This is a genomic window from Streptomyces sp. NPDC037013 (genome assembly GCF_055607265.1).
This window is the reverse complement of the sequence record NZ_JBVJRV010000003.1, coordinates 377,630-608,315: the sequence shown is the minus strand read 5'-3', so window position 1 is coordinate 608,315 and position 230,686 is coordinate 377,630. Positions and strand designations below refer to the sequence as shown.

At 71.6% G+C, this 230,686-nt stretch carries 194 protein-coding genes, 7 tRNA genes and 1 pseudogene (2 of these 202 cut by a window edge); 122 read left to right on the top strand and 80 right to left on the bottom strand.

From position 1 onward, the window contains the following. Positions 1-325 carry the beginning of an FAD-binding oxidoreductase gene (locus ACZ7DY_RS12620; RefSeq protein ID WP_471133608.1) on the bottom strand. Its footprint begins 1,025 nt before the window's first position, so only the first 325 of its 1,350 coding nucleotides appear in the window; the start codon lies at positions 323-325; the stop codon falls past the left edge of the window. Positions 326-534: 209 nt separating this feature from the next. Then, positions 535-2,019 (bottom strand): amino acid permease, encoded by a 1,485-nt coding sequence (locus ACZ7DY_RS12615; protein ID WP_471133606.1) that lies wholly within the window; start codon positions 2,017-2,019, stop codon positions 535-537. A gap of 184 nt (positions 2,020-2,203) precedes the next feature. Here ACZ7DY_RS12615 and ACZ7DY_RS12610 point away from each other — a divergent pair, with 184 nt between their 5' ends. From ACZ7DY_RS12610 to ACZ7DY_RS12600, 3 genes are all read left to right on the top strand, one after another. Further along, complete coding sequence (locus ACZ7DY_RS12610; RefSeq protein ID WP_471133604.1) at positions 2,204-2,689, top strand: ribose-5-phosphate isomerase; 486 nt, start codon at positions 2,204-2,206, stop codon at positions 2,687-2,689. Positions 2,690-2,780: 91 nt separating this feature from the next. After that, entirely contained in the window at positions 2,781-3,593 is an 813-nt protein-coding gene (locus tag ACZ7DY_RS12605) for an Fpg/Nei family DNA glycosylase (RefSeq protein WP_471133602.1), read from the top strand. A 65-nt stretch (positions 3,594-3,658) separates the two neighbouring features. Next, positions 3,659-3,883, top strand: a complete 225-nt coding sequence (locus tag ACZ7DY_RS12600; RefSeq protein ID WP_471133599.1) for a superinfection immunity protein — start codon at positions 3,659-3,661, stop codon at positions 3,881-3,883. Positions 3,884-3,908: 25 nt separating this feature from the next. Here ACZ7DY_RS12600 and ACZ7DY_RS12595 read toward each other — a convergent pair whose 3' ends face one another. Then, on the bottom strand, positions 3,909-5,138 hold the full coding sequence (locus ACZ7DY_RS12595; RefSeq protein ID WP_471133596.1) for a GNAT family N-acetyltransferase: 1,230 nt from the start codon (positions 5,136-5,138) through the stop codon (positions 3,909-3,911). A gap of 151 nt (positions 5,139-5,289) precedes the next feature. On the opposite strand from ACZ7DY_RS12595, the gene ACZ7DY_RS12590 reads away from it, so the two are divergent. Next, positions 5,290-6,474, top strand: coding sequence for a PP2C family protein-serine/threonine phosphatase (locus tag ACZ7DY_RS12590; protein ID WP_471133593.1), 1,185 nt, complete (start codon positions 5,290-5,292; stop codon positions 6,472-6,474). A gap of 13 nt (positions 6,475-6,487) precedes the next feature. On the opposite strand, the gene ACZ7DY_RS12585 is transcribed toward ACZ7DY_RS12590, so the two are convergent. The 3 genes from ACZ7DY_RS12585 to ACZ7DY_RS12575 form a co-directional block, all read right to left on the bottom strand. Next, on the bottom strand, positions 6,488-7,693 hold the full coding sequence (locus tag ACZ7DY_RS12585; RefSeq protein WP_471133590.1) for a cation:proton antiporter: 1,206 nt from the start codon (positions 7,691-7,693) through the stop codon (positions 6,488-6,490). 176 nt (positions 7,694-7,869) lie between these two features. Beyond that, the gene (locus ACZ7DY_RS12580; RefSeq protein ID WP_471133587.1) at positions 7,870-8,217 is read right to left on the bottom strand and encodes a DUF397 domain-containing protein; all 348 of its coding nucleotides are present in this window, start codon (positions 8,215-8,217) and stop codon (positions 7,870-7,872) included. Then, positions 8,177-9,025, bottom strand: coding sequence for a helix-turn-helix domain-containing protein (locus tag ACZ7DY_RS12575; RefSeq protein WP_471133584.1), 849 nt, complete (start codon positions 9,023-9,025; stop codon positions 8,177-8,179). Before ACZ7DY_RS12575 ends, ACZ7DY_RS12580 begins: the two co-directional genes overlap by 41 nt. A 199-nt stretch (positions 9,026-9,224) precedes the next feature. Between ACZ7DY_RS12575 and ACZ7DY_RS12570 the strand changes: the two genes are divergently transcribed. From ACZ7DY_RS12570 to ACZ7DY_RS12560, 3 genes are read left to right on the top strand one after another with little or no spacing between them, the layout of a single operon-like run. Then, positions 9,225-10,088, top strand: coding sequence for an ABC transporter ATP-binding protein (locus ACZ7DY_RS12570; protein WP_471133582.1), 864 nt, complete (start codon positions 9,225-9,227; stop codon positions 10,086-10,088). Beyond that, on the top strand, positions 10,088-12,544 hold the full coding sequence (locus tag ACZ7DY_RS12565) for an FtsX-like permease family protein (RefSeq protein ID WP_471133579.1): 2,457 nt from the start codon (positions 10,088-10,090) through the stop codon (positions 12,542-12,544). Before ACZ7DY_RS12570 ends, ACZ7DY_RS12565 begins: the two co-directional genes overlap by 1 nt. Continuing rightward, positions 12,541-13,014, top strand: a complete 474-nt coding sequence (locus tag ACZ7DY_RS12560) for an HD domain-containing protein (RefSeq protein WP_471133576.1) — start codon at positions 12,541-12,543, stop codon at positions 13,012-13,014. The genes ACZ7DY_RS12565 and ACZ7DY_RS12560 overlap by 4 nt, the downstream gene beginning before the upstream one ends. Before the next feature lie 24 nt (positions 13,015-13,038). On the opposite strand, the gene ACZ7DY_RS12555 is transcribed toward ACZ7DY_RS12560, so the two are convergent. Then, positions 13,039-14,250, bottom strand: a complete 1,212-nt coding sequence (locus tag ACZ7DY_RS12555) for an acyltransferase family protein (RefSeq protein ID WP_471133574.1) — start codon at positions 14,248-14,250, stop codon at positions 13,039-13,041. Between the two features lie 630 nt (positions 14,251-14,880). Here ACZ7DY_RS12555 and ACZ7DY_RS12550 point away from each other — a divergent pair. Then, entirely contained in the window at positions 14,881-15,075 is a 195-nt protein-coding gene (locus ACZ7DY_RS12550) for a hypothetical protein (RefSeq protein WP_030783273.1), read from the top strand. A 62-nt stretch (positions 15,076-15,137) separates the two neighbouring features. On the opposite strand, the gene ACZ7DY_RS12545 is transcribed toward ACZ7DY_RS12550, so the two are convergent. The 3 genes from ACZ7DY_RS12545 to ACZ7DY_RS12535 form a co-directional block, all read right to left on the bottom strand. Further along, positions 15,138-16,424, bottom strand: a complete 1,287-nt coding sequence (locus ACZ7DY_RS12545) for a SufS family cysteine desulfurase (RefSeq protein WP_471133571.1) — start codon at positions 16,422-16,424, stop codon at positions 15,138-15,140. Beyond that, entirely contained in the window at positions 16,411-17,799 is a 1,389-nt protein-coding gene (locus tag ACZ7DY_RS12540) for a family 2B encapsulin nanocompartment shell protein (protein WP_471133568.1), read from the bottom strand. The genes ACZ7DY_RS12545 and ACZ7DY_RS12540 overlap by 14 nt, the downstream gene beginning before the upstream one ends. A gap of 334 nt (positions 17,800-18,133) precedes the next feature. Then, positions 18,134-18,204: transfer RNA gene (locus tag ACZ7DY_RS12535), tRNA-Gly, on the bottom strand. Positions 18,205-18,346: 142 nt separating this feature from the next. Between ACZ7DY_RS12535 and ACZ7DY_RS12530 the strand changes: the two genes are divergently transcribed. The 5 genes from ACZ7DY_RS12530 to clpX all read left to right on the top strand — a co-directional run bounded on the left by ACZ7DY_RS12530 (position 18,347) and on the right by clpX (position 23,202). Then, positions 18,347-18,423: transfer RNA gene (locus tag ACZ7DY_RS12530), tRNA-Pro, on the top strand. Positions 18,424-18,558: 135 nt separating this feature from the next. Then, positions 18,559-19,938, top strand: coding sequence for a trigger factor (tig, locus tag ACZ7DY_RS12525; protein ID WP_471133567.1), 1,380 nt, complete (start codon positions 18,559-18,561; stop codon positions 19,936-19,938). 446 nt (positions 19,939-20,384) lie between these two features. Then, positions 20,385-20,990 carry an ATP-dependent Clp protease proteolytic subunit gene (locus tag ACZ7DY_RS12520; protein WP_471134538.1) on the top strand — a complete coding sequence of 202 codons (606 nt, stop codon included), beginning with the start codon at positions 20,385-20,387 and terminating at the stop codon, positions 20,988-20,990. 62 nt (positions 20,991-21,052) lie between these two features. Further along, positions 21,053-21,748: an ATP-dependent Clp protease proteolytic subunit gene (locus tag ACZ7DY_RS12515; RefSeq protein WP_471133564.1), complete on the top strand. Its 696-nt coding sequence runs from the start codon at positions 21,053-21,055 to the stop codon at positions 21,746-21,748. A 167-nt stretch (positions 21,749-21,915) separates the two neighbouring features. Continuing rightward, positions 21,916-23,202 (top strand): ATP-dependent Clp protease ATP-binding subunit ClpX, encoded by a 1,287-nt coding sequence (clpX, locus tag ACZ7DY_RS12510; RefSeq protein ID WP_471133562.1) that lies wholly within the window; start codon positions 21,916-21,918, stop codon positions 23,200-23,202. 109 nt (positions 23,203-23,311) lie between these two features. Here the strand turns inward: clpX and ACZ7DY_RS12505 are convergent, their stop codons facing one another. From ACZ7DY_RS12505 to ACZ7DY_RS12495, 3 genes are all read right to left on the bottom strand, one after another. Continuing rightward, positions 23,312-24,304 (bottom strand): hypothetical protein, encoded by a 993-nt coding sequence (locus tag ACZ7DY_RS12505; RefSeq protein WP_471133559.1) that lies wholly within the window; start codon positions 24,302-24,304, stop codon positions 23,312-23,314. Positions 24,305-24,432: 128 nt separating this feature from the next. After that, positions 24,433-25,449 (bottom strand): hypothetical protein, encoded by a 1,017-nt coding sequence (locus ACZ7DY_RS12500; protein ID WP_471133556.1) that lies wholly within the window; start codon positions 25,447-25,449, stop codon positions 24,433-24,435. A gap of 173 nt (positions 25,450-25,622) precedes the next feature. Continuing rightward, positions 25,623-26,555, bottom strand: coding sequence for a hypothetical protein (locus tag ACZ7DY_RS12495; RefSeq protein ID WP_471133553.1), 933 nt, complete (start codon positions 26,553-26,555; stop codon positions 25,623-25,625). Positions 26,556-26,691: 136 nt separating this feature from the next. Here ACZ7DY_RS12495 and ACZ7DY_RS12490 point away from each other — a divergent pair, with 136 nt between their 5' ends. After that, positions 26,692-29,316, top strand: a complete 2,625-nt coding sequence (locus tag ACZ7DY_RS12490) for a valine--tRNA ligase (RefSeq protein WP_471133550.1) — start codon at positions 26,692-26,694, stop codon at positions 29,314-29,316. A gap of 84 nt (positions 29,317-29,400) precedes the next feature. Here the strand turns inward: ACZ7DY_RS12490 and ACZ7DY_RS12485 are convergent, their stop codons facing one another. Next, positions 29,401-30,027 (bottom strand): hypothetical protein, encoded by a 627-nt coding sequence (locus tag ACZ7DY_RS12485; RefSeq protein ID WP_471133547.1) that lies wholly within the window; start codon positions 30,025-30,027, stop codon positions 29,401-29,403. A gap of 170 nt (positions 30,028-30,197) precedes the next feature. On the opposite strand from ACZ7DY_RS12485, the gene ACZ7DY_RS12480 reads away from it, so the two are divergent. Next, positions 30,198-31,364 (top strand): sensor histidine kinase, encoded by a 1,167-nt coding sequence (locus ACZ7DY_RS12480; protein WP_471133544.1) that lies wholly within the window; start codon positions 30,198-30,200, stop codon positions 31,362-31,364. 351 nt (positions 31,365-31,715) lie between these two features. Here the strand turns inward: ACZ7DY_RS12480 and ACZ7DY_RS12475 are convergent, their stop codons facing one another. After that, on the bottom strand, positions 31,716-32,732 hold the full coding sequence (locus ACZ7DY_RS12475) for a rod shape-determining protein (protein WP_471133541.1): 1,017 nt from the start codon (positions 32,730-32,732) through the stop codon (positions 31,716-31,718). Between the two features lie 144 nt (positions 32,733-32,876). Between ACZ7DY_RS12475 and folC the strand changes: the two genes are divergently transcribed. The 18 genes from folC to obgE all read left to right on the top strand — a co-directional run bounded on the left by folC (position 32,877) and on the right by obgE (position 56,513). After that, on the top strand, positions 32,877-34,400 hold the full coding sequence (gene folC, locus ACZ7DY_RS12470; protein WP_471133538.1) for a bifunctional tetrahydrofolate synthase/dihydrofolate synthase: 1,524 nt from the start codon (positions 32,877-32,879) through the stop codon (positions 34,398-34,400). A 5-nt stretch (positions 34,401-34,405) separates the two neighbouring features. Further along, a complete protein-coding gene (locus ACZ7DY_RS12465; RefSeq protein ID WP_471133535.1) occupies positions 34,406-34,750 on the top strand; it encodes a DUF4233 domain-containing protein in 345 nt (114 codons plus the stop codon). A gap of 114 nt (positions 34,751-34,864) precedes the next feature. After that, a complete protein-coding gene (gene ndk / locus ACZ7DY_RS12460; RefSeq protein ID WP_471133533.1) occupies positions 34,865-35,278 on the top strand; it encodes a nucleoside-diphosphate kinase in 414 nt (137 codons plus the stop codon). A gap of 318 nt (positions 35,279-35,596) precedes the next feature. After that, positions 35,597-36,616 carry a rod shape-determining protein gene (locus ACZ7DY_RS12455; protein WP_030362602.1) on the top strand — a complete coding sequence of 340 codons (1,020 nt, stop codon included), beginning with the start codon at positions 35,597-35,599 and terminating at the stop codon, positions 36,614-36,616. 145 nt (positions 36,617-36,761) lie between these two features. Next, a complete protein-coding gene (mreC, locus tag ACZ7DY_RS12450; RefSeq protein WP_471133530.1) occupies positions 36,762-37,706 on the top strand; it encodes a rod shape-determining protein MreC in 945 nt (314 codons plus the stop codon). 12 nt (positions 37,707-37,718) lie between these two features. Continuing rightward, positions 37,719-38,393 (top strand): rod shape-determining protein MreD, encoded by a 675-nt coding sequence (gene mreD, locus ACZ7DY_RS12445; RefSeq protein ID WP_471133528.1) that lies wholly within the window; start codon positions 37,719-37,721, stop codon positions 38,391-38,393. A gap of 40 nt (positions 38,394-38,433) precedes the next feature. Further along, complete coding sequence (mrdA, locus tag ACZ7DY_RS12440) at positions 38,434-40,614, top strand: penicillin-binding protein 2 (protein WP_471133526.1); 2,181 nt, start codon at positions 38,434-38,436, stop codon at positions 40,612-40,614. Next, positions 40,614-41,810 (top strand): rod shape-determining protein RodA, encoded by a 1,197-nt coding sequence (gene rodA, locus ACZ7DY_RS12435; protein WP_471133523.1) that lies wholly within the window; start codon positions 40,614-40,616, stop codon positions 41,808-41,810. The genes mrdA and rodA overlap by 1 nt, the downstream gene beginning before the upstream one ends. Before the next feature lie 48 nt (positions 41,811-41,858). Continuing rightward, a complete protein-coding gene (locus ACZ7DY_RS12430; RefSeq protein WP_471133521.1) occupies positions 41,859-43,463 on the top strand; it encodes a CYTH and CHAD domain-containing protein in 1,605 nt (534 codons plus the stop codon). 50 nt (positions 43,464-43,513) lie between these two features. Next, positions 43,514-45,439: a TIGR03960 family B12-binding radical SAM protein gene (locus tag ACZ7DY_RS12425; RefSeq protein ID WP_471133519.1), complete on the top strand. Its 1,926-nt coding sequence runs from the start codon at positions 43,514-43,516 to the stop codon at positions 45,437-45,439. A 53-nt stretch (positions 45,440-45,492) separates the two neighbouring features. Next, positions 45,493-46,053, top strand: coding sequence for a GNAT family N-acetyltransferase (locus ACZ7DY_RS12420; RefSeq protein ID WP_471133516.1), 561 nt, complete (start codon positions 45,493-45,495; stop codon positions 46,051-46,053). 6 nt (positions 46,054-46,059) lie between these two features. Continuing rightward, positions 46,060-47,382 carry a hypothetical protein gene (locus ACZ7DY_RS12415; protein ID WP_471133513.1) on the top strand — a complete coding sequence of 441 codons (1,323 nt, stop codon included), beginning with the start codon at positions 46,060-46,062 and terminating at the stop codon, positions 47,380-47,382. 47 nt (positions 47,383-47,429) lie between these two features. Next, entirely contained in the window at positions 47,430-48,230 is an 801-nt protein-coding gene (locus tag ACZ7DY_RS12410; RefSeq protein ID WP_471133510.1) for a TIGR03936 family radical SAM-associated protein, read from the top strand. 234 nt (positions 48,231-48,464) lie between these two features. Continuing rightward, on the top strand, positions 48,465-52,550 hold the full coding sequence (locus tag ACZ7DY_RS12405; RefSeq protein ID WP_471133508.1) for an Rne/Rng family ribonuclease: 4,086 nt from the start codon (positions 48,465-48,467) through the stop codon (positions 52,548-52,550). 218 nt (positions 52,551-52,768) lie between these two features. Then, positions 52,769-54,121 (top strand): phospholipase D-like domain-containing protein, encoded by a 1,353-nt coding sequence (locus ACZ7DY_RS12400; protein WP_471133506.1) that lies wholly within the window; start codon positions 52,769-52,771, stop codon positions 54,119-54,121. A gap of 202 nt (positions 54,122-54,323) precedes the next feature. Continuing rightward, the gene (gene rplU, locus ACZ7DY_RS12395) at positions 54,324-54,644 is read left to right on the top strand and encodes a 50S ribosomal protein L21 (protein ID WP_127831517.1); all 321 of its coding nucleotides are present in this window, start codon (positions 54,324-54,326) and stop codon (positions 54,642-54,644) included. 14 nt (positions 54,645-54,658) lie between these two features. Further along, positions 54,659-54,913 (top strand): 50S ribosomal protein L27, encoded by a 255-nt coding sequence (rpmA, locus tag ACZ7DY_RS12390; RefSeq protein ID WP_010986870.1) that lies wholly within the window; start codon positions 54,659-54,661, stop codon positions 54,911-54,913. A 151-nt stretch (positions 54,914-55,064) separates the two neighbouring features. After that, entirely contained in the window at positions 55,065-56,513 is a 1,449-nt protein-coding gene (gene obgE / locus ACZ7DY_RS12385; protein ID WP_471133503.1) for a GTPase ObgE, read from the top strand. A 260-nt stretch (positions 56,514-56,773) separates the two neighbouring features. On the opposite strand, the gene ACZ7DY_RS12380 is transcribed toward obgE, so the two are convergent. Then, a complete protein-coding gene (locus tag ACZ7DY_RS12380; protein ID WP_471133501.1) occupies positions 56,774-58,864 on the bottom strand; it encodes a hypothetical protein in 2,091 nt (696 codons plus the stop codon). Between the two features lie 295 nt (positions 58,865-59,159). Here ACZ7DY_RS12380 and proB point away from each other — a divergent pair, with 295 nt between their 5' ends. From proB to ACZ7DY_RS12355, 5 genes are all read left to right on the top strand, one after another. After that, complete coding sequence (gene proB / locus ACZ7DY_RS12375; RefSeq protein ID WP_471133498.1) at positions 59,160-60,290, top strand: glutamate 5-kinase; 1,131 nt, start codon at positions 59,160-59,162, stop codon at positions 60,288-60,290. Between the two features lie 216 nt (positions 60,291-60,506). Next, a complete protein-coding gene (locus ACZ7DY_RS12370) occupies positions 60,507-60,995 on the top strand; it encodes a hypothetical protein (RefSeq protein WP_471133496.1) in 489 nt (162 codons plus the stop codon). Between the two features lie 97 nt (positions 60,996-61,092). Continuing rightward, positions 61,093-62,385: a glutamate-5-semialdehyde dehydrogenase gene (locus ACZ7DY_RS12365; protein ID WP_471133493.1), complete on the top strand. Its 1,293-nt coding sequence runs from the start codon at positions 61,093-61,095 to the stop codon at positions 62,383-62,385. Between the two features lie 82 nt (positions 62,386-62,467). Beyond that, the gene (locus ACZ7DY_RS12360; RefSeq protein ID WP_471133491.1) at positions 62,468-63,079 is read left to right on the top strand and encodes an SCO2584 family spore wall biosynthesis protein; all 612 of its coding nucleotides are present in this window, start codon (positions 62,468-62,470) and stop codon (positions 63,077-63,079) included. A 68-nt stretch (positions 63,080-63,147) separates the two neighbouring features. Further along, positions 63,148-64,263 carry an SCO2583 family membrane protein gene (locus ACZ7DY_RS12355; protein WP_471133488.1) on the top strand — a complete coding sequence of 372 codons (1,116 nt, stop codon included), beginning with the start codon at positions 63,148-63,150 and terminating at the stop codon, positions 64,261-64,263. A gap of 37 nt (positions 64,264-64,300) precedes the next feature. Here the strand turns inward: ACZ7DY_RS12355 and ACZ7DY_RS12350 are convergent, their stop codons facing one another. Beyond that, positions 64,301-65,401: a M48 family metallopeptidase gene (locus ACZ7DY_RS12350; protein ID WP_471133485.1), complete on the bottom strand. Its 1,101-nt coding sequence runs from the start codon at positions 65,399-65,401 to the stop codon at positions 64,301-64,303. 99 nt (positions 65,402-65,500) lie between these two features. Here ACZ7DY_RS12350 and ACZ7DY_RS12345 point away from each other — a divergent pair, with 99 nt between their 5' ends. The 7 genes from ACZ7DY_RS12345 to ACZ7DY_RS12315 all read left to right on the top strand — a co-directional run bounded on the left by ACZ7DY_RS12345 (position 65,501) and on the right by ACZ7DY_RS12315 (position 70,014). After that, positions 65,501-65,815 (top strand): hypothetical protein, encoded by a 315-nt coding sequence (locus ACZ7DY_RS12345; protein ID WP_471134600.1) that lies wholly within the window; start codon positions 65,501-65,503, stop codon positions 65,813-65,815. An 86-nt stretch (positions 65,816-65,901) separates the two neighbouring features. Beyond that, positions 65,902-66,066 (top strand): hypothetical protein, encoded by a 165-nt coding sequence (locus tag ACZ7DY_RS12340; protein WP_150184080.1) that lies wholly within the window; start codon positions 65,902-65,904, stop codon positions 66,064-66,066. A gap of 67 nt (positions 66,067-66,133) precedes the next feature. After that, positions 66,134-66,784 carry a nicotinate-nucleotide adenylyltransferase gene (gene nadD / locus ACZ7DY_RS12335; protein ID WP_471133482.1) on the top strand — a complete coding sequence of 217 codons (651 nt, stop codon included), beginning with the start codon at positions 66,134-66,136 and terminating at the stop codon, positions 66,782-66,784. Between the two features lie 16 nt (positions 66,785-66,800). After that, the gene (locus tag ACZ7DY_RS12330) at positions 66,801-68,612 is read left to right on the top strand and encodes a LytR C-terminal domain-containing protein (RefSeq protein WP_471133479.1); all 1,812 of its coding nucleotides are present in this window, start codon (positions 66,801-66,803) and stop codon (positions 68,610-68,612) included. Positions 68,613-68,754: 142 nt separating this feature from the next. Further along, positions 68,755-69,198, top strand: coding sequence for a ribosome silencing factor (rsfS, locus tag ACZ7DY_RS12325; protein WP_471133476.1), 444 nt, complete (start codon positions 68,755-68,757; stop codon positions 69,196-69,198). Then, complete coding sequence (locus ACZ7DY_RS12320) at positions 69,195-69,836, top strand: histidine phosphatase family protein (RefSeq protein WP_471133474.1); 642 nt, start codon at positions 69,195-69,197, stop codon at positions 69,834-69,836. The genes rsfS and ACZ7DY_RS12320 overlap by 4 nt, the downstream gene beginning before the upstream one ends. Before the next feature lie 105 nt (positions 69,837-69,941). After that, positions 69,942-70,014 (top strand) — tRNA-Ala (locus ACZ7DY_RS12315). A 70-nt stretch (positions 70,015-70,084) separates the two neighbouring features. Here the strand turns inward: ACZ7DY_RS12315 and ACZ7DY_RS12310 are convergent. Beyond that, positions 70,085-70,889: pseudogene (locus ACZ7DY_RS12310) on the bottom strand (helix-turn-helix transcriptional regulator). Between ACZ7DY_RS12310 and ACZ7DY_RS12305 the strand changes: the two are divergent. The 4 genes from ACZ7DY_RS12305 (at position 70,771) to ACZ7DY_RS12290 (ending at position 73,122) form a co-directional block, all read left to right on the top strand. Further along, a complete protein-coding gene (locus tag ACZ7DY_RS12305; RefSeq protein WP_471134599.1) occupies positions 70,771-71,097 on the top strand; it encodes a hypothetical protein in 327 nt (108 codons plus the stop codon). The pseudogene ACZ7DY_RS12310 and the gene ACZ7DY_RS12305 sit on opposite strands and share 119 nt — an antisense overlap. Positions 71,098-71,165: 68 nt before the next feature. After that, complete coding sequence (locus ACZ7DY_RS12300) at positions 71,166-72,632, top strand: MFS transporter (protein WP_471133471.1); 1,467 nt, start codon at positions 71,166-71,168, stop codon at positions 72,630-72,632. A 70-nt stretch (positions 72,633-72,702) separates the two neighbouring features. Then, positions 72,703-72,885 (top strand): hypothetical protein, encoded by a 183-nt coding sequence (locus tag ACZ7DY_RS12295; RefSeq protein ID WP_471133468.1) that lies wholly within the window; start codon positions 72,703-72,705, stop codon positions 72,883-72,885. Between the two features lie 3 nt (positions 72,886-72,888). Then, complete coding sequence (locus ACZ7DY_RS12290) at positions 72,889-73,122, top strand: hypothetical protein (protein WP_006137425.1); 234 nt, start codon at positions 72,889-72,891, stop codon at positions 73,120-73,122. On the opposite strand, the gene ACZ7DY_RS12285 is transcribed toward ACZ7DY_RS12290, so the two are convergent. Further along, complete coding sequence (locus ACZ7DY_RS12285; protein WP_471133466.1) at positions 73,091-74,305, bottom strand: glycosyltransferase 87 family protein; 1,215 nt, start codon at positions 74,303-74,305, stop codon at positions 73,091-73,093. The two genes, ACZ7DY_RS12290 and ACZ7DY_RS12285, sit on opposite strands and share 32 nt — an antisense overlap. Before the next feature lie 111 nt (positions 74,306-74,416). Between ACZ7DY_RS12285 and ACZ7DY_RS12280 the strand changes: the two genes are divergently transcribed. Further along, positions 74,417-74,489, top strand: a tRNA-Ala gene (locus tag ACZ7DY_RS12280). A gap of 61 nt (positions 74,490-74,550) precedes the next feature. On the opposite strand, the gene ACZ7DY_RS12275 is transcribed toward ACZ7DY_RS12280, so the two are convergent. Further along, positions 74,551-76,143, bottom strand: coding sequence for an NADH-ubiquinone oxidoreductase-F iron-sulfur binding region domain-containing protein (locus tag ACZ7DY_RS12275; protein ID WP_471133464.1), 1,593 nt, complete (start codon positions 76,141-76,143; stop codon positions 74,551-74,553). Beyond that, entirely contained in the window at positions 76,140-77,294 is a 1,155-nt protein-coding gene (locus ACZ7DY_RS12270; RefSeq protein WP_471133461.1) for a hypothetical protein, read from the bottom strand. Before ACZ7DY_RS12270 ends, ACZ7DY_RS12275 begins: the two co-directional genes overlap by 4 nt. Positions 77,295-77,691: 397 nt before the next feature. Here ACZ7DY_RS12270 and leuS point away from each other — a divergent pair, with 397 nt between their 5' ends. From leuS to ACZ7DY_RS12240, 6 genes are all read left to right on the top strand, one after another. Then, complete coding sequence (gene leuS, locus ACZ7DY_RS12265) at positions 77,692-80,592, top strand: leucine--tRNA ligase (protein ID WP_471133458.1); 2,901 nt, start codon at positions 77,692-77,694, stop codon at positions 80,590-80,592. 127 nt (positions 80,593-80,719) lie between these two features. Further along, positions 80,720-81,433 carry a hypothetical protein gene (locus tag ACZ7DY_RS12260; protein ID WP_471133456.1) on the top strand — a complete coding sequence of 238 codons (714 nt, stop codon included), beginning with the start codon at positions 80,720-80,722 and terminating at the stop codon, positions 81,431-81,433. A gap of 87 nt (positions 81,434-81,520) precedes the next feature. Continuing rightward, positions 81,521-82,366 (top strand): DegV family protein, encoded by an 846-nt coding sequence (locus tag ACZ7DY_RS12255; protein ID WP_471133453.1) that lies wholly within the window; start codon positions 81,521-81,523, stop codon positions 82,364-82,366. A 517-nt stretch (positions 82,367-82,883) separates the two neighbouring features. Further along, a complete protein-coding gene (locus tag ACZ7DY_RS12250) occupies positions 82,884-83,717 on the top strand; it encodes a ComEA family DNA-binding protein (protein WP_471133451.1) in 834 nt (277 codons plus the stop codon). Next, positions 83,714-86,377 (top strand): ComEC/Rec2 family competence protein, encoded by a 2,664-nt coding sequence (locus ACZ7DY_RS12245; RefSeq protein WP_471133448.1) that lies wholly within the window; start codon positions 83,714-83,716, stop codon positions 86,375-86,377. The genes ACZ7DY_RS12250 and ACZ7DY_RS12245 overlap by 4 nt, the downstream gene beginning before the upstream one ends. 251 nt (positions 86,378-86,628) lie before the next feature. Beyond that, positions 86,629-87,510: a YceI family protein gene (locus ACZ7DY_RS12240; protein WP_471134537.1), complete on the top strand. Its 882-nt coding sequence runs from the start codon at positions 86,629-86,631 to the stop codon at positions 87,508-87,510. 139 nt (positions 87,511-87,649) lie between these two features. Here ACZ7DY_RS12240 and ACZ7DY_RS12235 read toward each other — a convergent pair whose 3' ends face one another. Continuing rightward, positions 87,650-87,913: a hypothetical protein gene (locus ACZ7DY_RS12235; RefSeq protein ID WP_471133446.1), complete on the bottom strand. Its 264-nt coding sequence runs from the start codon at positions 87,911-87,913 to the stop codon at positions 87,650-87,652. A 54-nt stretch (positions 87,914-87,967) separates the two neighbouring features. On the opposite strand from ACZ7DY_RS12235, the gene holA reads away from it, so the two are divergent. Continuing rightward, a complete protein-coding gene (gene holA / locus ACZ7DY_RS12230) occupies positions 87,968-88,954 on the top strand; it encodes a DNA polymerase III subunit delta (protein WP_471133444.1) in 987 nt (328 codons plus the stop codon). 296 nt (positions 88,955-89,250) lie between these two features. Here holA and rpsT read toward each other — a convergent pair whose 3' ends face one another. Further along, a complete protein-coding gene (gene rpsT, locus ACZ7DY_RS12225; RefSeq protein ID WP_030783448.1) occupies positions 89,251-89,517 on the bottom strand; it encodes a 30S ribosomal protein S20 in 267 nt (88 codons plus the stop codon). Between the two features lie 217 nt (positions 89,518-89,734). Between rpsT and lepA the strand changes: the two genes are divergently transcribed. After that, positions 89,735-91,600 (top strand): translation elongation factor 4, encoded by a 1,866-nt coding sequence (gene lepA / locus ACZ7DY_RS12220; protein WP_471133441.1) that lies wholly within the window; start codon positions 89,735-89,737, stop codon positions 91,598-91,600. Between the two features lie 339 nt (positions 91,601-91,939). Next, the gene (locus tag ACZ7DY_RS12215; RefSeq protein ID WP_471133439.1) at positions 91,940-93,829 is read left to right on the top strand and encodes an AMP-dependent synthetase/ligase; all 1,890 of its coding nucleotides are present in this window, start codon (positions 91,940-91,942) and stop codon (positions 93,827-93,829) included. Positions 93,830-93,896: 67 nt separating this feature from the next. Here ACZ7DY_RS12215 and ACZ7DY_RS12210 read toward each other — a convergent pair whose 3' ends face one another. Further along, complete coding sequence (locus tag ACZ7DY_RS12210) at positions 93,897-94,481, bottom strand: response regulator (protein ID WP_471133436.1); 585 nt, start codon at positions 94,479-94,481, stop codon at positions 93,897-93,899. 12 nt (positions 94,482-94,493) lie between these two features. After that, positions 94,494-98,591: a HAMP domain-containing protein gene (locus ACZ7DY_RS12205; protein ID WP_471134535.1), complete on the bottom strand. Its 4,098-nt coding sequence runs from the start codon at positions 98,589-98,591 to the stop codon at positions 94,494-94,496. Between the two features lie 219 nt (positions 98,592-98,810). On the opposite strand from ACZ7DY_RS12205, the gene ACZ7DY_RS12200 reads away from it, so the two are divergent. Both ACZ7DY_RS12200 and hemW read left to right on the top strand, forming a co-directional pair. After that, on the top strand, positions 98,811-100,733 hold the full coding sequence (locus tag ACZ7DY_RS12200; protein WP_471133434.1) for a SpoIIE family protein phosphatase: 1,923 nt from the start codon (positions 98,811-98,813) through the stop codon (positions 100,731-100,733). 55 nt (positions 100,734-100,788) lie between these two features. Beyond that, positions 100,789-102,021, top strand: a complete 1,233-nt coding sequence (gene hemW / locus ACZ7DY_RS12195; RefSeq protein ID WP_471133431.1) for a radical SAM family heme chaperone HemW — start codon at positions 100,789-100,791, stop codon at positions 102,019-102,021. A gap of 359 nt (positions 102,022-102,380) precedes the next feature. Here the strand turns inward: hemW and ACZ7DY_RS12190 are convergent, their stop codons facing one another. Both ACZ7DY_RS12190 and ACZ7DY_RS12185 read right to left on the bottom strand, forming a co-directional pair. Beyond that, positions 102,381-103,196 carry a DUF3097 domain-containing protein gene (locus tag ACZ7DY_RS12190; RefSeq protein ID WP_471133428.1) on the bottom strand — a complete coding sequence of 272 codons (816 nt, stop codon included), beginning with the start codon at positions 103,194-103,196 and terminating at the stop codon, positions 102,381-102,383. 35 nt (positions 103,197-103,231) lie between these two features. Next, complete coding sequence (locus ACZ7DY_RS12185) at positions 103,232-103,966, bottom strand: MBL fold metallo-hydrolase (protein ID WP_471134532.1); 735 nt, start codon at positions 103,964-103,966, stop codon at positions 103,232-103,234. Between the two features lie 214 nt (positions 103,967-104,180). Between ACZ7DY_RS12185 and hrcA the strand changes: the two genes are divergently transcribed. From hrcA to ACZ7DY_RS12100, 17 genes are all read left to right on the top strand, one after another. Continuing rightward, a complete protein-coding gene (gene hrcA, locus ACZ7DY_RS12180) occupies positions 104,181-105,197 on the top strand; it encodes a heat-inducible transcriptional repressor HrcA (RefSeq protein ID WP_471133425.1) in 1,017 nt (338 codons plus the stop codon). Continuing rightward, a complete protein-coding gene (gene dnaJ / locus ACZ7DY_RS12175; protein ID WP_471133422.1) occupies positions 105,198-106,337 on the top strand; it encodes a molecular chaperone DnaJ in 1,140 nt (379 codons plus the stop codon). Between the two features lie 290 nt (positions 106,338-106,627). Continuing rightward, complete coding sequence (locus tag ACZ7DY_RS12170) at positions 106,628-107,701, top strand: nitronate monooxygenase (protein ID WP_471133419.1); 1,074 nt, start codon at positions 106,628-106,630, stop codon at positions 107,699-107,701. Continuing rightward, complete coding sequence (locus ACZ7DY_RS12165) at positions 107,698-108,438, top strand: 16S rRNA (uracil(1498)-N(3))-methyltransferase (RefSeq protein WP_471133416.1); 741 nt, start codon at positions 107,698-107,700, stop codon at positions 108,436-108,438. The genes ACZ7DY_RS12170 and ACZ7DY_RS12165 overlap by 4 nt, the downstream gene beginning before the upstream one ends. 21 nt (positions 108,439-108,459) lie before the next feature. After that, positions 108,460-108,852: a VOC family protein gene (locus ACZ7DY_RS12160; protein ID WP_471133414.1), complete on the top strand. Its 393-nt coding sequence runs from the start codon at positions 108,460-108,462 to the stop codon at positions 108,850-108,852. Positions 108,853-108,955: 103 nt separating this feature from the next. Further along, positions 108,956-109,537, top strand: a complete 582-nt coding sequence (locus ACZ7DY_RS12155) for a hypothetical protein (protein ID WP_471133411.1) — start codon at positions 108,956-108,958, stop codon at positions 109,535-109,537. 82 nt (positions 109,538-109,619) lie between these two features. Next, entirely contained in the window at positions 109,620-112,844 is a 3,225-nt protein-coding gene (locus ACZ7DY_RS12150; RefSeq protein WP_471133408.1) for a S41 family peptidase, read from the top strand. Positions 112,845-112,919: 75 nt separating this feature from the next. After that, positions 112,920-113,273, top strand: a complete 354-nt coding sequence (locus tag ACZ7DY_RS12145) for a histidine triad nucleotide-binding protein (protein ID WP_471133405.1) — start codon at positions 112,920-112,922, stop codon at positions 113,271-113,273. Between the two features lie 14 nt (positions 113,274-113,287). After that, the gene (locus ACZ7DY_RS12140; protein WP_471133402.1) at positions 113,288-114,193 is read left to right on the top strand and encodes a ribonuclease Z; all 906 of its coding nucleotides are present in this window, start codon (positions 113,288-113,290) and stop codon (positions 114,191-114,193) included. A 33-nt stretch (positions 114,194-114,226) separates the two neighbouring features. Beyond that, complete coding sequence (locus ACZ7DY_RS12135) at positions 114,227-115,228, top strand: adenosine deaminase (RefSeq protein WP_471133399.1); 1,002 nt, start codon at positions 114,227-114,229, stop codon at positions 115,226-115,228. Between the two features lie 152 nt (positions 115,229-115,380). Continuing rightward, a complete protein-coding gene (locus ACZ7DY_RS12130) occupies positions 115,381-116,568 on the top strand; it encodes a macrolide family glycosyltransferase (protein ID WP_471133397.1) in 1,188 nt (395 codons plus the stop codon). Between the two features lie 92 nt (positions 116,569-116,660). Continuing rightward, entirely contained in the window at positions 116,661-117,953 is a 1,293-nt protein-coding gene (locus tag ACZ7DY_RS12125; protein ID WP_471133394.1) for a glucarate dehydratase family protein, read from the top strand. A gap of 77 nt (positions 117,954-118,030) precedes the next feature. Further along, entirely contained in the window at positions 118,031-119,134 is a 1,104-nt protein-coding gene (locus tag ACZ7DY_RS12120; protein ID WP_471133391.1) for a carbohydrate kinase family protein, read from the top strand. 156 nt (positions 119,135-119,290) lie between these two features. Continuing rightward, positions 119,291-120,307: a PhoH family protein gene (locus tag ACZ7DY_RS12115; RefSeq protein WP_471133389.1), complete on the top strand. Its 1,017-nt coding sequence runs from the start codon at positions 119,291-119,293 to the stop codon at positions 120,305-120,307. 12 nt (positions 120,308-120,319) lie between these two features. Continuing rightward, a complete protein-coding gene (gene ybeY, locus ACZ7DY_RS12110; protein ID WP_471133387.1) occupies positions 120,320-120,817 on the top strand; it encodes an rRNA maturation RNase YbeY in 498 nt (165 codons plus the stop codon). A gap of 4 nt (positions 120,818-120,821) precedes the next feature. Next, a complete protein-coding gene (locus ACZ7DY_RS12105) occupies positions 120,822-122,132 on the top strand; it encodes a hemolysin family protein (protein ID WP_471133385.1) in 1,311 nt (436 codons plus the stop codon). Then, positions 122,129-122,485, top strand: coding sequence for an MmcQ/YjbR family DNA-binding protein (locus ACZ7DY_RS12100; protein ID WP_471133382.1), 357 nt, complete (start codon positions 122,129-122,131; stop codon positions 122,483-122,485). The genes ACZ7DY_RS12105 and ACZ7DY_RS12100 overlap by 4 nt, the downstream gene beginning before the upstream one ends. Before the next feature lie 205 nt (positions 122,486-122,690). On the opposite strand, the gene ACZ7DY_RS12095 is transcribed toward ACZ7DY_RS12100, so the two are convergent. Beyond that, a complete protein-coding gene (locus tag ACZ7DY_RS12095) occupies positions 122,691-122,822 on the bottom strand; it encodes a hypothetical protein (protein WP_471133380.1) in 132 nt (43 codons plus the stop codon). A gap of 464 nt (positions 122,823-123,286) precedes the next feature. Here ACZ7DY_RS12095 and ACZ7DY_RS12090 point away from each other — a divergent pair, with 464 nt between their 5' ends. Together ACZ7DY_RS12090 and ACZ7DY_RS12085 are read left to right on the top strand one after the other, a co-directional pair. Then, positions 123,287-124,198: a helix-turn-helix domain-containing protein gene (locus ACZ7DY_RS12090; RefSeq protein ID WP_471133378.1), complete on the top strand. Its 912-nt coding sequence runs from the start codon at positions 123,287-123,289 to the stop codon at positions 124,196-124,198. A gap of 160 nt (positions 124,199-124,358) precedes the next feature. Beyond that, positions 124,359-124,595, top strand: coding sequence for a DUF397 domain-containing protein (locus tag ACZ7DY_RS12085; RefSeq protein WP_471133376.1), 237 nt, complete (start codon positions 124,359-124,361; stop codon positions 124,593-124,595). A 29-nt stretch (positions 124,596-124,624) separates the two neighbouring features. On the opposite strand, the gene ACZ7DY_RS12080 is transcribed toward ACZ7DY_RS12085, so the two are convergent. Next, positions 124,625-126,055, bottom strand: coding sequence for an MFS transporter (locus ACZ7DY_RS12080; RefSeq protein ID WP_471133374.1), 1,431 nt, complete (start codon positions 126,053-126,055; stop codon positions 124,625-124,627). Positions 126,056-126,146: 91 nt separating this feature from the next. Between ACZ7DY_RS12080 and ACZ7DY_RS12075 the strand changes: the two genes are divergently transcribed. Together ACZ7DY_RS12075 and ACZ7DY_RS12070 are read left to right on the top strand one after the other, a co-directional pair. Beyond that, a complete protein-coding gene (locus tag ACZ7DY_RS12075; RefSeq protein ID WP_471133372.1) occupies positions 126,147-127,040 on the top strand; it encodes a helix-turn-helix transcriptional regulator in 894 nt (297 codons plus the stop codon). A 26-nt stretch (positions 127,041-127,066) separates the two neighbouring features. Further along, on the top strand, positions 127,067-127,420 hold the full coding sequence (locus tag ACZ7DY_RS12070) for a cytidine deaminase (RefSeq protein ID WP_471133370.1): 354 nt from the start codon (positions 127,067-127,069) through the stop codon (positions 127,418-127,420). Between the two features lie 22 nt (positions 127,421-127,442). On the opposite strand, the gene ACZ7DY_RS12065 is transcribed toward ACZ7DY_RS12070, so the two are convergent. Together ACZ7DY_RS12065 and ACZ7DY_RS12060 are read right to left on the bottom strand one after the other, a co-directional pair. Then, complete coding sequence (locus ACZ7DY_RS12065; protein WP_471133368.1) at positions 127,443-127,781, bottom strand: P-II family nitrogen regulator; 339 nt, start codon at positions 127,779-127,781, stop codon at positions 127,443-127,445. Continuing rightward, positions 127,778-129,076, bottom strand: a complete 1,299-nt coding sequence (locus ACZ7DY_RS12060; protein WP_471133366.1) for an ammonium transporter — start codon at positions 129,074-129,076, stop codon at positions 127,778-127,780. Before ACZ7DY_RS12060 ends, ACZ7DY_RS12065 begins: the two co-directional genes overlap by 4 nt. 165 nt (positions 129,077-129,241) lie before the next feature. Here ACZ7DY_RS12060 and era point away from each other — a divergent pair, with 165 nt between their 5' ends. After that, positions 129,242-130,204 (top strand): GTPase Era, encoded by a 963-nt coding sequence (gene era, locus ACZ7DY_RS12055; RefSeq protein WP_471133363.1) that lies wholly within the window; start codon positions 129,242-129,244, stop codon positions 130,202-130,204. A 220-nt stretch (positions 130,205-130,424) separates the two neighbouring features. Here era and ACZ7DY_RS12050 read toward each other — a convergent pair whose 3' ends face one another. From ACZ7DY_RS12050 to ACZ7DY_RS12035, 4 genes are all read right to left on the bottom strand, one after another. After that, complete coding sequence (locus ACZ7DY_RS12050; RefSeq protein WP_471133360.1) at positions 130,425-131,663, bottom strand: MFS transporter; 1,239 nt, start codon at positions 131,661-131,663, stop codon at positions 130,425-130,427. Continuing rightward, positions 131,660-133,030 (bottom strand): GH1 family beta-glucosidase, encoded by a 1,371-nt coding sequence (locus tag ACZ7DY_RS12045; protein ID WP_471133358.1) that lies wholly within the window; start codon positions 133,028-133,030, stop codon positions 131,660-131,662. Before ACZ7DY_RS12045 ends, ACZ7DY_RS12050 begins: the two co-directional genes overlap by 4 nt. A 109-nt stretch (positions 133,031-133,139) precedes the next feature. Further along, positions 133,140-133,406: a protealysin inhibitor emfourin gene (locus ACZ7DY_RS12040; RefSeq protein ID WP_471133355.1), complete on the bottom strand. Its 267-nt coding sequence runs from the start codon at positions 133,404-133,406 to the stop codon at positions 133,140-133,142. 43 nt (positions 133,407-133,449) lie between these two features. Further along, positions 133,450-134,529: a M4 family metallopeptidase gene (locus ACZ7DY_RS12035; protein WP_471133353.1), complete on the bottom strand. Its 1,080-nt coding sequence runs from the start codon at positions 134,527-134,529 to the stop codon at positions 133,450-133,452. Between the two features lie 326 nt (positions 134,530-134,855). Between ACZ7DY_RS12035 and leuA the strand changes: the two genes are divergently transcribed. Beyond that, positions 134,856-136,577: a 2-isopropylmalate synthase gene (leuA, locus tag ACZ7DY_RS12030; protein ID WP_471133350.1), complete on the top strand. Its 1,722-nt coding sequence runs from the start codon at positions 134,856-134,858 to the stop codon at positions 136,575-136,577. 170 nt (positions 136,578-136,747) lie between these two features. Beyond that, the gene (locus ACZ7DY_RS12025) at positions 136,748-137,479 is read left to right on the top strand and encodes a TerB family tellurite resistance protein (RefSeq protein ID WP_471133347.1); all 732 of its coding nucleotides are present in this window, start codon (positions 136,748-136,750) and stop codon (positions 137,477-137,479) included. Between the two features lie 168 nt (positions 137,480-137,647). Here the strand turns inward: ACZ7DY_RS12025 and ACZ7DY_RS12020 are convergent, their stop codons facing one another. From ACZ7DY_RS12020 to ACZ7DY_RS12000, 5 genes are read right to left on the bottom strand one after another with little or no spacing between them, the layout of a single operon-like run. Further along, a complete protein-coding gene (locus tag ACZ7DY_RS12020) occupies positions 137,648-138,583 on the bottom strand; it encodes a dihydrodipicolinate synthase family protein (RefSeq protein WP_471133344.1) in 936 nt (311 codons plus the stop codon). Continuing rightward, the gene (locus tag ACZ7DY_RS12015; protein ID WP_471133342.1) at positions 138,562-139,617 is read right to left on the bottom strand and encodes an oligopeptide/dipeptide ABC transporter ATP-binding protein; all 1,056 of its coding nucleotides are present in this window, start codon (positions 139,615-139,617) and stop codon (positions 138,562-138,564) included. Before ACZ7DY_RS12015 ends, ACZ7DY_RS12020 begins: the two co-directional genes overlap by 22 nt. Beyond that, positions 139,614-141,635, bottom strand: a complete 2,022-nt coding sequence (locus tag ACZ7DY_RS12010; protein ID WP_471133339.1) for a dipeptide/oligopeptide/nickel ABC transporter permease/ATP-binding protein — start codon at positions 141,633-141,635, stop codon at positions 139,614-139,616. The genes ACZ7DY_RS12015 and ACZ7DY_RS12010 overlap by 4 nt, the downstream gene beginning before the upstream one ends. After that, a complete protein-coding gene (locus tag ACZ7DY_RS12005; RefSeq protein ID WP_471133336.1) occupies positions 141,632-142,594 on the bottom strand; it encodes an ABC transporter permease in 963 nt (320 codons plus the stop codon). Before ACZ7DY_RS12005 ends, ACZ7DY_RS12010 begins: the two co-directional genes overlap by 4 nt. A gap of 40 nt (positions 142,595-142,634) precedes the next feature. Next, a complete protein-coding gene (locus ACZ7DY_RS12000; protein ID WP_471133334.1) occupies positions 142,635-144,278 on the bottom strand; it encodes an ABC transporter substrate-binding protein in 1,644 nt (547 codons plus the stop codon). A gap of 251 nt (positions 144,279-144,529) precedes the next feature. Here ACZ7DY_RS12000 and ACZ7DY_RS11995 point away from each other — a divergent pair, with 251 nt between their 5' ends. Next, the gene (locus ACZ7DY_RS11995) at positions 144,530-145,810 is read left to right on the top strand and encodes an aspartate aminotransferase type Ic (RefSeq protein ID WP_471133332.1); all 1,281 of its coding nucleotides are present in this window, start codon (positions 144,530-144,532) and stop codon (positions 145,808-145,810) included. On the opposite strand, the gene ACZ7DY_RS11990 is transcribed toward ACZ7DY_RS11995, so the two are convergent. The 4 genes from ACZ7DY_RS11990 to ACZ7DY_RS11975 all read right to left on the bottom strand — a co-directional run bounded on the left by ACZ7DY_RS11990 (position 145,803) and on the right by ACZ7DY_RS11975 (position 149,519). Further along, positions 145,803-147,401: a PH domain-containing protein gene (locus tag ACZ7DY_RS11990; RefSeq protein ID WP_471133329.1), complete on the bottom strand. Its 1,599-nt coding sequence runs from the start codon at positions 147,399-147,401 to the stop codon at positions 145,803-145,805. The genes ACZ7DY_RS11995 and ACZ7DY_RS11990 overlap by 8 nt on opposite strands. Next, positions 147,398-147,913 (bottom strand): PH domain-containing protein, encoded by a 516-nt coding sequence (locus tag ACZ7DY_RS11985; RefSeq protein WP_471133327.1) that lies wholly within the window; start codon positions 147,911-147,913, stop codon positions 147,398-147,400. Before ACZ7DY_RS11985 ends, ACZ7DY_RS11990 begins: the two co-directional genes overlap by 4 nt. A gap of 145 nt (positions 147,914-148,058) precedes the next feature. Next, positions 148,059-148,736: an AIM24 family protein gene (locus ACZ7DY_RS11980; RefSeq protein WP_471133324.1), complete on the bottom strand. Its 678-nt coding sequence runs from the start codon at positions 148,734-148,736 to the stop codon at positions 148,059-148,061. A gap of 75 nt (positions 148,737-148,811) precedes the next feature. Next, on the bottom strand, positions 148,812-149,519 hold the full coding sequence (locus ACZ7DY_RS11975; protein ID WP_471133321.1) for a TetR/AcrR family transcriptional regulator: 708 nt from the start codon (positions 149,517-149,519) through the stop codon (positions 148,812-148,814). 135 nt (positions 149,520-149,654) lie between these two features. Here ACZ7DY_RS11975 and ACZ7DY_RS11970 point away from each other — a divergent pair, with 135 nt between their 5' ends. Next, complete coding sequence (locus tag ACZ7DY_RS11970; RefSeq protein WP_471133318.1) at positions 149,655-150,356, top strand: NAD(P)-dependent oxidoreductase; 702 nt, start codon at positions 149,655-149,657, stop codon at positions 150,354-150,356. Between the two features lie 72 nt (positions 150,357-150,428). Here the strand turns inward: ACZ7DY_RS11970 and ACZ7DY_RS11965 are convergent, their stop codons facing one another. Both ACZ7DY_RS11965 and ACZ7DY_RS11960 read right to left on the bottom strand, forming a co-directional pair. Next, complete coding sequence (locus ACZ7DY_RS11965) at positions 150,429-150,716, bottom strand: DUF397 domain-containing protein (protein ID WP_471133316.1); 288 nt, start codon at positions 150,714-150,716, stop codon at positions 150,429-150,431. Beyond that, entirely contained in the window at positions 150,698-151,531 is an 834-nt protein-coding gene (locus tag ACZ7DY_RS11960) for a helix-turn-helix domain-containing protein (protein ID WP_471133313.1), read from the bottom strand. The genes ACZ7DY_RS11965 and ACZ7DY_RS11960 overlap by 19 nt, the downstream gene beginning before the upstream one ends. 115 nt (positions 151,532-151,646) lie before the next feature. Here ACZ7DY_RS11960 and ACZ7DY_RS11955 point away from each other — a divergent pair, with 115 nt between their 5' ends. Both ACZ7DY_RS11955 and ACZ7DY_RS11950 read left to right on the top strand, forming a co-directional pair. Beyond that, positions 151,647-151,871: a hypothetical protein gene (locus tag ACZ7DY_RS11955; RefSeq protein WP_471133311.1), complete on the top strand. Its 225-nt coding sequence runs from the start codon at positions 151,647-151,649 to the stop codon at positions 151,869-151,871. 2 nt (positions 151,872-151,873) lie between these two features. Continuing rightward, positions 151,874-152,089 carry a hypothetical protein gene (locus ACZ7DY_RS11950; protein WP_471134530.1) on the top strand — a complete coding sequence of 72 codons (216 nt, stop codon included), beginning with the start codon at positions 151,874-151,876 and terminating at the stop codon, positions 152,087-152,089. A gap of 3 nt (positions 152,090-152,092) precedes the next feature. Here the strand turns inward: ACZ7DY_RS11950 and ACZ7DY_RS11945 are convergent, their stop codons facing one another. Both ACZ7DY_RS11945 and ACZ7DY_RS11940 read right to left on the bottom strand, forming a co-directional pair. Continuing rightward, complete coding sequence (locus tag ACZ7DY_RS11945; RefSeq protein WP_471133309.1) at positions 152,093-152,353, bottom strand: hypothetical protein; 261 nt, start codon at positions 152,351-152,353, stop codon at positions 152,093-152,095. Next, positions 152,350-152,697 carry a hypothetical protein gene (locus ACZ7DY_RS11940; RefSeq protein ID WP_471133307.1) on the bottom strand — a complete coding sequence of 116 codons (348 nt, stop codon included), beginning with the start codon at positions 152,695-152,697 and terminating at the stop codon, positions 152,350-152,352. The genes ACZ7DY_RS11945 and ACZ7DY_RS11940 overlap by 4 nt, the downstream gene beginning before the upstream one ends. Positions 152,698-152,833: 136 nt before the next feature. Between ACZ7DY_RS11940 and recO the strand changes: the two genes are divergently transcribed. Both recO and ACZ7DY_RS11930 read left to right on the top strand, forming a co-directional pair. Further along, positions 152,834-153,586, top strand: a complete 753-nt coding sequence (recO, locus tag ACZ7DY_RS11935) for a DNA repair protein RecO (RefSeq protein ID WP_471133305.1) — start codon at positions 152,834-152,836, stop codon at positions 153,584-153,586. A 43-nt stretch (positions 153,587-153,629) separates the two neighbouring features. Next, complete coding sequence (locus ACZ7DY_RS11930) at positions 153,630-154,451, top strand: isoprenyl transferase (protein ID WP_471133303.1); 822 nt, start codon at positions 153,630-153,632, stop codon at positions 154,449-154,451. A 41-nt stretch (positions 154,452-154,492) separates the two neighbouring features. Here the strand turns inward: ACZ7DY_RS11930 and ACZ7DY_RS11925 are convergent, their stop codons facing one another. The 4 genes from ACZ7DY_RS11925 to ACZ7DY_RS11910 are packed head-to-tail and all read right to left on the bottom strand — an operon-like array spanning position 154,493 to position 157,642. Further along, the gene (locus ACZ7DY_RS11925) at positions 154,493-154,948 is read right to left on the bottom strand and encodes a Fur family transcriptional regulator (RefSeq protein WP_471134528.1); all 456 of its coding nucleotides are present in this window, start codon (positions 154,946-154,948) and stop codon (positions 154,493-154,495) included. A gap of 17 nt (positions 154,949-154,965) precedes the next feature. Continuing rightward, complete coding sequence (locus ACZ7DY_RS11920; protein ID WP_471133300.1) at positions 154,966-155,856, bottom strand: metal ABC transporter permease; 891 nt, start codon at positions 155,854-155,856, stop codon at positions 154,966-154,968. Positions 155,857-155,867: 11 nt separating this feature from the next. Beyond that, entirely contained in the window at positions 155,868-156,656 is a 789-nt protein-coding gene (locus ACZ7DY_RS11915; RefSeq protein WP_471133298.1) for a metal ABC transporter ATP-binding protein, read from the bottom strand. Positions 156,657-156,688: 32 nt separating this feature from the next. After that, positions 156,689-157,642 (bottom strand): metal ABC transporter substrate-binding protein, encoded by a 954-nt coding sequence (locus ACZ7DY_RS11910; protein WP_471133296.1) that lies wholly within the window; start codon positions 157,640-157,642, stop codon positions 156,689-156,691. Positions 157,643-157,830: 188 nt separating this feature from the next. Here ACZ7DY_RS11910 and ACZ7DY_RS11905 point away from each other — a divergent pair, with 188 nt between their 5' ends. Then, on the top strand, positions 157,831-159,213 hold the full coding sequence (locus ACZ7DY_RS11905) for a glycine--tRNA ligase (RefSeq protein WP_471133294.1): 1,383 nt from the start codon (positions 157,831-157,833) through the stop codon (positions 159,211-159,213). Between the two features lie 84 nt (positions 159,214-159,297). On the opposite strand, the gene ACZ7DY_RS11900 is transcribed toward ACZ7DY_RS11905, so the two are convergent. Next, positions 159,298-160,152: a helix-turn-helix domain-containing protein gene (locus ACZ7DY_RS11900; protein WP_471133291.1), complete on the bottom strand. Its 855-nt coding sequence runs from the start codon at positions 160,150-160,152 to the stop codon at positions 159,298-159,300. 78 nt (positions 160,153-160,230) lie between these two features. Between ACZ7DY_RS11900 and ACZ7DY_RS11895 the strand changes: the two genes are divergently transcribed. Together ACZ7DY_RS11895 and ACZ7DY_RS11890 are read left to right on the top strand one after the other, a co-directional pair. Then, positions 160,231-160,656, top strand: coding sequence for a VOC family protein (locus ACZ7DY_RS11895; RefSeq protein WP_471133290.1), 426 nt, complete (start codon positions 160,231-160,233; stop codon positions 160,654-160,656). A gap of 154 nt (positions 160,657-160,810) precedes the next feature. Next, on the top strand, positions 160,811-161,401 hold the full coding sequence (locus ACZ7DY_RS11890) for a class I SAM-dependent methyltransferase (protein ID WP_471134526.1): 591 nt from the start codon (positions 160,811-160,813) through the stop codon (positions 161,399-161,401). A 19-nt stretch (positions 161,402-161,420) separates the two neighbouring features. On the opposite strand, the gene ACZ7DY_RS11885 is transcribed toward ACZ7DY_RS11890, so the two are convergent. The 3 genes from ACZ7DY_RS11885 to ACZ7DY_RS11875 form a co-directional block, all read right to left on the bottom strand. Further along, on the bottom strand, positions 161,421-162,005 hold the full coding sequence (locus ACZ7DY_RS11885) for a TetR/AcrR family transcriptional regulator (RefSeq protein WP_471133287.1): 585 nt from the start codon (positions 162,003-162,005) through the stop codon (positions 161,421-161,423). A 25-nt stretch (positions 162,006-162,030) separates the two neighbouring features. Then, positions 162,031-163,047 carry an aldo/keto reductase gene (locus tag ACZ7DY_RS11880; protein WP_471133285.1) on the bottom strand — a complete coding sequence of 339 codons (1,017 nt, stop codon included), beginning with the start codon at positions 163,045-163,047 and terminating at the stop codon, positions 162,031-162,033. Positions 163,048-163,206: 159 nt separating this feature from the next. Beyond that, complete coding sequence (locus ACZ7DY_RS11875; RefSeq protein WP_471133283.1) at positions 163,207-164,673, bottom strand: MFS transporter; 1,467 nt, start codon at positions 164,671-164,673, stop codon at positions 163,207-163,209. Between the two features lie 101 nt (positions 164,674-164,774). On the opposite strand from ACZ7DY_RS11875, the gene ACZ7DY_RS11870 reads away from it, so the two are divergent. After that, positions 164,775-165,713, top strand: coding sequence for a helix-turn-helix transcriptional regulator (locus ACZ7DY_RS11870; RefSeq protein ID WP_471133280.1), 939 nt, complete (start codon positions 164,775-164,777; stop codon positions 165,711-165,713). Between the two features lie 48 nt (positions 165,714-165,761). Then, positions 165,762-166,901: a tRNA dihydrouridine synthase DusB gene (gene dusB, locus ACZ7DY_RS11865; RefSeq protein ID WP_471133278.1), complete on the top strand. Its 1,140-nt coding sequence runs from the start codon at positions 165,762-165,764 to the stop codon at positions 166,899-166,901. 53 nt (positions 166,902-166,954) lie between these two features. Here the strand turns inward: dusB and ACZ7DY_RS11860 are convergent, their stop codons facing one another. Next, complete coding sequence (locus tag ACZ7DY_RS11860; RefSeq protein WP_471133276.1) at positions 166,955-167,656, bottom strand: O-methyltransferase; 702 nt, start codon at positions 167,654-167,656, stop codon at positions 166,955-166,957. Between the two features lie 414 nt (positions 167,657-168,070). Here ACZ7DY_RS11860 and ACZ7DY_RS11855 point away from each other — a divergent pair, with 414 nt between their 5' ends. Next, positions 168,071-168,265 (top strand): hypothetical protein, encoded by a 195-nt coding sequence (locus ACZ7DY_RS11855; RefSeq protein WP_471133273.1) that lies wholly within the window; start codon positions 168,071-168,073, stop codon positions 168,263-168,265. Between the two features lie 37 nt (positions 168,266-168,302). Continuing rightward, positions 168,303-169,823 carry a hypothetical protein gene (locus ACZ7DY_RS11850; protein WP_471133272.1) on the top strand — a complete coding sequence of 507 codons (1,521 nt, stop codon included), beginning with the start codon at positions 168,303-168,305 and terminating at the stop codon, positions 169,821-169,823. Positions 169,824-169,964: 141 nt separating this feature from the next. Here the strand turns inward: ACZ7DY_RS11850 and ppdK are convergent, their stop codons facing one another. Beyond that, positions 169,965-172,715, bottom strand: coding sequence for a pyruvate, phosphate dikinase (gene ppdK / locus ACZ7DY_RS11845; RefSeq protein WP_471133270.1), 2,751 nt, complete (start codon positions 172,713-172,715; stop codon positions 169,965-169,967). An 853-nt stretch (positions 172,716-173,568) separates the two neighbouring features. Here ppdK and ACZ7DY_RS11840 point away from each other — a divergent pair. Beyond that, a complete protein-coding gene (locus ACZ7DY_RS11840; protein WP_471133268.1) occupies positions 173,569-174,588 on the top strand; it encodes a Tn3 family transposase in 1,020 nt (339 codons plus the stop codon). Here ACZ7DY_RS11840 and ACZ7DY_RS11835 read toward each other — a convergent pair. Both ACZ7DY_RS11835 and ACZ7DY_RS11830 read right to left on the bottom strand, forming a co-directional pair. Beyond that, a complete protein-coding gene (locus ACZ7DY_RS11835) occupies positions 174,522-175,382 on the bottom strand; it encodes an ABC transporter permease (protein WP_471133266.1) in 861 nt (286 codons plus the stop codon). The two genes, ACZ7DY_RS11840 and ACZ7DY_RS11835, sit on opposite strands and share 67 nt — an antisense overlap. Then, positions 175,379-176,305 (bottom strand): ABC transporter ATP-binding protein, encoded by a 927-nt coding sequence (locus ACZ7DY_RS11830; protein ID WP_471133263.1) that lies wholly within the window; start codon positions 176,303-176,305, stop codon positions 175,379-175,381. The genes ACZ7DY_RS11835 and ACZ7DY_RS11830 overlap by 4 nt, the downstream gene beginning before the upstream one ends. Positions 176,306-176,438: 133 nt before the next feature. Between ACZ7DY_RS11830 and ACZ7DY_RS11825 the strand changes: the two genes are divergently transcribed. The 5 genes from ACZ7DY_RS11825 (at position 176,439) to ACZ7DY_RS11805 (ending at position 181,792) form a co-directional block, all read left to right on the top strand. Further along, complete coding sequence (locus ACZ7DY_RS11825; protein ID WP_471133261.1) at positions 176,439-177,611, top strand: sensor histidine kinase; 1,173 nt, start codon at positions 176,439-176,441, stop codon at positions 177,609-177,611. Further along, the gene (locus tag ACZ7DY_RS11820; protein ID WP_471133258.1) at positions 177,608-178,264 is read left to right on the top strand and encodes a response regulator; all 657 of its coding nucleotides are present in this window, start codon (positions 177,608-177,610) and stop codon (positions 178,262-178,264) included. The genes ACZ7DY_RS11825 and ACZ7DY_RS11820 overlap by 4 nt, the downstream gene beginning before the upstream one ends. Before the next feature lie 164 nt (positions 178,265-178,428). Next, positions 178,429-179,073, top strand: a complete 645-nt coding sequence (locus tag ACZ7DY_RS11815) for a recombinase family protein (protein ID WP_471133255.1) — start codon at positions 178,429-178,431, stop codon at positions 179,071-179,073. Positions 179,074-179,307: 234 nt separating this feature from the next. Next, complete coding sequence (locus ACZ7DY_RS11810; RefSeq protein ID WP_471133253.1) at positions 179,308-179,520, top strand: hypothetical protein; 213 nt, start codon at positions 179,308-179,310, stop codon at positions 179,518-179,520. A gap of 13 nt (positions 179,521-179,533) precedes the next feature. Then, positions 179,534-181,792 (top strand): hypothetical protein, encoded by a 2,259-nt coding sequence (locus ACZ7DY_RS11805; protein ID WP_471133251.1) that lies wholly within the window; start codon positions 179,534-179,536, stop codon positions 181,790-181,792. Positions 181,793-181,809: 17 nt separating this feature from the next. Here the strand turns inward: ACZ7DY_RS11805 and ACZ7DY_RS11800 are convergent, their stop codons facing one another. The 3 genes from ACZ7DY_RS11800 to ACZ7DY_RS11790 are packed head-to-tail and all read right to left on the bottom strand — an operon-like array spanning position 181,810 to position 184,873. Next, positions 181,810-182,670 carry a carbohydrate ABC transporter permease gene (locus ACZ7DY_RS11800; protein ID WP_471133249.1) on the bottom strand — a complete coding sequence of 287 codons (861 nt, stop codon included), beginning with the start codon at positions 182,668-182,670 and terminating at the stop codon, positions 181,810-181,812. A gap of 5 nt (positions 182,671-182,675) precedes the next feature. Next, positions 182,676-183,605, bottom strand: coding sequence for a carbohydrate ABC transporter permease (locus ACZ7DY_RS11795; protein ID WP_471133247.1), 930 nt, complete (start codon positions 183,603-183,605; stop codon positions 182,676-182,678). Then, complete coding sequence (locus ACZ7DY_RS11790) at positions 183,602-184,873, bottom strand: ABC transporter substrate-binding protein (RefSeq protein WP_471133244.1); 1,272 nt, start codon at positions 184,871-184,873, stop codon at positions 183,602-183,604. Before ACZ7DY_RS11790 ends, ACZ7DY_RS11795 begins: the two co-directional genes overlap by 4 nt. 221 nt (positions 184,874-185,094) lie before the next feature. Between ACZ7DY_RS11790 and ACZ7DY_RS11785 the strand changes: the two genes are divergently transcribed. Together ACZ7DY_RS11785 and ACZ7DY_RS11780 are read left to right on the top strand one after the other, a co-directional pair. Next, positions 185,095-185,703, top strand: a complete 609-nt coding sequence (locus ACZ7DY_RS11785; protein WP_471133242.1) for a hypothetical protein — start codon at positions 185,095-185,097, stop codon at positions 185,701-185,703. 51 nt (positions 185,704-185,754) lie between these two features. Then, positions 185,755-186,312, top strand: a complete 558-nt coding sequence (locus ACZ7DY_RS11780) for a group III truncated hemoglobin (RefSeq protein WP_471133241.1) — start codon at positions 185,755-185,757, stop codon at positions 186,310-186,312. Positions 186,313-186,330: 18 nt separating this feature from the next. Here ACZ7DY_RS11780 and ACZ7DY_RS11775 read toward each other — a convergent pair whose 3' ends face one another. The 6 genes from ACZ7DY_RS11775 to ACZ7DY_RS11750 all read right to left on the bottom strand — a co-directional run bounded on the left by ACZ7DY_RS11775 (position 186,331) and on the right by ACZ7DY_RS11750 (position 193,026). After that, on the bottom strand, positions 186,331-187,257 hold the full coding sequence (locus ACZ7DY_RS11775) for an oxidoreductase (RefSeq protein ID WP_471133240.1): 927 nt from the start codon (positions 187,255-187,257) through the stop codon (positions 186,331-186,333). A gap of 74 nt (positions 187,258-187,331) precedes the next feature. Next, positions 187,332-188,117: an SDR family NAD(P)-dependent oxidoreductase gene (locus ACZ7DY_RS11770; RefSeq protein ID WP_471133238.1), complete on the bottom strand. Its 786-nt coding sequence runs from the start codon at positions 188,115-188,117 to the stop codon at positions 187,332-187,334. Between the two features lie 117 nt (positions 188,118-188,234). Further along, on the bottom strand, positions 188,235-188,819 hold the full coding sequence (locus tag ACZ7DY_RS11765; protein WP_471133235.1) for a TetR/AcrR family transcriptional regulator: 585 nt from the start codon (positions 188,817-188,819) through the stop codon (positions 188,235-188,237). Positions 188,820-188,877: 58 nt separating this feature from the next. Then, positions 188,878-189,219, bottom strand: a complete 342-nt coding sequence (gene nirD, locus ACZ7DY_RS11760) for a nitrite reductase small subunit NirD (RefSeq protein WP_471133233.1) — start codon at positions 189,217-189,219, stop codon at positions 188,878-188,880. After that, a complete protein-coding gene (nirB, locus tag ACZ7DY_RS11755; protein ID WP_471133230.1) occupies positions 189,216-191,777 on the bottom strand; it encodes a nitrite reductase large subunit NirB in 2,562 nt (853 codons plus the stop codon). The genes nirD and nirB overlap by 4 nt, the downstream gene beginning before the upstream one ends. Position 191,778: 1 nt before the next feature. Then, a complete protein-coding gene (locus ACZ7DY_RS11750; protein WP_471134523.1) occupies positions 191,779-193,026 on the bottom strand; it encodes an NAD(P)/FAD-dependent oxidoreductase in 1,248 nt (415 codons plus the stop codon). 584 nt (positions 193,027-193,610) lie between these two features. Between ACZ7DY_RS11750 and ACZ7DY_RS11745 the strand changes: the two genes are divergently transcribed. The 3 genes from ACZ7DY_RS11745 (at position 193,611) to ACZ7DY_RS11735 (ending at position 196,021) form a co-directional block, all read left to right on the top strand. After that, positions 193,611-194,837, top strand: a complete 1,227-nt coding sequence (locus tag ACZ7DY_RS11745) for a ferredoxin reductase family protein (RefSeq protein ID WP_471134520.1) — start codon at positions 193,611-193,613, stop codon at positions 194,835-194,837. 102 nt (positions 194,838-194,939) lie between these two features. Then, on the top strand, positions 194,940-195,131 hold the full coding sequence (locus ACZ7DY_RS11740; protein WP_471133227.1) for a hypothetical protein: 192 nt from the start codon (positions 194,940-194,942) through the stop codon (positions 195,129-195,131). A gap of 107 nt (positions 195,132-195,238) precedes the next feature. Beyond that, a complete protein-coding gene (locus ACZ7DY_RS11735; protein ID WP_471133224.1) occupies positions 195,239-196,021 on the top strand; it encodes a sulfite exporter TauE/SafE family protein in 783 nt (260 codons plus the stop codon). A gap of 3 nt (positions 196,022-196,024) precedes the next feature. Here the strand turns inward: ACZ7DY_RS11735 and ACZ7DY_RS11730 are convergent, their stop codons facing one another. The 5 genes from ACZ7DY_RS11730 to ACZ7DY_RS11710 all read right to left on the bottom strand — a co-directional run bounded on the left by ACZ7DY_RS11730 (position 196,025) and on the right by ACZ7DY_RS11710 (position 200,975). Beyond that, complete coding sequence (locus ACZ7DY_RS11730) at positions 196,025-196,756, bottom strand: class F sortase (RefSeq protein WP_471133221.1); 732 nt, start codon at positions 196,754-196,756, stop codon at positions 196,025-196,027. A gap of 117 nt (positions 196,757-196,873) precedes the next feature. Continuing rightward, positions 196,874-197,440: a hypothetical protein gene (locus ACZ7DY_RS11725; protein WP_471133218.1), complete on the bottom strand. Its 567-nt coding sequence runs from the start codon at positions 197,438-197,440 to the stop codon at positions 196,874-196,876. 341 nt (positions 197,441-197,781) lie between these two features. Beyond that, positions 197,782-198,324, bottom strand: coding sequence for a hypothetical protein (locus tag ACZ7DY_RS11720; protein WP_471133216.1), 543 nt, complete (start codon positions 198,322-198,324; stop codon positions 197,782-197,784). A 528-nt stretch (positions 198,325-198,852) separates the two neighbouring features. Then, entirely contained in the window at positions 198,853-200,256 is a 1,404-nt protein-coding gene (locus tag ACZ7DY_RS11715; protein WP_471133214.1) for a sensor histidine kinase, read from the bottom strand. Beyond that, complete coding sequence (locus tag ACZ7DY_RS11710) at positions 200,256-200,975, bottom strand: hypothetical protein (RefSeq protein WP_471133211.1); 720 nt, start codon at positions 200,973-200,975, stop codon at positions 200,256-200,258. The genes ACZ7DY_RS11715 and ACZ7DY_RS11710 overlap by 1 nt, the downstream gene beginning before the upstream one ends. Positions 200,976-201,195: 220 nt before the next feature. Here ACZ7DY_RS11710 and cutA point away from each other — a divergent pair, with 220 nt between their 5' ends. Together cutA and ACZ7DY_RS11700 are read left to right on the top strand one after the other, a co-directional pair. Next, entirely contained in the window at positions 201,196-201,570 is a 375-nt protein-coding gene (cutA, locus tag ACZ7DY_RS11705; RefSeq protein WP_471133208.1) for a divalent-cation tolerance protein CutA, read from the top strand. Next, the gene (locus tag ACZ7DY_RS11700; RefSeq protein WP_471133205.1) at positions 201,567-202,037 is read left to right on the top strand and encodes a gamma-glutamylcyclotransferase family protein; all 471 of its coding nucleotides are present in this window, start codon (positions 201,567-201,569) and stop codon (positions 202,035-202,037) included. Before cutA ends, ACZ7DY_RS11700 begins: the two co-directional genes overlap by 4 nt. Before the next feature lie 43 nt (positions 202,038-202,080). Here the strand turns inward: ACZ7DY_RS11700 and ACZ7DY_RS11695 are convergent, their stop codons facing one another. Together ACZ7DY_RS11695 and ACZ7DY_RS11690 are read right to left on the bottom strand one after the other, a co-directional pair. Continuing rightward, positions 202,081-204,321, bottom strand: coding sequence for a molybdopterin oxidoreductase family protein (locus ACZ7DY_RS11695; RefSeq protein ID WP_471133202.1), 2,241 nt, complete (start codon positions 204,319-204,321; stop codon positions 202,081-202,083). 227 nt (positions 204,322-204,548) lie between these two features. Beyond that, a complete protein-coding gene (locus tag ACZ7DY_RS11690; protein WP_471134517.1) occupies positions 204,549-205,229 on the bottom strand; it encodes a SanA/YdcF family protein in 681 nt (226 codons plus the stop codon). Positions 205,230-205,617: 388 nt separating this feature from the next. On the opposite strand from ACZ7DY_RS11690, the gene ACZ7DY_RS11685 reads away from it, so the two are divergent. From ACZ7DY_RS11685 to ACZ7DY_RS11665, 5 genes are all read left to right on the top strand, one after another. Beyond that, the gene (locus ACZ7DY_RS11685; RefSeq protein WP_471133200.1) at positions 205,618-206,574 is read left to right on the top strand and encodes a sirohydrochlorin chelatase; all 957 of its coding nucleotides are present in this window, start codon (positions 205,618-205,620) and stop codon (positions 206,572-206,574) included. 138 nt (positions 206,575-206,712) lie between these two features. Continuing rightward, positions 206,713-208,041 carry a deoxyguanosinetriphosphate triphosphohydrolase gene (locus ACZ7DY_RS11680; RefSeq protein ID WP_471134515.1) on the top strand — a complete coding sequence of 443 codons (1,329 nt, stop codon included), beginning with the start codon at positions 206,713-206,715 and terminating at the stop codon, positions 208,039-208,041. A gap of 258 nt (positions 208,042-208,299) precedes the next feature. Continuing rightward, positions 208,300-209,562 carry an NAD(P)/FAD-dependent oxidoreductase gene (locus ACZ7DY_RS11675; protein WP_471133197.1) on the top strand — a complete coding sequence of 421 codons (1,263 nt, stop codon included), beginning with the start codon at positions 208,300-208,302 and terminating at the stop codon, positions 209,560-209,562. A gap of 43 nt (positions 209,563-209,605) precedes the next feature. Further along, positions 209,606-211,504 (top strand): DNA primase, encoded by a 1,899-nt coding sequence (dnaG, locus tag ACZ7DY_RS11670; protein WP_471133195.1) that lies wholly within the window; start codon positions 209,606-209,608, stop codon positions 211,502-211,504. Positions 211,505-211,643: 139 nt separating this feature from the next. After that, positions 211,644-213,020, top strand: coding sequence for an RNA polymerase sigma factor (locus ACZ7DY_RS11665; RefSeq protein ID WP_471133193.1), 1,377 nt, complete (start codon positions 211,644-211,646; stop codon positions 213,018-213,020). A 45-nt stretch (positions 213,021-213,065) separates the two neighbouring features. Here ACZ7DY_RS11665 and ACZ7DY_RS11660 read toward each other — a convergent pair whose 3' ends face one another. From ACZ7DY_RS11660 to ACZ7DY_RS11645, 4 genes are all read right to left on the bottom strand, one after another. Further along, positions 213,066-214,988, bottom strand: coding sequence for an ABC transporter ATP-binding protein (locus ACZ7DY_RS11660; RefSeq protein WP_471133191.1), 1,923 nt, complete (start codon positions 214,986-214,988; stop codon positions 213,066-213,068). Further along, positions 214,988-216,721: an ABC transporter ATP-binding protein gene (locus ACZ7DY_RS11655; RefSeq protein ID WP_471133188.1), complete on the bottom strand. Its 1,734-nt coding sequence runs from the start codon at positions 216,719-216,721 to the stop codon at positions 214,988-214,990. The genes ACZ7DY_RS11660 and ACZ7DY_RS11655 overlap by 1 nt, the downstream gene beginning before the upstream one ends. A 199-nt stretch (positions 216,722-216,920) precedes the next feature. Then, complete coding sequence (locus ACZ7DY_RS11650; RefSeq protein WP_471133186.1) at positions 216,921-218,351, bottom strand: xylulokinase; 1,431 nt, start codon at positions 218,349-218,351, stop codon at positions 216,921-216,923. 115 nt (positions 218,352-218,466) lie between these two features. Beyond that, positions 218,467-218,778, bottom strand: coding sequence for a YtxH domain-containing protein (locus tag ACZ7DY_RS11645; protein ID WP_471133185.1), 312 nt, complete (start codon positions 218,776-218,778; stop codon positions 218,467-218,469). A 219-nt stretch (positions 218,779-218,997) separates the two neighbouring features. Between ACZ7DY_RS11645 and ACZ7DY_RS11640 the strand changes: the two genes are divergently transcribed. From ACZ7DY_RS11640 to ACZ7DY_RS11615, 6 genes are all read left to right on the top strand, one after another. Continuing rightward, positions 218,998-219,070 (top strand) — tRNA-Asn (locus tag ACZ7DY_RS11640). 5 nt (positions 219,071-219,075) lie between these two features. Beyond that, positions 219,076-219,148: transfer RNA gene (locus tag ACZ7DY_RS11635), tRNA-Asn, on the top strand. Positions 219,149-219,324: 176 nt separating this feature from the next. Continuing rightward, positions 219,325-219,398: transfer RNA gene (locus ACZ7DY_RS11630), tRNA-Ile, on the top strand. Positions 219,399-220,035: 637 nt separating this feature from the next. After that, on the top strand, positions 220,036-221,541 hold the full coding sequence (locus ACZ7DY_RS11625; protein WP_471133182.1) for an integrin alpha: 1,506 nt from the start codon (positions 220,036-220,038) through the stop codon (positions 221,539-221,541). A gap of 59 nt (positions 221,542-221,600) precedes the next feature. After that, positions 221,601-225,266 carry a LamG domain-containing protein gene (locus tag ACZ7DY_RS11620; RefSeq protein ID WP_471133180.1) on the top strand — a complete coding sequence of 1,222 codons (3,666 nt, stop codon included), beginning with the start codon at positions 221,601-221,603 and terminating at the stop codon, positions 225,264-225,266. Between the two features lie 85 nt (positions 225,267-225,351). Next, on the top strand, positions 225,352-230,686 hold the 5' portion of the coding sequence (locus ACZ7DY_RS11615) for a polymorphic toxin-type HINT domain-containing protein (RefSeq protein ID WP_471133178.1). It continues 1,532 nt past the right edge of the window; only the first 5,335 of its 6,867 coding nucleotides appear in the window; the start codon lies at positions 225,352-225,354; its stop codon lies beyond the right edge, outside the window.

Here is a 230,686-nt window from a genome sequence, read left to right as displayed (position 1 = left end):
CCCGGTCCCAGCGGGCGCCGGCGCCGACGGTGACGGTGCGCGCGGCGGCGTCGACCCGGACCGCGTCCATCCGCCGGGTGGTGATCAGGACGCCGCCCTCCGAGGACCCCGGTACGCCGTGCCCGGTGGCCTGCACGCCGACGGGCAGGCCCGCCGCGGCGGCGTGCCGGACCGCCGCCACGACGTCGTCGGCGTCGCGGGCGCCGAAGACGAGGGCGGGCCGTGTCGTGAAGCCGGTCTGCATTCCCGCGAGTTCCTCGTCGTAGCCGGTGTCGCCCGGCCGGAACACGAGTCGCTGTGCGGTGAAGTCCACGGGTGCCTCCATTGAGCGGCGTACGGCCGGGCGGCGTACGGCGGTGTCGCCGCGCCCGGCCCCTGAGACGGGTGTCTCGTCCGACGGGGGAGAGCATCCCGCAATAACGTGACACCGGCCGTCAGCTTTTCCCGGCGCCGACCGGAAATCATCCGGGCACGGACACGACGACGCCCCCGCGCTGAGGGCCGCGGGGGCGTCGTACGTACGGGATGGCGGGGTCAGCCGTCGACGGGGTCCTTCGCCGGGGTGCCGGCCGCCGGGACCGCGCCCCGGGGCCGGATCTTCTCGCGGATCAGCGAGAAGGCGACCACGAACGCCGCCGCGAGGAGCGAGAGCAGCACCTGCTTGCGGCCGGCCTCGTCGGTCAGCATGTAGACGAGGACGAAGGAGATCATCGCGATCGTGACCCACGTCAGGTACGGGAAGAGCCACATCTTCACGACCAGCTTCTCCGGCTCCTCGCGCAGGATGATCCCGCGCATCCGCAGCTGCGTGAAGCTGATGATCAGCCACACGAAGAGGGCCACCGCGCCCGAGGAGTTGAGCAGGAAGTCGAAGACGGTGTCCTTCCACTGGTAGTTGAACCAGACGGCGACGAAACCGAAGACGACGGAGCCGAGGATGGCGGCCTGCGGCACGCCGCGGGAGTTGGTGCGCGCGAACGCCTTGGGCGCGTCGCCGCGCTGGCCGAGCGAGAAGGCCATCCGGGAGGCGGTGTAGAGGCCGGAGTTGAGGCAGGAGAGCACGGCCGTGAGGACGATGACGTTCATGACCTGGCCGGCGTGCGGGATGCCGATCGAGTTGAGGGCGGCGACGTAGCTGCCGTCCTCGGTGATCGCCTTGGAGTTCCACGGCAACAGGGTGATGACGACGAAGATCGAGCCCAGGTAGAAGACGCCGATGCGCCAGATGACGCTGTTGGTCGCCTTGGTGACCGCGCGCTGCGGGTCCTCGGACTCACCGGCGGCCAGCGTGACGATCTCGCTGCCCATGAAGGAGAAGACGACCATCAGCACGCCGGTGAGGATGGCGCCCGCGCCCTTGGGCATGAAGCCGCCCGCGTCGGTGAGGTGCGCGAAACCGGCGCCGGGGTTGTCGGAGCCGGGCAGGACGCCGAAGACGGCGAGCAGCCCGATGATCACGAAGCCGCCGATGGCGACGACCTTGATCCCGGCGAACCAGAACTCGAACTCGCCGTAGGAGCCCACCGAGACGAGGTTGGTCGCGGTGAGCACGACCATCACGATGAGCGCCCAGCCCCACTGCGGTACGGCGGGTATCCAGCCGTTGAGGATCACGGCGCCCGCGGTGGCCTCCACCGCGAGGACGACGACCCAGAAGAACCAGTAGAGCCAGCCGATGGAGAAGCCGGCCCAGCGGCCGAGCGCCTGGTCGGCGTAGGTGGAGAAGGAGCCGGACGCGGGCCGTGCGGCGGCCATCTCGCCGAGCATCCGCATCACGAGGACGACCATCGTGCCGACGAGGGCGTACGAGATGAGGATGGCGGGCCCGGCGGCGGCGATGCCGGAGCCGGAGCCGACGAAGAGACCGGCGCCGATCACACCGCCGATGGCGATCATGGAGAGGTGGCGGTTCTTGAGACCCGCTTTCAGGCCGTCGGTGTCACCACGGTGGCCAGACTGCGGATCCCCGGGGGATGAGGGGGTGCTGTCTGCCTTCGCAAGGGAGGGTTGCGAGGTCATGGACGAATCCTTAAGTTCTCGGGTCACGAGCCCCCGCATTCAAACTCAGGGGTGAACGGGACGGAAGTCCTGAATCCGGATCGTTGTATTCAAGCCAAAGGCCTGGACCAAGGTCCCGACCTGGGAGATCAAGGATCTGCCCCGGTCGCGGCTACCCGGCTCCCGACGTGCCACACTCGGACGCATGCGCGTGTACCTCGGCTCGGATCATGCCGGCTACGAACTCAAGAACCACTTGGTCGAATGGCTCAAGAGCCACGGCCACGAGCCCGTCGACTGCGGGCCCCACATCTATGACGCCCAGGACGACTACCCGCCGTTCTGCCTGCGTGCCGCGGAGAAGACCGCCGCGGACCCGGAGGCGCTCGGCATCGTCATCGGCGGCTCCGGCAACGGCGAGCAGATCGCCGCGAACAAGGTGAAGGGCGTGCGGGCGGCCCTGGCCTGGAGCGAGCAGACCGCCGCGCTCGGCCGCGAGCACAACGACGCCAACGTCATCTCCATCGGCGGCCGGATGCACACCCAGGAGGAGGCGACGAAGTTCGTCGAGATCTTCCTGAGCACGCCGTACTCCGGTGAGGAGCGCCACACGCGCCGCATCGAGATGCTCTCCCGCTACGAGGAGACGGGCGAGCTGCCCGCGATCCCCGCCCACCACCCCCAGCCGTAGCGAGGCCACGGGGTCAAGCCCCGGACCCCGTTCCTCGAACGCCGGAGGGGCTGATTCCTCAGCCCCTCCCCACGCACCCCAAAGGGAGACCATGCCGGAGGGGCACACCATTCACCGGCTCGCCGCCGACCACCTGGAGCGGTTCGCCGGGAAACCGGTGACGGCACGCAGCCCGCAGGGCAAGTTCAGCGACAGCGCGGCCCTGCTCACCGGCCAGGTCATGGAGACCGCCGAGGCACACGGCAAGCACCTCTTCCTCGGCTTCGCCGAAACCGGGTGGGTCCACATCCACCTCGGCCTCTTCGGCAAGTACACCCTCGGCGGGACCCCGGCCCCGCCGCCCACGGACACCGTCCGCCTCCGCCTCCAGAACGAGGCGTACTACTCCGACCTCCGCGGCCCCACCACCTGCGCCCTCATCACGGACGAGGAGAAGCAGGCGATACACGACCGCCTGGGCCCGGACCCGCTGCGCGAGGGTGACGACCCGGCCAAGGCCTACCGCCGCGTCTCCCGCAGCCGGACCACCGTCGCCGCCCTCCTCATGGACCAGAAGGTCATCGCGGGCGTCGGCAACGTCTACCGCGCGGAGGTCCTCTTCCGGCACGGCATCGACCCGTACACCCCGGGCAAGGACCTCACCGAGGCGCAGTGGGACGCGATCTGGGCGGACCTCGTCGCCCTGATGCGCGAGGGCGTCCGCCTCAACCGCATCGACACCGTCAGGCCCGAGCACACCCCCGAGGCGATGGGCCGCCCGCCGCGCGTCGACGACCACGGCGGCGAGGTCTACGTCTACCGCAGGGCGAACCAGCCCTGCCACCTCTGCGGCGGCGAGATCCGCACCGCCGGCCTCGCGGCCCGCAACCTCTTCTGGTGCCCCACCTGCCAGCGGCCCGCCTGAGCCGGACGACCGGCCGCGCGTAGGATCGACCGACCGCACCACCAGGCACGACGGGGGATCACCACATGTTCGGAACCGACTGGATCGACGGTCCCCTCGCCATCGCGGTCGGGGTGCTCTTCGTCGCCGTCTACCTGCTGCCGTCCCTCATCGCCTTCAACCGCGAGTCGGAGCACCGCTGGCTGGTGCTCCTCATCAACCTCGTCTTCGGCGCCTCGGTCATCGGCTGGCTGATCGCCCTCTACCTGGCGACCCGCAAGACCGGCGCCCCCGCGGGCCGGCCCGCCTGAGGCCGGCCCGCCCGAGGCCCCCCGGCTAGAAGCCGTGCGGCAGCCAAGGCGCCACGTCCGAGCCGAAGGCCATTGAAGCCTCGGCCAGCGCGCCCTGCCGCAGCTCCCGCACTCGCCCCGCCGCCGCCAGGGACGACAGGGAGACGCCGCCGAGATACGCCGAGCCCAACTCCCGTACGGACAGGGCGAGGTCGGCCGCGTCCTCGGTGCGCTCGCACGAGGCCCCCTTGGCGTCCCCGGTCAGCCGCCAACGCCCCGCGTTCCAGGGGCAGAAGGCGTCCTCGACCTCGAACACCACGTCCACGGGCGCCTGGTAGGTCCGCGCCTCAAGGGCCGCGCCCACCTCCACGAGCCGTACGTACAGCGAGTCCCGCACCGACAGGTCACAGCGCCGGACGTCCGAGACCAGGTGCAGCAGCGGGTCGTCCACCGGGCGGTTGTGCACCGAGACCGACGACGTCAGGTCGATGCCGAAGAGGAACCGCCACAGCGCCGCGTACGCCGCCGGGTCGAGGGCCTCCAGGTCGCGGAGGTGCACGGTGCCCTTGGGGCCCTGCCAGTCCCACTCGGGCTTGACGGCGAACCGTGTGTACCCGACGAGCTCGCCGTCGCGCTCGGCGACCACGCACTGCAGCGGCGACGCCCCGTTGCGCTCGCTCGGCGGGTCGAGCAGCCTGAGCCGCTCCCAGCCCGGCTGGCGGGCCAGCATGCCCGGACGCCCGGTCACCAGGCGTGCGTACAGCGCCTCGCACGCGTCGTGGACGTCGTCCGGCTTCGCGTACCGCAGACGCACGTCGTCCGTACCCGCGGGGACGGACAGCCGCACCCGGGCCGTGTCGACGTCGACCTTCATCTGATACGTCGCCGCGCCGTACCCGAACCGGCCGTAGATGGCCGGCTCGGAGGCGGTGAGGACGGCCAGCGGCTCACCCCACGCGCGGACGTCGTCCAGCTGCCTGCGCATCATCGACGTCAGGATGCCGCGCCTGCGGTGGGTGGCGGCGACGCCGACCATCGTCACGCCCGCCGCGTCCACCAGAGCCCCGCCCGGCACCGAGAGACGGAAGGCGAACGACCCCGCCGCCCCCACGCACTCCTCCGCGTCCCACACGCCGATCGACCGGTCGTACGCGACGAGGCCGCTCCACAGTTCGCGCTCCTCGGGTGGCTCCGGGACACCGCCGAAGGCCACGTCCAGCAGTCCGTACCACCTGTCCCACTCAGCCTTTTCGAGCACCCGCACGTCTGTCGTCATATGCCATGACTACCAGGGCGATACGTCCGGTGCGACAGGATTTCTGGGCTCCACGGGGCCCGCGGGACCCCTTGCGCGAAGGCCCCGGGACGGGGGACAACTGGGACCTCCCGTGCGAAGTGCGCGGTCCGCTGGATAGGGTCCACGAGCAATGGCGGTACGACGAGAAGGGCGAGCGCGGCGCGAGCGGGGCGAGCGGCGCGCGGAAGCCGACACGTTCACGGCCCGGATGAAGAAACGGCTGCACCGGGTCCGCATCGTGCTGCGCAAATCCGGGGTCGACTACTTCCGCGGCGACGGCTCGGACTGGGTCGCCCTCGCCGGCCTCCTCCTCACCGTCCCCGTCATCACCCTCGGCACCATCGTCAACAACGTCTGGTGCTCACCGACCGCGCTCGTCCTGCCCATCGTCGCCGGCGGCCTGCTGCTGCGCCCCGCCAGCCTCCTCGGCCTGTACGCGGCGTCGGCGGTCGCCCTCATCGTGGAGTCGGTCCAGCTCGGCCCGTACACCGAAGGCCCCTCCCGCGTCACCCCCGGCACCGTCCTCGTCGTCGCGGCATGCGGCTTCTTCGGGCTGCTCATCGCCCAGTTCCGCAGCCGGGTCGGCGTGCCCTGGCGCGGCGGCGGCACCATGCTCTTCGACCTGCGCGAACGCATCCGCGTCCAGAGCAAGCTGCCGAAGCTGCCGCGCGGCTGGCACCGCGAGATGGCGCTGCGCCCGGCCGGCGGCCAGTCCTTCTCCGGCGACTTCGTGGTCGCCGCCCGCACCAACGGCGGCCGCACCCTGGAGGCCGTGCTCACCGACGTCTCGGGCAAGGGCATGGACGCGGGGTCGCGGGCGCTGCTCCTGTCCGGGGCGTTCGGCGGCCTGCTCGGCTCGCTGCCGCCGCACGCCTTCCTGCCCGCCGCCAACGGCTACCTGCTCCGCCAGGACTGGGACGAGGGGTTCGCGACCTCCATCCACCTCGTCCTCGACCTGGAGACCGGCGACTACGAACTCTTCTCCGCGGGCCATCCGCCGGGCCTCCAGCTCAGCGCGGGCAGCGGCCGCTGGGAGGAGAAGACGGGCCAGGGCCCGCTCCTCGGGGTGTACGACGGCGCGCAGTTCGACCCCGTCAAGGGCGTCCTGCGCCCCGGCGACGTCCTCATGCTCTTCACGGACGGCCTCGTCGAGACCTCCGACCGGGACATCGCCGAGGGCATGGACCGCCTGACGGGCGAGGCCGACCGGTATGTGGCCGGGGGCTTCCACGGGGCGGCCTGGCATCTGATCGAGGCGGTCGCGAAGGACGTGAACGACGACAGGGCGCTCCTGCTGATCTGCCGGGAGGCGTGAACCCCGGCTCCGGCTACGGCACGCTGTTCGCGGAGGCCCGTTCTTCCTTCCCGGACGAACGGGGCCCGGCCACCGCCTGGACACCGCCGCCCGGCAGCACCCGCGCCAGCCACTCCGACCGGCCCGCCGCCAGGGGGCCGAGGACCGCGAGCAGCAGCACATACCCCGCGATGAAGGGGGAGAGCCGCTCGTCGAGCCCCGCGCCCGCCGCCATCGTGGCGAGGATCAGCGCGAACTCGCCGCGCGCGAGCAGGGTGGTAGAGATGTTCGCCGCGGGGCCCGCCCCGAACCCGTACACGCGGGCCGCGCCGAGGCCGGCGAGGACGTTCATCAGGAGCGTCACCGCGACCGCGGCGAGCACCGGCCACACCACCACCGGCAGGTCACCGGGGTCGATGGAGAGCCCGAACGCGAAGAAGAAGATCGCCCCGAACGCGTCCCGCAGCGGATGCACCAGCTTGCGGACGCGTTCGCCGGACGCCGTGCTGCCCACCATCAGGCCGACCATGAACGCGCCGATCGCGTCCGCGACCCCGAACCACTCCGAGACCCCGGCGACGAAGACCGCGGCCCCGAGGAAGGAGATGACGAGCAGCTCGTCGTCCCTGGTGTCCATGAGCCGCCCGACGACCTTCGTGCCGAAGCGGGCGACGAGGGCGAGCAGCAGCAGGAAGCCGAACGCCTTGCCGCCGTCCATGACCGCCGCCGCGAGGCTGTCCGCGCCGGACAGGACGGGCTGCAGGGCCGCGAGGTAGAGCGCGAGGAAGATGTCCTCGACGACGATGATGCCGAGGATCGGCTTGGTCTCCGGGTTGCCGAGGCGGCCCGTGTCGACCAGGACCTTCGTGACGATCGCCGAGGACGAGATGCCGAGCACCCCGGCGAGGACCAGCGCTTCGGAGGTGCCCCAGCCGAGCGCGAATCCGAAGCCCAGGCCGGCGCCGACGTTCAGGGCGAGGTAGGTGCCTCCGGCGAGGGCCATCTTGCGGCCGCCCGTCTTGAGGTCGTCCAGGTGGAACTCCAGGCCCAGGTAGAAGAGGAGCAGGACCAGGCCGAGTGCCGAGAGCATCTCCAGGTCGTGGGGGTCGGAGACCAGGACCACGCCGGGGGTGTGGGGGCCGAGGAGGATCCCGGCCAGGATGAAGAGGGGGATGGTGGGGAGTCCGATGCGCCCGCCGATGCGGGCGAGGACGGCGGCGGCGAGAAAGGCGCCGCCCATGGCTATCAGGGTGTCTGCGTGTCCGATGGGCCCGTTCCTCCGGTAGGGGTTGGCAAAGAGAGCGTCAAGGACGCGTCAATACTTAGATTACCAAACGACCTACAGGGCGTGCCGGACCGAACCCCAGGGCCCCGGGGCGCCGGGGTGGGCGGCCGGGGCCCTGGGTCACGCCAGGATCAGACGCGGCCCTCCGCCGCCGCCGTGACGAACGCGGCGAAGGCCCCCGGCGCGACGGTGAACGCCGGGCCCTCGGGGTCCTTGGAGTCGCGCACGGCTACGTGGGCGCTGAGGTCGGCGACCTCGACGCACTCACCGCCCGTGTCGCTGCTGTGTGATGACTTGTGCCAGGCCGCCGAGCCGAGCGGGGCGCACTCGACGCAATCGCCGCCGGTGTCGCTGCTGTGTGATGACTTGCGCCAGGTCGCGGAGCCGAGCGGGGCGCACTCGACGCATGCGCCGCCGGTGTCGCCGCTGTAACTCGACTTACGCCATGTCGCACCCGTCAGAAGCTGGTTGGTCCCCATACCGTTCCTCCATCACGCGCGCGATCAGTGCCGCCGAGTCCTCAACGGACAGGGCGGATGCCTGCAAGCGAGCGTAACGAAGGGAACTCTCCTTGACCTTCTCGGGATGAGCCGTCATGTGCCCCTGCACGAAGTCCTCGGTGTAGATGAGGTCGGGGTCGTCCTCGAAGCGCAGCGTGTAGAACGTGCCCATCAAGCCCGCGTGTTGGCCCGCCGTGAACGGCAAGATCTGGAGGTTCACCCACTGGCTGTCCCGGTACTTCAGCAGGTGCGCCAGCTGTTCCCGCATGACCTCGCGGCCGCCGACCTCCTGATGCAGCACCGCCTCACTGAATACCGCCCACGACAGCGGTGGATTCTCCCGCTTCAGAACGCGCTGCCGGTCCATGCGGGCCTCGACCCGGGCGTCGAGGTTGTCGTCGGTCAGCACGCCGAGCACTTCACGCGCGTACGCCTCCGTCTGCAACAAGCCGTCCACCAACTGCGCCTGGAACGTGGAGATGTACGAGGCCCGCGCCTCCATCTCCGTGTACGCCTGGAACCAGCTCGGCAGCTGGCTGCGCAGGACGAGGCCCACGAGGCGCGACAGCTGGCCCTCCGTCCCCAGCGCCGCGTCCACCCGCTCGGAGAAGTCCCGCGTCGGCACCCTCTTCGTCGTCTCGATCTGGCCCACCAGGGACCCCGTACAGAAGATGCAGTCGCCCAACTGTCCCTGGCTCAGCCCGGCGGCTTCCCTCAGGCGGCGCAGCTCGGCGCCGTAGTAGTCGAGTGGTGAGGCGCTCGCGTCGAGCGCGCGGGGCTGGGTCACGTATGCCTCCAACGCCACGGAGGGTTGAATCCGGTCCGTGTTCAACCGTAAGCAAAAAGTCACAGGCCCGTGGGGTGAATGCCTCAACTGGGGTTAACCCCACCCCTGGTTCGCCAGCCGTCCTCATGGTTCACGGCACCCCCTGATCCGTACGTTCGAACCATCGACAACGACGTATGAACGGAAGGCGGGCACAGCCATGGGGCTGCGACGGAAGAAGCGGGCCGAAGAGGGCGGCAAGGGGGCGGCCGTGCCTCCGATGCCGAGCGCCCTGCCCGGCGACTGGGCCGTCGAGCTCCGCGGGGTGCGCCGCCAGTACGGCCGCGGCTCCGGCGCCGTCCACGCCCTCGCCGGCATCGACCTCGCCCTGCCCCGCGGCAGCTTCACCGCCGTCATGGGGCCCTCCGGGTCGGGCAAGTCCACCTTCCTGCAGTGCGCGGCCGGACTGGACCGGCCGACCGCAGGCACCGTCCGCCTCGGCGGCACCGAGATCACCGGCATGAGCGAGAACAAGCTCACCGAGCTGCGCCGCACCCGCCTCGGCTTCGTCTTCCAGGCCTTCAACCTGCTGCCCTCGCTGACCGTCGAACAGAACGTCGTCCTGCCGATGCGCCTCGCGGGCCACCGCCCCGACCGCCGCAGGGCCGCCGAGATGCTCACCCGCGTCGGCCTCGGCGACAAGGCGCGCCGCCGCCCCGGCCAGCTCTCCGGCGGCCAGCAGCAGCGTGTGGCCATCGCCCGCGCCCTGGTCACCGAGCCCGACGTGATCTTCGCCGACGAGCCGACCGGCGCCCTGGACACCACCACCGCCACCGAGATCCTCGGCCTGCTGCGCTCCGCCGTCGACACGCCCTCCGTGCCGGCCCGGCACGAGGGCGGGCGTCCCCACGGTGCCACCGTCGTCATGGTCACCCACGACCCGGCCGCCGCGGCCTACGCGGACCGGGTCCTCTTCCTCGCCGACGGCTCCATCGTCGACTGCCTGGAGCGCGCCTCGGCCGCGCAGATCGCGGCCCGCATGACGAGCCTGACCGCCCCGGCGTACGCGGGGGTGGCCGCGTAATGGCGTACGTGCCCAACGGCCTCGCCCGCGCCGCCGTCCGCTTCAAACCGGCAGCCTTCGTCGGCACGTTCGTCGCCCTGATGATGGCGTCCCTCATCGTGACCGCCTGCGGCGCCCTCCTGGAGACGGGGCTGCGCGCCTCCGTGCCGACCACCCGGTACGCGGGCGCCCCCGTGGTGGCCGCCGCCGACCAGTCGGCGCACATGGTGACGGGCAGCGGCGACAGCCGGTCCGAGGAGGCCACCCCGCTGCCCGACCGGGCGCGCGTCGACGATTCCCTGGTCGCCAGGGCCGGTGCGGTGCCCGGCGCGCGTGCCGCGATCGGCGACGTCACCTTCCCCGTCCGCTCCGGCGACCGGGACGTCACCGCGCACGGGTGGGGATCGACCGCCTTCACCGGCGAGAAGCTCACCGCGGGCCGTGCCCCGCACCCCGGCGAGGTCGTCCTCGCCGCCCCCGGCGCCGCCGTCGGCGAACACACCACGCTCACCACGGCCGACGGCCCCCGCAAGTACCGGATCTCCGGCACCGTACGGGCCGAAGGCGCCGCGCCCACCGCCTGGTTGGCCGACTCCGAGGCCGTCCGCGTCTCCGGCCACCCCGGACGCGTCGACGCCATCGCCGTCCTGCCCGAGGCGGGCGTCCCGGCCGGCACCCTCAAGGAGCGGGTCGCCAAGGCGCTCGGCGACAAGGCCGACGTCCACACCGGCGACGACCGCAGCGCCGCCGAAGGCTCCGAACTCGCCTACGCCAAAGAGCTGCTGACCGGTCTCGGCGGTTCCTTCGGCGGCATCGCCGCCCTGACCGCCGTCTTCACCGCGGCCGGCACCGTCGCCCTCTCGGTCGGGCAGCGGGCCCGCGAGTACGCGCTGCTGCGCGCCATCGGCACCACCCCGCGCCAGATCCGCCGCACCATCGCCACCGAGACCCTGCTCGTGGCGCCCTTCGCGGGGGCCGTCGGCGTCCTGCCCGGACTCGCCCTGGCCAGCTGGTGGTTCGGGCAGCTCAAGGAGAAGGGCGCGGTCCCGCAGGCCGTGGACCTGTCGGTCTCCTTCATCCCGCTCGTCTCCGCCATCGGCGTCGCCGTCCTCACGGCGCTCGGCGCCGGCTACCTCGCCGCCCGCCGCCCCTCCCGCATCAAGCCCGGCCAGGCGCTGAGCGAGGCCTCGGTGGAGCGGGCGCCGATCGGCTGGATCCGCACCCCGCTCGGCATCGCGGCCGCGGCCGGCGGCGCCGTCTTCACCGGTTTCGCCGCGAGCAACACCGGTGAGGACGCGGCGAACGCGGCACTCGGCGTCGTCATGCTCTTCATGCTCGCCGTCGCCCTGCTCGGCCCGCTGGTGGCCCGCGGCTGCGCCGCCCTCTTCGGTCTTCCGCTGCGCGGCGCCGGCGCCGCCGCGTCGCTCGCCGCCGCCAACTCCCGTACGAACGCCCGCAGGCTGGCCTCCGCCATCACCCCGATCGTGCTCGCCATGGCCTTCTCCAGCGTCCTCGTCTTCATGCACACCAGCGAGGACCGGGTCGCCGCCGACCAGCAGCGGGCCGGCATCACCGCGGACCACATCATCAGCCGCGAGCAGGGCCTCGCACCCGGCGAGGTGGCGGGGGCCGCCCGCGCCGACGGCGTCACCGCGGCCGTCGGCCTCCTCAAGACCTCCCTCCTCGTCCCCGTCGGCTCGGGCGGCGACCGCTGGCTGGAGTCGGCGTCGGCGCAGGGCGTCACCGGCTCCGCCGCCGACCTCGCAAAGGTCCAGGACCTGAAGGTCGAGAAGGGCGCCCTCGCGCTCGGCAGGGGCGAGATCGCGATCGACACCCGCCTCGCCGACTCCGCGCACGTGAGCACCGGCGACCGCATCGACGTCCGGCTGCCCGACGGCACCAAGGCGTCGCCGAAGGTCGTGGCGACGTACGGCAGGGGGCTCGGCCTGTCCCAGGCGACCATGCCGGCGGCCGACCTGAAGGAGCACGTCACCTCGTCCTTCGCCACCGAGATCTGGACGAAGGGCGGTTCCCCGGAGTCCCTCGCGGGGCTCGGCACCCTCAAGGACCGTGACGCCTACGCGCGGGCCCAGTCCATGGACCGCGCGCTCAACGCCTGGGCCAACACCACGATGGCGGCCGTCCTCGGCGGCTTCGCGGCCGTGGCCGCGGTCAACACCCTGGTGATGACGGTCCTGGACCGCCGCCGCGAACTCGGCACGCTCCGCCTGATCGGCTCCACCCGCCGCCAGGTGATGCGGATGGTCCGCTGGGAGGCGCTGCTCGTGACGTGCGCGGGCATCGTCATCGGCACGGCCATCGCGCTGGCCACGCTCGTCCCGATGATGAAGGGCCTGACCGGCGAGGCCCCGTACGTGCCGCCGCTGGTGTACGGCTCGTTCGTGGGCGCCGTCCTGGTGCTCGGCCTGGCGGCCACCACGCTGCCGGCGCGGGCGGCGCTAAAGTCGGCGCCATGACCACCGCAGGCCAGGACCGCGAGCCGCCACCTCTGCCGCTGACGCTGCCCGAGGTGGCGGCCCTGGCCCGCGAGGCCCACGCCGGCCAGACCGACAAGGCGGGGCGGCCCTACGCGGAACACCTGCGGGCCGTCGCCGAAGGGGTCGAGGCGCGCGGCGGCGACGCCGACCAGATCGCCGCGGCCTGGCTGCACGACGCGGTGGAGGACGACGCCCTCTCGGAGCGGTGGCTGCGCGAGGCCCCGCTGACGGCCCGTACCAAGGCCATCGTCCTGGCGCTCACCAAGCGCGCGGGCGAGCCCCCGCAGGCGTACGCCGAACGGATCCTCGCCACCGACGGCGCCCGCCTGGTGAAGGAGGCGGACCTGGCGCACAACGCGGACCCCGCCCGCCTCGCCGTCCTCGACGAAACGACGAGGGCGCGCCTGACGGCGAAGTACGCCGCCATGCGCGCCCTGTTGGGACTGTGACCGTCCCGCCGAGGAACCGTCCCGCTACGTGGTCCTCGCGCCGGTCCGCTCCCGGGCCAGCGCCGCCGCGTCCCGCTTGAACGCCCACTCCATCCTGGGCTCCATCGCGAAACGGAAGACGCGCTGCACCGGAGGCGTGCACAGCAGCGTCACCACGGTCGCGGCGACCGCCGTCACGAAGATCTCGCCGGCCGGCTTGTGCAGCCACTCGTAATCCTCGAACCAGCCCCAGAAACGCGAGCCCTTGGCGAGGAATCCGTGCAGCAGGTAGCCGTACAGCGTGCCCGCGCCGAGGATCGTGAACCACATCTTGCGGCGCGGCACCCACGCGAAGAAGCACGCGGTGAGGACCACGGAACAGCCGAAGAGCGCCATCGTCATCACGATGCCGACCCACCACGGCACGCCCAACTCCTGGGCGCTGTCCCGGCGGTAGAACCAGACGGAGGTCATCCGGGGCGCCGCCCAGTAGGCGAGCAGGACCGCGCCCGCGAAGACCGGCACCGAGAGCAGCCGCACCTCACGGCGGCGCACCAGCTGGAAGTGCTCGGGCTTCAGGAAGAGGCCCAGCACGAAGAACGGCATGAACTGCAGGACGCGCTGCAGATCGAGGTCGTCGCCGATGTCGGGTGAGATCACGGCGAGCATCGCGATGGCCAGTGCGAGCGGCACCGGCCAGCGCACGATCTTCCACAGCGGCACGGTGAGCCGCCACACGAAGAGCGCCACCAGGAACCAGGTGAGGTACCAGGGGTCGAGCAGGCTGATGGGGTGGCCCGGATCGTCGTCCGCCCAGCGCTTGAAGAGGGAGTACGCCACCTCGAAGATGACGTAGGGCACGGCGACGCCGGTGACCAGCCGCTTGAGGCGGTCGGGCCGCATGTCGAAACTGCGCGAGAAGTAGCCGGAGATCACGATGAACGCCGGCATGTGGAAGGTGTAGACGGTCATGTACAGCGCCTCGGCGGCGCGGCTGTGATCCGTCAGGGGTTCCCATGCGTGGGCCATCGCCACGAGGACGATCGCCAGGTACTTGGCGTTGTCGAAGAACGCGTCGCGCTGCTTGGCGGGCTTCGATCCGCTCTGGGCCGTGCTGTGGCCGCTCGGGGTGGGGGGGACCGTGGCGGCCTGCGGGGTCGGGTGGTGGGCGCGGGGAGTCGGGACTCCGGCCGCCGGCACCTGGGCCGGGGGGAGCGGCGCCCGGTGGCGTCCGTGCGGGTGCACCGAGTTGGTCACAGGCCCTCCCACCAAGAGCTCGGTGAGACGATCCGGGACCGCACTGCGCCTCTGGGGGTGGTGGCAGCGTGGAACATCTGAGGCACCCTAGCGTCGCCCCGCCGCTTTCGTAAAACCCTCGTCACTTTCGTCAACTCAATCTCTGTCAATCCAGTCGATGAATCCCGCTTAATGGGTACCGGCTACCCGGGAATCGTCCGTTTCGACGTGGCCGCGAGGGGAAGATCCGGGCACTTTCTGTCCGTTACGTCGCAACTCATCCGGTTTAAATGGTGCATAACGCCCGCGGGCGACTCCGGCGGAATGTCCGGTTGGTCGGGGAGTTCGGCGGGGTTACGCGCCTGTGATGTGCCTCTGGCGACAATTCGAATTTCCTGCGAACGCCGTGTGTGGCGATGGCAACGATCGGGCCGAATTCCCGCCGCGTCCCGGCCATCGAATTCCCGTGCGAGGGTGCGGCGTTCATGCGCCCCTAGGGCGGGCGCCGTCGCCGGCCCCGCGCGGCGGCGGCCGACGATGTGTCACCGGCCGCATAGAGGTGGCTTGTTGGTGGCACGATGGTCCCTGGCGGGGGTGTGCGGGGTCGTACCCCCCGGGCCGGGAGAGCGACCGACCTAGGGTGTGATCAGTGTGGCCATTTCGCTGTCAGTGGTACTGCTGTTGGCGATCATCCTTGTGGTGCTGATCCGCGGGGGATCGCTCAAGGCGGGCCCCGCGATCGTCGCGGTGCTCTTCGGCTTCTTCCTCGCCTCGACCGGCATGGCGCCCTCCATAAACCGCTTCCTGAACCAACTGGCGGAGACCATCAACTCGATCAGCTTCTGAGACGCCCCGGCCCGCCCCGGCGGGAGACCGGGGCGGGCCGGGACGGCGGGAACGGCAGCGGCTCAAGTGACCCCTTGCAGCCCCCGCAACGTCGCCACCAGCCGGTCCACCTCCTCGTACGTGTTGTAGAGCGCCAGTGACGCCCGCGCCGCGGAGTCCAGGCCGTAGTGCGCGAGCGCGGGCTGCGCGCAGTGATGGCCGGCCCGGACCGCGATGCCGTCACGGTCCAGCCGCTCGGCGACCGCCGCCGGATCGTGGCCCGCGAGCGTGAAGGTCAGCACCGCGATGCGCTCCGGGGCCGAGCCCAGCAGCGAGAGCCCCGGCACGGCGGCCATGGCCTGCCGCGCGTACTCCATGAGCGCGTTCTCGTACGAGGCGATGGCGTCCCGGTCGAAGCGGGACAGCCAGTTCACCGCGGCCAGCAGGCCGACCACGCCGGAGATGTGTCCGGTGCCCGCCTCCAGGAGGTGCGGCGCCGCGGCGAACGTCGTCCGCGCGAAGGAGACGGACTCGATCATGTTGCCGCCGCCCTGCCACGGCTTCATCGCCGCCATGATCTCCGGCTTCGCGTACAGCGCGCCGATCCCCGTGGGCGCGAACAGCTTGTGCCCGGAGAAGACGTAGAAGTCCGCGCCGAGCCCTTCCACGTCGACCGGCAGGTGCGCCACCGCCTGCGCGCCGTCCACCAGCACCTTCGCGTCGTAGCGGTGGGCGAGCGCCGCCATCTCACGGACCGGCGGCACGGTGCCGAGCACGTTCGAGGCGTGGCTGATCGCGACCAGCCGGGTGCGGTAGGAGAGCAGGTCCGCGTAGGCGTCCCGGTCGATCTGCCCGTCGGCGTCCAGCGGGACGGGGACCACCCGCGCCCGCGTCTCCCGCGCGATCAGCTGCCACGGGACGATGTCCGAGTGGTGTTCGAGTACGGGTACGAGGATGTCGTCCCCGGGACCGAGGTGGGTCCGCCCCCAGGTCTGGGCGACCAGGTTGATCGCCTCGGTGGTGCCGCGCGTGAACACCACGGTCTCCGGTGACTGGGCCCCCAGGAACGAGGCGACGGCGGCGCGCCCCGCCTCGTACAGCTCCGTCGCCTCCCGGGCCATGGTGTGCGCGCCGCGGTGGATGTTGGAGTTGGCGGAGGTGTAGTACGCGGTCAGGGCCTCGATGACCTGGCGCGGCTTCTGGGTGGTGGCGGCGTTGTCGAGCCAGGCCAGCGGATGGCCGTTCACCGTGCGGTGCAGGATCGGGAAGTCCTGGCGGACGGTCTCGACGGTCTCGGCGGAGAAAGCGCCGGGCGAGGCGGCCGGCTCCACGACCCGCGGGGCGGTGCCCGCGATGTCAGGAATAGTCATGGTACGTGCCCACCTCGACGTTCTGGAGGACGGCGATGGCGTCCTCCACGAGCACTGCCGTGTTGAAGTACGCCGTCATCAGATACGAGGTGATGCCCTTGTTGTCGACGCCCATGTTCCGCATGGACAGACCGGGTTCGACCTCGTCCGGCACCTCGCCGGGCCGCAGCCCCACCACGCCCTGCTCGGCCTCGCCCATCCGCATCAGCAGGATCTCGGTGGTGCCGGCGTCGGCGCCCGAGCCGTTGCTGAACCGCACCTTGTCGGAGGGGAGCAGCGGCACCCCGCGCCAGGTCAGCAGCGGACTGCCGAACCGGATGTCCGTCACCGGGGGCACGCCCCGCCGCGTGCACTCCCGCCCGAACGCGGCGATCGCCCTGGGGTGCGCGACGAAGTAGCCCGGCTGCTTCCACACCTTCGCCAGGAGCTCGTCGAGGTCGTCGGGGGTGGGTGCCCCGGTGCGCGCCCGTACGCGCTGCCCGGCGGAGACGCTGTTGAAGAGACCGAACTCCGGGTGGTTCAGGAGCGAGGCCTCCTGCCGCTCCCGCAGCGCCGCGACGGTCAGGTTGGCCTGCGCCCGGGTCTGGTCGATCGGCCCGTTGTAGAGGTCGGCCACCCGGGTGTGCACGCGCAGCACGGTCTGGGCGAGGGTCATGTGGTACTCCCGGGGCGCGTCCTCGTAGTCGACGAACGTCCCCGGCAGGTCCGGCTCGCCCACGTGCCCCGACGCGAGGTCCACCGGCACCTCGCCGCCCGGCAGCGACCCGTCGTCGGCGGCGTAGGCGTCCATCGCCGTGCGCAGCCCCTCGTCGCGCCCGGCGAGGGCGGTGAGCGCGGCCCGGTCGGCCACCAGCGCCGTGCCGCGGGTCAGGGCCTGCACGCGGTAGGGCATCGGCTCCTCCCGCGTCCACGCCCCGAGGTCGAAGAACTGCCCGTCGCCGACCACGTCGAGCAGCGCGTCCTCGCCGTACCGCCCCGTCACCCGCTTCTCCGCCCGCCCCCGCACGAGCACCCACAGCCGCTCGGCCGGGTCGCCCTCCTGGGCCAGCACCTGGCCGGGCTCGAAGGTGACCTCGGTGAAGGCGCCGGCGAGTTCGGCGAGGGCGTCGTCGTCGGCGTCGCACAGATAGGGCACCTCGCGTAAGTCGCCGGGCACCACGCGCGCCGTGCCGTTCTCGTCGTACGTGGTGACGCGGTCGTCGCCGAGCACGTAGGTGCGGCGGCGGTTGACGCGGTAGACGCCGGAGTCCACGTCGACCCAGGGCAGCGCCCGCAGCAGGTACCTGGGGGTGATCCCGCGCATCTGCGGGACGGTCTTGGTGGCGGTCGCCAGCTGCCGTGCGGCATCCGGGCCCAGAGCGAGTCGGTCGGCCATCTCAACCTCCGTGAAGTCGGGTGAAGGGCACCGATCGTCCGGCCCGCGCTCCGGGCCTCACAAGGGGGGTATTTGTCGGCAATGCAGCAGATGGGCCAGAACTGCCCTAGCCGGTCAAAAGGGCACCCCGGCTGAGCGGCGCACTGACACCCGGTGCCCGGCCCGCACGCCCGCGGGCCCGCCCGCATCCGGCCCGATCCCTCCCTGAGGGCGTACTAAGCGGCGCTGAAAGAACCCGTTATGAACCCCTGCGCGAGGCCTGCCCGCCCCCGGTCCGGACACGACGAAGGCCCGGTGAGAGGAATCCACCTCTCACCGGGCCTTCGGCCTGCAGAGCGGGCGACGGGAATCGAACCCGCGTAGCTAGTTTGGAAGACTAGGGCTCTACCATTGAGCTACGCCCGCACAGAACGCGCCACGACGCGGAAGCCGCGGCACGACAGGCATCGTAGCGGGTCCGCGGCGCTCGCCGCACGTCCCCCTCAGATGCCCCCGTTCAACGGGGGGCCGCACTGCCTGCGGGCATGTACCCTACGTGTCGCACCGACGGGGTGTGGCGCAGCTTGGTAGCGCGTCCGCTTTGGGAGCGGAAGGCCGTGGGTTCAAATCCCGCCACCCCGACCACGGGATCGTCCGTGAGACCACATCCAAGATCGCATTGTGGCTCGGCTCCTGCTTGCCGTTACTATGCAAGCTGTGTGCCCGTGTGTCTCTGAGCCGGGCAGAATCCCAAGAAGTCAGCCCCAAGGAGACCGAACCGTGAAGAGCGCCGTGGAGACCCTGAACCCGACCCGGGTTCGGCTCACTGTTGAGGTGCCCTTCGAGGAGCTCAAGGACAGCCTCGACGCGGCCTACAAGAAGATCAACCAGCAGGTCACGGTGAAGGGCTTCCGCAAGGGCAAGATCCCGGCCCGTGTCATCGACCAGCGGTTCGGCCGCGGCGCCGTCCTCGAAGAGGCCGTCAACGACGCGCTCCCGAAGTTCTACACCGAGGCCGTGAACGAGGCCGAGCTCAACGTCCTGGGCCAGCCCGAGGTGGACATCACCGAGCTGAAGGACAACGAGACCCTCAACTTCACCGCCGAGGTCGACATCCGTCCCGCGATCGAGATCCCGGACTACTCCGGCATCGAGGTCGAGGTCGACGCGGTCGAGGTCAGCGACGAGGACGTCGACAAGGCCGTCGAGGAGCTGCGCGAGCGCTTCGCCTCCACGTCCCCGGTCGAGCGTGCCGCCGAGGACGGCGACGTCGTGACGATCGACCTGGAGGCCAAGGTCGAGGGCGAGGTCCTGGAGGACGGCGTCGCGTCCGGCGTCTCCTACACGATCGGCTCCGGCGAGCTCCTCGAAGGCATCGACGAGGCCGTCAAGGGCCTGGAGGCCGGTGGCGAGGCCACCTTCACCTCCGAGCTCAAGGGCGGCTCGGCGGCCGGCAAGGAGTCCGAGGTCACCGTCAAGGTCACCCAGGTCGCCAAGCGCGAACTGCCGGAGCTCGACGACGACTTCGCGCAGCTGGCCTCCGAGTTCGACACCCTCGACGAGCTGAAGGCCGACAGCCGCAAGCGCCTCGAGAACATGAAGCAGTACGACCAGGCCACGCAGGCCCAGGAGCGCGTCCTGGAGAAGCTGCTCGAGCTGGTCGAGGTCCCCGTCCCCGAGAAGCTCCTCGCGGACGAGATCCAGACCCGCACGCACAACCTGGAGCACCACCAGCTCGGCCAGATGGGCCTCGACCTGGACAAGTACCTGGAGATCCAGGGCAAGTCCCGCGAGGAGTTCGACGCCGAGACCAAGGAGCAGGCCGAGAAGGGCATCAAGACGCAGTTCGTCCTCGACGAGCTCGTCAACAAGGAGAAGCTGAACGTGAACCAGGAGGAGCTCACCGAGCACCTCATGCGTCGCGCGCAGTCCTCCGGCATGTCCCCCGACCAGTTCGCCCAGGCCGTCGTCGAGGGCGGCCAGGTCCCGATGCTGGTCGGCGAGGTCGCCCGCGGCAAGGCCCTCGCGGTCGTCGTCGAGGCCGCCACGGTCAAGGACACGAACGGCGAGATCGTCGACCTGGACGACGACGAGGACGAGACGGCCGAGACCGTCGAGGCTTCCTCGGAAGAGGCCGCCGAGGAGAAGACCGAGGCGTGACCGCTGCGCTCGGCTGAACGTACACCGGGGCCCCCGGGACTTCACGGTCCCGGGGGCCCGGTTGCTTTCAGGCGCGGGGCCCGTGCGCTTTTAGGGGCGCGGGGAACTGCGCGAGCAACCACGTCCAAGCCGCACCCGCCATGGGTCCTGCCGCGGGCAGACGCGCCTGCGGCCCGGCGGGGGTTGCTCGCGCCGTTCCCCGCGCCCCTGACGGGGCACGACCGGCACCACTCGAGGTGCCCCGCCAGAACCTGCGCTCACAGCGAACAGTCACCTTTGCGGGATTCCCCGGACGGGGCTGAGCGTTAGGGTCCATGAATACGAGGGCAGGGGAGTCCCCGACGCCGCCCCGGAGCGGCGTGCACGCGGGTCCCCGCGCCCCAGCTGAAGACGTGAGACGGCCCGGCGCCGTCGTAAGACGAGCAGGTGGATACGTGACGAATCTGATGCCCTCCGCCGCCGGCGACCCCTCCATCGGTGGTGGCCTCGGCGACCAGGTCTACAACCGGCTGCTCGGCGAGCGGATCATCTTCCTCGGCCAGCCGGTCGACGACGACATTGCCAACAAGATCACCGCGCAGCTGCTGCTCCTTGCCTCCGACCCGGACAAGGACATCTACCTCTACATCAACAGCCCCGGCGGCTCGATCACGGCCGGCATGGCGATCTACGACACCATGCAGTACATCAAGAACGACGTGGTGACGATCGCGATGGGCATGGCGGCCTCCATGGGCCAGTTCCTGCTCAGCGCCGGCACGCCCGGCAAGCGCTTCGCGCTGCCGAACGCCGAGATCCTGATCCACCAGCCGTCCGCGGGTCTCGCCGGCTCCGCCTCGGACATCAAGATCCACGCCGAGCGTCTCCTTCTCACCAAGAAGAAGATGGCCGAGCTCACGGCCTTCCACACCGGCCAGAGCGTCGAGCAGGTCACGCGCGACTCGGACCGCGACCGCTGGTTCGACCCGCAGGAGGCCAAGGAGTACGGCCTCATCGACGACATCATGTCCAGCGCCGCCGGTATGCCGGGCGGGGGCGGCACCGGAGCCTGAGCCCCTTTGCTCAGCGCCCCGCAGCCGACACCTAAGCCCCGCCCTTCTCAGGAGAAGCAGAGATGAACAACTACCCCGGCAGCGGCCTCCTCGGGCGCGCTCAGGCCGAGAGCGGCCAGGCCGAGTTCACCGGCGCCACCGCCGAGTCCCGTTACGTGATCCCGCGCTTCGTCGAGCGCACCTCGCAGGGCGTGCGCGAGTACGACCCGTACGCGAAGCTCTTCGAGGAGCGCGTGATCTTCCTCGGCGTGCAGATCGACGACGCCTCCGCCAACGACGTCATGGCGCAGCTCCTGTGCCTGGAGTCGATGGACCCGGACCGCGACATCTCCATCTACATCAACAGCCCGGGCGGCTCGTTCACGGCCCTCACGGCCATCTACGACACGATGCAGTTCGTCAAGCCGGACGTGCAGACCGTCTGCATGGGCCAGGCCGCCTCGGCCGCCGCCGTGCTCCTCGCGGCCGGCACGCCGGGCAAGCGCATGGCTCTGCCGAACGCCCGCATCCTGATCCACCAGCCCTACAGCGAGACGGGCCGCGGTCAGGTCTCCGACCTGGAGATCGCCGCCAACGAAATCCTCCGGATGCGTTCGCAGCTGGAGGAGATGCTGGCCAAGCACTCCACGACGCCGATCGAGAAGATCCGCGAGGACATCGAGCGCGACAAGATCCTCACGGCCGAGGACGCGCTCTCGTACGGCCTGGTCGACCAGATCATCTCCACCCGGAAGATGAACAACGCCTCGGTCGTCTGACCCAGAGCTGTAGCATCTGCCGCTCCTTGGCACGGTTTGCGCACGACGCGCGTCGAAGTGAACCGTGCCAAGGGGGGCCCGAACGGGGGGCCCGGCAAGGTACCGTCGGATATGAGGCACCAGGAGCCGCTGAACGTGGCGTCTCCCAGGCGAAGGGGAAGCACCTCGTGGCACGCATCGGTGACGGCGGCGATCTGCTCAAGTGCTCGTTCTGCGGAAAGAGTCAGAAGCAGGTCAAGAAGCTCATCGCAGGCCCCGGTGTGTACATCTGCGATGAGTGCATCGACCTCTGTAACGAGATCATCGAGGAAGAGCTCGCGGAGACGAGCGAGGTCCGCTGGGAGGAACTGCCCAAGCCTCGCGAGATCTACGAATTCCTTGAGGGCTACGTCGTGGGCCAGGAGCCCGCGAAGAAGGCCCTCTCGGTAGCGGTGTACAACCACTACAAGCGGGTCCAGGCGGGAGAGAACGGCGGCGCGCAGGGCCGCGACGACGCGATCGAACTCGCGAAGTCCAACATCCTGCTGCTCGGTCCGACGGGATCCGGCAAGACGCTCCTGGCGCAGACGCTCGCCCGCATGCTGAACGTCCCGTTCGCCATCGCGGACGCGACGGCGCTCACGGAGGCGGGCTATGTCGGCGAGGACGTCGAGAACATCCTGCTCAAGCTGATCCAGGCGGCCGACTACGACGTCAAGAAGGCCGAGACCGGGATCATCTACATCGACGAGATCGACAAGGTCGCCCGCAAGAGCGAGAACCCGTCGATCACCCGCGATGTCTCGGGCGAAGGCGTCCAGCAGGCCCTGCTGAAGATCCTGGAGGGCACCACCGCCTCCGTCCCGCCGCAGGGCGGCCGCAAGCACCCGCACCAGGAATTCATCCAGATCGACACGACGAACGTGCTCTTCATCGTGGGCGGCGCCTTCGCCGGCCTCGAGAAGATCATCGAGTCGCGGGCGGGCGCCAAGGGCATCGGCTTCGGCGCCACCATCCGCTCCAAGCGCGAGATGGAGGAGAAGGACCAGTTCGAGGACATCATGCCGGAGGACCTGGTGAAGTTCGGGATGATCCCCGAGTTCATCGGCCGCCTCCCCGTGATCACCTCGGTCCACAACCTCGACCGCGAGGCCCTGCTCCAGATCCTGGTCGAGCCGCGCAACGCCCTGGTGAAGCAGTACCAGCGCCTGTTCGAACTCGACGGCGTGGAGCTGGACTTCGAGCGCGAGGCCCTGGAGGCCATCGCGGACCAGGCGATCCTCCGCCAGACCGGCGCGCGCGGCCTGCGCGCCATCATGGAGGAGGTCCTCCAGTCGGTGATGTACGAGGTGCCGTCCCGCAAGGACGTCGCCCGCGTCGTCATCACGGCGGACGTCGTCCGCTCGAACGTGAACCCGACCCTGGTCCCGCGCGACGCGCGCGGCCCCGGCGCCGGTGAGGCGAAGTCCGCGTAGCCGAAGGGCACGCGGGCACTCCGCGCAGTACGCCGAAGGGGCGCCCCGCGAGTGATCGCTGGGCGCCCCTTCGGCGTGACCTCGCCGGCTTCCGCCGGGTGTCGGGCCGTCAGGCCTTCACGCGGACTTCCTTGCGGACCTTGAGCGTGGTCGCCGAGGCATCGTCGAGCGAGACCTTGCCCGCCATGGCGTTCGCGACCTCCAGGGGGACCACGACGGCGAGGGTGCTGTGGTCGCCCCAGATGCAGACCGGCATGCGGATCTCCTTGGGGCCCGACGCCGAGCCGCCCGCGCTGTCGTTCTTGATCACGGATTCCTGGCACTTGAGGGCGGCGGAGCCGGTGCCGAAGTCCTTGGGGGCGCCGACCAGTTCGCCGGTCTGCGCGCCGGGTTTCTGCGAGTCCTTCTTCAGCTTGGCGAACATGGCGTCGACGGCGCCCTCGGGGTCCTTGACGTCGCCGTAGACACCCATGAACTGGATGACCTTCTGCGCCAGGGGATTGCTCTCGTCGCCCGACTTGTAGGCGGCGTCGACGTCCTGGGGGTCCTTCACGCCCGCCTTCTCGGCGGCGGCCAGGTCGCTGGAGTTGAAGCCGTTGCGCTCGTCGTCGTCCTTCTCGTAATCGCCGAGGATCGTGGCGGGCGTGGTCAGCTTGTGCGGGCCGTCGTTCTTGATGCCGGCGTCCGCGACGGTCGAGGAACCGCCGTGCTTGCCGCCGCCCTTGTCGTCGTCGCCCGCGAAGACGAAGTAACCGCCGACCGCGGCCGCGGCGACCACGGCGACGGCGGCGACGATGAGACCGGTCTTCTTCTTGCCGCCGCCCGGGGGCGGGGGCGGGACCTGGCCATAGCCGTAAGGGGCCTGTGGGGGGACCTGCCCGTAGGGGCCCGGCTGCTGGGGCTGGCCGTAGCCGCCCTGCTGCGGATAGCCGTAACCGGGCTGGGGCTGGGGCGGCGGCGGGGGAGCCTGCTGGGGGTAGCCGTAGCCGGGCTGGGGCTGCTGCGGCTGGCCGTACGGCCCGGGCTGCTGCGGCGGCTGGCCGTACGGGCCGGGCTGCTGGGGCGGCTGCCCGCCGTACGGGCCCGGCTGGTGGTAGCTCATGGGGGTTCCCCTCCGAAATCCTTATGTGTTCACGACATCCTGACGCAGCAGGGCCCGGCCGGATGACCGGGCCCCTGCCACGCCGGGGCCGACGGGCCGACGCGGGCCCGGCGGGTGTCGGACGGGCGTCAGCGCTTGACGCGCACTTCCCCGCGGAACTTCGCCGTGGTGGTCGCCGCCTCGTCGAGGTCGACGGCGGTCCCGGACAGCGCGCTCGCGACATCGGTGGTGACGACGTAGCCGATGGTGCTGTGGTCGCCCCAGATGCACGTCGCCGCGGACATCTCGCTCGGCCCCGAGGACCCGGTGGCGGAGCCGGAGGTGCCGGTCGCGCCGCCCATGGCGACCTTCATCTCCTGGCACTTCAGGACGGCGCCGCCGTCGAGCTCGGCGGGCTTGTACTCCTTCGGCTCGCCGACCAGCGTGACCTTCTGGCCGCCGGCCGCGCCCGCCGACGACTCGTTCTTCTCCTTGGCGTTGGTGAACATGTGGTCGACGACACCCTGGGGGTCCTCGATGTCCCCGTAGACGCCGCCGAAGTTCAGGATCTTCTGCGCCATTGGGTTGTCCTCACTGCCCGACTTGTAACCGGCGTGCACATCCTTGGGGTTCTTCACGCCAGCGGCCTCGGCCTTGTCGAGGTCGATGCTGTTCAGCCCGCTGGACTGCTCCTCGTCCTTCTCGTAGTCGGTCAGGACGGTCGCCGGCGTCGTCAGCTTGTGCGGGCCGTCGTTCTTGATGCCGCCGTCCGCGACGCTCGACGAACCGCCGTGCTTGCCGCCCCCCTTGTCGTCGTCCCCGCCGCCCGCCAGGAGGAAGTAACCGCCGACGGCTGCCGCGGCGACCACGGCGACGGCGGCTATGACGAGGCCGGTCTTCTTGCCGCCGCCACCGGGCGGCGGGGGCGGGACCTGGCCGTAGGGCTGCTGCTGGCCGTACGGGGGCTGGGGCGGCTGCCCGTAGGGGCCCGGCTGCTGGGGCTGGCCGTAGCCGCCCTGCTGCGGGGCCTGCTGGGGGTAGCCGTAGCCGGGCTGGGGAGCCTGCGGCGGCTGGCCGTAGGGGCCGGGCTGCTGCGGCTGCTGGCCGTACGGCCCGGGCTGCTGGGGCTGCTGCCCGCCGTACGGACCCGGCTGGTGGTAGCTCATCGCTGGGGTTCCCTCCCGATGCTCATGTGTTCCGAACATCCTCGCGGACGGGCGTGCGGGGGCGGACCGCCGGACCGGATCGATGCGGAGTTGTTGAAGGGCTGTTCCAGAGAACGGACGTACGAAGGCCCGGGACGCCACGCCGCCCCGGGCCCCTCTCCTCATCGGTCCCGCTACGCCTTGACGCGGGCCGCCTTGCGCAGGTCGGCCGCGAACCCGGCGACGTCGTCCGTGGCCAGGCCGCCGCCCTTGCCGAGCTTGGCCACGTCGACGCCGAAGACGATGCCGTACGTGCTGTGATCGGCCCAGATGCAGATCGGCAGCTTCATCTCGTCGCCGCCGTCCGTGATGCGGGCGGTCTGGCACTTCATGACGGCGTTGTCGAGACCGTCGGGCTCGACGGTCTCCGGGCTGCCGACCAGCTCGACCTTGTCACCGGGGTCGGTGGACTTGCGGGACTGCTTCTCGGAGTTCTCGTCGGCCTTGACGAACCCGTCGTCGACGGCCTGCTCCGGGTCGTCGATCTGCCCGTACATCCCCTGGAAGGTCATCTGCTTCCCCTTGAGGACTTCACCGGACTTGTACGAGGCCGACACGTTCTCGGGGTTCTTGATGCCGATGTCCTCGGCGTTCTTCTTGTCGCCCGAGCCGAGCGGGCCCTCGCCGGAGCCCCCTTCGTCGCTCTTCTTGTACTCGCCCACCGAGGCGGGCGGCACCAGCTTGTGCGCGCCGTCGTCCTCGACCGACGTCGAGCCGCCGTCGCCGAAGACGAAGTACGCGCCGACCCCGAGCGCCGCCACCACGGCGACCGCGCCGATGACGAGCCCCGTCTTCTTCTTGCCGCCGCCCTGAGCGGGCGGGGGCGGCGGGACCTGGCCGTACGGGGGCTGGGGCTGCTGCCCGTAGGGGCCCGGCTGCTGGGGTTGGCTGTAGGCGTCCTGCTGGGGAGCCTGGGGCGCCTGGTGCGGAGGGGGCGGGAAACCGTAGCCGGGCTGGGGCTGCTGCGGCTGCCCGTACGGGCCCGGCTGCTGCGGCGGCTGCTGGCCGTACGGGCCGGGCTGCTGGGGCTGCTGCCCGTCGTACGGGCCCGGTTGCTGGTTGCTCATGGCGTGGGTCCCCCTCAAAACGCTGATGTGTCCCGGACATCCTGGAGGAAGTTCGGGTCCTCCGGAGCCCCCGGCGACAAGCGATGTCGAAGATTCCGGTTTCTGGACCGCTCGGTGACCCCTCTAAACTGACCGCGTGACCGAGAACGCTCAGCAGCAGCCCCCAGCGACCACCCCCGAACTGCCGACCCAGTACGCGCCGGCCGAGGTAGAGGGGCCGCTGTACGAGCGCTGGGTGGAACGGGGTTACTTCTCCGCCGACGAGAAGAGCGACAAGCCTCCGTACACCGTCGTCATCCCCCCGCCGAACGTGACCGGCGCGCTCCACCTCGGCCACGCCTTCGAGCACACGCTCATCGACGCCCTCACCCGCCGCAAGCGCATGCAGGGCCACGAGACGCTCTGGCAGCCCGGCATGGACCACGCCGGCATCGCCACGCAGAACGTCGTGGAGCGCGAGCTCGCCAAGGAGGGCAAGTCCCGCCACGACCTCGGGCGCGAGGCGTTCATCGAGCGCGTCTGGAAGTGGAAGGGCGAGTCCGGCGGCCAGATCTCCGGCCAGATGCGCCGCCTCGGCGACGGCGTCGACTGGGAGCGCGAGCGCTTCACCATGGACGAGGGCCTCTCGCAGGCCGTCCAGACCATCTTCAAGAAGCTCTACGACGACGAGCTGATCTACCGCGCCGAGCGCATCATCAACTGGTGCCCGCGCTGTCTGACGGCGATCTCGGACATCGAGGTCGAGTACCAGGACGACGACGGCGAGCTGGTCTCGATCAAGTACGGCGAGGGGGAGGAGACGCTCGTCGTCGCCACCACCCGCGCCGAGACGATGCTCGGCGACACCGCCGTCGCGGTCCACCCCGACGACGAGCGGTACAAGCACCTCGTCGGCAAGCAGATCAAGCTGCCGCTGACCGACCGCACGATCCCGGTCGTCGCCGACGAGCACGTCGACCCCGAGTTCGGCACCGGCGCCGTCAAGGTGACCCCGGCGCACGACCCGAACGACTTCGAGATCGGCCAGCGCCACTCCCTGCCGAACATCGCGGTCATGGACGAGCACGCCGTCATCACCGCGCACGGCCCCTTCCAGGGCCTGGACCGCCTGGAGGCCCGCTCGGCCATTGTCGCCGCGCTGCGCGCCGAGGGCCGCGTCGTCGCCGAGAAGCGCCCGTACACGCACTCCGTCGGCCACTGCTCGCGCTGCAAGACCACCATCGAGCCGCGCCTGTCGATGCAGTGGTGGGTCAAGGTCGGCCCGCTCGCGAAGGCCGCCGGCGACGCGGTCCGCGACGGCAAGGTCAAGATCCACCCGCAGGAGATGGAGAAGCGGTACTTCGACTGGGTCGACAACCTCCACGACTGGTGCATCTCGCGCCAGCTCTGGTGGGGCCACCGCATCCCCGTCTGGTACGGGCCGAACGGCGAGGTCGTCTGCGTCGGACCCGACGACGAGGCGCCCACGGGCGAGGGCTGGCGCCAAGACAACGACGTGCTCGACACGTGGTTCTCGTCGGGCCTGTGGCCGTTCTCCACGCTCGGCTGGCCCGAGCGGACCGACTCGCTCGCGAAGTTCTACCCGAACTCCGTCCTGGTCACCGGCTACGACATCCTCTTCTTCTGGGTCGCCCGGATGATGATGTTCGGCCTGTACGCGATGGACGGCACCCCGCCGTTCCACACGATCGTGCTGCACGGCATGGTCCGCGACCAGTTCGGCAAGAAGATGTCGAAGTCCTTCGGCAACGCGGTCAACCCGCTGGACTGGATGGACAAGTACGGCTCGGACGCCCTGCGCTTCACGCTCGCCCGCGGCGCCAACCCCGGCACCGACGTGCCGATCGGCGAGGACTGGGTCCAGGGCTCGCGCAACTTCGCCAACAAGATCTGGAACGCCACGCGCTTCGCGATGATGAACGGCGCCACGATCGAGGGCGACCTGCCCCCGGCCGAGCAGCTGTCCGCCACCGACCGCTGGGTGCTCTCCCGCCTCAACGCGACCGTCGCCGAAGTCGACGCGCTCTACGACGACTACCAGTTCGCCAAGTTGTCGGACGCCCTCTTCCACTTCGCGTGGGACGAGGTCTTCGACTGGTACGTCGAGCTGTCCAAGACGACGTTCATGGCGGGCGGCGAGGGCGCCAAGGTCTCGGCCCGCGTCCTCGGCGAGGTCCTCGACGTCACGCTGCGCCTGCTCCACCCGATCGTGCCGTTCGTGACGGAGACGCTCTGGACGGCGCTGACCGGCGGTGAGTCGCTCGTGATCGCCGACTGGCCCTCGGACAGCGGCTTCCGTGACGCCGCCGCCGAGCGCGAGATCGAGACGCTCCAGCAGGTCATCACCGAGGTCCGCCGCTTCCGCGCCGACCAGGGCCTCCAGCCCGGCCAGAAGGTCCCGGCCCGGCTCACCCTGGACGGTACGGCGCTCGCCCCGCACGAGGCCGCCATCCGCCAGCTGCTCCGCCTCCAGCCGGAGGGCGACGCCTTCACGGCGACGGCGACGCTGCCGGTCTCGGGCGCCACGGTCGCCCTCGACCTCTCCGGCACCATCGACGTGGCGGCCGAGCGCAAGCGCCTCGCCAAGGACCTCGCCGCCGCCGAGAAGGAGAAGGCGCAGGCCGAGGCGAAGCTCGGCAACGAAGCGTTCCTGGCGAAGGCGCCGGACAACGTGGTCGACAAGATCCGCGGCCGCCTCACCAAGGCCGAGGCCGACATCGCGCGCCTGCAGGCGCAGCTGGAGGCCCTGCCGGCCGCGTAGCACCGCGAGCGCGTACGCGACGAAGGCCCCGGGACCGCAGCGGTCCCGGGGCCTTCGCGCGTCCCGGCCACGTGAACGATTCGGCTACGTGAGCGACTCGGCGACCGGCCCGGTGGCCTGCCGGCCGATCGGACCCAGCTCCTCCGGCGCCCGCGGCAGCAGATCCAGGCCGAGCCGCTCCAGCTCCGCCTCGGCCAGCGCGTCCAGGGTCTGCGGATCGCCGTTGCGCCAGCCCTCGGCGAGCGAGCCGGGAGTGGCGCCCGCGATGTTGCAGGCCATGGCGGCCACCTCGTGCAGGGGCCGGAGCAGGGAGCGCAGGGCGAGCAGCTCGCGGCCGTCGACGGAGTCGGCGAGGTCCCGGGCGGCGCCCGCCTGCCGGATCCAGCGCAGCCGGCGCGGCAGCCAGGCGGCCAGGAGCAGGCCGACGGGCAGGACGAAGAGGGCGACGGCACCCACGGCGACGGCCGTGCGGACGACCACGGGGTCCATGGCGTCGACGGCGTCCGCGATGCGCCGCAGCGCGAGGTCGACGCGTCCGCCGACCAGGGGCAGCGGCGCGCTGTGCGTCTGCAGGGCGCGGGGCAGGGCGAGCAGGCAGGCCAGCCGGTACGTGGCGACGGCGGCGGCGGCCCACAGGGCGGTCCACAGGAGGACCCCGGCGTCGCCGGCCAGCTGATGGGTCCGCTTGGCGGGGTTCTGGGCATACCACATGGTCCGATTTGACCCCCGGCGCAAGCCGGGATCGGGCAGCCGCGCCGAAAGTACACCCGTTGTGTGCACACCACGCTGGTTCGCCCGCAAACGCCCAGGGTGCGGCAAATCACCAAAACAAGGACCTAAGTCCGGTGGAACGGGCCGAAAGACCTTGGATGATGGAAGGCATGCGCACCCTGTCCGCCGCCCAGGCGATACGCCAGGCGGCGGCCACGGCCGGCCGCCTCGGCAGGCGCTGGGCGCAGGCGCCGCGCGCCCAGGACGTGCTGACGGCGCTCAGCGCCTTCGCGCTGATGAGCCTGGACGTGCCGGGCCTCGCGGAGGCGGACAACTCCCTCAACGGCCCGCTCGCCGTCGTGACCCTGGCGGCCGGCGCCTCCTCGCTGCTGCTGCGCCGCAGGCTGCCCTGGGTGACGTACGCGATCGCGCTGCTCTTCCTCGGTTGGCTGCACGAGCTGACCCTCGCCCAGTTCGTGCTGTACTCCCTGGGCCGCTACCGGGGCCGTCTTGCGGGCACGCTCGGCGTCATCGGCTACGTCGGCTTCGCGTACGTGATGTTCAACCTGCCGGGCTGGCCGGTGCACCGGGGGGCCACGCTCGGCTCGTTCCTGAGCCTGGTCGTGCCCATCGGCGTGCTCGCGGCGGGGGTCGGTGTCGCGGCGAACCGGCAGGACCTGGTGCAGGCGCTGGCCGCGCAGCGCGCGGAGACCGAGGCGCTGCACGCCGTCCAGCAGGAGCGGGCCCGCATCGCGCGGGACGTGCACGACTTCGTGGGGCGCGAGCTGACGCTGCTGAGCGTGCGCTCGCAGGTGCTGGGGCGCAGGGCCGCGGGCGGGCCCTTCGAGGACGGCTTCGAGGAGCTCTCGGAGGCGGCGCGCAGTGCGCACCGGATGCTGAACGAGATCATCGTGCAGCGCGGCATCGACGGCGCCCCGACCCCGGGCCTGGACGCGCTCCCCGGACTGGCCGAGCGCAGCGGGCGCGCGGGCAGCCCCGTCGACCTCCTGATCGACGACGCGGCCCACCGCCTCTCGCCGCTGCGCCAGGCCGCGGTCCACCGGGTGGTCCAGGAGTGCCTGACGAACGCGGCGAAGCACGCGCCGGGCGAGAGGGTGACGGTGCGGGTGGCGCTGTGCGGGGGCCGCCTGGAGATCACCGTCAGCAACCCGCTCCCCACCAGGGCCCCGGCCGCCGCGCCCGTCTCCGCGGGCATCGGCACGACGGGCATGGCGGAACGGATCCGCGCGGTGGGCGGCACGTTCGCGGCGGGGCCGCGGGGGGACGCGTACGAGGTCCGGGCCACGCTCTCCTCGGGCGAACTGACGGACCTCTGACGCCCGTCGCCCACTGCGGCCCGGTGGGGGCGGGCCGCGCAGTTCCCCGCGCCCCTGGGTCGTCCTGCATCGCCGGTGACCGCAGGTGCCGTTCAGGGGCGATCCGTCGGGGGGGGAGGGCAGTGCCCCAAGGCCGCCGCCCAGGCAGGACCACTAAGGGGCGCGGGGAACTGCGCGACAAGCCCCCACGCGCCCGGCAGCCGAAAAAGATCCGTCGGGGGGCAGTGCCCCAAGGTCGCAGCCCAGGCAGGACCACTAAGGGGCGCGGGGAACTGCGCGACAAACCCCCACGGCCCGCAGCCGAAGCACCCACCCGGCGCCGGAGGCGTACCGCCGCCCCCGGCCGGAGGCCTACGCCGCTGACATCACCCGTTCCAGCCCGTCGAAGTCCTCCACACACTTCCCGCAGCCCAGGGCCACGCTGTCCAGCGGGTCGTCGGCGACGAAGACCGGGATCCCCGTACCGGAGGCGATCCGCAGGTCGAGGCCGGGCAGCAGCGCGCCGCCACCCGTCAGGACGATCCCGTGTTCCATGATGTCGCCGGACAGCTCCGGCGGGCACTCCTCCAGGGTCGTCTTGACGGCGGCGATGATCTGTTCGACCGGCTCGTCCAGAGCCGCCCGCACCTCGCGCGCCGTCAGGTCGACGGTCTTGGGCAGGCCGCCCACCTTCTCCCGCCCCCGCACGGTGAACGTCCGCATCTCCAGGGCATCCTCGCCCGGCACCGGCCACGCGGAGCCGATGGCGACCTTGATGTCCTCGGCGGTGCGCTCCCCGATGAGCAGCGAGTGCTCCTTGCGGACGAAGTCGGTGATGGCCGTGTCGAGCCGGTCGCCGCCGACCCGCAGCGACTGGGCGGTGACGATGCCGCCCAGGGAGATGACGGCGACCTCCGTCGTGCCGCCGCCGATGTCGACGACCATCGAGCCGCGCGGCTCGGCGACCGGCAGCCCCGCTCCGATGGCGGCCGCCATGGGCTCCTCCACGATGTGCACGGCCCGCGCCCCGGCCCGCTGCGAGGCGTGCACGATCGCGCGCCGCTCGACGGGGGTGACCCCGCTCGGCACGCACACCACCATGCGCGTACGGGGCCGGCGGCCGGGCACCGCCTTGCGCACGAAGTGCCGGATCATCTCCTCGGCGGCTTCGTAGTCACTGATCACGCCGTCCCGCAGCGGACGGATCGCGGTGATGGAGCCGGGCGTGCGCCCGATGGTCTCCTTGGCCTCCGTCCCCACGGCCAGCACCCCGCCCTTGCCTCCCCGGTCGGCCCGCACGGCGACGACGGACGGCTCGTTGAGCACGATCCCCTTGCCGCGGACGTAGAGGAGGGTGTTCGCAGTGCCGAGGTCGATACCTATGTCCATGATCGCCAAGTTTGCCCGGCGGCCCGCGAAAGCGGAGGGACCAAGGTCCCGAATCGGACGGGCCGAAGGTCCCGACGACGCTCCCGCGGGCCGACCCGGAGGTCCTGACGGCGCGTGTCGGTGGCGCTCCGTAGACTGGCGTACGTGAGTGAGCTCCCCCCGCACGACGACCACGCCGACCGACCCGCGGACGGCGACCCCTTCGACGAGATCGTCGGTGCCGAGACCGACCGCGACCCCGACCTGGCGGTGATCGAGGCCGGCAGCCGCACCCTGCGCACCCAGGCGGGCCCGCCCCAGGGCGACGTCCCCACCCGCCCCGCCGACCCGGAGGTGGACCGGGCGCTGCGCGAGGTGGAGACGGAGCTGGCGGGCCGGTGGGGCGAGACGAAGCTGAAGCCGTCCGTCCGCCGCATCGCCGCGCTGATGGACGTCCTGGGCGAGCCCCAGCGCGCGTATCCCTCGATCCACATCACGGGGACGAACGGCAAGACGTCCACGGCCCGCATGATCGAGGCCCTCTTCTCCGCCTTCGAGCTGCGCACCGGGCGGTACACCTCGCCGCACGTCCAGTCGATCACCGAGCGGATCAGCCTGGACGGCGCCCCCGTCGACGCCGAGCGCTTCATCGAGACGTACCAGGACATCAAGCCGTACGTGGAGCTGGTCGACGCCAAGGAGGAGTACCGCCTCTCCTTCTTCGAGGTCCTCACCGGCATGGCGTACGCCGCGTTCGCGGACGCCCCGGTGGACGTGGCCGTCGTCGAGGTCGGCATGGGCGGCAGCTGGGACGCGACGAACGTGATCGACGGCTCGGTCGCCGTCATCACCCCCATCGACCTGGACCACACGGACCGGCTCGGCTCGACGCCCGGCGAGATCGCCCAGGAGAAGTCCGGCATCATCAAGCCGGACTCGACGGTGATCATGGCCCAGCAGCCGGTGGACGCCGCGCAGGTGCTCCTGAAGAAGGCGGTGGAGGCCGACGCCACGGTGGCCCGCGAGGGCCTGGAGTTCGGCGTCGTCGCCCGCCAGATCGCCGTCGGCGGCCAGCTCCTGACCCTCCGCGGCCTCGGCGGGGAGTACGAGGAGATCTTCCTGCCCCTGCACGGCGAGCACCAGGCGCACAACGCCGCGGTGGCGCTCGCCGCCGTCGAGGCGTTCTTCGGCATCGGCTCGCAGCACGCGCGCCCGCTGGACATCGACACGATCCGCAAGGCCTTCGCCTCGGTGGCCTCGCCCGGCCGCCTCGAGGTGGTGCGCCGCTCGCCCACCGTCGTCCTGGACGCCGCGCACAATCCGGCGGGCGCCCGCGCCGCGGCCGCCGCGGTCAGCGAGGCGTTCGACTTCAGCCGGCTGATCGGCGTGGTCGGGGCGAGCGACGACAAGGACGTGAAGGGGCTCCTTGAGGCCTTCGAGCCGATCTTCGCCGAGGTCGTCGTCACGCAGAACTCCAGCCACCGCGCGATGGACGCCGACACCCTGGCCGGAATCGCCGTCGAGGTCTTCGGCGACGACCGCGTCCAGGTCGAGCCCCGCCTCGACGACGCGCTGGAGGCGGCGATCACCCTCGCCGAGGAAGAGGGGGAGTACGCGGGCGGCGGCGTCCTCATCACTGGTTCCGTCATCACGGTCGGCGAGGCCCGACTGCTCCTGGGGAGAGGCTGATTCCTGTGCGTACGCTCTGCGCCTCGACGCTGATCGGCGAGTTCTTCGTCATCGGCTTCGCGGGCCTGGTCGCCATGAAGGACGAGGACCTGACCATGGGCACCGTCTGGACGGTCTGCGGCATCGCCATGTTGGTCTCGCTGCTGCTCTGCGGAATGATCACCAGGCCCGGTGGGGTGCAGCTCGGCTGGGCGCTGCAGATCGCGCTGATCGCGAGCGGTTTCGTGGTGCCGACCATGTTCTTCCTCGGCGCCGTGTTCGCCGCCCTGTGGTGGGCGTCGGTCCACTTCGGCCGCAAGATCGACGAGGCGAAGGCGAGGTTCGCGGCGCAATCGGCCGAGACGGCCTGAGCGCACGGGTTCCGGTCGCCCGGCCCTGCGGCACGCCCGCACGCGGAGGGTCGGTATCGTGCCGGTCAACCCCCGTGATCGCAAAGATCGTAAGAACACCTCTTGGAGCCGCACATGAGCCAGCGCACCCTCGTCCTGCTGAAGCCCGACGCCGTCCGTCGCGGTCTGATCGGAGAGATCATCGGCCGGATCGAGCGCAAGGCGGGCTGGACGATCTCCGCGCTGGAGCTGCGCTCGCTCGACCAGGCGACCCTGGAGCAGCACTACGGCGAGCACAAGGGCAAGCCCTTCTACGAGCCGCTGGTCGCCTTCATGTCGTCCGGCCCGGTCGTCGCGCTCGTCGTCGAGGGCGAGCGGGTCATCGAGGGCGTGCGCGCGCTCGCCGGTCCGACCGACCCGATCGCCGCGGCGCCCGGCTCGATCCGCGGCGACTTCGGCACCATCGTCCGGGAGAACCTGATCCACGCCTCGGACTCCGAGGAGTCCGCCGAGCGCGAGCTCAAGATCTTCTTCCCGGGCGTCGCCTGACCCGACCGGATCGCGATGTCCTGACATGGCGTCAGGCGGTGCCGGACCGGCGCCGGAGCGCAAGGGGGACGGCCGGAGGGATTCGGCCGTCCTCTGGCATATGCAGCCCCGATTGGGGGAACCCGTGCCTCCGATGGCACGTCTGAAAAGGCGGGGCGACACATCATCTGCTGACAATGGCGAAGACCCTAGCGCCGTGTTCGCGCAGCCGAGACTACGATGGAAGCCTCCACTGCCACACAGCACCCACCTCGCCTACCTAAAAAGCCATCAAACGCTCCAATAGGGAAGGCCAGACGCATCCTCATGGGGAACAACATGTCGTTCATCGGCCGTGACATGGCTGTCGACCTCGGGACCGCCAACACGCTGGTGTACGTCAGGGGTCGGGGGATCGTACTCAACGAGCCGTCCGTCGTCGCGATCAACACCAACACCGGTGGCATCCTCGCGGTCGGCGCCGAGGCGAAGAAGATGATCGGGCGCACGCCCGGGAACATCGTCGCGGTGCGCCCGCTGAAGGACGGCGTCATCGCCGACTTCGAGATCACCGAGCGGATGCTCCGCTACTTCATCCTGAAGATCCACAAGCGGCGCTACCTCGCCCGCCCGCGCGTCGTCGTCTGCGTGCCCTCCGGCATCACCGGCGTCGAGCGCCGCGCCGTCATCGAGGCCTCCTCGCAGGCCGGCGCGCGTCAGGTGCACATCATCGAGGAGCCCATGGCGGCGGCCATCGGCTCCGGCCTGCCGGTCCACGAGGCCACGGGCAACATGGTGGTGGACATCGGCGGCGGCACCACCGAGGTCGCCGTCATCTCCCTCGGCGGAATCGTCACGGCGCAGTCCATCCGCGTCGCGGGCGACGAGCTGGACAACGCGATCATCCAGCACATCAAGAAGGAGTACTCCCTCCTCCTCGGCGAGCGCACCGCCGAACAGATCAAGATCACCATCGGTTCGGCGTACGACATGGACGCCGACGAGCACACCGAGATCCGCGGCCGGGACCTGGTCTCCGGGCTGCCCAAGACGGTCGTCATCTCCGCCGCCGAGGTCCGCAAGGCCATCGAGGAGCCGGTCAACGCGATCGTCGACGCGGTCAAGACCACCCTCGACAAGTGCCCGCCGGAGCTGTCGGGTGACGTCATGGACCGCGGCATCGTTCTCACCGGAGGCGGCGCCCTGCTGCGCGGCCTCGACGAGCGGCTCCGCCGCGAGACCGGCATGCCGATCCACATCGCCGAGGACCCGCTGGACAGCGTGGCGCTCGGCTCCGGCAAGTGCGTCGAGGAGTTCGAGGCGTTGCAGCAGGTGCTTGACGCCCAGCCGCGCAGATGATCTGACGCGCAGAGATCCGCCGTACGAGTGCCTGCCATCTCGTGCGGCGGATCGTTGATATAGAGGCAAGGCAGAAGAATTCCCCAGAAACCCGTGGAACCCGCAGATTCCACGGAATCCGATTGAGGAAGGCACGCCGCCGCACGTGAGGGACACACGAGAGAGCCGGCTGCTCCTGGTACTGCTGGTGGCCATCGCGTTCGCTTTGATCACGGTGGACATCCGCGGCGGCGAGGACTCACCGGTCGACGGCGCCCGCCGGGGCGCCGCGACGGTGTTCGGTCCGGTCGAGGAGGGGATGTCCTCCGCCGTCGACCCGATCGGCAACGCCATCGGCGCGGTACGCGACTCCGGAGAGCGCCACAACCGCATCGCCGAACTGGAGCGCCAGAACGCCGCCCTGAAGGCGAAGCTCGGCAGCGACGACCGCAACCGCAGCCGTGTGCAGCAGCTCGACGACATGCTCAAGAAGGCGGGCGCGGGCCAGTACGGCATCAAGGGCGCCGAGGTCATCGGGATAGGAGCGGCCCAGGGCTTCTCCTGGACCGTCACCATCGACGCCGGTGCCCGCGACGGGATCAAGCGCGACATGACCGTCCTCAACGGCGACGGCCTGGTCGGCCGGGTCACCACCGTCGGCCCCAGCACCTCGACCGTCCTGCTCGCCAACGACCCCGACTTCACCGTCGGCACCCGCATGGAGAAGACCGACGAGCTCGGCTTCGCCACCGGCCAGGGCGACCGCCCGCTCTCCGTCCAGCTGCTCAACGGCAAGGCGGAGGTGAAGAAGGGCGACCGGCTCGTCACCTTCGGCTCGCGCAAGGACAAGCCGTTCGTGCCGGGCGTACCGGTCGGCGAGGTCGTCCGCGTCGACCCCTCGGGCGGTGACCTCACCCGCCGGGTCTACGTGAAGCCGTACGCCGGATTCACCCGGCTCGACATCGTCGGCGTCGTCGTCGAGGCGCCCCGCGAGGACCCGCGCGACACCGTCCTGCCCAAGAAGCCCGAGCCCACCCCGACGGTGACCGTCACGGCCACCCCCAAGGGACAGCCCCCGGCCGACGGCGCCGACGACGGCAACGAGCAGTAGGAGACCGGACCCATGCGCTTCAACCGAATCCTGCTCTCCACCACCCTCGTCGTCGTCGCCCTGGTCATCCAGGTCAGCGTCCTGGCCCGGCTCCAGCTGCCGGGCGCCGTGCCCGACCTGGTCCTGCTCACCGTCCTCGGCCTCGCCCTCGTCTACGGCCACGTCGGCGGCGCCCTCGTCGGCTTCGGCGCCGGACTCCTCTCCGACCTCGCACCCCCCGCCGACCACGCCGCCGGGCGGTACGCGCTGGTCCTCTGCGTCGTCGGCTACCTCGCGGGCCTCGCCAAGCCCGACAACGGCCGCCTGCGCTCCGCCACGGGACCGCTCGTCGTGGTCGTCAGCGCCGCCGTCGGATCGACCCTGATGTACGCGGGCGTCGGCTCCCTCGTCGGGGACACCGCCGCCCGCCACGTCGGCCTGGTCGGGCTCCTGTTCACCGCCGCGCTCTACGACCTGCTGCTCGCGCCGTTCACGGTGCCGCTGATCATCGCGCTCGCCCGGCGCGCCGAGAACGACCCGCTGGGGGAGAACTCGCCCGTCAACAAGGCGGCCGACGTCTCGTCCGGCTGGCTCTCCTCCGGCACCGGGCTGCGCATCGGCAACCAGCGCGGCGGCGGACTGCGGGCGAAGGCGGCCAAGGCCCGGGTGGCCCGCGCCGGCCGCATCAAGGGGGTCAAGCGCCTGTGACGGCGACTCACTTCGCTGACGTGCCCCGGGGAGGGAAGAAGTGACCAACATTCCCGAGACGGGACGGACCCCACGCGTCCAGATCCGCCTCATCGTGATCCAGATCCTCGTCGTCTCCCTCCTGCTCACCCTCGGCGGACGCCTCTGGTACCTGCAGATCCGCAACGGCGACGAGTACGCCGAGGAGGCCTCCGGCAACCACGTCCAGCAGGTCGTCCAGCCCGCGGTGCGCGGCTCGATCCTGGACGCCCGCGGCGTGCCGATCGCCGACAACGAGACCCGCCTGGTCGTCTCCGCCTCCCGCACGGACCTGATGAAGATGAAGGACGACGGCAAGGCGGTCCTCGCCAAGCTCGCCGACGTCCTCGACATGAAGCCCGAGGACGTCGCGGGCAAGGTCCGCCTCTGCGACGCCAAGACGCCGCAGCCCTGCTGGAACGGCTCGCCGTACCAGCCCATCCCGATCACCGATGAGGCCACGCCCCGCCAGGCCCTGCAGATCCGCGAGCGCTCCGAGGACTTCCCCGGCATCACCGCCGAGCCCACCGCCGTGCGCCGCTACGCCGCCCCCGGCAAGTCCAACACCGCGCAGGTCCTCGGCTACCTCTCGCCCGTCACCGACGAAGAGATCAAGAAGGCCGAGAACACCGACTCGCCGTTCCTGCGCTCGGACATGGTCGGCCGCTCCGGCCTCGAACGCACCTACGACAAGCAGCTGCGCGGCAAGGCCGGCGTCACCCGCTACGAGGTCGACAACCTCGGCCGGGTCATCGGCAAGGCCGAATCGGACGCGGCCAAGCCCGGCGCCAACGTCGTCACCAGCATCGACGCGCGCGTGCAGGCCGTCTCCGAGTACTGGCTCAACGACGCGATGAAGAAGGCCCGCAAGGAGTTCGACAAGAACACCGGGGAGAACTACAAGGCCGACGCGGGCGCCGTCGTCGTCATGGAGAACAAGACCGGCCGCGTCGTCTCCATGGCCTCCAACCCGACGTACGACCCGAACGCCTGGGTCGGCGGCATCTCCGGCAAGGACTACACCCGCCTCACCGGCAAGCAGTCCAACTACCCGCTGCTCAACCGCGCCATCCAGGGCCAGGCCGCCCCCGGCTCGATCTTCAAGGTGATCCCGACGACCGCGGCGGTCAACGCGGGCTACGACTTCAGCGGCCGCTACCCCTGCCCCAGTTCGTACTCCATCGGCGGCCAGACCTTCAAGAACTACGAGTCCAAGGGCCACGGCTCCATCACCCTCGGCCAGGCCCTCGAGGTCTCCTGCGACACCGTCTTCTACAAGCTGTCGCACGACCAGTGGCGCAAGGACGGCGGCAACAAGCCGACGAAGCACCCCAAGGACTGGTTCTACAAGACCGCCCACCAGTTCGGCCTCGGCAAGGAGACCGGCATCGACCTGCCCAACGAGGTCACCGGCCGCGTCCCCGACCGCCAGTGGAAGAAGGACTACTGGAAGGCCAACAAGGACGCCTGGTGCAAGCAGGGCAAGAAGAACGGCGGCGACTACGCCGAGCGCATCGCCTACGAGAACTGCCTCGAAGGCATGAAGATGCGCGCCGGTGACTCCGTCAACTACTCCATCGGCCAGGGCGACACCCTCGTCACGCCCATCCAGATGGCCACCATCTACTCGGCCATCGCCAACGGCGGCACCCTCCACGACCCGACCGTCGGCAAGGCGATCGTCAGCCCCGACGGCCGGCAGGTCGAGGAGATCGCGCCCAAGTCGCACGGCAGGCTGCCGATGGACGCCAAGCTGCAGAAGGACATAGACGGTGCCCTCGCGGACGTCGCCACGCGCGGTACGGCCGCCTGGCGGTTCCAGGGATGGCCGCAGAAGAAGATCCCGATGCACGCCAAGACCGGTACCGCGGAGGTCTACGGCAAGCAGACCACCTCGTGGTTCGCGACGTACACCAAGGACTACACGATCGTCATGACGATCTCCCAGGGCGGTACGGGCTCCGGAGCCTCGGGCCCCGCCGTCCGCCAGATCTACAACGCGATCTACGGCCTGGACGACGACGGCAAGCAGAACCTGAAGAAGGCCCTCCTGCCCGAACCCCAGAAGAAGCTGCCCAAGATCGAGCCCGACGGCTCCATCAAGTCCCCGAAGATCAAGCCGTACAAGCCGGAGGCGCCCAAACAGCCGGCCGAACAGCAGCAGTTGGCCGGGCCCCCGGCCGAGCACTGGAGGCGCGACTGATGACCGGCAACGGCTTCTCCGTCTCCGGGTACGGCCCCGAGCGCTCCGGCGTCTCGCGGCTGCTGGCCCGCGACTCGATGGTGCGCAGGCTCGACTGGCCGATGCTGCTCGCGGCGATCGCGCTCTCCGGGATCGGCACCGCCCTCGTCTACTCGGCGACCCGCAACCGCACCGAGCTCGTCGGCGACGACCCGTACTCCTTCGCACTCAAGCACGTCCTCAACACCGGCATCGGCTTCGCCCTGATGATCGGCACCGTCTGGCTCGGCCACCGCACCCTGCGCACGGCCGTGCCGATCCTCTACGGCATCTCCGTCTTCCTCGTCCTGCTCGTCCTCACCCCGCTCGGCGCGACGATCAACGGCGCGCACGCCTGGATCGTGCTCGGCGGCGGCTTCTCGCTCCAGCCCTCCGAGTTCGTGAAGATCACGATCATCCTGGGCATGGCGATGCTCCTCGCGGCCCGCGTCGACGCGGGCGACCGGGAACACCCCGACCACCGCACGGTGGTGCAGGCCCTCGGCCTCGCCGCCGTACCGATCGCGATCGTCATGCTGATGCCGGACCTCGGCTCGGTCATGGTGATGGCGATGATCGTGCTCGGCGTGCTGCTCGCCTCCGGCGCCTCCAACCGGTGGGTCTTCGGCCTGCTCGGCACGGGCGTCGCCGGTGGCGTCGCCATATGGCAGCTCGGCGTCCTCGACGACTACCAGATCGCCCGCTTCGCCGCCTTCGCCAACCCCGCGCTCGACCCGGCGGGCGTCGGCTACAACACCAACCAGGCGCGCATCGCCATCGGCTCCGGCGGTCTGACCGGCACCGGCCTCACCAAGGGCTCCCAGACCACCGGACAGTTCGTCCCCGAACAACAGACCGACTTCGTCTTCACCGTCGCGGGCGAGGAGCTCGGCTTCCTGGGCGCCGGCGCGATCCTGCTGCTGCTCGGCGTCGTCCTGTGGCGCGCCTGCCGCATCGCCCGTGAGACGACCGAGCTGTACGGCACGATCGTCGCCGCCGGGATCATCGCCTGGTTCGCCTTCCAGGCCTTCGAGAACATCGGGATGACCCTCGGCATCATGCCGGTCGCGGGCCTTCCGCTGCCCTTCGTCAGTTACGGAGGTTCGTCGATGTTCGCGGTCTGGGTGGCCGTCGGCCTGCTCCAGTCGATCAAGGTGCAACGGCCGATGTCCGCCTAGAACGCCCCGGCCATGTTTGCCGCCGGATTTCGCGTCCAGATTCCTTTCATGGCGGAGACGAAGCGTGAGATCGAGCGGAAGTACGACGTCGGGGCGGACACGACGCTGCCCGACCTGTCCGGCGTCGCCCACGTCGCGGAGGCCGCGGACAGAGGCGTCGTCGAACTGGACGCCGTCTACTGGGACACCGCCGACCAGCGCCTGGCGGCCGCCTCGGTCACCCTGCGGCGCCGCACCGGCGGCGCCGACGAGGGCTGGCACCTGAAACTGCCGGTGTCGCTCGCCGACGGCGTACGGGACGAGATCCACGCCCCGCTCTCGGACACGGTGCCCCGCGCCCTCGCCGGGCTCGTGCGCTCCCGGGTCCGCGGGGCCGAACTGCTCCCCGTCGTGCGGCTGCGCTCCGCGCGGACCCTGTGCCACCTCCTCGATGCCCGGGGCGGCACGCTCGCCGAGGTCAGCGTCGACCGGGTGCGCGCCGAGCGGCTCGCCGGGGGCATCGGCACCGCCGAATGGACCGAGATCGAGGTGGAGCTGGCGGACGGCACGGACCCGGCCCTCCTCGACAAGGTCGAGAAGAAACTGAAGAAGGCCGGCGCCCGGCGCTCCGCGTCCCCGTCGAAGCTCGCCAGGGCGCTGGCGGAGACCGGACCCGCCGACCCGGCCGTCGAGCGGGCCAGGCCCGAGACCTCGGTCGGCGGCGGCGAGAAGGCGGGCAGGAGCGCGGCCGTGGCCCGGGCGGTGCGCGACGCCGTCGGCGAGGGCCCCGGAACCGCGGCCGACCACGTCATCGGCTACCTCCGCGCCCAGCGCGACGCGCTCGTCTCCCTCGACCCCGCAGTCCGCCGCGACCTGCCCGACTCCGTCCACCAGATGCGGGTCGCCACCCGGCGGCTGCGCAGCGCCCTCAAGTCGTACCGCAAGATCCTCGACCGGACGGTCACCGACGCCGTCGGCGAGGAGCTCAAATGGCTCGCCGCAGAGCTGGGCGTCGCCCGCGACCAGGAGGTCCTCGCCGCCCGCCTCGCCGACCGCATCGGGGCGCTCCCCAAGACCCTGCTGCTCGGCCCGGTCCGCGGCCGGCTGCGCGTCTGGGACGTCGCCCGCCGCACCGGCGCCCGGCGCAGGGCCCTCGCCGTCCTCGACAGCAAGCGCTACCTCACCCTCCTGGACACCCTCGACGCGCTGCTCGCCGCGCCCCCGCTGCGCCCCGCGGCCGGCGCGCCGCCCGAGAAGGCGCTGCCCAAGGCGCTGCTCAAGGAGTACGCCCGGCTCGCCGCCCGCGTCGACCACGCCCTGGCCCTGCCCCCGGGCCACGCGCGCGACCTCGCGCTGCACGCCGCCCGCAAGGCGGCCAAGCGCGCCCGGTACGCGGGCGAATCCGCGGTCCCCGCCCTGGGCGGGCCCGCCAAGCGGTTCGCCAAACGGATGAAGGCCGTGCAGAGCGTCCTCGGCGACCACCAGGACAGCGTGGTCGCGCGCGAGGCCCTGCGGGCGCTGGCGATCCAGGCACATCTGGCCGGGGAGTCCGCCTTCACCTGGGGGCTTCTCTACGGCCAGGAGGAGGCCGCGGGCGCCGACCGGCAGCGGGAACTGCCCGGGGAATGGGCGCAGGCCTCCCGGCGGAAAGTGCGGGCGGCGCTGGGCGAGTGAACACCGGGGTACGCTTGATGGTCACCCCTGCCAGCTCATGAAGGTTCGCGATGTCTGCCGAGTCGGTCTTCCCACAGCTCGAAGCTCTGCTCCCGCATGTGCAGAAGCCCATCCAGTACGTCGGCGGTGAGCTGAACTCCACCGTCAAGCCGTGGGACTCATGCGACGTCCGCTGGGCGCTCATGTACCCGGACGCGTACGAGGTCGGACTGCCCAACCAGGGCGTCCAGATCCTCTACGAGGTCCTGAACGAGCGCGAGGGCGTGCTCGCCGAGCGCACCTACAGCGTGTGGCCGGACCTGGAGGCCCTGATGCGCGAGCACCGGGTGCCCCAGTTCACGGTCGACTCGCACCGCCCGGTCGGCGCCTTCGACGTCTTCGGCCTGAGCTTCTCCACCGAGCTCGGGTACACGAACATGCTGGCCGCCCTGGACCTCGCGGGCATCCCGATGGAGTCCAAGGACCGCACCCTGGACGACCCGATCGTCCTCGCGGGCGGCCACGCGGCCTTCAACCCCGAGCCGATCGCCGAGTTCATCGACGCCGCGATCATCGGCGACGGCGAGCAGGCCGTGCTCGACATGACGGAGATCATCCGCGCCTGGAAGGCCGAGGGCCGCCCCGGCGGCCGCGAGGAGGTCCTCTTCCGGCTCGCCAGGACCGGTTCGGTCTACGTCCCGGGCTTCTACGACGTCGAGTACCTTCCGGACGGCCGCATCGGCCGCGTCGTCCCCAACCGCAGCGGCGTGCCGTGGCGCGTGTCCAAGCACACCGTCATGGACCTCGACGAGTGGCCCTACCCCAAGCAGCCCCTCGTACCGCTCGCCGAGACCGTCCACGAGCGGATGTCCGTGGAGATCTTCCGCGGCTGCACCCGCGGCTGCCGTTTCTGCCAGGCCGGCATGATCACGCGCCCCGTGCGGGAGCGAAGCATCACCGGCATCGGCGACATGGTCGAGAAGGGCCTGAAGGCGACCGGCTTCGAAGAGGTCGGCCTGCTCTCGCTCTCCTCCGCGGACCACAGCGAGATCGCCGACGTCGCCAAGGGCCTCGCCGACCGGTACGAGGAGGACAAGATCGGCCTGTCCCTCCCCTCGACCCGCGTCGACGCCTTCAACGTGGACCTGGCCAACGAGCTGACCAGGAACGGCCGCAGGTCGGGCCTGACCTTCGCCCCCGAGGGCGGCTCCGAGCGCATGCGCAAGGTCATCAACAAGATGGTGTCCGAGGAAGACCTCATCCGCACCGTCGCGACCGCGTACGGCAACGGCTGGCGCCAGGTGAAGCTGTACTTCATGTGCGGCCTGCCCACCGAGACCGACGACGACGTCCTGCAGATCGCCGACATGGCGATGAACGTCATCCAGAAGGGCCGCGAGGTCTCCGGCTCCAACGACATCCGCTGCACGGTCTCGATCGGCGGCTTCGTGCCCAAGCCGCACACGCCGTTCCAGTGGGCCCCGCAGCTCTCCGCCGAGGAGACCGACGCCCGCCTGGAGAAGCTCCGCGACAAGATCCGCGGCGACAAGAAGTACGGCCGCTCGATCGGCTTCCGCTACCACGACGGCAAGCCCGGCATCGTCGAGGGCCTGCTCTCCCGCGGCGACCGCCGCATCGGCGCCGTCATCCGCGCCGTCTACGAGGAGGGCGGCCGCTTCGACGGCTGGCGCGAGCACTTCAGCTACGAGCGGTGGATGCGCTGCGCCGAGAAGACGCTGCCCGAGATGGGCGTCGACGTCGACTGGTACACCACGCGCGAGCGCACGTACGAGGAGGTCCTGCCCTGGGACCACCTGGACTCCGGTCTCGACAAGGACTGGCTCTGGGAGGACTGGCAGGACTCGCTCGACGAGACCGAGGTCGAGGACTGCCGCTGGACCCCCTGCTTCGACTGCGGCGTCTGCCCGCAGATGGACACGCACATCCAGATCGGCCCGACCGGCAAGAAGCTCCTGCCGCTCACGGTCGTGAAGTAGCGGAAGCCCGGACAGCGGCGGACCTCCCGGCCCAAGCACCGAGCACCCGACAGATGCCCCGACTCGCCCCGCCCACCGGCCTGGTGCACCGCTCCTACATCGCCGCGATGGAGGAGTTCCGGGCCGAGGGGCAGGGCGGCCCCGGCGACGACACGACGCTCGGCGGCACCCTGCGCGACTACGGCACGCGCTGGCGGGACCCCGCCGTCTTCGCGGAGTACGTCGCCGAGGTGCGCGCCGCCGCCCACCCCGCCGAGCCGCACTCCGTCCCGGTCACGACCCTCTGGTACGTCGACGGCGCCGAGTACCTCGGACGCGTCACCGTCCGGCACACCGTCGCCACGCGCTTCCTGCGCGAGTACGGCGGCCACATCGGCTACGAGGTCCGGCCCACCGCGCGCCGCCGCGGCCACGCCACCGACATGCTCCGCGCCTGCCTGCCGTACGCGGCCGGACTCGGCCTGGAATCCGTCCTGGTGACCTGCGACACCGACAACATCGGCTCCCGCAAGGTCATCGAGGCGGCGGGCGGCACGTTCGAGGACGAGCGGGGCGGCAAACTCCGGTACTGGGTCGGCACCGGCCGCATCCGAACCGGCGCCCCGCGCGTCTAGGACAGCATGGACCTGGAAAAGCGGCCCCAGCGGCACGAGCCGCACCAGCGGCCGGCCGAGCACGCCCCGGCGCCCGCACAGCCGCAGGCCGAGGGCTGTCTCGCCGTCGCGATCCGTATCCCGGTGCGCATCGTGGTGCTCGTCCTCGTGGTGCCGGTGCGCCTGGTGTGGGACGCGCTCGCCGTCTGCGGCCGCTTCCTGCACCGCACCGTGCTGCGACCGGCCGGCCGCGCCGTCGGCGCCGTCCTGACGTGGCTGTTCAAGGCGGTGTTCGTCTGGCCGTGGGTGGGTCTCTGGCGGTACGTGGTGGTGCCGGTGGGTGCCGGAGTGGCCTGGCTGGGGCGGGTGTTGGTCGTCGTCCCCGCGGTGTGGCTGTACACGCGCGTGCTGACGCGCCTCGGGCACGGCATCGCCTGGCTGGGCCGGGTCCTGCTCGTCGTCCCCGCGATGTGGCTCCACGCGCGCGTGCTGACCCCGATCGGACACGGCATCGCGTGGCTGGCGCGCGCTCTCGCCGCCGGGGCCACCGCCGCCGGCCGCGCCGTCGGCGCCGTCCTGACGTGGCTGTTCAAGGCGGTGTTCGTCTGGCCGTGGGTGGGTCTCTGGCGGTACGTGGTGGTGCCGGTCGGCATCGGAGTGGCCTGGCTGGGCCGGGTGTTGGTCGTCATCCCCGCGGTGTGGCTCTACGCGCGCGTGCTGACCCCCATCGGGCACGGCATCGCGTGGGCGGCACGCGGCATCGGCGCCGGCCTCGGCCGGCTGGCGCGCGGCATCGGCTTCGGCATCGCCTGGCTGGCGCGCGGCATCTGGACCGTCGTCGCCACGCTCTGCCGCTGGATCTTCGTCGTCCCCGCCGTCGCCGTGTGGCGATGGGTGCTCGCCCCCGTCGGGCGGGTCATCGCCGTCGTCGCCCGGGAGGTCGGCGACGCCCTCGGACACGCCTGGCGCGTCGCCGGGCACATCTCCCTCGCCGTCGGCCGCTTCCTCGGCAGACTCCTTCGGTGGATCTTCGTCGAGCCGGTGCGGTGGGCGTACCGGTCGGTGCTCACGCCCGTGGGGCACGTGGTCCGCGACGCGGTGTGGCGCCCCGCGGCCGAGGCCGCCCGCGGCGTGGGCCGCGCCACCCGCCAGGCCCTCGCCTCGGCCCGGGACAGCGTGCGCCAGGCCCGCGCCGACGTGCGCCGGATGCTGTTCGGGGCGCCGAGGGAACCGGCGGTGGTGGCGGCCCCGGCCGGGGAGCCCGCACCCGTACCGGTGGCCCGGCGGGAACCGGACACGCCGATGGCACGTACTCTAGGTAGCAGTACGACCGCACTCACGAAGGACTGAGAGAACTGGGCAAGCGACAGCCCGTAGGCCCGCCGCCCGCACCCGCGGTGCAGCGCATCCGACTGCGTTACACCAAGCGCGGCCGCCTCCGGTTCACCAGCCACCGTGACTTCCAGCGCGCCTTCGAGCGTGCGCTGCGCCGCGCCGAGGTGCCCATGGCGTACTCGGCGGGGTTCACCCCGCACCCGAAGGTGTCGTACGCCAATGCCGCACCCACCGGCACGGGCAGTGAAGCCGAGTATCTGGAGATCGCGCTCACCGCGCCGCGCGACCCGGAGACACTCCGTCAGCTCCTCGACGAGTCGATGCCCGACGGGCTCGACATCGTCGACGCCGTCGAGTCCCGCACCTCGGGACTGGCCGACCGGCTGACGGCGTCCGTCTGGGAACTGCGTCTCGACGGCGTCGAGCCCGCCGAGGCCGAGCGCGCCGCCGAGCTCTTCGCGGCCGCCGAGAAGGTCGAGGTCCAGCGCCGCACCAAGAACGGCATGCGCACCTTCGACGCCCGCGAAGCCGTCGTGAGCCTGGCACCGGTCACCGAAGGTGAACGGGCCGCTTCCGACACTGATAGGCCGACCGACAAGCCCTGTGCGATACTGCGGCTGGTTGTTCGGCACGTGACACCTGCCGTACGACCTGACGACGTCCTGTCCGGTCTCCGAGCTGTGGCCGACCTGGCGCCGCCGGTCCCCGCAGCGGTGACCAGGCTGGCGCAGGGGCTTTTCGATGAAGAGACCGGCACGGTGACCGACCCGCTCGCGCCCGACCGCGAGGCAGTGACGGCCGCATCACCCATGGCCGCCGTACCTGCCGCCGCGAAGGCGCCGGCGCCGGAAGGCCCCCGTTAAGGACGTACGTCACCGCGCCGCCCTCGTACTCGGGAGCCACCTGGGTCGGGCAGCGCACTGACCGAGACTTTCGCCAGGCCGTTCGCATTTGGGCGTACGGAACCGGCGAGACAAGACAGAGAGCTCCCGTGCGGCGCCCACGCCCCCGGATGGCGGCCCCGCGCACCTAGCGCGAGCCGCGGACATCACCGGACCAGGCGCGGCGCCCGGGAGCGTGACGGGAGAACCGCCCGCATGCTTGAGCCGAACGAACCCACTGAGGGCTCGCAGAACGACACCCCCAGCGACACCCTGCCGCCGCGCCGCAGGCGCCGCGCGGCCTCGCGTCCCGCGGGCCCGCCGACGGGCGCCGCCGAAGCCGCGGCTCCGGCCATACCGGCCACCCCCGCCCCCCAGGACGCCGTAGCGGCCGAAGAGACCGAAGAGGTGGCCGAGGCCACCGAGGCTCCGGCGCAGACCACCCCGGCCGAGGCCGGGACGGAGGCCGCCCCGGCGCCGCGTGCGCGCCGTCGTGCGACCCGTCGCGCCTCCGCTCCCGCCGGTGCGCCGCAGGCCGCCGCCGAGGTGACGGAGCCCGCCGAGGCCCCGGCCCCGGCCGCCGAGCCCGTCGCGGAAGAGACCGCGACGGAGGCCGCTCCGGCCCCGCGTGCGCGCCGTCGTGCGACCCGTCGCGCCTCCGCGCCTGCCGGTGCGCCGCAGGCCGCTGCCGAGGAGACTGCTGCCGTTGTGGCGGAGGCTCCGGCGCAGGCTGAGCCGGTTGCCGAGGAGGAGGCGCCGAAGGGGCGTGCGCGTCGCCGTGCCACCCGTACCGCTTCCGCACCTGCCGGTGCGCCGCAGGCCGCTGCCGAGGAGACTGCTGCCGTTGTGGCGGAGGCTCCGGCGCAGGCTGAGCCGGTCGCCGAGGAGGAGGCGCCGAAGGGGCGTGCGCGTCGCCGCGCCACCCGTACCGCCTCCGCTCCCGCCGGTGCGCCGCAGGCCGCCGAGAAGGAGGTGGCGGCGAAGCTCGCCGAGCAGCCGGCCGCCGCGGAGGTGGCGGAGCCCGCCGCCGAGACCGAGGCCCCGGCCCCGCGCCGCCGCCGCGCCACCCGCAAGACGGCCGCCGCCGGATTCTCCGCCCCCGCAGGCCACAAGGCCCGCAAGGCGCAGAACGCCGCCGAGGCCGACGACGAGGGCGGCCGCAAGCCGGCCCGTCCCGCCGTCGCCGTCTTCCAGGCACCGGTGTTCGCCGAGCCGATGTTCCAGACCCCGGAGCGCGCCGCCGCCGCGGCCGCCGCCGAGGCCGCGGAGGAGACCGCCGAGCCCGTCGCCGCCCCCGTGGCGGAGGAGGAGCCGGCCCCGCGCCGTCGCCGCCGCCGTCGGGCCGCCGACGAGCAGCCCGCCGTCGAGGAGCGCAGGCCCGTCGAGGCCGCCGAGGAGCAGCCGTCCGGCGAGTCCGAGGACGCCGCCGAGCAGGCCGACTCCGACGACGACGGCGAGGAGGCCGGCGAGCGCCAGGGCCGCCGCCGTCGCCGCGGTGGCCGTCGCCGCCGTCGCGGTGACTCCGCCGACCAGGACGAGCAGAACGACGTCCCGGGCGAGCCCGAGGACGCCGCCGAGGAGGCCGAGCAGGCCGTCGACGAGGAGTCGGACGCCGCCGGGCAGGCGGACTCCGACGACGACGCCGCCGACGACGAGTCCGGCGCGGAGGCCGGTGGCTCCGGCTCCAGCAGCAGCCGTCGCCGCCGTCGCCGTCGCCGCCGCGCCGGTGACTCCGTCGAGGGCGAGCCGGCCGACGGCGACCCCGAGCGCACGGTCGTCAAGGTCCGCGAGCCCCGCAAGAAGGAGGAGCGCGAGCCGGGCACCGGCGCCGACGAGGTCCAGTCGATCAAGGGTTCGACGCGCCTCGAGGCGAAGAAGCAGCGCCGCCGCGAGGGCCGCGAGCAGGGCCGCCGCCGCGTGCCGATCATCACCGAGGCCGAGTTCCTGGCGCGCCGCGAGGCCGTCGAGCGCGTGATGGTCGTCCGCCAGAACGGCGAGCGCACCCAGATCGGTGTTCTGGAGGACAACGTCCTCGTCGAGCACTACGTCAACAAGGAACAGGCCACGTCGTACGTCGGCAACGTCTACCTGGGCAAGGTCCAGAACGTGCTGCCGTCCATGGAGGCCGCCTTCATCGACATCGGCAAGGGCCGCAACGCCGTCCTGTACGCCGGTGAGGTCAACTTCGAGGCGCTCGGGATGGCCAACGGCCCCCGCCGCATCGAGTCCGCCCTGAAGTCCGGCCAGTCGGTCCTCGTGCAGGTCACCAAGGACCCGATCGGCCACAAGGGCGCCCGTCTGACCAGCCAGGTCTCGCTGCCGGGCCGCTACCTCGTGTACGTGCCCGAGGGCTCCATGACCGGCATCAGCCGCAAGCTCCCTGACACCGAGCGCGCGCGTCTGAAGACCATCCTCAAGAAGATCGTCCCCGAGGACGCCGGCGTCATCGTGCGCACCGCGGCCGAGGGCGCGAGCGAGGACGAGCTCCGCCGCGACGTCGAGCGGCTCCAGGGCCAGTGGGAGGACATCCAGAAGAAGGCCAAGATGTCCACCACCAGCTCGCCGAGCCTGCTCTACGGCGAGCCGGACATGACCGTCCGCGTGGTCCGCGACATCTTCAACGAGGACTTCTCCAAGGTCATCGTCAGCGGCGACGAGGCGTGGGAGACCATCCACGGCTACGTCTCGCACGTCGCGCCGGACCTGGCGGACCGCCTCTCCCGGTGGACCTCCGAGGTCGACGTCTTCGCGACGTACCGCATCGACGAGCAGCTCGCCAAGGCGCTCGACCGCAAGGTCTGGCTGCCGAGCGGTGGTTCGCTGGTGATCGACAAGACCGAGGCGATGATCGTCGTCGACGTCAACACCGGCAAGTTCACCGGCCAGGGCGGCAACCTCGAAGAGACCGTGACGAGGAACAACCTCGAGGCGGCCGAGGAGATCGTGCGTCAGCTGCGGCTGCGCGACCTCGGCGGCATCGTCGTCATCGACTTCATCGACATGGTCCTCGAGTCCAACCGCGACCTGGTCCTGCGCCGCCTGCTCGAATGCCTCGGGCGCGACCGCACGAAGCACCAGGTCGCCGAGGTCACCTCGCTCGGCCTGGTCCAGATGACCCGCAAGCGCGTCGGCCAGGGGCTCCTGGAGTCCTTCTCCGAGACCTGCGTGCACTGCAACGGCCGCGGCGTCATCGTCCACATGGAGCAGCCCACCTCCGCCGGTGGCGGCGGCAAGCGCAAGAAGCGCGGCCGCGGTGGGGCCGACCAGCAGGACCACGGTCACGAGCACACGCACGACCATGAGGCGCAGGACGACGGCATCGAGAGCGCCGCCGAGGTCGAGGCCGAGGTGGCCGCGCCGATGGCGCTGCCCGAGCCGGAGTTCGTCGCGGACGAGGAGCTGTACAGCAGCGCCGCCGAGGCCGAGGCCGCCGCCTCCCGCGGTGGCCGCTCGCGGCGCCGCGCCACCCGGCGGGCCTCGGCTCCGGCGGGCGCCCCCCGCGAGGAGGCCGCCCCGCAGGAGCAGTCCTCGCAGGAGCAGCCCCCGAAGGAGGAGGCTCCGAAGGCGAAGAAGTCGGGCCGCAGGGCCAAGGCCGCCGAGAAGGCCGAGCGGGCCGCCAAGGCGGAGGCCGAGGCCGCCGAGGTCCCGGTCGTCGAGTCCGAGGTCGCGCGCACCGAGGCGCCGGCCGTCGAGGACCCGATGGTGGGCTCTCCCGCAGCCGTCGAGGCGGCGCAGGAGGCGCACACCGAGGCGGTTCCCGAGGCGCCGGAGCAGGACGCCGCGCCGAAGGGACGTACGCGCCGCCGTGCGGTCCGCAAGGCGACGTCGCCGGCCGGTTCGCCCAAGACGGACCAGGGCGCCGAGCCCGGGGCCGCCGAGGTGATCGTGGCCGAGGCGCCCAAGGCGGAGCCTGTCGCCGAGCCGGTGGCCGAGGCCGTGGCGCAGGCGCCCGTCGCCGACGCCGCGCCGCCCCGTCCGCGCCGCCGTGCGGTCCGCAAGGCCACCGCGCCGACCGCGCCCGAGGAGACGGCCGTCGTGGTCGTCCCGGCGGCGGAGAAGCCGGTCGCTAAGGCCGAGGCCGAGGCTCCTGCCGAGGAGGCCGCGCCGGCCAAGAAGACGGCGCGCAAGACGGCCGCGAAGAAGGCGCCGGCGAAGAAGACGGCCGCCAAGAAGACCGCGGCCAAGAAGACGGCCGCCAAGAAGACGACGGCCAAGAAGGCGTCGAAGACGACGGCGAAGAAGGCCGCGGCGGCGGAGCAGACGTCGTCCGGTGTCTCCGCGAGCACGTCCGACGAGGGCTGAGCCCGTCACGACCCGGTGCCCCCTCTCCCGCCTCGGCGGGGGCAGGGGGCACCGGTCTGTCCGGAAAACGCTGTTCTGCAGCCCGAAAGCGTGAAGTGCGCCCCCTCGCCTTGGAGCGTGGGGAGTTACCTGTAAAACTCATGCGATCTGACGAACGAACAGAGACGTGCGCGCGCCGTTGGGGAGACGGCGTGTCCGCGTCAGGGGAGGGATGACAGATGGCGCACGTGCGCCTGCGGGGCACAGGGCGGCACCGCGCCGTGAAACCGGTCAAGGGCGGCCGTCAGGCGGTGGCGCTGGCCACGGTTCTCTCGGCGGCCGGGATCCAGGCCGCGGGTTCCGTGGGGAGCGCTTCGGCGGACACGGGACCCACCTGGACCGAGGGCCCGATCTTCAACGATCCGAAGGGCACCCCCGACCAGCAGTACGCGGTGCGCACCCGGCTGATCGAGCTGACCAACTCCGCGGTCCCCGGCTCGACGATCAAGGTCGCGGTCTACCACGTGTGGGAGGCCCCCATCGTCGACGCGCTGATCGACGCGAGGCACCGCGGCGTGCACGTGCAGATCCTGCTCGACTCGACGAGCAGGACCGACCGGCCGACGAACATGTCGTACGCCAGGCTGAAGACGGAGCTCGGCACGGACCGGAGCGGGTCGTCCTTCGTCTCGCTCTGCCCGACGGACAAGTCCTGCCTGGGCAATCCGGCGTACGGCAAGTCGATCATGCACAACAAGTTCTGGCTCTTCTCCGAGGTCGAGGGCGCCAGGGACGTGGTCGTGCAGACCACGTCGAACTCGACGCCGTCGGCGCACACGAAGTTCTACAACGACGCGCTGCTGCTGCCGGACAACCCCGCCATGTACGACGCGTACGCCGAGTACTTCACCGACATGACCGGCAAGCGCTGGGCGGACTGGGACTACCGCACGGTCAGCAGCGGCCGCTACAAGGCGTACTTCTTCCCGCGCAACGGCACGGTCAACGAGACCGACACCATGTACTCCGTCCTGAACAACGTGCAGTGCACGTACAAGGACGCCGCGGGCACCACCCGGCACACGAAGGTCCGCGCCGCGATCTTCAAGATCACCCGGGAGCAGATCGCCGACAAGCTCGTCTCGCTGCAGAAGGCGGGCTGCTCGGTCAGCATCCTGTACGCGGAGACGGACAGCGCCAAGAGCCAGGGCGGCACCCCCGGCACCTGGGAGCAGCTGCACGCGTCGGGCGGCCCGTCGGTGCGCTGCTTCAACGACGACCGGGACCCGCTGCACCCGGGCACCCCGCTCGTGGCGCCCTACATCATCCACTCGAAGTACCTGCTGATCGACGGCGTGTACGACGGCCGGCCGAACAAGGTCTCCTTCACCGGTTCGCAGAACTACACGGCGCCCGCCCTGCGCGAGAACGACGAGGCGATCGTCAAGATCGACGACGACTCGGTGCACGACACCTACCGCGCGCACTTCGAGCGCACGCGGGCCGTGGCCTGGCCGGGCAGCGCCGACAAGACGGACCTGTGCAGGGGCGTCAAGCCGCTCCCGCAGGACGGTGAGAAGCCGGTCCGCTGAGCGGGGGGACGGGGCCGGTTTGACCCTGTCGGGCGGGCCCCGTAACCTTGACCGTCGGCGTGTTCCTATGCACCGCCACCCCTCGTAAACCTTTTTCCTCTCGTGACGTGGGCCTCCGGGGCCCAGGCCGTGAGAGAGGCTGTTCCGCTTCTGCGGACGGCTGGACTGCGGGGGCACCGTTCCGAGCGAGAGAGAGATCCGCGTGTACGCCATCGTGCGCAGCGGTGGTCGCCAGCACAAGGTTGCTGTCGGCGACATCGTTGAGGTTGACAAGATTTCCACTGCCAAGGTTGGCGACACGGTCGAGCTCTCGACCCTGCTCGTTGTCGACGGCGAAGCCGTGACGAGCGACCCGTGGGTCCTTGCCGGCATCAAGGTCCAGGCCGAGGTCGTGGACCACCACAAGGGCGCGAAGATCGACATCCTTCGCTACAAGAACAAGACCGGCTACCGCCGTCGCCAGGGTCACCGCCAGCAGTACACGGCGATCAAGGTCACCGGCATCCCCACGGCTGCGAAGTAAGGGACTGAGACAAGATGGCACACAAGAAGGGCGCATCGTCCACTCGGAACGGTCGCGACTCCAATGCTCAGCGGCTCGGCGTGAAGCGCTTCGGCGGTCAGGTCGTCAACGCCGGTGAGATCCTGGTCCGCCAGCGCGGCACCCACTTTCACCCGGGCTCGGGCGTCGGCCGCGGCAAGGACGACACCCTGTTCGCGCTGGACGCCGGTGCGGTGGAGTTCGGTACGCACCGCGGCCGCAAGGTCGTGAACATCGTTCCGGTCGCCTGAGTCCGTCGTACCGACTGATCAGGCGCTCGTCGAGCGAGTTCTGCGAGGGCGGACCCTTCTTCCCGGTTTCGGGAAGCGGGTCCGCCTTTCGCGTGTTCTAGATAGAAACACCCCGCACGTGACATTTCCGTAATTCTGGAGGCACCCCACCATGACCACCTTCGTGGACCGCGTCGAGCTGCACGCCGCCGCGGGTAACGGAGGCCACGGCTGTGCCTCCGTTCACCGTGAGAAGTTCAAACCGCTCGGCGGTCCGGACGGCGGCAACGGCGGCCGTGGCGGTGACGTGATCCTCGTCGTCGACCAGGACGTCACCACCCTTCTGGACTACCACCACAGCCCGCACCGCAAGGCCACCAACGGCCAGCCCGGCGCCGGCGACAACCGCTCCGGCAAGGACGGCCAGGACCTGGTCCTGCCGGTCCCGGACGGCACGGTCGTCCTCGACAAGGAGGGCAACGTCCTCGCCGACATGGTCGGCCAGGGCACCACCTTCGTCGCCGGCCAGGGCGGCCGCGGCGGCCTCGGCAACGCGGCGCTCGCCTCCGCCCGGCGCAAGGCCCCCGGCTTCGCGCTGCTCGGCGTGCCCGGCGAGGAGCGCGACCTCGTCCTGGAGCTCAAGACCGTCGCCGACGTGGCCCTGGTGGGCTACCCGAGCGCCGGCAAGTCCTCGCTGATCTCCGTGCTGAGCGCGGCGAAGCCGAAGATCGCGGACTACCCGTTCACGACGCTCGTCCCCAACCTCGGCGTGGTGACGGCGGGTTCGACCGTCTACACCGTCGCGGACGTGCCCGGTCTCATCCCCGGCGCCAGCCAGGGCCGCGGCCTCGGCCTGGAGTTCCTGCGCCACGTCGAGCGGTGCAGCGTGCTCGTGCACGTCCTGGACACGGCGACCCTGGAGTCCGACCGCGACCCCGTCTCCGACCTCGACGTCATCGAGGCCGAGCTGCGGGAGTACGGCGCCGGGCTGGAGAACCGCCCGCGTCTCGTCGTCCTGAACAAGATCGACGTGCCGGACGGTCAGGACCTCGCCGACCTGGTCAGGCCCGACCTGGAGGCGCGCGGCTACCGCGTCTTCGAGGTGTCGGCCGTCGCCCACAAGGGGCTCAAGGAGCTCTCCTTCGCCCTCGCCGAGCTGGTCGCCGAGGCGCGTGCCGCGAAGCCGAAGGAGGAGGCGACCCGCATCGTCATCCGGCCCAAGGCCGTCGACGACAGCGGCTTCACGGTCAAGCGCGAGGAGATCGGCGGCGAGCCGCTGTTCCGCGTGCGCGGCGAGAAGCCGGAGCGCTGGGTGCGCCAGACCGACTTCAACAACGACGAGGCCGTCGGCTACCTCGCGGACCGCCTCAACCGCCTCGGCGTCGAGGACGAGCTGATGAAGGCCGGCGCCCGCAGCGGCGACGGCGTCGCCATCGGCCCCGAGGACAACGCGGTCGTCTTCGACTGGGAGCCGACGATGATGGCGGGCGCGGAGATGCTGGGACGCCGTGGCGAGGACCACCGTCTGGAGGCGCCCCGCCCGGCCGCCCAGCGGCGCAAGGACCGCGAGGCGGAGCGGGACGAGGCCCAGCGGGAGTACGAGGGCTTCGAGCCCTTCTAGGGCGTCTTGCCAGGCGTCGCGTCTGGTCCGCGACGCCTGGCACACGCGCTCGCCGCGTTGTCGGGCCCGCCCGAGTACGCCCGGTACGAGGGCGACCCTCCGCCTTGCGATCGCACGCACCAGACGCCGCGGGCCACGCCCTTCAGGCGAACGACGCGACTTCGCGGACACGCCAGCGCCTCCCGCGGTGACGAGAAGGGCCCCGGAGCTTGTGCTCCGGGGCCCTTCCCCTGTGCCGGGGGGTGACGCGTGCGTCGCGGTTACGCGGTGACCGCGTCCTCCGCGCCGTTCTGCTCCGACGCCTCCTGCTCGGCCTCCTCGGCCGCCTCCTCGGCGACGCGCTGGCCGGGGATGTCGGCGTCGACGCGCTGGTCCATGCGGGCGCGCCGGGCGTCGGCCTTGGCGCACAGGGCGAGCGCGGCGGCGTTGAAGCGGACCAGGGAGGGCGGGTCCGAGGGGCCAAGGAGGTGCTCCTTGAGCCCGGCGCGGGCCTCCGCGTAGGAGTCCAGCTCGGGGGAGCGCACGGCCTGCAGGAGGCCCGCCACGCCGTCCGCCTCGGGGGTGAGGATCGTCGCCGCGGACGCCGTCGGGAAGCTCGCGCGGAACTCCGCCTCGGTCAGGCCCGCCGTATTGGCGACGGCGTACGGCTTCTCGCTGCTCAGCCAGTCGGAGACGACCGAGGAGACGTCGCTGATCAGCAGGTCGGCCTGGTTGAAGCAGGAGAAGATCGCCGGGCGGGCCGACGTGATGATCTGGTGCTCCCACTCGGGGAAGGAGGCCCAGAACGCGTTCTCCCACGCCGCCGTCGCCGCGGCCACCACGGCCTGCTGGTCGCCGTCCGGGGAGCCCTGGAGCATCATCCGCTCCTGCTCGTCGGCGCTCTTGCGGAAGGACCGGGCGGTGAGCCGGTCCAGCTCGGCGGTGCGGCGGGTCAGCTCGGCCGCGGCCTCGGCTCCGGGGCGGGCCCCGGAGCGCTTGGCGTTGGCGGCGAGGATCATCGCCTTGATGCGCTCGTTGGCGGCGCCCGCGCGCGGGTCCTGCGAGCCGGTCATCGGGTGCGGCTTGTACAGGAGGCGCACGCCCGGGTCGGCGAGGAGCTCACGGACGATGTTCTCGCCGGCCAGGACCACCGAGGTGTTGCCGGGGTTGCCGTCCCAGCCCTCCCAGGTGGGGGCGTACAGCACGGTCGTGTACGTCCCGGTGGGCGCGCCGGAGTAGGGGCGGATCGGGGACAGCTGCGGGCGGCCGACCTCGACGACGTCCTTGTCCTCGACGCCGATGTCCGCGAGCTGGTAGCGGTCGCGGGCCGCGGGTCCCGCCACCCAGACCTCGTCGTACGCCTTCGCGTAGGGGTTGCAGGAGGAGAGCTTGTCGCTCTCGCCGTGGTTGATGAAGGCGTGCTTGATCGTGGGGATGCGCAGCACCTGCGAGGTCTTCGCGGCGTTCGCCGGGTGCAGCATCATCTTCAGCGTCGACGTCTCCAGGGAGAACATCGTGGCGACCTTCGGGAAGCAGATGATCGGCACGTCCGTGGCGTCGATCTTCTGCACCATGAACCGCTCGCGCAGCACGATCAGCGGCTTGCCGTCGAGCGCGGAGAGGGTGGAGAGCCACATGTTGGCCTGGTAGGCGGAGGTGGAGCCGCCGGAGAAGTACATGGCGACGGTCGGCTTGTACTGCGCGAGCCACTCGTCGAGCCACTCCAGGACCTGCTGGTCGTTCTTGGCGCGCTTCTTCGGGAGCAGCCAGGTGGCGAGGTAGAGCGCGCCGGCGCCGATCAGCGTGAGGGAGACGGCGAGCCCGATGCCGCCCCAGAACGCGTCGGTGGTCGCCGCGGTGACCAGGAGGCCGATCGTCGTCGGCACCGAGAAGGTGAGCAGGCGGTGGGCCTGGCGGCGGGAGAGGATCCGCGGCGGGGCCGCCGTCAGGTGCAGCTTCGAGGTGTCGATGTTGCGCGTGACGATCGGCAGCGAGCGGGTGCGGCGCACCAGCACGGCGACGGCCTGGCAGCCGAAGTGCAGGGCGTAGAAGGAGAGCAGCGCGATGGTCAGCGGAGACTGCTCGGCCAGCGGCTCGATGCCGTCGATGCGCAGCAGACCCACCAGGATCAGCATGTCGCGCAGCAGCTGGCGGACCGTGACGTCGAAGCGGATCTTGCCGAGGAGGGAGAGGAGGCCCGGCTGCTTGTACTGCAGGTAGACGTCGAGCGCGAGGTTCGCGGCCGCCGCGGCGATGAACGCCGGGACATAGGGGATCAGCGCGGTCGCGAGCTGGGTCGCGAAGAGCGCGAACATCGCGAACAGCGCTGACAGCTGCACGATGCGTCGGGGAACGAGTCCGGCAGAGGGCACGGGCTTGGGCTCCTGGCGGGGATGAAGAGGGAATGGGGGGAAGTCGACCACTGACCGTATGACGCGCAGTGGCTCCCTAGCAATCTTCCGTGACATCAATCACCGGATAAAGGGGCAAACAGACTGAATCTCGGAGCCGGTTTCCGACTCTGACTTCGTTACGGACGTGTCACCGGCACCCCGGTCCGCCCCTCGAAACAGGCGGGCGCCCCGGCCGTGGCCTCACGTAGATTGCAGGTCCGGAGAGTACCGCCGGGGCATCGGGCTCACTTATCGGGATCACTTGGGGAAGAGCGTGGCAGCGGCAAGGCAGTCAGTGGCAGAGGCGCGGCGCGTCGTCGTCAAGGTCGGGTCGTCGTCCCTGACCACCGCATCGGGGGGCCTGGACGCGGACCGGGTCGACGCGCTGGTCGACGCGCTCGCCAAGAGCCGCGCCACGGGGGCGGAGCGCGAGATCGTGCTCGTCTCCTCCGGCGCCATCGCGGCCGGCCTCGCCCCGCTCGGCCTGGTGCGCCGCCCCAAGGACCTCGCCAGGCAGCAGGCCGCCGCCAGCGTCGGGCAGGGGCTGCTCGTGGCCCGCTACACCGCCTCCTTCGCGCGCTACGGCGTACGGGTCGGCCAGGTGCTCCTCACCTCCGACGACATGGCCCGCAGGGCCCACCACCGCAACGCCTCGCGCACCCTCGACCAGCTGCTCGCGATGGGCGCGCTGCCGGTCGTCAACGAGAACGACACCGTCGCCACCGACGAGATCCGCTTCGGCGACAACGACCGGCTCGCCGCCCTCGTCGCGCACCTCGTCCACGCCGACCTGCTCGTCCTCCTCTCCGACGTGGACGGCCTCTACGACGGCGACCCCGCACGGCCCGGCACCTCCCGCATCGACGAGGTCAGGGGCCCCGCCGACATGGCAGACGTCGAGATCGGCAGCGCGGGCAAGGCGGGCGTCGGCACCGGCGGCATGGTCACCAAGGTCGAGGCGGCCCGGATCGCCGCGGCCGCCGGCATCCCCGTCGTCCTGACGTCCGCGAGTCACGCAGGCGACGCCCTCGCGGGCCGCGCCACGGGCACGTACTTCCACCGCACGGGCCGCCGCTCCGCCGACCGGCTGCTGTGGCTGCAGCACGCCTCCGAGCCGCGCGGCGCGCTCACCCTCGACGACGGCGCGGTGCGGGCGGTCGTCGAGGGGCGCAAGTCGCTGCTGCCGGCCGGTATCGCCGGGGTCGAGGGGGAGTTCGCCGCGGGCGACCCGGTCGAGTTGAGGGACGGCGCGGGGCGGGCGGTGGCGCGCGGTCTGGTGAACTTCGACGCCAAGGAGGTCCCGCTGCTCATCGGCCGCTCCACCCGGGACCTGGCGCGCGAGCTCGGACCTGCGTACGAGCGGGAGGTCGTGCACCGGGACGACCTCGTGCTGCTGCACGGATAGGCGCCGGAGAAGTCCCAGGTCGCGTCGGACCAGTCGCCCCACCCATCACGGGCGGCCCGGCCGAAAACCGCCGCGAACGGCACCGGCCCGCCCGCTCCCGCGAGGTGAAACTCCCCAAAACCGCCCCGCGGGACGGCTTGGGCTGGTCAACTTTGGTGAAGACAGTTCCGCACGACCATTGCGTATCCGCATCACCATTGCGTAAAGGAGGCCGTCGTGAGGCGAGTGCGTCCAGGGGCGGCATCCCGCGGCCCGGCCGGGCGGGCGCTGACGAGCGTCGCCGCGGGCGCGGTGTACGAGAGCGACCCCCGCCGGGGGAGCGAGGCGGACCAGCGCGAGAGCCAGGAGGGCGAGACGGTGGACGCGCCCCGGCTCTGGCACGTCACGCTGAGCGTCTCGGGCGCCGAGGCCCCGCTGGACGAGGTCAGACGAGGTCTCGAACAGCTCGCCCACGACCACCCCTTTCTGCTCACCAGCAGGTACGCGCCGGACCACGCCGAGATCCGCTACTGGGAAGAGGCCCGCGATCTGCACGACGCGGCCGCGGTCGCGCTGCGGCTGTGGGGCGAGCACCGCCAGAGCGCGCAGCTGCCGCCCTGGGAGATCGTGGGGCTCGAAGTGATCGGTCGGGACACCTATCACCAGCGGATAGCGGAGGGTTACGGCCCGTTACCGGCCACTCCCGTGGGTGTGCACCCGTTTTGACCCGTCGTCCCGCGGCGACACGGAACAGCCCCCCGGGCCGGTCTCGGAGACTGGAATACCGGGTGGACGCCGCGTGCGCGGGGATTACCCTGCGGGCATGACGTCGCTCTCTCCCGTCTCGCCGTACGACAACCTCTCGCCGGTCGCCCAGGCCGCCTACCGCGCCCGTGGCGCCGCCGCCACGCTCGCCCCGCTGCCACGCGCGGCCAAGGACGACGCGCTGCTGGCCATCGCCGACGCCCTGGAGGTCCGGACCAGCGAGATCGTCGAGGCCAACGCCGAGGACACCGCCCGCGCCCGCGCGGCCGGCACCAGCGAATCGATCGTCGACCGGCTCACCCTCACCCCCGAGCGGGTCCGCGCCATCGCCGCCGACGTGCGCGACGTGGCCGCCCTGCCCGACCCGGTCGGCGAGGTCGTCCGCGGCTCGACCCTCCCCAACGGCATCGACCTGCGCCAGGTCCGCGTCCCGCTCGGCGTCGTCGGGATCATCTACGAGGCCCGCCCGAACGTCACCGTGGACGCCGCCGCCCTCTGCCTGAAATCCGGCAACGCCGTCCTGCTGCGCGGCTCGTCCTCGGCGTACGCGTCGAACACCGCCCTGGTCCGCGTCCTGCGCGACGCCGTGCACGGCGCCGGGCTGCCCGCGGACGCCGTCCAGCTCGTCCCGGGCGAGAACCGTGACTCCGTGCGCGAGCTGATGCGCGCCCGCGGCCTCGTCGACGTGCTCATCCCGCGCGGCGGCGCCTCGCTGATCAGGACCGTCGTCGAGGAGTCCACCGTCCCCGTCATCGAGACCGGCACCGGCAACTGCCACGTGTACGTCGACGCCGAGGCCGACATCGACATGGCCGTCGACATCCTCATCAACTCCAAGGCGCAGCGCCCCAGTGTCTGCAACGCCGCCGAGACGCTCCTCGTGCACAAGGACATCGCCGACGCGTTCCTGCCGCGCGCCCTGGACGCCCTCGCCGAGGCCGGGGTGACCGTGCACGCCGACGAGCGCGTCCTCACCTACGGGGACGGCTCCAAGGCCACCGTCGTGCCCGCGACCACCGAGGACTGGGAGACCGAGTACCTCTCGTACGACATCGCGGCCGCCGTCGTCGACACCCTGGAGCAGGCCGTCGAGCACATCCGGCTGTGGACCTCGGGCCACACCGAGGCGATCGTCACCACCTCGCAGCGGGCCGCGCGCCGCTTCACCCAGCTCGTCGACTCCACCACGGTCGCCGTCAACGCCTCGACACGGTTCACCGACGGCGGCCAGTTCGGCTTCGGCGCCGAGATCGGCATCTCCACGCAGAAGCTGCACGCGCGCGGCCCGATGGGGCTGCCCGAGCTGACCTCGACCAAGTACATCGTGACGGGCGACGGCCATGTGCGGTGAGCCCGCGAAGGGTTGACTGCCGGCTCGGCACAATTCCCTTACCGGCTGCCCAAATTGCCCCGTCCAGGTCTACTCTGGAGGGGTGCCGGAGGACGTGGGGGGCACGCCGTCGTTCCCGGACGGCTGGGAGCCCGACGACGACCGTGACCACGGGGGTGCGGACGAAGAGTTCGCCTCCGTGGTCTTCGACGAGGAGTTCGTGCGGGCCGCGGAAGTCCATGAACCCTCCGCGGTGGAGCGGCTTTTGGCCGCCGCCCAGGCGCGCGCCGAGGCATCCGAGGCCGAGGCCCGCCGGGCACGCACCCGGCGCCGTTCCGCCGACGCGGCGGACGACGATTTCCCCGAGGACGGCTTCGGCCCGGACGACGGCGGATTCGGCCACGACGGCGACCTCGACGACGCCTACGAGCGCGACGTGCTCGACGCCGGGTACGGCCGCCCGGGCCGCCACCCCGGCCGGCTCCGCTGGCACCGCCCCATAGCGTGGATGCTCGCCCTCCTGATGGGCATCGGCATGGTTGCCCTCGCCTTCACCGCCGTCTACCGCGGCGCCTCGTCGGGCGACCGGGACCAGGTGCCCCCGCCCGCGTCGACCGAGGTCGGGCAGAGCGCCGCGCAGGAGTCCTCGGCCGGCCCCTCCGTCTCCGCCGGGGCCGGCCGGCCCGCGGAGCCCGCCGCGCCCTCCGGTCCCTGAGCACACCTGTCGGAACTTGTCGCGTACCAGCGCGTTTACCCGACCGCCCGGAGACCTACCCTGAAGGTATGGGCCGGCCAGGAGACCCACCGGCGGGGGCGCCCGAGGGCGCTCCCGGAGGCGGTGAGGACGAGTACGGATCCGTTGTGTTCGACGAGTCGTTCGTGCGGGCTGCCCGCCTCCAGGAGTTCTCCGCGCAGGAGCGCCTGGACGTTCCCACCCGCGCCGTCCGTCGCCGCCCCGCCCTCCACACGTCCCTCTCCCGGCAGCTGGTGATCCTCGTCGTCCTGATCGCGGTCGCCTTCGGCACGGCGATCTACATGGGCGTACGACAGCCGTACCACTCCCCGGCGGCCAAGCGCCCCGAACCGCTGCGCATGACGGTGATACCGCTCGCCCCCAAGGGGCGCGTGCCCGGCTCGACGCGCGTCGCCGACCTCTACGCGCACAGCCCGGCCGCACAGTTCCGGGTCGGCGCCGGCGGGATCAACCTCCCTGCCGTGCACCGCACTTCACACTTCGCGGACAGCCAGGTGATGGCCGCCCTGATCACCGCCAAGGAGTATCTGGTCGAGTCCTCGCTCGACCCTGACGTGCTCACCGGCCGCTCGCCGCGCTCCGTGCGGCTCCTCCTCGACCCGGACCAGTTCGGCCAGTTCGACCGGAGCTTCGCCCACCCGGCGGCCGACGGACGGCATGCCGCCACCGGGTGGCTGGTGCGGTTCGACCCGAGGAGGACGGCGCTCGCCGACAAGCGGGTCAGGACCGACGGCGTGCTCAGGATCGCCGAGACCGGCAAAGGCACGCTCGAGGTGACCTCGGACCACACCTTCGTGTACGCCCTGCGGCCCGCCGGCACCGGCGCCGGCGCCGAGCGGACCGGCGCCAAGGAGACCGGCGCGGACCGGGCCGAGGCGTCCCTGTTCACCGTCCGCCGCGAGCTGCACTTCCGCTTCGACCGCGACGACCTGCGGATGCACCGGGCCGAGCTGATCGCCTCCACCGCCCAGGCGGGCCCCCTGTCCTGCGCGGCCGGCACGGCGGACCACCTGCGGCCCCTGCTCGCCGGGGAGAAGGCGGAGGCGGGCGGCCCGGCCGGCACCGACCCGTACGCGACGGGGGACGCGACCGCGCTCTGCGGATCGCTCGCGGCCTCGGCCCAGCCGTCGTTCTCCGCGTCGTAGCCGCAGGGCCTTCCGCGGGCCGGGGGCCGCCCCGGAGCTACGCGCCGTCCTGCGGGTCGCCGTCCTGCGGGCCCCCGCGCCGGGAGTCGCCGCCCTGGCCCGTGAACTTCCCGCGCAGCTTGCCGCCCAGGTCACCGGCGCCGCCCGCGATGTCGTTGACCAGCTTCATCAGCGGGTCCTTGCTGGTGCGCACGTCCTCGGCGTACGACGACGCCGACTGGCGGAAGGAGTCGGAGACCGAGGTGTCCTTGTCCTCGTCGCGGCGCGGGTAGTGGCCGTCCATGATCCGCTGGTGGTCGCGGGACTCGGCCCACTTCTTCAGCTCGGCGGCGCGGACCGTGGCGAAGGGGTGCGTGCGCGGCAGGACGTTGAGGATCTTCAGCACGGAGTCGCGCAGGTCGCCCCCGGCCTCGTACTCCTCGGCCTGCTCCAGGAACGCGTCCACGTTCATCTCGTGCAGATGATTGCCGCCCGCGAGCTTCATCAGGCCGCGCATAGACGCCTTCAGGTCCTGGCCGACGAGGAGGCCGGCGCGGTCCGCCGACAGCTCGGACTTGCGGAACCACTCGCGCAGGGCCGTCACGATCGCCATGATCGCGACGTTGCCCAGCGGGATCCACGCGACCTTCAGCGCGAGGTTGGTCAGGAAGAGCAGGATCGTGCGGTAGACGGAGTGGCCGGAGAGGGCGTGGCCCACCTCGTGGCCGACGACCGCCCGCATCTCCTCCTCGTCGAGCAGCTCGACCAGCCCCGTCGTCACCACGATGATCGGCTCGTCCAGGCCGATGCACATCGCGTTCGGGTTCGGGTCCTGGTTGACGTACATCGGCGGGACCTTCTCCAGGTCCAGGATGTAGCAGGCGTCCCGCAGCATGGTGTTCAGGTGGGCGAACTGGGCGTCGGAGACCCGTACGGAGTCCGAGAGGAACAGGAGCCGCAGACTCCGCTCGGGCAGCAGACCGCTGAGCGCCTTGAAGACGGTGTCGAAGCCGGTGAGCCTGCGCAGGGCCACCAGGGCGGAGCGGTCCGCCGGGTGCTCGTACGCCCGCGACGATATGCCGGGGAAGCGCCTGCGCTGCCGGCCCGGCACACGCTCGTGGCCCCAGCCGTCGCCGCCGCGGTGGTTGTCGTCGGTCATGCCGCATCCCCCATGTCTCGTCCTCTCCTGCCCCCGAGGTGGGGCCAAGCCTAGGCGGAGATACCGTGACAGGGCAGCACACAGAAGGAGTCATCCGTCATGGAGCACAACCCCGGAGCCGTCTGGCTCACCGAGGCGGCCAAGGCCGCGGAGCGGCAGGGTCCGGGCAATCTGCTGCGGATCGTGCTGATCGTCATGGTCGTCGGCTGCGTCCTGGTCGGCTGGTTCCTGCTGCGCGGGTACCGGCAGAGCAGCGACAACGGCTCGGTCCGCGGCGTGGAACACATGCCCGAACGGAGCGCCGACCGCGCGGACGCGGAGACCAAGGGCACGGAGGCCGAGGGTACGGACAGCGTGCCGCCCAAGGCCGACGGGAGCACCCCGGACGAGGGCGCCGGCCACCGCAACGGCTGAGTCGGCGTAAGCCGGAACGAGGCCCCCGCTTACGATGGGCCGGAAGTCTTTATGTCCATCCCACCTCCGGATAGGTCCTGCCTGAGATGAGCCTCCACAGCAACGCCGCCCAGCTGGTCACTCTCGCCTCCGAGGGCGGCGAGCACGGCGGCAACCACGAAAGCCTCAGCCCCCTCCTCACCGGAGGCGGCGCGTTCGTCGTCCTCCTGCTCCTCCTGTGGATCACCACCCGCTTCAACCGGGACCGCTGAGCGGGACCGTCCCCTAAGGGGACCGCTGAAACAGGGCCCGTCCGCCGGGCCGGTAGGGTCTGCACGCATGGGAGAGCAGGACATGCCTACCGGTCCGGAGACCGGCCGAGCGACCGGTCCGGTGAGCGACGGCAAGCGCCGCCTGGGCGTCATGGGCGGAACGTTTGACCCGATCCACCACGGACACCTGGTGGCGGCCAGTGAGGTCGCCGCGCAGTTCCACCTCGACGAGGTGGTGTTCGTGCCGACCGGACAGCCGTGGCAGAAGAGCGACAAGCGGGTGTCACCCGCCGAGGACCGCTATCTGATGACGGTCATCGCGACCGCCGAGAACCCGCAGTTCTCGGTGAGCCGCATCGACATCGACCGCGGCGGAGCCACCTACACGACGGACACGCTGCGCGATCTGCGTGCCCTCAACCCCGACACGGACCTCTTCTTCATCACGGGCGCCGACGCCCTCGGCCAGATCCTCACCTGGCGGGACACGGAAGAGCTGTTCTCCCTCGCGCACTTCATCGGGGTCACCCGGCCCGGCCACACGCTGGCCGATCCCGGCCTGCCCAAGGGCGGCGTCTCGCTGGTGGAGGTGCCGGCCCTGGCCATCTCGTCCACGGACTGCCGCGCGCGCGTCGCCAAGGGCGATCCTGTCTGGTACCTGGTGCCCGACGGTGTGGTGCGTTATATCGACAAGCGTGAGCTGTACCGCGGCGAATGAGCCGAGAGGGGCACCGGTGAACGACCGACAGTACGACCCTTATGCGGGCAGCGACCCGTATGCGGGCGAGTACGCGGCTGATCAGTACGAGGTCGTCGGGTACGACGAGTACGGGCGGCCGGTGTACCAGCAGGTGCAGCCGCAGGTGCCCCAGCAGCAACAGCGCCAGGAGTACGGGTACGACCCTTACGCGGGCGGTCGGCAGCAGGGGTACGAGCAGCCCGGGTACGAGCAGCAGGGGTACGAGCAGCAGGGGTACGACGCGGGGGCCTACGGCACCGGGACAGGCGCCGGGGCCTACGGAGAAGGCGCCGGCACGGGCTCGTACAACGCGTACGGCACCCCCGAGACCTCGTACGCACACCCCGAGACCTCGTACGGCAACACCGGTACCTCGTACGACAGCGGCACTTCGTACGGCGCCGCGGCCACCCAGGACACCGGCTGGATCCCGCAACAGCAGCAGCCACAGCAGCAACCGCAGCCACAGCAGCAGCCGCGGGAGCCGGAGCCCGATCCCGAACGGGAGGCCGCCCCGCAGCCGGGCGAGCACGAGCCGGGCGAGTACAAGACCGAGCAGTTCTCGTTCATCGAGGAGCCGGACGAGGACTCCGAAGACGTCATCGACTGGCTGAAGTTCACCGAGAGTCGCACCGAACGGCGCGAGGAGGCCAAGCGGCGCGGCCGCTCGCGGGTCGTCGCGCTCGTCGTGGTGCTCGCCCTCGTCGTCGCGGGTGGCGTCGGCTACCTGTGGTTCGCGGGCAAGCTGCCCGGCCAGTCGGAAGGCGGGAACGGCGGCGCGGCCGCCGCATCCGGGCCGCAGAAACGCGACGTCATCGTCGTCCACCTGCACAACACCAAGAGCGGCGGCACCTCCACCGCCCTCCTCGTGAACAACGCCACGACCGACCGCGGCGCCACCGTCCTGCTGCCCAACTCCCTTGCCGTGTCGGACGAGAACGGGACCGCGACGACGCTCGGCAAGTCCGTCGACGACGACGGCTCGACCGGCACCCGCGAGTCGATCGACACGGTGCTCGGCACCGAGGTCGAGGGCACCTGGCGGCTCGACACCCCGTACCTGGAGAACCTCGTCGAGCTCGTCGGCAACATCGACGTCGACACGGACACCGACGTGCCCGACCCCAAGGCGAAGAAGGGCGAGGCGCCCCTCGTGAAGAAGGGCGGACAGCAGACGCTGAGCGGGCCGATGGCGGTCGCCTACGCCACCTACCGCGCGTCCGGCGAGCCGGAGTCCGCCCAGCTCACCCGCTTCGGGCAGGTCATGCAGGGCGTGCTGCGCAAGCTCTCGTCGGACCCGCAGGCGGCGACGACGACCGTCGAGTCGCTCGCGCAGATCCTCGACCCCTCGCTGGAGGAGAAGGACCTCGGCGCCTTCCTCGCCAAGCTCGCCGACCGGGCGAAGGTCGGCGACTACAAGACGACGCTTTTGCCGGTGCGCCAGGACGGCACGCTCTCCGAGAAGGCCGGCGACACCGTGGTCAAGGACGTCCTCGGCGGCGCGGTGAAGAGCCCGGAGAAGGGCGCGGCCGTCCGGGTCGGCGTCAAGAACGCCTCCGGGAAGAAGGCCGTCGCGCAGGACGCCCGGGTCACCCTGGTCAACGGCGGCTACACCTTCATCGACGGCGGCGCGGGCTCCTCGGCCCAGGCCGCCTCGCGGGTCACCTACGCCGACGCGGCCAAGAAGGCGCAGGCCACCGAGGTCGCCAAGACCCTCGGCCTGCCGGCGGGCGCGGTCCGCAAGGGCAAGACGCCGCCGAACGCCGACGTCTTCGTGGTCCTCGGCCAGGACTACAAGACGGACTGAGGTCCGTCTTCAGGAGAGGCCGGCGGCCCCGGCGCGGGGTGGGCGAACCACCCGCGCCGGGGCGGTGACGTAATCCTTTGGGGTGCTGTCCGTGGTCCGTGAGACCCTGGGGTGTATCCACCAGCCGAAGGAAAGCTCACCAGTGACCGCCACGGACCGCTCCACCGAGCTCATCACCGTCGCCGCCCAGGCGGCGGCAGACAAGCTCGCGCACGACATCATCGCGTACGACGTCAGCGACGTGCTGTCGATCACGGACGCGTTCCTGCTCGCCTCCGCACCCAACGACCGCCAGGTCAAGTCGATCGTCGACGAGATCGAGGAGCAGCTGAACAAGCAGCTCGGCGCCAAGCCGGTCCGCCGTGAGGGCGACCGCGACGCCCGCTGGATCCTCCTCGACTACGTCGACATCGTGGTCCACGTCCAGCACAGCGAGGAGCGTGTCTTCTACGCCCTCGAGCGCCTGTGGAAGGACTGCCCCGAGATCGACCTCCCCGAGGACGCCAAGGCCACCCGCGGCAAGGCCGCCGAGCACGCCGAGCAGCAGGCCGCGGAGGAGGCCGACCTGGACGGTGAGCTTCGGTGACCCACCGCGGCTGCCGGATCATCCTGTGGCGCCACGGCCAGACCGCCTGGAACCTGGAGCGCCGTTTCCAGGGCTCCACGGACATCGAGCTGACCGAGACGGGCGTCGCCCAGGCCAAGCGCGCCGCCCGGCTGCTGGCCTCCCTGAAGCCGGACGCCATCGTCGCCTCGGACCTCAAGCGGGCCGCGGCCACCGCCGGTGAGCTCGCCGCGATCACCGGCCTCCCCGTCGCGTACGAGGAGGGTCTCCAGGAGACCTACGCCGGCGAGTGGCAGGGCCTGACGCACGACGAGATCATCGCCCGCTTCGGCGAGCAGTACGCCGCGTGGAAGCGGGGCGAGGCGGTGCGCCGCGGCGGCGGTGAGCTGGAGACCGAGGTGGCCGACCGGGCCGCGCCCGTCGTCCTGCGGCACGCCGAGAAGCTGCCGGAGAACGGCACGCTGGTCGTGGTCAGCCACGGCGGCACCATCCGCACCACCATCGGCCGTCTCCTCGGTCTCGAACCGCACCACTGGGAGGGCCTCGGCGGCCTCACCAACTGCTGCTGGTCGGTCCTCGGCCAGGGCGCGCGCGGCTGGCGCCTGCTGGAGCACAACGCCGGCACGCTGCCGGAACCGGTGCTCGGCGACGACGACTGAGCACCCGCGGAACCACTCCGGCGGGCGGCCGGACCCGGATTTCACATTCCGGCTGGTCGCAGGCTAAAGTTCTTCTTGTTCGCCCGCCGAGCGGGAAGAACGCAAGGGGCTATAGCTCAGTTGGTAGAGCGCCTGCATGGCATGCAGGAGGTCAGGAGTTCAATTCTCCTTAGCTCCACAGTCCGGAAATCCCGTCCCCATCAGGGGGCGGGATTTTCTGGTTCCCGCGCCGGTATCCGTGCTGGTTCCTACCGGCGTGTCCTGCGGCGGTGCAGCTCGGCCGTGTGGCGCCGGCTCTCCTCGTCGTCCGGGGTGTACACGACGATCCGGCACTCCGGCATCCCGTCGATGCTCAGCGAGAGCGACGTCATGCGCAGCTCGCCGATGGCCCGGTGCCGGAACGTCTTCACGCGCCGTCCCGGCGGTATCACGTCCCCGCTGCTCCAGAGCTCCGCGAAGTGCGGGCTGGCGGCGGAGAGCCTGCGCACGAACCCCTCCCAGGCGGGCTCGCCCACATGTCTGCCGTACGCGCTGCGCAGGGTGGCCACCATGATCGGCAGCTCCGAGTCCCGGAAGACCAGCGGGCACTCCTCGGCGGGCGGGGACGGTGAACAGCGACCACAGCACGTTCGGGACGCCGGTGCCGGGGGCCTGGGGGAGGAGGAACAGGTCGCGGTAGGCGGGGTTGGTGGCGAGGATGTCGAAGCGGGCGTTGTAGACCACCGCGGGGCGGGGGTCCATGGCGTCGATGATGCCCTGCACCTCCGGGCCCACCGCCTCCGCCGACTCCTCGCGTCCCGGCGCGTACGGCACCTCGGCCAGGTGGTACAGATGCTCGCGCTCGGGGCGGTCGAGGCGCAGGGTGCGCGCCACGGCGTCGAGGACCTGGGGCGAGGCGTTGATCGGGCGGCCCTGTTCGAGCCAGGTGTACCAGGTGACGCCGACGCCGGAGAGCTGGGCGACCTCCTCCCGGCGCAGCCCCGGTGTGCGGCGGCGCAGGCCCGGGGCCATGCCCACGTCGGCCGGGGTCACCCGCGCCCTGCGGCTGCGCAGGAAGGCGGCGAGCTCCGGTCTGCGGCGCTGGGCCGTGCCCGGCCGGCCCGGTGCGGCGGCGGCCCCCGCCGGCCGCGCCGACGCGCGCCCGCCCGCTCCCGGGCCCGGCTCCGGTTCTGTCTCCTGCTCTGTCTCCGTCCCCGTCCCCGAGTGCGCCGTCGTCATCGTCGTCACGTCCCCCATCGTCCGCGTCCGCCGCGGTGGCTGACAGGTGCTGTCAGTACCAGCATCGGCGGGCTCTCGTCACCCCTGCCGGACCGCCCGCACGCTCATGGCATGACGACGACCACCCCATCTGCCCCCGCGGGACCGGCTCCCGCATCCAGTAAAGCGCCCGGCACCGACAAACGGTCCGGGCCGCTGCTCGCGGTCGTGCTGGCCGCCCAGTTCATGGCCCTGCTCGACGCCTTCATCGTCAATGTCGCGGCGCCCACCATCCGCGGCGAACTGCACGCGTCCGGCGCCGGGCTGCAACTGGTCATCGCCGGCTACACCATCACGTACGCCGTACTCCTGATCACCGGCGCCCGGCTCGGCGACCGCCTCGGCCACCGCCGGGTCTACCTCGTGGGGCTCGCCGTCTTCACGGCGGCCTCGCTCGCCTGCGGACTGGCCCAGGGCACCGGCGAGTTGATCGCCTTCCGGCTGCTGCAAGGGGCCGGGTCCGCGGTGCTCATCCCCCAGGTGCTGAGCCTGATCCAGCGCAACTTCACCGGCGAGGCACGGGTGAAGGCGCTCGGCGCGTACGCGGCGGTCCTCGCGACCGGCGCCGCCGCCGGGCAGGTGCTCGGCGGGGTCCTCGTCAGCGCCGACCTGTTCGGCGCCGGCTGGCGCCCGGTCTTCCTCGTCAACGTGCCGGTCGGGGTGGTGCTGCTGGCCCTGGCCATGCGCGTGCTGCCGCCCGACGACGAGGGGGAGCGGGCGGCGGGCCGGGCGCGCGGGCTCGACCCGGCCGGGCTGCTGCTGCTCGGCGCCGCGGTCTCGCTCTTCACCGTGCCGCTGGTGCTCGGGCAGCAGGAGGACTGGCCGCTGTGGTCCTGGCTCTCGATGGCCGCCGCCGTCCTCTGCTTCGCGCTCTTCTGCGGATACGAGTCCCGTCTTGCCCGGCGCGGCGGGGCACCGCTGATCGCGCCCAGGGTCCTGCGGACGCCCGGCATGGGCCTCGCGATCTTCCGGCTCGCCGCCGTGATGGCCGTGAACGCGGGGTTCCTCTTCGCGCTCACCCTGCATCTCCAGGGCGGCCTCGGCGACAGCGCGCTGCGGGCCGGACTCACCTTCGCGCCGACCGCCGGGGTCTTCGGCCTGGTCGGGCTGACCTGGCGGCGCTGGCCCCAGGCCGCCCAACGCGCGCTGATCCCCGGCGGCTTCGCGCTCACCGCGGTGTCGACAACGGCCGTCGGGCTGCTGCTGCGGGACGGCGGCGACGGCGGACTCTGGCTCTACGCGGCCTTCACCGGCGTGGGCGCCGGGCTCTCGCTGGGCTTCAGCCCCACCCTCACCCGGGCGCTCGGCACGGTGCGGCCCGAGGACGCGGCGGACGCCAGCGGCCTGCTCGCGACGGTCACCCAGCTCGGCCAGTTGACCGGTGTCGCCTGCTTCGGCGCGCTTTTCCTGAACCGGCTCGAGTCGCAAGGGGCTCCCGGAGCGTATACATCCGGGAACGCGCTTCTGGTGTGCTCCTGCGCGCTGGCCGCCGTGGCCGCACTGGGTGCCGTGTCCGGACTGGTACGAATGCGTCGCTGACCGGCCCGCTCAGACCGTGGCAGAATCGGACGGCCGGAAGGAGACGCAGCCCGACGGGAGGGAGAGCGCGATGCCCGCGAGCATCCTCGGAGAGGTCGACCACCTCTCCGAAGCGACGGCTGTACGAGCACGAGCCGCGGTGCGCACGCTTCTCAACTGCCCTTCCTGCGGCTCGACCCACGTCGCCCAAGTACTGGGCGACAACGGCGGGGTCTCGTACGTGTGTACCGCCTGCGGCCACAGCTGGAGCTGATCGATGGGTGCACACAGGCGGAAATGCGACTGGTGCGGCAGTGGCACGCCGATCGTCCGCGACATGGAACCGGTCAACCAGGACTACCAGTACTGGTGCGAGGAGTGCGCACGGGCGCTGATCATAAAGGGCGACCCCATCGAGACGTACCGCGAGCTCGAAGGGGAGCCGATCTACGGCCGGCTCCTCGACGAGCACTGCACGCTCAAGCGTTTCTACTCGTTCGCCACCGCGTGACGGCGACCAGGAGGAACGCGAAAGCGGTCGCTACGTAGAGGGCCGACAGCGTCATTTGGCCATAATTCTGGTCGAGTTCGAGCCGCCCCACCCCGTGCGGCACCCACCACAGGGCGTACGAGCAGAAGACCAGGGACGTGATCCAGGTGAGCGCCCACCGGGCGCGGCCGCCCCGGCGCACCGCCTCCGCCCTCAGGAGCAGCACCATCGGCACGCACCACACCCAGTGGTGCGACCACGACACCGGACTCACCACGAGCGCCGTCGCCGCGCACGCCAGCGCCGCCCAGGCCCTCTCCCCGCGCAGCGCGGCGGCCACCGCGACCGCGAGGCCGAGCCCGCCGACGGCGACGGCGGCCGCGGCCCAGCGGGCGCCGGGCTCCCCGGTGTGCAGGAGCCGGGCGAGGACCCCGCGCAGCGACTGGTTGGCGGTGTCCTCGGCGAGGCCCACCCGGCCCGCCTCGAAGACCATCCGGGTCCAGAAGCGCCGTGAGTCGTACGGCAGCAGGACGGCCGCGAGGAGCGTCGCCCCGGCGAACGAGGCGGCGGCCACGCACGCGTGCCGCACCGCCGGCCGCCACGGCCCGCGGCGCAGGGCCTCGGCCGCGCCCGTGAGCAGCAGGAACACCGCGAAGAGCGCGGGCGTGAGCTTGATCGCCGCGGCGACGCCGATCCCCACGCCCGTCCAGCGGTGGCCGGGGCGCCGGGACAGGTCCCACAGGACCAGGACGGCGAGCAGCAGATTGATCTGTCCGTAGCGCAGCGTCGTCCACACCGGCTCGCACCAGACGGCGAGGGCGGACACCCACAAGGCGCTCTCCACGCGCGCGTGCCGCTCGTCGTGGATCAGCCGCAGGGACAGGTGCGCGAGGCCGACCAGGAGCAGCAGGTTCCCCAGCGTCGCGAGGGTGCGCATGTCGGCCGTGTCCAGGAGGGTCAGCGGCGTGAACAGCAGCGCCGCGAACGGCGGGTAGGTGGTGGGCAGATGGGCCTCGGTCGTGCGCAGCGCGTACAGGTCGCCGCCCGCGCGCACGGTCTCGCCCTCGGCGCGGTAGACCATGAGGTCGATCATCGAGACGTCGGCGGCGCGCTGCGCGAGCCAGAAGGCCGTGAAGGAGAGCAGGCAGGCCCCGGCGGCCAGAGGCACGCGGCGGCGGGCGGCGGCGAACGCGATCACGGTCACGAAGGCTGACAGTACCGGCCGTATCAACCCAGAACGGAACCGATTTGGTGGAGCACGGGTATGACCGTGTAATGTTGGCGGAGCCGCCGGGGAAACCGGGCGGACAGGCAAGGGGCTATAGCTCAGTTGGTAGAGCGCCTGCATGGCATGCAGGAGGTCAGGAGTTCAATTCTCCTTAGCTCCACAGGATATGAGCGGGCCACCCGGATCGGGTGGCCCGCTCTTTTCGTCGTCCCTGTCGGGTCTCACTGCCGCCCGCTGCCCAGCGCCCTGCGACGACGGCCCGGCGGAAGCGCGGCCGGCAGCCCGGGTCCGGCCTGGGGCAGCGCCCTCTGAGGCTCCTCGATGCGCAGGGCGAGCGCGGGGCAGCGGCGCACGGCTCGTGCGGCGCGCGCTTCGGAGTAACGCGGTACGGCGGCTTCCGCGACCGAGGGGAAGCCGTCCGGGCCCAGCTGGAGGAGTTCCGGGACGATGTCGGCGCACAGGCCGTGGCCCTGGCAGAGCGTCCAGTCGACGGCCAGCGTGCGGCCGCTGGGCGCCGCGGCCCCCGGCACGTCCGCCTGGAGGGGCAGGACGCCCTCGACGGGTCTGCCGCAGCCACCGCCGAGGACATGCGCGGCGAGGTCGTCCGTGAACGTCGAGATCGTCGACTCCAGGAAGGCCGCCGAACCGTCCGGATGCTTGCACGCCCCGCGCCGCTTCACCGCCCGCGTCACCTCGCGCAGCGCCTCCAGGGCGGTCGGCCCGCCGCCCCGCAGGACGTCCGCGAGCCCGCGGGCGGCCGCCGGGAGGCCGAGGTAGCAGGGGCCGCACTGGCCGGAGCTCTCGGCGGCAAGCCACTCGGCGACGCGCAGCGACTCGCCCAGCGGGCAGGTGTCCTCCCCGACCGGCAGGATCGCGCCCGCGCCGAGCGCACCGCCGCAGGCGTCCAGGGAGGCACGTGAGACGACCGCGTCGTGGGCCGTGACGCCATCGAGCCACCTGCCGTGATAGCCGCCCGTCAGCACGCCCTGAGGGAGTGCGGGCGCGCCGGCCAGCTGGAGGACGTACCGCAGCGGCACCCCGGTGGGGACCTCCACGACCATCGGCCGGGAGACCGCTCCGGAGAGGGTCAGCAGGACCGTGCCGGGCTCGTCGTGCAGACCGGTCCGGCAGTAGCGGTCGGCGCCGGTGCGAGCGGCGACGGCGAGCTGCGCGAACGTCTCCGCGTTGGAGAGCAGGGTGGGGGCGCCGCCCACTCCGGAGTCGGACGTGCGCACCTTGCGGCCCGGTGGCAGCGGGGGGCCGCCGTCCGCCGAGCGGACGAGGGCGGAGGACTCCCCGGTGACCATGCGCACCGGATTGCGCTGCACGCGCGCGCGTAGCGCCGGTCCGCGCCGGTTGCCGAGGCCACGCTCGGCCAGGGCGGTCCGCATCGACGCCTCGGTCGAGTCCCGCGTCACGCCGATGACGAGGGTGCGGGCGCCGAGTGCCTCGGCGGCGAGCAGCGCGCCGTCCAGGATGAGGTGCGGGGCGCGGTTGATCAGAACGGTGTCCTTGCGGCAGGCGGGTTCGTCCTCGCTGCCGTTGACGACGACCACGGGGCGCACGCCCCGGCGGATCGCCGCGTCCGCGACGGCCCGCAGCTTCTGGGCGAAGGGGAAGCCCGCGCCGCCCCGGCCACGCAGCGCGATGTGTTCGGCGAGGCGGGCGAGGGGTTCGCCCGCCAGGGGTTCCAGGGGGCCGTGCACCTTCAGGTGCATGGCGAGATCGAGGCGTTCGACGAGGTCGAAGCCGGAGGTGAGCAGGGGCAGGCCGACGACGCGGACCTCGGGGACGTCGGGCAGCGGCGCGTTCACGGGTGGCCTCCGGTGGCGGCGTTCCAGGGCTCGCCCGAGCTGGGGGCCTGAAAGGGCCGGGGCAGCGGCTCGGTGGCGGGGCCACAGTCGTACGGGGGATCGGGGTACGCGGGATCGTGCACGGGGTCGTACGCGGGGGCGAGGGGAGCGTCGTACGACGGGTCGTGGACGGGCTGGGGCTGCGTGTCGTAGGTGGGCTGGGGCGCCACGTAGGGGGACTCGGCGGGCGGGGGCGGCGAGGGCGCGGGCCAGCGGCCGTCCGGTGCGGTGCGGGGCGGGGGCACGGTGGGGTACGGGGGCGCGGGGGAGGACAGCGCGCGGTAGGCCGCCGAGATGCCGACGACGGGTGCGGGCGCGGGGGTGCGGGCGCCGGGCAGCGGGGTGGAGGCGGTGTCCCGCGCGGGTGGCTCCTCGCGCTCCGGTTCCAGTACGGCCAGGATGCGGGCGGCCACCTTCCGCTTGATCGGGAGCGGTGCCGCGCGCAGGGCGACGGCAGCGGCGACCGCCACCAGGCACAGGGCGTACAGCGTGACGACCCATGGCTTCGGTTCCCGGCCCGCGTACAGGCCGTGGATCAGCGCCGTACACCATGCCGGATAGGCGAGCGTGTGCAGCGCGCGCCAGCGCGACGCGATCCGCGCGGGAGAGGCGAAGGCGCTGCGCAGGGCGCCGGTGACCCCGGTGCTGATCATGAGGAGTCCGGCGAGGGAGCCGAGGCCGATGAGGCCGGCGCTGCCGGTGACGCCGAGGCCGAACGGCAGCAGGGCGCCCATGAGCGACACGTGGTCGAGGGCGACCTTGACGGTGCCGTGCAGCAGCAGGAAGCCGACCGAGGCGACGGCGGTGGCCCGGTGCACGCCCTGGGCGAGCAGGCGCTGGCGCGAGTGCAGGAACAGGCGGTCGGTGGCGACCAGGCCCCAGACGACGGATGCGGTGAGCGACACCAGGGACAGGACGCCCGCGGTGAAGTCGAGGGCGGCGCGGACGGCGTCGCTGCCGGCGAAGACGAGCACGGGTATCAGGAGCAGGGCTCCGGCGCCCAGGATCCGCGACGGCGGGACGGCGGTCGCGAGGGGCGGGAGGGACGCGGACGAACGTGGAGACGATCGGGGGAGGGAACGGCTCTTGCGGTGCGGGTGCAGAGGGTTCATGGGGGCGACTCCGAAATGGTTCGGTCCCGCCGCATGCTAAGTCGCTCCATACCGGTGGGTACGAGGTTTGAGTTATTGCGTTGTTATCAAAGCGCGACTCGATCTTGGTGTTGCCCCGATAGTGGGCGGTACGCGGAGTAACCCTTGGCCAATGACCGGTGAACGGCCGCCCGGTGGGACGCTCGCGGAAGCTCGTCGCGGGCCGCGCGGGCGCTGCGGTACCCTGACGCCATGCGTGCCGTACGCCTTCTGCTTAGCGGGCCGCGCTGATCAGTCCCGACCGCCGGTGAACCGCGGTCGGAATCGGCGCGGCGTCCCCTCCTGTGCGAGGGGCATTTTTGTTTGACCAGAACGGTCAATTCCGCAGGCAGAGACGATCGATGGAGCTTTGAGGATCATGAGCGAGACGAATTCTGCTGCCGCCTCCGAGGTGGCCGCGCCGCACCGCTATACGGCCGCTCTGGCCGCTGAGATCGAGGCACGCTGGCAGGACTTCTGGGACGCCGAGGGCACCTACGAGGCGCCGAACCCGAGCGGCGACCTGGCCGCGCGGGACGAGGCCGAGGCCGCGCTGGTCGACCGGCCCAAGAAGTTCATCATGGACATGTTCCCGTACCCCTCCGGAGCGGGCCTGCACGTCGGCCACCCCCTGGGCTACATCGCCACGGACGTCTTCGCCCGCTTCCAGCGCATGACCGGGCACAACGTCCTGCACACCCTGGGCTTCGACGCCTTCGGCCTGCCCGCCGAGCAGTACGCCGTGCAGACGGGCACCCACCCGCGGGTCTCCACCGAGGCCAACATCGAGAACATGAAGTCCCAGCTGCGCGCGCTGGGCCTGGGCCACGACAAGCGGCGCTCGTTCGCGACGATCGACCCCGAGTACTACAAGTGGACCCAGTGGATCTTCGTCCAGATCTTCAACTCCTGGTACGACGCCGACGCCGGCAAGGCCCGCCCGATCGCCGACCTGGTCGCGCAGTTCGACAGCGGTGAGCGCGCCGTACCGGGCTCCACGCGCGCGTGGAGCGAGCTGGACGCCGCGGAGCGCGCCGAGGTCCTGAGCGGATACCGCCTGGCCTACGCCTCCGACGCGCCGGTCAACTGGTGTCCCGGCCTGGGCACCGTGCTGGCCAACGAGGAGGTCACCGCCGACGGCCGCTCCGAGCGCGGCAACTTCCCCGTCTTCAAGGCCAAGCTGCGCCAGTGGAACATGCGCATCACCGCCTACGCCGACCGCCTGCTGGACGACCTGGACGCGCTGGACTGGCCCGAGGCCATCAAGCTGCAGCAGCGCAACTGGATCGGCCGCTCCGAAGGCGCCCGCGTGAACTTCCCCGTGGGCATCGAGGGCGACGCGATCACCGTCTTCACCACCCGTCAGGACACCCTGTTCGGCGCCACCTACATGGTCCTGGCGCCCGAGCACGACCTGGTCGACAAGCTGGTCCCGGACGCCTGGCCCGAGGGCACCCACGAGACCTGGACCGGCGGGCACGCCACCCCGGCCGAGGCCGTCGCCAAGTACCGCGCCTTCGCCGCAGCCAAGTCCGACGTGGAGCGCCAGGCCGACGCCAAGGAGAAGACCGGCGTCTTCACCGGCGTCTACGCCACCAACCCGGTCAGCGGCGAGCAGATCCCGGTCTTCATCGCCGACTACGTCCTGATGGGCTACGGCACCGGCGCGATCATGGCCGTCCCGGCGCACGACGGCCGCGACTTCGCCTTCGCCCGCGCCTTCCACCTGCCGATGCACTGCGTCGTCGAGCCGTCCGACGGCCGCGGCACCGACACCCGGACCTGGGACGACGCCTTCTCCTCGTACGAGGCGAAGCTGATCAACTCGGCCAACCAGGAGATCTCCCTGGACGGCCTGGACGTCGAGGGCGCCAAGGCCCGCATCACCGGCTGGCTGGCCACCCGCGGCATCGGCGAGGGCACCGTCAACTTCCGCCTGCGCGACTGGCTGTTCAGCCGCCAGCGCTACTGGGGCGAGCCCTTCCCGATCGTCTACGACGAGGACGGCGTCGCCCACGCGCTGCCCGAGTCGATGCTGCCCCTGGAGCTGCCGGAGGTCGACGACTACTCCCCGCGCACCTTCGACCCGGACGACGCCGACACCTCTCCGGAGACGCCGCTCTCCCGCAACGAGGACTGGGTCAACGTCACCCTGGACCTGGGCGACGGCCCCAAGCGGTACCGCCGCGAGACCAACACCATGCCCAACTGGGCCGGCTCCTGCTGGTACGAGCTGCGCTACCTGGACCCGCGCAACGACCAGCAGCTGGTCGACCCCGCCGTCGAGCAGTACTGGATGGGCCCGCGCGAGGGGCAGCCGACCGGCGGCGTCGACCTGTACGTGGGCGGCGCCGAACACGCGGTGCTGCACCTGCTGTACGCGCGCTTCTGGTCGAAGATCCTGTTCGACCTGGGCCACACCTCGTCGGCCGAGCCGTTCCACAAGCTGTACAACCAGGGCATGATCCAGGCCTACGTCTACCGGGACGGCCGCGGCTTCCCGGTGCCGGCGACCGAGGTCGAGGAGCGCGACGGCAAGTTCTACTTCGAGGGCGAGCCGGTCAAGCGCGAGCTGGGCAAGATGGGCAAGTCCCTGAAGAACGCCGTCACGCCGGACGAGATCTGCGACGAGTACGGCGCGGACACCCTGCGCCTGTACGAGATGGCGATGGGCCCCCTGGATGTCTCCCGCCCCTGGGACACGCGCGCGGTCGTCGGCCAGTACCGGCTGCTGCAGCGGATGTGGCGCCTGATCGTCGACGAGTCGACCGGCGAGGTCACCGTCACCGACGTCGCCGAGGCCGACATCGACGAGGGCACCCTGCGCGCCCTGCACAAGGCGATCGACGGCGTCCGCCAGGACCTGGACGGCATGCGGTTCAACACCGCCATCGCCAAGATCACCGAGCTGAACAACCACCTGACGAAGGTGGGCGGCCCGGTGCCGAGGTCCGTCGCGGAGCGCCTGGTCCTGCTGATCGCGCCGCTGGCCCCGCACATCGCCGAGGAGCTGTGGCGCAAGCTGGGCCACACCGACTCGGTCGTCCACCGGGACTTCCCGGTCGCCGACCCGGCCTACGTCGTGGACGAGTCCGTGACCTGTGTCGTGCAGATCAAGGGCAAGGTCAAGGCGCGCCTGGAGGTCTCCCCGTCGATCTCCGACGCGGAGCTGGAGACGATCGCGCTGGCCGACGAGAAGGTCGTCGCCGCGCTGGCCGGCGCCGGGATCCGCAAGGTGATCGTGCGCGCGCCGAAGCTGGTGAACATCGTCCCCGCGTAGCGGCCGACACCTGAGGTAGGGGTCTTCCCCTACGGGCAGGTTGGGGGTTCCGTTGGAACCTCCGACCTGCCTTCTCCGTTTACGGTGGAAGGAGTCGCTGGACGGACGGACTGCGGAGAGGAGCGTCATGCAAGCCGTGGGCGCAATCGTGGCGCTGCTGGTCGTGCTGTTCATGGTGCTGGGCGTGTACGTCACGGTGAAGGCGGTCAAGGCCGCCAAGCGCGGCGTGGACCGCACCATCCTGGAGGCCCGCAGGACGGTCGAGGACACCACGCTGCGGGCGAAGAGCTTCGCGCAGGTCGGCACGGCCGCCGAACTGGCCCAGCTGCGCCTCTCCTTGCGCTCCTCCATGCGCGCCACGCAGGACGTCCTGCACGCGGGCGCGGCCTCCGACGAATCCCTGAAGGAGACCCTGAGCCTCTTCGACCGCCTCAGCACCCACGGCCATGAGCTGGACGACGAGCTCCGGCGCCTGGAGCGCGACCCGGACAAGGCCGCGCTGGCCGAGCGCCTCCCCGGGCTGCGGGAGCGCACGACCCAGATCACCAAGGCGGCCGACTCGCTGCGCTGGTCGGCGCGGGACCGGGCCCGCCGCTTCGCCGACGACGACCTGGACTCCCTGAGCACACAGATCGACATGGAGGCGGGCGCCCTGCGCCACTGGACGACGACGGAACCGTCGCCCGCCGCCCAGGCCCCCGCCGCATGGCCCGAGCCGGCTTCGCCCGAGGGGGCCGACCGGCGTGCGGCGCAGGAACCGACCCGGCCCGCGATCACCCCGCCCACCGCGAGAACCACGTATCCATGGGAGAAGAAGCCCAGGCCCGAAAGCACCACCTGATCCCCCCGGCGGCCGGAACCGGAATCGGACCCGGGCCAACAGGGGCCGGGCTGCCGCCCGGCGGCACAGACAGGTAACCTCCAGCTCATGTCCCGCCATGTCGCGATCGTCACTGATTCAACGGCCTACCTGCCGCGGCGGACGATGGAGCGGCACGGCATCACCGCGGTCCCGCTGACCGTGGTCCTGGGGGGCCAGGCGCTGGAGGAGGGCACCGAGATCTCGGCCCGCTCCCTCGCCCAGGCGCTGCAGAAGCGGAAGTCGGTGACCACCTCCCGGCCCAGCCCCGAGGTCTTCGCACAGGTCTACCGGAAGGCGGCCGAGGCGGGCGCCACGGCCATCGTCTCGCTCCACCTGTCCGCCGAGTTCTCCGGCACGTACGACGCGGCGGTCCTCGCCGCGAAGGAAGCACCCGTGCCGGTACGGGTGGTGGACACCGGCATGGTCGCCATGGCCCTCGGCTTCTGCGCGCTGGAAGCGGCCCAGGCCGTGGAGGCGGGCGACTCGGCGGAGGAGGCGGTCGCGGCGGCGGAGAAGCGGGCCGCGGCCACGTCCGCGTACTTCTACGTCGACACCCTCGACTATCTGCGCAGGGGCGGCCGCATCGGCGCCGCGCAGGCGCTGCTGGGCTCGGCACTCGCCGTGAAACCGCTGCTCAAGCTCGACGGCGGCCGCATCGACATGCTGGAGAAGGTGCGCACCGCGTCGAAGGCGATCGCCCGCCTCGAGGAGATCGTGGTCGAGCGGGCGGGCGCCGGCCGGGTCGACATCGCGGTGCACCACCTGGCGGCCCCCGAGCGGGCCTCGGCGCTCGCCGAGCGGCTCAGGGACCGGGTGCCGGGCCTCGCCGAGCTGCACGTCAGCGAGGTCGGCGCGGTGATCGGGGCGCACACGGGTCCGGGGCTGTTGGGAGCCGTGGTCTCGCCGCGGTGAAGAGCGTCGGGATGCACTCGTACGGGTGACGGAGTTATCCACAACTGCCGGGTAATCCACGGGAATTGACCAAGATCAACGAGTTTTCCCGGTGGTGCCTAGCGTGGTCGGCATGGCACTTCGATCACTTTCCAGGACACCTTCCGCCACGAGCGGGCCCGGCCGCGGCCCGGCCTCCGACGGCCGCGCGAGCCACCGTCACGCCCGGGGGCGGGCCAGGCGCAGGTATACGTCGGCGGAGGCGACGCGGCAGCGGCAGGGGCAGCGGGCGGAATCGCTGTTCGCGGAGCGACAGCCGCAGCGGCCGGAGCAGGCGCGGCCTTCGCCGGAGTCACCGCCGCGTTCGCCGCGGCTGGACGTGGCGGCGGCGGATGAGGCGCTGGTGGGCGGGGGGACGGGGGTTGGGGGCAGGGAAGGCAGGGACAGGGGCAGAGGCAGAGACGTGGTGCGTGAGTCGAGGCCGCGCGCGGCGAGGCCCGCCCCCGCTCGCGGCCTGGCCTCCGAGCCGGACCTTTGGTTGGACGCAGGTCCGGACGCGGTCGTCGGTTCGGAGAGGGGGGCCGAGGCGCACGTCTGGCCGTCCTCGCGGAGGGAGCGGATCGGACTCGCCGTGCGGGAGCGGCTGCCGGTGTGGCTGCAGTCGCGGTGCGGGGTCGAACGGCGCAGCGTGATCGCCCTCGTCGCGGTGCTCGCGCTCGCCGCGGTCTTCGCCGCTCAGCACTTCTGGGCGGGCCGCACCCAGCCCGTGCGGCCACCGGAGGTGGTGCGTGAGGCGGGTGCCGCCGCCTCTGGACGGGGCGCGGAGCCGGCTCCCTCGCCGGGGTCACCGGTGCGGGCGGGCCGGGCGGCGGCGGGTGGCGGGGGTGGTGGTGCCGCCAAGATCGTCGTGGATGTCAGCGGAAAGGTGCGGCATCCGGGAGTGCTCCGGCTGCCTGCGGGATCCCGGGTGGCCGACGCCTTGCGGGCGGCCGGTGGGGTGCGACCCGGCACGGAGATGGACGGCCTCAACCGCGCCCGGTTCCTCGTGGACGGTGAGCAGGTAGTGGTGGGCGGCGTCGCGGCGGCTGCCGGAGCGGGGGGCGGCGGTGCCGGGGTGGGCGCCGGGGCGGCAGGGGTGGGAGTGGGCGTGGGCGGGGGTGCGGGAGGGGCGGCGATGACCGGCCCGATCGGGTTGAACACCGCGACCGCCGAGCAGCTGGACGAACTGCCGGGAGTCGGACCGGTATTGGCCCAGCACATCCTCGAGTACCGCGCCGAGCACGGAGGTTTCCGTTCCGTCGACGAGTTGCGCGAGGTCAACGGCATCGGCGATCGGCGCTTCGCGGACCTGCAAGATCTTGTACGGCCATGACGCGCGCGGCAGTTCACGTCGCGTCGGGCCGACGACTGGGAGCCTCGCATCCGCGTCAGGAGGGGCCGGCCGACCTCCGGCTCGTACCGCCCGCTCTCGCGGCGTGGGCGACGGCCGCCGTGATGCTGGACGCGCCGCCCCGGTGGGCGATCGTCACGGTGGCGGTCTGCGTCCTGGTGGGCGGAGGCCTGCTGGTGACGTGGACGACGCGGGTCCGTCGCCCACAGGGACAACTGCCGGACGGGCCGCCTGGACAAGCGCCGCACGGGCCGCAGGGGCAGTCGGCGGGACGGTCGCCTGGGATGCGGTCGTGGGGGCGGCTGCCCGTGGCGGCGGTTCTCCTCTGCATGGCAGCGGCGACGGCCTCCGCGGCTCTGCACGGTGCGGACCTGCGCCGTGGCCCCGTCCCCGGACTGGCACGCGAATATGCGCAGGTGGAAGCCGAGTTGGAGGTCACGTCCGACCCGCGGCGCATCCGGCCCCGGGTCGCCGCCGCCCACACGATGCCGCCCACCGTGGTCCTGGACGCCGACGTCGTCCGCGTCACGGAAGCGGACGGCAGGTCGACCGTGACGCGGACACCGGTCCTGGTGGTCGTACGGACGGAGAGGCCAGAGCGCCCCATGGACAAGGCTTCCGGAGCCCCGGGGGCCGATGTCCCCGACGCCTCCGGGGCCCCGGCGAAGCGGCGGGCCGGGGCCGCGCCCGGTGATGCCTGGTTGGCGCTGTTGCCGTCGACCCGGCTGCGGGTGCGGGGCCGTCTGGCCCCGCCGTTGCCGGAGGGGGACCGGGTGGCCGCGGTGCTCCGGGTGGCCGGGGAGCGCGCGCCGCAGGTGATCGGGGCGCCGTCCGGGGCACAGCGGCTGGCCGGGGCGTTGCGGGGCGGGCTGCGCGAAGCGACGGACGGGCTGCCGGCCGATGCCCGGGCGCTGCTGCCGGGGCTCGTCATCGGGGACACCTCGCGTGTGCCGGCCGAACTGGACCAGGCGTTCCGGGCAACCGACCTCACGCATCTGCTCGCCGTGAGCGGGGCGAACCTCACGATCGTGCTCGTCCTGCTGATCGGCCCGCCGGCCACGGCGCAGCGGGCGGAACGGCGCGGCCTGGCGCCCAGGTTGGGCATTCCGCTCCGGGCGACGGCGCTGCTCGGCGGTGGGCTCACCGTCGGGTTCGTCATCGTCTGCAGGCCGGACCCGAGCGTGCTGAGGGCCGCCGCCTGTGGCCTCATCGTGCTCCTCGCCCTGGCCACGGGCCGGCGCAGATCGCTCATCCCCGCCCTGGCCACGGCGGTCCTCGTGCTCGTCCTGTACGACCCGTGGCTGGCCCGGAGTTACGGCTTCCTGCTCTCCGTCCTCGCCACCGGAGCGTTGCTCACGCTCGCGCCGCGTTGGGGTGCCGCGCTGCGGGAGCGGGGGGTTCCGTCGAGGTTCGCCGAGGCGCTGGCCGCCGCTGCTGCCGCGCAGGCGGTGTGCGCGCCCGTCGTCGCCGTTCTCGCGGCGCGGGTGAGTCTGGTGGCGGTGCCGTGCAATCTGCTCGCGGAGTTCGCCGTCGCGCCCGCGACCGTGCTCGGCTTCGCGGCGCTGGCGGCGGCGCCGGTGGCGATGCCCGTGGCCGAGGCGCTGGCCTGGGCAGCGGGTTGGCCCACCGGATGGATCGCGGGGATCGCCAGGACCGGGGCGGCGCTCCCCGGGAGCGGGATCGACTGGCCGGACGGCTGGCGGGGCGGGTTCCTGCTCGCGCTCGTCACCGTGCTCCTCGTCCTGGTGGGACGCAGGCTCATGCGGCATCCATGGGTGATCGCGGCCTGTGCCGTCCTGCTGTTCCTGGTGGTCGTCCGGCCCCCGGCCGTCACCCGGGTGATCGCGGGGTGGCCGCCGCCGGGATGGCGGCTCGCGATGTGCGATGTGGGGCAGGGCGACGCCATGGTGCTCGCCGCGGGAGGCGGGGCGGGGGTGGTCGTCGACGCGGGGCCGGATCCGGTCGCGGCGGACCGCTGCCTGCGTTCGCTGGGGATCACGCGCGTACCGCTCGTCCTGCTCACGCACTTCCACGCCGACCATGTCGCGGGGTTGCCGGGGGTGTTGCGGGGGCGGGAGGTGGGGGAGATCCAGACGACGGGGTTCGAGGAGCCGCCGGACCAGGCGGAGTTCGTACGGGATCAGGCGGCGGCCGCGCACATCCCGGTGGTCCGGGCCGTGGCGGGGGAGCGGCGCCGCGCGGGCCCGCTGGACTGGCGAGTGCTGTGGCCACCGGGGTCGGCGGTGCCGCGGCCCGAGGGGCCGAACGACGCGAGCGTCACCCTGCTCGTGCGGACGGCCGGGCTGAGCCTGCTGCTCCTCGGCGATCTGGAGCCGCCCGCCCAGCGGGCACTGCTGCGCTCGCCGGCCGGTGCGTCGCTCACCGGGGTGGATGTCCTGAAGGTCGCCCATCACGGTTCGGCCCACCAGGATCCGGGGCTTCTGCGCAGGGCGGCGCCGCGGCTGGCGCTCATCTCGTGCGGCGCCGACAACTCCTACGGCCACCCCTCGCCCCTGACGCTCACGGCATTGCGGGCCCAGGGAGCGCAGGTGGTGCGCACGGACACGGACGGCGCGATCGCGGTGGTGGGGGCGGGGGCGCGATCGGGTCCAGGTCTCGCGGTGGCCACCCGGCCCCCATGACCTCCGGCGCTGTCGGCCGGGCCACCTCAGTCACCTCATGGGGTCATGGGGGCGCTACCGAGGGAAACAGTCTCTGAGCTGGTGTGATGGGAAAGGAAGGGGGATCAATTCGGGGTACTCGCGACAGTTCTTGCGCATCGTCAGCATTCCAGTGATCTGGGTCCGTGTTGCGCCTAAAGCCGCAACGGTGATCGAATGCCTTTTCGTTGCAGTTTGCAGGTGTTGTCAAGAACGCGGGGATGTGTCGCAGGGTGTTCGGCCGTTGGCTGGGAAACCGTACGAATCGGGATGGACGGACGGGGCCCCTGTCGGCGCTCACGGTTCCGTCGAGTGCGGGAGTGCTCAGCTGCCGGGTGCTCGACCCGGTCAATGAGCCCGTGCGGAACGCGGAGTTCGCCGTCAGTGACGCGATGGGGCGCAAGGTCGTCAGTGGGGGGACGGACCCGTTCGGGTCGTTCGTCACGGCTGTTCCGGCCGGGGAGTACCGTCTCGCGGTCACGGCGGAGGGCTTCACCCCGTACCGGGCGAGCGCCACGGTCGCGGAGAACGCGCACGCGTCGATCGGTGACGTCATGCTCCAGGTCGCCCAGCCGCCGGCGCTGCCCGAGCCCGGTGACTGGGAGCTCGACCCCCTGCACTCCTCGGTGGCCTTCACCGCGCGCCACATCGGGCTGGCCCGCATCCGGGGCCGGTTCAACACCTTCGCGGGCGCGATACGGGTGGCCGAGCGCATGGAGAACTCCGCGATGCACGTCGTCATCGACGCGGCCTCCATCGACACCGCGGTCAAGATGCGCGACGACCACCTGCGGTCCGGGGACTTCCTGGACGTGGCGCGCTTCCCGACGATGGAGTTCTACGGCGACCGCTTCGTGCACAAGGGCGGCAGCCGCTGGGCGATATCCGGCGGCCTGACGCTGCACGGCGTGACGCGGACGGTCACGCTCGACACGGAGTACCTCGGAGTCGGCCAGGGGCTTCAGGGCGAGACCCGCGTCGCCTGCCGCGCCACCACCGAGCTGCACCGCGACGACTTCACGATCACCTGGCAGACGATGCTCGCGCGCGGCATCGCGGCCGTCGGACACAGCATCACGATCGACCTCGACATCCAGGTCATCCCCAAGAGCTGACCCCCCGGCCCCCCGGCCCCCCGGCCGCCCGACGGCCCGACCACCCGGTCGCCCGACCACTCGGCTGCCGGCCGCCCGACCACTCGGCCACCTGACCGCCCGGCCCCCCGGCCGCCTGCCGACCCGGCCCCTGCCCCCCCTACGGCGCCTCCAGCCACCCCTCGTGCTCGGCGGCCAGTGCGTCGAGGGCCGTCGGGTCCAGGCGGGAGTCGGGGTCCTCGACCACGACCAGCCACTGGGCGTCCTCGGCGTCGTCCTCGCCGGCCAGGGCGTCGCGGACGAGCTGGGGTTCCTCGGCCACGCCGAAACGGTCGGGGAGCTCTTCGGCCACCACCTCCGCGGCATCGCGGTCGGGCAGCACCAGGACATGTCGTACGTCGGTCACCGGTCCATTCTCCGACATGGCACCGGGACGTACGGGACGGGCTGTCGGTGCCGCGTGGGATGCTGGACCGCGATGGCCAGGAAGACAGCAAACGACGATCCGCTCGCTCCTCTCACGCTCGCCGTGGGGCAGGAGGACCTCCTCCTCGACCGCGCCGTGCAGCAGGTGGTCGCGGCCGCCCGCGCCGCCGACGCGGACACGGACGTGCGCGACCTCAGCTCCGACCAGCTGCAGCCCGGCACCCTCGCCGAGCTGACCAGCCCCTCGCTCTTCGCCGAGCGCAAGGTCGTCGTCGTACGGAACGCGCAGGATCTGTCGGCGGACACGATCAAGGACGTCAAGGCGTATCTCGGGGCGCCCGCCGAGGAGATCACGCTCGTCCTGCTGCACGCGGGCGGCGCCAAGGGCAAGGGGCTGCTCGACGCCGCGCGCAAGGCGGGTGCGCGCGAGGTCGCCTGCCCCAAGATGACCAAGCCCGCGGACCGGCTGTCGTTCGTGCGGAGCGAGTTCCGCACCATGGGCCGGTCGGCGACCCCCGAGGCCTGCCAGGCCCTGGTCGACTCCATCGGCAGCGATCTGCGGGAGCTCGCCTCGGCCGTGTCGCAGCTCGCGGCGGACGTCGAGGGCACGATCGACGAAGAGGTCGTCGGGCGGTACTACACGGGCCGGGCGGAGGCCTCCAGCTTCACCGTGGCCGACCGGGCCGTCGAGGGCCGGGCCGCCGAGGCGCTCGAAGCGCTGCGCTGGTCCCTGTCGACCGGCGTCGCCCCCGTCATGATCACCAGCGCTCTCGCGCAGGGCGTGCGGGCGATCGGCAAGCTCTCCTCGGCGCGTGGCGGGCGCCCCGCCGACCTCGCCCGCGAGCTGGGCATGCCGCCCTGGAAGATCGACCGGGTGCGGCAGCAGATGCGCGGCTGGACCCCGGACGGCGTGGCCGCCGCGCTCACGGCGGTCGCGGCGGCCGACGCGGGCGTCAAGGGTGGCGGCGACGACCCGGAGTACGCCCTGGAGAAGGCCGTCGTCGCCATCGCCCGTGCCGCGCGGGCCCGGCGGGGCTGAGTCCCTGCGGGGCGGGAGCCTTAGGCGCGCGGCCCTGAGGTGCGGGGCCCGGCCCTCCGGGGATGGGTGGGTCTTCGTCTGCGGGTGCCTCGTGGCCGGTCGCGCAGTTCCCCGCGCCCCTGACCGGCACCGGGCGCGCCCCACACACCCCCGGACACAGCAATGCCCCCGGAGTGGGCCGGGGGCATCGTCGCAGCGTGGCGTACTGCGTGGTTCTGTCCGCGATTCGAGGTAGAGGGCTCGAATTACCCTCGCGGAAGGATTGATCAGCGCCCCGGCGGACCGGGGCAGAGGCTTCAGCCCTTGAGGGACGCGGCCTTCGTCGCAAGCGCCGACTTCTTGTTGGCGGCCTGGTTCTTGTGGATGACACCCTTGGAGACGGCCTTGTCGAGCTGGCGCGTGGCCTCACGCGTGAGCTCGGCGGCCTTCTGGGCGTCACCGGCGGCAACGGCCTCGCGGGCCTTGCGGATCGCGGTCTTCAGGGAAGACTTGACCGCCTTGTTGCGCTGACGCGCCTTCTCGTTGGTCTTGATCCGCTTGATCTGGGACTTGATGTTCGCCACGAAAGAGCCTTTTCAGGTTCAGGTACTGCAGAGGTACTGCAGATGAGTTTGATGACACGCGCCTCGATGCTTGAGAGGGCTACGAGACACAGCTGTCCACGGTACCAGGCACCCTCGGACCGGCCCAAACCGACCGCAGTCCCGCACCCATGGGACGATGGAACCTACGTATAGATCCGACCCGAGGCGACAGGCGCCTCAAGAGACAGGACCCTGCGTGCCCGCGACCCCTAAGAATGTGCCCGAGCCGAGCCGTACGGACCCGGCGCTGATTCGCAATTTCTGCATCATCGCGCACATCGACCACGGCAAGTCCACGCTCGCCGACCGCATGCTCCAGCTCACCGGTGTGGTGGAGCAGCGGCAGATGCGTGCTCAGTACCTCGACCGCATGGACATCGAGCGCGAGCGCGGCATCACGATCAAGTCCCAGGCGGTGCGTCTGCCCTGGGCCCCGAACGAGGGCCCGGACGTCGGCAGGACCCACATCCTCAACATGATCGACACCCCGGGCCACGTGGACTTCACGTATGAAGTCTCGCGTTCGCTCGCGGCCTGTGAGGGCACGATCCTCCTGGTCGACGCGGCCCAGGGCATCGAGGCGCAGACTCTCGCCAACCTCTACCTGGCGATGGAGAACGACCTCAAGATCGTCCCCGTACTGAACAAGATCGACCTGCCGGCCGCCCAGCCGGAGAAGTTCTCCGAGGAGCTCGCCAACCTCATCGGCTGCGAGCCCGAGGACGTGCTGAAGGTCTCCGCGAAGACCGGCATGGGCGTCGAGGCGCTGCTCGACAAGGTCGTCGCCGAGATCCCGCCGCCGGTGGGCGTCAAGGACGCCCCGGCCCGCGCGATGATCTTCGACTCGGTCTACGACTCCTACCGCGGCGTCGTGACGTACGTGCGAGTCGTCGACGGCCAGCTCAACAAGCGCGAGCGGATCCGGATGATGTCCACCGGAGCCACCCACGAGCTCCTGGAGATCGGCGTCTCCTCGCCCGAGATGACCCCGGCCGACGGCATCGGCGTCGGCGAGGTGGGCTACATCATCACCGGCGTGAAGGACGTCCGTCAGTCCAAGGTCGGTGACACGATCACCTCCCTGCACAAGGGCGCGACCGAGGCGCTCGGCGGGTACAAGGACCCCAAGCCGATGGTGTTCTCGGGCCTGTATCCGCTGGACGGCTCGGAATACCCCGACCTGCGCGAGGCCCTGGACAAGCTGCAGCTCAACGACGCCGCGCTCGTCTACGAGCCCGAGACGTCCGCCGCGCTCGGCTTCGGCTTCCGCGTCGGTTTCCTCGGCCTGCTGCACCTCGACGTGATCCGTGAGCGGCTCGAACGCGAATTCGGGCTCGACCTGATCGCCACCGCTCCGAACGTGGTCTACCGCGTGATCATGGAGGACGGCACCGAGCACACGGTCACCAACCCGAGTGAATTCCCCGAGGGCAAGATCGACCAGGTCTTCGAGCCGGTCGTGCGCGCCACGATCCTCGCCCCGAGCGAGTTCATCGGCTCGATCATGGAGCTGTGCCAGAACCGGCGCGGTGTGATGCTCGGCATGGACTACCTCTCCGAGGACCGCGTCGAGATCCGCTACACCCTGCCGCTCGCGGAGATCGTCTTCGACTTCTTCGACCAGCTGAAGTCCAAGACGCGCGGTTACGCCTCGCTCGACTACGAGCCCACCGGCGAGCAGTCCGCGCAGCTCGTCAAGGTCGACATCCTGCTCCACGGCGACAAGGTCGACGCCTTCTCGGCGGTCACCCACAAGGACCAGGCGTACGCGTACGGCGTGCGGCTCGTCGCCAAGCTGCGCGAGCTCATCCCGCGCCAGGCCTTCGAGGTGCCCGTGCAGGCCGCCATCGGCTCCCGGGTCATCGCCCGCGAGACCATCCGCGCCATCCGCAAGGACGTCCTCGCCAAGTGTTACGGCGGTGACATCTCCCGTAAGCGGAAGCTGCTGGAGAAGCAGAAGGAAGGCAAGAAGCGGATGAAGATGGTCGGCTCCGTCGAGGTGCCGCAGGAGGCCTTCATCGCCGTGCTCTCCAGCGACGACAGCGGCAAGGCCAAGAAGTAAAGGCCAGGAAGTAGCCGCAGCCGCGCGGCAGCCGTGACGCCCCGGGCGCCCGTCCACACTCCGGACGGGCGCCTTTCGCGTGCCGTCCGCCACCCGCGGAGTGCGCCGGTGTCACACCTGACACGGCACGCGCGAAGCGGCCCGCGGCGCTCCCGGCGGCGGGCCCGGTCCGTATGGGGCTCTGTAGGAAGTGACGGCCGGTAGGCCCTTACGCGTCGGGCGTCCGGGCTCTACTCTGATCACCACTCGTAGGTTACTCACAAGTTAAACAAGTAGCCGCAGGGATGTAAGAAGCAGCCGCCAGCCAGTTCGCCGCATGTCGTGGGCCCGGAGGATGTCGTGAGCGACACACAGACCTTGATCGAGAACCGTCCGCCGTCCGTGGCGCACCTCTTCGTGGAGCGCGTGGCGGCCACGCCGGACGCCGAGGCCTACCGCTACCCCGTCCCGGCTGCCTCCGGCGAGGGGCCCGACGAGTGGAAGACGCTCAGCTGGGCGCAGGCCGCCGACCGCGTCCACGCCATCGCGGCGGGCCTGATCGAGCTCGGTCTCGACTCCGAGGACCGCGTCGCCCTCGCCTCGTCCACGCGGGTCGAATGGATCCTCGCCGACCTCGGCATCATGTGCGCGGGCGCCGCCACCACGACCATCTACCCGCAGACCAACGCCGAGGAGTCGGCGTTCATCCTGGCCGACTCCGGCAGCCGGGTGCTGATCGCCGAGGACGCCGCGCAGCTCGCCAAGGCGCGCGAGAAGCGGGCCGACCTCCCCGAGCTGCGGCACGTCGTGGTGCTCGACGCGGCGGGCGCGGAGCCCGCCGAGGGCGACCCGAACGGCTGGGTGCTCACCCTCGCCGACCTGGAGGCCCGTGGCGCGGCGCACCTGGAGAAGAACCCCCAGCTGATCAAGGAGCGGATCGGCGCGATCACCGCCGGTCAGCTCGCGACGCTCATCTATACCTCCGGCACCACCGGCAAGCCCAAGGGCGTGCGTCTGCCGCACGACAACTGGTCGTACATGGCCAAGGCCATCGCCTCGACGGGCCTCCTCGGCCCCGACGACGTGCAGTACCTGTGGCTGCCGCTCGCGCACGTCTTCGGCAAGGTGCTGACCTCGGGACAGATCGAGGTCGGGCACGTCACCGCCGTCGACGGCCGCGTGGACAAGATCATCGAGAATCTGCCGGTGGTGCAGCCGACGTACATGGCCGCCGTGCCCCGCATCTTCGAGAAGGTCTACAACGGCGTCGCCGCCAAGGCGCGGGCCGGCGGCGGGGCCAAGTACAAGATCTTCCTGTGGGCGGCCGAGGTCGCCCGCGAGTACGCGAGGGTCAGCCAGGACAACTTCCGCAGGACGGGCACGGCCTCGGTGCCGTTCGGGCTGCGCGCCAAGCACCGGACCGCCGACGCGCTCGTCTACTCCAAGCTCCGCGAGGCCTTCGGCGGGCGGCTGCGGGCGGCGGTGTCGGGTTCGGCCGCGCTCGCGCCCGAGATCGGCTACTTCTTCGCGGGCGCAGGCATCCACATCCTGGAGGGGTACGGCCTGACGGAGTCGTCCGCCGCCTCCTTCGTCAACCCCGGCGAGGCCTACCGCACCGGCACCGTCGGCAAGCCGCTGCCCGGTACCGAGGTGCGCATCGCGGACGACGGCGAGATCCTGCTGCGCGGCCCCGGCATCATGGAGGGCTACCACGGCCTGCCGGAGAAGACCGCCGAGGTCCTGGAGTCCGACGGCTGGTTCCACACCGGGGACATCGGCGAGCTGTCCGTCGACGGCTATCTGCGGATCACCGACCGCAAGAAGGACCTGATCAAGACGTCCGGCGGCAAGTACATCGCGCCCGCGGAGGTGGAGGGCCAGTTCAAGGCCGTCTGTCCGTACGTCTCCAACATCCTCGTGCACGGCGCCGACCGGAACTTCTGTGCCGCGCTGATCTCCCTCGACGAGCCCGCCATCCTGGAGTGGGCCAAGGAGAACGGCCAGGAGGGGAAGTCGTACGCCGAGGTGTGCGCCGACCCGGCCACGGTCGCGCTCATCGACGGTTACGTCAAGCAGCTCAACGAAGGCCTCCAGCGCTGGCAGACCATCAAGAAGTTCCGGCTCCTGCCGCGCGACCTGGACGTCGAGCACGGCGAGCTGACGCCCAGCCTGAAGCTGAAGCGGCCGGTCGTGGAGCGGGAGTACAAGCACCTCATCGAGGAGATGTACGCGGGCTCGCGCGAGGCCTGATCCTCGCGGACCCGGCAGGTCCGGGGCCCGGCGCGTCCTGGGCCGGCGCGGACGGCGGTGTCGCCGGTCAGACGCCCCGTCCGCGGCGCATCTCCCGCACCAGTTCCTCCATGTGCGTCACGTGGCGGCGCAGCTCCAGGACGTCTTTCAGGCTGCTCGCGGCCATATGGGTCTCGATCGCGGAGAGGCGCGCCGCCAGCTCGTCGAACTGGCGCTGCTCACGGGCCAGTATCCGCTCCAGCTGGCGGTTCTTGCGGTGCAGTTCGAGGAAGACGGTGACCTTGGCGCGCAGCACCCACGGGTCGAACGGCTTGGTGAGGTAGTCCGCGGCGCCCGTGGCATAGCCGCGGAAGGCGTAGCCCGCGTCGTTGTCGGTGCCCGTCAGGAAGATGATGGGCACGTCCTTGGTCTGGTCGAGCCGTTTGATGTTGGACGCGGTCTCGAACCCGTCCATGCCGGGCATGCGGACGTCCAGCAGGATGACGGCGAACCGCTGCCGCAGGATCGCCTTCATCGCCTCCTCGCCCGAACGGGCCCTGACGAGAGGCTCGTTGAGGGAACCGAGGACGGCTTCGAGCGCCATCAGATTGTCCTCCATGTCGTCGACCAGGAGGATGCTCGCGCGGTTGTCTGTCGTGGCCTCTGCACTCATGGTGACGGTGCCTCATTCGATGGTCGGCGGAACAGGTGACTCGCCTTCCGCGCAGAGCTGTTCCGGGGCGACGGGTCGTTGATCGGGGGACGCGGCGCCCTCGCTGCCGTCGTCCGCACCCTCCGGGTCGAGGAGGGCGCAGACGACACCGAGCAGCTGGTCCACGTCCACGGGTTTCGGTACGTAGTCGTTGGCGCCCTGCGAGATGGCCTTCTCGCGGTCGCCGGGCATGGCCTTCGCCGTCAGCGCGACGATCGGCAGGCCCTGCCAGCGGGGGCTGCGCCGGATCGCGGCCATCGTCTCGTACCCATCCATCTCCGGCATCATGATGTCCATCAGGACGATGTCGACGTCGGGGTTGCGCTCCAGCGTCTCGATGCCCTCGCGGCCGTTCTCCGCGTACAGGACGGGCATGCCGACGCGGCTGAGCACGTGGGTGAGCGCGAAGACGTTGCGGATGTCGTCGTCGACGATGAGCACGCGCCGGCCCGGCAGTATGCGCCCAGCCCGCCCCTCTTTCCACGCCTCCAGTTTGTTGGGGGTGGGCCAGCTGTCGTCGGGCTCCAGCGCGGTGTGCGGGCGCTGGACGGCCTGGTCGACCGGCTCCGGCAGGTGCTGGGTGTGGGAGGCCGCGTACGCGATGGCGGCGGCGCCGTGGCCCGGGTGCACCACGGGGACGTAGAGCGAGAAGGTCGAACCGTGGCCGGGGCGGCTCTCCGCGGTGATGCGGCCACCGAGCAGGCCCGCGATCTCACGGCTGATGGAGAGGCCGAGGCCGGTGCCGCCGTACTTGCGGTTGGTGGTCCCGTCGGCCTGCTGGAACGCCTCGAAGATCACCGGGAGTTGCTCGGCCGGGATGCCGATGCCGGTGTCCGTGACGGCGAAGCAGAGCAGGTCCTCGTTGTCGTGGAGCAGCCGGTCGCCCGCCGCCTCCTTGACGCGGCTGACCCGCAGCTCGACCTTGCCGGCCGAGGTGAACTTCACCGCGTTCGACAGGAGGTTGCGCAGGATCTGCTGGAGGCGCTGCTCGTCCGAGAACATCTCCCGCGGCACGTCCTCGCCCACCGACACGTCGAAGGCGAGACCGCGGTCGAGGGTGAGCGGGCGGAACGTCGCGTGGACGTAGTCGAGGACCTTGATGAGCGGGAGCTTCTTCGGGCGTACGTCCATCCGGCCCGCCTCGATCTTCGACAGGTCCAGGATGTCGTTGATCAGCTGGAGCAGGTCCGATCCCGACCGGTGGATCGTCGTCGCGAACTGCACCTCCTGGTCGGAGAGGTGGTTGTCCGGGTTGTCGGAGAGCAACCGGGCCAGGATCAGCAGGGAGTTGAGCGGCGTGCGCAGCTCGTGCGACATGTTCGCGAGGAACTCCGACTTGTACTGCGAACTCGTCGCGAGCAGCGCGGCCTTCTCCTCCAGTTCCGCGTTGGAGCGGCGCAGCTCGGCCTGCTGGCGCTGGAGTTCGTCCGAGCGTTCCTGGAGCTGGATGGCGAGGCGCTGCGACTCGCCGAGCAGGGACTCCGTACGGGAGTTGGCGATGATGGTGTTGATCGCGACGCCGATGGTGTTCACGAACTGGTCGAAGAAGGCCAGGTGGACGTCGGAGAAGCGGGAGAACGTGGCCAGCTCGATGACGCCGAGCAGCTTGTCCTCGAAGAGGATCGGGATGATGACGACCGTGGCGGGGGCCGCGTCGCCGAGCCCCGAGTGGATCTTGATGTAGTCCGGCGGGACCTCTTCGACGAGGATCCGCTTCTTCTCCAGGGCCGCCTGGCGCACCAGGCCCTGCGCGGGCATCCCGCCGGTGTCGACGACCGAGTCCTGCGCCGCGCCGTACCCGGCGATGAAGGCGAGCCCCTTGGCGGTGACCTGGGTGGGCGCCGGGGACTCCGCCGTGTCCGGGTCGGCGAGGAAGAACGCGCCGTACTGCGCGTTCACCAGCGGCGTCAGCTCGCGCAGGATCAGGTCGGCGACCTCCATCAGGTCGCGGTGGCCCTGCATCAGGCCGGCCAGACGGGCGAGGTTGGACTCCAGCCAGTCCTTGGCACGGGTGGTCTCGCGGAGGTTGGAGACCATGAGGTTGATGTTGTCCTTCAGCTCGGAGACCTCGCCGCGGGTCTCCACGGTGATCGAGCGGGTCATGTCGCCCTGCGCCACCGCGGAGGCCACCTCGGCGATGGCGCGGACCTGCGTGGTGAGGTTCAGCGCCAGCTCGTTCACGTTCGTCGTCAGGCGCTTCCAGGTGCCGTAGACGCCCTCGACCCGGGCCTGGCCGCCCAGCTGGCCCTCGGAGCCGACCTCTCGGGCGACGCGGGTGACCTCGGAGGAGAACGAGGAGAGCGTGTCCACCATGGTGTTGATGGTGGTCTTCAGCTCCAGGATCTCGCCGCGCGCGTCCACGTCGATCTTCTTGGAGAGGTCGCCCTGGGCGACGGCGGTCGCGACCTGCGCGATGTTGCGGACCTGGCCGGTGAGGTTGTCCGCCATGTAGTTGACGTTGTCGGTGAGGTCCTTCCACACACCGGACACGCCGAGGACCTGCGCGCGCCCGCCGAGCCTGCCGTCCGTGCCGACCTCGCGGGCCACGCGGGTCACCTCGTCGGCGAAGGCGCGCAACTGCTCCACCATGGTGTTGACGGTGTCCTTCAGCTCCAGGATCTCGCCGCGTGCGGTCACCGTGATCATCTTGGAGAGGTCGCCGTTGGCGACGGCGGTGGTGACCTGGGCGATGTTCCGCACCTGGGAGGTGAGGTTCGACGCCATGAAGTTGACGTTGTCGGTGAGGTCCTTCCAGACGCCCGACACGCCGCGGACCTGCGCCTGGCCGCCGAGGTTGCCCTCGGTGCCGACCTCGCGGGCGACGCGGGTGACCTCGTCGGCGAAGGCGGACAGCTGGTCGACCATCGTGTTGATCGTCGACTTCAGCTCCAGGATCTCGCCCTTCGCCTCGACGGTGATCTTCTTGCCGAGGTCGCCCTGGGCGACGGCCGTCGAGACGAGCGCGATGTTCCGCACCTGGGAGGTGAGGTTGTCCGCCATGAAGTTGACGTTGTCGGTGAGGTCCTTCCAGACGCCGGAGACGCCCCGCACCTGAGCGCGCCCGCCCAGATTCCCCTCGGTGCCGACCTCGCGGGCGACGCGGGTGACCTCGTCGGCGAAGGCGGACAGCTGGTCCACCATCGTGTTCACCGTCGACTTCAGCTCCAGGATCTCGCCCCGGGCGTCCACGGTGATCTTCTGGCTCAGGTCGCCGTTGGCGACGGCGGTGGTGACCTGGGCGATGTTCCGCACCTGGGAGGTGAGGTTCGACGCCATGAAGTTGACGTTGTCGGTGAGGTCCTTCCAGACGCCCGACACCCCGCGCGCCTGGGCGCGCCCGCCCAACTGGCCCTCCGTGCCGACCTCGCGGGCCACCCGCGTCACCTCGGCGGCGAACGCGGAGAGCTGCTCCACCATCGTGTTCACGGTCAGCTTCAGTTCGAGGAGCTCACCGGTCGCCTCGACCGTGACCGTGCGGGTCAGGTCGCCCTGCGCCACCGCCGTCGTCACCAGCGCGATGTCGCGCACCTGGGCGGTGAGCCGCGACGCCATCGTGTTGACGGCCTCCGTCACGTCCCGCCAACTGCCGGAGAGCCCGCGCACCTTGGCGCGACCGCCGAGCCGCCCCTCCGTCCCGACCTCGCGGGCGACGCGCGTGACTTCACCCGTGAAGAGGGACAGCTGATCGACCATCGTGTTGACGGCACGGCCCAGGCGGCGCAGATCGCCGCGCAGCTCACGCGTGCCGTCGTGCAGGTCGACGCGTTGCGTCAGGTCGCCGCCCGCCACCGCGTTCAGGACCCGGGTGGCGTTGGCCGCCGGCGCGACCAGCGCGTCGAGCAGCGTGTTGACCTCCGACACGCGCGCCGCCCAGCGGCCCTGTCCCGGACTCGCGGCGAACCGCTCGTCCAGCCGGCCATGACGTATGATCTCGCGCCGCACGCGGACGAGTTCGGCGTCGAAGTGGAGCGAACGGTCGAGCATCTCGTTGAAGACCGCGTACAGCTCGGCGGTCATGCCCTCGCCGACCGGAGCGACCTTGGTGAAGTCCCCGTCCCGCGCGGCCCGCATGGCGGCGAGAAGCGGGCGCAACTGGCACATGGCCGGATCCGTACCGGAATCGACGCTCTGTGCGGGCGCCGGGATCCGGCCCTCTTCCAGCACAGGCATAGCACTGTTCTCACTCATAACGGCCCACTTCAGTAACTCGGCGCTTATGGGCGAGGTCAGTCTGTCACTCTGTCGGTGTTGCCTGAGGCGTAATCGCCCGAACTGCTCAGGAGCCGCACCGTGGGGTCCATTCCGACACAACGGGAGACCGAATTCCGGTCTCCCGCCCCGGGCCCGGACCGTGCCGGGCCGCCGATGGTGGTGCGCACGTCACTGCCCGGAAACCCGCTTGCGCCCGCCGCCGCCCGCAAATTCGTGCGGGCCGCCCTCGCCGACTGGACCGAGCTCGGGGCGCCCGCGACCGCGGGCTTCACCGACCGGCTGGCCGACGACGCGGTGCTGCTCGTCAGCGAGTTGACGACCAACGCCGTCGTGCACGCGGGCACGGCGGTCGAACTGCTGTGCCGACTCGACGAGGCGGTACCGGGCGAGAACACGGACACCGTCGTCATCGAGGTCTCCGACCACCACCCCTCCCGCGCGGTCCGCAGCGAACAGCGCCCGCTGCCGACCGGCACCCCCGAGTACGGCCGCGGCCTGCAACTCGTCGCGACCCTCTCCGAGTCGTGGGGCATCACCTACCGCCCCGGCACCAAGACCGTCTGGGCCAGGCTGCCGGTCGACGGCGTCCAGGCGGGCCGCGAGATCGAGGCGTACGCGAGCGAGCACGCGCTCCAGCGCGGACTGCGCGCCGCCGAGATCCTCGCCCCGCTGCCGAAGCGCGCCCCGCACGACACGGAGTGGGTCAACCGCGGCGCCCTCACCTTCCTCGCCGAGGCCTCCGACCTGCTGGCCGGACAGTTCGACGAGGACCTGGTGGCCGCCCTCGCAGGACAGCTCCTCGTGCCCCGCCTCGCCGACTGGTGCGCGGTGTGGCTTGAAGACGCCTCGGAAGGCTCCGGGCGCGGCCCGGCGAGCGGCTCCGGGGCGCGCCTCGCCCGCGTCTGGCACAGCAGCGAGCACCGCATAGAGGAACTCCGCCGCGTCCTGGAGAAGGAGCCGCCGCGGCTGCCCGACGCGGCGGGCTCGGGTGCCTTCCCCGTCCCCTGGCCTGGCGAGGGGACGACGGGCGGGGCGGATGCCTCCGGCGCGGCCCTCGCGTACCGCCTGACCGCGGGCGGGCGCGCCCTCGGCACTCTCGTCATCGGACGAGCCGGCCTGATCCGCTTCGCCGACGAGGTCACAGGCCTCGTCGAGGACTTCACCCGCCGGGTCGCGCTCGCCATCAGCACCGCCCGCCGATACCAGCGCCAGGCCAACATCAGCCAGGTGCTCCAGCGCGGCCTGCTGCCCAGCAAGGTCGCGGAGATCCCCGGCGTGGAGAGCGGCCTGGTGTACGAGCCGCGGGACAAGGGCGGCCCCGGCGGCGACTTCTACGACGTCTTCCAGGCGGGCGAGGGCCGCTGGTGCTTCGCGCTCGGCGACGTCCAGGGCAAGGGGCCGGAGGCGGCCGTCGTCATCGGTCTCGCCCGGCCGTGGCTGCGGCTGCTCGCCCGCGAGGGCTACCAGGTCGCGGAGGTCATGGACCGGCTCAACCAACTGCTCCTCGACGACGCGACCGAGGCGGCGGACGCGGCGGCGGCGGTCGTCGCGGTGGCGGGCGGCCAGGGCGTCCCGCCCGACGGGCCGACCTCGCGCTTCCTCTCCCTCCTGTACGGCGAGCTCGTCCCCTACGAAGGGGGCGTGCGCTGCACCATCGCCTGCGCCGGGCATCCGCTGCCGCTCCTGATGTCACCCGAGGGCAAGGTGCGGGAGGCGGCCACTCCGCAGATGCTGCTGGGGGTCGTCGACGACGAGACGTACACGAGCGAGAGCTTCGAGCTGCGGGCCGGCGAGACGCTCCTGTGCGTCACGGACGGGGTGACCGAGCGCCGCTCGGAACGGCTCCTGTTCGACGACGGCGACGGCCTCGCCCAGGCGCTGGCCGGCTGCGTGGGGCTCGACGCGGCGCTCGTCGCGGAGCGGATCAGGCGGCTCGTCCACGAGTTCTCCGAGCGGCCGCCGGACGACGATCTGGCGTTGCTGGTGCTGCGGGCGCGCTGAGGGGGCGGCTCGGTGAGGGGGAGAGGTGTTCCCGGGGTGCGGGACAATGGAAGGCATGCCTTCCGCACTGCCCGATGGTGAGCCCATGCCCGAGGACGGAGCGCTGCCCGCGTCCGCCCTGGCCGGCGCGGCCTCGCGCCCACTCGGCTTCTACCTGCACGTCCCGTACTGCGCCACGCGCTGCGGCTACTGCGACTTCAACACCTACACCGCGACCGAGCTGCGCGGCTCCGGCGGTGTGCTCGCCTCCCGCGACAACTACGCGGACACCCTGATCGACGAGGTACGGCTCGCGCGCAAGGTCCTCGGGGACGATCCGCGGCCGGTGCGGACCGTGTTCGTCGGAGGCGGTACGCCGACGCTGCTCGCCGCGCGCGACCTCGTACGCATGCTGGGTGCCGTACGGGACGAGTTCGGGCTCGCGGACGACGCGGAGATCACCACCGAGGCGAACCCCGAATCGGTCGACGCGGCGTACCTGGGCGAGCTGCGGGAGGGCGGGTTCAACCGCGTCTCCTTCGGCATGCAGAGCGCGAAGCAGCACGTGCTGAAGATCCTCGACCGCACGCACACGCCCGGGCGGCCCGAGCGTTGCGTCGCCGAGGCGCGGGCGGCGGGGTTCGAGCACGTGAACCTCGACCTGATCTACGGCACGCCGGGAGAGTCGGACGACGACTGGCGGGCGTCGCTGGACGCGGCGATCGGGGCCGGGCCCGACCATGTCAGCGCCTATGCGCTGATCGTCGAGGAGGGGACGCAGCTGGCGCGGCGGATCCGGCGCGGCGAGGTTCCGATGACGGACGACGACGTGCACGCGGACCGGTACCTCATCGCCGACGAGGTGCTGGGCGGTGCGGGATTCGAGTGGTACGAGGTCTCCAACTGGGCCACGTCCGAGGGCGGGCGGTGCCTGCACAACGAGCTGTACTGGCGGGGTGCCGACTGGTGGGGGGCCGGGCCCGGGGCCCACAGTCACGTGGGCGGCGTGCGGTGGTGGAACGTCAAGCATCCGGGGGCGTACGCGGGAGCGCTGGCGGGGGCGCGGTCGCCGGGGGCGGGGCGGGAGCTGCTCTCCGCTGAGGACCGGCGGGTGGAGCGGATCCTGCTGGAGCTGCGGCTTCGGGAGGGGTGTCCGCTGAGTCTCCTGAAGGAGCCCGGCCTCGCGGCTGCGCGCCGGGCGCTGGGGGAGGGGCTGCTGGAGGGCGGGCCGTGGGAGTCGGGGAGGGCGGTGCTGACGCTCCGGGGACGGCTACTGGCGGACGCGGTGGTGCGGGACCTGGTGGACTAGGGCTGGTGGGGCGTTTTGGGGTGGGGGCGCTTTCGGGCGGGGCGCCTGGGTTCGGTTGTGGGTGCGGGTGGGCTTGGGCGGGTGTCAGCGCCTTGGGTCGGTTGGGGGTGCGGCTGCGCTTGGGCTGGTGTCTGCGCCTTGGGTTCGGTTGTGGGGGCGGGGCCGCGGGGGTGTGTGCGTACTCGCTATCCCTGCGCCACGCTGCACGAACAAAGGCGCTAGCGTTTGCTCGGTGCTCCGTTCGCACAAACCCCCACGTCCCCTCCCGTCTCGTACGCGCCTGCGACCCGGCGGGGGCAGCTGCCGCCGGCAGTCGCTGCCCCGGCCCCGCACGGGGGAGCCCCCCGCCCCCCCGGGGCTCAGGGGAGGGTGATGAAGTCGATTAGTTCTTCTACGCGGCCCAGGAGCGCCGGCTCCAGGTCCTTGTAGCTGCGCACCGAGCCCAGGATCCGCTGCCACGCGGCCCCCGTGTTCTCCGGCCAGCCCAGCGCCGCGCAGACCCCCTTCTTCCAGTCCTGGCCCCGCGGCACCCGTGGCCAGGAGGCGATGCCGACCGAGGACGGCTTCACCGCCTCCCACACGTCGATGTAGGGGTGGCCCACCACCAGCGCGTGGTCGCTGGTGACCGACGCGGCGATGCGGGACTCCTTGGAGCCGGGGACCAGGTGGTCCACGAGGACGCCGAGCCGTGCGTCGGGGCCGGGGGCGAATTCGGCGACGATCGCGGGGAGGTCGTCGATGCCCTCCAGGTACTCGACGACGACGCCCTCGACGCGCAGGTCGTCGCCCCAGACCCGTTCGACGAGTTCGGCGTCGTGGCGGCCCTCCACGTAGATGCGGCCCGCGCGGGCGACCCTGGCGCGCGCGTTCGGGACGGCCACGGAGCCGGACGCGGTGCGCGACGGGCGTACCGGGGCCTGGGCCGTGGGGCGGACCAGCGTGACCGGCCTGCCCTCCAGGAGGAAGCCGCGCGGCTCCATCGGGAAGACGCGGTGCTTGCCGAAGCGGTCCTCCAGCGTCACCGTCGGGCCCTGCGCCGTCTTCTCGCAGCGGATCACCGCCCCGCAGAACCCCGTGCTCAGCTCCTCGACCACGAGGCCGGCGTCGGCCGCCACCTCGGGCACGGGCTTGGGCTTCTTCCAGGGAGGCGTGAGATCGGCGGAGTACTGGCGCATTCTGCCGACGATAGGAAGAGCGGACCCGCTCGTCCTCACGACACGCCGAAGCGGGCCGCCAGTGTGGCGCGTTGTGCGCGGACGAAGGCCGCGTCGACCGCCGCGCCGTGCCCCGGCACGTACACCGCGTCCTCGCCGCCCAGTTCCAGGAGCCGGTCGAGCGCCGCCGGCCAGTGCCGGGGTGCCGCGTCCTCGCCGGCCTGCGGTTCGCCGGACTCCTCGACCAGGTCGCCGCAGAAGACGACTTCCCGCCCGCCGTCGGTGCCCGGCACAAGGACCACCAGGTCGTGGGCGGAGTGCCCGGGTCCGATGTTGGCGAGCAGGACCTGCGGGCCGCCGAGGTCCAGCGTCCACTCCCCGCACACCGCGTGGTGCGGATGGACCAGGAGGTCGGCAGCCTCGGCCGCCGCGTCCGCGTCGAGGCCGTGCCGTACCGCGTCCGCCCGCAACTCCTCGCGGCCGTGTGTGAGGACCGTCTCGATGCCCACCGCGCCGTACACCTGCACGCCCGCGAAGGCCGGCGCCCCGAGGACGTGGTCGAAGTGCGGGTGTGTCAGCGCGAGGTGCGTCACACGGCGGGCGCCGCCCATGATCGTGCGGGCCCGGGTGCGCAGGGCCGCGCCCTCGGCCAGGCTCGACCCCGCGTCGATCATGAGGGCGGCCTCGTCGCCGACGACGAGCCCCACCGTGCAGTCCCAGACGGGCAGTCGGCACCGTCCCACGCGCGGGGCGAGCCGTTCCCAGCCCGCCGCTTCCCATCCCGGCGTCACGTCCATACGGTGACGCTATCCGTACGGGCGGTGTCCGGCAGCCGCTGCCCGGCGCTCCGGCACGACACAGGAGGGTCCGCCCTTGCCGGGCCCGTACCCGGCGGCCGTACACTGACCTCTGGAAAGGCTGGCACTCGCCCTCGGTGAGTGCCAGGCGGGGGCTCGGGGGAAGCCGGGGCCCGTCGCGAACGACGGACAGCTGGAGGTGTGCGCGATGCTCAGTGAACGCAGGCTCGAAGTGCTGCGCGCCATCGTCCACGACTATGTCGGGACGGAGGAGCCGGTCGGATCGAAGGCGCTCACCGAGCGGCACCGCCTGGGGGTCTCCCCGGCCACCGTCCGCAACGACATGGCCGCGCTGGAGGAGGAGGGGTTCATCGCCCAGCCCCACACCAGCGCCGGGCGCATCCCGACGGACAAGGGCTACCGGCTCTTCGTCGACAAGCTCGCCGGCGTCAAGCCGATGACGGCGCCCGAGCGTCGGGCCATCCAGAACTTCCTCGACGGCGCCGTCGACCTCGACGACGTGGTGGGGCGCACGGTGCGGCTGCTCGCGCAGCTGACGCGGCAGGTCGCCGTCGTGCAGTACCCCTCGCTGACGCGGTCGACGGTGCGGCACGTGGAGCTGCTCTCGCTGGCTCCCGCGCGGCTGATGCTCGTACTGATCACGGACACCGGGCGGGTCGAGCAGCGCATGATCGACTGCCCGGCGCCGTTCGGCGAGAGCGCGCTCGCGGATCTGCGGGCGCGGCTCAACAGCCGGGTCGCGGGCCGCCGCTTCACGGACGTGCCGCAGCTGGTGCAGGACCTGCCGGAGGCCTTCGAGACCGAGGACCGCGGCACCGTCTCGACGGTCCTCGCGACCCTCCTCGAGACGCTGGTCGAGGAGACCGAGGAGCGGCTGATGATCGGCGGCACCGCCAATCTCACCCGCTTCGGACATGACTTTCCCCTCACCATCCGGCCCGTCCTCGAGGCCCTCGAGGAGCAGGTCGTACTCCTCAAGTTGCTTGGCGAGGTGCAGGATTCGGGCATGGCCGTACGGATCGGTCACGAGAACGCCCATGAGGGACTCAGCTCTACGTCCGTGGTCTCGGTCGGCTACGGTTCGGGCAGCGAGGCAGTAGCCAAGCTCGGCGTGGTCGGACCGACCCGCATGGACTATCCGGGAACGATGGGAGCAGTACGCGCAGTGGCACGTTACGTCGGACAGATCCTGGCGGAGTCGTAAGTGGCCACGGACTACTACGCCGTACTCGGCGTGCGCCGCGACGCTTCCCAGGACGAGATCAAGAAGGCCTTCCGGAGGCTGGCGCGTGAGCTTCACCCGGACGTGAATCCGGATCCGAAGACTCAGGAGCGCTTCAAGGAGATCAACGCCGCGTACGAGGTGTTGTCGGACCCGCAGAAGAAGCAGGTCTACGACCTCGGCGGCGACCCGCTGTCCCAGGCGGGCGGCGGCGGAGGCGCGGGTGGCTTCGGCGCCGGCGGCTTCGGCAACTTCTCCGACATCATGGACGCGTTCTTCGGGACGGCGTCGCAGCGCGGGCCGCGCTCGCGCACGCGCCGCGGCCAGGACGCCATGATCCGTCTGGAGATCGACCTCGAAGAGGCGGCCTTCGGGACCACCAAGGACCTCCAGGTCGACACGGCGGTCGTCTGTACGACCTGCAGCGGTGAAGGTGCCGCGCCGGGGACGTCCGCCCAGACGTGTGACATGTGCCGCGGTCGCGGTGAGGTGTCGCAGGTCACGCGGTCCTTCCTCGGTCAGGTCATGACGTCGCGGCCGTGCCCGCAGTGTCAGGGCTTCGGGACCGTCGTCCCGACGCCGTGCCCCGAGTGCGCCGGTGACGGCCGCATCCGGTCGCGGCGGACGCTCACCGTGAAGATCCCCGCCGGTGTCGACAACGGCACCCGCATCCAGCTCGCGGGCGAGGGCGAGGTCGGCCCCGGCGGCGGCCCCGCCGGCGACCTGTACGTCGAGATCCACGAGCTGCCGCATGCGGTCTTCCAGCGGCGCGGCGACGATCTGCACTGCACCGTCACCATTCCGATGACGGCGGCGGCGCTCGGCACGAAGGTGCCGCTGGAGACGTTGGACGGCCTGGAGGAGATCGACATCCGGCCGGGCACGCAGTCCGGTCAGTCGGTGCCGCTGCACGGCCGTGGCGTCACGCATCTGCGGGGCGGCGGCCGCGGCGACCTCATCGTGCACGTCGAGGTGCTCACGCCGACCAAGCTCGACGCCGAGCAGGAGCGGGTGCTGCGGGAGCTGGCGCAGCTGCGGGGCGAGGAGCGGCCCACGGGGCAGTTCCAGCCGGGGCAGCAGGGGTTGTTCTCCCGCCTCAAGGACGCGTTCAACGGGCGGTAGCGCCTTGAGCGGTGACTTCGGCCCCCGGCGACGGTTCGTTCCGCTGCCGGGGGCTTCGTCGTCCTCCGCGGGTGCGTGGGGGCTGGTCGCGCAGTTCCCCGCGCCCCTAAAGACAACCGTCCCGCGCCCCTAAAGGGGCCGCGCAGCGGCCTTCAGGGGCGCGGGGAACTGCGCGAGCAACCCGGGACGGCCCGCAGCCGCCGGTGGGTGACCGCGGCAGACGGGGCGGCGCACGCCCGGTGCGGGGTGCGCGATTCGGTGCGGGGTGAGGCGCGTGGCACGATGCGTGCATGAGCTCCGCACTGACCGATCTCTGCCGCCATCCGATCGTGCAGGCCCCCATGGCGGGTGGGGCCTCCGGTCCGCAGTTGGCCGCGGCCGTCGCCGAGGCCGGCGGGCTCGGGTTCCTCGCCGCCGGGTACAAGACCGCCGACGGGATGTACCAGGAGATCAAACAGCTGCGCGGGCTGACCTCACGGCCGTTCGGCGTCAACCTCTTCATGCCGCAGCCCGAGTACGCCGACGCCGCCGCCGTCGAGGTCTACCGCAGCCAGCTCGCCGGCGAGGCGACCTGGTACGAGACGCAGCTCGGCGACCCGGACAGCGGGCGCGACGACGGGTACGACGCCAAGCTCGCGATCCTGCTCGACGACCCGGTGCCGCTCGTCTCCTTCACCTTCGGCTGTCCCACCCGCGACGTCCTCGACGCCTTCGCGCGCGTCGGTACCCTGACCGTCGTCACCGTCACCACGGCCGAGGAGGCCCAGACCGCCCAGTGGGCCGGCGCGGACGCCGTCTGCGTGCAGGGCGTCGAGGCGGGCGGCCACCAGGGGACGCACAAGGACAACCCCGAGGCCGACGGTGCCGGGATCGGGCTGCTCTCCCTGATCACGCAGGTCCGCGAGACCGCGCAGATCCCGCTGGTCGCCGCCGGCGGGCTGATGCGGGGCGCGCAGATCGCCGCCGTCCTCGCGGCCGGCGCGGAGGCGGCGCAGCTCGGCACCGCGTTCCTGGTCACCCCTGAGTCGGGCGCCAACCCCCTGCACAAGCAGGCCATGACCAATCCGCTCTTCGTGCGGACCGAGCTGACCCGGGCGTTCTCCGGCCGCCCCGCGCGCGGCCTCGTCAACCGCTTCATGCGGGAGCACGGCCCGTACGCCCCCGCCGCCTACCCCCAGGTCCACCACCTCACCAGCGGTCTGCGCAAGGCCGCGGCGAAGGCCGGTGACGCGCAGGCCATGGCGCTCTGGGCCGGACAGGGCCACCGGCTCGCCAGGGAGCTGCCCGCCGGACAGCTGGTGGAGGTGCTCGCGGCCGAACTGGCCGAGGCGAAGGCCGCGTTGACGGAAGGCGGTGCCGCGTGACCGCCCCCGTCTTCGTCGTCCATGACTTCACCGCGGGCGGCGACGGACGCCTCGTGCTGGACGGGCCCGAGGGCCGGCACGCCGTCTCCGTGAAGCGGCTGCGCGCCGGTGAGGACGTCGTCCTGACCGACGGCGCCGGCCGCTGGGCGCCGGGCGTGGTCGCCGCCACCGAGGGCAAGGACAGGCTGGTCCTGGAGCTGGGCCCGGTGGCCGAGGAGGCCCCGCAGTCGCCCCGTATCACCGTCGTGCAGGCCCTGCCCAAGGGCGACCGCGGCGAGCTGGCCGTGGAGACCATGACGGAGACCGGCGTCGACGCCGTCGTCCCGTGGACCGCCTCGCGCTGCATCACGCAGTGGAAGGGCGAGCGCGGTCTCAAGGCGCTCGCCAAGTGGCGGGCGACCGCGCGTGAGGCGGGCAAGCAGTCGCGCCGCGTCCGCTTCCCGGAGGTCGCCGACGCCGCGTCGACCAAGCAGGTCGCCGCCCTCCTCGCGGACGCCGACTTCGCGGCCGTCCTGCACGAGGAGGGCAGCGAACCGCTGGCCACGGCGGACCTTCCGGCCGCCGGGCACATCGTGCTGGTGGTCGGCCCCGAAGGGGGCGTCGCCCCGGACGAGCTGGCGGCCTTCGCGGCGGCCGGCGCCAAACCGTACCGGCTCGGGCGCAGTGTGCTGCGCACCTCGACGGCCGGGACGGCGGCGACCGCGCTGCTGCTCGGGCGCACGGGCCGCTGGTCGTGACCGAACCCTCTGGAGGCTGTCGTGGAACTCGCCCAAGTCCGGCTGCTCGTCACGGACTTCACCGCCTGCTACCGCTTCTACGGTGAAGTGCTGGGCCTGAAGCCCCAGTCGGGCGCCGAGGAAGGGCCGTACGAGAAGTTCAGCCCGGCCGCCGGTTCCGCGGGCATCGCGCTGCAGGACCGGGCGATGATGGCCGGACTCCTCGGCGAGCTGGCCGATGAGGCGACCGGGCACCGCTCGCTTGTGGTGCTGCGGGTCGACGACCTGGACGCGTACTGCGCGCAGATCGTGGGACGCGGCGCCGTCCTCGCACACGGGCCCGCCCCCCTCACCGACCGCATGCGGGTGGCCCACCTCAAGGACCCCGAGGGGAACGTGGTGGAGCTCCAGGAGTGGCTGCTGCTCCGCGGCTGACCTCCCCGCCCGCGCGCCCGGGCCCGCGGATTCCCGGACGTACGGGGGCACATGGCCGCAAGCGGTCTATCGCACCGGCGCGTGCGGTGGCACTCTGCCGCCCATGGGGGCATCAAGGCGATTGCGCGGCCGGGGCGCGGCGGCCCGGCGTCCTGCTCTGCTGTACGCCGTCGGGCTGGCCGGCGCCGCCGTGCTCGGCGTCGCCGCGTGCGATCCGGTGGACGGCGGGCTGAACACCTCCGCGGTGGCGCTCACCACCGACCAGGTCGGGACCAGGGCGCTGGAGCGGCAGCACGCCGACGTGGCGTGGCTCAGCTGCACCGCCCGCTTCCGGGCCAAGGCCACCCCGCGCGACGGGAACGGGTCCGGGCGGTCCGGGGCGGCGGTCGACGTGGACTGCCGGGGCGAGACCGACGGCGGCAAGGACATCACCATCAAGGGCACCGTGCGCTCCCTCGTCGACGGGGACTGCGTGCGCGGCAACCTCAGGGCCACGGTGGACGGCAGGCAGCGGTTCCGCGTCGACGTCCTCGGCGACTGCGGGGGCGGCAAGCCGTCCGGCCCGCCCACCTCCCACCGGCCGCCGCCCTCCCACGGGCAGCCCGCCCCCACCGCCACCGTCACCGTGACCGTCACCGCGGACCCGCCGCCCCAGCCGACCTGCACCTGCCTGCCCGGCAAATGAGACGGCGGCGCGTCCGGGCGGCCCCCGGGCAAGTGATCCGAACCGCTCCCGGGCCGCCCGGCGCCTGCCTAGGCTGGTCGCCGTGACAGAGGCAGCGCACTGTGCGTATCTCCGGTTCCCGCACGTCCACGGCGAGTTGACCGTCTTCACGGCCGAGGACGACGTCTGGGCCGCGCCCCTCGACGGTGGCCGCGCCTGGCGGATCAGCGCCGACAACATGCCCGTGAGCCACCCGCGCATCTCCCCGGACGGCACCACCGTCGCCTGGACCTCCACCCGCGACGGAGCCCCCGAGGTGCACGTCGCACCACTCGACGGCGGCCCGTCCCGGCGCCTGACGTACTGGGGCAACCCGAAGACCGCAGTCCGCGGCTGGACCCCCGACGGGCGGGTCCTCGCCGTCAGCGCCGAGGGACAGGCCTCGCTGCGCCGCACCTGGGCGCGGGCCGTGCCGCTCGACGGCGGACCCGCGGACACCCTGCCGTACGGCGTGGTCGGCGACGCGGCGCACGGGCCCGACGGGCAGGTGCTGCTGCTCTCCGCCCCGATGGGCCGCGAGGCCGCCTGGTGGAAGCGGTACCGGGGCGGCACCGCGGGCAAGCTGTGGATCCGGCGGCCCGGCGGGGACGACGAGCCCCCCTTCGTACGCGTCCACGAAGAGCTCGAAGGGAACATCGAGTACCCGCTCTGGGCCGGCGAGCGCATCGCCTTCCTTTCCGACCACGAAGGCGTCGGAGCCCTCTACTCCTCGCTGCCCGACGGCTCCGACCTGCGCGGGCACACGCCCGTCGACGGCTTCTACGCGCGCCACGCCGCCACCGACGGCACCCGCGTCGTCTACGCGTCGGCCGGTGAACTCTGGCTCCTGGACGACCTGTCGGGCGCCGCGCCGCGCCGCCTGGACGTCCGGCTCGGCGGCCAGCGCACCGATGTGCAGCCGCACCCCGTCTCCGCCGCCCGCTGGTTCGGCGCCGCCGCGCCCGATCACACGGGACGCGGCAGCGCCGTCTCCGTGCGCGGCTCCGTGCACTGGGTCACGCACCGCGAAGGCCCCGCCCGGGCCCTCGCCGCCGAGCACGGCGTCCGCGCCCGGCTGCCCCGCACCTTCCGCGTCCAGGGCGAGGAACACGTCGTCTGGGTCACCGACGCCGAGGGCGACGAGGCGCTCGAATTCGCCCCGGCCACCGGCACCGCGCCCGGCGCCACCCCCCGCAGGCTCGCCGCCGGACAGCTCGGCCGGGTCCTCTCCCTCGCCATGGCCCCCGACGGCTCCCGCGCCGCCGTCGCCTCGCACGACGGCCGCGTCCTGCTCGTGGAGCGGGAGAGCGGCGAGGTCCGCGAGGTCGACCGCGGCGACGACGGCGAGGCCACCGGACTCGTCTTCTCGCCCGACTCCGCCTGGCTCGCCTGGTCGCATCCGGGACCGCGCCCGCTGCGCCAGCTCAAGCTCGCCAACACCGCCGACCTGTCGGTCTTCGAGGCGACCCCGCTGCGCTTCAGGGACTACGCGCCCGCGTTCACCCTCGACGGCAAGCACCTGGCGTTCCTCTCCGCCCGCGCCTTCGACCCGGTCTACGACGAGCACGTCTTCGACCTCGCCTTCGTCGGCGGCTGCCGCCCGCACCTGATCACCCTCGCCGCGGCCACCCCGTCCCCCTTTGGCCCGCAGCGGCACGGCAGACCCTTCGACGCGCAGGACGGCGCGGGCGGCGAGACGCCCGAGAGCGAGGGCGCCCCCGTCACCCGCATCGACTTCGACGGACTCGCCGACCGCATCGTGCCCTTCCCCGTCGAGGCCGCCCGCTACAGCACGCTGCGGGCCGCCAAGGACGGGCTGCTCTGGCTGCGCCACCCGGTCCGCGGCGTCCTCGGCGCCTCCCGCGCCACCCCGCACGACCCCGACCCGAAGACGGAGCTCGAGCGGTACGACTTCGCCCGGCACCGCGTCGAGGAACTCGCCGCGGACGCCGACCACTTCGCCGTCACCGGCGACGGCAAGCGGGTGCTGCTGTGGACCGACGGCAAGCTGAAGGTCGTCCCCGGCGACCGGCGGGCCTCCGGCGACGAGGACAGCGACTCGAACCTCACCGTCGACCTCTCCCGGGTCCACCACACCGTCGACCCGGCCGCCGAGTGGCGCCAGATGTACGAGGAGACGGGCCGCCTCATGCGGGACAACTTCTGGCGGGCCGACATGGGCGGCGTCGACTGGGACGCCGTCCTGGACCGCTACCGCCCCGTCCTCGCCCGCGTCGCCACCCACGACGACCTCGTCGACCTGCTGTGGGAGGTGCACGGCGAACTCGGCACGTCCCACGCGTACGTCATCCCCGGCGGCGCGGGCGGCGCCCACCGCCAGGGGCTCCTCGGCGCGGACCTCTCGCGTGGCACCGACGGCCTGTGGCGCATCGACCGCATCCTGCCCTCGGAGACCTCCGACCCGTCCGCGCGGTCGCCGCTCGCCGCGCCCGGCGTCGCCGTCCGCCCCGGGGACGCCGTCATCGAGGTGAACGGCCGGCCCGTCGACCCGGTCGCGGGGCCGGGCCCGCTGCTCGTGGGCACCGCGGGCAAACCCGTCGAGCTGACCGTCTCGCCGTCCGGCGGCGGCGACCCGCGGCACGCCGTGGTGATCCCCGTCGACGACGAGGAGCCGCTGCGCTACCACGCGTGGGTCGCCGGCCGGCGGGCGTACGTCCACGAACGCTCCGGCGGCCGCCTCGGCTACCTCCACGTGCCCGACATGCAGGCGCCCGGCTGGGCGCAGATCCACCGCGACCTGCGGATCGAGGTGGCCCGCGAGGGCCTGGTCGTGGACGTGCGGGAGAACCGCGGCGGGCACACCTCGCAGCTCGTCGTGGAGAAACTGGCGCGCCGCGTCGTCGGCTGGGACCTGCCCCGCGGCTCGCGCCCCCTCAGCTACCCCATGGACGCGCCGCGCGGCCCCGTCGTCGCCGTCGCCAACGAGTTCTCCGGCTCAGACGGCGACATCGTCAACGCCGCGATCAGGGCGCTCGGCATCGGCCCCGTGGTGGGGACGCGCACCTGGGGCGGCGTCGTCGGCATCGACAGCCGCTACCACCTGGTCGACGGGACGCTGGTGACCCAGCCGAAGTTCGCGTTCTGGCTGGAGGGCGAGGAGTGGGGCGTGGAGAACCACGGGGTCGACCCGGACGTGGAGGTCGTCGTCACCCCGGAGGACCACGTGGCGGGCCGCGACCCGCAGTTGGACGAGGCGGTGCGCATCGCGCTGGCCGCGCTGGCCCAGAACCCGGCGAAGAAGGCGCCGACGGTGCCCGGCGGCCGGTGACCTTGCCCCGGCTCGCGGACCGGCGGCCGATAGCATGCCGGAGGTACTGATCTTTTCCGTTCTAGGAGGCGGCCCATGGCGGGCGAAGCGCAAAGCGACTGCCTGTTCTGCAAGATCGTCGCGGGTGAGGTGCCGGCGACGATCGTCCGGGAGTCCGAGACGACCGTGGCCTTCCGCGACATCAACCCGCAGGCGCCCACCCATGTCCTGGTGATCCCCAAGGCGCACCACCCGGACGCCGCGTCGCTCGCCGCCGCCGAGCCGCAGGTCGCCGCGGACGTGCTCCGCGAGGCGGGCGAGGTCGCCGCCCAGGAGAAGGCCGACAGCTACCGCATCGTCTTCAACACCGGGTCCGGCGCCGGCCAGACCGTCTGGCACGCGCACGCGCACGTCCTGGGCGGCCGCGGCCTCCAGTGGCCGCCCGGATAGCGGGGCCGCACTCCTTGTCCGTACGTGAACTGGTGGTGCTCGGCACCGCGAGCCAGGTCCCGACCCGCCACCGCAACCACAACGGCTACGTCCTGCTCTGGGACGGCCAGGGCATCATGTTCGACCCCGGCGAGGGCACGCAGCGCCAGATGCTGCGCGCCGGGGTCGCCGCCCACGACCTGCACCGGATCTGCGTCACGCACTTCCACGGCGACCACTCCCTGGGCCTCGCCGGGGTGATCCAGCGCATCAACCTCGACCGGGTCCCGCACCCCGTCACCGCCCACTACCCGGCGTCCGGACAGCACTTCTTCGACCGGCTGCGGTACGCGACGGCCTACCGCGAGACCGTTCCCCTCGGTGAGGTGCCGGTCGCCGCGGACGGGCCGCTGGCCGTGACGCCCTCGTACACCCTCGACGCGGCGAAGCTCTCGCACCCCGTCGAGTCGTACGGCTACCGCCTCACCGAGCCCGACGGGCGCCGGATGCTGCCCGAGCGGCTCGCCGCGCACGGCATCAAGGGCCCCGACGTCGGACGGCTCCAGAAGGAAGGCCGTCTCGGCGCCGTCACCCTCGACGAGGTCAGCGAGGTACGGCGCGGGCAGCGCTTCGCCTTCGTGATGGACACCCGCCTCTGCGACGGCGTGCACGCGCTCGCCGAGGGGTGCGACATGCTCGTCATCGAGTCGACCTTCCTCGACGAGGACGAGCGGCTCGCCACCGACCACGGGCACTTGACGGCGGGTCAGGCAGCCCGGGTGGCGATCGACGCGGGTGTGCGCCACCTCGTCCTGACGCATTTCAGCCAGCGCTACCCCGACCCGTCCGCCTACGAGCGCCAGGCCCGCGCCGCCGGCTTCGAGGGCGAACTCACCGTCGCCCGCGACCTGTTGCGCGTCCCCCTGCCCAAACGACTCTGAACCACCCCTCCCCGAACCGAACGAGACCGCACCATGCCGATCCCCAAGGCCGAACTCCACCTCCACATCGAAGGCACCCTCGAACCCGAGCTGGCCTTCGCCCTCGCCGCCCGCAACGGCGTCGAACTGCCCTACGCCGACACCGAAGAGCTGCGCAAGGCCTACCTCTTCGACGACCTGCAGAGCTTCCTCGACCTCTACTACAGCCTGATGGCGGTGCTGCGCACGGAGGCCGACTTCGAGGAGCTCGCCGACGCCTACCTCGCCCGCGCCGCCGCGCAGGGCGTGCGGCACGCGGAGATCTTCTTCGACCCGCAGGCGCACACCGCGCGCGGCGTCCCCATCGCCACCGTCATCGAGGGCCTCTCCCGCGCCCTGGACCGCGGCGAGGAGCGGCACGGCGTCTCCACCCGCCTCATCATGTGCTTCCTGCGCGACCAGTCCGCCGAGTCCGCGATGGAGACGCTGGAGGCCGCGAGGCCCCACCTCCACCGGATCATCGGTGTCGGCCTGGACTCCGCCGAGGTCGGCCACCCGCCGGTCAAGTTCAAGGAGGTGTACGAGGCCGCCGCCGCCCTCGGCCTGCGGCTCGTCGCGCACGCCGGCGAGGAGGGCCCGCCCGCGTACATCACCGAGGCCCTCGACGTGCTGCGCGTCGAGCGCATCGACCACGGGCTGCGCTGCATGGAGGACCCGCAGCTGGTGGAGCGCCTGGTCCGCGACCGCGTGCCGCTCACGCTCTGCCCGCTCTCCAACGTCCGGCTGCGCGCCATCGACGTGCTCGAGGAGCACCCGCTGGCCCGGATGCTGGACGCCGGCCTGATGTGCACGGTCAACTCCGACGACCCGGCCTACTTCGGCGGATACGTCGACGACACCTTCCACGCGGTGCGCGAGGCGCTCGGCCTCGACCAGGAGCGGCTGCGCGCCCTCGCGCGGAACTCCTTCGAGGCGGCCTTCCTCGACCGGGACGCGGCGGACGAGGCGCTGCGGGCGCGCTACCTCGCCGAGGTCGAGGCTTATTCGTTCGACTGACCGCCGGGCGCGGGGTTACGGTCTCGGCATGGACACCATCGCGCAGATCTACGGCTGACACGGCCCTCGGGCCCCCGCCCGCCCCTCTTCGGGGCCGTGGCGGCGGGCCGCCGTGTCCGCATCCGTAGCTCTCCGTCCGCGAAGGAACTCCCATGTCATCTCGCCGACCTGCCCCTCGTCGTGCCCACATCGCCATGATCGGCGTCCCGATGGTCAGCCACGTGCTGCCCGGCCTGGAGATCATCCGTGAGCTGGTGGCGCGCGGCCACCGCGTGACGTACGCCAACGACCCGGCCACCGCCGGGCTGATCGAATCCACCGGCGCCGAACTCGTCCCGTACGACTCGACGCTGCCGTTCCGCGACAACATCTGGCCCGAGGACCCGATCGAGGCCAGTGCGCTCTTCCTCGACGACGCGATGGCCGTCCTGCCCCAACTCCACGCGGCGTACGACGACGATCCCGCCGATCTGTACCTGTACGACATCGGCGCGTACGTCGCCCGGGCGCTCGCCGAGGCCCAGGGCCGCCCGCTCGTACAGCTGTCGCCCACCTTCGTGGCGTGGGGCGGCTACCAGGAGGACGTCGGGGCGGTCCTCGCCCGGCTGCCGGGTGCCGCCGCCCTGGAGGCCCGCTTCAAGGAGTGGCTCGCCGGATGCGGGGCCACCACGACGGACGTCGGGGAGTTCTCCGGCGTCCCGCCGCGGGCCCTCGCCACCATCCCGCGGGCCATGCAGCCGCACGCCGACACCGTCGACGCCGGACGCGTCGACTTCGTCGGACCCTGCGTCGGGGGCCGCGCGGCCACGGAGAGCTGGACGCGGCCCGAAGGGGCGGAGAAGGTGCTCCTGGTCTCGCTCGGCTCCGCGTACACCGTGCGGCCGGAGTTCTACCGGAGGTGCGTCGCCGCGTTCGGCGAGCTGCCGGGGTGGCACGTCGTGCTGCAGATCGGCAGGCACGTGGCCCCCGCGGAGCTGGGCCCCGACCTCCCGGCCAACGTGGAAGTCCGCTCCTGGGTCCCGCAGTTGGCCGTGCTCGAACAGGCCGACGCCTTCATCACCCACGCCGGCATGGGCAGCAGCTCCGAAGGGCTCTACACCGGTGTCCCGATGATCGCCGTGCCGCAGGGCGCCGAGCAGCCGATGAACGCGGACCGGCTGGTCGAGCTGGGCGTCGCGCTGCGCCTGGACACGGACGTGACCGCGGACGTCCTGCGGGCGGCGCTGCTTCGGTTGGTGGCGGATCCCGATGTCGCGCGCAGGTCCGCCGAGTTGAGGGCCGAGGTCCGCGCCGAGGGCGGGGCGCGGCGGGCGGCCGACCTGATCGAGGCGGGGCTCTAGCGGTCCCGGGCCGTGGGCCCCGGGTCCATCGCCGGGCCCGGGGTCCGCGGCCCATTGACGCCACCTGGTTCGCATACCTAGTCTCCGTTCTCATGCATGGACAGAGTCTCGTCATCACGGACGTCCGTCTCACCCCCGTCCTCGTCGCCGACCCGCCGCTCCTCAACACCCAGGGCGTCCACCAGCCCTACACCCCGAGGCTCATCGTCGAGGTGGTCACGGCCGGTGGCGTCAGCGGGATCGGGGAGACGTACGGGGACGGGAAATACCTGGACCTCGCGCGTCCGCTCGCCGAACGTCTCGTCGGGCACCCGGTCTCCGACCTGAACGCCCTGTTCACACTCGCGGACGAAGTGGCCGTCGACGCCGCACGGATCGACGACTCCGTGGACGTCGGCGGACTGCGCGGCGTGCAGACCGCCGACAAACTCCGGCTCTCCGTCGTCTCCGGCTTCGAGGTGGCCTGCCTCGACGCCCTCGGCAAGACGCTCGGACTGCCCGTGCACGCACTCCTCGGCGGCAAGGTGCGCGAGTCCGTGGAGTACAGCGCGTACCTCTTCTACAAGTGGGCCGGACACCCCGGGACCGAGGCCGACACCTGGGGCGCGGCCCTGGACCCCGCCGGGATCGTCGCCCAGGCCCGGCTCTTCGCCGAGCGGTACGGCTTCTCCTCCTTCAAGCTCAAGGGCGGCGTCTTCCCGCCGGACGAGGAGACCGCCGCCATCCGCGCCCTCGCCGAGGCCTTCCCCGGCCGGCCGCTGCGGCTCGACCCCAACGGCGCCTGGTCCGTCAAGACTTCGCTGAAGGTCGCGGCCGAACTCGGCGACGTACTCGAATACCTGGAGGACCCGGCGCTCGGCACGCCCGCCATGGCCGAGGTCGCCGCCCGCACCCGCGTGCCGCTCGCCACCAACATGTGCGTGACCACCTTCGAGGAGATACCCGCGGCCTTCGCCCGGAAGGCCGTCCAAGTGGTCCTCTCCGACCACCACTACTGGGGCGGACTGCGCCGCACCCGCGAACTGGCCGCGGTCTGCCGAACGTTCGGGGTGAGCGTCTCCATGCACTCCAACACCCACCTGGGGATCAGCCTCGCCGCCATGACCCACGTGGCCGCGACCGTGCCCGGCCTCGACCACGCCTGCGACACGCACTACCCGTGGCAGGCCGAGGACGTGCTGACCTCACGCCCGCGCTTCTCCGGCGGCAGGGTCGCCGTCACCGACACCCCGGGACTCGGCGTCGAACTCGACCGCGACCGGCTCGCCGCCCTGCACGCGCGCTGGCTGGACGACGACTTCCGCGCCCTGCGCGAGCGGGACGACGCGGCGGCGATGCGGGCGGCCGACCCGCGGTGGACGACCCCTGCGGTGCCGCGCTGGTAGCGCCCCGCGCGCGTCCCCCGACGTGCCGCGCGGGGAACCCCGGGCCTGTCACGGGGTTCGTCCGTTACGTTGCCTGCATGGTCGTACCAGCACAGCCCACCGTCGACCCGCTGAAGGCTGCCCGCAGGGCCGGTGACCCGGACTGCGACGTCTACCTCACCGGCACGGTGTTCCTCGACATCATCTTCACCGGCCTCGACTCCGCGCCCGTGCGCGGCACCGAGTCCTGGGCGCGCGGCATGGGGTCGAGCCCCGGCGGCGTCGCCAACATGGCGACCGCGCTCGCCCGGCTCGGCCTGCACACCTCGCTCGCCGCGGCCTTCGGCGACGACCACTACGGGGAGTACTGCTGGGACGCCCTCGAACAGGGCGAGGGCATCGACCTCACGCCGTCGAGGACCGTCCCCGGCTGGCACTCCCCGGTGACGGTCTCCATGGCGTACGAGGGCGAACGCACCATGGTGAGCCACGGCCACGAGCCGCCCCCGGACGCCGCCGCACCCGACGGCGGCGCCCCCTCGTGCCCGCCCCGCGCGCGGGCCGCCGTCGCCTCGCTCACCCCCGGCACCAGCGCCCCGTGGATCGCCCAGGCGGCGCGCAGCGGCACCCGCATCTTCGCCGACGTCGGGTGGGACGACACCGGCCGCTGGGACCTGGCGGGCCTGCCCGACCTGCGGCACTGCGAGGCGTTCCTGCCCAACGCGGAGGAGGCCATGCGGTACACGCGCACCTCCTGCCCGCGCGCCGCGGCCCGCGCGCTGACCGAGCACGTGCCGCTGGCGGTGGTGACGCTCGGCGCGGAGGGCGCGTACGCGGTGGACGGGCGGACCGGCGAGACGGCCGAGGTCCCGGCCATCGAGGTCGAGGCGCTCGACCCCACCGGGGCCGGCGACGTCTTCGTCGCCGGGTTCGTCACGGGCACGCTGGCCGGCTGGCCCCTCGCGGACCGGCTCGCCTTCGCCGGACTGACGGCGGCGCTCTCCGTCCAGGAATTCGGCGGCTCCCTCTCCGCGCCCGGCTGGGCAGAGGTGGGCGCCTGGTGGCGCCGCGTGCGGGAGGTCGAGGACCAGGACCCGCTGGCCCTGCGCAGGTACGCCTTCCTGGACGGCCTGCTGCCCGCGACGAACCGTCCGTGGCCGCTGCGGCGGGCGGTGCCGACGATCGGCTTCAGGTCGGCGTAGCGGCGGGCCCGCGCCCGCCAGGGGGCGCCGGGAGCCCCGTGCCGGGAAAAGTCCTACGGGCGACCGGGCGGCCCGTCGTACCCTTGACGCAGCAAGGCTGTCACGCGGCCACCAAGCCCCGCACGAGGAGGATGAGCAGGCCTTCAGAGCCGGCCCATGACTCAGACACCCACGACTCACACCGACGCGCAGAACCAGGCCCGAGCCCACTTCACCGTCCCCGCCAGCCACCCGATGGTGACGGTCCTCGGCTCCGGCGACGCCCTGCTGCGGGTGATCGAGAAGGCCTTCCCGGCGGCCGACATCCATGTCCGGGGCAACGAGATCAGCGCGGTGGGCAGCGCCCCCGAAGTCGCCCTGATCCAGCGCTTGTTCGACGAGATGATGCTGGTGCTCCGCACCGGTCAGCCGATGACGGAGGACGCAGTGGAACGCTCGATCGCCATGCTGAGGGCGGACGAGAACGGCACGGGCGGGGAGGAGACCCCCGCCGAGGTCCTCACGCAGAACATTCTCTCGTCCCGGGGCCGCACCATCCGCCCCAAGACCCTCAACCAGAAGCGGTACGTCGACGCGATCGACAAGCACACCATCGTCTTCGGCATCGGCCCCGCCGGTACGGGCAAGACCTACCTCGCCATGGCCAAGGCCGTGCAGGCCCTGCAGTCCAAGCAGGTCAACCGCATCATCCTGACCCGCCCCGCGGTGGAGGCCGGCGAGCGCCTCGGCTTCCTGCCCGGCACGCTGTACGAGAAGATCGACCCGTACCTGCGCCCGCTCTACGACGCCCTGCACGACATGCTCGACCCGGACTCGATCCCGCGCCTGATGGCGGCCGGAACGATCGAGGTCGCTCCGCTGGCGTACATGCGTGGCCGCACGCTCAATGACGCGTTCATCATCCTCGACGAGGCGCAGAACACCAGCGCCGAGCAGATGAAGATGTTCCTCACCCGCCTCGGCTTCGACTCGAAGATCGTCATCACCGGTGACATCACCCAGGTCGACCTGCCCGGCGGCACCAAGAGCGGTCTGCGCGAGGTCCAGCGGATCCTCGACGGTGTGGAGGACATCCACTTCTCGCGGCTCACCTCCCACGACGTGGTCCGGCACAAGCTGGTCGGCCGTATCGTCGACGCGTACGAGCAGCACGACAGCCGCAACGGGAAGTAGACGAGCACCACCATGTCGATCGACGTCAACAACGAATCCGGAACCGAGGTCGACGAGCAGGCGATCCTCGACATCGCCCGCTACGCCCTCGCGCGGATGCGCATCCACCCGCTCTCCGAGCTCTCGGTGATCGTGGTCGACGCCGACGCCATGGAGCAGCTGCACATCCAGTGGATGGACCTGCCGGGGCCGACGGACGTCATGTCCTTCCCGATGGACGAGCTGCGGCCGCCCATGAAGGACGACGACGAGCCCCCGCAGGGCCTCCTCGGCGACATCGTGCTCTGCCCCGAGGTCGCCCTCCAGCAGGGCAAGGACGCCCCGACGCAGCACTCCATGGACGAGGAGCTCCAGCTCCTCACCGTCCATGGCGTGCTGCACCTGCTCGGGTACGACCACGAGGAGCCCGACGAGAAGGCCGAGATGTTCGGCCTGCAGGCCGCGATCGTCGACGGCTGGCGCGCGGAGCAGGGCCTGACCGGCCCGTCCCCGGCGCCCACGGTCTCGTAGCGCCATGAGCCCCCAGCTGATCGCCGGTGCCGTCGCCCTCGTGATCGTGGCCTGGCTCGCCGCGTGCGCCGAGGCGGGCATCGCCCGGGTCTCCAGCTTCCGCGCCGAGGAGGCGGCCCGCTCGGGGCGCCGCGGCAGCGCGAAGCTCGCCCAGGTCGCCGCGGACCCGACCCGCTATCTCAACGTGGCGCTGCTCGTCCGGGTGGCCTGCGAGATGGCCGCCGCCGCCCTGGTGACCTACGCCTGTCTGCGGGAGTTCGACCGGACCTGGCAGGCCCTCGCCGTCGCCATCGGCGTGATGGTCCTCGTCAGCTACGTCGCCGTCGGGGTCTCCCCGCGCACCATCGGCCGCCAGCACCCGCTGAACACGGCCACCGCCGCGGCGTACGTCCTGCTGCCGCTGGCCCGCGTGATGGGCCCGATCCCGCCGCTGCTGATCCTCATCGGCAACGCCCTCACCCCCGGCAAGGGCTTCCGGCGCGGCCCGTTCGCCTCCGAGGCCGAGCTGCGGGCCATGGTGGACCTCGCCGAGAAGGAGTCCCTCATCGAGGACGAGGAGCGGCGCATGGTCCACTCCGTCTTCGAGCTGGGGGACACCCTGGTCCGCGAGGTCATGGTGCCCCGCACGGACCTGGTCGCCATCGAGCGTTTCAAGACGATCCGCCAGGCGCTCACCCTCGCGCTGCGCTCCGGTTTCTCCCGCATCCCGGTGACGGGGGAGAGCGAGGACGACGTCGTCGGCATGGTGTACCTGAAGGACCTGGCCCGCAAGACGCACATCAACCGCGACAGCGAGTCCGAGCTCGTCTCGACGGCGATGCGCCCGGCGACCTTCGTGCCCGACACGAAGAACGCCGGTGACCTGCTGCGCGAGATGCAGCAGGAGCGCAACCACGTGGCCGTCGTGATCGACGAGTACGGCGGCACCGCCGGCATCGTCACCATCGAGGACATCCTGGAGGAGATCGTCGGGGAGATCACCGACGAGTACGACCGCGAGCTGCCGCCCGTGGAGGAGCTCGCCGACGGCTGCTACCGCGTGACGGCGCGGCTCGACATCGGCGATCTGGGCGAGCTCTTCGGGTTCGAGGAGTTCGACGACGAGGACGTCGAGACCGTCGGCGGGCTGCTCGCCAAGCAGCTGGGCCGGGTCCCGATCGCGGGGGCGTCGGCGGTCGTGCCGCTCCCCGACGAGCGGGAGCTGAGGCTCACCGCGGAGTCCGCCGCGGGCCGTCGCAACCGCATCATGACGGTGCTCGTGGAGCCCGTCGCCGCCGACGAGGGCGAGCCGGTGAAGGCGGAGGAGTCCGGATGACGCCGGATGAGCTGCGCGCGTTCTGCCTGTCCTTCAACGGCGCGGTGGAGGAGTTCCCCTTCACGCCGGAGACCTCGGTCTTCAAGGTGGCGGGGAAGATGTTCGCGCTCACGGCCCTCGACGGTCACCCGCTCACCGTCAACCTCAAGTGCGAGCCCGACATCGCCGTCCGGCTGCGCGAGGCGCACCCGCAGATCGTGCCGGGCTACCACATGAACAAGCGCCACTGGAACACGGTCTCGGTCGCCGCGGGGCTGCCGGACCGGCAGGTCAGGGAGCTGATCGAGGACTCGTACGACCTGGTGGTCGCGGGTCTGCCGCGGGACGTGCGGCTGCGGCTCGACCGCCCCTGAGGGGCGCGCGGGGGCCGGTTACACCGTGCGGAGTGTCCCAACAGCCCCTCGCCATCGGGGTGGTGGGACGGCAGAATGGAGTGGCAGGCGGATTCGAAACGCTCCCACTCCGGGCTGCCGGCCAAGGGAACTCGGAGTGGAAACGTCGTGCGATGGCGTCCGCCGTGTCCGGCCTCGGCCCTCCCGGGCCGGGGCCGGCTCTCTGTCACACGTGGGGAAGTACCCACCTCTCGAAGCACTCGCCGAGTGCCAGGATGAGGCTGGTCCACGGGGCCGCGCGGGCGGCCCAGTCGGTCCACGTGCGGGTGGCACGACGCCCGTCCGGCTTGTCGGCCATGGGGCTCGTTCTCCTTCCTGGTCCCACGCTCAGTCGTGGATACCGCGGCGATCCACGAACGGGCGGCGGCAGGAAGAGGGAATCGCCGGGTCGGCGAACCAGCCGGCCGGACAACCGGTGCCACTCGTTGGAGTGAGTTCCACCGATGGTCTTCCGGTGTTCAACCTCCTTCCCCCGTCGGACAGTTGAAGCAAGCTACCCCTCCGTGCCAGCGTAGCCTGCACATCGCCACGTGGGTAGTGCCATCCGGCACCTCGCTGAGGTAAGGGTCCGCTTCCAAAGCTCGCTGAATGCGATATAGCTTTCCGGGAGCTGTCGACCGGACAGCCCCTCTGCGGTTGCCGTTGCGGGGGACCTCAGGTCTCCTGACAGTGGCGTGAACTGTCGTCCCGGAAGGTCTCGATGAGTAAGCTGCTAGTCTGCTATGTTGCACCTCGCACGGTCCGGTTGGGGGTGGAGCCATCATGAGCGTGCCGAGTGCGGCACTTCACCGGCTGCGGCTGCGCACCGAGCTCCGCAAGGCGCGGACCGCTGCCCAGCTGACGCAGCGGCAGGTCGCGGCCAAGATGGAGTGGAGCCCCTCCAAGCTGATCCGCATCGAGGCCGGTGAAGTCGGTATCTCGGTCAACGACTTGAGGCCCCTGCTGGATGCGTACGGGATCCGGGACCGGCGCAAGATCGAGGAGCTGCTCGACCTGGCCCGCGGCGGCCGGCGGATGCCCTACAGCGAGTACCGCGACCTCTACAGCAAGGAATTCCTGCAGTTCCTGGCGTTGGAGGCGTCCGCGTCGATCATCCGGCACTACGGCGCGCTGCTGATGCCGGGTCCCTTGCAGACCGAGGAGTACGCCCGCGCGATCATGCGCTCCTACGACAAGAACATCCCCGACGAGGACCTGGAGCGCAGCGTCGAAGTCCGCCTCGCCCGGCAGGAGTTGCTCACCTCGGGCGGCCGGCAGGTCTTCTACATCCTCGACGAGGCGGTCGTGCGCCGGCACGTCGGCGGCCGCGGGGTGATGCGGGCCCAGCTGGAGCGGCTGGCCGAGCTGTCGGAGCGTCCCGGGGTCACCATCCAGATCCTCCCGTTCAGCATCGGGGCCCACGCGGGTATCCAGGGTCCCTTCAGTCACTTCGAGTTCGAGGCCGAGGAGATGCCCGACTCGCTGTATCTGGAGAATCCGCGGGGCGACGCCTACACCACCAACGCCCCCGAGGAGACCGTCCGTTACCTGGAGAGGTTCTGGGAGCTGGAGGACCTCGCCGTCAAGGACGACGTCGCCCTGCTCCTGCAGCTGCTCGCGGCCAGGACGGAAGAGGGCCGCGACGACCTGGAGGCGCTGCTCCAAGGGGTCGTACGGGAGCAGCCTGCCGAGTGAGGCGTCCCCAACTGCCCCTGGCGGGCGGGAGCTTGGCGAGAAACGGCTCGTTCATATTCGTATGACGCCCCGTTATTCTGGAAGAGGTGCTGCGTGTCCCTGCACCAGCCGCGCGGGGAACGTGACGGCTGGCCTTCCGCACCCGGGGTGGAGGAGAAGCGTGGGCGGCTCATGGACGTGGCGCAAGAGCAGTGCGAGCGACGGCGGCGCGGGGACCTGCGTGGAGATCGCCTGGACCGGTGATGCGGTACTGGTCCGCGACTCCGCCCGGCCCGGCGGATCCGTGCTCGCCTTCCGGCCCGGGTCCTGGACGGCGTTCGTCGCCCGGGTGACGGGGTCGCCCCCGGCCACCGCCCGCCGAGACCTCCCGCACGACGCGGGGACGGCCCGCCACTGACGGGGGCGGACCCGTCCCGCGTCCGGCGGTCAGGCGCGGGCCCCGTCGCGGCGCAGTCCGAGGAAGACCGCGGCCGCCGCGACCAGGACCACCCCTGCGTCGATGAGGAGCACCGTCCGGGTGCCCGTGAGGAGATCCGGGCCCGTCGTCGCGAGGACACCGAGCAGCGGGATGCCGATGGTGATGCCGACCTGCTGCGTCGAGGTGACCAGGCCGGTCGCCAGGCCCTGCTCCTCGTCGGGCACGCCGGAGGTGACCGTCACGCCGTACGAGACGATGGCGCCCAGGTGGCACATGCTCGCCAGCGACACCGCCGCCGTGGCGAGCCACACCGACCGGCCGCTCTCGCCGATGCCGAGCAGCGCGAGCCCGAACAGCCCCTGCCCGAGCAGGGAACCGGCGAGTGCGCGGCGTGCCCCGAAGCGGCCGATGACCTTCGGCGCGAAGGTGCCCGCGACCACCGACAGCAGGCCCTGCACGCCGAAGACCAGGCCCGTGCGGAGCGCGGAGAGGTGCAGGATCTCCTGGAGGTAGAGGGTCAGGACGAAGATGACCGTCGACATCATCGAGAAGGTGACGAGGCCGCCGAGGTTGCCCCACGCCACCGTGCGGCGGCGCAGCATGGGCAGCGAGACGAGCGGGGACGCGGCGCGCGACTCGACGTATCCGAAGGCCGCGAGGAGGAGCACGCCCGCCGCGAGCGCGACGATGACGTCCGTGCCGCCGAAGCCGCGCTCGGCCGCCGTGGAGAGGGCGTAGATCAGAAAGAGCAGGCCGCCGGTGACCGTGACGGCACCGGGGACGTCGAGGCGGGGGCGGTCCGGGGTGCGCGACTCGGGAAGCAGTCCGGGGGCCAGCGGCAGCACGAGCAGCGCGAAGAGGGTCAGCACGCCCATCGTGGAGCGCCAGCCGAGGGTGTCGGTGAGTACGCCGCCCAGCACCATGCCGACCGTGAAGCCGAGCGAGAGCAGCGTGCCGGAGATGCCGAGCGCCCGGTCGCGCTGCGGGCCCTCGGGGAACGTGGTCGTCAGGAGCGACATGCCGGTCGGCACGATGGCCGCGGCGCCCAGCCCCTGCAGGGCGCGTCCGGCGAGGAAGGACGCCGGGTCCCACGCGAAGGTGGCGAGCAGCGAGGCCAGGCCGAAGAGGGCGAGGCCCGCGAGGAACAGCTTCCGGCGCCCGAAGAGGTCGCCGGTCCTGCCGAAGAGGAGCAGGAAACCGCCGGAGGGCAGCGCGAAGGAGGTGACCGCCCATTGCAGCGCGGACCGGTCCATGCCGAGGTCGGCGCCGAGCACGGGCAGCGCCACGTTCAGCACGGAGAAGTCCAGCGCGACCATGAACTGGGCGGCGCAGAGCACGAAGAGGACGAGCCGGTCGCGGCGGGAGAGCCTGGGGTCCTCGGGGCGCGCCGCGGGTGGCGCGGGTCGGGGAGAGGGGGCAGTGGTGGTGTCGATCGCCATGGTCAAGAGCGTGCGGCGGCCGGAATAGACGTGGGGAGCGGGAACTTATGCTGGTGGTCGGAACACCAGTCAGGGCTTGGGGGAGCACCACATGGCGACAGCGTCGGTCACGGAGGGGTCGAAGGCGCGCCGCCTCGGCGAGCTGCGGGAGTTCCTGATGAGCCGTCGCGCGCGGGTCAGCCCCGCCGAGGCCGGGCTGCCGGACGGCGGCGCCCGACGCCGCACGCCGGGACTGCGCCGCGAGGAGGTGGCCGTGCTCGCCGGGGTCGGCGCCTCCTGGTACCAGTGGCTGGAGCAGGGGCGCGACATCTCCGTCTCGCCGCAGGTCCTGGACTCCGTGGCCCGGGTGCTGAAGCTGAGCAGCGCCGAGCGGCGTCATCTGTACGTGCTGTCCGGGCTCAACCCGCCCCCGCCGGAGGTCGCCCGGAGCGACCGGGACATGAGCGAGGGGCTGCGCAGGCTCATCGACACGTGGATGCCGTACCCGGCGCACATCATGGACGCGTACTGGAACTGCGTCATGTACAACGACGCGGCCGCCTCGGTGCTCGGCATGCGCTCGGAGACCTCCGACAACTGCCTGCTCGCCTTCTTCACCGACCCCATCTACCGGGCGCGCGCGAAGAGTTGGGAGCAGAACGCCCCGCAGATCGTGGCGATGTACCGGGCCGCGTGCTCGGAGCGCCCCGGTGACGACGGCTTCGCCGAGGTGATCGCCCGGGCGAAGGCGGCGAGCCCGGAGTTCACGGCGCTGTGGGAGCGCTGGGACATCCTGCCCGGCGGGCAGCTCGCCAAGGACATCGAGCACCCCGTGGTGGGGGCGCTGGTCCTCGAGTCGACGCAGTTGAAGGTGCCGGCGCGGCCCGACCTCACGATCGCGCTGCACACGCCGCTGCAGCGGGCCGGGACGGACACGGCGGGCAAGCTGGCGTGGCTGGCCTCGCCCGAGGGGCGCCGGGGCTCGATCCATCCGGTGGCGATGTAGTGGGGCCCCTTTCGTATGCTCGGGACATGACTGAGAGCGCCGCGCTTGACCCCGAGGACCGCAAGATCGTCACCCTGGCCCGTTCGGCCCGGGCCCGCAACGGTGTGCCCGAGGGGGCGGCCGTGCGGGACGAGACCGGTCGTACGTACGTGGCGGGGACGGTCGCTCTCGACTCGCTCCGGCTGTCCGCGCTGCGGACCGCGGTGGCGATGGCGGTGGCGTCCGGGGCGGAGTCCCTGGAGGCGGCGGCGGTCGTCTCCGGTGCCGAGTCCCTCCCGGCGGAGGACCTCGCCGCCGTGCGGGACCTCGGTGGGGCAGGGACGCCGGTGTTCCTCGCGGGGAGCGACGGGGAGGTCCGGGTACGGGTGGAGGCGGGCTGAGGCCCGCCTGCCCGGCCGGAGGTCACACCGCGTCGGGGCCCCGTTCTCCGGTGCGGACCCGGACGACCGTCTCCACCGGGACCGACCAGACCTTGCCGTCGCCGATCTTGCCCGTGCTCGCCGCGCGGACGATCGCGTCGATGACCGGCTCCGCGTCCAGGTCGGGGACCACCACCTCGACGCGGACCTTCGGGACCAGGTCCACCCGGTACTCCGCGCCCCGGTAGACCTCGGTGTGGCCGCGCTGGCGGCCGTAGCCGCTGGCCTCGGTGACCGTCAGGCCGTCCACGCCGAGCTCCTGGAGCGCCGTCTTCACCTCGTCGAGGCGGAACGGCTTGATGACCGCGGTGATCAGCTTCATGCGACGTGGCTCCCCTTCTTCACGGAGGCGGAGCCCACGGGGCCCACCAGGACGCCGTGATCGTAGGCGCTCTCCGCGTGCTGTGTCTGGTCCAGGCCCGTCCGCTCGTCCTCGGCCGACGCCCGGAACCCCATCAGCTTGTCGACGGCCTTCCCGATGCCGTACGTGACGGCGAACGTGTACGCGGCCACCGCCGCGACCGCCACCGCCTGCTTGCCCAGCTGGGCCGCGCCCCCGCCGTAGAACAGGCCCTCGGCGCCGTCCGTCATCGTGGCCGTCGCGAACAGGCCGATCAGGAGCGTGCCGACCACACCGCCGACCAGGTGCACGCCGACGACGTCGAGGGAGTCGTCGTAGCCGAGGCGGAACTTCCACGCGACCGCGTACGAGCAGACGACGCCGGCCGCGAGGCCGATGACCGCGGCGCCGGGGATGCCGACCACCCCGCACGACGGGGTGATCGCGACCAGTCCCGCCACCGCGCCGGACGCCGCGCCGAACGTAGTGGGGTGGCCGTCGCGCCGCTGTTCCACGAAGAGCCAGCCGAGCAGCCCCGTGCAGCCGGCCAGCAGGGTGTTGAGCAGGGACGCCGCGGCGAGGCCGTTGGCGCCGAGGGCCGAGCCGCCGTTGAAGCCGAGCCAGCCGAACCAGAGCAGGCCCGCGCCCATCAGGACCATGGGGAGGTTGTGCGGACGCATCGCCTCCTGCCGGAAGCCGATGCGCGGGCCGAGCACCAGGCACAGGGCCAGGCCGGACGCGCCGGAAGCGATCTCCACGACCAGGCCGCCCGCGAAGTCGAGCGCGCCCAGGTCCCGCGCGATCCAGCCGTCCGGGCCCCACACCCAGTGGGCGACGGGAACGTATACGAGCAGGGTCCAGACGGGTACGAAGACCAGCCAGGCCGCGAACCTGGTGCGGTCGGCGATCGCGCCGCTGATCAGCGCGGCGGTGATGACCGCGAAGGTCAGCTGGAAGGTGCCGAAGAGGAGGGTGGGGACGGTGCCGGTGAGGGTGCCGGGCCCGATGCCCGCCATGCCGAGGTGGTCGGTGCCGCCGATCAGGCCCGCGAAGACGTCGTCCCCGAAGGCAAGCGAGTACCCGGCGACCAGCCACACCACGGTGACGAGCGCGATCGAGACGAAGGACATGAGCAGCATGTTGAGGACGCTCTTCGTGCGGACCATGCCGCCGTAGAACAGGGCGAGGCCCGGCGTCATCAGCAGGACGAGCGCGGTGGCCGCGAGCAGCCAGGCGGTGTCGCCCGTGTCGAGGTGGGGGGCGGCGAAGGTCGTCATGGGGGGAGAGCGTCACGGGCGCGCGTTTCGTATCGGGCAACCGCGGGTTTCGGCCGTGTTTCGTGTTGCCGGGCCGTTTCCGGGGGCTCACGGGACGGGTCCGCGCCCCGTACGGCGGCCCTCCGCGGGCCGGGCGGTGCGGCGCGGCTCCCGGGATCAGGGACAATGGGCGCCATGAGCGTTCGTACCCCGTCATCAGCCGAGCCGTCCGAGGCCGTCCACCGCGCCGGCTTCGCCTGCTTCGTCGGCCGCCCCAACGCGGGCAAGTCCACCCTCACGAACGCTCTGGTCGGCCAGAAGGTGGCGATCACCTCCAACCGGCCGCAGACCACGCGCCACACCGTGCGCGGCATCGTGCACCGCCCCGACGCCCAGCTGATCCTGGTGGACACCCCGGGACTGCACAAGCCGCGCACGCTGCTCGGCGAGCGGCTGAACGACGTGGTGCGCGCGACGTGGGCCGAGGTCGACGTGATCGGCTTCTGCCTGCCCGCGAACGAGAAGCTCGGCCCCGGCGACCGCTTCATCGCCAAGGAGCTCGCCTCCATCAAGAAGACGCCGAAGATCGCGATCATCACCAAGACGGACCTCGTCGACAGCAAGACGCTCGCCGAGCAGCTCATCGCCGTCGACCAGCTCGGCAAGGAGCTGGGCTTCGAGTGGGCGGAGATCGTGCCCGTCTCGGCCGTCGGCGACGAGCAGGTCGGGCTCCTCGCCGACCTCCTCGTGCCGCTGCTGCCCGAGGGCCCCGCGCTCTACCCCGAGGGCGACCTCACCGACGAGCCCGAGCAGGTCATGGTCGCCGAGCTGATCCGCGAGGCCGCCCTGGAGGGCGTGCGCGACGAGCTGCCGCACTCCATCGCGGTCGTGGTGGAGGAGATGCTGCCGCGCGAGGACCGGCCCGCCGACAAACCGCTGCTCGACATCCACGCCTTCGTCTACATCGAGCGGCCCAGCCAGAAGGGCATCATCATCGGCCCGAAGGGCAAGCGCCTGAAGGACGTCGGCATCAAGTCCCGCAAGCAGATCGAGGCGCTGCTCGGCACGCCCGTCTTCCTCGACCTGCACGTGAAGGTCGCCAAGGACTGGCAGCGGGACCCCCGCCAGCTGCGGAAACTCGGCTTCTAGCCCCGCCCCCGGGCATCCGCCGCCCGCGCGGCCACCGGCCATGTCCCGTTCCCGGGGCGGAAGTTGGCCGTTTCCGGGAATGCGGGAGGGCCCGGCGCGGTTGGCCAGGACGGCCGGATCGGGCCGGGGACGACGCGGGCGCAGCGGCGGGACGGGGGTTCACCGCTGCGCCCCGCCGCCTCCGACGCCCGGGGTCCCGGCCCGCCGGGCGCACCCGCTCTCACTCCACGCCCCTGATCCGCGTCACGAGCGCCGCTCCCGCGAGGCCGATCACCGCCGCCGTCAGGTACAGCACCCGGTAGCCGCCCAGATACGTCACGATCGGGGCCGCCATCGCCGGTGCCGCCACCTGGGGCAGGGAGTTGGCGATGTTGATGACGCCGAGATCCTTGCCGCGGTCCATGGCCGTCGGCAGGACGTCCGTCATCAGGGCGAAGTCCACCGAGGTGAAGACGCCGAAGCCGATGCCGAGCAGCGCGGCCGCGGCGACCGTCCCCGGCCAGGTCTGCCAGAGGGCGAGCAGCCCCGTCGCCGCCGCCATCAGCACCCCCGACCAGATCACGAACGGCTTGCGGCGCCCCACCCGGTCCGACCAGGCCCCGCCCACCACGACCGTGGCCAGCATCGTCGCGCCGTTCACGGCGGTCAGCACGAGGACGCCCCGCTCGGGGTCGGCGTACTCCAGGCCGTCGCGCAGGAAGTACAGCAGGTAGAGCAGGACCACCGAGTTGCCGACGTTGATCAGGAACCGGGTCAGCCAGGCCACGGCGAGGTCCGGGTGGCGGCGCGGGCTGAGCCAGAACCCGGCCGCGAACTCCCGCCGGTTCCACGGCGGCCGGTCGGCGGCGGCCAGGCGCAGGTCGCGGTGGCGTACGACGTGGGGCGCCACGCCCGCCACGGTGAACAGGGCGCAGGCCGCGTACCCCGCGACCGTGCCGCCCGCCGCCGTCGCCAGCCCCGTGCCGGCGACCACGCCGAGCAGCTGCGCCGCCCCGAGCCAGCCGCCCACCGCGCCCCGCTGCGGACGCGGCACGCGGTCCGGCACGGCGGCGGTGAGCGCGGCGAAGGCGGCGTTCAGGGTGAGCTGGACCAGGCACCAGCCGGCCGCCAGCGACCACACGGAGCCCGCGGCGGAGAGCAGCAGCAGCGCGGCGGCGCCGCCCGCCGTGCCGGCCACGATCCACGGGGTGCGCCGGCCCCACCGGGACGTGGTGCGGTCCGAGGCCGCGCCGGACAGCGGGTTCGCGGCGAGCGAGACGACCGCGCCTGCCCCGGTCACCCAGGCGAGCGCCGTCTCCTTGGAGGTGCCCGCCGGGGCCAGCTCCTGCGCCTGCCGGGCGAGCAGGATCTGCAGCGGCCCGTACCAGCCCACCCAGATGGCGCCGTTGGCCACCGAGAGCGTGGCGGTCCAGCCGCGGCCGACCCGCTCGGTCGGCTCCCGCAGCGCGGCGGAGGTCATGGCCGCCGCGCCCGCAGCACCTCGCGCAGCCAGTGGTACGACGCCTTCGGGGTCCGTTCCTGGGTGGTGTGGTCGACGTGGACGAGACCGAACCGCTGCCGGTGGCCCTCCGCCCACTCGAAGTTGTCGATCAGGGACCAGACGAAGTAGCCGCGCACGTCCACGCCCGCCTCCAACGCCCGGTGCAGGGCCCGCAGATGGCCGTCCAGATAGGTGATGCGCTCCTGGTCGTCCAGGCCCTCGTACGAGCAGCCGTTCTCGGTGATGACGAGGGGCGGGAGGCGGTCGCCGTAGCGGTCGCGGAAGGAGGTGAGCAGGTCGGTGAGTGCGTCGGGGACGACCGGCCAGCCGAAGTCCGTGACCGGGTACCCCTCGATCTCCCGCGGGGAGAAGGGGAGTTCGGGCGGGAGCGTGACGCCGGCGAAGTCGGTGGCGGTGCCCTCGGGGAGCGGCGCCCCGACCCGGGTCGGCTGGTAGAAGTTGATGCCGTACCAGTCGAGCGGCTCCGCGATCGTCCGCAGGTCGGCGTCGAGGTCGGCCGCGCCCATCAGCTCCTCCATGCCCTCGGGGTAGCGGCCGAGGAGCAGGGGGTCCGCGAAGAGACGGTTGAGGAGCAGGTCGTAGAGGTCGGCGGCGGCCAGGTCGTCGGCGGCGGCCGAGGCGGGCCAGGTCGGGCCGTGCGAGTTGGCGATGCCGATGTCGCGGGCGCCGGCCGCGCGCAGCGCCCGTACGGCGAGGCCGTGGGCGAGGAGCTGGTGGTGGGCGGCGGGCAGCGCGTCGAAGAGGAGCCGTTCGCCGGGGGCGTGCTGGCCGAGCGCGTGGCCGAGCAGGGTGTGTTCGGCCGGTTCGTTGAGGGTGATCCACTTCGTGACGCGGTCGCCGATGCGGCCCGCCACCACGGCGGTGTACTCCGCGAAGAGTTCGGCGGTCCGCCGCTCCAGCCAGCCGCCCTTCTCCTGGACGGCCAGCGGGGTGTCCCAGTGGAAGAGGGTGGGGACGGGGCGTACACCCGCGGCGCACAGCTCGTCGACGAGCCGGTCGTAGAAGTCGAGGCCCGCCGGGTTGACCGGGCCCGCGCCGGTGGGCAGCACGCGCGGCCAGGAGACCGAGAAGCGGTAGGCGTCCACGCCGAGCCCGCGGACGAGCGCCACGTCCTCGCGGTAGCGGTGGTAGTGGTCGCAGGCGACGGCGGCGGTGGTGCCGTCCTTCACGTTTCCGGGTACGGCCGTGAAGGCGTCCCAGACCGAGGGGCCGCGCTCGTCGACGGCGCCCTCGATCTGGTGGGCCGATGTGGAGACGCCCCACAGGAAGTCGCGGGGGAACGGGGGAACGGGTTCTCTCGCCGGTGTCGCCGCACTCGCTGCCATGGGCGGGATCCTCCGTACCGGCGAGTACGGAAGTCAATGGGCGTGCGGCAGAAAGATGAACAACGCTCAGGTTTTCTCAAGGGTGGGCCGACGGCCGCCTTTCCCGCCCCTACGCGCCCTCCTTCAGCACCCGCGAGATCAGCTTCCGCTGCGGCTCGGTCAGCCGCGGATCCGAGCAGTACACCGTCCGCCCGTCCACCGTCAGCTGGTAGTTAAACCCGTCGGGCACCCCGATGGGCGGGGCGCTCCTGCCGTCGGCCAGGGCCTGTTCGGCCAGGGCCCGCCACTCCGGGGCATCGGCCAGCTGCGAGGTGTCCACCTCGGCATGCCGGTCGATGCCCGCGAATCCTCCGGTCCGCTTCACCTGGATACGCATGGCTCCTGTCTACTCCACGGGAGAGGCGGCCGGTAGCGCGCCGTCAGCCGTCCGTGGCCGGCACCTTGACCGTGGACCACGCGTCGACGACGGCCTTCAGCTCGTCCCCGTCGCCGAACTTCTGGCGGGCGGCGGCGACCGTCAGCTTGGCGAAGTCGCTGAACGAGGCGTCCTGCGCCAGCTCGCCACCGGTCAGCACGGCGTACCAGATCTGTCCGGCCCGCTCCCACGAGTGACCGCCGAGGGCGTCGGCGACCAGGTAGAACGCGCGGTTGGGGATGCCGGAGTTGATGTGCACGCCGCCGTTGTCGCGGCCCGTCCTGACGTAGGAGTCCATGTCGGCCGGCTGCGGGTCCTTGCCGAGCACGTCGTCGTCGTAGGCGGTGCCCGGCTCCTTCATGGAGCGCAGCGCCGTGCCGGTGACGCGCGGGGCGAGCAGCCCGGCGCCGATCAGCCAGTCGGCCTCGGCGGTGGTCTGGCCCAGCGAGTACTGCTTGATCATCGAGCCGAAGACGTCCGACATCGACTCGTTGAGGGCGCCCGGCTGGCCGAAGTACGTCAGGTTGGCCGTGTACTGCGTGACGCCGTGGGTCAGCTCGTGGCCGATGACGTCGACGGGGATGGTGAAGTCGAGGAAGATCTCGCCGTCACCGTCGCCGAACACCATCTGTTCGCCGTTCCAGAAGGCGTTCCCGTAGTCCTCGTCGTAGTGGACGGTGGCGTTCAGCGGCAGGCCGTTGCCGTCGATCGAGTTGCGCTCGTACGACTTCAGGTACAGCTCGAAGGTGGCGCCGAGGCCCGCGTACGCGCGGTTGACGGTGGCGTCCTTGGTCGGCTTGTCGCCCTCGCAGCGGACCTTGCGGCCGGGCAGCTCCGTGCGGTGCCTGGCGTCGTAGATGGTGCGGTGCGGCTTGCCGGCCGCGGCCTCCTTCGGCACGGCGACGGTGGGGGCGCCGACGACGGTCGTCAGACGGCGCTGGGTGCGCTCGAAGGCGTCGCGCTGCAGGGTGCGGCGGGCGGGCGTGGCGAGCGCGGGGTCCTGGTTCTGGGCCAGCCGGTCCAGGACGTGGGGCGGCACGATGGTGCAGAAGACAGGCTCGAAGCCTGCCGGGTTGGCGGTCATGGCGTGCAATGTGGCACTGGGTCATGCCGCTGTCACTACCTGCAACCAGGATTAGTGAAATAGAGGTATTGATCACGGCATAGCCGTTACCTGCCGGTGATCCCGCATACTGATACGGGCCCGCGCGTCACGCGCGGCTCGGCTAGGCTGCGGCACATCATGCGATTCGGGCTGCTCCTTCTTAGCTGCCGCGGCGAGGGCCTGTAGTCGAGGCCGACCCCCTCCCCGCGGAGTTCGGTGTTGCGCTAAGACCGTCGGCCGTCCCTCCGCCAGAGGACCACCCCTGGCGAGGATCCAGCGGACACCCTCCGAGGAGCCCACGCACCATGCCGAACTTCCAGCGCGCCACCTCCATGCCGGTCCACAAGTACGGGCAGTACGAGCAGGTCGCCATCCCCGACCGCACCTGGCCGGACAACCGGATCACCGTCGCCCCCCGCTGGCTCTCCACCGACCTGCGCGACGGCAACCAGGCGCTGATCGACCCGATGTCCCCGGCCCGCAAGCGCGCCATGTTCGACCTGCTCGTACGCATGGGCTACAAGGAGATCGAGGTCGGCTTCCCCTCCTCGGGCCAGACCGACTTCGACTTCGTGCGCTCGATCATCGAGGACGAGGACGCCATCCCCGAGGACGTGACGATCTCCGTCCTGACGCAGGCGCGCGAGGAGCTCATCGAGCGCACGGTGGAGTCCCTGAAGGGCGCCCGGCGCGCCACGGTCCACCTGTACAACGCGACCGCGCCCGTCTGGCGCGACGTCGTCTTCCGCGGCTCGCGCGACGCCGTCAAGCAGATCGCCGTCGACGGCACGCGCCTGGTCATGGAGTACGCGGACAAGCTGCTGGACGACCGTACGACCTTCGGTTACCAGTACAGCCCCGAGATCTTCACCGACACCGAGCTGGACTTCGCACTGGAGGTCTGCGAGGGCGTCATGGACGTCTGGCAGCCCGACGCCGACCGCGAGATCATCCTCAACCTGCCCGCCACCGTGGAGCGCTCCACGCCCTCCACCCACGCGGACCGCTTCGAGTGGATGTCGCGCAACCTGTCCCGGCGCGAGTACGTCTGCCTCTCCATCCACCCGCACAACGACCGCGGCACCGCCGTCGCCGCCGCCGAGCTGGCCGTCATGGCCGGCGGCGACCGCGTCGAGGGCTGCCTGTTCGGGCAGGGCGAGCGGACCGGCAACGTCGACCTGGTCACCCTGGGCATGAACCTGTTCTCGCAGGGCGTCGACCCGCAGATCGACTTCTCGGACATCGACGAGGTCCGCCGCGTGTACGAGTACTGCACGCAGATGGAGGTCCACCCCCGCCACCCGTACGCGGGCGACCTGGTCTACACCGCCTTCTCCGGCTCCCACCAGGACGCCATCAAGAAGGGCTTCGACGCGCTGGAGGCCCGGGCCGCGAGCCAGGGCAAGACCGTCGACGACGTCGAGTGGGCCGTGCCGTACCTGCCCATCGACCCCAAGGACGTCGGCCGCTCCTACGAGGCCGTCATCCGCGTCAACTCGCAGTCCGGCAAGGGCGGTATCGCGTACGTCCTGCAGAACGACCACAAGCTGGACCTGCCCCGGCGCATGCAGATCGAGTTCTCGAAGATCATCCAGGCGAAGACGGACGCCGAGGGCGGCGAGGTCACCCCGGCCGCGATCTGGAGCGTCTTCCAGGACGAGTACCTGCCGAACCCGGCGAACCCCTGGGGTCGGATTCAGGTCAAGAACGGCCAGACGACGACCGACACCGACGGCGTCGACACGCTGACCGTCGAGGCCACCCTGGACGGTGCGGACACCGTCCTGACCGGCTCCGGCAACGGCCCGATCTCCGCGTTCTTCGACGCGCTGCAGGGCATCGGCATCGACGTACGCCTGCTGGACTACCAGGAGCACACGATGAGCGAGGGCGCGTCCGCGCAGGCCGCCTCGTACATCGAGTGCGCGATCGGCGACAAGGTGCTGTGGGGCATCGGCATCGACGCCAACACCACCCGCGCCTCCCTGAAGGCCGTCGTCTCCGCCGTCAACCGCGCGGCACGCTAGTCCGCCGAACGGTTTCGCCCGGCCCCGTCCGCCGATCCGGCGGGCGGGGCCGCGTCGTCTCCCGGCCATGTCGGACCCGCTCTCCGGTACGAGGTGCTGACGTCGCATCACGGATGTGGCTAACATCACGCCAACGCGGCAATGCAGCCGGGGAGTTACGGAGGTGCGTGGTGCTGCCAGATCGGGGACGGAACGGCCGGAATACCCGCATCCCCGCCAAGCCGGTCTCGCGCGGGCGAGCGGTGTGCAGGCGCGTGATCGGCATGCACACCGCCTGGGACGCCGTCGGCGACGGCGAATTCTTCTGCCCGGCCTGCGGCGGCGACCGCAACTACCAGCGGCTCACGGGCCGGCGCCGCTTCGTCCTGCTCGGCCTGCCCGTCGTGCCGCGCGGCACCCGGGGGCCCGTCATCCAGTGCGCCGCCTGCCAGGACCTCTTCGACCCCGACGTCCTGGACCACCCCACCACCACGCGGCTCTCCGCGATGCTCCGCGACGCCATCCACACCATCGTCCTCGCGGTCCTGTCCACCGGCGGCACCGCCTCGCGCTCCACCCTGGACACGGCCGTCGCCGCCCTGCACGGCGCCGGGTACGACGACTGCACCGAGGAGCAGCTCGTCGCCCTCGTCGAGGCGCTCGCCACCGACGCCGGGCGCGCCACCGAGCCGGACTGCGGCCCCGGCCTCGCCATCGAACTCCACGAGGCGCTCGGCCCGCTGGCCCCGCACCTCGCCCCCGCCGGCCGCGAGGCCCTGCTCCTCAAGGGCGCCCGCATCGCCCTCGCCGACGGCCCGTACACCACGGCGGAGAAGGACGTCCTCACCACGGCGGGCTGTGCGCTGACGATCTGCTCGGACGACGTGACACGCCTCCTGGCGACCGCGCGGACGCCTTCCTGACGACCACCGCAGGACGGCGGACCGCGGGGCGCCCGAAAAGTCTCCTCGCGAGGGACCTCTTCGCGGGGGGTCCCTCGCGAGGTGCGGCCCCCGGGCCCGGTGACCTCCTGACCGGGCACCTGCCGCCGCGGTGCGTACACCGCGGCCCGCGCCGCAGGGCGTGCCGGGTCAGAGCAAGCCCGCCGCCGCCAGGTATTTGCCCACCCGCTCCGTTTCCGACGGGGACAGCGGGATCTGTGGGTCTGCCGTGGCCGGGCAGGTGATCACTCCGCGTAGGTGCAGCGCCGCCTTGAATGCGCCGAGTGCCGACGAGCCGGCGCCCATCCGTGCCGGATCGCCCGCCGTGACCATCCCGAACAGGCCGCACAGCCGCTCCTGTTCGGCCCGCGCCCGCGTCCAGTCGCCCGCCCGGCAGGCGCGGACAAGGCGCGCGTACCCCTCGGGGTCCACGTTGCCGAGGCCGGGCACCACGCCGTCCGCGCCCATCGCGAGCGCCGAGTCGGCCGTCACCTCCGACCCCGTGAGCACGCTGAACTCCGCGAGCGCCGGCCGCGACCGCTTGCCGAGGACCACGCGCCGGAAGGCGCCCTCGTCGCCGCTGGAGTCCTTCAGGCCGGTCAGTGCCCCTTCCCCGGCCAGTTCGAGGACCAGCTCCGTGCCGAGCTTGGTGTGGACCGAGACCGGCATGTCGTACGCGAAGACCGGCAGCCCGGCGCCCCGCGCGAGCAGTCGGAAGTGGCGGGCGATCTCGGCCGGGTGGGTCCGCGCGTAGAACGGGGCGGTCGCCACGACGGCGTCGGCGCCCGCCACGGCGAGGGCGCGCGCGTGGTCCAGGACGCGCGGCGTCGTCATGTCGATGGCCCCGGCGAGGACGGGCAGTTGACCGGCCACGTGCCGCACCACCGTGTCGACGACGAGGGCGCGCTGCCGGTCCGTCAGATAGGCGGCCTCCGAGGTCGAGCCGAGCACGAACAGGCCGTCGACGCCGCCCGCGACCAGGTGGTCGACGAGCCGGATGAGGGAGGCCGTGTCCACCTCGCGGTCCGGCGTCAGCGGGGTGCAGACGGGCGGGACGACACCGGTCAGCGGGGCGGGGACGGGCATGGCTGCTCCCTGGGGGTGGCGGCGGCCGTGGCGGCGGCCTGGGCGACGAGGTCGTGGACCGACTCTCCCTCGTCCACGGGGTGGTGGCAGCGGAACAGGTGTCCCGCGCCGGCACGGCGGGCCTCCGGCATCGCGGCGGCGCACACCTCGTCCGCCCTCCAGCAGCGGGTGCGGAACGGGCAGCCGCTCGGCGGCCGGGTCGCCGACGGCACGGGCCCGGCCAGCGGGATGGGGTCGATGGGGTCGAGCAGCCCCGGCGTCGCGGAGAACAGGGCGCGCGTGTACGGGTGCCGGGCGCGGTCGAGCGCCTCGCCGGCCGGCGACTCCTCGACGATCCGGCCCAGGTACATGGTGACGACGCGGTCGCTCATCCTGCGTACGGTCTGGATGTCGTGGGAGACGAAGACCAGGGCGAGACCGAGGCGCTCCTTCAGGTCGAGGAGGAGGTTGAGGATCTGGGCGCGCACCGAGACGTCGAGGGCGCTCGTCGGTTCGTCGGCGACGACGAGAGCGGGTTCCAGGGCCAGGGCGCGGGCGATCGCCACCCGCTGGCGCTGGCCGCCGCTGAGCTGCCCGGGGAGCCCGTCGGCGAGTGCGGCGGGCAGGCCGACCAGCGCCATCAGTTCCCGTACGCGCGCCTCACGGGCGGCCCGGGTGCCGCGCCGGTGGATGTCCAGCGGATCGCGGAGTATCCGCCCGACGGTGAGCCTGCGGTTCAGCGCGGTCGACGGGTCCTGGAAGATCATGCCGGTGTGGGTGCCGACGGAGGCGCGGCGTTCGGCCGGTTTCATCCGCCACAGGTCGCGGCCGCGGAACGACACCGTGCCGGCGGTGGGGGGCTGCGCGCCGACGAGGACCTTCGCGAGCGTCGACTTGCCGCACCCCGATTCGCCGACGATCCCGACGGTCTCGCCGGGGGCGACGGACAGCTCCGCCGCCGTCAGGGCGTACACGTGGTCCCGGGAGAAGAGGCCGCCCGACCTCGCCTTGTGGACGACGTGCACGTCGTCGAGGTGCACGAGGGGGGTCGTCATGTCGGCTCACCCTTGTCCGTGACGGGTCGCGCGGCGGCCCGCGCGCCCGGAGGTGTCTCCGCGGGCGCGCCGGCACCCGCCGGGTGGTGGCAGGCCGTCGCGTGGGTGCGGCCGCCCGTCAGCTCGGGCGGCCGGGTACGGCACACCTCGCTCGCCAAGGGGCACCGGTCCGCGAACCGGCAGCCCGGCGGGAAGTCGGCCGGGGACGGCACGACCCCCTTGATCTGGGTGAGGCGCCGCGCCGCCGACTCCAGGGAGAGCACCGAGCCGAGCAGGCCGCGCGTGTAGTGGTGGGCGGGCGCCCCGACCAGGTCGGCGGTGACGCCCGTCTCGACGATCTGGCCGCCATACATCACCACGACCCGGTCGGTGACGTCGGCGACGAGCGCCAGGTCGTGCGAGACGAGGATCAGCGCGAAGCCGAGCTCCTCGCGCAGCCGCAGGAGCAGCTGGATGATCTGCGCCTGCACGGTGACGTCCAGCGCGGTGGTCGGCTCGTCGGCGATGACCAGTTTCGGGTCGCGGGAGAGCGCGAGGGCGATCAGGACGCGCTGGCGCTGGCCGCCGGAGAGCTCGTGCGGGTAGCTGCGCAGGGTGCGTCCGGGGTCCAGGCCGACCAGGTCGAGGAGTTCGGCGGGGGTGCGGCGGCCGCCTCTGCGGACGACCTGCCGGAGCTGGGCGCGGACCGTCATCGCGGGGTTCAGGGACGACAGCGCGTCCTGGTAGATCATCGCCATGTCGTGGCCGAGCAGCCGGCGCCTGGCGCGCGGGGGCAGGCCGATGAGCTGCCGCCCGTCGAAGGTGACGCGCCCGCCGACCCGGGCGCCCTTGGGCTCGAGGCCCATCACGGTCAGCGCGGTCAGCGACTTGCCGCACCCCGACTCGCCCACCAGGCCGAGGACTTCACCGGGCCGTACGTCGAAGCCGATCCCGTCGACGATGTCCGTGCCGCCGTGCCGCCGGGGGAAGGACACGGTCAACCCCGCGACCGACAGGACCGGTTCGCCGGCCGGCAGCGGGCGGGCGCGCGAGCGCAGCCGGGCGGCGGCCTCCGGCAGGCCGGGCAGGGCGGTGACCCGGCCGCTGCCGGGCTCGGGGGTCTCCAGGCGGTCCCGCGCGCGGGCCGCACCCGGCGCCTCGCGCCCCGAGGGCGCCGCCCACGCGTCCGACACGCCCTCGGAGAGGATGTTCAGGGCCAGGACGGTGAGCAGCATCAGGAGGCCGGGGAAGACCGTCGCCCACCAGCCGCCGATCAGGACCATGTTCTTGCCGTCGGCGATGACGCTGCCCCAGGACGGGTCGGGCGGCCGGACACCGGCGCCGATGAAGGAGAGCGAGGCCTCGAAGACGATGGCCTCGGCGACCTGCACCGTGCAGAAGACGAGGACGGGCGCCGCGCAGTTCACGGCGACGTGGCGGACGAGGATGTGCGGGGTGCGGGCGCCGATGACGCGTTCGGCGACGACGTAGTCCTCGCCGTACTGGTCGAGCACGTTGGCGCGTACGACCCGGGCGACGGGCGGGGTGAACAGGAAGGCGATGGCGCAGATCAGCACGGTGATGCCGCCGCCGAAGACCGCGACGAGCACGGCGGCGAGCGCGATGCCGGGGAAGGCCATGACGACGTCGAGGCAGCGCATCAGCGTCTCGTCGACGGCCTTGCGGGAGGTCGCGGCGACCGCGCCGATCACGGTACCGACGGCGAGGGCGAGCAGTGTGGCGCCGAGCCCGATCGCCAGCGACCAGCGCGCCCCGTACATCAGCCGGCTGAGGATGTCGCGGCCCAGGCTGTCCTGGCCCATCCAGTGGCCGCCGGAGGGGTGGCCGGTGCCGTCGGCCTGGGGCCGCTGGTCGAGCGGGTCGTGCGGGGCGATGAGCGGGGCGAGGAGCGCCACGAGGGCGACGACTGCGATGACGCCGACCGCGATCCGGGAGGGCACGGGCAGCTTGCGCCACGGGCGGAGCCGGAGGCCGGGCACGGCCAGGCGCTCGGTCAGCGCCCTGCGGGAGGCGATCACCGGCTCGTCCCCCTCAGGCGCGGGTTGACCAGCAGGTGCAGGATGTCGATGACGAGGTTGACGACGACGAATCCGACGGCCGTGGTGATGACGACGCCCTGCACGACGGCCGGGTCGCCGTTCTTCACGGCGTCGATCATCAGCTTCCCCATGCCGGGCAGCGAGAAGATCGTCTCGATGACGACGGCGCCGCCGAGCAGGTAGCCGACGCGCAGGCCGAGGACGGTGAGCGGGTTGATGAGGGCGTTGCGCAGGACGTTGCGGCCCACGGCCACCACCGGGGGCAGGCCGCAGCCGATCGCCGTGCGGACGTAGTCCTTGTCGAGCTCTTCGACGACGGCGGTGCGGATGATGCGGGTGAGGCCCGCCGCCACCGGCAGGGAGAGCGCGAGGGCGGGCAGGGTCATCGTTCTCAGCCAGCCGGTGAGGGAGTCGGCGGGGTTGATGTAGCCGCCGGTCGGGAACCAGCCGAGGTCCACCGCCAGGTACTGGATCATCAGCAGCGCCAGCCAGAAGCCGGGCGCGGCGACCCCGGTCAGGGAGACGACGCGGATCAGCTGGTCCGGGAGCCGGTCCCGGTGGATCGCGGCGGTGACGCCGAGGACGAGGGAGAGGACCACGGCGATCCCGAGGCCGAGGAAGGTGAGTTGCAGGGTGAGCGGCAGGGCGGTGGTGACCTGGTCGACGACGGGGGAGCGGTTGAGGACGCTGATGCCCATGTCGCCGTGGAGGAGGTCCCCTACAAAGGCGATGTAGCGCACGGGCAGCGGATCGAGGAGCCCGTTCTCCTCGCGGAACCGGTGCAGTTGTCCGGGCGTCGGGTTGGCGCCCTGGAAGAACGCGGACGCCGGGTCGACGTCGGAGAAGCGCATCACCAGGAACACGAACAGGACGATGCCGAGCAGCAGCGGGACGAGCAGGGCGACGCGGCGGGCCAGGATGGCGAGGACTGCGGTCACGGCGTACGACTCCTGAACTGGCCGGGGAACCGGGCGGGGTTCAGGCCCACTTGGCCTGCAGCAGGTTGATCCCCGGATAGGGCTGGGCCCTGACGCCGGTGACCTTCTTCGGGTCCCAGGCGGTCATGAGCTCGTTGTGGACGACCGGGTAGAGCACGGCCTGTTCCGCGATGACGTCGATGTACTCCTGGACCATGGCCTTCTTGCGGCCCGCCTCCGGCTCGCGGGTGGCCCGGTCCATGTCCTTGAAGAGCTTCTTCGCGACGGCGTCGTCGGCCCAGCGCGCGTACCCCATCCACAGGTTCTGGGGGCCGTAGTTGTAGTGCATGATCAGGTCGGCGTCGAGCCCGAACTGGTTGGGGTTGGAGGCGGCCGCGACCACCTGGAAGTCCTTCTTCTGGTCGAGCTTGGTGAAGACGGCGGTGGTCTCCTGCGGGTCGAGGGTGACCTCGACGCCGGCCTTCTCCCAGCCGTCCTTGATGGTCGGCAGGCAGTCCACGATCCAACTCACGTTGACCGCCATGAGGTTGACCTTCAGCTTCCCGACGCCCGCCGCCTTCAGGAGCCTTCTGGCCTTCTCCGGGTCGTGTCCGTACACGGTCTTCGCGGGCCGGTAGGAGGGGTTGGCCTCGTCCAGGAAGGAGGTCGACGCCTTGCCGTGGCCCCGCAGGGCGGCCTCGATCATCTTGTCGCGGTCGATGGCATAGTGCAGGGCCTGGCGGACGCGGACGTCGTCGAAGGGCCGGTGCGCGGTGTTGAAGAGCAGGAAGAGGTTGTTCATCCCGGCGCCGCCCTCGACGGTCATGCCGTGCTTCTTGAGCTGCTCGATGTTGGCGTACGGGATGTTGTCGGCGATCTGCGCGTCCGCGCTGCCCCCGGAGATCTTCGCGACGCGCGGCGCGGCGTCCACGATGGTCAGCCAGTTCATCTTCCTGAACGCGGCCCTGCGCGGGCCGTTGTAGTCGTCGAAGGCCTCGAAGGTCGTGTTCGACTTCGGGTGGTGGGCCGTCTGCCGGTACGGTCCCGAGCCGACCGCCTTCCCCTTGGTCGCCTCGTCCCACGCGCCGGGCTCGCCGAACACGTGCTTCGGCATGATCTTGGCGAGGGAGAGCCGGGCTGCGCCGTCCGGGAAGGGGAATTTGAGGATCAGTTCCACGGAGGTGGCGTCGGTCTTCCTGACCTCCTTGAGCCAGCTCGCGAAGAAGCCCTTGGCGAGGGTCTGGGTCTTCGGGTCGAGGATCCGGTCGAAGACGAAGACGACGTCATCGGCGGTGACGGGCCTGCCGTCGTGCCACTTGGCCCCGGGGCGCAGGGTGAACTTCCAGGTGGTCGCGGTGAGATCGCCGGGGATGGCGGTGGCGAGCGCCGGGTAGGGGGCGCGGGTGATCGGGTCGGTGCCGAGGAGCCCCTCGTAGATGTGTTCGTTGCCGGCCATCGCGAAGGCCGACGCGGTCTGGGTGGGGTCCCAGCTGCCGTCGTTGCCGTAGCCGATGACGGCGGTGAGCGTCGCGTCGCCGCCCCGGCCACCGCCCCCGGTCTCGTTGGTGGACTCCGGCCCTGAGGAGCAGGCGGAGAGGGTGGTCGGCAGGGCGGCGGCCGCGCCCAGCGCGCCGGTGTACCTGAGGAAGGAGCGGCGGTCGGGTGTGCCCGCGGAGCCCGCCGTACGAGAGGTCGGTCCGGTCACTGTGTCTCCCTGGCCTCACTAAGAGGTCCCACGTCCTACGTCGTGGGCGGCGTGGCGACGATAGGAGGGCGCGGAAGGCCGGTCAAGAGTTCCGGTCATCGCCTCTGCCGCCCCCCGCGCAGGACGCCGCGCCATACCGGCCACCGGGCGCCGCGGTCTCGCGAAGCGGTCACCCGCTCCCCGCATCCGGCCGGGTTTGTATCCTCGGCGGGCGCCACCCACCGACAGCGGCACCTGCGAGAGGCACCACCATGACCACCGAGCTGAGCCCCGACACCCAGGCCCTGGCCGGGCTGCTTGAGCAGGCCCGGAAGGACTACGACGACCTCGCCGGGCGCGGGCTCTCCCTCGATCTGACCCGGGGCAAGCCGGCGCCCGAGCAGCTCGACCTCAGCGAGGAACTGCTGAGCCTGCCCGGCGGCCGGTACACGGCCGCCGACGGCACGGACGTGCGCAACTACGGCGGGCTGCAGGGGCTGCCCGAGCTGCGGGAGATCTTCGCCGGGCCCCTCCAGGTCCCCGCCGCCCAGCTGCTCGCGCTCGGCAACTCCAGCCTGGAGCTGATGCACGACTGCCTCGTGCACGCCCTGCTCGGCCTGGTCCCCGGCGCCACGTCCCGCTGGGCGGACCAGGAGCGGATCGCGTTCCTGTGCCCGGTCCCCGGCTACGACCGGCACTTCTCGCTCTGCCGCCGGTTCGGCATCGACATGATCCCCGTGCCGATGACGGCGGACGGGCCCGACATGGACGAGGTCGAGCGGCTCGCCGCCGCGGACCCCGCGATCAAGGGCATCTGGTGCGTGCCGAAGTACAGCAACCCCGACGGCGTCGTCTACAGCGACGAGACCGTGGCGCGGCTCGCCGCGATGCCCACCGCGGCACCCGACTTCCGGATCTTCTGGGACAACGCGTACGCCGTCCACCACCTCACCGACGAGCCCGCCGAGATCGCCGACCTTCTCGCGGCCTGCGCCGAGGCCGGCCACGAGGACCGGGCGTTCGTCTTCGGCTCCACCTCGAAGATCACCGCGGCCGGCGCGGGCGTGGCGTTCTTCGGCTCGTCGCCCGCCAACGTGAAGTGGCTCCTGGACAACAACCAGAAGCGGTCGATCGGCCCCGACAAGATCAACCAGCTGCGGCACGTGATGTTCCTCAAGGACGAGGCCGGCGTACGGGCCCACATGGAGCGCCAGCGCGCCCTGCTCCAGCCCAAGTTCGAGACGGTCGCCCGGATCCTCGAAGCCGAACTCGGCGCCACCGGCCTCGCCACCTGGACCTCGCCCAAGGGCGGCTACTTCGTGACCCTCACGGTCCCGGACGGCTGCGCCAAGGAGGTCGTGCGGCGCGCCGCGGCGGCCGGCATCGTGCTGACCCCGGCCGGTGCCACGCACCCGAACGGCGACGACCCGCGCGACGCGGTCATCCGCATCGCCCCCAGCTACCCGAGCCTCGCCGAGCTCGACGAGGCGATCAAGGGCCTCACGGTCTGCGTCCGCCTGGTCGGGTACGAGCAGCGGGCCGCCGTCAGCTGAGAGGCACCGCCGGTTCGCCGGCCGGCTGCCCGGGCCGTTCCAGGAACGGCCCGAGCAGCCCCGGCACCGCACGCTCCGCGAACTCCAGGCCGGCCGCCTCGCCCACGTCGTACGCCGCGTACGCCTGGGCGCCCGCCGCCGTCGTCGCGCTCACCGTCACCAGGCCCGCCCGGCGCTGGAGCACGGACTGCTTCACGGTCCAGCCGATCACCCCGCCGCGCCGCAGGGCCACCGTGGACCGGCGCAGCGTCCCCGAGCGCACGACGAGGTAGTCGCCCGCGACCGCGTGCCCCAGGCTGCGGTACGCGTCCCGGCCGAGCGCAAGGGCGACGGGGACGAGCACCACCGCGCACCCCGCCCCCAGACCGGTCAGGACCGGCACGCCGAGGAGGGCGCCGAGCCCGGCCAGGACCAGCGCGGGCGTCAGCGCCGCCGCCACCGCCCAGCGGAGCCGCCGGGCCAGCGCCGCCCTCGGGTGGGCCGTGAGCCGTGCGGCGGTCGGCGTCACCGGCTCCCGCAGGACGCGCGCCGCCACCTCGCCCGCCAGCCGCCGCGGCGCGGCCGGGAGCAGGGTGCTCGGGCCCGCCTGGTCCTCCTCGTCGCGGCGGGAGAGGCCGGTGGCGACGGCGTCCACGCGGGCCGCGCCCGACAGGCGCAGGCCGAGCGGCTCCACCAGGTCGACGCCGCGCAGCCGGGCCTCCTCCAGCGAGACGGAGCGGGCCGTCAGCAGGCCGCGCCGCACCCGCAGCGTGCCGCCGGGCTCCCGCTCCAGGCGGTAGTTCCACCACATCTCGACCCAGAGCCCCAGCGCCCCCAGCGACCCGGCCGCCAGCGCCCCCACGACGAGGGCGAGCACCATGCCCGCGACCGACATCCCGCGGAAGGTGTCGCCCACCCACTCGATGAGCTCTTCCTGCACCCCGAACCACTCGCTGACCTGCATCACCGCGCCGCCCACCGCGGCCGCGACCGCGGAGGTGACGAAGGAGAGCGGGGCGTAGCGGATCCAGCGGGGGTCGAGGGCGGCGAGCGTGCCCTCCGTCTCCGCCCCGGCGCCGGGCGCCGCGCGGCTCAGGAGTTCGCGCCGCAGCCGTTCGCCCTCCGCCCTGCGCACCGGCCGCAGTTCGAGCGTGGCCTCCTGGCCGGCGCTCTGCTCACCGGTGCCGATGCGGACCTCGACCAGGCCGAGCAGGCGGAGCAGCGGATGGGCGACGAGGTCGACGGAGCGTATGCGCTCGCGGCTCAGGGAGCGGTGTTTGACGAAGAGGATGCCGCTGCGCAGCTCGGCGCGTTCGGGCCCGATGCGGTAGCGGCTGTGGCGCAGCCGCAGGGCGTCCAGGGCCATGCCGCTCGCGATGAGCAGCAGGCTCAGGCCCACCGCCCAGACCAGGACAGGACCCATCGGCACCCAGCCCTGGAAGCTGAGCGTGACCGGCACCCCGACGGCGGTCACCACGCCACCGGTCATCTGGACGGTGACGAGCAGCGAACGGCGGTCGAGCCGCCGCCAGCCGTGGTCCGCCGCCTCCTCCCCGGGAGCCTCCCCGGGGGCGGGCGGCGACCACTCCGGGGACTCGGCGAGCCCGCTCACGTCGCGTCGCCCGGCGTGGCCTGGGTGACCAGCGCGAGCCACTCGGCGAGCGCGGCCGCGGCCGCGTGGTCGAGCCCCTTGACCTTCAGCGCGCCCCGGGCGGACGCCGTGGTGACCGTCACGGTGGTCAGCCCGAAGACCCGCTGGATCGGACCCCGCATGGTGTCGACGGTCTGCAGCCGCGACATCGGCGCGATCCGGCCCTCCGTCCAGAAGAAGCCGGTCCGCACGTACACCGCGTCGTCGGTGACCTCCCAGCGGTGGACCTTGTACCACCACAGCGGCAGCAGCGCCGCGGCGAGCAGCCCCGGCACGGCGATGAGCGCGGCGGGCAGCAGGAGCCAGAACCTGGCCGGCGCGATGAGCGCGCCGAGCAGGCCGAGGACGGCCACGGGCGCGGCCGTCGTCAGCAGCAGCTGGGTGCGCCACCAGGCGACGGCCCGGCGGTCCAGGGGATGGCGCGGCGGCCGCAGCCGCACGCCCGCCCCGGCGTCTCCCGGATCAACAACCATGAGACGAAAGGTACTTGCTCCGCCGACGTGCCTGCCCACCGGCGCCGCGCGCACCCGGCCGGTTCCCGCCCCCAGGCCGTCGCCCCTCCACCGCCCCTCTACCGTGCCTCGACCGGTTCTGCCTCGACCGGTTCTCCGGTACGGCTCAGTGCTGCTGCGCCTTCTGCGGCGTCGCCTCGCTCGGCCGCACGATGACGTGCCCCTCGCCCTCCAGCTTCAACTGCACGGCCTCGCCCGAGCCGCCGCGGATCATCGAGCCGATGGACTGCGAACGGTGCAGGGACGTGCCGAGGTTCGCGGTCCAGCCGACCACCGCGTCGGTGTCCACGTACACCGGCTGCTGCGGCGACACGGGGATCACCAGCGGGTTGCCCTCGCAGACCAGCCCCAGCCGGCCCGACCCCGTGAAGACGCTGTTGAAGAGGCCGCCGCCGGTCATGCCCGCGCCCTTCACGGTCTTGATCTCGTACGAGAGGGTCGCGTCGAAACACAGGACGTTGCGGCCGTTGACCGTGAGGACGTCGCCGGGCTCGATGTCGACGATGAAGCAGTTCTGCGCCTCGTGCGCGAACCACGCCTCGCCCTGGCCGCGCACGGCCATCAGCGGCAGCCCCTCACCGGTCATGGCCCGCTTGAGCATGCCGCCGACGCCCTGGCCCTTGCGCTCGAACTGCAGACTGCCGCGGTAGGCGATCATCGCGCCCTGCCGGGCGAACATCTCGCCGTTCACCGCGTACTTGACGGACTTGGCGTTCTGGAGGGTCATGCCGGGGGCGTGCGCCGACTGGGCCATGTGGTCGCTGGAGAACAGGTCACTCTTCATGAGGGCATCTTGGGCCACGGGCGACGCGCACGGAAGCGGGGCCCTCCAGGTCGCCTGGTCGCAGGACCGGGTCCGTCAGTCCCGCGTGAGGTCCAACGACCGCACGAGCGCGGTCAGTTCCGCGCGGAACAGCTTGTCCGGGCTGACGGTCTGGCCGCGCAGGTGGCCGTAGACCTCCAGGGACACCAGGCCGTGCAGATGGCCCCAGAGGCGCAGCGCGAGGGCCACGGCGGCGGGCGGGAGGTCCGGGTAGGCCGGGCGGACCTTGGCGAGCAGGCCGGGGTCGAAGTCCGTCCAGTCGAACTCGCTGCCCGCGTAGAGGTGGTGGGCGTGGGGCCAGGCGGCGTCCGCGAGACCGGCGAGGCCGGTGCAGACCCGGTGGGCGGCCTGCGGCGCGGCGCCGCCGTCCGGCGTGCGGTAGCCCGGGACGGGGTCGCCGTAGATCAGACGGAAGCCCTCGGGGTTGGCCAGGGCCCAGTCGCGGAAGGCGTGCGCCCACGCGTGGATCCGGTCGGCCGGGCCCTGGGCCGAGGCCCAGCCGGCGTCCACGGCGTCGGCCAGTGCGGTGTAGACGTCGTTGATGAGCGCGGTGACCAGGTCGTCGCGGGTGGCGAAGTAGCCGTAGATGGCGTTGGCGGTCATGCCCATCTCGCGGGCGATGGCCCGCAGGGTGATGGCGTCGGGCCCGCCGGAGGCCATCAGTTCGAGGGCGACCTTCTTGATCTCGGCCGTCGTCTCGGCGCGCAGGCGCTCGCGGCGCCCCTGGGTACGTCCCGTCGGCATGCTCTCCACCCCGTCACCGTACAGCGTTTCAAATCTGTGCGGTGTATCCGAACTTCACGCCGTATAGTTTCCGCATGGCGTCACGATCACTGTCGTACGACGGGACAAGACGCACGTCACCACAAGGGGAGAGCCATGCACATCGGAGTCATCGGAGCGAGCGGGACCATCGGCAGCCGAGTCGTCACGGAGGCCGTCGAACGGGGGCACCGGGTCACGGCGTTCACCCGTGACGCCTCGCGGGTTCGCGAGGAGCGGGCGGGCGTCACATGGCGGAGCCTCGACGTGTTCGACGCCGAGGGGATCGCCGCGGCCCTGCCCGGTATGGACGTACTGATCAGCGGTTACCAGCCCGGCAACGCCGCCGCGGACTTCGCCGCCACGGTGGAGCGTTCGGTCGCCGACCCGTCGGTATTCGTGACCGCAGCACGGGCGCTGCTGAAGGCGCTGGACAGCCGGCCCCGGGTCCGGCTGATCGTGATCGGCGGGGCCGGCAGCCTGGAGGTCGAACCGGGCCTCGTCCACGCCGACTCCGACGAGCATCTGTACGAGAGCCTCGACCGGCTCGGGCTGCCCCGGTCCTACGCGGCGGCGGTGCGCGGCCACCGGGACGCGTTGAACGTGCTGCGCGTCTCCAACCGGCTGTGGACGTACTTCAGTCCCGCCGAGGACATCGCCCCCGGGCCGCGCACCGGCAGATTCCGCCTCGGCGGCGACCAGCCGGTGCTCGACGCGGACGGGCGCAGCCGTATATCCGTGGAGGACGCCGCCGTCGCACTGGTGGACGAGGCGGAGCTGCCGCGGTTCGTGCAGCGCCGGTTCACGATCGGCTACTGAGCCGGGCCGGTCACCGGCGGCTTCTTCGGTCAACCGCCCCGTGTCAGGGACCTGTTCGGGGGTAGCGCGGTCTCACCGGGCGGCGTTCCGTTGGGTGTTGCCGCTGATGAACGCCTGCCAGGCGGGGGCGCCGATGATCAGGGTGGGGCCGTGCGGGACCTTGCTGTCCCGCACGGGCACGACCCCGGGGACCCCGTCGGCGACCTCGACGCAGTTTCCGCCTTCGCCGTTGCTGTGGCTGCTCTTGCGCCAGCGGGCGGCGCCGGGGAAGTCGTATGCGACCTCGACGCACTCGCCGCTGTCGCCGCCGCTGTACGTGCTCTTGCGCCAGCGGGCGTTGCTCAGGTCGAACTCGCGCATTGTCTGTAGTCCTCCGCCGCCGACTCGATCAGGGCCAGGGACGCCTCGGGTGACAACGCGGCGGCCCTGAGCTGATCGTATGCCGCCCACATCTGCTTCACCATTGCCGGGTCGTCCAGCAGATTCCCCGAAAGCACGCCCTCTGTATAGGCAGTTGGCGGGGCGTCGTCGAACTCCATGAGCTTCAGCATCTTGCCCATGCTGGGGTAGGCCCCCGCCGAGAACGGCAGCACCTGCACCATCGCCCGGCGCTCACGCACCGTGGCGGCAATGTGCTCCAGCTGCTGGACCATCGTCTCCGGGCCGCCGACGGGTGTGCACAAGGTGGTTTCATGCAGGATCGCCCAGTACGTGGGTCGCGTCGCGTCCCTGAGGATGGACGCGCGTTCCATGCGAGCGCTGACACGTTCCTCTACGTACTCATCGGTGGCGAACGGATGGCTGGCCAGGAATACGGCACGGGCGTACTCCGCGGTCTGGAGCAGACCCGGGACCACGGCCGGGGCGAAGTCGCAGATCCCTGTGGCGAGCCGCTCCAACTCCGCCACGTGCGCGAAGTACTCCGCATAGCGGGTTTCTTTGATCAGCTTCCGGCACATCCGCTCGAAAAAGCCATCGGTGCGCAGAACCTCGTCGATCCGTTCCGCCACGTCCAACTGCGGTTTGCGAATTGCCTGTTCGAACTGGCCAATGTATCCACCGGAGACGAAAACCCTCGTGCCCAGCGCCGACTGGCTGAGTCCCGCGTCCTCCCGGCGCCTCTTCAGCTCCGCGCCGAAGAACTCCCAAGCCGCCTGCCGTGAACCATTGGCCATGGCCAACCGCCTTCCACTGCCCCGCAGTTGTAGAGGACAGACTCCTGCCGAGTGTAGGCACAAGCCGTCACCGTAGTGGTGCGAAGAGTGAAATCCGACGGCAAAGGGGACCCACGTGAAGGCGGATGGAAAGCATCACGCAGAGGCATGTATCGAACATGCGGAGGAAGCCGTGAAGGAATTGCGCGACGCGCTCACGCAGGCGGGAATTACGCTGCCCTCATTGGGGATCGATCAGGTGACACTCGCCCGCGAGGCGCCCTGTTCGCGCATCGAATTGGGCGGGTGTTCCGCCGAGACCGCGGCCCGGCGCGCCGCCGCGCTGAGGAGGCCGGCGTGAACATCGACCTCCCCGTGGGCGCGTACGTGGTCGACACCCGCAGCGGGCAGGTGGGCCGGGTGATGGGGCACGAGGGGCCGTACGTCCAGCTCCGCCCTTACGGAGGGGGCCGGGAGTGGGACTGCGCCCCGGAGGCGGTCCGCACGGCGACGACCGCGGAACGGCTGCGCGCGGCGACGGCGTACGCGAACGCCCGCAGCCGGGGCGAGGTCCCTTGACGCTCAGCCGTACCAGGTGATGTTGCAGACGTAGACGCACTCGTGACGTGGCACGGGCAGGAAGTTGATGAAGCCTCGTCCGCCGAGGAAGTCGAACTCGCGCAGGCCACCCTCGCGGTCGGTCGGCCTGCCGATGCGGACGGATTCCGGGCCGAGCGCGGCGAGCTCGGTGGCAAGGCGCTCGACCTCGGCGACGACGCCCGGCGGGACTCCGTCGGTGAGGTACTCCTCGCTCGGGTTCCAGTCCCAGGACCAGTCGGTCACAGACCGGCCTCCGCTTCGGCTTCGTCCCGGATGCGGCGGATCTCGGCGATGGCGTCCGCCGGGTCCTGCTTCGCCGTGTCGACCAGCCGTTCCAGTTCGCGGAGGCGGGCCGCACGCTGCGGGTGCCGCTCGATCGCCACGAAGACGGCCCACGAGTGGACGAACGCCTGCAAGGGAGCCAGGCTCTGCGTCTGCTGGGCGTTTGTCGTGGCTTCGAAAAGGTGCTGGGTGAGCGCCGGGATGCGGCTGGGCGCGATCCGGGACACGGCGACGCGCAGCGCGTCGGGGGTCAGCTCGGGCATGGGGATCAGCGCCCCGTAGGGGGCGTCGGGCTGTGCGCTCACTGAGTCCTCCGGGGCGGGCGGGGCGGGTCTTCGTACGCTACCGCCCCGGCCTAGGAGGTACAGGGCATACGCGGCGAACCGGGGTCCACACCGGTGTCCGGTCCGTCGTCCCGGCGCCGTGCGCGAGAATGGGTCCATGAGTCTGTTCCGCGACGACGGCATCGTGCTGCGCACCCAGAAGCTCGGGGAAGCGGACCGGATCATCACCCTGCTCACGCGCGGTCACGGACGCGTACGCGCGGTGGCCCGGGGGGTGCGGCGGACGAAGTCCAAGTTCGGGGCGCGCCTCGAACCCTTCTCCCACGTCGACGTGCAGTTCTTCGCGCGCGGCAGTGAACTCGTCGGCCGCGGCCTCCCCTTGTGCACGCAGAGTGAGACGATCGCCCCGTACGGTGGCGGGATCGTCACGGACTACGCGCGCTACACCGCCGGGACGGCCATGCTGGAGACCGCCGAGCGGTTCACCGACCACGAGGGCGAGCCCGCGGTGCAGCAGTACCTGCTGCTCGTCGGCGCGCTGCGGGTCCTGGCCAGGGGCGAGCACGAGCCGCACCTGGTGCTCGACGCGTTCCTGCTGCGCTCCCTGGCCGTGAACGGCTACGCGCCGAGCTTCGACGCCTGCGCCAAGTGCGGCATGCCGGGCCCCAACCGCTTCTTCTCGGTGGCGGCGGGCGGCTCGGTCTGCGTCGACTGCCGGGTGCCCGGCAGCGTCGTACCGTCGGCGGAGACGCTCACGCTGCTCGGCGCGCTGCTGACCGGCGACTGGGAGACGGCGGACGCGTGCGAGGCACGGCACGCCAGGGAGGGCAGCGGGCTCGTCTCCGCCTACCTGCACTGGCACCTGGAGCGCGGACTGCGGTCCCTGCGGTACGTAGAGAAGAGCACGTGAGTCCCTCGCGTGCGGACGACAGCTAGGTAGGAGAGAGCCCACCATGGCACGACGCGGAATCCTCGGACGGTCCCGCCGTGAGTACAGACTGCCCGAGCCCCACCCCTCGGGCGCACGGCCGCCGAAGATCCCCGGTGAGCTCGTCCCGCAGCACGTGGCGATCGTCATGGACGGCAACGGCCGCTGGGCGAAGGACCGCGGCCTGCCGCGCACCGAGGGGCACAAGGTCGGCGCGGAGCGCGTCCTCGACGTGCTGCAGGGCAGCATCGAGATGGGTGTCGGCGCGATCTCGCTGTACGCCTTCTCCACGGAGAACTGGAAGCGGTCCCCGGACGAGGTGAAGTTCCTGATGAACTTCAACCGCGACTTCATCCGCAAGACCCGCGACCAGCTCGACGAGCTCGGGGTGCGGGTGCGCTGGGTGGGCCGGATGCCCAAGCTGTGGAAGTCGGTCGCCAGGGAGCTGGAGATCTCCCAGGAGCAGACCAAGGACAACGACAGGCTGACCCTGTACTTCTGCATGAACTACGGCGGCCGCGCCGAGATCGCCGACGCCGCGCAGGCGCTCGCGGAGGACGTGAAGGCGGGCCGGCTCAACCCGTCCAAGATCAACGAGAAGACCTTCGCCAAGTACCTGTACTACCCAGACATGCCGGACGTCGACCTCTTCCTGCGCCCGAGCGGCGAGCAGCGCACCTCCAACTACCTGCTCTGGCAGAGCGCCTACGCCGAGATGGTCTTCCAGGACGTCCTGTGGCCGGACTTCGACCGGCGCGACCTGTGGCGGGCCTGCCTCGAATACGCGGGCCGGGACCGCCGCTTCGGCGGCGCGATCCCCAACGAGGAGCAGATCGCGAACAGTTGATCAGGGGCTGTGGGGGTATGCCGTACCCCCACAGGGCCCGGTCAGGCCGCCGCGCAGGCGGCGCACGTACCGAAGATCTCCACGGTGTGCGCCACGTTCACGAAGCCGTGCTCGGCGGCGATCGCCTCGGCCCACTTCTCCACCGCGGGGCCCTCGACCTCCACCGCCTTGCCGCAGACGCGGCAGACCAGATGGTGGTGGTGGTCGCCGGTGGAGCAGCGGCGGTAGACCGTCTCGCCCTCGCTGGTGCGCAGCGCGTCGACCTCGCCGGCGTCGGCGAGGGACTGGAGGGTGCGGTAGACCGTGGTCAGGCCGACGGAGTCGCCCTTGTGCTTGAGCATGTCGTGCAGCTCCTGCGCACTGCGGAACTCGTCCACGTCGTCGAGTGCCGCGGCCACCGCCGCACGCTGGCGGGTCGACCTGCCTCGAACCGGGGCTCCCACGGTTGCCTCCTCGCGTCTGCGCTCTGGTCTGGGCCTGCCGGGCCATTGTGCCAGGTCGGCCCGGACGCGGGTCAGGTCTTGGCCACCGGCTGGGCCGGCACCGAGCACTCCGCGGGCTCCCCGGCCGCCGCCGCGGCGGCCGCGGCCCGCGCCCTGCGCCTGGCCAGCGGCGTCGCGAGCACCGTCAGGACGATGAAGGCGCCGATGGTGAGCAGCACGATCGTCGCGCCGGGCGGGACGTCCTGGTAGTACGAGGTGACGGTGCCGCCGAGCGTCGTCGCGATGCCGAGGGCCACCGAGATCACGAAGGTCGCCGCGAAGCTCCGGGTGAGCTGCTGCGCGGCCGCGACCGGCACCACCATCAGCGCGGAGACCAGGAGCAGGCCGACGACCCGCATGGCGACGGTGACGGTGACCGCCGCGGTGACGGCGGTGAGCAGGTTGAGGGCGCGCACCGGCAGGCCGGTCACGCGCGCGAACTCCTCGTCCTGGCTGACGGCGAAGAGCTGGCGGCGCAGGCCGACCGTGACCAGGACCACGAAGGCGGCGAGCAGGCAGATCGCCGTGACGTCCTCCTCGGAGACGGTCGACAGCGAGCCGAAGAGGTACGACTGGAGGTTGGCGTTGGAGCCGCCGGGGGCGAGGTTGATGAACATGACGCCGCCCGCCATGCCGCCGTAGAAGAGCATGGCGAGGGCGATGTCGCCGCGCGTCTTGCCGTACCAGCGGATCAGCTCCATGATCACGGCGCCGATGATCGCGACCGCCGTCGCCATCCACACCGGCGAGGCCGAGAGCAGGAAGCCGAGGCCGACGCCGGTCATCGCCACGTGGCCGATGCCGTCGCCCATCAGGGCCTGGCGGCGCTGGACGAGGTAGATGCCGACGGCGGGCGCGGTGATGCCGACCAGGACGGCGGCGAGCAGGGCCCGCTGCATGAAGGCGTATTCAAGGATTTCCATCGCCGGGGTCCTCAGGTGAGCAGGCCGGTACGGACCGGTTCCGCGTCGGCGGTGTGCGGGTGGACGTGGTCGTGGCCGGGCAGGGCGTGCTGGCCGACGGCGCGCGGCGGCGGGCCGTCGTGCAGGACGCAGCCGTCGCGCAGGACCACGGCGCGGTCGATCAGCGGCTCCAGCGGGCCGAGTTCGTGCAGGACGAGGAGGACGGAGGCGCCCCGGGTCACCTGGTGGCGCAGGGTGTCGGCGAGGATCTCCTGGCTGGCGAGGTCGACGCCCGCCATCGGCTCGTCCATGATCAGCAGCTCCGGCTCGGAGGCCAGGGCACGGGCGATCAGGACGCGCTGGTGCTGGCCGCCGGAGAGGGCGTTGACGGAGTCCTTGGCGCGGTCGGCGAGGCCCACCGCGTCGATGGCGCCGGCGACGGCCGCGCGGTCGGCCTTGCGCAGGATCCCGAGGCGGGTGCGCGAGAGCCGCCCGGAGGTGACGACCTCGTTGATCGTGGCGGGGACGCCGCCGGCGGCGGTGGTGCGCTGCGGGACGTACCCGACGCGGGCCCAGTCGCGGAAGCGGCGGCGCGGGGTGCCGAAGATCTCGACCTCGCCGCTGGTCACGGGGACCTGGCCGATGACGGTGCGGACGGCGGTGGACTTGCCCGAGCCGTTGGCGCCGAGCAGGGCGACGACCTCGCCGCGGCGCACGGAGAGGTCGATGCCGCGCAGCACGGGGCGCGAGCCGAGCTCGGCCGTCACCTTGTGCAGGGATATGACGGCGTCGCCTTCGCCGGGACCGGCTGACTTGCTCATGGCGGGTGCCTCCGTAGCCGCGGGGGAGTGGGTCACTTGGCGCCCAGGGCCTTCTGCAGGGCCTTCAGGTTGGACTCCATGACCTGGATGTAGTCCTTGCCCCTGGACTTGCCGGTGATGCCCTCGACGGGGTCGAGCACATCGGTCTTCAGGCCGGCGTCCTTGGCGAGGGTCTTCGCCGTCTTGTCGCTGACGAGCGTCTCGTAGAAGACGGTGGTGACGCCGTCGGCCTTTGCCATCTTCTGGAGGTCCTTGACGCGCTTGGCGCTGGGCTCGGCCTCCGGGTCGAGGCCGCTGATGGCCTCCTCGGTGAGGCCGTACCGCTCGGCGAGGTAGCCGAAGGCGGCGTGGGTGGTGATGAAGACCTTGGACCTGGTGTCCTTCAGGCCGTCCTCGAAGGACTTGTTCAGGCCACCGAGCTTCTTGACGAGGGCCGCGGTGTTCTTCTCGTACGTCTTGGCGTGGTCCGGGTCGGCCTTCTCCAGGGCCTTGCCGACGCCCTCGGCGACCTCGGAGTACTTCACCGGGTCGAGCCAGATGTGCGGGTCGGCGCCCTCGTGGGAGTGGTCGTGGCCGTGGTCGTGCTCGTCGGCGTGGCCGCCGACCTCGTTGCCGTGCTTCTCGGTGTCGGTGAGCGTCGCGGCGTCGACCTTGGTCCCGATGCCGGACTGGCCGATCGCGTCGTCCACGGCGGGCTGCAGGCCCTTGAGGTAGAGGGCGACGTCGGACTCCTCCAGCTGTCCGCGCTGCTGGGCGGAGACGTCGAGGTCGTGCGGCTCCTGGCCGGGCTCGGTGAGGTTGGTGACGGAGACGTGGTCGCCGCCGATCTGCTCCGCGAGGTACTGCATGGGGTAGAACGACGCCACCACGTCCAGCTTGCCGTCCTTGTCGTCCGCGACGGAGGAGGAGCACGCGGTCAGCGCGGTGAGACCGAGGACCGTGGCGGAGGCGAGGGCGGCGGCCGGTATGAGGCGTCGTACGTTCATGACAGTCATTTTCAACAAATGTGGAAACGATTGTCAACAAGGCCTCCGTGCCGGACCCGGCCCCGGCCCCGCGCCGGTCCCCGTAGCGGAACCGATTTGATTAGGGGGGTAAGGCCGCCGGTAACCTGAAGCATTCGCTCCCGAAGCGCGTTACCCGCTTCCCCCGCCGTCGTCATGAAGAGAGCACCGTGGCCGCCGACAAGATCGACACCATCGTCAGCCTGAGCAAGCGCCGTGGCTTTGTTTTCCCCTGCAGTGAGATCTACGGCGGCCAGCGTGCCGCTTGGGACTACGGTCCGCTCGGCGTCGAGCTGAAGGAGAACCTGAAGCGCCAGTGGTGGCGCTACATGGTCACCTCCCGCGAGGACGTCGTCGGCATCGACTCGTCGGTGATCCTGGCGAGCGAGGTCTGGCAGGCCTCCGGCCACGTCGCGACCTTCTCCGACCCGCTCACCGAGTGCCTCTCCTGTCACAAGCGCCACCGCGCCGACCACCTGGAAGAGGCCTACGAGGCCAAGCACAACCGCCCGCCGGCCAACGGCCTCGCGGACATCAACTGCCCCAACTGCGGCACCAAGGGCCAGTTCACCGAGCCCAAGCAGTTCTCCGGCATGCTCGCCACCCACCTCGGCCCCACGCAGGACAGCGGCTCCATCGCCTACCTGCGCCCCGAGACCGCGCAGGGCATCTTCACCAACTTCGGCCAGGTCCAGCAGACCTCGCGCCGCAAGCCGCCCTTCGGCATCGCGCAGATGGGCAAGTCCTTCCGCAACGAGATCACGCCCGGCAACTTCATCTTCCGCACCCGCGAGTTCGAGCAGATGGAGATGGAGTTCTTCGTCAAGCCGGGCGAGGACGAGAAGTGGCAGGAGTACTGGATGGAGCAGCGCTGGAACTGGTACACCGGCCTGGGCCTGCGCGAGGAGAACATGCGGTGGTACGAGCACCCGAAGGAGAAGCTCTCCCACTACTCCAAGCGCACCGCTGACATCGAGTACCGCTTCCAGTTCGGCGGCAGCGAGTGGGGCGAGCTGGAAGGCGTCGCCAACCGCACCGACTACGACCTGACCGCGCACTCCAAGGCGTCCGGCCAGGACCTGTCGTACTTCGACCAGGAGGCCGGCGAGCGCTGGACCCCCTACGTCATCGAGCCCGCGGCCGGCGTCGGCCGCACCATGCTCGCCTTCCTCCTCGACTCCTACATCGAGGACGAGGCCCCCAACGCCAAGGGCAAGCTGGAGAAGCGCACGGTCATGCGCTTCGACCACCGCATCGCCCCGGTCAAGGTCGCGGTCCTGCCGCTCTCCCGCAACCCCGAGCTCTCCCCGAAGGCGAAGGGCCTCGCCACCGCCCTGCGGCAGAACTGGAACATCGAGTTCGACGACGCGGGCGCCATCGGCCGCCGCTACCGCCGCCAGGACGAGATCGGCACGCCGTACTGCGTGACGGTCGACTTCGACACCCTCGACGACAACGCCGTGACGGTGCGCGAGCGCGACTCGATGAAGCAGGAGCGCGTCTCCCTCGACCAGATCGAGGGCTACCTCGCCACGCGCCTCGTGGGCTGCTGAGCTCCATCCGTTCGCGGAGTGACATCGCGGGAAGCCTCCGGTTCCGGGTCATGGAACCGGGGGCTTCCCGCTGCGCGGACCACCTCAGGTGTTCTTGGGCGTGAGTACGAGAACGGTGGCGTCCTGCGGGTGCGGGGCGAGCAGCAGGGTCATGCCGTAGGGGCGGGCCGGGCCGCCGCTCTCCGCAGGGGCGAGGGTGACGGTGCGGGAGGGGAAGCCGCCGACCGAGCGGCAGGCCCACCAGTCGGCCAGGTCGGGGCGTGCCGCCCGGAGCCGGTCGGTGAGGCGGCGGAAGGGCGCGGCCCCGGGACGGTGGTCGGCGCGGGTGCGCAGGTGCCGGTACAGGTCCATGGCGACCGGTTCCCAGCCGGGCAGCAGCCGTTGGTGCCGCTCGTCGCCGACGAGCAGGAGCAGCAGGTTCCGGCGGTCCTCGGGGAGCGTCGCGGGATCGGGCCACAGCGTGGCGTAGGCGTGGTTCCAGGCGAGGATGTCGAGGGCCGGGCCGAGGAGCAGCGCCGGGCTGTGCGGCCAACTGTCCAGCACGGCTCGCAACTCCGGGTCGTACGCCGTCCGCGCGCCGCCCGGCGCCGGGGCGTACCCGGCGAGGGCCAGCGCGTGCCGGTGGGAGGCGTCGTCTAGGCGCAGGGCGCGGGCGACGGCGTCCAGGACCTGCCGCGAGGTGTCCACGCGGCCCTGCTCGAGCCACGTGTACCAGGCCACGGAGACTCCGGCGAGGACGGCGACCTCCTCGCGGCGCAGCCCCTTCGCGCGGCGGCGGGCGGTCGGCGGCAGCCCGACGTCGCCGGGGGCGAGGCGCTCACGGTGGGCACGCAGGAAACCGCCGAGCTCGCGACGGAGGGCACCGGAAGCGGTCCCCGCGGTGGTCCTCGTGGCGGTACTCGTGGTCTCCGCTGTCCCGACGGTCTCCGTGGGTTCCATGCGCTCAGCCTATGACCGGCACTCACCCCCACAGAGACCCCTCTGGCTACGGCAGTCGTACGGGACGAGGCTGGCCGCATGACTCAGACCCCCGCGATGTGGCGCCGCCACAACGACTCCACCCACCTGCCCGCCCCGCGCCCCTTCCTCCGCGTCTACACGGGCCCCGGCACGCTGGACGCGCTGGCCGCCTCGTACGAGCGGCTGCTCGGCACGGAACGCGACATGTGGTTCACCTATCCCGAGAAGAACCTCGCCCTCGCCGCGGTCGGCGCCTTCCTCCTGATCGAGGGCACGGAGGAGACCCTTGCGCCCTTCCGCGCGACGCACGGCACGCTCCTCGTCGACTCGGCGACCGCGTACCTGGACCGCCTGGCGGCCGAGGGCGCGGAGATCACCGAACCGCTGATCGAGGTCCCCACGGGCTCGGGCTTCACGGCGAGGCACCGGGACGGCACGGTGATCGAGTACGTGGAGCACCGGCCGACGCGGGAGGGGCTGTAGCGGCCGGTGTCAGTGGTGGGTCCTAGGGTGCTCGACCGTGACCGAAACCTCCACGCACCTCACCACGAAGCACGTCACCCCGAAGCACCTCACCACGAAGCACAACAGCGCGACGCACCTCGCCACCACGGCGGACGCCTACGACGCCGTCGCCGTGCAGTACGCCGGACTCGACCGCACCGACCTCGAAGGCCCTTCCCTGGACCGCGCGTTGATCGCCGCCTTCGCCGACCACGTGCGGGCCGGCAGCGGGGGACCCGTCGCCGAACTGGGCTGCGGGCCGGGGCCCGTGACCGCGCTGCTGCACTCGATGGGCCTGGACGTCTTCGGCGTCGACCTGTCGCCCGTGATGATCGGCATCGCCCGCGAGACCTACCCGCAGCTGCGGTTCGAGGTCGGCTCGATGGACGCGCTCGACCTGCCCGACGGCACACTGGCCGGAGCGGTGTCCTGGTACTCCGTCATCCACACGCCGCCGGAGGAACTGCCGCCGTACTTCGAGGAGTTCGGGCGGGTGCTCGCGCCCGGCGGCCTCCTCCTGCTCGCCTTCTTCGAGTCCGAGGGCGGTCCGGTCACGCCGTTCGACCACAAGGTGACGACGGCATACCGCTGGCCGGTCGACGGCCTCGCGGAACTCGCGCGCCTGGCCGGCTTCACGGAGATCGGCCGGATGCTGCGGGAGGGCGAGCGGTTCCGGCGCGGACACCTGCTCATGCGCCGCGCGGCGCCCGCAACCGCGGGCTGACCCGGACGACCGACCGGCCCTAGGCGCGCAGGCCCCGCACCGTCAGGTCGAGCACGGCGGTGAACGCCTCCCCGATGCCCGGTCGTGACCAGTGCGGGGCGTAACACGGGTCGTGGAAGCGGGACGTGGCGTCGAAGACGGCGCGGGCCGAGAGGGCGGGGTCGGCGGAGGCGAAGACGCCCGCGGCCACGCCCTCCCGGATGATCTCCGTCAACTGGCCGGTGAGGTCGGCGATGTGGTCGTCCACCACGCCGCCGTTCTCCTCGGTCAGCACCGTGTAGGTGGCGAAGAGTTCGGGATCGTCACCGGCCTTGTGCTGCTTGGCCTCGAAGAGGCCCGCGAGCCAGTGGCGGAGCTTCGCCTCGGGCGGCTCGGCACCGGTGACGATGTCCGCGAGCACCACCGACGTACGGTCCAGCCACCGCTTGGTGACCGCGCCGCGCAGCTCCGCCTTGGTGCGGAAGTGGCGGTACACCGTGCCGTGGCTCACCCCGAGGGCGCGGGCCACGTCGACGACCGTGGCCTTGGCCGCGCCATGCCGGCGCAGCACCTCCTCGGTCGCTTCGAGGATGCGCTCGGGGGTCAGGGGAGCCGCGGTTGCCATGGCATAGACCGTACCCGTGGCCGGCTCAGTGCTCGCTGTCGAGGTGTGCCATCTGCGCCTCGGGGTAGCGCGCGCCGGCCGCCGCGCCGGCGGGCACGGCCGCCTCGATCGCGGCCAGGTCCGCGTCGTCGAGCGTCACGTCGAGGGCGCCGAGCGCCTCGTCGAGCCGGTCCCGGCGCCGGGCGCCGACCAGCGGCACGATGGCCGCGCCGTGGCGGGGGCCCTGGGCGAGCACCCAGGCGATGGCGGTCTGCGCGACGCTGACGCCCTTCTGGTCGGCGATCTTCCGCAGGGCGTCGACCAGGTCGAGGTTGCGGTCGAGGTTCTCGCCCTGGAAGCGGGGGCTCATCGAACGGAAGTCGTTCGCGGCCAGCTGCCGGTCGCGGGTGAAGTGGCCGGAGATGAGGCCGCGCGAGAGCACGCCGTACGCGGTGACGCCGATGCCGAGCTCGGCGACGGTCGGCAGGATCTGGGCCTCGATGCCGCGCGAGATCAGGGAGTACTCGATCTGGAGGTCCGAGACGGGCGCCGTGGCCGCCGCCCGGCGGATCGTGTCGGCGCCGACCTCGGAGAGGCCGATGTGCCGCACGTACCCCTTCTCGACCAGCTCGGCGATGGCACCGACCGTCTCCTCGACGGGGACGTCGGGGTCGAGGCGGGCGATGCGGTAGACGTCGATGTGGTCGACGCCGAGGCGCTGGAGCGAGTACGCGGCGAAGTTCTTGACGGCCGCCGGGCGCCCGTCGTACCCCGACCAGCCGCCGTCCGGGTCCCGCAGGGCGCCGAACTTGACGCTGGTCAGCGCCTGTTCGCGGCGGGCCGCCGGGGCGGTGCGCAGGGCCTCGCCGATCAGGAGTTCGTTGTGGCCCATGGCGTAGAAGTCGCCGGTGTCCAGGAGGGTGACGCCCGCTTCGAGGGCGGCGTGGATGGTCGCGATGGATTCGGCGCGGTCCGCCTCTCCGTAGAGCGCGGACATGCCCATGCAGCCGAGGCCGAGGGCGGAGGTGCGGGGGCCGGTGGTTCCGAGAGTGAGAGTGCGCATGCGTCCACGATGACATGACGAATGACAGAAATCAATATCTGTCATTCGTCATCTGTCACCCGATGCCAGGAGCCGGCGCCTGGTGGGCGGTACCCCTCAGGCCCTCGCCGTCTCCGGGCGCACCTCGTGGCGGGACGGCTCGCTTCCGTGAACCTCGGGTCAGCGCTCTCCGGCGCCGCTCATCTCGCGCGGCAGCCGCAGGCTCAGCAGCGCCAGGCAGAGAAGACCCGCCAGCTGGACGCCGAGCGCGGCCACGAACGCGTCCCGCATGCCGAGGTCCGGCACCAGCGCGAGGAAGAGCGAGCCGACCGTCGCCACGCCCACGGCCAGGCACGACTGCTGCACCGTCGCGGCGAGACCGCCGCCCGCGCCCGCCCGCGCGGCGGGCACGGCCGCGAGCGCGACCCGGTAGTACAGCGCGAGCTGCACGCCCTGCCCCGCCCCGCACAGCAGCAGCCCCGGCGCGAGCGCGTACGGGCTCAGCCCGGACCACGACGTCCACAGCACCGTCAGACCCAGCACGGCGAGCCCCACCGCGTGCACCAGGGCGGCCCGGGTCATCGCCCGGGTGCCCCAGCGGCGCACCAGGCGCGGCACGAGCATCGACGCCGGAATCTGCGTGAGCCCCATCGGGATCACCGTCAGGCCCGCCTTCAGCGCCCCGTATCCGAGGCCCTGCTGCAACAGGATCGCGAAACCGAACATGAAGCCGCTGAACCCGATGAAGATCGGCAGGCCGAGCACCAGGCTCCTGCGCACACCGGGCTCGCGCAGCAGCGAAGGGGGCAGCAGCGGTGCGCCGCCGCCGAGCTCGGCACGGCGCTCGACGGCCCCGAACGCCCAGCCGAGCAGGGGCGCCGCCACCAGCAGGAGCACGGACCACAGCGGCCACCCCGTCGCGCGGCCCTCCGTCAGGGGCAGCAGCAGCGCGGTCAGCGCGCCCGCGAACAGGACGGTGCCGAGGACGTCGCTGCGCGCGGGCCGCTCGGCACGGCTGTCCGGCACCGCGCGGACGCCGACGGCCAGGGCGGCGACCGCGATCGGCACGTTGACGAGGAAGACCGCGCGCCAGCCGGTGCCGCCGAGGTCAGCGGCGACCAGGGCGCCGCCGAGTGCCTGGCCGAGCAGGCCCGCGACGCCGCTGACGGCGCCGTACAGGGCGACGGTCCTGGCCCGCCGCTCGCCCCTGGTCGTCGCGTGGATGGTGCCGAGCACCTGCGGCAGCATCAGCGCGGACGCGGCGCCCTGCGCCACGCGCGCCCCCACCAGCCACCACGCGCCGGGCGCGAGGCCGCAGGCCAGCGAGGTCAGCCCGAAGGCGGCCACGCCCCACAGGAAGAGTCTCCGGCGCCCGTAGGTGTCGCCGAGCCGGCCGCCGAGGACGAGGAGCACCGCGTACGCCACCGCGTACCCCGCGACGACCATCTCCAGGGTGGCGGGGGAGGCGTGCAGGTCGCGTTCGATGCTGGGCAGGGCGACGTTGACGATGAAGAAGTCGATGCTGGAGAGGGAGGCGCCGAGGAGGACGGTGAGCAGTCCGAGGGAGGTCAGGGCGGCGGGGCCGGAGGGCCCGCCCCGTGCTCGCCGAGGTGCGGCGGATGTGCCGGTACCGGTTGCAAGGGTCATGCGTACGACGGTCGTCCGGTCCTCAGAGGGGTACCAGAGTCTCCTTATCCTGGTACCAGGCGAACCTGGAAACAGGCTGCGCGATGGCGCAGCCTTGACGCGTGACCACGACCGCGACCACCACCACGACCGCCTCCACCCTCGCCACCGCCCCCATTCCCGCGACCGGCCCCGCCACGGCCCCGGACACCGGCGCCGACATCCGCAGGCAGGAGCTCGCCGCGTTCCTGCGCAGCCGCCGTGAGCGCGTCACGCCCGAACAGGTCGGCCTGCCCCGCGGTTCCCGCCGCCGTACGCCGGGGCTGCGCCGCGAGGAGGTCGCGCAGCTCGCCTGCGTGGGCGTCACCTGGTACACGTGGCTGGAGCAGGCCCGGTCCATCAAGGTGTCCGCGCAGGTCATCGACGCCATCGCGCGGGCCCTCCTGATGGATCCCGGCGAGCGCGCCCACCTCTTCGCGCTCGCCGGCGCCGTCGACCCGCGCCCGGAGGGTGAGTGCGCCGCGCTCTCCCCGGAGGTACGGCGGCTGCTGCGCCGCCTCGCCCCCTACCCGGCCACCGTGCAGAACGGCCGCTACGACGTCCTCGCCCACAACCGCTCCTGGACGCACGTCTTCGGCGACTTCGAGGCGATGGCGCCGCGCGACCGCAACTGCCTGTGGCTCCTGGCCACCAGCGAGAGCTGGCGCGAGACCTTCGTCGACCGCGACGAGATGCTCCGCGACCTCGTCGCGAAGTTCCGCGGCTCCATGACCGAGCACGGCGCCGAACCGGCCTGGAAGGAGCTGCGCGACCGGCTGGCCGGGGTCTCCGCCGAGTTCCGCGAGCTGTGGGAGCGGCACGAGGTGGCCACCATGTCCCCGCACGTCAAGCGCTACCAGCACCCCCGCGTGGGCCTGCTCAGGCTCGAACACCGCATGCTGTGGATGGCCCCGCTGCCGCAGGCCCACCGGCTCATCGCCTACGTCCCCGCCGACGACGCGACGGAGGAGCGCCTGGAGCGCCTGGCGGAGCTCTGCGGGGAGGGCGGGAGCGCCACCTGACGAGTGAGGGACAATGAAGGGTCCCGTCATACGTTCCGGAGTTCATCGATGCCCTCCCTGCCGCAGCCCCTGTCGATCGGCCCGCACACCGTGCAGCCGCCCGTCGTGCTCGCCCCCATGGCGGGCATCACGAACGCGCCGTTCCGGACGCTCTGCCGGGAGTTCAGCGGCGGCAAGGGCCTCTTCGTCAGCGAAATGATCACCACGCGCGCCCTGGTGGAGCGCAACGAGAAGACCATGCAGCTGATCCACTTCGACGCGACCGAGAAGCCCCGGTCCATCCAGCTGTACGGCGTCGACCCGGCCACCGTCGGCAAGGCCGTCCGCATGATCGCGGAAGAGGACCTCGCCGACCACATCGACCTGAACTTCGGCTGCCCCGTCCCCAAGGTCACCCGCAAGGGCGGCGGCTCCGCCCTCCCGTACAAGCGCCCCCTGCTCCGCGCGATCCTGCGCGAGGCCGTGAGCGGCGCGGGCGACCTGCCGGTCACCATGAAGATGCGCAAGGGCATCGACGACGACCACATCACGTTCCTCGACGCGGGCCGCATCGCTGTCGAGGAGGGCGTGACGGCCATTGCCCTGCACGGCCGCACCGCCGCCCAGCACTACGGCGGCACCGCCGACTGGGACGCCATCGCCCGCCTCAAGGAGCACGTCCCCGAGATCCCGGTGCTCGGCAACGGCGACATCTGGTCGGCGGCCGACGCGGTCCGCATGATGGCCGAGACCGGTTGCGACGGCGTCGTCGTGGGCCGCGGCTGCCTCGGCCGGCCGTGGCTCTTCGGCGACCTGGTGGCGGCCTTCGAGGGTACGGGCGCGCCGGCCGCCCCCGACCTGCGCGAGGTCTCCCGCGTCATGCTGCGGCACGCCGCCCTGCTCGGCGAGTGGATCGGCGACGAGGCGCGCGGCGTCATCGACTTCCGCAAGCACGTCGCCTGGTACCTGAAGGGCTTCGCGGTCGGCTCGGAGATGCGCAAGCGCCTCGCGATCACCTCCTCCCTCGCCGAACTGGAGGACGGGCTCGGCGAGCTGGACCTCGACCAGGCGTGGCCGGTGGGCGCGGACGGCCCGCGCGGCCGTACGTCGGGCAACAACCGCGTGGTCCTGCCGGACGGCTGGCTCAAGGACCCCTACGACTGCGCGGGCGTGGGCGAGGAAGCGGAACTGGACACGTCGGGCGGCTGAGGGCCGTCCGGGGCCGGTCTCCCGGCCTGCGTCACCGGTCTCCCGGCCCTGCGTCACCGGCGTCGCGTCGCGAGGAACATCCCGGTCGCGCAGGTGAGTTCGGCGACGACCAGCCGGGGATCGCCGAAGAGGCGCTCGCGCAGGTCGGTGATCCGGGTGTAGCCCGCGGGGTGCGTGGCGTCGCCGATGTCGTCGATGAGGAGCGTCCCGCCGGGCCGCAGCGCGTCGACGACGCCGTCGAGCCCCTTGTCCTTGGCGGCCGGGGTGTCGGCGAAGACGAGATCGAACGTGCCCTGCCCGCCGATGAGTTCCAGGGCGTCGCCCTCCAGGACGGACGCCCACGGCGGCAGCCCGGAGGCCCGTACCGCCGCGGCCCGGGCGGGGTCGAACTCCACGCTGAGCACCTCCGCGTCCGTACGGCCCCCGAGCCCGTGCACGATCCAGGCGAGGCCCACCCCCGCCCCGGTCCCCGTCTCCAGGATCCGCCCGCCCACGGGCACCGAGGCGGCGAGCGCGGCAAGGAGCGAACCGACCCCGGGATCCGAGGACTTGGTGAACTCCAGCCGCCGTTCGCGGTCCAGGGCCAGCGCGACACCGGGCGGCACCCGCACGGCGTCCACGGCGTCGGTGCTCCGCCGGAGCCGCTCAAGCTCGGCCGCGGTCGGGGGATGGTCGAAGGTCAGGGTGACCCGGCTCCGGCCGGCGGACTTTCGCGCCTGTTCGTTTCCGTCCCGGGTGAAATCGAATTGAGTCATGATGTCGCTCGCCCCTTTCGCTCCCGCTCTTCCCGCCCGGTCGTGCGGACGGCAGTTCCGTGGACGGTAGTTCAGCGGGACCCGGGACCGCCTTTCACAAACGTGCCGTAAATCTCCGGCCGGCGCCGGACGCCGGGCGGGCGCCGGACGCCGGAAGTGGCGTGCTTTGTGGCGTTTTCCCGGCAGGGGGAAGCGCGTATTTCCGTACGCGGCCGGCACCACCCTGCACACCGGCCCCTGGTGGCCCAGAAAACACGAGCTCTGGCCATTACCGTGCGGTGGCTGATTCCGGTGGCCGCCCGCATTGCACGCCACTCACTCTCGTTGACCTCCCGCAATTCCGCTCGTACGTTGCCCACGAGGAGACACGGAAGAGAGGTCTCCACACCACCTTTCTGTCGGGAAGGACTCGTCATGAGCAAATCGCAATCCCCTGAGGGACAGGGTTCGGAAACCCCGCAGGCCCTCACCGCCGTGACCCTCGTGTTCAGCCGTGAGGTCTCCGAAGAAGAGGCCAGGGAGATGCAGGCGCAGCACGACGCGCTGCGCGCCGTGGTCCAGCCGCAGTTACCGGACGACCACGACCACGACCACGCCGCCGAGGTCTGACCGCCGGCGCACCGAATCAGGGCAGAGGTCGATTCTCATGGCAGAGATGACCGAGTTCGACGCCGTTCTGTCGCAGGGTCGACCGTTCGGCGACGCCATCTATGTGCACGAACAGATGCGGGGCGCGCATCTGCACCGGCTGAAGAAGGTCGCCGACCGGCTGCCCGCCGCCCGGCGCCTCCTCGACGCCCTCAACGGCGCCGACCTGCACCGCGAGTACCGCGCGCTCGGCGACCCCGTCGTCCGCTGCGCCATCCAGCAGTCGCTGGCCCGTGTCACGGCGGGCGCCGAGGTCGTGCTCCCCCTCGCGCTCTGCGAGGAGGTCCTGGAGGCGACCGCCCGCCACCTCGACGCCGAGACCGCCGCCGGGCCGTCCGAGGCGGGCGCCGCCGAAGCGCACCGCCTCGACCCGGCGGCGGGACCGGCCTGGTTCTGGGACCCGCGGCGCCCCGACGACGCCTTCGGGCAGGCCTTCCGGCTGCTCGTCGCCAGGGAGTTCACCGACCAGCTGTGCCCACCGGGACCCGCCGAAGTCGCGATGGTGCGCAAGGCGGCGGAGCTGCTCCGGGAAATCCTTCCCGAGACCTCCCGCAGCGCCCTGCACCACACCCATGTGATCGGTATTTCCCCGGGTGTCGGCGCCTGGGCGAGGAAATCCTCCACGTCCCAGTTCCGAATGGCCGGAATCATCTTCCTGAACCGGAGACTTCTCACGAACCCATGGTGGGTCGCCGAGCACCTGCTGCATGAATCCCTGCACCAGAAGCTCTACGACTTCCGGCACGCGCATTCCCTGCTGGTGCGCGACGTGGAAACCGACCACGGACTTCCGGACGAGGCGAAGAGGGTGATTTCCCTGTGGAATTCACCGGGCCTCAACGGAACCAACCGATGGGACCCGCACAGGACCATTGCGGCCTTCCACGTATACGTCCACCTGTCGCTCTTCTGCACCCTCGCGGAACAGCGCGCCCCCGGCCTGGAGAACCACTACGGGCCGGTCGACGCCCCCCACCCCATGACCCCGGGCCGCAAGGCCTTCGAACGGGCCCACTACCTCGGCGAGCAGCTCCGCGCGACCACCTGGCCCGAACTCGGCCTGGCCGGACGGGGGCTGACCGACTGGCTGACATCCGTCCTCCAGGCGCTCGACCCCGCGCCCCCACCACCGGGCGCCACCCTCCACCTGCTCCTGCACCGCTATCTGCGGGAGGCCGCCAAGGCCCGCAAGGCCCTGCCGGACGCCGCGCTCGAACGCAGGCTCGCCACCCTCGCGGAGGTGGAGGCGGTCTCCGTACGGGCCGTCCTGGAGGCGACCGGCGCCCCCGAAGAGGCCGCCGAGATCACCGAAGCGCTCACCGCCCGCCCCGAACCGGAACGGGGTGCGGCCTTCCCCGACCTGCGCCAGGTCATCGCCGACACGCTCACCCGCCGCGCACCGGACGGCAAGAGCCTCGACCCCCTCGCCCCGCACGCCCCCAGGCGCCCGGACGAGATGGTGCGGGACATGGTGGAGTCGTCGAGCCACGCCCTGGCCACGATGCCGGAACTCACCTGACCCACCTCCGGGCGTGGTCTACACCCGCCCGCCCACACGAAAGGGCAGCACCCCCGCACAGGGTGCTGCCCCTTCTTCGTGAACCGGAGCCGACGCCGCATCGGTCATGAGGGTCGGGGACACGGCGTCGGCCCCGGAGCTCTACCGGTGGTCGCTGCCCACCGAGTGGGAGGCCGCGCGGCCGGCCTCAAGCCGGGCCACCGGGATACGGAACGGCGAGCAGGAGACGTAGTCCAGGCCCACCTCGTGGAAGAAGTGGACGGACTCCGGGTCGCCGCCGTGCTCGCCGCAGACGCCGAGCTTCAGGTCCGGGCGGGTCTCACGGCCCGCCTTGACCGCGTCGCGCACGAGCTTGCCCACGCCGTCCTTGTCGATGGTCTCGAAGGGCGAGACCCCGAAGATGCCCTTCTCCAGGTACGCGGTGAAGAAGCTCGCCTCCACGTCGTCACGGGAGAAGCCCCAGACGGTCTGCGTGAGGTCGTTGGTGCCGAAGGAGAAGAACTCGGCGGCCTCCGCGATCTGGTCGGCCGTCAGCGCGGCGCGCGGCAGCTCGATCATCGTGCCGAGCGCCAGCTTCAGCTCGACGCCGGTCGTCTCCTGGACCTCCGCGATGACCTGCTCGGCCTCCTCGCGGACGATCTCCAGCTCCTGGACCGTGCCGACGAGCGGAATCATGATCTCCGCACGCGGGTCGCCCTTGGCGGTTTTGCGCTCGGCCGCGGCCTCCGCGATGGCCCGCACCTGCATGGTGAACAGGCCGGGGATGACCAGACCGAGGCGGACGCCGCGCAGGCCCAGCATCGGATTCTGCTCGTGCAGGCGGTGCACGGCCTGGAGCAGGCGCAGGTCGTTCTCGTTGGCGTCCTTGCGGGACTCGGCGAGCGCCACCCGCACGGACAGCTCGGTGATGTCCGGCAGGAACTCGTGCAGCGGCGGGTCGAGCAGGCGGACGGTGACCGGCAGGCCGTCCATCGCCTCGAACAGCTCCACGAAGTCCCGCTTCTGCAGCGGCAGGAGCTCCTTCAGGGCGTCCTCGCGCTCCTCGTCCGCGTCGGCGAGGATCAGCCGCTCCACCATCTCGCGGCGCTCACCGAGGAACATGTGCTCGGTGCGGCACAGGCCGATGCCCTGCGCGCCGAAGCGACGGGCACGCAGCGCGTCCTCGGCGTTGTCCGCGTTGGCGCGCACCCGCAGGCGCCGCACGCGGTCCGCGTACGCCATGATCCGGTGGACGGCGGCGACCAGTTCGTCGGCGTCGTCGGCGCCGGCGTGCATGCGGCCCTCGAAGTACTCGACGACGGGGGAGGGGACCACCGGCACCTCACCGAGGTACACCTTGCCGGTCGAGCCGTCGATGGAGACGACGTCGCCCTCCTCGACGACGATGTCGCCCACCGTCATCCGGCGGCGCTTGGTGTCGACCTCCAGGTCCTCGGCGCCGCAGACACAGGTCTTGCCCATGCCGCGCGCCACGACGGCGGCGTGCGAGGTCTTGCCGCCGCGCGAGGTCAGGATGCCCTCGGCCGCGATCATGCCGTCGAGGTCGTCGGGGTTGGTCTCGCGGCGGATCAGGATGACCTTCTCGCCCGAACGCGACCACTTGATCGCGGTGTACGAGTCGAAGACCGCCTTGCCGACCGCGGCACCCGGCGACGCGGCGATGCCCCGGCCCAGCTGCTCGACCTTGGCGCTCTCGTCGAAGCGCGGGAACATCAGCTGCGCGAGCTGCGCGCCGTTGACGCGCTGCAGCGCCTCGGCCTCGTCGATCAGGCCCTGGTCCACGAGCTGCGTCGCGATGCGGAACGCGGCACCGGCGGTGCGCTTGCCGACGCGGGTCTGCAGCATCCACAGCTGGCCGCGCTCGATGGTGAACTCGATGTCGCACAGGTCCTTGTAGTGCGTCTCGAGCGTCTCCATGATCTGCATGAGCTGGTCGTACGACTTCTTGTCGATCTGCTCCAGATCGGCGAGCGGCACGGTGTTGCGGATGCCCGCGACGACGTCCTCGCCCTGCGCGTTCTGCAGGTAGTCGCCGTACACGCCCTGGTGGCCGGAGGCCGGGTCGCGGGTGAACGCGACGCCCGTGCCGGAGTCCGGGCCGAGGTTGCCGAAGACCATCGAGCAGATGTTGACGGCCGTGCCGAGGTCGCCGGGGATGCGCTCCTGGCGGCGGTAGAGCTTGGCGCGGTCGGTGTTCCACGACTCGAAGACCGAACGGATCGCGAGGTCCATCTGCTCGCGCGGGTCCTGCGGGAAGTCCCGCCCGGCCTCCGTCTTGACGATCTTCTTGAACTTGGTGACCAGCTTCTTGAGGTCGGCGGCCTCCAGGTCGGTGTCGACCGCGACCTTCTTGGCCTCCTTGGCCTTCTCCAGCGCGTCCTCGAAGAGGTCGCCGTCGACGCCGAGGACGGTCTTGCCGAACATCTGGATGAGCCGGCGGTACGAGTCCCACGCGAAGCGGTCGTCGCCGGACTGCTTGGCGAGGCCCGTCACGGACTTGTCGGAGAGCCCGATGTTCAGGACGGTGTCCATCATGCCGGGCATCGAGAACTTGGCGCCCGAGCGGACCGAGACGAGCAGCGGGTCGTCGGCCTGGCCGAGCTTCTTGCCCATCTTCTTCTCGAGGGCGTCGAGGTGAGCGCTCACCTCGTCCCGCAGCTCGACCGGCTCCTCGCCGCTGTCGAGGTAGGTCTTGCAGGCCTCGGTGGTGATGGTGAAGCCCGGGGGGACGGGCAGCCCGAGGTTGGTCATCTCGGCGAGGTTCGCGCCCTTCCCGCCGAGAAGGTCCTTGAGGTCCCTGTTGCCCTCGGTGAAGTCGTAGACGAACTTCACGTCCTGGCCCTCGGTCGTCTCACTCGTGTGAGCTACGTGGGGATCTTTGTTTTCCGACACGGGTCTCGACTCCTCGAGGACTCGGTGGCTGCCCTGACGGCGAGGAACATACCCAGATCGAAGGCACCTGGGTACGTCCACTTGCGCGTCATGCGGCCGTAACCACCCGTCCGCCGCTAGATCGAAAGTGACTCAGCGGTAGCGGGGGAGGAGGAGGCGTGTTCAAGCCTTGAACTGACTACCCCCGTAGAGCCTGCGAAACGCTCAAACGAGCGGAGAAATCTCAGATGTGAGTTCACCTCATGAATGATCGAGCAGTGGCACTGAGTGCCACCCCTTGGAGAAGTGCAGTCGCCCGCGAGGCGCTCATCTGAGCGCAAGCCCTATCAGGGGTGGCGAGAATCACGCCGTTTGAGGCGGCCGAATGTCAGCATCCGGACCCCTCCGTGAGAGGCCGGCCCCACCTCGGGCCCGCCGCCCACCTGCCGCGACGAGCACCGCCGGCCGGACCGGCCGCGCGATGCACCCGCGAGGCGGGGTGGGGCGCGCGGGCGGGTGGTCCGGGGCCCGCCCGCGAGGACGGGTGTTCCGGCCAGATCTCCGCCGATCACCGGAACGTGAACAGACCGCGGACACCGCCGACCCACCGCTACCGACCTGCGCGACCGCTTCCGCTGCCATCGCGACTTGTGGATGCCGGAGCCCGGCTTCCCCGTGCTCGCCTCGGACGCGGGCCATCTGCCGTGGTCCGCCTCCCGGAGGCCCTCGCCGGCTACGGCACCGGGACGCGTACCCGGTCCCGGCGATCCGCCAGCCGCAGGACCCGGAGAAGTTCATCGAGGCCCTGGAGAAAAGGCTGCGCGAGGCCCTGACCCGCTTCGGCACGGCGCTGGAGCTGGGCACTACGGGCGGGGTGGACATCGTCAAGAGACATGGCGAGCCGTGGATCAAGGTCTCGCCGCTTGGCAAGCAGGAGGAGCCGGAGAACCTCGTCGTGCTGAAGGCGGAGATCGAACGCCGCTGGGGCACCATCGACCTGATCGACATCCTCAGGGAGGCCGAGTTCGCCACCGGCTTCACCGGCGAGTTCACCTCGGTCGCCACCAGGGAGACGGTCCCGAAGGCGGTGCTGCGGCACCGGCTGCTGCTGGTGCTGTTCGCGCTCGGGACGAACATGGGCATCAAGCGCGTCGCGGTCACCGGCAAGCACGGCGAGAGCGAGGCCGTCCTGCGCCGCGTACGGCACCTGTTCGTCAACCGGACCAACCTGCGCGCGGCGCTGGTGCGGCTGGTCAACGCCACCTTCGCCGCCCGCGGTCAGGCGTGGTGGGGCGAGGGCACCGCCTGCGCGAGCGACTCCAAGAAGTTCGGCTCCTGGAGCTCGAACTTCATGACCGAGTGGCACCAGCGCTACCGCGGGCCCGGCGTGATGATCTACTGGCACGTCGAGAAGAAGTCGCTGTGCGTCTACAGCCAGCTCAAGTCCTGCTCGGCCTCCGAGGTCGCCGCGATGATCGAGGGCGTGCTGCGGCACTGCACCCTGCGGCGCGAGACCAACGACGGGCTCCAGGTCGTGGAGAACTGGAACTCCGCCAACCACGACCTGTTCTACGGCAAGGACGGCGACCTGACCGGCTCCGACAAGGAGTCTCACACCTCGCCCTCGCCGCCGAGGCATCCCTGGTGCCCGGCCCCCGTAGGGCGTCCGGCTCGCAGCCCCCTCGACCTGCACCGCGCGGCACGACCAGGCCGAAAGCCTGAGCGCGGGGCGGAGCCGTCACACTCCCGTCTGGCACCCGGCGAGTACGGACCGGGGGCCTGCTGCAATGGCCCGGTGTGCATCTTTGACAGCCAGGCCCTGCGGGCTCACAGATCGTGCCGGCGGACGGCGACCACAGCGACGACTGCTGCGGCGAGGGGCCAAGCCGCGTAGACGATCCATGACCCGCTGATGGTCGCCGGGTAGGGGGCCGATCCGAAGGGGTCGCCCACCTGCACCAGTCGTTCCCACGCACTGCGGGGCAGCGCGTGAAGGATGGCGGACGACCAGCGGTGGCGGTCGTTGAGGAGGAACGGCAGCAGCAGAAGGATTCCGGTGAACGTCACGAGGGTGGCTGCGGTGTGCCGGATGAGGGCGCCGAGGCCAATGCCGACGAGCGCACACACCGGAGCGAGCAGCGCGGATGCCGCGACGGCGCGGAGCGCGCCGGGGTAGTCGAGGGACAGGCCGATGTCCCGACCGGACAGGATGGCCTGTGTCACGCCGAACGAGGTGCCCGCGACGACCGTGCCGTAGAGGAGCATGACTGCCGTCACGACGGTCATCTTGGCCGCTACGACCGATCGGCGGGCCGGTACTGCCGCAAAAGTCGTGCGGATCTGTCCGGTGCTGTACTCGCCGACGACCGTGAGGGCGCCGATGCTGCCGGTGGCGAGTATCAGGACCATGCAGGCGCCGATGGTGAAGGCGTCCCGCATGGCCCAGATGGGAACGAAGAGGGCCCGGATCCCTTCGTTGTAGGCCGGCCAGTTGCTGTAGTCCGCGACGGCCGCGCTGATGTTGATGGCGATGATGACCAGCGCGCTGACCCCGAACGCCCAGGAAATGGACCGCAGCGACCAGAGCTTGATCCACTCGGCGGCGAGGAGGTCGCGGAAGCGGGCGCCGGGCTCGGCGGCGCGCACGGCGGTCGAGACCCCCGTCTGCTGTGTGGTGGTCGAGGTCATCGGGATTCTCCTGCGAGGTATTCGACGCTGTCGGCGGTGAGTTCCATGAACGCCTCCTCCAGCGAGGCGGTGCGGGTGGCCAGCTCAAGGAGCACGATGCGGTGGTGGGAGGCGAGTTCCCCGATGCGGGCCGCGCTCAGGCCGCTCACGGTGAGCCACTCCTCTGCGTCGGTGACCGAGTCGTCCGGCTGTACCGAAGCGCCCTCGGCTTCGAGCACGGCTGCCAGCGCGGTGGGGTCGGGCGTCCGCACGGTCACGCGCTGGCGGGTGCCGCGGGCCGCGAACTCCGCCACGCTCTCGTCGGCGATCAGCTCGCCCCGGCCGATGACGATCAGGTGCTCGGCGGTGTTCTGCATCTCGCTCATCAGGTGGCTGGAGACGAACACCGTGCGCCCCTCGGCCGCCAGCCGCCGGAACAGGCCGCGCACCCATCGCACGCCCTCCGGGTCCAGGCCGTTGACCGGCTCGTCGAACAGCAGCACCGGAGGGTCCCCGAGCAGAGCCGCGGCGATGCCGAGCCGCTGTTTCATGCCCAGGGAGAACCCGCCGATGCGGCGCCTGCCCGCAGGAGCCAGTCCTACCTCCTCAAGGACCTCGCCCACCCGGCGCCGCGGAATACCGTTGCTGCGGGCCAGGGCGGACAGATGGGCCACCGCGCTGCGACCGCCGTGGACGTCATGGGCGTCGAGCAGGGCACCGGCGTGGCGCAGGCCGCGCGGATGGTCCCGGAACGGGTGACCGTCGATGGTGGCGGTGCCGCTGGTGGGTTCGGTCAGGCCGAGGAGCATCCGCAGTGTGGTGCTTTTGCCTGCGCCGTTGGGGCCGAGGAACCCGGTGACGTGGCCGGGGCGCACGGTGAAGGTCAGGCCGCTGACGGCAGTGGCCTTGCCATATCGCTTGGTCAGTTCGTTGACTTCGATCACCCGGCCAACGGTGCCGGGGAGAGTGCCCGTCCGGCATCGGCCCGTCGGCTGCACTGGCGGGAGGGCTTGTATCCCGTGGGCGTACGCCCACGGGCCAATGCTCCGCCGCTGGTCAGGCGATTACGATCGCCCCATGTCCGCCAAGCCGCGTCCCCTGCTGTCCCGGCACCTGCGGCCGGCCGCGCGGGCGGCTCTGGCCTGGTGTGGGGCGATCGCCTACCCGTTCGTGCTGTTCTTCGCGGCACGCGGCACGCCTTTCGACTCCCCAGGCTTGCCCTTCGTGTCGGCGGCCGCGGTCACGGTCCTGCCTCTCGGACTGCTGCGCCGCCGTCCGCTGCCGGCCCTGGCACTGATGCTTCTGGGTACGTACGTCACGGCTACGACGACGCCGTTCTGGCAGGTCGTGTATCTGCTGGTTCTGGCGAACGACCTCGCCGCCGGATACATGGTGGCCAACCGGCCTCGCCGCATCGCGGTCACCGCTGCCGTCACGACGCTCGGCGTACAGGTCGCCTTCGCCGCACGTCTTGGGACCGGGACGGACGGCTTCACCCGCACGGTCGTGGTCCTCGTCCTGGCCCTTGCCGCCGCCTGGATGACCGGCCATTCGGTTCGCGAACGCCGCGAGCACGCCGCGGCACTGCGCTCGCAGACCGCCGCCCAGGCCGTCGCGGCCGAGCGGCTCCGGATCGCCCGTGAGCTGCACGACATGATCGCGCACAGCATCGGCGTCATCGCCATCCAGGCGGGCGTGGGCCGCCGGGTCATCGACACACAGCCGGACGAGGCCCGCAATGCGCTGGCCACCATCGAAGACACCAGCAGGGAAACCCTCGCCGGGCTGCGGCGCACCCTGGGTGCACTGCGCCGAACCGAACCGGGCACCGGGGCGGGGGCCCCGCCGCGCGAGCCTGCCCCGGGACTGGCCGACCTGGACCGGCTGACCGCGTCAACGAAGGACGCGGGCGTCCATGCCGACGTGCGATGGCTCGGAGAACGACGGTCCCTACCGCCCGATATCGACCTGGCCGCCTTCCGGATCGTCCAGGAAGCCCTCACCAACGTCGTACGCCACGCGGACACCCCCGACTGCCGCGTCACCATCGGCTACCAAGACGGCGAACTGACCATCGAGGTCGCCGACGACGGCCGCGGCGGCCCCGCCTCCGGCACCGGATACGGCATCACCGGAATGCGGGAACGCGTCACCCTGCTGCGCGGCCAGTTCACCGCCGGGCCGCTACCCGAGGGCGGCTTTCGTGTGGCAGCCCGGCTCCCCCTCCCCGAAAGAGTGCACATCTCATGACGGTCCTCGTCGTGCTCGCCGACGACCAGCCATTGGTCCGCAGCGGTCTGCGCGTCCTGATGGCCGACGCCCCCGACATCGACGTCGTGGGAGAAGCCGGAACCGGCGCCGAAGCGGTCCGACTGGTCCGGGACACCGGGCCCGACGTGGCAGTGATGGACATCCGCATGCCAGGCATGGACGGCATCGAGGCCACCGGGCTGATCACAGCAGCCGCTGGAGCGACGCGCGTCCTTATCCTCACCACGTTCGACGACGACGAGTACATCTACGGCGCGCTCAGAGCGGGTGCGAGCGGATTTCTCGTCAAGGACATGGCACTGGACGACATCCTCGGGGCGATCCGCGTGGTCGCCGCCGGAGACGCCCTGATCGCCCCAAGCGTCACGCGCCGCCTCATCGCAGAGTTCGCCGCCCGCCCCGAACCAGCTCTGCATCCACGACCGATCGGGAACATCACCGAGCGGGAGCGCGAGGTACTGACCCTCGTCGGACGCGGCATGTCCAACAGCGAGATCGCCACCCACCTCTACATCAGCGTGGCCACGGCGAAGGCACACGTAGCGCGGCTACTGGCCAAACTCGAAGCCCGCGACCGAGTCCAACTTGTCATCACCGCCTATGAGACGGGTTTGGTAACCACACCTCGCTGAGTATCAAGCACCTCAGTCGCCGAAGCTCGCCAGCAAAAGCGACGCAACACGAACTCTCATAAACGTTCCTTTGCGCGAGCAAGATCAACAATCGGCCGCCGGACCCCGCTCGACACCCGATCGGTTCTCGGAACCCGTTCTCACCCAAAAGAGGGGAGGCCCCCTTGCCGCTCGCGCGGCGGCGCGGTCGCCTCCGCCTACCACACCCGCCGCTTCACCCTGGTGCCCCGGCTGAAGAAGGCGCTACGGGTGCCGACCGCGGCCCGGGCCGGCCGTGGCGGCCGGGCACCCTGCCGCCGGCGCCGATCGACCCGGACCTGCCGAGCGCGGACATCCGCATCGGCTACGCCCGCTGCTCGACCCTCGGGCAGGAACTCGACTCCCGACTCGACGCGCTCAGCAAGCACGGCATCCCGAGGGACAAGATCTTCAGCGAGAAGATCAGCACCCGCGTCCGCGTACGGCCCAAGTTCGAGGAAGCGCTGCGGACCGCGCGGGAGGTCAAGGCGCACGCCCCGCACTGCCGAGTCATCTTCACCGTGTACGAGATGAAGCGCCTCGGCCGCGACGCCGCCGAACTCACCGCGCTCGCCGACCACCTCACCGCCCACGGCCTGGTCCTGGAGATGCTCGCCGGACCCCTGCCCGGCATCTACGACCCCACCGGCCCCGGCAAGCTGCTGTTCGCGTTGCAGCCCACGCCGACTTCGCCGCCCTCCAGGCGGCCGGCGAACTCCTCGGGCCCCGCCTTGCTCTCCCTGACCGATCGTCACTCTGATCACAGAGAGCTACTTGTCACTTCGCCGTAGCTTCGGGAGAACAGGGCCTATCCCGGCGGTGGGCGGCGCTTAGCAGTTGGATGCCGATTAGTCAATAACGCTTGCGAGTTGGGTGGGCGGCGTCCCCGTGCGGGGTGCCGCCTGCTTGTTTTTGGTAACCAATTCCTCGAACTAGTCTGCCTATCCGGCAAGTATGGCGGTGTCGTGCGCGCCGGTGCCAGGCTTCTCGATAATAACCAGCCTCCGTAGAACAGGTGTTGATCGATGGGTGAATCCGAAGAGGAGGCCCGGGTTCGACGGGAAGAACGGGAACGGGAGTTCGCCGAGGCCGACTTGGAGCGCCGTCGTCGCGTCGCGGACCGGCTGCTGATTCTCCGGGCCGTCTTCGTGATCGTCGAGGCCGTGACGGGAAATCCGGTCTACCGGTGGGCCCATCGGTTCATCAAGTGGGTCATCGATCTCCTCCGGGACCAGTGATGCGAGGTAAGGCATGAGCGAGGACTACGTCGGGGGCCCGTTCCCGGTCCCGGTATCGCTGGAGCGTCAAGAAGAGTGGATCGAGGCGGTGTTGGCGACGGAGGGGGTCAACCTCCCGCGTGGCGCGCTGGAGAACATCGCCCCCTTTGTCGTCGACCCCGAGCAGACGCTGGGCGAACCGGATGCCAAGGGAGTGCGCAGGCTCAAGGGGAGCGCGGTCCGGCGCATTCGCACGGACGCCGGTGACATGGTCGTCGCCGTCGTCCGCATGCACGGCGTCGGCGGCGTGCAGTGGGGGCACAACGAGCGGATCAGTTCGATCTGGCGGTCCGTCGCGGACCCGTCGGTAGGGCCCACCACCGAGGGGGCGCTGGGCTCGATCCGGCCCTGGGCGAGCGCCGACGGGGGCGAGGTGTTCGCGGCACTGGAGAGCACCGTGGCCGACCGGCAGGCGCTGATGCTGAACGCCGAGGACGCGGCGGACGCCCTGGACAAGCGCGACCGGGTCCGTCCGTACGACCTCGAAGCGGATCTCGTCCTCAATGGACAGCAGGACCCGGGAATGTATGTTCCCCAACAGGTACGCGTCAAGGACAATACCGAGGTGGACGCGGACGGCAATCCGCTTTATCCCGACGCTTATTGGGGGTGGATGGCGGTTCGAGGAAACAATCGAACACAGAAGAGGCAATCGATTTTCTGTTTGACTTCGGGGGAGGTCCTGGCCGGCGTCCCGATGGAGAAGCTGGGACGGGACGGTGACGGATTCGTCTGCGACCCCCGCGTCTGGCTACCCGAATTCTCCGCCGTACTCAATAAGGAGTACGCGGAGACCGAGGACAACGAGCAGGACCCCACCAAGAGTTCACGGGCCCGGCGGGCCGCGGCGATCGCTGTGGTGGACGCGCACCTGGTGATCGGCACGCCGACCCCGCAGCGCCTCTACCGCATCGTGCAGATGAACAACCGCAGGGACCACGTGCATCCGCCGCTGGAGTTCGCGGCCATCGACCGCTCGCGGGCGCTCGGCAGGAGCGTCCTCGGGATGTACGTGGCGCAGCGGTTCATGGACGAGAAGACGGCCGAGGTCCTCTCGGGTCTCGCGCCGATCCGTGAACTCCCGGGCGCCACACCGGACATGGAGGTGTCCGAACTGCGTGACCTGCGGTCCATGCGGTTGCTCCAGGAGTTCTTCCCCGCCGAGCCGCGCAGACAGCTGCTGCTGCGGCGGGCGCTCAGCGAGATCCATCCGCCGTCCCAGCTCCAGGCCGGGGAGATCAACCAACGGGCCCGCACCTGGTCGGCGCTGACCTCGGAGAGCTACCCGAGGCCCTGGAACCCGCGTGTGGGGGAGGTCTTCACCACCAAGGTCCGCGGCGGCATCGAGCTGTCCGGGCGCAGGCTGCCGGAACTCCTCGCCGCGGCCGGCACCGACGAAGCGGCCTTCGAGGAACTGGTGGCCTACCGGGCCGCGCACTGGCTGGCCGCCTTCGGGATCATCGAGCCCGACCGGGGTTCGCTCGACGGCCAGGAGGTGATCGGCGACGCGGGCGAGCGGATCCGGCGCTCGCGCAGGACCGTCATGAACTGTCTGCAGGCGCTGCGGCACGACAAGAGCCGGATGATGGCCGTGGGCGTGCTGCGGGCGCTCGCCGCGGCCATGGACGACGGGGACCGCAAGCCGTGGCGGGTCAGCGGCTCGGGCAAGGAACTGCCCGGCCGCGAGATGAACTCCCTCTGGTTCGACCTGGAATTCCCCAAGGAGACCGGAACGAGGCCGCGCAAGGCGGCGGCCACGGCCGCGCCGAGGCCGCCGGTGCCGGTGCCGTCGGGGACCCTGCCCTTCGGGGCCGCGCCCGCCACCAGCGGCAAGCCGTCCGGCCCTGTGGTCCCGGGGCCGGCGGCGACCGGCCCCACGGTCTCCGCGCCCCCGGCGCCCGGAGCCACGCCACCCGCCGCGCTGCCGGCAGCCGGCTCCGTGTCGTCGTCCCCGACCGCCGTCCCGCTGCCCGCGCAGCCATCGGCGCCCGCCGCCGAGGAGTACCCCGACACCCTCCTGACCCGCATCGAGGCCCAGGTCAAGAGCCTGCACGCCGCCGCCGCCGAGGCCGCCGTACTCCTGGAGACGCTGGCCGCGCAGAGCGACGGGGCCTCCGACGGGCCTCCCCTCACCCGGCCCCGCGCCGACGTCCTCGTACGCCTGGTGAACCAGTCGCTGTCCAGACTGCGCAAGCTGCCCGAACGCGTGGAGGAGCTGACCGAAGCCGAATGAGGCCGGTCGTGGCCCGGTCAGTCGTCGATCCCCGACCGCTCCACCCCCGCCACGATCCACCGCTGGAAGAAGAGGAAGACCACGAGCAGCGGCACGATCGACACCGCCGCCGCGACGAACAGTTCGTGCAGGCGGATGACCTGGGAGGTGGTGAAGGTGGCCAGGGCCACCTGGACGGTCCACGCGTCGCGGTCCTGGCCGATCACCAGGGGCCACAGGAAGGAGTTCCAGGCGCCGATGAACACGATCGTGCCGACGGCCGCGAAGACGGGGCGCGAGTTCGGCACGACCACGCGCCAGTACGTGCGCCAGTATCCGAGCCCGTCGACCCGCGCCGCGTCCTCCAACTCCCGTGGGAAGCCCAGGAAGTACTGCCGGAAGATGAAGCACGCGAAGGCCGAGAAGAGGGTGGGCACGATCAGGCCGCGCAGGGTCGACACCCAGCCGAGCGAGGAGACGAGCACGAAGCTCGGCACGAAGGTGACGGCCGCCGGGACCATCATCGTGCCGAGGATCGCGTAGAAGACCCGGTCCGCGTGGCGGTAGGGGATGCGGGCCAGGCCGTACCCGGCGAGCGAGGCGAGGACGAGGGTGCCGAGGGTCGTCGCGACCGCGATCAGCGAGGAGTTGAGCAGGGCGCGCGCCATCGGGACCGTCGGGTCGTCGAAGAGCTCGGAGAGGTTCGACCAGTGCAGCGTCGAGGGGAAGAACGTCCAGTCGGGCGAGGTGATGTCGTCCTCGGACGCGAGGCCGTTGCGCACGAGGAGGTAGAAGGGGATCAGGAAGAGCAGCGCGAGGGCGATCAGCAGGACGACGCGCAGCGCGCGGCCCACCCGCACCAGGGCGTCCTCGAGCGGGCGTTTCGCCGGTGTGGTCACGGTCGTCAGTCCTCCTTCCCGCCGAGGCCGAACCAGCGCGCCTGGCCGATCGTCACCACCGCGATGATCAGCGCGAGGATCACCGCGCCCGCGCTGCCGAAGCCGAGGTTCTGCTCCTGCCCGAGCGCCGTGTAGTAGAGGTAGACCAGCGGCGGGCGGGCGTAGGGCGGGTAACCCTGGGAGTCCGAGAGCAGGTTGTAGAACTCGTCGAATGCCTGGAAGGCGTTGATGACCAGGAGCAGTGTCACGGCGACGGAGGTCGCGCGCAGCTGCGGGAGCGTGATGTGGCGCAGCACCTGCCAGCCGGGGCGCGCCCCGTCCACCGCCGCCGCCTCGTACAGGGTGGGCGAGATCCGTTGCAGGCCCGCGAGGAAGAGGATCATGTAGAAGCCGGCCTGGAGCCAGAGCCGTACGGTGACGATGACCAGCCAGTACCAGGGCGGATCGGTGGTCGAGAGCCATGCGGTCTGGTCGGCGCCGAACCAGCCGAGGACGGTGTTGGCCAGCCCGAACCGCACCCCGTTGAAGATCGACAGCTTCCAGATCAGCGCCGCCACGACGTAACTGCACGCCGCGGGGAGGAAGAAGACCGACCGGAAGAACGCCTGGGCGCGGCGCATCTGGTTCACCATCAGCGCGAGCGCGAGGGACAGGACGAACGTCGTCGGCACGATGAAGGCGGAGAAGACCGCGAAGGTGACGAGGCTGTCGGTGAACGCGTCGTTCCGCAGCATCGAGGTGTAGTTGTCGAAGCCGATGAAGTCGGTCGGCGAGACCGTGTTGTGGGCGTCGAAGAAGCTGAGGTAGACGCTCCAGGCGAGCGGCACGTACGTGAAGAGGGCCAGGCCGAGCGCGAAGGGGCCGACGAAGACCCAGAACCACAGGGTGCGGTTCTGGGTCCCCAGGAGCCGGCGGCCGACGGGGGCGCGGCTCACGACTTCTTCCTGGCGCGGTCCAGCTCGGCCCGCACCTTGCGCACGACGGACTTCAGCTCACTCTCCGGGTCGGCGCCGGACTTGATGATGCGGCTCAGCGCGTCCTGGTACGCGGTGCGGCTCGGCGGCGTCCACAGCAGCGGCTGGGCGTAGCCGTACTCCGTGGAGTAGCGCACGGCGTCCCCCGCCGGGCCCTCCTTCAGCTTGTCGGCCTTCTTCGCGAGGGAGAGCCTGGCCGGGATGTGGAAGCCGTACGACAGCGCGAAGTCCTCCTGGTACTCCGTGCGGTCGATCCACAGCCACTTCAGGAACTCCTTGGCCGCCTTCTTGTGGTCGCTGCGGGCGCTCACCGCCGCGCCGTACGACCCGACGGGCAGCGCGGGCCTGCCGTGCGCGCCGTCGGCGGGCAGCGCGAGCACGCCGAAGTCGTCGCCCAGCTCCTTCTTCACGGCGGGCAGCGCCCACAGGCCGCACCACTGCATGGCGGTCAGCTCCTGCACGAACGCCGACGGGTCCGACCAGTCGGCGGGCGCGCCGAGCAGCAGCGACTTGTCCGCGTACAGCTGGTGCAGTTTGCCGAGGGTGCGGGCGGCCGCCGGGTCGTCGAAGCCGACCTCGCCGTCCTCGGTGACGGAGGAGAGGCCCGCCGCGTACAGGGGCGTGATGCCGAGGGCGCCCGCGCCGCCGTCGTTGCCGAGGAAGAGGCCCTTCACCTTCTTGGTGGTGAGCGCCTTCGCCGCGTCGACCAGCTCGTCCAGGCTCTTCGGCGGCCGCACGCCCGCGTCGGCCAGCAGGCTCTTGCGGTAGTAGAGCAGGTGCATGTCGGCGACCTGCGGGATGGCCCAGATCTTCCCGTCGTACGTCTTGGGCGCCAGCAGCACCGGGTTGAAGTCGTCCTTCACGCCCTCGAAGAGATCGGTGAGGTCGACGACCTGGCCGCCCCTGATCTGGTCCAGGGAGGGGCCGTTGACCTCGAAGACGTCCGGGCCGGAGTCGGTGAGCAGGGCCGCGGCGGTCTGCTCGTCGTAGTTGCCGGGCCGCCACTGGACGCTGACGTCCGCCTTCTTGTACGCGGTGGCGTACCGCTTCACGGCCTGTTCGGTGCCCGCCTCGCCGTACTGGTGGTACCACTGCGACAGCTTCGGCCCCTTGCCCGAACCCCCATCGCCCCGGCCCGTGTTGGAGCCGCACGCGGTGAGCAGCCCGAGCGCGGCGCCGGTCGCGGCGGCCGTGCCCGTGCCGAGCAGTGTCCTACGGCTGATGGTCATGCTGGTCGTCCCCCTGCGTGATGTCGGAACTCCGTGGCGTGGCCTTGTGTGCCCGGCTCAACGATCAACCATGCGGCGCGATTACGACAGGGGTGTTGCGGCCGAGTGTCACCTGCCACGCCGGCGTGCGCGTCAGCGGGGCGTCAGGGTGGCACGGTCGCGTGTATGTGCCCCGTCAACGGCGGTGACGTGGGGCGGCGGGCCGTTCTACGGTTCCGCACATGGGACACGACATCACGGGACGGGACGCGGCCCACCGGGGCCGGGCGCGGGACGACCGGGTCCGGAGCGACGCCGGGGAGGCGGGGGCCGGGGAGGCGGGGACCCCGGCGCCGGTCGTGGCCGACCGGGGCTGGGCCGCCGAGGTGCGGGTCGCCGTCCTCTGCGCGTGCGGGCTCTTCGCCCTCGTCCTCCTCATCGACGGCGTCAACGGCACGCTCACCCCCGCCCGCGGGTGCCTGTGGGCCGCCCTCGCCGCCCTGCTCCACCTGGTGCTGCACCCCGTACGGGTGACCGCGGGCCCCGGCTGGCTCGCCGTGCGCGGACTCGTGCGGCGCAGGCACGTGTGCACCTGCCTGCTGACCGCCGTGCGGTACAGCGAAGGAGTCGCCGCCCGCCTCGTCCTGTGCGACTCGCTCGGCAACCGCGTGGAGCTGGATCCGCAGGTCCTCGTGGACAACCCGCTGCTCCTGCACCGCCTCGACACCGGCGCCCGCACCGCCCTGGAGACCGGCCTCCTCCGGACCGGCCACGCCGAGCTGCGGCGGCTGGCCGCGCGCGTCGACGAGGCGGCGGCCAGGGCCGTCTTCGAGGCCTCCGACCTGCGCTGAGCGGGACCTTCGGCCCTGGGAGAGAGCGGGCGGCGGGCGGACCGTGGACCCATGGACGCCCCGCACCCCGCCCCGCGCCTCCCGCGCTCCACCCCGCACGTCGCGCAGGTCACGCCGGACATCCGGCATTCCCCCGGCATCGCGGCCCCCGCCCGTGTCACAGTCGTACGTGTGGACATCGCCGGCCGCGCCGATCTGGACGTACTGCTCCGCCGCTTCTACGCGGCGGCCTTCGCCGACCCCTTGATCGGCCCCTTCTTCACGGAGATCGCCGGGACGGACCTCGACGTCCACCTGCCGCGCATCACCGACTTCTGGGAGCGCGCGCTCTTCCGCACCGCCGAGTACCGCCGCGACGCCTTCGCCCCGCACGCCGCGCTGCACGCCGCGCGTCCGCTCACCGCCGAGCACTTCGGCCGGTGGGTCCAGCTGTGGCACGCCACGGTCGACGGAGCGCACCGGGGCCCGAACGCGGACCGGGCCAAGGCGCAGGGGGAGCGGATCGCGCTCGCCATGCTCCGGCGCCTCGGCGGCCGGGACGCGTCGACCGACGGGGCGGGCCCCGGTTTCATCCCGCTGGCCGCGCTGGAGCTGCGCGGGGCGGCCTGACCGCGAGAAGGCCCCGGGTCAGCCCTTGAGGGCGTCGTACCGCACGCCCGTCAGGTCCTCCGACGCCGCCCAGAGCCGCTCCGCGGCCACGTCGTTCAGCGTCCACGGAGCGCGCCAGGACCGCGCGGGCGCCCCGCGGTACCCGAGGGGGCCGGGGCCGGTGAACGAGTCGGGCCGCACGCCGGGCGCCGTCGCCGCGTACAGCGTGGGCAGCGCGCCGGCCTCGGCGGACTGGGCGACGACCCGGTTGGCGAGCTCCACGGCGCGCGCGGTGGCCCTGCGCCCCTCCATCCTGGGGCCCGCGGTCTGCAGGTTGGTGGAGGCGTAGCCGGGGTGGGCGGCGGCCGCCACGGTGTCGGAGCCGGTGGCGGCGAGGCGTCGAGCGAGCTCGTGGACGAAGAGCAGGTTGGCGGTCTTGGAGCGCCCGTAGGCGAGCCAACGGCGGTAGCGGCGCTCGCCGTTGAGATCGCCGATGTCGATGTTGCCGAGAACGTGCAGACCCGAGGAGACCGTGACGATCCGGGACCCGGGGGTCTCCATGAGGCGGGGGAGCAGCAGTCCGGTCAGCGCGAAGTGGCCGAGGTGGTTGACGCCGAACTGCGTCTCGAAGCCGTCCGCGGTGCGGCGGAACGGCAGCGCCATCACGCCCGCGTTGTTGATCAGAAGGTCCAGGCGGGTGCTCTCGTACGCCGCCGCGAACCGCTGCACGGACGCCAGCTCGCCGAGGTCGAGCCGGCCGAACTCGACGTGCGCGCCCGGCACTTCGGTGAGCAGCCGGGCCACCGCCGCGCTGCCCCGCTCCTCGCTGCGGCAGGCCAAGACGACGCGGGCGCCGCGGCGGGCCAGCTCGCGCGCGGTGACGTAGCCGATGCCGCTGTTGGCTCCGGTGACCACGGCCGTGCGGCCGCTCTGGTCGGGGATGGCGCTCGCGGTCCATGCCGCCATGACAGGCTCCCTCTCCGTCGACTGCTCGCCCCAGGGTAGGCCGGGCGGGAGGGAGCCCACGGCGGGGCCACCGCTCAGGCGGCGGCGCCGCCGTCTATCACCAGGTCGGCGCCGACCACGGAGCCCGACTCGTCCGAGGCCAGGTACAGCACGGCCGCGGCGACCTCCTGGGTCGTCGAGACGCGGCCGAGCGGGGTCGCCTCCTTCATGCGGGCGGCCCGGTCGGCCGCGGTCTCGCCGGGCTGGAGGGACATGGTGGTGTCGGAGGGGCCGGGGCTGACGGTGTTGATGCGGACCCCGTCCCGGATGTGCTCGGCCGCGGCCGCGCGGCTCAGCGCGGAGACGGCCGCCTTGGTCGCCCCGTATGCCCCCGCGCCCGGGGCGGTCTTGTGCGCGCCCAGCGTGGAGCCGATGTTCACGATGGTGCCGCCGCCCGCCTGGGTGCGCATCTGCGCCACCTCGGCCTGCAGGGCGAGCAGGACGCCGGTGACGTTGATGTCCAGCATCAGGCGCCAGTCCTCCTCGGGCAGCTCGGCGAGGGGCTGTCCGCCGCGCAGGATGCCCGCGTTGTTCACGGCCACGTCCAGGGAGCCGAAGCGGTCGACGGCGGTGGCGACGAGCGCGGCGAGGTCGGCGGAGCGGGAGACGTCGGCGGTGACGGCGAGGGCCGTGCCGCCGGCCTCCTCGATGAGGTCCACGGTCTCCTTCAGGGGACCTTCGGTGCGCCCGGCGACGACGACGTTGGCGCCCTCGGCGGCGAACGCGAGCGCGGTGGCGCGGCCGAGACCGGAGCCGCCGCCGGTGACGAGGGCGGTGCGGCCGGCGAAGCGGGAGCGGGTGGCGGGCGCAGAAGCGTTCATGACATGGACTCTTTTCTTGACCGATCGGTTCAATATGAGGGCATGAAAAACGTGGCCGGGAGGGCGGGGAGTAGTAGGGGGGAGGGGGCCGGCAAGGGCGCGGCGGTACGGCGCGGGTCAGTCCAGCAGGGCCAGCGCCTGCTCCACCGCGTCCCGCACCCGCGCGGGGTCCTTGGACGCCTTGCCGACCACCCGCAGGCCCTGCATCAGGACGAGGAGCATGCGGGCGACCGTCAGCGGATCGCGCTCCCGGGGCAGCTCGCCCTGGGCCTGCGCGCGCACCAGCGCGGAGTGCAGCAGCGTCTCGATCTGGTCCCAGCTGCGCTCGACGCAGCGGGCGGCCGCCTCGTCGTGCGGGGCCAGCTCGGCCGCCGTGTTGGTGACGAAACACCCCATCCGGCGGCCCTCGTCGGTCACGGCCTCGGCGCCGAAGCGGCGCACCACCGCGCGGACGGCGGGCAGCGCCGGGCCGGGCTGCGCCAGCTCCGCGAGGAGCAGCGGCTTCTGGGACTCGCCGTACCGCTCAAGGGCCTTCAGGTACAGCTCGTGCTTGTTCCCGAAGGTCGCGTAGATGCTGGCGCGCCCGATGCCGAGCGCCTCGACGAGATCCGCCATCGACGTCGCCTCGTAGCCGCGCCGCCAGAACAGCTCCACGGCCGACTGCAGCGCGGCGTCCGGATCGAATTCCTTGGTCCTGGCCACGAGGGGAACGCTACGTCTTTCTGGAACGACCGGTCAAGACCTTTTCTGGAACGATCGGTCAAGCGATACGGACGGGGTGCACCTCCACCGCGACCTCCTCGTCGTCCAGGCACCGCCCCGTCTCCAGGTCGAACCGCTGCTTCAGCAGCGGCGAGGCGACGAACGGCCGCCCCCGCTCCGTCCCGAGCAGCCCCCGGGAGAGGACCGCGGCACCCGTGAACGGGTCCCGGTTGTCGATCGCGTACGCGCGGCCCCCGCGGTCGAGGAAGAGCGCGGCCTGCCGGCCGTCCGGGAGCAGGGCGGCGAGGCCCCGGCCCGGCATCAGCTGCGTACGGTCGCAGATCGCGAACCAGTCGTCGTCCAGGCGCAGGTGGACACGGGAGGCGGTCGAGTCGCTCATCGTGAGGCTCCTTCCAGGGGGCGGGGGCCGATGGACAGCAGGGGGAGGTCGGGCTTGATCTGGTCGCGCTCCGGGACGAAGCCGACCGTGGGGTCGGGCACGCCCGGCGCGTTGACGAAGGAGACGAAGCGGGCGAGCCGCTCCGGGTCGTCCAGGGTCTCGGCCCATTCGTCGCGGTAGTGCGTGACGTGCGCGGCCATCAGCGACTCCAGCTCGTCGCAGATGCCCAGCGAGTCGTGGACGACGACGTCGCGCACGTGGTCGAGGCCGCCGTCGATCCGGTCCAGCCAGGCGGCGGTGCGCTCCAGGCGGTCGGCGGTGCGGATGTAGAACATCAGGAACCGGTCGATGAGGCGCACCAGTTCGGCGTCGTCCAGGTCCTGCGCGAGCAGGTCGGCGTGGCGCGGGGTGGCGCCGCCGTTGCCGCCGACGTACAGGTTCCAGCCGCTCGCCGTGGCGATCACGCCGAAGTCCTTGGACTGGGCCTCGGCGCACTCGCGGGCGCACCCGGAGACCGCCGACTTCAGCTTGTGCGGGGCGCGCAGGCCCCGGTAGCGCAGCTCGAGATCGATGGCCATCCGCACCGAGTCCTGCACGCCGTAACGGCACCAGGTCTGCCCCACACAGGACTTCACGGTCCGCAGCGCCTTGCCGTAGGCGTGCCCGGACTCGAAGCCCGCGTCCACCAGCCGCGTCCAGATCATCGGCAGCTGCTCGACGCGCGCGCCGAACAGGTCGATGCGCTGACCGCCGGTGATCTTCGTGTAGAGCCCGAAGTCCCGCGCCACCTCGCCGATCACGATCAGCTTCTCCGGGGTGATCTCACCGCCGGGGATGCGGGGCACCACCGAATAGGAGCCGTTCTTCTGGAGGTTGGCGAGGAAGTGGTCGTTGGTGTCCTGGAGGGCGGCCTGCTCGCCGTCGAGGACGTACCCCTCGGCGCCGATCGTCGGCGCCAGCGACGCGATGATCGAACCGACCGCCGGCTTGCACTCGTCGCAGCCCTCGCCGCCGCGCGCCTCCTCGCGGCCGTGTGCGTCGAGGAGTTCACGGAAGGAGGTGATGCGCAGGGCGCGCACGATCTCGTACAGCTCCTGGCGGCTCTGCCCGAAGCAGCCGCACAGGCCGCCGTCGCCGCTCTTGGGCAGCAGCTGCCCGATCACCTTCAGGCAACTCCCGCAGCCCGTACCGGCCTTGGTGCACTTCTTCACCTCGGGCAGCGAGGAGCAGGCGCAGATCTCGTCCTTGGTGACGTTGTGGCAGTTGCAGATCACCGCGGAGCCGGGCAGCGACTCCGGGCCCAGCGCCACGGGGGCGCCCGCACCCGCGGGAAGCACCAACTGCTCGGCCGGTACGGGCGGCACGGACCCGGTGAGCGGGCGCAGCAGCCCGTACGCCTCCGCGTCACCGACGAGGATCCCGCCGAGCAGTTCGCCGCCCGGCGCCATCACCAGCTTCTTGTACGTGCCCGAGCGCGAGTCGGTGTAGACGACGTCGAGGCTGCCCTCGGCCGCGCCGTGCGCGTCGCCGAACGACGCCACGTCGACGCCGAGGAGCTTCAGCTTGGTGGACAGGTCGGCGCCGGTGAAGGACGCCTCCCGGGAGGCGATGGCGGCCGCCGCCGTCTGCGCCATCTCGTACCCCGGCGCGACCAGCCCGTAGACCCGGCCGTCCGCCGCGAGGGCGCACTCGCCGATCGCGTACACGTGCGGGTCGCTGGTGCGGCACTGCTCGTCGACGGTGATGCCGCCGCGCTCGCCGACCGCGAGGCCGTGCTCGCGGGCGAGCTGGTCGCGCGGCCGGACACCCGCCGAGAACACCACGAGATCCGTGGCGAGTTCACTCCCGTCGGACAGCTTCATGCCGGTCACGGCGCCGTCCTCACCGGTCACGATCTCCTGCGTGCCGGTACCGGTGTGCACGGTCAGACCCATCCCGGTGATGGTCCGCAGCAGCGCGGCGCCACCGCCCTCGTCGACCTGCACCGGCATCAGGCGCGGCGCGAACTCCACGATGTGCGTGGCGAGTCCGAGCCCCTTGAGCGCGCCCGCCGCCTCCAGGCCGAGCAGCCCGCCGCCGACGACCGCGCCGGTGGTGGCCCGCCGCTTCGCGTACTCCTCGATGGCGAGCAGGTCCTCGATGGTGCGGTAGACGAAACACCCCGTGGCCTCCTTGCCGGGCACCGGCGGCACGAAGGGGTAGGAGCCGGTCGCGAGCACCAGCGTGTCGTACGGGAAGACGGCGCCCGAGCGCGCGGTGACCGTCCTGGCGCCCCGGTCGAAGCTCTCCGCCGCGTCGCCGACGTACAGCTCGATGCCGTGCTCGTCGAGGAACTCCCGGTCGGTCATGGACAGTTCGTCGGGCGTGCGGCCCGAGAAGTACGAGGTGAGCTGCACCCGGTCGTAGGCGGGCCGCGGCTCCTCGCACAGCACCACGATCCGGTGGCTCGCCGTGAGGCCCTGCTCGGCGGCGGCTTCGAGGAAGCGCTGGCCGACCATGCCGTGCCCGACGAGCACGAGGGTGGGGCGGGTCTGCGGGGTCTGTGCGGGCATCGGCATGTCAGCGGCCTCCGATTGGGGTCTCCCCTGCTCGAGCGAGGTCGAGGGGCTGGGGATGGGTGAGCAGGTGGAGCAGGGGACTGTCGTCGTCGGGCAGCGGGTCGTCGGCCTCCCAGGCGCGGGCGAGCGCGCCGACCGCCGCGAGCTCGCCGAGCAGGACACCGCCGACCAGCCGGCCGTCGCGGACGACGACCTTGCGGTACGTGCCGCGGGTGGCGTCGGTGAGCTGGACGACGTCGTCGTCGGGGCGGGCCCGCGGATCGCCGAAGGCCGCGAGGTCCAGCGGGCCGGGGCCCGGCAGGGTGAGGCGGGTGAGGGTGCGGGTGCCGGTGTACGGGCGGGCGCCGTCCCGGTCGGCCGGCGCGCGGGCGAGGACGTCGGCGAGGGCGTCGGCCTGCTCGACGGCGGGTGTCGCCAGGCCGTAGACCCGGCCCGCGTGCTCCGCGCAGTCGCCGACCGCCCTGATGTGCGGGTCGGACGTCCGCAGCAGGTCGTCCACGACGACGCCCCGGCGCACGTCGAGACCGGCGGCCTGCGCCAGCCCGGTGCGGGGCCGCACCCCGCAGGCGAGAACGGTCACATCGGTGTCGAGCAGATAGCCGTCGGCGAGCTCGACGCGCCGCACGGCACCACCGGTGACGACGACCCCGCGCACCCGGCACTCGGTGTGCACCTCGACCCCCAGCTCCGTGAGGTGCCGGTGCACCAGCTCCGAGGAGGCCGGGTCGAGCTGCCGCTCCATGAGCCGCTCCGCCTGCTGGACCAGCACGACCTGGGCGCCCCGCCGGGCGAGGGCACGGGCCGCCGACACCCCGAGGAGGCCGCCGCCGATGACGACGGCACGGACGCCGGGCGCCACCGCGGCGGAGAGCGCGAGACAGTCGTCCATGGTCCTGAACGCGTGCACCCCGCCGGGGAGTTCGCCGGCGCCGGGCGCGAAGAGGCCGCGCAGCGGCGGCAGTACGGGGTTCGACCCCGTCGCGAGGACGAGCGTGCCGTACGGGACGACCTCGCCGTCCGCGCAGAGCACGCGGCGCGCGGCACGGTCGATGCGGACCACGCGGGTGCGCAGCACGGGCCCCGGCGGAGTCGGCAGCGCGATCACATCCGGCCCGTACCGGCCCGCGAGGACCTCGGCCAGCAGGACCCGGTTGTACGGGGAGTGCTCCTCCTCGCCGATCAGTACGGTCCCGGCGCCGAGCCGCTGCGCCACCCGGGCGCCGGCCAGACCCGCGCCGATCACCACCACACCGTCGGCCGGAGCGGGGCCGGTGTCGGTGCCGAGGGCCGTCGGCTGCGCTGAGGAGGTCATGTCCAGCAGCCTGCGGTGCCGGTGTTACCCGGCAGGATCGGACCTGTTTCCCTCAAGGAACGCTGCCCTCAGCGAGAGCGGGCCAGGACTGTGAGGCCCTCCGGCCCGGCCACCGGGGCCCCTTGCTTAACGCCCGTTGAGCCGACCCTCAAGGCCGCCTTAAAGATCGCGGGAACACCGCTGACCAGGAACTTCCAGCCCTCCCCGGCGCCTAATGTGCCGCCGTGACCACCGAGGCAGCCGACCCCCGACTCGACGCGTACCCCGCCCTGGCCGCATACCTGCGCCAGATGGACGCCCCACAGGACCAGGGCACCCCACCCGCCCTGGGGGACCGGAGCACCCCACCCGCCCCGGGTGATCAGACAGGCCCCGAAGGCCCGGCACAGGCCCGTACCGGCCGCCGCCCTCCGCGTACCCGGCCCCTCACCCCCGCCCCGCCCGTCCGCCTCTCGCCCCGCGCCCTGCGGGCGGGAATCGCCGGCGGCGCGCTCACCGTCACCGCGGGGTGGGCGGTCCAGATGGAGCCGTCCGCCGGACTCGCCGTGCTGTTCGCGACCGGCGCGCACCTCACGGGACTGCTCGCCGGATACGGGATCCTCGTCATGCTGTTCCTGATGGCCCGCGTACCCGCCGTCGAGCACGGCGTCGGCGCCGACCGCCTCGCCCGGCTGCACGCGCTCGGCGGCCGCCACGTGCTGAGCCTCTGCGCGGCCCACGCCGCCCTCGCCCTCTGCGGATACGCCGCCCACACCGGCACCGACCTGCTGAGCACCACCCTCGACCTGCTCGGCTACCCCGGCCTCGCCGCCGCCACCGCGGGCACCGCCCTGCTCGCGGCCGTCGGCGCCACCTCGGCCCGGGCCCTGCGCCGCCGCATCCCGCACGAGACCTGGCGTGCCGTGCACCTGCTCACCTACCTCGGCGCGGCCCTCGCCTTCGCGCACCAGCTCGCCGGACCGGACGTCGCGGGCGGCGTCCTCACCCTGTGGCTCTGGTCGCTTGCGCACGCCACCGTCGCGGTCCTGCTCGTCTGGTACCGGCTCGTCGTCCCCGTACGGCAGGCGCTGCGGCACAGCCTGCGCGTCGTCGACGTACGCGACGAGGGCCCGGGGGTCGTCTCCGTCACCGTGCAGGGCATCGGCGTCGACGGACTGCGCGCGGAACCCGGCCAGTTCTTCCGGTGGCGCTTCCTGCAGCGCAGGCTCTGGCACACCGCGCTGCCCTTCTCGCTCTCCGCGCCGGTCCGCGACGACACGCTGCGCATCACCGTGAAGGCGGCCGGCGACCACACCCGCCGCATGCGGCGCCTCAGGACCGGCACCCGCGTCCTGGCCACCGGCCCCTTCGGCGCGCTCACCGCGCACCGCCGCACCCGGCGCAAGGTGCTGCTCTTCGCGGGCGGCGTCGGCATCACCCCGATGCGGGCCCTGTTCGAAACACTGCCGGGCGGCCCCGGCGACGTCACCCTGCTCTACCGCGCGGGCAGCGCCGGGCACCTGATCCTGAGACAGGAACTGGAGGCCATCGCGGAACGCCGCCGGTTCGCGCTGCACTACCTGCTCGGCCCCTCCGACGCGGCGTTCGACCCGATCGCCCCCCAGGCCCTGCGCAACCTGATCCCCGACCTCGCCGAACACGACGTCTACCTGTGCGGCCCGCCCGGCATGTCCGAGGCGGCGACGACGGCACTAGTGCGCGCGGGCGTCCCAAGGGCCCGAATCCACGCGGAGTACTTCACCTTCTGACCCGAACCCGAGGCCATCCCCACCCCCGGCCCCACCCCCACCCCCATCCCCGCCCCCGAACCCGACGCACTGATCGATCCGAGAAAGCTGGTCAGCCGGCCCATGGGACGCCACCGCAAACCCGCAGCCCCCGCCCCGGGCCCCACCCTGCGCGCCCGCCGCAGACTCACCGCGGGCCTCGCGGGAGCGAGCGCGCTCGTCGCCACGGCGCTCGCGCTCACCGTGGACCCGGCGGCACCCCCACCCCCCGACCGCGCCCCGAGCGGAGCCTCAGCGCCCCAGGCGGCCCCGTGACCCCTTGAAGAGGCCACCGGCTGATTTCACACCTGAGACCTCAGAAGAGCCTCAACTCTCACGATTTCCGTGGACGGTGTGATCACCGCGTCCATAGGGTCATGATCATGCCTGACATATCCATGACCGTGATCGTCGTCCTCTGTCTCGCCGCCCTCGCGGCCGGCTGGATCGACGCCGTGGTCGGCGGCGGGGGACTGCTGCTGCTCCCCGCGCTCCTGCTCGGCCTGCCGGGCGGCACCCCGGCCGCGCACGCCCTCGGCACCAACAAGGCCGTGGCGATCGTGGGGACGACGGGCGCCGCCGTGACGTACGTCAGGAAGACCCCCGTCGACGTGGCGACCGCGGTACGGATCGGCCTCGCCGCGCTCGCCGGTTCGATGGGCGGCGCGTTCTTCGCGGCCGGGATGAGCACCGAGGTGCTGAAGCCCGTGATCATGGTGGTGCTCCTGGCCGTCGCCGCCTTCGTCATCCTGCGGCCCGCCTTCGGCACCGCGCCGGCCGCCGGCCCCGCGTCCCCGAAGCGGATCCTCGCCGCGATCGGCCTCGCGGGCCTCGGCATCGGCTTCTACGACGGTCTCATCGGGCCCGGCACGGGCACCTTCCTCGTCCTGGCCCTGACCGCCGTGCTCCACCTGGACCTCGTCTCGGCCTCCGCCACCGCGAAGATCGTCAACTGCTGCACCAACGCGGGCGCCCTCGCGATGTTCACCTGGCAGGGCGCGGTCCTGTGGCAGCTGGCCGGCCTGATGGCCGTCTTCAACCTCGCGGGCGGCATGTTCGGGGCGCGCACCGCGCTGAAGAAGGGCAGCGGCTTCGTCCGGGCCGTCCTGCTGACCACGGTCTTCGCGCTCGTCGTGAAGATGGCGTACGAGCAGTGGCTGGCGTGAGCGTCAGCGCACCGCGGTGAGGTGCGCGAAGACGACGACGTTGCCCTGGTAGCCGGTCTGCTTCGAGTACTTGCCGCCGCAGGTGATGACGCGCAGCTCCGGCCGGGACGCGGCGCCGTACACCTTCTCGTCGGGGAAGTCGGCGGCGTCGTACACCTCGTTCGCGTCCACGGTGAAGACCGCCACGCTGCCGTCCCTGCGCTCGACCTCGATCCTGCTGCCCTTCCGCAACGCGCCCAGCTCGTAGAAGACGGCCGGGCCCTCCTTGTTGTCGACGTGTCCGGCGACGATGGCGGTGCCGCGCTCGCCCGGCGTGGTGCCCGCCTCGTACCAGCCCGCCAGGTTCTTCCGGTTCAGGGGCGGCACGTCGAGGCTGCCCTGCCGGGTCAGGCCGAGCCCCATCAGCGGCGTGTCGACGCCGATCGCGGGGATCCGCACCCGGTCGGGCGGGGACGGGGGGAGCGGCACGGTGCCGGCGTCGTGGGCGGCCGCGGGGTCGTGGTGGCGGGTGCCGGGCCCGGCCGACGAGGCCTGGGCGGCGGAGGGCTGCGGCGGCGGATGCGACTCGGTGCCACTGCGCAGCAGCCACGCCCCGGCGCAGAGTGCGACGGCGGTGACGACCCCTATGGCGGCGTTCCCGGCCCTGCGACGGGCGCGGGCCCCCGGATCGGACGGCGTACGGGATCCGGACCCGGATCCGGCACGGGACCGGGACGCGCGGCGGGTACGGCGCATACGGCATCCCCCTCGGGGTCGGTGGGGCCGGTCCCTCGTCCCCCTCCCTGCCCGCGAGGGGACACAGGCAGGGAGAGGGCGGGGGTGGCGGTACCGGTGGACAGCGGAGGGTGTCCGTCAGATCCTGTCGCCTCTCGCCCGGCGATGCAGGAGCCAGGTACCGCCCGCGGCGGCGACGGCCAGGGCCGCCACTCCCGCCGCGGTCTGCACGGGGTCGGGACCGAGTGCGCCGCCGACCCCCGTCTTCACATGTCCCCTCGGGTGCTGCGGCGGCCGCTCACCCGCGGCCGCGGTGGAGGTGATCGTGACCACGAGGTCGCCCGTGACCTGCTTGCCCTTGGCTCCGGAGCCGCCGGACCCGGAACACTTGGCGACGATCTCGTAGGTGCCGGGCTGCGCGGACGGCGGCACCTCGAACCGGCCCGCCGTCGACTCCCCGCTCTCCGAATCCGAGCCCGGCGCCAGCGCGAACCGGCCCGCTCCCACCGCGCTCGCGTCCCCCGTCGCGGTCCCGCCGGGACCGCAGGCGGAGGTGTGCACGGTGACGGTGGTACCGGGGGTGACGGTGGCGGGCTGGATCTGGAGCTCCCCGGCGGGCGGGCCGGGAGCGGCGGAGGCGGGGACGGCCAGAGCGCCCACCGCCACGGCGAGAGCGGTACCGGTCAGCAGGCGGGCGTAGCGCATGTGCTCGTTCCTCCGAGGGCCTTCGCGCGGGAACGGCCCGCGGCACCCCCAAGTGCCGCTGCGTCGGTCGACCCCGCTCTACCGAGGTAAGTCCCACTCGCCCCCGCACGCCTCCTGATGCCCCATCAGAAAGCCACCCCGAACCCCTTCACCCGCCACCCCACCCCCCACGTTCCCGCAGGTCACAGGGGGAGCTGACCCCAAAGCCCGAAGACTCCCCGAGCCACCGGTGAATGGGTGACCCAAGGCCACCGGAAAGCCCCCCCGACCCACCGGAATGGCTGACCGGCCCGGCCCACCGCTACCGGCTCACCCCCACCCACCTGCTCACCGCCACCGGCTCAGCGCAGGCCGTACTGCGCCCGGCTGACCACCTTGCCGTTGGTGAAGGTGAACCCGGCGTTGCCGTAGGTGCTGGCCTGATCGCACGAGTAGCTGGCGGACTTCGCACCGGCGGCCTCGGCGTCGGCGAGGCGCACGCACACACCCTTGCCCGCGATGCTGTGCATCTGGGCGATGGTCTTGCCCTTGGTGATCTTCTTGTACTTCGCCTTCGTCATCTTGCCGTTGGACTTCTTGCCGTCGAGGCCGCCCTGGGACTTCATGGCGAGCTTGCCGTTGCCGAAGGAGAACGTCGCCGAGCTGTACGGCTTGTTGCCCTTGCACTCGTAGACCTTGACCGAGAACCCGGAGCCACCGCTGCTCGACGTGAGCTTGCAGGCGCCACGACCGGCGACGGAGTGCATCTTGGAGGTGCTCGCCCCCAGCTTGACCTTGTCGTACTCGGCGCGCGTGATGGACGGCGACGCCGCCTGCGCGGCGGGGGCCAGGGCGGCGGTGAGGGCGGCGGCGAGCAGACCGGAAAGGGCCAGCGTCTTGCGCATGAGTGTTCCTGTTCTAGCGGGGGTGACATACCCGAAAAAGAAAAATGACGGAGACGCGCCCGGCCCCACCCACACACAGCGACGGAATCCCAGGCCTGCGCCCCCGAATGATCTTGACCACCAACCGGCCTGCAAGGTTGTACCCGAACCCAAAGAAACCCCCCACGCCACCCCAACCCACCCACGCGACGCCCGCCCACTCACCCACCCACGCGACGCCCGCCCACTTACCGTCCCGCCGCCCACCCCCCGAGCCCCGACCGTGACGGCACCCCACGTTGAACCGGTCCGCACCCGGCACCGAAAGCCGATGACCCGACCGGCGAAGTCCGCCGCCTCACCCCTGGCCGTCCGGGTCAAGGGTCGACGTGCGGTGGAGGGGCGGGAGTCAAGGGTGGAGCGCAGCGGAATCGGCGAAGCCGACGCGACGCAGGAGCGCCCTTTACTCCCGGCCCGGAACCGCCACACTCAGGCAAACCCCGCGCGGCCCCGGTGACCACCGAAGTCCCCGCCCCACCGAAGTCCCCCTCACCCCCCACCAACCCGAGGCAACCGAACCACCGCCACCGCGCCGCCGTCCGCCGCGTTGGCGAGGGAGACCTTGGCACCGATCACCTGGGCCTGGCCGAACGCGATGGTCAGACCGAGCCCCGTGCCCTGTCCACGTTCCTGCGCACCCGTCTGGAAGCGCCGCGGCCCCTCCGAGAGCAGGTGCCCGGGGAACCCGGGCCCATGGTCGCGGACCGTCACCTCGGCCCCGTCGACCCGCACCTCGACCGATCCGCCGCCGTGCTTACGGGCGTTGTTGATGAGGTTGGTGAGGATCCGCTCCAGACGCCGCGCGTCGGTCCGCACGAACGTCTCGTACGCCACCTCCGCATCCACCTCCGCCCCCACGCCCACCTCCGTCCCCGCCCCCGCCCCCCGCACCGTGAAGCCGGCCGCCGAGCCGGCCGCCGATCCGCCCGCCGACCCGGCCACCGGTCCGCCCGCGCGCTCCACGATGGTCTCCACGAGCGGGCCCAGCGGATGCACCTCCAGGTCCGGCTTCTCCACCTCCGCGTCGAGGCGGGCCACTTCGAGCAGGTCCTCCGTGAGGCCGCGCAGGGCACAGACGCGGTCGCGTACCAGCTCGGTCGGGCGGCTCGGCGGCAGCAGCTCGGCCGCCGTGTGCAACCCGGTCAGGGGGGTGCGCAGCTCGTGCGCGACGTCGGCGGTGAACCGCTGTTCGGCTTCCAGGCGTTGCTGCAGGGAGGCGGCCATCGTGTCGACGGCGGTGGCCAGTTCGGCCACCTCGTTCCTGCCGTGACGTCCGCCGGGCGGCCTCGGGTGGTCGATGCGGGCGTCGAGGTCGCCCTGGCTGATGCGGCGCGCGATGGCCGCCGCGGTGCGCAGTTCACGGCTGAGCCTGCTGGACAGACCGGCGCCACCGAGCGCGGCGAGGCCGACGACGACGGCGCCCGAGACGAGCAACTGCCGGTCGAACTCGGCCACCTCGTCGGCCTGTTCGCGCAGCGACTCGCGGATGGACAGGACGTGGCGCGGGTTGTCGCCGACCGGCCGCGCCGCCCACACGCACGGATCGTCCGACGCCATGTCGAGGTAGGTGGTGCGTTCCCCGGCCAGCGCCGCCCGGCGCAACGGCGCGGGCAGCCGGGGGTCGTCGAGACCGGCGTCCGTGTCGTCCTGGTCGACCTGGCCCGTCAGCTCGTACAACTGGCGTACGCGGACGAGTTGCGCCACAGCCCCGGACCGGGCGCTGGAGGTGACCTGGTCGAGCCGGGCACAGTGGATGAGCAGGCCGATGGCGACGGCGACGACGGCGCAGCCCACGGCGAGCAGCGCGGCGATCTTCCAGCGCAGCCCGAGACTGTTGAGCGCGGCACGGACGCAGGCCAGGACTCCGCGCCCGGCCTCGGCGCCGCCCCGCATCAAGGACCTCCCGGAAGAAGAGAGGGGGACGGGGACAGGGGCTGATCCGGCGGAGGTGTCGTCTCCGCCGTCTGAGTCGGCCGCTTGTAATTCCTGATGTCGCTGACGGTGGACATCCGGGCGCCGTCCCAGTGGAACCGCACGGCCTGCTCGCCGCCATCCGAACACGGGGTGCGGATCAGCAGGTCGGGTCCGATGGTCTCCACGCTCAGGTTCCGGCCCGAGGTGAACAGGATCGGATACACCTTGCCGTCGCGCTCGGTGTAGACGGCCAGGATGGAACGTCCGCTCTCGGTGTCGGCGGCCAGCAGCATCTCGGGCTTCTTGTCGCCGGTCAGGTCGAGGAACATCGGCGGGCGCAGCCCGGCCCGCCCCGGCCGCTCGATCATGTCGCGCCCGGCCAGCGGCGTCGTACGCGGATCTGCCCGCAGGACCGCGTGCATGTCCAACGAGGGCAACCCACCCGGCGCGACCTTCCCCAGCCCCTTCAACGGCTTCGGCGGCGGCTGCCGCGTGGACGCCTCCGCGCCGGGCGCCCGCGAGGACTTGCCCGACCAGGCGGGCCAGACCGCTTCGGGGCGCGGCTGCACGGAGACGGACGGGGCGGTCTCCCCCTGGGCGAGACCGTTGGTGCTGCCGCACCCGGTGAGCGCGAAGGCGGCCAGGGCGGCGAAGGGGGCGGCGCCGAGCAGGAGCAGGCGGCGGGTGATCGGGTTCATGGGGAGGCTGACCGTCGCAGGGTGGGAGCTGGTGGTGGCCGGCCCAGGGACTGCACCGGGGATTCGGCAGAGCGACCGGCCACCGCTCTCGAATCTAGGAACCGTCCATCACGGAAAACATGAGGTTGTGTAACAACTATGCCTAGACACGACAAAACCCAATCTTCGGGACCTTCGACCTGGGCGCTCGCCCCTCCCCACCGCTGTGCACAATCCCCCTATGAGCGACGACCCGACACACACCCCGACCACAGCCCCCACCCCCACCCCAACACCGCGGGTGCTGACCGTGCTGACCACGACGGACACCGAGGACAAGGCACGGAACCTCGCGGGCGGCGCGGTACGGGCACGGGTAGCGGCCTGCGCGCAGATCGCCGGACCGGTCACGTCCGTGTACCGGTGGGACGGCGCCCTTGAGTCGGCCCACGAGTGGCAGGTGCTGTTCAAGACGGCCGCCGGGTGTTACCCGGCCCTGGAGGCATGGCTCACCGAGGCCCACGACTACGACACCCCGGAGATCATCGCGACGCCGGTGGTGCGGGGGAGCGAGGCCTACCTGACCTGGGTAGAGGCCGAGACCACCGAACGATGAAGGAACCCGAACCCATACACAAGAACGATCAAGAACACGACACGCCCCACCTACCGTTCTTCGTCTACGGCACCCTGCGCCCGGGCGAGCCCAACCACGCCGCCTACCTGCACGGCCGGACCACCGCCGAGGAACCGGCCCTGCTCCGGGACGCACTCCTCTACGCAGGGCCCGGCTACCCGTACGCCGTCGAGGCACCGGGCCACGGCCCGGTCCGCGGCGAGCTGGTGACGCCCGCGCCCGCCGCCTACGACCGCCTGCTCGTCGCCCTGGACATTCTGGAGGAGTACGTACCGGGCGACCCCCGGAACCTGTACGAGCGGGTCGCGCGCGACGTGGTCCTCACGGACGGATCCCCGACGCGCGCCTGGGTCTACGTCGCCGCCCCGCGACTCGCGGCCGGCCTGCGGGCCACGGGCACGCCGATCGACGGAGGCGACTGGACATCACACCGCCCCACAACCTGACCCAGCCCCCGAACCCCCGGACCCCCTCAAGCCCTCCCACCCCTTACCCACCCACCCCTTCCCCACCCACCCGCTCCACCCGCACCGCGCACACCTTGAACTCCGGCATCCGCGACACGGGATCCAGCGCCGGATGCGTCAGGGAGTTGGCCCGCCCCTCGCCCGGCCAGTGGAACGGCATGAAGACCGTGTCGGCGCGGATCGCCGACGTGACCCGCGCCGGAGCCACCGCGCGGCCGCGCCGCGAGACGACGGCGATCGGATCGTCCTCCCCGACCCCCAGACGCGCGGCGAGCCGCGGATGCAGCTCCACGAAGGGTCCCGGAGCCGCGGAGTTGAGCTCGTCGACGCGCCGCGTCTGGGCCCCCGACTGGTACTGCGCGAGGACCCGTCCGGTGGTCAGCAGCACCGGATACTCCGCGTCAGGCTCCTCCGCGGCGGGCCGGTGCACCACCGGCACGAACCGCGCCCGTCCGTCCTCAGTGGCGAACCCGTCCAGGAACAACCGCGGCGTCCCAGGATGCGCCCCCGCCCCGCCGGCAGCCCCAGTCTCAGTCTCAGCACCTTCCCCCTCCGGGCACGGCCAGAACACCCCCACCCCGTCGTCCTCCCGCAGCCGCTCGTAGCTGATCCCCGAGTAGTCCGCGGGGCCGCCCGCGCTCGCCCGGCGCAACTCCTCGAAGACCTCCTCCGGGTCCGTGGGGAAACCCTTCCCGTGCCCGAACCGCGCCGCGAGACCGTGCAGGACGTCCAGGTCGCTGCGTACCCCCTCCGGCGCGGACACCGCCCGGCGCCGCAACAGCACCCTCCCCTCCAGGTTCGTCACCGTGCCGGTCTCCTCGGCCCACTGCGTCACCGGCAGCACCACGTCGGCCAGTTGGGCCGTCTCGGACAGCACCACGTCCGCCACCGCCAGGAAGTCCAGCGAGCGGAGCCGCTCCTCCACATGGGCGGCGCGCGGCGCGGAGACGACCGGGTTGGAGCCCATCAGGAGCAGCGTCCTGATGTCCCCGCCCAACGCGTCGAGCAGTTCGTACGCCGACCGGCCGGGGCCCGGCAGGGAGTCGGGGTCCACGCCCCAGACCTCCGCCACATGCGCCCGCGCCGCCGGGTCGGTCAGCTTGCGGTACCCGGGCAACTGGTCCGCCTTCTGGCCGTGTTCGCGCCCGCCCTGGCCGTTGCCCTGCCCGGTCAGACACCCGTACCCGGACAGCGGCCGGCCGGCGCGGCCCGTCGCGAGGCACAGGTTGATCCACGCCCCGACGGTGTCCGTCCCCTTGGCCTGCTGCTCGGGTCCGCGTGCGGTGAGCACCATCGCGTCGTCGGCGTCGCAGAAGAGCCGTACGGCATCGCGCAGTTCGGGGACCGCCACGCCGGTGATGCGCTCGACGTACTCCGGCCAGTGCGCCATTGCCGCCGCCCGTGCCTCCTCCCATCCGCTCGTCCGCTCCTCGATGTACGCCTCGTCCGTACGGCCCTCCGCCACCACCAGGTGCAGCAGGCCCAGCGCCAGCGCGAGGTCCGTGCCCGGCCGGGGCGCCAGGTGCAGGTCGGCCTGCTCGGCGGTCCTGGTCCGCCGGGGGTCCACGACGATCAGCTTGCCGCCGTTCGCCCGCAGCTCCGTGAGGTAGCGCAGGGCGGGCGGCATCGTCTCGGCGAGGTTCGACCCGACGAGGATCACGCAGCCGGTGCGCGGGATGTCCTCCAGCGGGAACGGCAGCCCCCGGTCGAGCCCGAACGCCCGCTGCCCGGCGGCCGCCGCCGACGACATGCAGAACCGTCCGTTGTAGTCGATCTGCGACGTGCCGAGCACCACCCGCGCGAACTTGCCCAGCGCGTACGCCTTCTCGTTGGTGAGCCCGCCCCCGCCGAACACCCCGCACGCGTCCGCACCGTGCTCGGCACGGGCGCGGGACAGCGCGTCGGCGATCCGGTCGAGGGCCTCCTCCCAGGTGGCCGGCGTGAGCCTGCCCGTGGCGTGGGATCGGATGAGTGGCTCCGTCAGCCGCACCCGGGAGGAGAGCACCGCGGGCGCCGTACGGCCCTTGCCGCACAGGGCTCCCTTGTTGACCGGGAACCCCGCACGCTCCACGACCTCCACGCCACCCCCGGGACCCATCGTCAGGCCCATCCCGCACTGCAGCGCGCAGTACGGACAGTGGGTCGCCGTCACCCCGTCCTGACCGGGGCCCGGGACCGGGGCTGATGCCGGGGTCGGGCCCAGTGCCGAGGTCGGGGGCGTGTCCGTAGTCGTGGGAGTCACCGGTGTCGCCGTGGAGTGCATGCCGTTCAGCGTCCGCCGTGCTTGTTACGCGCCCCCGCGCCCGCCTGTTACGCACGGGGTAACCCCGCCTCAGCGCCCACCGCGCCCGCCTGTGAGGACAGCCCTCGCCCACTCGTGTCTGTGAGCCGGACCCGGGCTGTTCAACGCCGAGTTTCGCGGGCAGGCCGGGGAGGCGGGGCCGACGACCCGCAGACAACCCCCAGGCGACCCGCAAGCCCCCCCACGGTTCAGCGCGGCGCCGCCATCGCCTGCTCCACACCGCGCTCCCGCGGCCCCAGGAAGCGGGGGTCGGGCCGGAACGCCGCGTCCAGCGCGGCCTTGCCCGCCGCGAAGACCTCCCGCGCGCCGCCGTAGTACCAGGTCGCGTCGTGCACCGCGTCCACCCCGACGCCGTACGAGGAGACGCCCGCCGCGTCGCACAGCGCGACCGCCCTGCGTATGTGGAAGCCCTGGCTGATCAGCACCGCCCGGTCCACGCCGAAGATCTTCTTGGCGCGGACGCAGGAGTCCCAGGTGTCGAAGCCGGCATAGTCGCTCACGATCCGCCGTCCCGGCACGCCGTGTTTCTTCAGGTAGGCGCGCATGGCGTCCGGCTCGTCGTAGTCCTCGCGGCTGTTGTCGCCCGTGACCAGGACGACCTCTATCCGGCCCTTGCGGTACAACTCGGCCGCCGCGTCGAGCCGGTGCGCCAGGTAGGGGGAGGGCTCGCCCTTCCACAGTCCGGCGCCGAAGACCATGGCGACCCGGGTGCGCGGCGCGTCGGCGACCGTGCCCACCTCGTCGTCCGTCGTGACGAACAGCCAGGTCGCGGGCAGCAGCGCGAGCACGCACAGGCCCATCAGCGCCTGCACGGTCCGCCGCTGCCCCGTCCGGGTGCGCGGCAACCGCAGCCACGCCGGCCTCCGTATCCCACCCCACACCCGCCGAGCCCACCCGAGCCGTCCCGTCCACCCCAGCCGTCCCGGCGGCCCCGCCCCCGCTCCCTCCGCCTGCCCGACCTGCCCGGCCTGCTCGGTCTGCTCGGTCTGCTCCGCCCGTTCCCCGCCCCGTGCCTCTGCCACTGCGATCCGTCCCCTCCGATGCCCACCGGATCCCCCGATCCGATCACTGCAACAACCGTAAACGGATTCACCGGCGACCTCAGCGGTCCACGACCCCGAAACACCCCGGAGATCCACCCCGACCCGCCCCCGAGGAAGGCCCCTGACAGGACTCCACCCTCCACCGTGAGCCCAGGGAAAACAGCCGTCACCACCGCGCAACGCCCCCGCAACATGCCACGGCCATCCTCGGTCCATGACGCCGTCGAACCCGCTTCACGCAGAGTCCGGCAGCACTCACCTCGACAGTACGGCGCAGCTCATGGACCGCATCACCAGCCGGCTCAGCGCCCGGCTCGGCCTCCTCTCACCCGACGGCAGCCGCCGCCCCGCCCCACACCCGGCCCCTGACTCCACCCCTGGCTCCACCTCTGGCCCAACCCCCCGCCCCACCCTCGTCATGGTCGCTCACGGCAGCCGCGACCCGCGTGCCCTCGCCACCGTCACGGCCCTCGCCGAACGGGTCCGCGAGCAGCGCCCCGGCCTCGCCGTCCGCCTCGGCCACATCGAGCTGAACGAACCGCTCCTGACCGACACCCTCGCCACCCTTTCCAGCCTCTCCGCCCTCGACGGTCGCGCCGTCCTCGTCCCGTTGCTCCTCAGCCGCGGTCAGCACGTGAAGCGCGACATTCCCGCGGCGGCCGCCGGGGTCCCCGCCCTCGACACGGCCGTCGCCGCCCCGCTCGGTCCGCATCCGCTGCTCGCCGAGGCGCTGCACGGCCGGCTCGTCGAGGCGGGCTGGCCCACGCGGTTCGCGGGGGCGGGCGCGCGACGCCGGCATGCCGTGGTCCTGGCCGCCGCGGGCTCGCGTGACCCGGAGTCGGCGGCCGACACCGAGGCCGCCGCCGGACTGCTCGCCGACCGGCTGGGTGTCCCCGTCGTCCCCGCCTACGCCGCGCCCACCGAAGCCTGCCCCCGTACCGTGCCCCAGGCGGTCGAGGCCCTGGCCGCGCAGGGCCGGACGCACATCGCCGTCGCCGCCCACTTCACCGCACCGGGCCGCTTCGCCACCCAGTGCGCGGCGGCCGCCCCCTGGATCGCCGCGGCCCCCCTCGGCGCCCACCCGGCACTCGTCCGGCTCGTCCTGCACCGCTACGACCAGGCGCACACCGCCCCGACTCCCACCTCGCACCACCGGCTCACCCGGGTCTGACGCAGGCCCAACCCAACCCAGCCCTGGGCCTGACACAAGCCCAACCCACCCCCGACACAGGCCGAAATCACCAGGGTCGGAACCGGGGCCAGATCCCTGTTTGTCACTGCTTGCGTCTACTGTCGGTGCATGGACGGCATGGAAGGCACAGCACCGAACGCGCGACACGAGGTCCCCGGCGGCTGCGGCAGCTACGGCGGCTACGACGAGGCGGCTGTCGAGCGGTGGGCCCCCGAGCCGGACAAAAGGCCGGGGCGCACGGCCTTCCAGCGCGACCGCGCGCGCGTCGTGCACTCCGCCGCGCTGCGCCGTCTCGCGGGCAAGACCCAGGTCGTCACGCCCGGCACCCGCAGCCAGGCCTGGGACGCCAGCGCCCGCACCCGTCTGACGCACTCTCTGGAGTGCGCCCAGGTGGGCCGCGAGCTGGGCGCCGCCCTGGGGTGCGACCCCGATCTGGTCGAGACGGCCTGCCTCTCCCACGACCTGGGCCACCCGCCCTTCGGGCACAACGGCGAACAGGCGTTGAACGAAGTGGCGGCCGACTGCGGCGGTTTCGAGGGCAACGCCCAGTCGCTCCGGCTCCTCACCCGCATCGAGCCGAAGCGCTTCATCCGCTCCGAGGACACCGACGAGCTGGTCAGCGTCGGTCTCAACCTCACCCGTGCCGCTCTGGACGCCGCCACCAAGTACCCCTGGCCGCGCGGCGCCCACCCCACGGACCCGGATTCCACCAAGTTCGGTGTCTACGAGGACGACCGGCCGGTCTTCGACTGGGTCCGCAAGGAGGCCCCGGGGCAGCGCACCTGTTTCGAGGCGCAGGTCATGGACTGGTCCGACGACGTGGCGTACTCGGTGCACGACTTCGAGGACGGCCTGCACGCCGGACACATCGATCCGAACGTGCTGCACGCCGAGCCGGAGAGGCAGGACATCTACGCGGTGGCGATCGGGCGCTACGTACCGCGGGACACCGACCCCGAAGAGCTCGCCCAGGCGCTCGACCGCCTCCTGGACCAGGAGTGGTGGCCGCACGGGTACGACGGATCGGCCGTCGCCCAGGCCCGGTTGAAGGACGCCACCAGCCAGCTCATCGGCCGCTTCTGTCTCGCCGCGGAGACCGCCACCCGCGCGCGGTACGGCACGGGGGCCCTCACGCGGTACGGGGCCGAGCTCGTCGTCCCCCGTGCGGCGCGCCACGAGTGCGCGGTGCTCAAGGCCGTCGCCGACCGCTACGTGATGCAGCGCCCCGCCCAGGAGCGGCTCCGGGCGGACCAGCGCATCATCGTCGCCGAGCTCGCCGAGGCGCTCACCGCGCGCGCCCCCGACGGTCTCGACCCGCAGTTCCGCGCGCTGTACGACGCGGCGTCCGACGACCGTGCCGCCCGGCGCGTCGTGATCGATCAGATCGCGTCGCTCACGGACGCGGCGGCCCGCGCGCTGCACACGCGCGTGACAGCCAGACCCTAGGCCGGACACGACCTGGTGGACCGAGAGAGCAACCGAGCGCAACCAAGAGCAACCGAGAGCAAATGACCATGAAGTGACCACAGGGTGTGACGGAATGTGGCCAGTTGGGGCCACGCCCCCTTCCCCCATCACGCTCCGTGCGGGACGCTCCCTGTGGCGGCAAGGCCCGTGGCAACGGCAACGGCAACGGCAACGGCAACGGCAATTCTGTGTTCTTCCGGGGGACACCCCCCGGTACCCCCGGCAAGGAGGCATCAAGTGGTCGATGCGGATCAGACGTTCGTGATTGTCGGAGGAGGTCTGGCCGGCGCCAAGGCGGCGGAGACACTCCGTTCCGAAGGATTCACCGGCCGGGTGATCCTCATCGGCGACGAGCGTGACCACCCCTACGAGCGCCCGCCCCTGTCCAAGGGCTACCTCCTCGGCAAGGAGGAGCGCGACAGCGTCTTCGTCCACGAACCGGGGTGGTACGCGCAGGCCGACGTCGAACTGCACCTGGGGCAGACCGTCGTCGCCATCGACCGGCCCGCGAAGAACGTGCGCCTGGGCGACGGCACCGTCATCCGCTACGACAAGCTCCTGCTCGTCACCGGCGCCGAGCCCCGCCGTCTCGACGTCCCCGGCACCGGCCTCGCGGGCGTCCACCACCTGCGCCGCCTGGCCCACGCCGACCGGCTGCGCCACGTCCTGGCCTCCCTGGGCAGGGACAACGGCCACCTGGTGATCGCGGGCGCCGGCTGGATCGGCCTGGAGATCGCGGCGGCCGCCCGGGAGTACGGCGCGGAGGTCACCGTCGTCGAGCCCGAGCCGACCCCGCTGCACGCCGTCCTCGGCCCCGAGGTCGGCCAGATGTTCGCCGACCTGCACGCCGAGCACGGCGTCCGCTTCCACTTCGGCGCGCGCCTCACCGAGATCGTCGGTCAGGACGGCATGGTCCTCGCGGCCCGCACCGACGACGGCGAGGAGCACCCGGCGCACGACGTGCTCGCGGCGATCGGCGCGGCCCCGCGCACGGCGCTCGCCGAGTCGGCGGGCCTGGAGCTGGCCGACCGCGCGCACGGCGGCGGCATCGCCGTCGACGCGTCGCTGCGCACCTCGGACCCCGACATCCACGCGGCGGGCGACGTGGCCGCCGTCCACCACGCGCTCTTCGACACCAGCCTGCGCGTCGAGCACTGGGCCAACGCCCTGAACGGCGGTCCCGCCGCCGCGCGCGCGATGCTCGGCCAGGACGTCCGCTACGACCGCGTGCCCTACTTCTTCTCCGACCAGTACGACGTGGGCCTGGAGTACTCCGGCTGGGCGCCCCCGGGCACGTACGACCAAGTGGTGGTCCGCGGCGACACGGGCAAGCGGGAGTTCATCGCCTTCTGGCTGCGCGAAGGGCAGGTCCTCGCGGGCATGAACGTGAATGTGTGGGACGTCACGGAGCCCATCCAGAAGCTGATCCGGGACGGCGCGCGCCCCGACCCGAACGCCCTCGCCGACCCGTCGACCCCCCTGGCGTCGCTGCTGCCGTGACGGGCCGGGCCGGAGTGTCACAGGCGCCCCGTAGTATTCCTACGTGGCAGGCAGGATCAATGACGAAGACGTGAAGGCGGTTCGGGACGCGGTCCCGATCGACGCCGTGGTCTCCGACTACCTCCAGCTGCGCAACGCCGGGGGCGGGAACCTCAAGGGCCTGTGCCCCTTCCACGACGAGAAGTCCCCGTCCTTCCAGGTCAGCCCGAGCAAGGGTCTCTTCCACTGCTTCGGCTGCCAGGAAGGCGGCGACACGATCGCCTTCGTGATGAAGATCGACCACCTCACCTTCTCGGAGACGGTCGAGCGCCTCGCCGCCCAGGCGGGCATCACGCTGCGCTACGAGGAGGGCGGGTACAACCCCGCGCACCAGCGCGGCGAGCGCATCCGCCTCGTCGAGGCCCACAAGATCGCCGCGCAGTTCTACGTGGACCAGCTGGAGAGCCCAGAGGCCGAGATCGGCCGCAAGTTCCTCGCCGAGCGCGGCTTCGACCAGGCCGCGGCCGCGCACTTCGGCGTGGGGTACAGCCCCGCGGGCTGGGACCACCTCACCCGCTATCTGCGCGGCAAGGGCTTCACCGACAAGGAGCTGACCCTCTCCGGCATCTCCCAGGAGGGCCGCCGCGGCCCCATCGACCGCTTCCGCGGCCGCCTGATGTGGCCCATCCGCGACATCGGCGGCGACGTGGTCGGCTTCGGCGCCCGCAAGCTCCGCGACGACGACAACGGCCCGAAGTACCTGAACACGCCCGAGACGGCGATCTACAAGAAGTCCCAGGTCCTGTACGGCATCGACCTCGCCAAGAAGGAGATCGCCAAGTCCAGCCGCGCCGTCGTCGTCGAGGGGTACACGGACGTGATGGCCTGCCACCTCGCGGGCATCACCACCGCCATCGCGACCTGCGGCACGGCCTTCGGCGGCGACCACATCAAGATCCTCCGCCGCCTCCTGATGGACAACGGCTCGGCCCGGGTGATCTTCACCTTCGACGGTGACGCGGCCGGCCAGAAGGCCGCCCTGCGCGCCTTCGAGGACGACCAGAAGTTCGCCGCCGAGACGTACATCGCCATCGCGCCCGACGGCATGGACCCCTGCGAGCTGCGCCTCGCCAAGGGCGACGCGGCCGTCGCCGACCTCGTCGAGCCGCGCACCCCGCTCTTCGAGTTCGCGCTGCGCCAGATCGTCGCCCGCTACGACCTGGAGACCCCCGCGGGCCGCGCCGCCGCCCTCGACGAGGCCGCGCCCGTCGTCGCCCGCATCAAGAACAGCGGCGCGCAGCACGAGGTCGCCGTCCAGCTCGCCGGCATGCTCGGCATCCTCGACACCCAGTTCGTCGTCAAGCGCGTCGCCCAGCTGGCCCGCTGGGCCCGCGACCGCGGCGGCCGCGGCCCCGCCCCGGCCCCCCAGCGCACCTCCCCGGCGTACGAGAGCGCACCCCAGGGCTTCAGCGGCCCCGCGCTCAACCTCCGCAGCCCGGCCCACCGCACCGAGCGCGAGCTGCTCAAACTGGCCCTGCAGTACCCGCAGTTGGTCTCCCCGGCCTTCGACGCGTACGGCATCGACGAGTTCACCGCCCCGCCGTACGCGGCGGTGCGCCGCGCCATCGAGGAGGCGGGCGGCGCCGAGCAGGGCGCGCAGGACCCGCAGGAGTACCTCGTCCGCGTCCGCGAGGCCGCGCCCGACGACGCGGTGCGCTCGATGGTCACCGAGCTCGCCGTCGAGGCGATCCTGCGCAAGACCGTCGACGAGATGTACGCGGGCATGCAGCTCGTGCAGGTCCGGCTGCGCGCCGTCGACCGCCGCATCCGCGACGTCCAGGGCAGTCTCGCCCGGCTCGGCGCGGGCGGCGACCCGCAGCATCTGGCCGCCGTGCAGAACGAGTTGTGGGTCCTCCAGCAGTACGGCCGGGCGCTGCGCGAGCGGGGCGCGGACGCGCTCTGACGGAGCTGGCGGCCTCCACCGGGATTCGTCCCGGGCGCGAGGGTTACCCGCCGGGTAACCACGCGGTCACGGACCGGACTCAAAAAGTCACCGCACGCCCCTCGTGGCGGCCGTGTGTCGTACCCCACACTGGGTTCCGGTGCCTGAGTCCTCGGAGCGCGGCCGACCCGCAGACAGCGGGTCCGACACCCCCGCGGTTCCACACATCGTGTCCGGGACGGACAGCGGCGAGGCCGTCGTCCCTCTCCCGTTGCCGCACGCCTCAGCTGCGATCACCCTGGAGGTCGCCCCCGTGCAGACCCAGACCCTCACCCAGACCGACACCGCGGCGCGCGCGGACACCGACGCGGAAGTCCTGGAGTCGGTCCCGCCGCAGAGCCGAGCCACCCGGCACCCGGAGACCACTGAAGCCCCCGGCACCACTGAAGCCACCGGGACCGCCGTAGCCCCCGGGACCGCCGAAGCCCCAGAGGCCCCCGAGGCCACCGAGGTCACCGACGCCACCGAAGCCCCGGACACCGCCGAGGCTCCCGACGCCCCCGAGATGCTGGAACCGGAGACGTCCCTCGAACTGCCCACCCCCCGCAGCCGTGCCGACGCCGGCGGTCCCTCGTCCGACCTGTTCCGCCAGTACCTGCGCGAGATCGGCCGGATCCCGCTGCTCACCGCCGCGGAGGAGGTGGAGCTCGCCCGCGCCGTCGAGGCCGGCCTCTTCGCCGAGGAGAAACTGGCGGGCACCCCCGACCTCGACTCCCAACTCGCCCTGGACCTCGACAAACTGGTCGTCATGGGCCGGATGGCCAAGCGGCGGCTCATCGAGGCCAACCTCCGCCTGGTCGTCTCCGTCGCCAAGCGCTACGTGGGCCGCGGACTCACCATGCTCGACCTGGTCCAGGAGGGGAACCTCGGCCTGATCAGGGCCGTCGAGAAGTTCGACTACGCCCGCGGCTACAAGTTCTCCACGTACGCGACCTGGTGGATCCGCCAGGCCATGTCCCGCGCCCTCGCCGACCAGGCCCGCACCATCCGCGTGCCCGTGCACGTCGTGGAGCTCATCAACCGCGTCGTACGCGTCCAGCGCCGCATGCTCCAGGAGCGTGGGTACGAGCCCACGCCCGAAGAGGTCGCCGCCCACCTGGACCTGCCGCACGAACGCGTCAGCGAGGTGCTGCGTCTGGCGCAGGAGCCCGTCTCGCTGCACGCCCCCGTCGGCGAGGAGGACGACGTCGCGCTCGGCGACCTCATCGAGGACGGTGACGCCACGAGCCCGGTGGAGTCGGCGGCGTTCCTGCTGCTCCGCGAGCATCTGGAAGCCGTCCTGTCCACGCTCGGCGAGCGCGAGCGCAAGGTCGTCCAGCTGCGGTACGGCCTCGCGGACGGCAGGCCCCGCACGCTGGAGGAGATCGGCCGGATCTTCGGCGTGACCCGCGAACGCATCCGCCAGATCGAGTCCAAGACCCTCAACAAACTGCGGGACCACGCCTTCGCCGACCAGCTGCGCGGCTACCTGGACTGAGGGGCGCCCCACAGGAGGCGCCCCGGGCCCGCGTACGGCGGGGCCTCAGTCGACCTCCGCCACGGCCTGGGCGAACTGCGCCGCGTACAGGCGCGCGTACGCCCCATCGGCGGCCAGCAGCGCGGCGTGGTCGCCCTGCTCCACGATGGCGCCGTTCTCCATCACCAGGATCGTGTCCGCGTCCCGGATCGTGGAGAGCCGGTGCGCGATCACGAACGACGTACGCCCGTGCGCGAGGCGGGCCATCGCCTTCTGGATGAGCACCTCGGTCCGGGTGTCGACGGAGCTCGTCGCCTCGTCGAGCACCAGGATCACCGGGTCGGAGAGGAACGCCCGCGCGATGGTGATCAGCTGCTTCTCGCCCGCGCTCACCCCCGTGCCGTCGTCGTCGATCACGGTGTCGTACCCGTCGGGCAGCGTGCGCACGAAACGGTCGGCGTGGGCGGCGCGTGCCGCCTCCTCGACCTCCTCGCGCGTGACGTCCTTCGGTGCGCCGTAGGCGATGTTCTCCGCGATGGTGCCGCCGAACAGCCAGGTGTCCTGGAGCACCATGCCGATCCCGGCGCGCAGTTCGTCCCGCGACATTTTGGCCACGTCGACCCCGTCCAGGGTGATGCGCCCGCCCGTCACCTCGTAGAACCGCATCAGGAGGTTGACCAGCGTCGTCTTGCCGGCGCCGGTCGGTCCGACGATGGCGACCGTGTGGCCGGGCTCGACGACCAGCGAGAGGTCCTCGATGAGCGGCTTGTCCTGCTCGTAGCGGAACGACACGTGCTCCATCTCGACGCGCCCGCGCAGCCGGTCGGGGCGCGCGCCCGGCACCGGGTCGGCCTCCTGCTCGTCGGCGTCGAGGATCTCGAAGACCCGCTCGGCCGACGCGACGCCGGACTGCACGAGGTTCGCCATCGAGGCTACCTGCGTCAGCGGCATCGAGAACTGCCGCGAGTACTGGATGAAGGCCTGCACGTCACCGATGGACAGCGACCCGGAGGCCACCCGCAGACCGCCGACGACGGCGACGAGCACGTAGTTCAGGTTCGAGATGAAGAACATCAGCGGCTGCATGACACCGCTGTTGAACTGCGCCTTGAACCCGGCCTCGTACAGCTGCTCGTTCTGCTCGGCGAACGCCTTCGCCGACTCCTCCTGGCGGCCGAACACCTTCACCAGGGCGTGCCCGGTGTACATCTCCTCTACGTGGGCGTTCAGCTTGCCGGTGGTCTTCCACTGCTGCACGAACTGCGGCTGCGACCGCTTGCCGACCTTCGTCGCCACGAAGAACGACAGCGGCACGGTGACCAGCGCGACCAGGGCGAGCAGCGGCGACACCCAGAACATCATCGCGAGCACGCCGATGATGGTCAGCAGCGAGTTCACCAGCTGGCCCAGCGTCTGCTGAAGCGTCTGGTTGATGTTGTCGAGGTCGTTGGTGGCGCGGCTCAGGACCTCGCCGCGCTGCCGCTTGTCGAAGTACGACAGGGGGAGCCGCGACAGCTTCTCCTGGACGTCGCCCCGCATCCGGAAGACGGTGTTGTTGATGGCGCGGTTCGACAACCGGGTCGCCACGGCCAGCAGCAGCCCCGCGACGAGGAACGTGCCGAGCGCGAGCAGCAGGACCTCGCCCACCGCCCCGAAGTCGATGCCCTTGCCGGGGGTGAAGTCGACGCCGGAGAGCATGTCGGCCATGCCGCCCTCGCCCCGGGCGCGCAGCCCGTCGAGCGCCTGCTCCTTGGTCGTGCCCTCGGGCATGTCGCGGCCCACGATGCCCGCGAAGAGCAGGTCGGTGGCGCGGCCGAGGATCTTCGGCCCCACCACGGAGAGCGCGACGCTCAGGACACCGGCCGCGAGCATCGCGTACATCGTGCCGCGCTCCGGCTTGAACTGCGCGAGCAGCCGCTTGCCCGAGCCCTTGAAGTCCATGGACCGGGAGTCCGGACCCATCATCGGTCCACCGATGCCAGGGGGCATTACGCGGCCTCCGCTTCCGTCAGCTGGGAGAGCACGATCTCCCGGTAGGTCTCGTTGGTCTCCATCAGCTCGTGATGGCGGCCCGTGCCCACCACCCGGCCCTCGTCGAGGACCACGATGCGGTCGGCGTCCCGGATCGTCGACACGCGCTGGGCGACGATGACGACGGTCGACTCGGCGGTCTCGCGGCCGAGCGCGGCCCGCAGCGCCGCGTCGGTGGCGTAGTCGAGCGCGGAGAACGAGTCGTCGAAGAGGTAGATCTCCGGGCGCTGCACGAGCGTGCGCGCGATGGACAGGCGCTGGCGCTGACCACCGGAGACATTGGTGCCGCCCTGCGAGATGGGGGCGTCGAGACCCTCATCGAGGCCCTCGACGAACTCCTTGGCCTGGGCGACCTCCAGCGCGTGCCAGAGCTCCTCGTCGGTGGCGTCGGGGTTCCCGTACCGCAGATTGCTGGCGACCGTGCCGGCGAAGAGATACGGCTTCTGCGGGACCAGGCTGACGGTCTTGGCGAGCAGCGCGGGATCGATGGTGCCCACGTCCACGCCGCCGACCAGGACCTCGCCCTCGGTGGCGTCGATCAGCCGCGGCACGAGGTTGAGCAGCGTCGACTTGCCGCTGCCGGTCGACCCGATCACGGCGGTCGTCTCACCGGGCCTGGCGACCAGGTGGACGGACTTGAGGACGGGCTCCTCGGCGCCGGGGTAGCGGAAGCCGGCGTCCCGGATCTCCAGGTGGCCGTGGCTGCGCAGTGCGCGCACCGGGGCGGTGGGCGGCACCACGCTGCTCTCGGTGTCCAGGACCTCCTCGATGCGCTCGGCGCAGACCTCCGCGCGCGGGACCATCATGAACATGAAGGTCGCCATCATCACGGACATCACGATCTGCATCAGATAGGCGAGGAACGCGGTGAGCGCGCCGATCTGCATGCCGCCACTGTCGATGCGGTGCGCGCCGAACCAGACCACCGCGATCGAGGAGATGTTCACGACCGTCGTGACGAGCGGGAACATCAGCGCGAGCAGCCTGCCGGTGCCGAGCGAGACGTCCGTCAGGTCGGCGTTGGCCTTCCGGAAGCGCTCCTTCTCGTACGCGTCACGGACGAAGGCGCGGATGACGCGGTTGCCGGTGATCTGCTCGCGCAGCACGCGGTTGACCGTGTCGAGCCGCTCCTGCATGGTGCGGAACAGGGGCCGCAGCCGCCGCACGATGAGGCTCACGCTGAGGCCGAGCACGGGCACGACGGCGATCAGCACACCGGAGAGCGGCACATCGAGACCGAGCGCCATCACGATGCCGCCGACGCACATGATGGGCGCCGTCACCATCAGCGTGAACGACATCAGGACCAGCATCTGCACCTGCTGGACGTCGTTGGTGGTCCGCGTGATCAGCGACGGCGCGCCGAACTGGCCCACCTCGCGCGCGGAGAAGGACTGCACGCGGTCGAAGACGGCGGCCCGCACGTCGCGGCCGACCGCGGCGGCGGTCCGCGCGCCGAAGAAGACGGCGCCGATGTTGCAGACCATCTGCACGACGGTGACGGCGATCATGATGGCGCCGAAGGTGAGGATGTAGCCCGTGTCCCCTTCGACGACACCGTTGTCGATGATGTCGGCGTTCAGGCTGGGCAGGTAGAGCGCGGCGCAGGTCTGCAGGAACTGCAGCAGCACCAGCAGGGCGATGGGTTTCTGGTACGGACGCAGGTACGTCCGCAGGAGTCTTATGAGCACGCTCGGTCTCTCGAGGAGTCGGGTGACGGCAAGTTGGGCGAGGTCGCCCCCAATCCTGCGCCACCCGACCCGTGGGCGTGCAACTGATTAACCCATGACCGGGTCAAATTTCAGCCCCGGTCAAGAAGTGGATCCACTTAAGGATCTTTGGCCCTTCGCCGAGGGCCTCTGCCGAGGTCCTCGCGGGTCCCGTCTCCCGTCAGGAGGCGAAGGCGCCCGGATGCGACTGCTCCCGCACGGTGGCGTACTGCTGGCGCACCGCCTGCCCCACCGCGAGCTCCTCGCCCGGCTCGAAGACCTGCGCCGCCGCCCCCTGCCAGAGCGGCAGTTGGCCGGTCAGCGCCCACGCGGCCTGCCGCGCGGCACCGATCGCCGCGTAGTCGGCCGGCTGCGGCACCACGACCTGCGCGCCGAACAGCATCGGCGCGGCCGCCTGTACGGCGGGCAGTTCGGCGGCGGCACCCAGCAGGAACACCCGCCGGACCTCCACGCCGCGCCCCCGCAGTACGTCGAGCGCGTCCCCGAGACCGCAGAGCATCCCCTCGAAGGCGGCCCGCGCCAGATGCTCGGGCTTCATCGACTCGCGCCGCAGCCCGGTCAGCGTCCCCGCCGCGTGCGGCAGGTTCGGCGTCTTCTCGCCCTCCAGGTAGGGGAGGAGTACGAGCCCGTGCGCGCCCGGCGTCGACTTCATGGCGAGCGCGGACAGCTCCTGCAGGTCCGTGACCCCGAGCAGCTCGGCGGTGCCGCGCAGCACCCGTACGGCGTTCTGGGTGGGGACGACCGGCAGGTGCATGCCGGTGGCGTCCGCGAGCGAGGTGATGATCCCGCGGGCGTCGGCCAGCGCCTCGTGGTGCACGGCCATCACCGACCCCGAGGCGCCGAGCGAGACGACCGCGTCGCCCTGCTGCACCCCGAGCCCGAAGGCCGCGGCCATCGTCTCGCCCGTACCGGCGGATATCAGCAGCCCCTCGGGGGTGGTGCCCGCGGCGTCGGCGGGTCCGATCACCTCGGGCAGCATGGCCTGGTGGCCGAGGGCCAGCTCGACGAGGTCCGGACGGTACGTGCCGCTCGCCGCCGACCAGTACCCGGTGCCCGACGCGCCGCCGCGGTCGGTCGTACGCCGGGCGGGCCGGCCGAGGAGCTGCCAGACCAGCCAGTCCGGCGCCTGCATGAGGGCCGCGATCCGCCGCGCGGACTCCGGCTCGGTCTTCGCCAGCCAGCGCAGCTTCGTCACCGGGTGCGCGGACTGCGGGACGCATCCCACGGCCTGCGCCCAGGCCTCGCGGCCGCCGAGCCGGTCGACGAGGTCGACGGCGGCGACCTGCGCCCGCCGGTCGTTGCCGACGAGCGCGGGCCGCACGGTGTTGCCGTGCTGGTCGAGCGGTACGAGCGCATTCTGCTGGGCGGAGACGCCGATGGCCTGCACGCCTTCGAGCAGCCCGCCGCCCGCCGCCTCGCCGAGGGAGAGCAGCCAGGCCTGCGGATCCACGTCGGACGGCCTGGAGCCACCCTCGGCGCCCTCCACCGGATGCGGGGCGTAACCCTGCTTGAGTACGGCGCCCGTGTCCGCGTCACAGACCACGATGCGCGTGAAATCGGGCGAACTGTCCAACCCTGCGACTATCCCCATGCCTGGAATTCTGCCGCACCGCGGGCCGTATCCCGTACCTGTGTTCGCTCTGCGTGATCCGAGACGGTGATCGGACGCGGTGGTCCGCCCCCGTGATCGGGAGGGGGCGGGCGCCTCAGGTGTTGCTGGTGCCCCAGTCGTCCTCGGCGCCGCCCTGTCCCCGCTCGCGCAGGGAGCGGACCCGCTCGGCCACCGAGTCGGGCATCTTGTCCCCGACCTTCTCGGAGACGGTGTGAAGGGCCTTGCCCGCCACCTCGCGCCCCTGCTGGGTCGCGGACTCGACGGTGTTGCGCACGGCCGGGTTCTGCGAGATCTCTCGGGCGGACTTCTTCAACTGCTCGTAGCGCTCGCGTCCGGCCCGGGTCCCGAGCACGTACCCGAGGGCCACTCCTGCCACGAATGTGAGCCGGTACCGCATGGCTGCCACCCTTCCCTTGCGTCGGCTTCGCATGTCTGTCGCTCGTCCATCAATCGTCTGTCGCTCGCCGGCTGATCGCCTGCTTGATCGCCTGCCTGATCGGCTGCTTGATCGGCCAGGGGATACCGATTGGCGGAGCACCCCCCTGCTTGCGCTAATGTATGTGTCGCAGCGAGCGCCCGCCGCCCGGAGAGTTCCCAGCTAGGTGCGTTCGATGCAACGAGACGATCCCCTGTAGCTCAATTGGCAGAGCAGCCGGCTGTTAACCGGCAGGTTACTGGTTCGAGTCCAGTCGGGGGAGCTCGGTCTCCTGTAGCTCAATTGGCAGAGCAGCCGGCTGTTAACCGGCAGGTTACTGGTTCGAGTCCAGTCGGGAGAGCTGTAGAGAAGGACCCCCGAGATACCTCTCGGGGGTCCTTTTTCATGCCTGATGGAACCGCGCGGGCAGCCGTGCGGTCCTCATGGTCGTGCGATGCCGACCATCCGAAGCAGGAGATCGTATGAGCGGCTATGCTGCGGCAGACGGCGCGCACAAATGTGCGCGACGCGCCGTTAGGGGCGGTAGCTCAGCCGGTTAGAGCAGCGGACTCATAATCCGTCGGCCGTGGGTTCGAGTCCCACCCGCCCCACCTGGGCACGTCAGTGCAGAAACGATCTGACCTGCCGAAACGTAACAGCGAGGGCCGCCGCGTAAACCGTGGCGGCCCTCCTTTCACTCTCCCGCCGTGACGAGCCGCCACGGGGCGGACTCCGGCCTGCGACCTCTGCCCCGAGGCGGGCCCGCAAGCATCCGCACCCACCCCCGCACCGACCTAGGCACCTGCCGTGCAGGGATGTGGCGACGGGCCCTTCCCGGACCCCTTGTCGCCCGCGCCGGTCTCTGACGATCACCTCTGGGTGATGTCGACCCGTCCGCACCGAGGCATCGTTTCGGTCAACTCCCGCTCGGGGGGAATCCGGCCGACGAGGCCGAGGCGCCGCCTCCGCTTTGCGGACCCCTTCCCCGGTGAACGGAGAGGCCGGGTGGGCGTCGCTCGTCCTAGGGACTGCCGTGACCCTGCGTTCGCATTCGTTACGCCGCCGCAGGCGCGAATCCGCAGTGTGCGGATTGCGCCACCGCGAGTCACCGATGCGTGCGGGGTGCATTGACGGCATGGGCCCCGTCCTGTTGCCTCGGCGAACTTGTGAGGATCCTGTGACTCTGGGGTGGGGACTGTGGGGTTGGGGCGGAGCGTGCCTGCGTGCACGCGGGCGTTCGGTGTGGGGATGGGAGCGGTGCTCATCGCTGCCGCCGGTGCGTTCACGATCGGGGTGTCACCGGCTGTTGCAGCCGCGTGCACGGCGGGCACGGAGTCGGACTTCAACGGCGACGGCGTGCGGGACATGGCGATAGCCGATCCTCAGGCGACCGTGGACGACAAGGCGGGTGCCGGCCTGGTACGCGTGGTGATGGGCGGCGATCAGGGAACGTTCGAGATCTCCCAGGCCCTGAGCCAGATGAGTGCCAACCCGGAGGTCGGGGACCAGTTCGGCCACTCGATCGCCGCGTACGACGCCGACGCCGACGGCTGCACGGACTTGGTGGTGGGCGCCCCCTACGAAGACGTCACCACGACCGAGGGCGCCCAGCAGGACGCCGGCTCGGTCTACGTGATCCATGGCACGCCGGCGGGTATCGGCGTCGGATCAGCCGTGGACAGCTATACCCAGGCGGGTCTCGACGGGTCGACGACGACAGAGGCCGGTGATCTGTTCGGGTTCTCGCTGGCAGCCACCAAGGCGACGGGCGGCAAGCCCACCCTGGCGATCGGAGTGCCGGGAGAGGCGATCGGGTCGCTCAAGGACGCCGGATGCATCCACTACGTCCAGGGCACCAAGAAGGCCACCGTCAACCAGGACGACCCCGGGGTGCCAGGGGCCGCGGAGGCGCACGACCGGTTCGGCTACTCGCTCGCGGCACGCTTCAAGTACCTCGTGGTGGGCGCCCCCGGTGAGGCGATCGGCTCGGAGTCCTTCGCCGGCGGGGTGACGGTCTTCAGCCACACCCTGACCGACGGGCTCCCGACCCCTCTGGGCGCCATCGACGAGAACCAGCCCGAGCTGACCTCGGGGACGGCGGAAAAGGACGACCGTTTCGGTACGTCCTTGGCGGTCGTCTCCTACCGCCCGCAGGGCGCCTCATCGGAGACGGATGCCCTGGTCGCCATCGGCACGCCCAACGAGGACGTGGGCAACGTCGCCGACGCGGGCGCGGTCACCGTGGTGCACGTCAAGCCGACGGGCGCGGTCAAGGAGGTCAACCTCATCGACCGACTGTCACCCGACGTGGAGGGCGATCCCGTGGTGGGTGACTTCTTCGGCCAGCGGGTCGTGATCTCCAACACCGAGCCCGACGAGGTCGGTACCGCGGCGAACATGCGCCTGGCGGTGAGCGTGCCCAACCAGGAGGTGGGCGCGGCGGAGAACGCCGGGGCGGTGCAGGTGTTCCACGGTCTCGGTGCACCGGGAGACAGAGACGTGCTGCTCGCCAGGGGAGCGGGACTGCCGGACACGGCCGCGGCGCGGGACTTCGCAGGGCTCGGTCTGTGGGGGACAGGCTCACGGCTCTATGTGGGCGTGCCGTACAGCAAGACGCCCGGCGCGCAGAAGGGGGTCGTGTACTCGGTGCCGTGGGCGGTGGCCGGCGGTGAGGCAGGCACGGTGACCACGGTCAAGCCCGGGGCCGACGGCATCCCGGACGTGGGCAAGGCGTTCGGCTCGGCCATCCGCTGACGGCCGTACGGCACGAGAGCACTGCGGACACGACAGGGGCGGGGAACATGAAGAGCCGGATGTACAGACGTAGACGGTGGAGTGTCGGGCACCGGGCGGCGATGGCGGTCGGAGCGCTGGCCGCGACCTTGGCCGTCGGTGCTACCGGGATCTCACCCGTGGCGGCGGCGGACACCGCGCCGGTCGTCGCGGCGGAGGACGTCGGTGAGACGAGGAAGCATGCTCCCCAATCCGCCGTCTCCGAGACGGCGGCCGCCGAAGCCGCCGCGGAGGCGGGAAAGCGCGTGGAGGTCGCGACGCTGCGTGACGAGCGCAGCCAGACCTTTGCGAACCCGGACGGGACCTTCACGGTCAAGGAGTTCGCACAACCCGTGCGCACCCGCAGGAACGGCAAGTGGGTCGACATCGACACCACGCTGGTGAAGCAGCCGGACGGACGCCTGGTGCCGCGGGCGGCGAGCGCGACGATGGCCCTCTCCGGCGGTGGGGACACCACGTTCGCGACGCTGGTGCGGGACGGCAAGACGATGTCGTTCTCCTGGCCCACCACGTTGCCCACGCCAAAGGTCGTCGGCAGTACGGCGACGTACAAGTCGGTGATGCCCGACGTGGACCTCGTGGTGACGGCACAGAGCGACGGCTTCTCTCACGTTCTGGCGGTCAAGTCGGCCGAGGCTGCCGCAAATCCGAAGCTCGCCGAGATCACTTTGCCCGTCACCACGCGGGGCGTCACCGTGAGCGAGGACGGCGGCGGCCTGATCGCCGAGGACACGACGTCGGGTGGCCGGGTCTTCGAGGCTCCGCAGCCGGTGATGTGGGACTCGGGTGGCGCCGCCAAAGGCAGGGCCGAGCACGCCGTACAGGCCGGCCCAGGCCCGCCCGAGGGTGCACGGGTCGCCGATGTCCGGCTCGACCTGCAGCGCGGCAAGATGGTGCTGACACCGGACCGGACGCTGCTGCGCGGCAAGCACACGCGCTACCCGGTCTACATCGACCCGGTCACCAAGACGGCGTCCCGCACCAGTTGGACCTGGGTCTCATCCGCGAATCCCGGCCTGGAGGGCTGGAAGTTCCCCAACTCGGACGACGGAATCGAGTCCGGCAAGGGGGTGGGGCGCTGTCCCGCCGACTACTCGGTGCGCTGCACCGGCACCGACGACGTGCAACGGCAGTACTACGCGCTGCCGACGGCGAGCTTCGAGGGCAAGACCATTCTCAAGGCGGAGTTCTCCATCACGCTGGTGCACACGTACAACAGCGAGGCGCGTTCAGTACAGCTGCACCGGATGAACAGCTCGGGCGGAAGCGCGATCAGCTCGCGCACCAACTGGTCCAACAGGCCGTCCAGCAAGGACCACATCACTTCCGAGTCGCCCACCAACCCCACCGGGTCGTGCACGGCGACCAATCAGAACGTCCGGTTCAACGTCGCGGGCACACTGAAGAAGTCGGCGTCCAGCGGCTGGGACACGACCACCTTCGGCCTCCAGGCGGCCTCAGAGGACTCGTACGCGTCCTGGAAGCGGTTCTGCAACAACGCCGCGCTGGAAGTGCAGTACAACCGCCCGCCGTACCAGCCGAAGATCAGCGAGCTGGACATGGACCCGGGCGGCAAGTGCACGGTCGGGCAGGCCACCAAGCACTTCACCAAGAAGATGCCGGTGCTGTCCGCCAAGATCTGGGACCCCGACCACGGTGACGCCGGAGGGGACAGCGAGAAGCTTCGGGCGCAGTTCGAGGTCTTCTGGACCGGCTCGGACGGCAGAGAGGTCAGTTACACCGTCACCACGAGCTCGCTGACCAGTGGGACGGTCAAGGGCCGTGACAGTGGCATGGCCGAGTTCGAGTACACCGTCGGCACCGACATCCCGGGCGATGGGACGGGCCAGTTCACCCCGCCCCAGAACACCGTCATCGGTTGGTGGGTGCGCGGCAGCGACGGCACGGCATGGGGTCCCTGGAGCCACGAAGGAGCAGGGCACCGCTGTGAGTTCACCTACGACAAGACCAAGCCGGAAGCGCCCACCGTCACGTCCGCGGAATACCCGAACGACGGTCGCTGGCACGCAGGCATCGGTGACTACGGCACCTTCTCCCTCTATTCGCCGGGAACCGACGTGGTCCGGTACCGCTACGAGTTCGCCGGAGAAGGCGAGAAGACCGTGGTGCCCGTCGAGCCGGGACGTCCCGCCGTCGTGCGGTGGATGCCGACCTCGGCCAGAACGACGACCCTGTACGTCGAGGCGGTGGACACCGCGGGCAACAGTCAGCAGATCACCAGGTCCTACCGGTTCCGGGTGGACCTCGGGCGGGCACCGAAGTCGTCATGGGCACTGGCGGACCCAGCGGGCTCGACCACCGGCGCGGGCGGTGACGGGGCTCCGGCCGCGCAGGCCGGCTCCGGTGTGACGTTCGGGGCGAAGGGGCCGCACGGGTCGGTCCTCACAGCCGCCCAGTTGGACGGCACCGCCGATGCCTACCTGAACACGGGTCAGCATGTGGTGGACACGGACAAGACGTTCTCCGTGGCCGCGTGGGTGCTGTTGCCCCAACTGCCGACGGAGTCCATGGCCGTCGTCAGCCAGGACGGCTCGGCACAGTCCGGGTTCTCCCTCGGTTACGACGCCGCATCGCAGAAGTGGTCGTTCCTGGCACCGGACAGCGAGCTCGACTCGATGGTGTCGTGGCAGGTCCTCGGCCCGAAACCGGTGCCCGGCGAGTGGACCCACCTCGTGGGGGTCTACGACCGGGACGAGGGCGGTCCTCCGGGCAAGATGCGCATGTACATCAACGGACGACTGGTATCCGGTGACATCCAGGAACGGCCCACCACGTGGAACGCGACCGGTGCACTGCAGATCGGCCGAGCCCTGGAGCACGCCGGGTACACGGCGAACCTGAAGGGTTCCGTCGCCGGCGTCCAGGTCCTCGACCGGGTGATGACACCGGGCGAGAGCAAGAGCATGGGTGGTCTCCCGCCTCTGCAACTCGCCTACTGGGGCATGGAGGAGACGGACGGCAGTACCGGCCGTGTCCCCGAGAACTCAGGTGGCACAGGTCTGACCCTGCACGGCGGGGCCGCCGTCTACCGGCCGGACGAGTCATGCGACCCGCTCGACCCGGAATGTGTGCCGGAGACGCCCTTGGCCGGTGACGGGCACCTGGCGCTGTCCGGCGGCAACGGTTACGCCTCCCGCTCTGCCGGGCTGCTGAAGTCGAAGGCCAGCTTCACCGTCACCGCACGAGCCCGGCTGTCGTCGCTGAACGGTGAGAAGAACCAGACGGTGCTATCGCTTCCCGGAACGGCGAAATCGGCGGCGCTGGTGCGCTTCGACGCCGGCAAGGACCGCTGGCAGCTGGCTCTGACGAGCAAGGACACGGCCACTGCCACGGTCGTCGAATCCCAGGCCCAGGGCTCCCTGCCCAGTGCGTCGGGCAACGGAGATCACCTGGCTCTGTCGTACAACGCCCTCTTCGGCGAGGTGCGGCTGTACGTGAACGGCCAGTGGACCGGCGAAGCCGTGAAGTGGTCCGGGAGCGAGTGGGACCTCTCCAAGGCCGGGTTCCAGGTCGGCCGTTCAGGTGTGGGCACCGAAGGCGCGGACTTCTTCTCGGGTGCCGTCGACGAGGTCCGGGTCTTCGAGGGGGCACTGGACGAACCGCTCGTGGGAGCCGTGTCGCACCTCGAACCGGGGGTGGACATGGGCAGTGGGGCGGTGCCGTAGAGCTCCGGCGTGCGGCCCAGGTCGGGCCGCACGCCGCTCCCGGCCCCTCACTGCTCTCTCACGTCGCGACATCACGGAGATCCTCATGTCAACATCCCCCTGGTTCCGCTCGTCCCTGCACCGCAAAGGCCGTGCCCTGCGTCTGCAGATAGCCGGTGCGCTCGGGATCGCGCTCGCGGTCGGCCTGTTGCCCCAGTACGCGCCCGAAGCGCGCGCCGAGGAGACGGGTACGGCACACACACTGCAGAAGGACCTCGGCCGGCCGGTGCCGGGAACGAGGCTCAAAGCGAAGTCGCACGGGCCGAACCCCGCAGCCAAGGCCAAGGTCACCGCCCCCGCCAAGGTGACGTGGCCGAGTTCCGGCAGCGCGCAGGTGGCCCTGAGCGGCGCCAAACGGATCAAGGCGGGCAGTCTGCCCGTCGAGGTCGGGCCGCCCAGAAAGCAGAGCAGATCCAGACCGGCGGCCGAGGCCGTCCGCGTGCAGGTCCTGGGCCGTGAGCGGACCAAGGCGGCAGGTGTCGACGGCGCTCTGCTCACCGTGGCCCCGAAGAGCGGGAGTGACACCCCCGGCAGCGTCCGGATCACCTTGGATTACGCGGGCTTCGCCGACGCCTACGGGGCGAACTACGGTCACCGGCTGCGCCTGGTGCAGTACCCCCGGTGCGTGCTGACCACTCCGAAGAAGGACCGCTGCAGGGTCGGCGAGCCGCTGACCACGGCCAACGACACAGCCGGCCGGACATTGAGTGCGGATGTGCGTGTGGCCGCGGCCGCGGCCACACGGCAGTCAACCGGCGGCGCACCGGCCGAAGCCACCGTACTGGCGGCGGAGGCGGGTTCGTCGGGCGACCAGGGCAGCTTCGGGGCGACGCCACTGTCCCCCGCCGCCGAGTGGAGCGTCTCGAACTCCTCGGGCGGGTTCAACTGGTCTTATCCCATGAGAGTGCCGCCCGCTCCCGGCGGCCTCGTCCCCTCGATCTCCCTGGGCTACAACTCCCAGGCGGTGGACGGGCAGACCGCGGCAACCAACAACCAGGGCTCCTGGGTGGGGACCGGCTTCGGCTACGAACCGGGATTCATCGAACGCCGCTACAAGCCGTGCTCGGAGGACGGGCACGACAAAGCAAACGGCGACCAGTGCTGGGCGTACGACAACGCCACCATCCAGTTGGCCGGCGGCCCGTCCGGGCAGCTGATTCTCGATGACAAGACCGACAAGTGGCGGTTGAGCAGCGACGACAACTCGAGGATAGAGAAACTCACCGGCACGTCCAACGGCGACGACGACGGCGAGCACTGGCGTCTGACCACCACCGACGGCACCCAGTACTACTTCGGTCTGGACAACCTGCCCGGCTACTCGTCCGGCAAGGAGCAGACCGGTTCCGCCTGGACCGTGCCGGTCTACGGCGACGACGACAACGAGCCCTGCCACAAGGCCGCTTTCGCGGACGCCCACTGCAAGCAGGCCTGGCGCTGGAACCTGGACTACGTGGTCGACCCGCACGGCAACGCCATCTCGTACTACTACGGCAAAGAGACCAACTACTACACCCAGGGCTTGAAGACCGGGGAGAACGGCAAGTCCTACACCCGGGGCGGATATCTCAAGCGCATCGATTACGGCCAGCGCCACCAGAAGGTCTACGACAGCCCGGCACCGGCCCGCGTGGTCTTCGACACCGACGAGCGCTGCCTGGCCTCCGCCGCCGACTGCGAACCCGGCGACCTCACCGACTCGACGGCGACCCGCTGGCCCGACGTGCCGTGGGACCTGAACTGCAAGGCGGAGACCAAGTGCAAGGGCCAGAACTCACCGACGTTCTGGACCCGCAAGAAGCTGTCCAAGGTGACCACTCAGATCCGCTACGGCTCCGGGTACGCGGACACCGACTCCTGGACGCTCAACCATCAGTTCAACGACAACGGTGACAGCTCGAAATCGCTGTGGCTCGACACCATCAAGCAGACCGGCCATGCAGGATCCGGTACGGCCACGACGCCCGCGGTCACCCTGGTCGGCAAGCAGATGCCCAACCGCGTCGACAAGCCGGGCGACAGCATCCAGGCGATGAACCGCTTCCGTCTGGTGCGTGTCGACAACGACAGCGGCGGGGAACTGCACATCGCCTACCGGGACGCCGAATGCACAGCAGGAAGTCTGCCTCCGGCCGACGCCCCCACGAAGGCCTGCTACCCCGTCAAATGGAATCCGCCGGGCGTCACGGAACCGATCACCGACTGGTTCCACAAGTACCTGGTGCAGCAGGTCACGGAGAGGGACATGACCGGTGGCTCACCGGACATGGTCAGCGAGTACGAGTACCTGGGCGGTGCGGGCTGGAAGAAGCCGCAGGCCGACGGCATCACCAAGGACGAGTACCGCACACACAGTGACTGGCGCGGCTACGGCAAGGTGAGGGTCACGAAGTCCGCCGGCACCGTCGCCCCCTCCAACCAGCGGACCGAGCACGTGTTCCTGCGCGGTCTGGGCGGCGACGTCACCGACTCCGAGGGCGTCAAACACGCGGATGACGACGAGTTGTCCGGCCAGGAAGTCGAGACGATCACCTACGACGGCGGTTACAGCGCCGACAAGGTGGTCTCCAAGAGCATCAGCACGACCTGGCAACGCACCACCGCGACCCGCAAGCACGACTGGGGAACCAGCGACGCACACTATGTGCGATCGGCGACGACCACTTCCTACACCGCCCTGAAGAAGGGTGGCTGGCAGGTGGTCAAATCCACCACGCGGTACGACGATGCCACCGGGCGGCCCATCGAGACGGACGACTACGGAAAGGACGGTGACGGAAGCGACAACCAGTGCGTCCGCACTGAATACGCGGACAACGCTGGCCAGCACATGTACGCGCTGGTCTCACGGGTGGAGAAGGTCGCCGTCTCCTGTTCGACGGTCCCTGACCGCAAGACACAGGTCATCTCCGACGACCTGACGTTCTACGACGGCAAGGCGCTCGGCGCGGCGCCGACCAAGGGTGACACCACCAAGGTGCAGCGCCTGGCCGTGCACGACGGCGCCAAGGCCACCTACGAGACCGTCACCTCGTCGGCGACCGCGGACTTCGACCACTTCGGCCGCCCGCTGAAGGTGACCGACGCGGCGGGCAACGCGACGTCGATCGACTACACCGAAACCGACGGGTTGACCACCAAGAAGGTGGAGACCAACCCGATGGGCTGGACCACGACCACGGAGTACCTCCGCTCCTGGGGCGTGTCCGCCGCGCAGACCGACATGAACGGCAAGCGCACAGACCTTGCCTACGACGCTCTGGGCCGCCTCACGTCCGTATGGCTGCCCGACCGCGACAAGGCGACCAGGACGCCGTCGATCAAGTACACCTATGTGATCCGCGAAGACGGGGCGAACGCCGTCAAGACCGAGAAGATCGAGAACACCGACGGCTCGTACGGTCTTGAATACGCCCTGTACGACGGGTTGTTGCGCCCCCGACAGCAGCAGGCCGAGGGCCAGAACGGCGGCACTCTGGTCGCCGACACCTTCTACGACGGCCTGGGCAACGTGGTCGAGACCTACTCCGACTACTACATCAAGTCCGCTCCCAAGGACACGTTCTTCAAGCCCACCGACGAAGTCGACGGGCACACCGTCACCACGTACGACGGGGCCGGACGCAAGACCGCCGAGATCTTCAAGGTCCAGGACGTCGAGAAGTGGCGGACGACCTTCGCTCACGACGGCGACCGTGTCCACACCGACCCGCCGGCAGGCACCGCACCCACCACGGTGGTCACGAACGCCCGGGGAGAGACCACGGAGATCCGTCGCTACAAGGGCGACAAGCCGGTGCCGACGGGAACGGCGGAGGACTACGAGGCGACCCACTACACCTACACACCGGCCGGCCAGGTGAAGACGGTCGAGGACGCCGCGGGCAACGCCTGGGCCTACGACTACGACCAGCGCGGCAGGAAGACGTCGTTCAGCGACCCGGACGTGGGTACGACCCACTATGCCTACGACGGGCTGGACCACCTGACGAGCAGCACGGACGCACGCGGCAAGAAGCTGTCGACGAAGTACGACGTGCTCGGCCGACCGGTCTCCACGTGGGAGGGCGAGCCCGACACCGGCACCAAGCTGACCCTCACCAGCTACGACAAGAAGGCCAAGGGCCAGCTGTACGGCACCTACCGGTACGAGGACGGGGTCGTCACCACCGCCACGGTCAACACCCAGCTGGACGACATGTACCAGCCGGAGCAGACGCAGGTGACGGTGGGAGGGGCGGCAGACAAGGAGTTGCAGGGCACCTACACCTTCAACACCGGTTACAACAACGACGGCACGGTGAAGGAACAGACCCTGCCCGCCGCCGGCGGCCTGCCGGGCGAATCCCTGACCTACACGTACGACGAAGCGCAGCGACCCACGTCGCTGACGACGATGCTGGGCGGCAGGGCTGACGGAGCGTACGTCAAGAAGGCTCACTACGCCTCGACCTCCCAGCTCCTGGGGCTTGAGCTCGGGCAGATCGGGACCGACGGCAAGCTGCCCAATCTCTTCTACGAGTACGAGAAGGGCACCGACCGTCTCATCGGAGCGGGCGCCGAAATCGTCGGCGAAGACGCTTACGTCGCGGACGCCAACTACTCCTATGACGCCTCCGGCAACGTCACCTCCATAGCCGACACGCCCCAGGGCGGCGAGCGGGACGTCCAGTGCTTCACCTATGACTGGCAGCAGCGTCTGAAGGACGCCTGGTCCACCTCCAACACACCCGATGGGAAGGCGGGTTCGGAGCGGCAGGACGCGGCATGCTCGGGAGGCGCCACGAGCGGCACGGTCGGCGGCCCGGCCCCGTACTGGCAGAGCTTCGACTACGACACCGCGGGGAACCGCATCTCCCAGGTACGGCACGGTGTGGCCGGAGCGCGGGACGTCACCCGCGACTACACCTACGGCAAGGACGCGGCGGGCAACGGTGGCCCGCACACCCTGACCAAGGTCGTCGAGAAGACCCCGGCGTCCGGCACGGACCCGGCCGTCACCCGCCAGGACACCTACACCTACGACAAGTCGGGCAACACCAGCCGGCGAGTGCTGGACGGCACGACCCAGGACCTGAAGTGGAACGCGGAGGGCAAGCTCACCGCGGCAGGATCAGACACCACCTACGGTTACGACGCCGCCGGCGGACGCCTGGTGCGCAAGGAGAAGAACCAGCAGACCCTCTACCTGCCGGGCATGGAGCTGAACCTCGACACCGCCACCCGTACGGTCGAGGCCACCCGCTACTACACCTTCGGCGCCCAGACGGTGGCGATGCGCACGCCGAAGGGCGTGCAGTTCCTGGCCGGCGACCACCAGGGCACGATGTCGGCGGCCATCGACGCGAAGACGGGCGGGGTCGTCCGGCGCCGCATGGACC

Excerpts from the sequence above, each read along its gene's own strand:
- ACZ7DY_RS12615 (WP_471133606.1), bottom strand. The coding sequence starts at position 2,019 with ATGACCTCGCAACCCTCCCTTGCGAAGGCAGACAGCACCCCCTCATCC.
- ACZ7DY_RS12350 (WP_471133485.1), bottom strand. The coding sequence starts at position 65,401 with ATGACCGACGACAACCACCGCGGCGGCGACGGCTGGGGCCACGAGCGT.
- ACZ7DY_RS11680 (WP_471134515.1), top strand. The coding sequence starts at position 206,713 with ATGGAAGGCACAGCACCGAACGCGCGACACGAGGTCCCCGGCGGCTGC.
- ybeY (WP_471133387.1), top strand. The coding sequence starts at position 120,320 with ATGTCGATCGACGTCAACAACGAATCCGGAACCGAGGTCGACGAGCAG.
- ACZ7DY_RS12425 (WP_471133519.1), top strand. The coding sequence starts at position 43,514 with ATGTCTGCCGAGTCGGTCTTCCCACAGCTCGAAGCTCTGCTCCCGCAT.
- ACZ7DY_RS12590 (WP_471133593.1), top strand. The coding sequence starts at position 5,290 with ATGGCGGTACGACGAGAAGGGCGAGCGCGGCGCGAGCGGGGCGAGCGG.
- ACZ7DY_RS12415 (WP_471133513.1), top strand. The coding sequence starts at position 46,060 with ATGGACCTGGAAAAGCGGCCCCAGCGGCACGAGCCGCACCAGCGGCCG.
- ACZ7DY_RS12295 (WP_471133468.1), top strand. The coding sequence starts at position 72,703 with ATGCCCGCGAGCATCCTCGGAGAGGTCGACCACCTCTCCGAAGCGACG.
- nirB (WP_471133230.1), bottom strand. The coding sequence starts at position 191,777 with ATGCCGATGCCCGCACAGACCCCGCAGACCCGCCCCACCCTCGTGCTC.
- ACZ7DY_RS11970 (WP_471133318.1), top strand. The coding sequence starts at position 149,655 with ATGCACATCGGAGTCATCGGAGCGAGCGGGACCATCGGCAGCCGAGTC.
- ACZ7DY_RS11835 (WP_471133266.1), bottom strand. The coding sequence starts at position 175,382 with ATGACCTCGACCACCACACAGCAGACGGGGGTCTCGACCGCCGTGCGC.
- ACZ7DY_RS12070 (WP_471133370.1), top strand. The coding sequence starts at position 127,067 with ATGACTGAGAGCGCCGCGCTTGACCCCGAGGACCGCAAGATCGTCACC.
- ACZ7DY_RS12585 (WP_471133590.1), bottom strand. The coding sequence starts at position 7,693 with ATGGGCGGCGCCTTTCTCGCCGCCGCCGTCCTCGCCCGCATCGGCGGG.
- ACZ7DY_RS12365 (WP_471133493.1), top strand. The coding sequence starts at position 61,093 with ATGACGTCGCTCTCTCCCGTCTCGCCGTACGACAACCTCTCGCCGGTC.
- ACZ7DY_RS12455 (WP_030362602.1), top strand. The coding sequence starts at position 35,597 with ATGTCGTTCATCGGCCGTGACATGGCTGTCGACCTCGGGACCGCCAAC.
- ndk (WP_471133533.1), top strand. The coding sequence starts at position 34,865 with ATGAGCCAGCGCACCCTCGTCCTGCTGAAGCCCGACGCCGTCCGTCGC.
- hemW (WP_471133431.1), top strand. The coding sequence starts at position 100,789 with ATGCCTTCCGCACTGCCCGATGGTGAGCCCATGCCCGAGGACGGAGCG.
- ACZ7DY_RS12205 (WP_471134535.1), bottom strand. The coding sequence starts at position 98,591 with ATGCGGGCCGCGCGGGACGGGGACTTCACCAAGGTCGCTCCGGTCGGC.
- recO (WP_471133305.1), top strand. The coding sequence starts at position 152,834 with ATGAGTCTGTTCCGCGACGACGGCATCGTGCTGCGCACCCAGAAGCTC.
- ACZ7DY_RS12595 (WP_471133596.1), bottom strand. The coding sequence starts at position 5,138 with ATGACGACAGACGTGCGGGTGCTCGAAAAGGCTGAGTGGGACAGGTGG.
- ACZ7DY_RS12580 (WP_471133587.1), bottom strand. The coding sequence starts at position 8,217 with ATGGGGACCAACCAGCTTCTGACGGGTGCGACATGGCGTAAGTCGAGT.
- ACZ7DY_RS11965 (WP_471133316.1), bottom strand. The coding sequence starts at position 150,716 with ATGCGCGAGTTCGACCTGAGCAACGCCCGCTGGCGCAAGAGCACGTAC.
- ACZ7DY_RS11650 (WP_471133186.1), bottom strand. The coding sequence starts at position 218,351 with ATGGGGATAGTCGCAGGGTTGGACAGTTCGCCCGATTTCACGCGCATC.
- ACZ7DY_RS12270 (WP_471133461.1), bottom strand. The coding sequence starts at position 77,294 with ATGAACCCTCTGCACCCGCACCGCAAGAGCCGTTCCCTCCCCCGATCG.
- ACZ7DY_RS12570 (WP_471133582.1), top strand. The coding sequence starts at position 9,225 with ATGGGGCTGCGACGGAAGAAGCGGGCCGAAGAGGGCGGCAAGGGGGCG.
- ACZ7DY_RS11930 (WP_471133303.1), top strand. The coding sequence starts at position 153,630 with ATGGCACGACGCGGAATCCTCGGACGGTCCCGCCGTGAGTACAGACTG.
- ACZ7DY_RS12095 (WP_471133380.1), bottom strand. The coding sequence starts at position 122,822 with ATGGCCGACAAGCCGGACGGGCGTCGTGCCACCCGCACGTGGACCGAC.
- ACZ7DY_RS11720 (WP_471133216.1), bottom strand. The coding sequence starts at position 198,324 with ATGCGCAAGACGCTGGCCCTTTCCGGTCTGCTCGCCGCCGCCCTCACC.
- ACZ7DY_RS11715 (WP_471133214.1), bottom strand. The coding sequence starts at position 200,256 with ATGCGGGGCGGCGCCGAGGCCGGGCGCGGAGTCCTGGCCTGCGTCCGT.
- ACZ7DY_RS11730 (WP_471133221.1), bottom strand. The coding sequence starts at position 196,756 with ATGCGCCGTACCCGCCGCGCGTCCCGGTCCCGTGCCGGATCCGGGTCC.
- ACZ7DY_RS11900 (WP_471133291.1), bottom strand. The coding sequence starts at position 160,152 with ATGGAACCCACGGAGACCGTCGGGACAGCGGAGACCACGAGTACCGCC.
- rodA (WP_471133523.1), top strand. The coding sequence starts at position 40,614 with ATGACCGGCAACGGCTTCTCCGTCTCCGGGTACGGCCCCGAGCGCTCC.
- ACZ7DY_RS11975 (WP_471133321.1), bottom strand. The coding sequence starts at position 149,519 with ATGCCGACGGGACGTACCCAGGGGCGCCGCGAGCGCCTGCGCGCCGAG.
- ACZ7DY_RS11735 (WP_471133224.1), top strand. The coding sequence starts at position 195,239 with ATGCCTGACATATCCATGACCGTGATCGTCGTCCTCTGTCTCGCCGCC.
- ACZ7DY_RS12610 (WP_471133604.1), top strand. The coding sequence starts at position 2,204 with ATGCGCGTGTACCTCGGCTCGGATCATGCCGGCTACGAACTCAAGAAC.
- ACZ7DY_RS12605 (WP_471133602.1), top strand. The coding sequence starts at position 2,781 with ATGCCGGAGGGGCACACCATTCACCGGCTCGCCGCCGACCACCTGGAG.
- ACZ7DY_RS12475 (WP_471133541.1), bottom strand. The coding sequence starts at position 32,732 with ATGGACATAGGTATCGACCTCGGCACTGCGAACACCCTCCTCTACGTC.
- mreD (WP_471133528.1), top strand. The coding sequence starts at position 37,719 with ATGCGCTTCAACCGAATCCTGCTCTCCACCACCCTCGTCGTCGTCGCC.
- ACZ7DY_RS11920 (WP_471133300.1), bottom strand. The coding sequence starts at position 155,856 with ATGGAAATCCTTGAATACGCCTTCATGCAGCGGGCCCTGCTCGCCGCC.
- ACZ7DY_RS11985 (WP_471133327.1), bottom strand. The coding sequence starts at position 147,913 with ATGGTTGTTGATCCGGGAGACGCCGGGGCGGGCGTGCGGCTGCGGCCG.
- ACZ7DY_RS12480 (WP_471133544.1), top strand. The coding sequence starts at position 30,198 with ATGCGCACCCTGTCCGCCGCCCAGGCGATACGCCAGGCGGCGGCCACG.
- ACZ7DY_RS12040 (WP_471133355.1), bottom strand. The coding sequence starts at position 133,406 with ATGCGTATCCAGGTGAAGCGGACCGGAGGATTCGCGGGCATCGACCGG.
- ACZ7DY_RS11915 (WP_471133298.1), bottom strand. The coding sequence starts at position 156,656 with ATGAGCAAGTCAGCCGGTCCCGGCGAAGGCGACGCCGTCATATCCCTG.
- ACZ7DY_RS11695 (WP_471133202.1), bottom strand. The coding sequence starts at position 204,321 with ATGCACTCCACGGCGACACCGGTGACTCCCACGACTACGGACACGCCC.
- ACZ7DY_RS12560 (WP_471133576.1), top strand. The coding sequence starts at position 12,541 with ATGACCACCGCAGGCCAGGACCGCGAGCCGCCACCTCTGCCGCTGACG.
- ACZ7DY_RS12545 (WP_471133571.1), bottom strand. The coding sequence starts at position 16,424 with ATGACTATTCCTGACATCGCGGGCACCGCCCCGCGGGTCGTGGAGCCG.
- ACZ7DY_RS12105 (WP_471133385.1), top strand. The coding sequence starts at position 120,822 with ATGAGCCCCCAGCTGATCGCCGGTGCCGTCGCCCTCGTGATCGTGGCC.
- ACZ7DY_RS12245 (WP_471133448.1), top strand. The coding sequence starts at position 83,714 with ATGACGCGCGCGGCAGTTCACGTCGCGTCGGGCCGACGACTGGGAGCC.
- ACZ7DY_RS12120 (WP_471133391.1), top strand. The coding sequence starts at position 118,031 with ATGGTCGTACCAGCACAGCCCACCGTCGACCCGCTGAAGGCTGCCCGC.
- ACZ7DY_RS11745 (WP_471134520.1), top strand. The coding sequence starts at position 193,611 with ATGGAGCCGTCCGCCGGACTCGCCGTGCTGTTCGCGACCGGCGCGCAC.
- ACZ7DY_RS12080 (WP_471133374.1), bottom strand. The coding sequence starts at position 126,055 with ATGGCGATCGACACCACCACTGCCCCCTCTCCCCGACCCGCGCCACCC.
- hrcA (WP_471133425.1), top strand. The coding sequence starts at position 104,181 with ATGCTCAGTGAACGCAGGCTCGAAGTGCTGCGCGCCATCGTCCACGAC.
- ACZ7DY_RS11685 (WP_471133200.1), top strand. The coding sequence starts at position 205,618 with ATGACGCCGTCGAACCCGCTTCACGCAGAGTCCGGCAGCACTCACCTC.
- rpmA (WP_010986870.1), top strand. The coding sequence starts at position 54,659 with ATGGCACACAAGAAGGGCGCATCGTCCACTCGGAACGGTCGCGACTCC.
- obgE (WP_471133503.1), top strand. The coding sequence starts at position 55,065 with ATGACCACCTTCGTGGACCGCGTCGAGCTGCACGCCGCCGCGGGTAAC.
- ACZ7DY_RS12300 (WP_471133471.1), top strand. The coding sequence starts at position 71,166 with ATGACGACGACCACCCCATCTGCCCCCGCGGGACCGGCTCCCGCATCC.
- ACZ7DY_RS11885 (WP_471133287.1), bottom strand. The coding sequence starts at position 162,005 with ATGGCAACCGCGGCTCCCCTGACCCCCGAGCGCATCCTCGAAGCGACC.
- ACZ7DY_RS11770 (WP_471133238.1), bottom strand. The coding sequence starts at position 188,117 with ATGAACGCTTCTGCGCCCGCCACCCGCTCCCGCTTCGCCGGCCGCACC.
- era (WP_471133363.1), top strand. The coding sequence starts at position 129,242 with ATGGGCGCCATGAGCGTTCGTACCCCGTCATCAGCCGAGCCGTCCGAG.
- ACZ7DY_RS12520 (WP_471134538.1), top strand. The coding sequence starts at position 20,385 with ATGCCCTCCGCCGCCGGCGACCCCTCCATCGGTGGTGGCCTCGGCGAC.
- ACZ7DY_RS12130 (WP_471133397.1), top strand. The coding sequence starts at position 115,381 with ATGTCATCTCGCCGACCTGCCCCTCGTCGTGCCCACATCGCCATGATC.
- ACZ7DY_RS12255 (WP_471133453.1), top strand. The coding sequence starts at position 81,521 with ATGTCCCGCCATGTCGCGATCGTCACTGATTCAACGGCCTACCTGCCG.
- ACZ7DY_RS12290 (WP_006137425.1), top strand. The coding sequence starts at position 72,889 with ATGGGTGCACACAGGCGGAAATGCGACTGGTGCGGCAGTGGCACGCCG.
- ACZ7DY_RS12515 (WP_471133564.1), top strand. The coding sequence starts at position 21,053 with ATGAACAACTACCCCGGCAGCGGCCTCCTCGGGCGCGCTCAGGCCGAG.
- ACZ7DY_RS12600 (WP_471133599.1), top strand. The coding sequence starts at position 3,659 with ATGTTCGGAACCGACTGGATCGACGGTCCCCTCGCCATCGCGGTCGGG.
- nadD (WP_471133482.1), top strand. The coding sequence starts at position 66,134 with ATGGGAGAGCAGGACATGCCTACCGGTCCGGAGACCGGCCGAGCGACC.
- ACZ7DY_RS11810 (WP_471133253.1), top strand. The coding sequence starts at position 179,308 with ATGGGTGAATCCGAAGAGGAGGCCCGGGTTCGACGGGAAGAACGGGAA.
- ACZ7DY_RS12420 (WP_471133516.1), top strand. The coding sequence starts at position 45,493 with ATGCCCCGACTCGCCCCGCCCACCGGCCTGGTGCACCGCTCCTACATC.
- ACZ7DY_RS12430 (WP_471133521.1), top strand. The coding sequence starts at position 41,859 with ATGGCGGAGACGAAGCGTGAGATCGAGCGGAAGTACGACGTCGGGGCG.
- ACZ7DY_RS12210 (WP_471133436.1), bottom strand. The coding sequence starts at position 94,481 with ATGAGTGCAGAGGCCACGACAGACAACCGCGCGAGCATCCTCCTGGTC.
- ACZ7DY_RS12065 (WP_471133368.1), bottom strand. The coding sequence starts at position 127,781 with ATGAAGCTGATCACCGCGGTCATCAAGCCGTTCCGCCTCGACGAGGTG.
- ACZ7DY_RS12045 (WP_471133358.1), bottom strand. The coding sequence starts at position 133,030 with ATGGCAGCGAGTGCGGCGACACCGGCGAGAGAACCCGTTCCCCCGTTC.
- ACZ7DY_RS12060 (WP_471133366.1), bottom strand. The coding sequence starts at position 129,076 with ATGACGACCTTCGCCGCCCCCCACCTCGACACGGGCGACACCGCCTGG.
- nirD (WP_471133233.1), bottom strand. The coding sequence starts at position 189,219 with ATGAGCGACTCGACCGCCTCCCGTGTCCACCTGCGCCTGGACGACGAC.
- ACZ7DY_RS12015 (WP_471133342.1), bottom strand. The coding sequence starts at position 139,617 with ATGACGACCCCCCTCGTGCACCTCGACGACGTGCACGTCGTCCACAAG.
- ACZ7DY_RS11880 (WP_471133285.1), bottom strand. The coding sequence starts at position 163,047 with ATGCGCACTCTCACTCTCGGAACCACCGGCCCCCGCACCTCCGCCCTC.
- ACZ7DY_RS12485 (WP_471133547.1), bottom strand. The coding sequence starts at position 30,027 with ATGTGGTATGCCCAGAACCCCGCCAAGCGGACCCATCAGCTGGCCGGC.
- ACZ7DY_RS11775 (WP_471133240.1), bottom strand. The coding sequence starts at position 187,257 with ATGGCGGCATGGACCGCGAGCGCCATCCCCGACCAGAGCGGCCGCACG.
- leuS (WP_471133458.1), top strand. The coding sequence starts at position 77,692 with ATGAGCGAGACGAATTCTGCTGCCGCCTCCGAGGTGGCCGCGCCGCAC.
- ACZ7DY_RS11960 (WP_471133313.1), bottom strand. The coding sequence starts at position 151,531 with ATGGCCAATGGTTCACGGCAGGCGGCTTGGGAGTTCTTCGGCGCGGAG.
- ACZ7DY_RS12190 (WP_471133428.1), bottom strand. The coding sequence starts at position 103,196 with ATGCGCCAGTACTCCGCCGATCTCACGCCTCCCTGGAAGAAGCCCAAG.
- ACZ7DY_RS12565 (WP_471133579.1), top strand. The coding sequence starts at position 10,088 with ATGGCGTACGTGCCCAACGGCCTCGCCCGCGCCGCCGTCCGCTTCAAA.
- ACZ7DY_RS11850 (WP_471133272.1), top strand. The coding sequence starts at position 168,303 with ATGGCAGAGATGACCGAGTTCGACGCCGTTCTGTCGCAGGGTCGACCG.
- ACZ7DY_RS11895 (WP_471133290.1), top strand. The coding sequence starts at position 160,231 with ATGACTCAGACCCCCGCGATGTGGCGCCGCCACAACGACTCCACCCAC.
- ACZ7DY_RS12135 (WP_471133399.1), top strand. The coding sequence starts at position 114,227 with ATGCCGATCCCCAAGGCCGAACTCCACCTCCACATCGAAGGCACCCTC.
- ACZ7DY_RS12505 (WP_471133559.1), bottom strand. The coding sequence starts at position 24,304 with ATGAGCTACCACCAGCCGGGCCCGTACGGCGGGCAGCCGCCCCAGCAG.
- ACZ7DY_RS11785 (WP_471133242.1), top strand. The coding sequence starts at position 185,095 with ATGGGACACGACATCACGGGACGGGACGCGGCCCACCGGGGCCGGGCG.
- ACZ7DY_RS12035 (WP_471133353.1), bottom strand. The coding sequence starts at position 134,529 with ATGACCGCCAACCCGGCAGGCTTCGAGCCTGTCTTCTGCACCATCGTG.
- ACZ7DY_RS11825 (WP_471133261.1), top strand. The coding sequence starts at position 176,439 with ATGTCCGCCAAGCCGCGTCCCCTGCTGTCCCGGCACCTGCGGCCGGCC.
- ACZ7DY_RS12155 (WP_471133411.1), top strand. The coding sequence starts at position 108,956 with ATGGGGGCATCAAGGCGATTGCGCGGCCGGGGCGCGGCGGCCCGGCGT.
- ACZ7DY_RS12050 (WP_471133360.1), bottom strand. The coding sequence starts at position 131,663 with ATGACCTCCGCCGCGCTGCGGGAGCCGACCGAGCGGGTCGGCCGCGGC.
- holA (WP_471133444.1), top strand. The coding sequence starts at position 87,968 with ATGGCCAGGAAGACAGCAAACGACGATCCGCTCGCTCCTCTCACGCTC.
- ACZ7DY_RS12100 (WP_471133382.1), top strand. The coding sequence starts at position 122,129 with ATGACGCCGGATGAGCTGCGCGCGTTCTGCCTGTCCTTCAACGGCGCG.
- ACZ7DY_RS11910 (WP_471133296.1), bottom strand. The coding sequence starts at position 157,642 with ATGAACGTACGACGCCTCATACCGGCCGCCGCCCTCGCCTCCGCCACG.
- ACZ7DY_RS12340 (WP_150184080.1), top strand. The coding sequence starts at position 65,902 with ATGAGCCTCCACAGCAACGCCGCCCAGCTGGTCACTCTCGCCTCCGAG.
- ACZ7DY_RS12145 (WP_471133405.1), top strand. The coding sequence starts at position 112,920 with ATGGCGGGCGAAGCGCAAAGCGACTGCCTGTTCTGCAAGATCGTCGCG.
- ACZ7DY_RS11820 (WP_471133258.1), top strand. The coding sequence starts at position 177,608 with ATGACGGTCCTCGTCGTGCTCGCCGACGACCAGCCATTGGTCCGCAGC.
- ACZ7DY_RS12260 (WP_471133456.1), top strand. The coding sequence starts at position 80,720 with ATGCAAGCCGTGGGCGCAATCGTGGCGCTGCTGGTCGTGCTGTTCATG.
- ACZ7DY_RS11860 (WP_471133276.1), bottom strand. The coding sequence starts at position 167,656 with ATGACTCAATTCGATTTCACCCGGGACGGAAACGAACAGGCGCGAAAG.
- ACZ7DY_RS11710 (WP_471133211.1), bottom strand. The coding sequence starts at position 200,975 with ATGAACCCGATCACCCGCCGCCTGCTCCTGCTCGGCGCCGCCCCCTTC.
- ACZ7DY_RS11980 (WP_471133324.1), bottom strand. The coding sequence starts at position 148,736 with ATGAAGAGTGACCTGTTCTCCAGCGACCACATGGCCCAGTCGGCGCAC.
- ACZ7DY_RS11855 (WP_471133273.1), top strand. The coding sequence starts at position 168,071 with ATGAGCAAATCGCAATCCCCTGAGGGACAGGGTTCGGAAACCCCGCAG.
- ACZ7DY_RS12405 (WP_471133508.1), top strand. The coding sequence starts at position 48,465 with ATGCTTGAGCCGAACGAACCCACTGAGGGCTCGCAGAACGACACCCCC.
- ACZ7DY_RS12495 (WP_471133553.1), bottom strand. The coding sequence starts at position 26,555 with ATGAGCAACCAGCAACCGGGCCCGTACGACGGGCAGCAGCCCCAGCAG.
- ACZ7DY_RS12125 (WP_471133394.1), top strand. The coding sequence starts at position 116,661 with ATGCATGGACAGAGTCTCGTCATCACGGACGTCCGTCTCACCCCCGTC.
- ACZ7DY_RS11625 (WP_471133182.1), top strand. The coding sequence starts at position 220,036 with ATGGGAGCGGTGCTCATCGCTGCCGCCGGTGCGTTCACGATCGGGGTG.
- ACZ7DY_RS12345 (WP_471134600.1), top strand. The coding sequence starts at position 65,501 with ATGGAGCACAACCCCGGAGCCGTCTGGCTCACCGAGGCGGCCAAGGCC.
- ACZ7DY_RS12115 (WP_471133389.1), top strand. The coding sequence starts at position 119,291 with ATGACTCAGACACCCACGACTCACACCGACGCGCAGAACCAGGCCCGA.
- ACZ7DY_RS11780 (WP_471133241.1), top strand. The coding sequence starts at position 185,755 with ATGGACGCCCCGCACCCCGCCCCGCGCCTCCCGCGCTCCACCCCGCAC.
- ACZ7DY_RS12235 (WP_471133446.1), bottom strand. The coding sequence starts at position 87,913 with ATGTCGGAGAATGGACCGGTGACCGACGTACGACATGTCCTGGTGCTG.
- cutA (WP_471133208.1), top strand. The coding sequence starts at position 201,196 with ATGAGCGACGACCCGACACACACCCCGACCACAGCCCCCACCCCCACC.
- ACZ7DY_RS11790 (WP_471133244.1), bottom strand. The coding sequence starts at position 184,873 with ATGACCATCAGCCGTAGGACACTGCTCGGCACGGGCACGGCCGCCGCG.
- ACZ7DY_RS11995 (WP_471133332.1), top strand. The coding sequence starts at position 144,530 with ATGACCACCGAGCTGAGCCCCGACACCCAGGCCCTGGCCGGGCTGCTT.
- ACZ7DY_RS11740 (WP_471133227.1), top strand. The coding sequence starts at position 194,940 with ATGGGACGCCACCGCAAACCCGCAGCCCCCGCCCCGGGCCCCACCCTG.
- ACZ7DY_RS11660 (WP_471133191.1), bottom strand. The coding sequence starts at position 214,988 with ATGCCCCCTGGCATCGGTGGACCGATGATGGGTCCGGACTCCCGGTCC.
- ACZ7DY_RS12355 (WP_471133488.1), top strand. The coding sequence starts at position 63,148 with ATGGGCCGGCCAGGAGACCCACCGGCGGGGGCGCCCGAGGGCGCTCCC.
- ACZ7DY_RS12400 (WP_471133506.1), top strand. The coding sequence starts at position 52,769 with ATGGCGCACGTGCGCCTGCGGGGCACAGGGCGGCACCGCGCCGTGAAA.
- ACZ7DY_RS12020 (WP_471133344.1), bottom strand. The coding sequence starts at position 138,583 with ATGCCCGTCCCCGCCCCGCTGACCGGTGTCGTCCCGCCCGTCTGCACC.
- ACZ7DY_RS11875 (WP_471133283.1), bottom strand. The coding sequence starts at position 164,673 with ATGACCCTTGCAACCGGTACCGGCACATCCGCCGCACCTCGGCGAGCA.
- ACZ7DY_RS12540 (WP_471133568.1), bottom strand. The coding sequence starts at position 17,799 with ATGGCCGACCGACTCGCTCTGGGCCCGGATGCCGCACGGCAGCTGGCG.
- dusB (WP_471133278.1), top strand. The coding sequence starts at position 165,762 with ATGCCCTCCCTGCCGCAGCCCCTGTCGATCGGCCCGCACACCGTGCAG.
- ACZ7DY_RS12090 (WP_471133378.1), top strand. The coding sequence starts at position 123,287 with ATGAGCGTGCCGAGTGCGGCACTTCACCGGCTGCGGCTGCGCACCGAG.
- ACZ7DY_RS11805 (WP_471133251.1), top strand. The coding sequence starts at position 179,534 with ATGAGCGAGGACTACGTCGGGGGCCCGTTCCCGGTCCCGGTATCGCTG.
- ACZ7DY_RS11700 (WP_471133205.1), top strand. The coding sequence starts at position 201,567 with ATGAAGGAACCCGAACCCATACACAAGAACGATCAAGAACACGACACG.
- ACZ7DY_RS12075 (WP_471133372.1), top strand. The coding sequence starts at position 126,147 with ATGGCGACAGCGTCGGTCACGGAGGGGTCGAAGGCGCGCCGCCTCGGC.
- leuA (WP_471133350.1), top strand. The coding sequence starts at position 134,856 with ATGCCGAACTTCCAGCGCGCCACCTCCATGCCGGTCCACAAGTACGGG.
- ACZ7DY_RS12500 (WP_471133556.1), bottom strand. The coding sequence starts at position 25,449 with ATGAGCTACCACCAGCCGGGTCCGTACGGCGGGCAGCAGCCCCAGCAG.
- ACZ7DY_RS12170 (WP_471133419.1), top strand. The coding sequence starts at position 106,628 with ATGAGCTCCGCACTGACCGATCTCTGCCGCCATCCGATCGTGCAGGCC.
- ACZ7DY_RS11620 (WP_471133180.1), top strand. The coding sequence starts at position 221,601 with ATGTACAGACGTAGACGGTGGAGTGTCGGGCACCGGGCGGCGATGGCG.
- ACZ7DY_RS11725 (WP_471133218.1), bottom strand. The coding sequence starts at position 197,440 with ATGCGCTACGCCCGCCTGCTGACCGGTACCGCTCTCGCCGTGGCGGTG.